This window comes from Bacillus sp. FAU18, assembly GCF_056033885.1.
This window is the reverse complement of the sequence record NZ_JBVYHZ010000004.1, coordinates 838,779-1,067,171: the sequence shown is the minus strand read 5'-3', so window position 1 is coordinate 1,067,171 and position 228,393 is coordinate 838,779. Positions and strand designations below refer to the sequence as shown.

At 44.1% G+C, this 228,393-nt stretch carries 234 protein-coding genes, 22 tRNA genes, 3 rRNA genes, 3 pseudogenes, 3 riboswitches and 2 other annotated features (2 of these 267 running past the window's edge); of the genes and pseudogenes, 206 read left to right on the top strand and 56 right to left on the bottom strand.

Annotated elements, in window-relative coordinates:
* From mcpB to rhaA, 9 genes are all read left to right on the top strand, one after another.
* Positions 1-1,588, top strand: partial view of a methyl-accepting chemotaxis protein McpB gene (gene mcpB, locus AC0OMU_RS16680; RefSeq protein ID WP_047183094.1) — the 3' portion only. Its footprint begins 401 nt before the window's first position; 1,588 of the gene's 1,989 nt are visible here — the last part of the coding sequence; its start codon lies beyond the left edge, outside the window; the stop codon is at positions 1,586-1,588.
* Positions 1,589-1,764: 176 nt separating this feature from the next.
* Complete coding sequence (gene tlpA / locus AC0OMU_RS16675; protein ID WP_181220080.1) at positions 1,765-3,753, top strand: methyl-accepting chemotaxis protein TlpA; 1,989 nt, start codon at positions 1,765-1,767, stop codon at positions 3,751-3,753.
* A 122-nt stretch (positions 3,754-3,875) separates the two neighbouring features.
* The gene (mcpA, locus tag AC0OMU_RS16670) at positions 3,876-5,864 is read left to right on the top strand and encodes a methyl-accepting chemotaxis protein (RefSeq protein ID WP_474241347.1); all 1,989 of its coding nucleotides are present in this window, start codon (positions 3,876-3,878) and stop codon (positions 5,862-5,864) included.
* A gap of 113 nt (positions 5,865-5,977) precedes the next feature.
* Complete coding sequence (gene tlpB, locus AC0OMU_RS16665) at positions 5,978-7,966, top strand: methyl-accepting chemotaxis protein TlpB (RefSeq protein ID WP_003243983.1); 1,989 nt, start codon at positions 5,978-5,980, stop codon at positions 7,964-7,966.
* A gap of 135 nt (positions 7,967-8,101) precedes the next feature.
* Positions 8,102-10,171 carry a bifunctional aldolase/short-chain dehydrogenase gene (locus tag AC0OMU_RS16660; RefSeq protein ID WP_181220078.1) on the top strand — a complete coding sequence of 690 codons (2,070 nt, stop codon included), beginning with the start codon at positions 8,102-8,104 and terminating at the stop codon, positions 10,169-10,171.
* Between the two features lie 57 nt (positions 10,172-10,228).
* The gene (gene rhaR / locus AC0OMU_RS16655; protein WP_181220077.1) at positions 10,229-11,005 is read left to right on the top strand and encodes a rhamnose catabolism operon transcriptional regulator RhaR; all 777 of its coding nucleotides are present in this window, start codon (positions 10,229-10,231) and stop codon (positions 11,003-11,005) included.
* 4 nt (positions 11,006-11,009) lie between these two features.
* Positions 11,010-12,467 carry a rhamnulokinase gene (gene rhaB / locus AC0OMU_RS16650; protein ID WP_181220076.1) on the top strand — a complete coding sequence of 486 codons (1,458 nt, stop codon included), beginning with the start codon at positions 11,010-11,012 and terminating at the stop codon, positions 12,465-12,467.
* Between the two features lie 17 nt (positions 12,468-12,484).
* Positions 12,485-12,799 carry an L-rhamnose mutarotase gene (gene rhaM / locus AC0OMU_RS16645; RefSeq protein WP_015384478.1) on the top strand — a complete coding sequence of 105 codons (315 nt, stop codon included), beginning with the start codon at positions 12,485-12,487 and terminating at the stop codon, positions 12,797-12,799.
* Positions 12,800-12,824: 25 nt separating this feature from the next.
* Entirely contained in the window at positions 12,825-14,099 is a 1,275-nt protein-coding gene (gene rhaA / locus AC0OMU_RS16640; RefSeq protein WP_015384477.1) for an L-rhamnose isomerase, read from the top strand.
* A 40-nt stretch (positions 14,100-14,139) separates the two neighbouring features.
* On the opposite strand, the gene iolU is transcribed toward rhaA, so the two are convergent.
* On the bottom strand, positions 14,140-15,126 hold the full coding sequence (gene iolU / locus AC0OMU_RS16635) for a scyllo-inositol 2-dehydrogenase (RefSeq protein WP_015384476.1): 987 nt from the start codon (positions 15,124-15,126) through the stop codon (positions 14,140-14,142).
* A gap of 181 nt (positions 15,127-15,307) precedes the next feature.
* On the opposite strand from iolU, the gene AC0OMU_RS16630 reads away from it, so the two are divergent.
* The 3 genes from AC0OMU_RS16630 (at position 15,308) to AC0OMU_RS16620 (ending at position 17,576) form a co-directional block, all read left to right on the top strand.
* Positions 15,308-16,474, top strand: coding sequence for an AI-2E family transporter (locus AC0OMU_RS16630; RefSeq protein WP_015483614.1), 1,167 nt, complete (start codon positions 15,308-15,310; stop codon positions 16,472-16,474).
* 91 nt (positions 16,475-16,565) lie between these two features.
* Positions 16,566-17,396 carry an undecaprenyl-diphosphate phosphatase gene (locus tag AC0OMU_RS16625; protein ID WP_014477785.1) on the top strand — a complete coding sequence of 277 codons (831 nt, stop codon included), beginning with the start codon at positions 16,566-16,568 and terminating at the stop codon, positions 17,394-17,396.
* A gap of 107 nt (positions 17,397-17,503) precedes the next feature.
* Positions 17,504-17,576, top strand: a tRNA-Ala gene (locus AC0OMU_RS16620).
* Between the two features lie 112 nt (positions 17,577-17,688).
* Here AC0OMU_RS16620 and AC0OMU_RS16615 read toward each other — a convergent pair.
* From AC0OMU_RS16615 to AC0OMU_RS16600, 4 genes are all read right to left on the bottom strand, one after another.
* On the bottom strand, positions 17,689-18,915 hold the full coding sequence (locus tag AC0OMU_RS16615; protein WP_437368139.1) for a tyrosine-type recombinase/integrase: 1,227 nt from the start codon (positions 18,913-18,915) through the stop codon (positions 17,689-17,691).
* A 20-nt stretch (positions 18,916-18,935) separates the two neighbouring features.
* The gene (locus AC0OMU_RS16610) at positions 18,936-19,439 is read right to left on the bottom strand and encodes an ImmA/IrrE family metallo-endopeptidase (protein ID WP_131228006.1); all 504 of its coding nucleotides are present in this window, start codon (positions 19,437-19,439) and stop codon (positions 18,936-18,938) included.
* 71 nt (positions 19,440-19,510) lie between these two features.
* Complete coding sequence (locus AC0OMU_RS16605; protein WP_474241346.1) at positions 19,511-20,431, bottom strand: SHOCT domain-containing protein; 921 nt, start codon at positions 20,429-20,431, stop codon at positions 19,511-19,513.
* Positions 20,432-20,782: 351 nt separating this feature from the next.
* The gene (locus AC0OMU_RS16600) at positions 20,783-21,163 is read right to left on the bottom strand and encodes a helix-turn-helix domain-containing protein (protein WP_333518570.1); all 381 of its coding nucleotides are present in this window, start codon (positions 21,161-21,163) and stop codon (positions 20,783-20,785) included.
* A gap of 153 nt (positions 21,164-21,316) precedes the next feature.
* On the opposite strand from AC0OMU_RS16600, the gene AC0OMU_RS16595 reads away from it, so the two are divergent.
* A complete protein-coding gene (locus AC0OMU_RS16595; RefSeq protein WP_024713922.1) occupies positions 21,317-21,535 on the top strand; it encodes a helix-turn-helix transcriptional regulator in 219 nt (72 codons plus the stop codon).
* A gap of 195 nt (positions 21,536-21,730) precedes the next feature.
* Here AC0OMU_RS16595 and AC0OMU_RS16590 read toward each other — a convergent pair whose 3' ends face one another.
* A complete protein-coding gene (locus AC0OMU_RS16590) occupies positions 21,731-22,114 on the bottom strand; it encodes a hypothetical protein (protein WP_333518571.1) in 384 nt (127 codons plus the stop codon).
* Between the two features lie 78 nt (positions 22,115-22,192).
* Between AC0OMU_RS16590 and AC0OMU_RS16585 the strand changes: the two genes are divergently transcribed.
* From AC0OMU_RS16585 to AC0OMU_RS16310, 56 genes and pseudogenes are all read left to right on the top strand, one after another.
* Positions 22,193-22,384, top strand: a complete 192-nt coding sequence (locus AC0OMU_RS16585; protein ID WP_333518572.1) for a helix-turn-helix domain-containing protein — start codon at positions 22,193-22,195, stop codon at positions 22,382-22,384.
* Positions 22,385-22,449: 65 nt separating this feature from the next.
* Positions 22,450-23,223 carry a phage antirepressor gene (locus AC0OMU_RS16580; RefSeq protein ID WP_474241345.1) on the top strand — a complete coding sequence of 258 codons (774 nt, stop codon included), beginning with the start codon at positions 22,450-22,452 and terminating at the stop codon, positions 23,221-23,223.
* Between the two features lie 110 nt (positions 23,224-23,333).
* Positions 23,334-23,903: a helix-turn-helix domain-containing protein gene (locus tag AC0OMU_RS16575; protein WP_474241344.1), complete on the top strand. Its 570-nt coding sequence runs from the start codon at positions 23,334-23,336 to the stop codon at positions 23,901-23,903.
* Entirely contained in the window at positions 23,900-24,157 is a 258-nt protein-coding gene (locus AC0OMU_RS16570; protein ID WP_032722314.1) for a YqaH family protein, read from the top strand. Before AC0OMU_RS16575 ends, AC0OMU_RS16570 begins: the two co-directional genes overlap by 4 nt.
* A gap of 174 nt (positions 24,158-24,331) precedes the next feature.
* Positions 24,332-24,535, top strand: coding sequence for a YqaI family protein (locus AC0OMU_RS16565; protein WP_041351361.1), 204 nt, complete (start codon positions 24,332-24,334; stop codon positions 24,533-24,535).
* A gap of 102 nt (positions 24,536-24,637) precedes the next feature.
* Entirely contained in the window at positions 24,638-24,826 is a 189-nt protein-coding gene (locus tag AC0OMU_RS16560) for a hypothetical protein (protein WP_474241343.1), read from the top strand.
* Positions 24,826-25,776, top strand: coding sequence for a YqaJ viral recombinase family nuclease (locus AC0OMU_RS16555; RefSeq protein WP_474241342.1), 951 nt, complete (start codon positions 24,826-24,828; stop codon positions 25,774-25,776). The genes AC0OMU_RS16560 and AC0OMU_RS16555 overlap by 1 nt, the downstream gene beginning before the upstream one ends.
* 2 nt (positions 25,777-25,778) lie before the next feature.
* Positions 25,779-26,621 carry a recombinase RecT gene (locus AC0OMU_RS16550; RefSeq protein WP_474241341.1) on the top strand — a complete coding sequence of 281 codons (843 nt, stop codon included), beginning with the start codon at positions 25,779-25,781 and terminating at the stop codon, positions 26,619-26,621.
* A 166-nt stretch (positions 26,622-26,787) separates the two neighbouring features.
* On the top strand, positions 26,788-27,492 hold the full coding sequence (locus tag AC0OMU_RS16545; RefSeq protein ID WP_474241340.1) for a DnaD domain protein: 705 nt from the start codon (positions 26,788-26,790) through the stop codon (positions 27,490-27,492).
* Positions 27,377-28,228: an ATP-binding protein gene (locus AC0OMU_RS16540; protein ID WP_474241339.1), complete on the top strand. Its 852-nt coding sequence runs from the start codon at positions 27,377-27,379 to the stop codon at positions 28,226-28,228. The genes AC0OMU_RS16545 and AC0OMU_RS16540 overlap by 116 nt, the downstream gene beginning before the upstream one ends.
* Positions 28,221-28,358, top strand: a complete 138-nt coding sequence (locus tag AC0OMU_RS16535) for a hypothetical protein (RefSeq protein WP_474241338.1) — start codon at positions 28,221-28,223, stop codon at positions 28,356-28,358. The genes AC0OMU_RS16540 and AC0OMU_RS16535 overlap by 8 nt, the downstream gene beginning before the upstream one ends.
* Positions 28,359-28,451: 93 nt before the next feature.
* A complete protein-coding gene (locus AC0OMU_RS16530; RefSeq protein WP_474241337.1) occupies positions 28,452-28,838 on the top strand; it encodes a YopX family protein in 387 nt (128 codons plus the stop codon).
* A 135-nt stretch (positions 28,839-28,973) separates the two neighbouring features.
* The gene (locus AC0OMU_RS16525) at positions 28,974-29,432 is read left to right on the top strand and encodes a DUF1064 domain-containing protein (protein WP_474241336.1); all 459 of its coding nucleotides are present in this window, start codon (positions 28,974-28,976) and stop codon (positions 29,430-29,432) included.
* A gap of 119 nt (positions 29,433-29,551) precedes the next feature.
* A complete protein-coding gene (locus tag AC0OMU_RS16520) occupies positions 29,552-29,719 on the top strand; it encodes a hypothetical protein (RefSeq protein WP_367386965.1) in 168 nt (55 codons plus the stop codon).
* 81 nt (positions 29,720-29,800) lie between these two features.
* Positions 29,801-30,007, top strand: coding sequence for an XtrA/YqaO family protein (locus AC0OMU_RS16515; RefSeq protein ID WP_474241335.1), 207 nt, complete (start codon positions 29,801-29,803; stop codon positions 30,005-30,007).
* 32 nt (positions 30,008-30,039) lie between these two features.
* The gene (locus tag AC0OMU_RS16510) at positions 30,040-30,324 is read left to right on the top strand and encodes a hypothetical protein (RefSeq protein ID WP_474241334.1); all 285 of its coding nucleotides are present in this window, start codon (positions 30,040-30,042) and stop codon (positions 30,322-30,324) included.
* Positions 30,321-30,572, top strand: coding sequence for a hypothetical protein (locus tag AC0OMU_RS16505; protein ID WP_474241333.1), 252 nt, complete (start codon positions 30,321-30,323; stop codon positions 30,570-30,572). The genes AC0OMU_RS16510 and AC0OMU_RS16505 overlap by 4 nt, the downstream gene beginning before the upstream one ends.
* On the top strand, positions 30,569-30,973 hold the full coding sequence (locus AC0OMU_RS16500; RefSeq protein WP_474241332.1) for a hypothetical protein: 405 nt from the start codon (positions 30,569-30,571) through the stop codon (positions 30,971-30,973). The genes AC0OMU_RS16505 and AC0OMU_RS16500 overlap by 4 nt, the downstream gene beginning before the upstream one ends.
* On the top strand, positions 30,973-31,230 hold the full coding sequence (locus tag AC0OMU_RS16495) for a hypothetical protein (protein WP_041850212.1): 258 nt from the start codon (positions 30,973-30,975) through the stop codon (positions 31,228-31,230). The genes AC0OMU_RS16500 and AC0OMU_RS16495 overlap by 1 nt, the downstream gene beginning before the upstream one ends.
* Positions 31,231-31,233: 3 nt before the next feature.
* Positions 31,234-31,647, top strand: coding sequence for a hypothetical protein (locus AC0OMU_RS16490; protein ID WP_474241331.1), 414 nt, complete (start codon positions 31,234-31,236; stop codon positions 31,645-31,647).
* A gap of 109 nt (positions 31,648-31,756) precedes the next feature.
* A complete protein-coding gene (locus AC0OMU_RS16485) occupies positions 31,757-32,095 on the top strand; it encodes a BC1872 family protein (RefSeq protein ID WP_474241330.1) in 339 nt (112 codons plus the stop codon).
* Positions 32,092-32,229, top strand: a complete 138-nt coding sequence (locus AC0OMU_RS16480) for a hypothetical protein (RefSeq protein ID WP_474241329.1) — start codon at positions 32,092-32,094, stop codon at positions 32,227-32,229. Before AC0OMU_RS16485 ends, AC0OMU_RS16480 begins: the two co-directional genes overlap by 4 nt.
* 13 nt (positions 32,230-32,242) lie before the next feature.
* On the top strand, positions 32,243-32,722 hold the full coding sequence (locus AC0OMU_RS16475; protein ID WP_474241328.1) for a hypothetical protein: 480 nt from the start codon (positions 32,243-32,245) through the stop codon (positions 32,720-32,722).
* Complete coding sequence (locus AC0OMU_RS16470; RefSeq protein WP_474241327.1) at positions 32,661-33,206, top strand: hypothetical protein; 546 nt, start codon at positions 32,661-32,663, stop codon at positions 33,204-33,206. The genes AC0OMU_RS16475 and AC0OMU_RS16470 overlap by 62 nt, the downstream gene beginning before the upstream one ends.
* Complete coding sequence (locus AC0OMU_RS16465) at positions 33,203-33,385, top strand: hypothetical protein (RefSeq protein ID WP_474241326.1); 183 nt, start codon at positions 33,203-33,205, stop codon at positions 33,383-33,385. The genes AC0OMU_RS16470 and AC0OMU_RS16465 overlap by 4 nt, the downstream gene beginning before the upstream one ends.
* Complete coding sequence (locus tag AC0OMU_RS16460; protein WP_474241325.1) at positions 33,382-33,582, top strand: hypothetical protein; 201 nt, start codon at positions 33,382-33,384, stop codon at positions 33,580-33,582. The genes AC0OMU_RS16465 and AC0OMU_RS16460 overlap by 4 nt, the downstream gene beginning before the upstream one ends.
* The gene (locus AC0OMU_RS16455; protein ID WP_404506079.1) at positions 33,579-33,788 is read left to right on the top strand and encodes an acetyltransferase; all 210 of its coding nucleotides are present in this window, start codon (positions 33,579-33,581) and stop codon (positions 33,786-33,788) included. Before AC0OMU_RS16460 ends, AC0OMU_RS16455 begins: the two co-directional genes overlap by 4 nt.
* 29 nt (positions 33,789-33,817) lie before the next feature.
* Positions 33,818-33,994, top strand: coding sequence for a hypothetical protein (locus AC0OMU_RS16450; RefSeq protein WP_474241324.1), 177 nt, complete (start codon positions 33,818-33,820; stop codon positions 33,992-33,994).
* 287 nt (positions 33,995-34,281) lie between these two features.
* Complete coding sequence (locus tag AC0OMU_RS16445; RefSeq protein ID WP_033884289.1) at positions 34,282-34,413, top strand: hypothetical protein; 132 nt, start codon at positions 34,282-34,284, stop codon at positions 34,411-34,413.
* Between the two features lie 16 nt (positions 34,414-34,429).
* Positions 34,430-34,599, top strand: a pseudogene (locus tag AC0OMU_RS16440) (hypothetical protein).
* Between the two features lie 36 nt (positions 34,600-34,635).
* Positions 34,636-35,097 (top strand): hypothetical protein, encoded by a 462-nt coding sequence (locus tag AC0OMU_RS16435; RefSeq protein WP_474241323.1) that lies wholly within the window; start codon positions 34,636-34,638, stop codon positions 35,095-35,097.
* A gap of 175 nt (positions 35,098-35,272) precedes the next feature.
* Complete coding sequence (locus AC0OMU_RS16430) at positions 35,273-35,626, top strand: hypothetical protein (protein ID WP_339176243.1); 354 nt, start codon at positions 35,273-35,275, stop codon at positions 35,624-35,626.
* Positions 35,627-35,791: 165 nt separating this feature from the next.
* Complete coding sequence (gene terS, locus AC0OMU_RS16425) at positions 35,792-36,547, top strand: phage terminase small subunit (protein WP_474241322.1); 756 nt, start codon at positions 35,792-35,794, stop codon at positions 36,545-36,547.
* Positions 36,537-37,748, top strand: a complete 1,212-nt coding sequence (locus AC0OMU_RS16420; RefSeq protein WP_162105665.1) for a PBSX family phage terminase large subunit — start codon at positions 36,537-36,539, stop codon at positions 37,746-37,748. Before terS ends, AC0OMU_RS16420 begins: the two co-directional genes overlap by 11 nt.
* A 14-nt stretch (positions 37,749-37,762) precedes the next feature.
* A complete protein-coding gene (locus tag AC0OMU_RS16415; protein WP_474241321.1) occupies positions 37,763-39,214 on the top strand; it encodes a phage portal protein in 1,452 nt (483 codons plus the stop codon).
* Positions 39,201-40,124, top strand: a complete 924-nt coding sequence (locus AC0OMU_RS16410; protein ID WP_474241320.1) for a phage minor head protein — start codon at positions 39,201-39,203, stop codon at positions 40,122-40,124. Before AC0OMU_RS16415 ends, AC0OMU_RS16410 begins: the two co-directional genes overlap by 14 nt.
* 127 nt (positions 40,125-40,251) lie before the next feature.
* The gene (locus AC0OMU_RS16405; RefSeq protein ID WP_474241319.1) at positions 40,252-40,917 is read left to right on the top strand and encodes a phage scaffolding protein; all 666 of its coding nucleotides are present in this window, start codon (positions 40,252-40,254) and stop codon (positions 40,915-40,917) included.
* A 13-nt stretch (positions 40,918-40,930) separates the two neighbouring features.
* Positions 40,931-41,911, top strand: a complete 981-nt coding sequence (locus AC0OMU_RS16400) for a coat protein (RefSeq protein ID WP_474241318.1) — start codon at positions 40,931-40,933, stop codon at positions 41,909-41,911.
* Positions 41,907-42,158: pseudogene (locus tag AC0OMU_RS16395) on the top strand (fibronectin type III domain-containing protein); the annotation flags it as partial. The gene AC0OMU_RS16400 and the pseudogene AC0OMU_RS16395, both read left to right, overlap by 5 nt.
* Positions 42,159-42,171: 13 nt before the next feature.
* Positions 42,172-42,387, top strand: a complete 216-nt coding sequence (locus AC0OMU_RS16390; protein ID WP_033884273.1) for a hypothetical protein — start codon at positions 42,172-42,174, stop codon at positions 42,385-42,387.
* 4 nt (positions 42,388-42,391) lie between these two features.
* The gene (locus tag AC0OMU_RS16385; protein WP_474241317.1) at positions 42,392-42,688 is read left to right on the top strand and encodes a phage head-tail connector protein; all 297 of its coding nucleotides are present in this window, start codon (positions 42,392-42,394) and stop codon (positions 42,686-42,688) included.
* Positions 42,685-43,029, top strand: a complete 345-nt coding sequence (locus AC0OMU_RS16380) for a phage head closure protein (protein ID WP_474241316.1) — start codon at positions 42,685-42,687, stop codon at positions 43,027-43,029. Before AC0OMU_RS16385 ends, AC0OMU_RS16380 begins: the two co-directional genes overlap by 4 nt.
* Positions 43,016-43,432 (top strand): HK97 gp10 family phage protein, encoded by a 417-nt coding sequence (locus AC0OMU_RS16375; protein WP_474241315.1) that lies wholly within the window; start codon positions 43,016-43,018, stop codon positions 43,430-43,432. The genes AC0OMU_RS16380 and AC0OMU_RS16375 overlap by 14 nt, the downstream gene beginning before the upstream one ends.
* 18 nt (positions 43,433-43,450) lie before the next feature.
* On the top strand, positions 43,451-43,849 hold the full coding sequence (locus AC0OMU_RS16370; RefSeq protein ID WP_063336245.1) for a DUF3168 domain-containing protein: 399 nt from the start codon (positions 43,451-43,453) through the stop codon (positions 43,847-43,849).
* A 13-nt stretch (positions 43,850-43,862) separates the two neighbouring features.
* Positions 43,863-44,387, top strand: a complete 525-nt coding sequence (locus AC0OMU_RS16365) for a phage major tail protein, TP901-1 family (RefSeq protein ID WP_063336246.1) — start codon at positions 43,863-43,865, stop codon at positions 44,385-44,387.
* A complete protein-coding gene (locus AC0OMU_RS16360; RefSeq protein ID WP_474241314.1) occupies positions 44,362-44,643 on the top strand; it encodes a fibronectin type III domain-containing protein in 282 nt (93 codons plus the stop codon). The genes AC0OMU_RS16365 and AC0OMU_RS16360 overlap by 26 nt, the downstream gene beginning before the upstream one ends.
* A complete protein-coding gene (locus tag AC0OMU_RS16355) occupies positions 44,633-44,902 on the top strand; it encodes a fibronectin type III domain-containing protein (protein WP_207194296.1) in 270 nt (89 codons plus the stop codon). Before AC0OMU_RS16360 ends, AC0OMU_RS16355 begins: the two co-directional genes overlap by 11 nt.
* A gap of 54 nt (positions 44,903-44,956) precedes the next feature.
* Positions 44,957-45,469, top strand: a complete 513-nt coding sequence (locus AC0OMU_RS16350; RefSeq protein ID WP_202328371.1) for a tail assembly chaperone — start codon at positions 44,957-44,959, stop codon at positions 45,467-45,469.
* Positions 45,470-45,829: 360 nt separating this feature from the next.
* Positions 45,830-50,545: a phage tail protein gene (locus tag AC0OMU_RS16345; protein WP_474241313.1), complete on the top strand. Its 4,716-nt coding sequence runs from the start codon at positions 45,830-45,832 to the stop codon at positions 50,543-50,545.
* The gene (locus AC0OMU_RS16340) at positions 50,542-51,306 is read left to right on the top strand and encodes a distal tail protein Dit (RefSeq protein WP_474241312.1); all 765 of its coding nucleotides are present in this window, start codon (positions 50,542-50,544) and stop codon (positions 51,304-51,306) included. The genes AC0OMU_RS16345 and AC0OMU_RS16340 overlap by 4 nt, the downstream gene beginning before the upstream one ends.
* A gap of 12 nt (positions 51,307-51,318) precedes the next feature.
* A complete protein-coding gene (locus AC0OMU_RS16335; protein WP_474241311.1) occupies positions 51,319-54,576 on the top strand; it encodes a phage tail spike protein in 3,258 nt (1,085 codons plus the stop codon).
* 17 nt (positions 54,577-54,593) lie between these two features.
* The gene (locus AC0OMU_RS16330) at positions 54,594-54,899 is read left to right on the top strand and encodes a hypothetical protein (RefSeq protein ID WP_474241310.1); all 306 of its coding nucleotides are present in this window, start codon (positions 54,594-54,596) and stop codon (positions 54,897-54,899) included.
* Between the two features lie 14 nt (positions 54,900-54,913).
* The gene (locus AC0OMU_RS16325) at positions 54,914-55,084 is read left to right on the top strand and encodes an XkdX family protein (protein WP_095045973.1); all 171 of its coding nucleotides are present in this window, start codon (positions 54,914-54,916) and stop codon (positions 55,082-55,084) included.
* 12 nt (positions 55,085-55,096) lie between these two features.
* Complete coding sequence (locus AC0OMU_RS16320) at positions 55,097-55,354, top strand: hypothetical protein (protein WP_474241309.1); 258 nt, start codon at positions 55,097-55,099, stop codon at positions 55,352-55,354.
* 52 nt (positions 55,355-55,406) lie between these two features.
* On the top strand, positions 55,407-55,829 hold the full coding sequence (locus AC0OMU_RS16315) for a phage holin family protein (RefSeq protein WP_103803604.1): 423 nt from the start codon (positions 55,407-55,409) through the stop codon (positions 55,827-55,829).
* Between the two features lie 45 nt (positions 55,830-55,874).
* Positions 55,875-56,696, top strand: a complete 822-nt coding sequence (locus AC0OMU_RS16310; protein ID WP_474241308.1) for a peptidoglycan recognition protein family protein — start codon at positions 55,875-55,877, stop codon at positions 56,694-56,696.
* Positions 56,697-56,947: 251 nt separating this feature from the next.
* Here the strand turns inward: AC0OMU_RS16310 and AC0OMU_RS16305 are convergent, their stop codons facing one another.
* Positions 56,948-57,460, bottom strand: a complete 513-nt coding sequence (locus tag AC0OMU_RS16305) for a hypothetical protein (RefSeq protein WP_308154023.1) — start codon at positions 57,458-57,460, stop codon at positions 56,948-56,950.
* Between the two features lie 332 nt (positions 57,461-57,792).
* Here AC0OMU_RS16305 and AC0OMU_RS16300 point away from each other — a divergent pair, with 332 nt between their 5' ends.
* The 4 genes from AC0OMU_RS16300 to AC0OMU_RS16285 all read left to right on the top strand — a co-directional run bounded on the left by AC0OMU_RS16300 (position 57,793) and on the right by AC0OMU_RS16285 (position 60,107).
* The gene (locus tag AC0OMU_RS16300) at positions 57,793-57,936 is read left to right on the top strand and encodes a hypothetical protein (protein WP_015715414.1); all 144 of its coding nucleotides are present in this window, start codon (positions 57,793-57,795) and stop codon (positions 57,934-57,936) included.
* A gap of 247 nt (positions 57,937-58,183) precedes the next feature.
* Positions 58,184-58,414: a helix-turn-helix domain-containing protein gene (locus tag AC0OMU_RS16295; RefSeq protein ID WP_474241307.1), complete on the top strand. Its 231-nt coding sequence runs from the start codon at positions 58,184-58,186 to the stop codon at positions 58,412-58,414.
* 230 nt (positions 58,415-58,644) lie between these two features.
* On the top strand, positions 58,645-59,544 hold the full coding sequence (locus AC0OMU_RS16290) for a DUF6731 family protein (protein WP_474241306.1): 900 nt from the start codon (positions 58,645-58,647) through the stop codon (positions 59,542-59,544).
* 5 nt (positions 59,545-59,549) lie between these two features.
* Complete coding sequence (locus AC0OMU_RS16285; RefSeq protein ID WP_474241305.1) at positions 59,550-60,107, top strand: hypothetical protein; 558 nt, start codon at positions 59,550-59,552, stop codon at positions 60,105-60,107.
* Positions 60,108-60,133: 26 nt separating this feature from the next.
* Here AC0OMU_RS16285 and AC0OMU_RS16280 read toward each other — a convergent pair whose 3' ends face one another.
* Together AC0OMU_RS16280 and cdoA are read right to left on the bottom strand one after the other, a co-directional pair.
* A complete protein-coding gene (locus AC0OMU_RS16280) occupies positions 60,134-60,463 on the bottom strand; it encodes a YolD-like family protein (protein ID WP_474241304.1) in 330 nt (109 codons plus the stop codon).
* Between the two features lie 417 nt (positions 60,464-60,880).
* The gene (gene cdoA / locus AC0OMU_RS16275) at positions 60,881-61,366 is read right to left on the bottom strand and encodes a cysteine dioxygenase (protein WP_015384474.1); all 486 of its coding nucleotides are present in this window, start codon (positions 61,364-61,366) and stop codon (positions 60,881-60,883) included.
* A 494-nt stretch (positions 61,367-61,860) separates the two neighbouring features.
* On the opposite strand from cdoA, the gene AC0OMU_RS16270 reads away from it, so the two are divergent.
* The 3 genes from AC0OMU_RS16270 to AC0OMU_RS16260 all read left to right on the top strand — a co-directional run bounded on the left by AC0OMU_RS16270 (position 61,861) and on the right by AC0OMU_RS16260 (position 64,777).
* Complete coding sequence (locus AC0OMU_RS16270) at positions 61,861-63,396, top strand: MFS transporter (protein WP_047183088.1); 1,536 nt, start codon at positions 61,861-61,863, stop codon at positions 63,394-63,396.
* A gap of 160 nt (positions 63,397-63,556) precedes the next feature.
* Complete coding sequence (gene lytG / locus AC0OMU_RS16265; protein WP_003228938.1) at positions 63,557-64,405, top strand: exo-glucosaminidase LytG; 849 nt, start codon at positions 63,557-63,559, stop codon at positions 64,403-64,405.
* Between the two features lie 108 nt (positions 64,406-64,513).
* The gene (locus tag AC0OMU_RS16260; protein WP_047183087.1) at positions 64,514-64,777 is read left to right on the top strand and encodes a YiaA/YiaB family inner membrane protein; all 264 of its coding nucleotides are present in this window, start codon (positions 64,514-64,516) and stop codon (positions 64,775-64,777) included.
* Positions 64,778-64,812: 35 nt separating this feature from the next.
* On the opposite strand, the gene ktrB is transcribed toward AC0OMU_RS16260, so the two are convergent.
* From ktrB to gbsR, 4 genes are all read right to left on the bottom strand, one after another.
* Positions 64,813-66,150: a Ktr system potassium transporter KtrB gene (ktrB, locus tag AC0OMU_RS16255; RefSeq protein WP_046340262.1), complete on the bottom strand. Its 1,338-nt coding sequence runs from the start codon at positions 66,148-66,150 to the stop codon at positions 64,813-64,815.
* A gap of 6 nt (positions 66,151-66,156) precedes the next feature.
* Positions 66,157-66,825 (bottom strand): potassium uptake protein KtrA, encoded by a 669-nt coding sequence (ktrA, locus tag AC0OMU_RS16250; protein WP_003228942.1) that lies wholly within the window; start codon positions 66,823-66,825, stop codon positions 66,157-66,159.
* Positions 66,826-66,897: 72 nt separating this feature from the next.
* A riboswitch (cyclic di-AMP (ydaO/yuaA leader) is annotated at positions 66,898-67,046 on the bottom strand.
* Positions 67,047-67,190: 144 nt separating this feature from the next.
* A complete protein-coding gene (gene bslA / locus AC0OMU_RS16245; RefSeq protein ID WP_474241303.1) occupies positions 67,191-67,736 on the bottom strand; it encodes a biofilm surface layer hydrophobin BslA in 546 nt (181 codons plus the stop codon).
* A 197-nt stretch (positions 67,737-67,933) separates the two neighbouring features.
* On the bottom strand, positions 67,934-68,476 hold the full coding sequence (gene gbsR, locus AC0OMU_RS16240) for a transcriptional regulator GbsR (protein ID WP_014477778.1): 543 nt from the start codon (positions 68,474-68,476) through the stop codon (positions 67,934-67,936).
* A gap of 198 nt (positions 68,477-68,674) precedes the next feature.
* Here gbsR and betB point away from each other — a divergent pair, with 198 nt between their 5' ends.
* From betB to AC0OMU_RS16225, 3 genes are all read left to right on the top strand, one after another.
* Positions 68,675-70,147, top strand: a complete 1,473-nt coding sequence (betB, locus tag AC0OMU_RS16235; protein WP_100505745.1) for a betaine-aldehyde dehydrogenase — start codon at positions 68,675-68,677, stop codon at positions 70,145-70,147.
* 16 nt (positions 70,148-70,163) lie between these two features.
* Positions 70,164-71,372, top strand: coding sequence for a choline dehydrogenase (gene gbsB, locus AC0OMU_RS16230; RefSeq protein ID WP_047183576.1), 1,209 nt, complete (start codon positions 70,164-70,166; stop codon positions 71,370-71,372).
* 87 nt (positions 71,373-71,459) lie between these two features.
* Positions 71,460-72,038: an MOSC domain-containing protein gene (locus tag AC0OMU_RS16225; RefSeq protein ID WP_014477775.1), complete on the top strand. Its 579-nt coding sequence runs from the start codon at positions 71,460-71,462 to the stop codon at positions 72,036-72,038.
* 5 nt (positions 72,039-72,043) lie between these two features.
* On the opposite strand, the gene AC0OMU_RS16220 is transcribed toward AC0OMU_RS16225, so the two are convergent.
* The gene (locus tag AC0OMU_RS16220; RefSeq protein ID WP_474241584.1) at positions 72,044-72,532 is read right to left on the bottom strand and encodes a DinB family protein; all 489 of its coding nucleotides are present in this window, start codon (positions 72,530-72,532) and stop codon (positions 72,044-72,046) included.
* A gap of 167 nt (positions 72,533-72,699) precedes the next feature.
* On the opposite strand from AC0OMU_RS16220, the gene AC0OMU_RS16215 reads away from it, so the two are divergent.
* Genes AC0OMU_RS16215 through AC0OMU_RS16205 form a run of 3 tightly spaced genes read left to right on the top strand, consistent with a single transcriptional unit; the run spans position 72,700 to position 75,313 of the window.
* The gene (locus tag AC0OMU_RS16215) at positions 72,700-73,224 is read left to right on the top strand and encodes an NfeD family membrane protein (RefSeq protein ID WP_015251368.1); all 525 of its coding nucleotides are present in this window, start codon (positions 72,700-72,702) and stop codon (positions 73,222-73,224) included.
* A 20-nt stretch (positions 73,225-73,244) separates the two neighbouring features.
* Positions 73,245-74,774, top strand: a complete 1,530-nt coding sequence (gene floT, locus AC0OMU_RS16210; RefSeq protein WP_015384468.1) for a flotillin lipid rafts scaffold protein FloT — start codon at positions 73,245-73,247, stop codon at positions 74,772-74,774.
* A 17-nt stretch (positions 74,775-74,791) separates the two neighbouring features.
* Complete coding sequence (locus tag AC0OMU_RS16205) at positions 74,792-75,313, top strand: N-acetyltransferase family protein (RefSeq protein WP_474222243.1); 522 nt, start codon at positions 74,792-74,794, stop codon at positions 75,311-75,313.
* A gap of 41 nt (positions 75,314-75,354) precedes the next feature.
* Here the strand turns inward: AC0OMU_RS16205 and thiT are convergent, their stop codons facing one another.
* Positions 75,355-75,933 carry an energy-coupled thiamine transporter ThiT gene (gene thiT / locus AC0OMU_RS16200; RefSeq protein WP_003228966.1) on the bottom strand — a complete coding sequence of 193 codons (579 nt, stop codon included), beginning with the start codon at positions 75,931-75,933 and terminating at the stop codon, positions 75,355-75,357.
* A 99-nt stretch (positions 75,934-76,032) separates the two neighbouring features.
* Positions 76,033-76,134, bottom strand: a riboswitch (TPP riboswitch).
* 464 nt (positions 76,135-76,598) lie between these two features.
* On the opposite strand from thiT, the gene AC0OMU_RS16195 reads away from it, so the two are divergent.
* The 29 genes from AC0OMU_RS16195 to glgP all read left to right on the top strand — a co-directional run bounded on the left by AC0OMU_RS16195 (position 76,599) and on the right by glgP (position 91,504).
* A 16S ribosomal RNA gene (locus AC0OMU_RS16195) occupies positions 76,599-78,148 on the top strand.
* Between the two features lie 170 nt (positions 78,149-78,318).
* Positions 78,319-81,246 (top strand): 23S ribosomal RNA (locus AC0OMU_RS16190).
* Positions 81,247-81,301: 55 nt separating this feature from the next.
* Positions 81,302-81,417 (top strand): 5S ribosomal RNA (gene rrf, locus AC0OMU_RS16185).
* The 16S, 23S and 5S rRNA genes sit together here with 21 tRNA genes alongside, the layout of an rRNA operon.
* Positions 81,418-81,439: 22 nt before the next feature.
* Positions 81,440-81,515: transfer RNA gene (locus AC0OMU_RS16180), tRNA-Val, on the top strand.
* Positions 81,516-81,547: 32 nt separating this feature from the next.
* Positions 81,548-81,623 (top strand) — tRNA-Thr (locus AC0OMU_RS16175).
* 37 nt (positions 81,624-81,660) lie between these two features.
* A tRNA-Lys gene (locus AC0OMU_RS16170) sits at positions 81,661-81,736 on the top strand.
* 10 nt (positions 81,737-81,746) lie between these two features.
* A tRNA-Leu gene (locus AC0OMU_RS16165) sits at positions 81,747-81,833 on the top strand.
* 5 nt (positions 81,834-81,838) lie between these two features.
* Positions 81,839-81,913, top strand: a tRNA-Gly gene (locus tag AC0OMU_RS16160).
* 14 nt (positions 81,914-81,927) lie between these two features.
* Positions 81,928-82,013, top strand: a tRNA-Leu gene (locus tag AC0OMU_RS16155).
* A gap of 9 nt (positions 82,014-82,022) precedes the next feature.
* A tRNA-Arg gene (locus AC0OMU_RS16150) sits at positions 82,023-82,099 on the top strand.
* Positions 82,100-82,114: 15 nt separating this feature from the next.
* A tRNA-Pro gene (locus AC0OMU_RS16145) sits at positions 82,115-82,191 on the top strand.
* 5 nt (positions 82,192-82,196) lie between these two features.
* Positions 82,197-82,269, top strand: a tRNA-Ala gene (locus AC0OMU_RS16140).
* A gap of 20 nt (positions 82,270-82,289) precedes the next feature.
* Positions 82,290-82,366, top strand: a tRNA-Met gene (locus tag AC0OMU_RS16135).
* A gap of 2 nt (positions 82,367-82,368) precedes the next feature.
* Positions 82,369-82,445: transfer RNA gene (locus tag AC0OMU_RS16130), tRNA-Ile, on the top strand.
* Positions 82,446-82,451: 6 nt separating this feature from the next.
* Positions 82,452-82,544: transfer RNA gene (locus AC0OMU_RS16125), tRNA-Ser, on the top strand.
* A gap of 17 nt (positions 82,545-82,561) precedes the next feature.
* Positions 82,562-82,638, top strand: a tRNA-Met gene (locus AC0OMU_RS16120).
* Positions 82,639-82,649: 11 nt separating this feature from the next.
* Positions 82,650-82,726: transfer RNA gene (locus AC0OMU_RS16115), tRNA-Asp, on the top strand.
* 12 nt (positions 82,727-82,738) lie between these two features.
* A tRNA-Phe gene (locus tag AC0OMU_RS16110) sits at positions 82,739-82,814 on the top strand.
* Positions 82,815-82,831: 17 nt separating this feature from the next.
* Positions 82,832-82,907, top strand: a tRNA-His gene (locus tag AC0OMU_RS16105).
* 10 nt (positions 82,908-82,917) lie between these two features.
* Positions 82,918-82,991: transfer RNA gene (locus AC0OMU_RS16100), tRNA-Gly, on the top strand.
* Positions 82,992-83,006: 15 nt separating this feature from the next.
* Positions 83,007-83,083 (top strand) — tRNA-Ile (locus tag AC0OMU_RS16095).
* 12 nt (positions 83,084-83,095) lie between these two features.
* Positions 83,096-83,170 (top strand) — tRNA-Asn (locus tag AC0OMU_RS16090).
* A 3-nt stretch (positions 83,171-83,173) separates the two neighbouring features.
* Positions 83,174-83,264 (top strand) — tRNA-Ser (locus tag AC0OMU_RS16085).
* A gap of 25 nt (positions 83,265-83,289) precedes the next feature.
* Positions 83,290-83,361 (top strand) — tRNA-Glu (locus AC0OMU_RS16080).
* A gap of 231 nt (positions 83,362-83,592) precedes the next feature.
* The gene (gene glgB / locus AC0OMU_RS16075) at positions 83,593-85,476 is read left to right on the top strand and encodes a 1,4-alpha-glucan branching enzyme (RefSeq protein ID WP_047183080.1); all 1,884 of its coding nucleotides are present in this window, start codon (positions 83,593-83,595) and stop codon (positions 85,474-85,476) included.
* Positions 85,473-86,615 carry a glucose-1-phosphate adenylyltransferase gene (locus tag AC0OMU_RS16070; RefSeq protein ID WP_003229018.1) on the top strand — a complete coding sequence of 381 codons (1,143 nt, stop codon included), beginning with the start codon at positions 85,473-85,475 and terminating at the stop codon, positions 86,613-86,615. Before glgB ends, AC0OMU_RS16070 begins: the two co-directional genes overlap by 4 nt.
* Before the next feature lie 23 nt (positions 86,616-86,638).
* Complete coding sequence (gene glgD / locus AC0OMU_RS16065; protein WP_004398841.1) at positions 86,639-87,670, top strand: glucose-1-phosphate adenylyltransferase subunit GlgD; 1,032 nt, start codon at positions 86,639-86,641, stop codon at positions 87,668-87,670.
* Positions 87,667-89,121, top strand: coding sequence for a glycogen synthase GlgA (gene glgA, locus AC0OMU_RS16060; protein ID WP_047183079.1), 1,455 nt, complete (start codon positions 87,667-87,669; stop codon positions 89,119-89,121). Before glgD ends, glgA begins: the two co-directional genes overlap by 4 nt.
* Entirely contained in the window at positions 89,108-91,504 is a 2,397-nt protein-coding gene (gene glgP / locus AC0OMU_RS16055; protein WP_100506408.1) for a glycogen phosphorylase GlgP, read from the top strand. The genes glgA and glgP overlap by 14 nt, the downstream gene beginning before the upstream one ends.
* 31 nt (positions 91,505-91,535) lie before the next feature.
* Here glgP and AC0OMU_RS16050 read toward each other — a convergent pair whose 3' ends face one another.
* Positions 91,536-92,003 (bottom strand): TspO/MBR family protein, encoded by a 468-nt coding sequence (locus tag AC0OMU_RS16050; protein WP_474222240.1) that lies wholly within the window; start codon positions 92,001-92,003, stop codon positions 91,536-91,538.
* 79 nt (positions 92,004-92,082) lie between these two features.
* A complete protein-coding gene (gene cotI, locus AC0OMU_RS16045) occupies positions 92,083-93,156 on the bottom strand; it encodes a spore coat kinase CotI (RefSeq protein ID WP_080030688.1) in 1,074 nt (357 codons plus the stop codon).
* 189 nt (positions 93,157-93,345) lie between these two features.
* Between cotI and cotSA the strand changes: the two genes are divergently transcribed.
* The 3 genes from cotSA to AC0OMU_RS16030 are packed head-to-tail and all read left to right on the top strand — an operon-like array spanning position 93,346 to position 95,988.
* Positions 93,346-94,479, top strand: coding sequence for a spore coat protein CotSA (gene cotSA, locus AC0OMU_RS16040; RefSeq protein WP_181217370.1), 1,134 nt, complete (start codon positions 93,346-93,348; stop codon positions 94,477-94,479).
* A 14-nt stretch (positions 94,480-94,493) separates the two neighbouring features.
* Positions 94,494-95,549 carry a spore coat putative kinase CotS gene (gene cotS, locus AC0OMU_RS16035; RefSeq protein WP_309530141.1) on the top strand — a complete coding sequence of 352 codons (1,056 nt, stop codon included), beginning with the start codon at positions 94,494-94,496 and terminating at the stop codon, positions 95,547-95,549.
* Position 95,550: 1 nt separating this feature from the next.
* On the top strand, positions 95,551-95,988 hold the full coding sequence (locus tag AC0OMU_RS16030; protein ID WP_474241302.1) for a hypothetical protein: 438 nt from the start codon (positions 95,551-95,553) through the stop codon (positions 95,986-95,988).
* Between the two features lie 73 nt (positions 95,989-96,061).
* Here AC0OMU_RS16030 and AC0OMU_RS16025 read toward each other — a convergent pair whose 3' ends face one another.
* Genes AC0OMU_RS16025 through AC0OMU_RS16015 form a run of 3 tightly spaced genes read right to left on the bottom strand, consistent with a single transcriptional unit; the run spans position 96,062 to position 99,521 of the window.
* On the bottom strand, positions 96,062-97,285 hold the full coding sequence (locus tag AC0OMU_RS16025) for a glycosyltransferase family 4 protein (RefSeq protein ID WP_047183077.1): 1,224 nt from the start codon (positions 97,283-97,285) through the stop codon (positions 96,062-96,064).
* Between the two features lie 2 nt (positions 97,286-97,287).
* Positions 97,288-98,238 (bottom strand): NAD-dependent epimerase/dehydratase family protein, encoded by a 951-nt coding sequence (locus AC0OMU_RS16020; protein WP_047183076.1) that lies wholly within the window; start codon positions 98,236-98,238, stop codon positions 97,288-97,290.
* On the bottom strand, positions 98,235-99,521 hold the full coding sequence (locus AC0OMU_RS16015; protein WP_474241301.1) for a UDP-glucose dehydrogenase family protein: 1,287 nt from the start codon (positions 99,519-99,521) through the stop codon (positions 98,235-98,237). Before AC0OMU_RS16015 ends, AC0OMU_RS16020 begins: the two co-directional genes overlap by 4 nt.
* Before the next feature lie 171 nt (positions 99,522-99,692).
* On the opposite strand from AC0OMU_RS16015, the gene AC0OMU_RS16010 reads away from it, so the two are divergent.
* Positions 99,693-100,511, top strand: coding sequence for a UTP--glucose-1-phosphate uridylyltransferase (locus AC0OMU_RS16010; protein ID WP_063335744.1), 819 nt, complete (start codon positions 99,693-99,695; stop codon positions 100,509-100,511).
* A gap of 8 nt (positions 100,512-100,519) precedes the next feature.
* On the opposite strand, the gene AC0OMU_RS16005 is transcribed toward AC0OMU_RS16010, so the two are convergent.
* On the bottom strand, positions 100,520-101,239 hold the full coding sequence (locus tag AC0OMU_RS16005) for a yteA family sporulation protein (RefSeq protein ID WP_003229046.1): 720 nt from the start codon (positions 101,237-101,239) through the stop codon (positions 100,520-100,522).
* Positions 101,240-101,528: 289 nt separating this feature from the next.
* Between AC0OMU_RS16005 and AC0OMU_RS16000 the strand changes: the two genes are divergently transcribed.
* From AC0OMU_RS16000 to mntD, 10 genes are all read left to right on the top strand, one after another.
* The gene (locus tag AC0OMU_RS16000) at positions 101,529-102,944 is read left to right on the top strand and encodes an isochorismate synthase (protein ID WP_100506412.1); all 1,416 of its coding nucleotides are present in this window, start codon (positions 101,529-101,531) and stop codon (positions 102,942-102,944) included.
* Complete coding sequence (gene menD, locus AC0OMU_RS15995) at positions 102,941-104,683, top strand: 2-succinyl-5-enolpyruvyl-6-hydroxy-3-cyclohexene-1-carboxylic-acid synthase (protein WP_217000029.1); 1,743 nt, start codon at positions 102,941-102,943, stop codon at positions 104,681-104,683. Before AC0OMU_RS16000 ends, menD begins: the two co-directional genes overlap by 4 nt.
* Positions 104,671-105,495 carry a 2-succinyl-6-hydroxy-2,4-cyclohexadiene-1-carboxylate synthase gene (gene menH, locus AC0OMU_RS15990; protein ID WP_015714575.1) on the top strand — a complete coding sequence of 275 codons (825 nt, stop codon included), beginning with the start codon at positions 104,671-104,673 and terminating at the stop codon, positions 105,493-105,495. The genes menD and menH overlap by 13 nt, the downstream gene beginning before the upstream one ends.
* 34 nt (positions 105,496-105,529) lie before the next feature.
* Positions 105,530-106,345 (top strand): 1,4-dihydroxy-2-naphthoyl-CoA synthase, encoded by an 816-nt coding sequence (menB, locus tag AC0OMU_RS15985; RefSeq protein ID WP_003229054.1) that lies wholly within the window; start codon positions 105,530-105,532, stop codon positions 106,343-106,345.
* 90 nt (positions 106,346-106,435) lie between these two features.
* A complete protein-coding gene (locus tag AC0OMU_RS15980; RefSeq protein ID WP_474241300.1) occupies positions 106,436-107,896 on the top strand; it encodes an o-succinylbenzoate--CoA ligase in 1,461 nt (486 codons plus the stop codon).
* The gene (gene menC / locus AC0OMU_RS15975; protein WP_474241299.1) at positions 107,893-109,008 is read left to right on the top strand and encodes an o-succinylbenzoate synthase; all 1,116 of its coding nucleotides are present in this window, start codon (positions 107,893-107,895) and stop codon (positions 109,006-109,008) included. The genes AC0OMU_RS15980 and menC overlap by 4 nt, the downstream gene beginning before the upstream one ends.
* Before the next feature lie 280 nt (positions 109,009-109,288).
* The gene (gene mntA, locus AC0OMU_RS15970) at positions 109,289-110,209 is read left to right on the top strand and encodes a manganese ABC transporter substrate-binding protein/adhesin MntA (protein WP_029318300.1); all 921 of its coding nucleotides are present in this window, start codon (positions 109,289-109,291) and stop codon (positions 110,207-110,209) included.
* Between the two features lie 18 nt (positions 110,210-110,227).
* Positions 110,228-110,980 (top strand): manganese ABC transporter ATP-binding protein MntB, encoded by a 753-nt coding sequence (gene mntB / locus AC0OMU_RS15965; protein ID WP_014480635.1) that lies wholly within the window; start codon positions 110,228-110,230, stop codon positions 110,978-110,980.
* A gap of 5 nt (positions 110,981-110,985) precedes the next feature.
* Positions 110,986-112,293, top strand: coding sequence for a manganese ABC transporter permease MntC (gene mntC / locus AC0OMU_RS15960; protein WP_327845013.1), 1,308 nt, complete (start codon positions 110,986-110,988; stop codon positions 112,291-112,293).
* Complete coding sequence (mntD, locus tag AC0OMU_RS15955) at positions 112,283-113,170, top strand: manganese ABC transporter permease MntD (RefSeq protein ID WP_474241298.1); 888 nt, start codon at positions 112,283-112,285, stop codon at positions 113,168-113,170. Before mntC ends, mntD begins: the two co-directional genes overlap by 11 nt.
* 18 nt (positions 113,171-113,188) lie before the next feature.
* Here the strand turns inward: mntD and AC0OMU_RS15950 are convergent, their stop codons facing one another.
* From AC0OMU_RS15950 to AC0OMU_RS15940, 3 genes are read right to left on the bottom strand one after another with little or no spacing between them, the layout of a single operon-like run.
* A complete protein-coding gene (locus AC0OMU_RS15950; protein WP_003229069.1) occupies positions 113,189-113,347 on the bottom strand; it encodes a DUF1540 domain-containing protein in 159 nt (52 codons plus the stop codon).
* A 53-nt stretch (positions 113,348-113,400) separates the two neighbouring features.
* Positions 113,401-114,441: a cytochrome d ubiquinol oxidase subunit II gene (locus AC0OMU_RS15945; RefSeq protein WP_014477746.1), complete on the bottom strand. Its 1,041-nt coding sequence runs from the start codon at positions 114,439-114,441 to the stop codon at positions 113,401-113,403.
* Positions 114,442-114,484: 43 nt separating this feature from the next.
* Positions 114,485-115,816, bottom strand: coding sequence for a cytochrome ubiquinol oxidase subunit I (locus AC0OMU_RS15940; RefSeq protein ID WP_003229073.1), 1,332 nt, complete (start codon positions 115,814-115,816; stop codon positions 114,485-114,487).
* 205 nt (positions 115,817-116,021) lie between these two features.
* On the opposite strand from AC0OMU_RS15940, the gene AC0OMU_RS15935 reads away from it, so the two are divergent.
* Both AC0OMU_RS15935 and AC0OMU_RS15930 read left to right on the top strand, forming a co-directional pair.
* Entirely contained in the window at positions 116,022-116,270 is a 249-nt protein-coding gene (locus AC0OMU_RS15935) for a type B 50S ribosomal protein L31 (RefSeq protein ID WP_003219346.1), read from the top strand.
* Positions 116,271-116,363: 93 nt separating this feature from the next.
* Positions 116,364-116,927 carry a beta-class carbonic anhydrase gene (locus tag AC0OMU_RS15930; protein ID WP_014477744.1) on the top strand — a complete coding sequence of 188 codons (564 nt, stop codon included), beginning with the start codon at positions 116,364-116,366 and terminating at the stop codon, positions 116,925-116,927.
* On the opposite strand, the gene yidD is transcribed toward AC0OMU_RS15930, so the two are convergent.
* On the bottom strand, positions 116,924-117,151 hold the full coding sequence (yidD, locus tag AC0OMU_RS15925) for a membrane protein insertion efficiency factor YidD (protein WP_003229076.1): 228 nt from the start codon (positions 117,149-117,151) through the stop codon (positions 116,924-116,926). The two genes, AC0OMU_RS15930 and yidD, sit on opposite strands and share 4 nt — an antisense overlap.
* 128 nt (positions 117,152-117,279) lie before the next feature.
* Here yidD and AC0OMU_RS15920 point away from each other — a divergent pair, with 128 nt between their 5' ends.
* Entirely contained in the window at positions 117,280-117,753 is a 474-nt protein-coding gene (locus tag AC0OMU_RS15920; protein WP_003219361.1) for an S-ribosylhomocysteine lyase, read from the top strand.
* 119 nt (positions 117,754-117,872) lie between these two features.
* A complete protein-coding gene (locus AC0OMU_RS15915) occupies positions 117,873-118,310 on the top strand; it encodes a FixH family protein (protein WP_014480629.1) in 438 nt (145 codons plus the stop codon).
* Here the strand turns inward: AC0OMU_RS15915 and ytzI are convergent.
* Entirely contained in the window at positions 118,304-118,444 is a 141-nt protein-coding gene (gene ytzI, locus AC0OMU_RS15910; RefSeq protein WP_003229081.1) for a YtzI protein, read from the bottom strand. The two genes, AC0OMU_RS15915 and ytzI, sit on opposite strands and share 7 nt — an antisense overlap.
* Positions 118,445-118,572: 128 nt before the next feature.
* On the opposite strand from ytzI, the gene AC0OMU_RS15905 reads away from it, so the two are divergent.
* From AC0OMU_RS15905 to ytkD, 3 genes are all read left to right on the top strand, one after another.
* The gene (locus AC0OMU_RS15905; protein ID WP_474241297.1) at positions 118,573-119,010 is read left to right on the top strand and encodes a Dps family protein; all 438 of its coding nucleotides are present in this window, start codon (positions 118,573-118,575) and stop codon (positions 119,008-119,010) included.
* 165 nt (positions 119,011-119,175) lie between these two features.
* Positions 119,176-119,580, top strand: coding sequence for a phage holin family protein (locus AC0OMU_RS15900; protein WP_014477741.1), 405 nt, complete (start codon positions 119,176-119,178; stop codon positions 119,578-119,580).
* A 212-nt stretch (positions 119,581-119,792) separates the two neighbouring features.
* Positions 119,793-120,269 carry an RNA deprotection pyrophosphohydrolase gene (gene ytkD / locus AC0OMU_RS15895; protein ID WP_003229087.1) on the top strand — a complete coding sequence of 159 codons (477 nt, stop codon included), beginning with the start codon at positions 119,793-119,795 and terminating at the stop codon, positions 120,267-120,269.
* A 26-nt stretch (positions 120,270-120,295) separates the two neighbouring features.
* Here the strand turns inward: ytkD and AC0OMU_RS15890 are convergent, their stop codons facing one another.
* From AC0OMU_RS15890 to AC0OMU_RS15880, 3 genes are read right to left on the bottom strand one after another with little or no spacing between them, the layout of a single operon-like run.
* Entirely contained in the window at positions 120,296-121,108 is an 813-nt protein-coding gene (locus AC0OMU_RS15890) for an ABC transporter permease (RefSeq protein WP_015384439.1), read from the bottom strand.
* Positions 121,083-121,865 (bottom strand): ABC transporter ATP-binding protein, encoded by a 783-nt coding sequence (locus AC0OMU_RS15885; RefSeq protein ID WP_003229092.1) that lies wholly within the window; start codon positions 121,863-121,865, stop codon positions 121,083-121,085. The genes AC0OMU_RS15890 and AC0OMU_RS15885 overlap by 26 nt, the downstream gene beginning before the upstream one ends.
* 12 nt (positions 121,866-121,877) lie before the next feature.
* Entirely contained in the window at positions 121,878-122,882 is a 1,005-nt protein-coding gene (locus AC0OMU_RS15880; RefSeq protein ID WP_047183069.1) for an ABC transporter substrate-binding protein, read from the bottom strand.
* Between the two features lie 151 nt (positions 122,883-123,033).
* On the opposite strand from AC0OMU_RS15880, the gene AC0OMU_RS15875 reads away from it, so the two are divergent.
* On the top strand, positions 123,034-123,807 hold the full coding sequence (locus AC0OMU_RS15875; RefSeq protein ID WP_003246204.1) for an alpha/beta hydrolase family protein: 774 nt from the start codon (positions 123,034-123,036) through the stop codon (positions 123,805-123,807).
* Positions 123,808-123,858: 51 nt separating this feature from the next.
* Positions 123,859-124,101 carry a DUF2584 domain-containing protein gene (locus AC0OMU_RS15870; RefSeq protein WP_181220059.1) on the top strand — a complete coding sequence of 81 codons (243 nt, stop codon included), beginning with the start codon at positions 123,859-123,861 and terminating at the stop codon, positions 124,099-124,101.
* A 38-nt stretch (positions 124,102-124,139) separates the two neighbouring features.
* Here AC0OMU_RS15870 and pckA read toward each other — a convergent pair whose 3' ends face one another.
* The gene (gene pckA, locus AC0OMU_RS15865) at positions 124,140-125,723 is read right to left on the bottom strand and encodes a phosphoenolpyruvate carboxykinase (ATP) (RefSeq protein WP_014480627.1); all 1,584 of its coding nucleotides are present in this window, start codon (positions 125,721-125,723) and stop codon (positions 124,140-124,142) included.
* A gap of 196 nt (positions 125,724-125,919) precedes the next feature.
* A riboswitch (SAM riboswitch) is annotated at positions 125,920-126,058 on the top strand.
* 167 nt (positions 126,059-126,225) lie between these two features.
* Between pckA and metK the strand changes: the two genes are divergently transcribed.
* The 3 genes from metK to alaP all read left to right on the top strand — a co-directional run bounded on the left by metK (position 126,226) and on the right by alaP (position 131,004).
* Positions 126,226-127,428: a methionine adenosyltransferase gene (metK, locus tag AC0OMU_RS15860; protein ID WP_003229102.1), complete on the top strand. Its 1,203-nt coding sequence runs from the start codon at positions 126,226-126,228 to the stop codon at positions 127,426-127,428.
* 149 nt (positions 127,429-127,577) lie between these two features.
* Positions 127,578-129,476 (top strand): asparagine synthase (glutamine-hydrolyzing), encoded by a 1,899-nt coding sequence (asnB, locus tag AC0OMU_RS15855; protein ID WP_063335755.1) that lies wholly within the window; start codon positions 127,578-127,580, stop codon positions 129,474-129,476.
* 136 nt (positions 129,477-129,612) lie between these two features.
* Positions 129,613-131,004 carry an alanine permease AlaP gene (alaP, locus tag AC0OMU_RS15850; RefSeq protein WP_047183068.1) on the top strand — a complete coding sequence of 464 codons (1,392 nt, stop codon included), beginning with the start codon at positions 129,613-129,615 and terminating at the stop codon, positions 131,002-131,004.
* A gap of 245 nt (positions 131,005-131,249) precedes the next feature.
* Here alaP and AC0OMU_RS15845 read toward each other — a convergent pair whose 3' ends face one another.
* Entirely contained in the window at positions 131,250-131,765 is a 516-nt protein-coding gene (locus tag AC0OMU_RS15845) for a gamma carbonic anhydrase (protein ID WP_032726461.1), read from the bottom strand.
* Between the two features lie 48 nt (positions 131,766-131,813).
* On the opposite strand from AC0OMU_RS15845, the gene ytpA reads away from it, so the two are divergent.
* Complete coding sequence (ytpA, locus tag AC0OMU_RS15840; RefSeq protein WP_004398545.1) at positions 131,814-132,593, top strand: phospholipase YtpA; 780 nt, start codon at positions 131,814-131,816, stop codon at positions 132,591-132,593.
* Between the two features lie 20 nt (positions 132,594-132,613).
* Complete coding sequence (gene tbcS, locus AC0OMU_RS15835; protein ID WP_033882168.1) at positions 132,614-133,717, top strand: tetraprenyl-beta-curcumene synthase; 1,104 nt, start codon at positions 132,614-132,616, stop codon at positions 133,715-133,717.
* Here the strand turns inward: tbcS and mnmM are convergent.
* Positions 133,707-134,291 (bottom strand): tRNA 5-(aminomethyl)-2-thiouridylate-methyltransferase MnmM, encoded by a 585-nt coding sequence (mnmM, locus tag AC0OMU_RS15830; RefSeq protein WP_004398483.1) that lies wholly within the window; start codon positions 134,289-134,291, stop codon positions 133,707-133,709. The genes tbcS and mnmM overlap by 11 nt on opposite strands.
* Positions 134,288-135,256, bottom strand: coding sequence for a tRNA modification radical SAM protein MnmL/YtqA (mnmL, locus tag AC0OMU_RS15825; protein WP_015483590.1), 969 nt, complete (start codon positions 135,254-135,256; stop codon positions 134,288-134,290). Before mnmL ends, mnmM begins: the two co-directional genes overlap by 4 nt.
* 161 nt (positions 135,257-135,417) lie before the next feature.
* Between mnmL and AC0OMU_RS15820 the strand changes: the two genes are divergently transcribed.
* From AC0OMU_RS15820 to bceB, 12 genes are all read left to right on the top strand, one after another.
* The gene (locus AC0OMU_RS15820) at positions 135,418-135,690 is read left to right on the top strand and encodes a YtzC family protein (protein ID WP_003229117.1); all 273 of its coding nucleotides are present in this window, start codon (positions 135,418-135,420) and stop codon (positions 135,688-135,690) included.
* 154 nt (positions 135,691-135,844) lie between these two features.
* Positions 135,845-135,982 (top strand): hypothetical protein, encoded by a 138-nt coding sequence (locus AC0OMU_RS15815; RefSeq protein WP_047183067.1) that lies wholly within the window; start codon positions 135,845-135,847, stop codon positions 135,980-135,982.
* Between the two features lie 33 nt (positions 135,983-136,015).
* Complete coding sequence (gene ytrA / locus AC0OMU_RS15810; RefSeq protein WP_003229121.1) at positions 136,016-136,408, top strand: GntR family transcriptional regulator YtrA; 393 nt, start codon at positions 136,016-136,018, stop codon at positions 136,406-136,408.
* On the top strand, positions 136,401-137,279 hold the full coding sequence (ytrB, locus tag AC0OMU_RS15805; protein WP_047183066.1) for an ABC transporter ATP-binding protein YtrB: 879 nt from the start codon (positions 136,401-136,403) through the stop codon (positions 137,277-137,279). Before ytrA ends, ytrB begins: the two co-directional genes overlap by 8 nt.
* A complete protein-coding gene (ytrC, locus tag AC0OMU_RS15800) occupies positions 137,273-138,259 on the top strand; it encodes an ABC transporter permease YtrC (protein ID WP_047183065.1) in 987 nt (328 codons plus the stop codon). The genes ytrB and ytrC overlap by 7 nt, the downstream gene beginning before the upstream one ends.
* A gap of 29 nt (positions 138,260-138,288) precedes the next feature.
* Positions 138,289-139,266, top strand: coding sequence for an ABC transporter permease YtrD (ytrD, locus tag AC0OMU_RS15795; protein WP_181220055.1), 978 nt, complete (start codon positions 138,289-138,291; stop codon positions 139,264-139,266).
* A 14-nt stretch (positions 139,267-139,280) separates the two neighbouring features.
* Entirely contained in the window at positions 139,281-139,976 is a 696-nt protein-coding gene (gene ytrE, locus AC0OMU_RS15790; protein WP_047183063.1) for an ABC transporter ATP-binding protein YtrE, read from the top strand.
* Positions 139,966-141,276, top strand: coding sequence for an ABC transporter permease YtrF (ytrF, locus tag AC0OMU_RS15785; RefSeq protein ID WP_047183062.1), 1,311 nt, complete (start codon positions 139,966-139,968; stop codon positions 141,274-141,276). Before ytrE ends, ytrF begins: the two co-directional genes overlap by 11 nt.
* Positions 141,277-141,372: 96 nt before the next feature.
* On the top strand, positions 141,373-142,068 hold the full coding sequence (gene bceR / locus AC0OMU_RS15780) for a two-component response regulator BceR (protein ID WP_015483587.1): 696 nt from the start codon (positions 141,373-141,375) through the stop codon (positions 142,066-142,068).
* Complete coding sequence (gene bceS, locus AC0OMU_RS15775) at positions 142,061-143,065, top strand: two-component sensor histidine kinase BceS (protein ID WP_015384427.1); 1,005 nt, start codon at positions 142,061-142,063, stop codon at positions 143,063-143,065. The genes bceR and bceS overlap by 8 nt, the downstream gene beginning before the upstream one ends.
* A gap of 101 nt (positions 143,066-143,166) precedes the next feature.
* Positions 143,167-143,928: a bacitracin ABC transporter ATP-binding protein BceA gene (bceA, locus tag AC0OMU_RS15770; protein WP_003229137.1), complete on the top strand. Its 762-nt coding sequence runs from the start codon at positions 143,167-143,169 to the stop codon at positions 143,926-143,928.
* Entirely contained in the window at positions 143,918-145,858 is a 1,941-nt protein-coding gene (bceB, locus tag AC0OMU_RS15765) for a bacitracin ABC transporter permease BceB (protein WP_047183061.1), read from the top strand. The genes bceA and bceB overlap by 11 nt, the downstream gene beginning before the upstream one ends.
* Positions 145,859-145,894: 36 nt before the next feature.
* On the opposite strand, the pseudogene AC0OMU_RS15760 reads toward bceB, so the two are convergent.
* Positions 145,895-146,640: pseudogene (locus AC0OMU_RS15760) on the bottom strand (LMBR1 domain-containing protein).
* Positions 146,641-146,828: 188 nt separating this feature from the next.
* On the opposite strand from AC0OMU_RS15760, the gene AC0OMU_RS15755 reads away from it, so the two are divergent.
* A complete protein-coding gene (locus AC0OMU_RS15755) occupies positions 146,829-148,022 on the top strand; it encodes an MDR family MFS transporter (protein ID WP_042977570.1) in 1,194 nt (397 codons plus the stop codon).
* 236 nt (positions 148,023-148,258) lie between these two features.
* On the opposite strand, the gene ytvA is transcribed toward AC0OMU_RS15755, so the two are convergent.
* Entirely contained in the window at positions 148,259-149,044 is a 786-nt protein-coding gene (ytvA, locus tag AC0OMU_RS15750; RefSeq protein ID WP_047183059.1) for a YtvA family blue-light photoreceptor, read from the bottom strand.
* A 404-nt stretch (positions 149,045-149,448) separates the two neighbouring features.
* Between ytvA and AC0OMU_RS15745 the strand changes: the two genes are divergently transcribed.
* From AC0OMU_RS15745 to AC0OMU_RS15735, 3 genes are all read left to right on the top strand, one after another.
* Positions 149,449-149,784: a DUF4257 domain-containing protein gene (locus AC0OMU_RS15745; protein ID WP_003246114.1), complete on the top strand. Its 336-nt coding sequence runs from the start codon at positions 149,449-149,451 to the stop codon at positions 149,782-149,784.
* 102 nt (positions 149,785-149,886) lie between these two features.
* Positions 149,887-150,101, top strand: a binding site (T-box leader).
* Positions 150,102-150,208: 107 nt separating this feature from the next.
* On the top strand, positions 150,209-152,623 hold the full coding sequence (leuS, locus tag AC0OMU_RS15740; protein WP_322839772.1) for a leucine--tRNA ligase: 2,415 nt from the start codon (positions 150,209-150,211) through the stop codon (positions 152,621-152,623).
* A gap of 115 nt (positions 152,624-152,738) precedes the next feature.
* A complete protein-coding gene (locus tag AC0OMU_RS15735) occupies positions 152,739-153,050 on the top strand; it encodes a rhodanese-like domain-containing protein (protein WP_004398993.1) in 312 nt (103 codons plus the stop codon).
* 21 nt (positions 153,051-153,071) lie between these two features.
* On the opposite strand, the gene melA is transcribed toward AC0OMU_RS15735, so the two are convergent.
* Genes melA through AC0OMU_RS15710 form a run of 5 tightly spaced genes read right to left on the bottom strand, consistent with a single transcriptional unit; the run spans position 153,072 to position 158,469 of the window.
* Entirely contained in the window at positions 153,072-154,370 is a 1,299-nt protein-coding gene (gene melA / locus AC0OMU_RS15730) for an alpha-galactosidase MelA (protein ID WP_015384421.1), read from the bottom strand.
* A gap of 19 nt (positions 154,371-154,389) precedes the next feature.
* Complete coding sequence (locus AC0OMU_RS15725) at positions 154,390-155,220, bottom strand: carbohydrate ABC transporter permease (protein WP_474241296.1); 831 nt, start codon at positions 155,218-155,220, stop codon at positions 154,390-154,392.
* Complete coding sequence (locus AC0OMU_RS15720; RefSeq protein WP_015251409.1) at positions 155,217-156,128, bottom strand: carbohydrate ABC transporter permease; 912 nt, start codon at positions 156,126-156,128, stop codon at positions 155,217-155,219. Before AC0OMU_RS15720 ends, AC0OMU_RS15725 begins: the two co-directional genes overlap by 4 nt.
* Positions 156,121-157,401, bottom strand: coding sequence for an ABC transporter substrate-binding protein (locus AC0OMU_RS15715; protein WP_474241295.1), 1,281 nt, complete (start codon positions 157,399-157,401; stop codon positions 156,121-156,123). Before AC0OMU_RS15715 ends, AC0OMU_RS15720 begins: the two co-directional genes overlap by 8 nt.
* Before the next feature lie 33 nt (positions 157,402-157,434).
* Positions 157,435-158,469 carry a LacI family DNA-binding transcriptional regulator gene (locus AC0OMU_RS15710; RefSeq protein WP_474222228.1) on the bottom strand — a complete coding sequence of 345 codons (1,035 nt, stop codon included), beginning with the start codon at positions 158,467-158,469 and terminating at the stop codon, positions 157,435-157,437.
* Positions 158,470-158,688: 219 nt separating this feature from the next.
* On the opposite strand from AC0OMU_RS15710, the gene AC0OMU_RS15705 reads away from it, so the two are divergent.
* The 10 genes from AC0OMU_RS15705 (at position 158,689) to AC0OMU_RS15660 (ending at position 169,451) form a co-directional block, all read left to right on the top strand.
* A complete protein-coding gene (locus AC0OMU_RS15705) occupies positions 158,689-159,588 on the top strand; it encodes a dienelactone hydrolase family protein (RefSeq protein ID WP_474241294.1) in 900 nt (299 codons plus the stop codon).
* A 207-nt stretch (positions 159,589-159,795) separates the two neighbouring features.
* Positions 159,796-160,572, top strand: coding sequence for a 6-carboxyhexanoate--CoA ligase (gene bioW, locus AC0OMU_RS15700; protein WP_047183054.1), 777 nt, complete (start codon positions 159,796-159,798; stop codon positions 160,570-160,572).
* Positions 160,562-161,908 carry an adenosylmethionine--8-amino-7-oxononanoate transaminase gene (gene bioA / locus AC0OMU_RS15695; protein WP_047183053.1) on the top strand — a complete coding sequence of 449 codons (1,347 nt, stop codon included), beginning with the start codon at positions 160,562-160,564 and terminating at the stop codon, positions 161,906-161,908. Before bioW ends, bioA begins: the two co-directional genes overlap by 11 nt.
* Complete coding sequence (gene bioF / locus AC0OMU_RS15690; protein WP_474241293.1) at positions 161,898-163,067, top strand: 8-amino-7-oxononanoate synthase; 1,170 nt, start codon at positions 161,898-161,900, stop codon at positions 163,065-163,067. The genes bioA and bioF overlap by 11 nt, the downstream gene beginning before the upstream one ends.
* On the top strand, positions 163,064-163,759 hold the full coding sequence (bioD, locus tag AC0OMU_RS15685; protein WP_063335769.1) for a dethiobiotin synthase: 696 nt from the start codon (positions 163,064-163,066) through the stop codon (positions 163,757-163,759). The genes bioF and bioD overlap by 4 nt, the downstream gene beginning before the upstream one ends.
* Before the next feature lie 2 nt (positions 163,760-163,761).
* Positions 163,762-164,769, top strand: a complete 1,008-nt coding sequence (bioB, locus tag AC0OMU_RS15680) for a biotin synthase BioB (protein WP_474241292.1) — start codon at positions 163,762-163,764, stop codon at positions 164,767-164,769.
* Positions 164,770-164,837: 68 nt separating this feature from the next.
* The gene (gene bioI, locus AC0OMU_RS15675) at positions 164,838-166,025 is read left to right on the top strand and encodes a biotin biosynthesis cytochrome P450 (RefSeq protein ID WP_474241291.1); all 1,188 of its coding nucleotides are present in this window, start codon (positions 164,838-164,840) and stop codon (positions 166,023-166,025) included.
* 76 nt (positions 166,026-166,101) lie between these two features.
* The gene (locus AC0OMU_RS15670; RefSeq protein ID WP_474241290.1) at positions 166,102-166,863 is read left to right on the top strand and encodes an NAD-dependent epimerase/dehydratase family protein; all 762 of its coding nucleotides are present in this window, start codon (positions 166,102-166,104) and stop codon (positions 166,861-166,863) included.
* Positions 166,864-167,069: 206 nt separating this feature from the next.
* Positions 167,070-167,930, top strand: coding sequence for a carbohydrate ABC transporter permease (locus tag AC0OMU_RS15665; protein WP_015251420.1), 861 nt, complete (start codon positions 167,070-167,072; stop codon positions 167,928-167,930).
* A 24-nt stretch (positions 167,931-167,954) separates the two neighbouring features.
* Entirely contained in the window at positions 167,955-169,451 is a 1,497-nt protein-coding gene (locus AC0OMU_RS15660) for an extracellular solute-binding protein (protein ID WP_474241289.1), read from the top strand.
* Between the two features lie 40 nt (positions 169,452-169,491).
* Here AC0OMU_RS15660 and AC0OMU_RS15655 read toward each other — a convergent pair whose 3' ends face one another.
* The gene (locus tag AC0OMU_RS15655; protein ID WP_181220047.1) at positions 169,492-171,810 is read right to left on the bottom strand and encodes a helix-turn-helix domain-containing protein; all 2,319 of its coding nucleotides are present in this window, start codon (positions 171,808-171,810) and stop codon (positions 169,492-169,494) included.
* Positions 171,811-172,025: 215 nt separating this feature from the next.
* On the opposite strand from AC0OMU_RS15655, the gene rmgP reads away from it, so the two are divergent.
* The 6 genes from rmgP (at position 172,026) to AC0OMU_RS15625 (ending at position 176,858) form a co-directional block, all read left to right on the top strand.
* On the top strand, positions 172,026-172,991 hold the full coding sequence (gene rmgP / locus AC0OMU_RS15650; RefSeq protein ID WP_474241288.1) for a polygalacturonan/rhamnogalacturonan ABC transporter permease: 966 nt from the start codon (positions 172,026-172,028) through the stop codon (positions 172,989-172,991).
* Positions 172,992-172,998: 7 nt separating this feature from the next.
* On the top strand, positions 172,999-174,120 hold the full coding sequence (gene rmgQ, locus AC0OMU_RS15645; RefSeq protein WP_322839782.1) for an unsaturated rhamnogalacturonyl hydrolase: 1,122 nt from the start codon (positions 172,999-173,001) through the stop codon (positions 174,118-174,120).
* Positions 174,117-174,620, top strand: a complete 504-nt coding sequence (gene rmgS / locus AC0OMU_RS15640; RefSeq protein WP_474241287.1) for a rhamnogalaturonan transport/degradation protein RmgS — start codon at positions 174,117-174,119, stop codon at positions 174,618-174,620. The genes rmgQ and rmgS overlap by 4 nt, the downstream gene beginning before the upstream one ends.
* Before the next feature lie 11 nt (positions 174,621-174,631).
* Complete coding sequence (locus tag AC0OMU_RS15635) at positions 174,632-175,918, top strand: Gfo/Idh/MocA family protein (protein ID WP_021480330.1); 1,287 nt, start codon at positions 174,632-174,634, stop codon at positions 175,916-175,918.
* A 21-nt stretch (positions 175,919-175,939) separates the two neighbouring features.
* Entirely contained in the window at positions 175,940-176,608 is a 669-nt protein-coding gene (locus AC0OMU_RS15630; RefSeq protein WP_063335778.1) for a YesL family protein, read from the top strand.
* Between the two features lie 67 nt (positions 176,609-176,675).
* Positions 176,676-176,858, top strand: coding sequence for a sporulation protein Cse60 (locus AC0OMU_RS15625; protein ID WP_003223398.1), 183 nt, complete (start codon positions 176,676-176,678; stop codon positions 176,856-176,858).
* 36 nt (positions 176,859-176,894) lie between these two features.
* On the opposite strand, the gene opuD is transcribed toward AC0OMU_RS15625, so the two are convergent.
* Together opuD and AC0OMU_RS15615 are read right to left on the bottom strand one after the other, a co-directional pair.
* The gene (gene opuD / locus AC0OMU_RS15620) at positions 176,895-178,433 is read right to left on the bottom strand and encodes a glycine betaine transporter OpuD (protein WP_015384403.1); all 1,539 of its coding nucleotides are present in this window, start codon (positions 178,431-178,433) and stop codon (positions 176,895-176,897) included.
* A 188-nt stretch (positions 178,434-178,621) separates the two neighbouring features.
* A complete protein-coding gene (locus AC0OMU_RS15615) occupies positions 178,622-179,884 on the bottom strand; it encodes a BaiN/RdsA family NAD(P)/FAD-dependent oxidoreductase (protein WP_015483573.1) in 1,263 nt (420 codons plus the stop codon).
* A gap of 202 nt (positions 179,885-180,086) precedes the next feature.
* Here AC0OMU_RS15615 and murJ point away from each other — a divergent pair, with 202 nt between their 5' ends.
* Positions 180,087-181,721 (top strand): lipid II flippase MurJ, encoded by a 1,635-nt coding sequence (murJ, locus tag AC0OMU_RS15610; RefSeq protein ID WP_014480588.1) that lies wholly within the window; start codon positions 180,087-180,089, stop codon positions 181,719-181,721.
* Between the two features lie 68 nt (positions 181,722-181,789).
* Positions 181,790-182,509, top strand: a complete 720-nt coding sequence (locus AC0OMU_RS15605) for a pseudouridine synthase (RefSeq protein WP_474241286.1) — start codon at positions 181,790-181,792, stop codon at positions 182,507-182,509.
* A 121-nt stretch (positions 182,510-182,630) separates the two neighbouring features.
* Here AC0OMU_RS15605 and AC0OMU_RS15600 read toward each other — a convergent pair whose 3' ends face one another.
* Positions 182,631-182,852 carry a DeoR family transcriptional regulator gene (locus tag AC0OMU_RS15600; RefSeq protein WP_003152337.1) on the bottom strand — a complete coding sequence of 74 codons (222 nt, stop codon included), beginning with the start codon at positions 182,850-182,852 and terminating at the stop codon, positions 182,631-182,633.
* Between the two features lie 289 nt (positions 182,853-183,141).
* Here AC0OMU_RS15600 and AC0OMU_RS15595 point away from each other — a divergent pair, with 289 nt between their 5' ends.
* Entirely contained in the window at positions 183,142-183,852 is a 711-nt protein-coding gene (locus tag AC0OMU_RS15595; RefSeq protein WP_015714539.1) for an ABC transporter ATP-binding protein, read from the top strand.
* Entirely contained in the window at positions 183,849-185,006 is a 1,158-nt protein-coding gene (locus AC0OMU_RS15590; RefSeq protein ID WP_474241285.1) for an ABC transporter permease, read from the top strand. The genes AC0OMU_RS15595 and AC0OMU_RS15590 overlap by 4 nt, the downstream gene beginning before the upstream one ends.
* 38 nt (positions 185,007-185,044) lie before the next feature.
* On the opposite strand, the gene pbuO is transcribed toward AC0OMU_RS15590, so the two are convergent.
* Positions 185,045-186,343, bottom strand: a complete 1,299-nt coding sequence (gene pbuO, locus AC0OMU_RS15585; RefSeq protein WP_474241284.1) for a hypoxanthine/guanine permease PbuO — start codon at positions 186,341-186,343, stop codon at positions 185,045-185,047.
* A 96-nt stretch (positions 186,344-186,439) separates the two neighbouring features.
* Between pbuO and pepV the strand changes: the two genes are divergently transcribed.
* Positions 186,440-187,831 (top strand): dipeptidase PepV, encoded by a 1,392-nt coding sequence (pepV, locus tag AC0OMU_RS15580; RefSeq protein WP_181220044.1) that lies wholly within the window; start codon positions 186,440-186,442, stop codon positions 187,829-187,831.
* Positions 187,832-187,864: 33 nt separating this feature from the next.
* Here pepV and cysK read toward each other — a convergent pair whose 3' ends face one another.
* Positions 187,865-188,800 (bottom strand): cysteine synthase A, encoded by a 936-nt coding sequence (gene cysK / locus AC0OMU_RS15575; protein WP_003229237.1) that lies wholly within the window; start codon positions 188,798-188,800, stop codon positions 187,865-187,867.
* A gap of 148 nt (positions 188,801-188,948) precedes the next feature.
* Between cysK and thpR the strand changes: the two genes are divergently transcribed.
* The 5 genes from thpR (at position 188,949) to AC0OMU_RS15550 (ending at position 194,577) form a co-directional block, all read left to right on the top strand.
* Positions 188,949-189,500: an RNA 2',3'-cyclic phosphodiesterase gene (thpR, locus tag AC0OMU_RS15570; protein ID WP_063335785.1), complete on the top strand. Its 552-nt coding sequence runs from the start codon at positions 188,949-188,951 to the stop codon at positions 189,498-189,500.
* Between the two features lie 25 nt (positions 189,501-189,525).
* Positions 189,526-190,440: a hypothetical protein gene (locus AC0OMU_RS15565; RefSeq protein ID WP_015384395.1), complete on the top strand. Its 915-nt coding sequence runs from the start codon at positions 189,526-189,528 to the stop codon at positions 190,438-190,440.
* Positions 190,441-190,488: 48 nt separating this feature from the next.
* A complete protein-coding gene (locus AC0OMU_RS15560; protein WP_003229243.1) occupies positions 190,489-191,418 on the top strand; it encodes a diacylglycerol kinase family lipid kinase in 930 nt (309 codons plus the stop codon).
* Positions 191,419-191,443: 25 nt separating this feature from the next.
* Complete coding sequence (pulA, locus tag AC0OMU_RS15555) at positions 191,444-193,600, top strand: type I pullulanase (RefSeq protein ID WP_474241283.1); 2,157 nt, start codon at positions 191,444-191,446, stop codon at positions 193,598-193,600.
* A gap of 179 nt (positions 193,601-193,779) precedes the next feature.
* Positions 193,780-194,577, top strand: a complete 798-nt coding sequence (locus AC0OMU_RS15550; protein WP_009967993.1) for a phosphotransferase family protein — start codon at positions 193,780-193,782, stop codon at positions 194,575-194,577.
* Here AC0OMU_RS15550 and AC0OMU_RS15545 read toward each other — a convergent pair whose 3' ends face one another.
* Entirely contained in the window at positions 194,578-194,856 is a 279-nt protein-coding gene (locus tag AC0OMU_RS15545; RefSeq protein WP_003237926.1) for a YtzH-like family protein, read from the bottom strand.
* A 206-nt stretch (positions 194,857-195,062) separates the two neighbouring features.
* Between AC0OMU_RS15545 and trmB the strand changes: the two genes are divergently transcribed.
* The 3 genes from trmB (at position 195,063) to AC0OMU_RS15530 (ending at position 198,402) form a co-directional block, all read left to right on the top strand.
* Positions 195,063-195,704 carry a tRNA (guanosine(46)-N7)-methyltransferase TrmB gene (gene trmB / locus AC0OMU_RS15540; protein WP_047183040.1) on the top strand — a complete coding sequence of 214 codons (642 nt, stop codon included), beginning with the start codon at positions 195,063-195,065 and terminating at the stop codon, positions 195,702-195,704.
* 69 nt (positions 195,705-195,773) lie between these two features.
* Entirely contained in the window at positions 195,774-196,619 is an 846-nt protein-coding gene (locus tag AC0OMU_RS15535; RefSeq protein WP_014477683.1) for a YtnP family quorum-quenching lactonase, read from the top strand.
* An 82-nt stretch (positions 196,620-196,701) separates the two neighbouring features.
* Entirely contained in the window at positions 196,702-198,402 is a 1,701-nt protein-coding gene (locus AC0OMU_RS15530; RefSeq protein WP_474241282.1) for an NAD-dependent malic enzyme, read from the top strand.
* Between the two features lie 52 nt (positions 198,403-198,454).
* Here the strand turns inward: AC0OMU_RS15530 and AC0OMU_RS15525 are convergent, their stop codons facing one another.
* The gene (locus AC0OMU_RS15525) at positions 198,455-198,772 is read right to left on the bottom strand and encodes a PepSY domain-containing protein (RefSeq protein ID WP_014477682.1); all 318 of its coding nucleotides are present in this window, start codon (positions 198,770-198,772) and stop codon (positions 198,455-198,457) included.
* Between the two features lie 158 nt (positions 198,773-198,930).
* On the opposite strand from AC0OMU_RS15525, the gene AC0OMU_RS15520 reads away from it, so the two are divergent.
* Complete coding sequence (locus AC0OMU_RS15520; RefSeq protein WP_014480574.1) at positions 198,931-200,004, top strand: M42 family metallopeptidase; 1,074 nt, start codon at positions 198,931-198,933, stop codon at positions 200,002-200,004.
* A gap of 54 nt (positions 200,005-200,058) precedes the next feature.
* Here the strand turns inward: AC0OMU_RS15520 and AC0OMU_RS15515 are convergent, their stop codons facing one another.
* Complete coding sequence (locus AC0OMU_RS15515; protein ID WP_003229263.1) at positions 200,059-200,505, bottom strand: YtoQ family protein; 447 nt, start codon at positions 200,503-200,505, stop codon at positions 200,059-200,061.
* 78 nt (positions 200,506-200,583) lie between these two features.
* Between AC0OMU_RS15515 and AC0OMU_RS15510 the strand changes: the two genes are divergently transcribed.
* The 13 genes from AC0OMU_RS15510 to motS all read left to right on the top strand — a co-directional run bounded on the left by AC0OMU_RS15510 (position 200,584) and on the right by motS (position 212,684).
* On the top strand, positions 200,584-200,700 hold the full coding sequence (locus tag AC0OMU_RS15510; RefSeq protein WP_004399150.1) for a hypothetical protein: 117 nt from the start codon (positions 200,584-200,586) through the stop codon (positions 200,698-200,700).
* Between the two features lie 38 nt (positions 200,701-200,738).
* The gene (locus tag AC0OMU_RS15505) at positions 200,739-201,062 is read left to right on the top strand and encodes a thioredoxin family protein (protein WP_003229265.1); all 324 of its coding nucleotides are present in this window, start codon (positions 200,739-200,741) and stop codon (positions 201,060-201,062) included.
* A 14-nt stretch (positions 201,063-201,076) separates the two neighbouring features.
* Positions 201,077-201,886, top strand: coding sequence for a DUF1444 domain-containing protein (locus AC0OMU_RS15500; RefSeq protein WP_009967991.1), 810 nt, complete (start codon positions 201,077-201,079; stop codon positions 201,884-201,886).
* Positions 201,887-201,901: 15 nt separating this feature from the next.
* Positions 201,902-202,507 (top strand): YtpR family tRNA-binding protein, encoded by a 606-nt coding sequence (gene ytpR / locus AC0OMU_RS15495; RefSeq protein WP_198878563.1) that lies wholly within the window; start codon positions 201,902-201,904, stop codon positions 202,505-202,507.
* A gap of 159 nt (positions 202,508-202,666) precedes the next feature.
* Positions 202,667-205,525 carry a DNA translocase SftA gene (gene sftA / locus AC0OMU_RS15490; protein ID WP_474241281.1) on the top strand — a complete coding sequence of 953 codons (2,859 nt, stop codon included), beginning with the start codon at positions 202,667-202,669 and terminating at the stop codon, positions 205,523-205,525.
* 249 nt (positions 205,526-205,774) lie between these two features.
* Complete coding sequence (gene murC / locus AC0OMU_RS15485) at positions 205,775-207,073, top strand: UDP-N-acetylmuramate--L-alanine ligase (protein ID WP_474241280.1); 1,299 nt, start codon at positions 205,775-205,777, stop codon at positions 207,071-207,073.
* Between the two features lie 161 nt (positions 207,074-207,234).
* The gene (locus AC0OMU_RS15480; RefSeq protein ID WP_003229276.1) at positions 207,235-207,657 is read left to right on the top strand and encodes a DUF948 domain-containing protein; all 423 of its coding nucleotides are present in this window, start codon (positions 207,235-207,237) and stop codon (positions 207,655-207,657) included.
* A 29-nt stretch (positions 207,658-207,686) separates the two neighbouring features.
* The gene (locus AC0OMU_RS15475; RefSeq protein ID WP_004398549.1) at positions 207,687-208,142 is read left to right on the top strand and encodes a YtxH domain-containing protein; all 456 of its coding nucleotides are present in this window, start codon (positions 207,687-207,689) and stop codon (positions 208,140-208,142) included.
* Between the two features lie 23 nt (positions 208,143-208,165).
* Positions 208,166-208,492, top strand: a complete 327-nt coding sequence (gene ytxJ / locus AC0OMU_RS15470) for a bacillithiol system redox-active protein YtxJ (RefSeq protein WP_015251445.1) — start codon at positions 208,166-208,168, stop codon at positions 208,490-208,492.
* A gap of 236 nt (positions 208,493-208,728) precedes the next feature.
* Positions 208,729-209,805, top strand: a complete 1,077-nt coding sequence (locus AC0OMU_RS15465) for a bifunctional 3-deoxy-7-phosphoheptulonate synthase/chorismate mutase (protein ID WP_003223454.1) — start codon at positions 208,729-208,731, stop codon at positions 209,803-209,805.
* Between the two features lie 275 nt (positions 209,806-210,080).
* Positions 210,081-211,085 carry a catabolite control protein A gene (gene ccpA / locus AC0OMU_RS15460; RefSeq protein ID WP_003229285.1) on the top strand — a complete coding sequence of 335 codons (1,005 nt, stop codon included), beginning with the start codon at positions 210,081-210,083 and terminating at the stop codon, positions 211,083-211,085.
* A gap of 62 nt (positions 211,086-211,147) precedes the next feature.
* Positions 211,148-211,966: a flagellar motor protein MotP gene (gene motP, locus AC0OMU_RS15455; protein ID WP_014477672.1), complete on the top strand. Its 819-nt coding sequence runs from the start codon at positions 211,148-211,150 to the stop codon at positions 211,964-211,966.
* On the top strand, positions 211,956-212,684 hold the full coding sequence (gene motS / locus AC0OMU_RS15450) for a flagellar motor protein MotS (protein ID WP_003229290.1): 729 nt from the start codon (positions 211,956-211,958) through the stop codon (positions 212,682-212,684). The genes motP and motS overlap by 11 nt, the downstream gene beginning before the upstream one ends.
* 10 nt (positions 212,685-212,694) lie before the next feature.
* Here motS and AC0OMU_RS15445 read toward each other — a convergent pair whose 3' ends face one another.
* The 3 genes from AC0OMU_RS15445 to acuA are packed head-to-tail and all read right to left on the bottom strand — an operon-like array spanning position 212,695 to position 215,158.
* Positions 212,695-213,858, bottom strand: coding sequence for an acetoin utilization protein AcuC (locus AC0OMU_RS15445; protein WP_015483569.1), 1,164 nt, complete (start codon positions 213,856-213,858; stop codon positions 212,695-212,697).
* Positions 213,855-214,499, bottom strand: coding sequence for an acetoin utilization AcuB family protein (locus AC0OMU_RS15440; RefSeq protein ID WP_003229294.1), 645 nt, complete (start codon positions 214,497-214,499; stop codon positions 213,855-213,857). Before AC0OMU_RS15440 ends, AC0OMU_RS15445 begins: the two co-directional genes overlap by 4 nt.
* A 26-nt stretch (positions 214,500-214,525) precedes the next feature.
* Entirely contained in the window at positions 214,526-215,158 is a 633-nt protein-coding gene (gene acuA, locus AC0OMU_RS15435; protein ID WP_003229296.1) for an acetoin utilization protein acetyltransferase AcuA, read from the bottom strand.
* Positions 215,159-215,317: 159 nt separating this feature from the next.
* Between acuA and acsA the strand changes: the two genes are divergently transcribed.
* From acsA to sr7p, 3 genes are all read left to right on the top strand, one after another.
* Positions 215,318-217,036, top strand: a complete 1,719-nt coding sequence (gene acsA / locus AC0OMU_RS15430; RefSeq protein ID WP_474241279.1) for an acetate--CoA ligase — start codon at positions 215,318-215,320, stop codon at positions 217,034-217,036.
* A 54-nt stretch (positions 217,037-217,090) separates the two neighbouring features.
* Positions 217,091-217,327: a binding site (T-box leader), on the top strand.
* 50 nt (positions 217,328-217,377) lie between these two features.
* A complete protein-coding gene (gene tyrS / locus AC0OMU_RS15425; RefSeq protein WP_474241278.1) occupies positions 217,378-218,646 on the top strand; it encodes a tyrosine--tRNA ligase in 1,269 nt (422 codons plus the stop codon).
* Between the two features lie 129 nt (positions 218,647-218,775).
* A complete protein-coding gene (gene sr7p / locus AC0OMU_RS15420; protein ID WP_015483566.1) occupies positions 218,776-218,904 on the top strand; it encodes a small protein SR7P in 129 nt (42 codons plus the stop codon).
* A 21-nt stretch (positions 218,905-218,925) separates the two neighbouring features.
* Here sr7p and rpsD read toward each other — a convergent pair whose 3' ends face one another.
* Entirely contained in the window at positions 218,926-219,528 is a 603-nt protein-coding gene (rpsD, locus tag AC0OMU_RS15415; RefSeq protein WP_003229304.1) for a 30S ribosomal protein S4, read from the bottom strand.
* Positions 219,529-219,822: 294 nt separating this feature from the next.
* Here rpsD and AC0OMU_RS15410 point away from each other — a divergent pair, with 294 nt between their 5' ends.
* Positions 219,823-221,562, top strand: coding sequence for a diguanylate cyclase domain-containing protein (locus tag AC0OMU_RS15410; RefSeq protein WP_015384382.1), 1,740 nt, complete (start codon positions 219,823-219,825; stop codon positions 221,560-221,562).
* Between the two features lie 37 nt (positions 221,563-221,599).
* On the opposite strand, the gene AC0OMU_RS15405 is transcribed toward AC0OMU_RS15410, so the two are convergent.
* Entirely contained in the window at positions 221,600-222,091 is a 492-nt protein-coding gene (locus tag AC0OMU_RS15405; RefSeq protein ID WP_014477664.1) for a GAF domain-containing protein, read from the bottom strand.
* A gap of 126 nt (positions 222,092-222,217) precedes the next feature.
* Here AC0OMU_RS15405 and refZ point away from each other — a divergent pair, with 126 nt between their 5' ends.
* Positions 222,218-222,841: a transcriptional regulator RefZ gene (gene refZ, locus AC0OMU_RS15400; protein WP_015384381.1), complete on the top strand. Its 624-nt coding sequence runs from the start codon at positions 222,218-222,220 to the stop codon at positions 222,839-222,841.
* Here the strand turns inward: refZ and hisJ are convergent.
* Positions 222,838-223,644 (bottom strand): histidinol-phosphatase HisJ, encoded by an 807-nt coding sequence (gene hisJ, locus AC0OMU_RS15395; RefSeq protein WP_015384380.1) that lies wholly within the window; start codon positions 223,642-223,644, stop codon positions 222,838-222,840. The genes refZ and hisJ overlap by 4 nt on opposite strands.
* A gap of 196 nt (positions 223,645-223,840) precedes the next feature.
* Between hisJ and ezrA the strand changes: the two genes are divergently transcribed.
* A complete protein-coding gene (ezrA, locus tag AC0OMU_RS15390; RefSeq protein ID WP_015384379.1) occupies positions 223,841-225,529 on the top strand; it encodes a septation ring formation regulator EzrA in 1,689 nt (562 codons plus the stop codon).
* Between the two features lie 96 nt (positions 225,530-225,625).
* Here ezrA and brnQ read toward each other — a convergent pair whose 3' ends face one another.
* Positions 225,626-226,963: a branched-chain amino acid transport system II carrier protein gene (brnQ, locus tag AC0OMU_RS15385; protein WP_003229322.1), complete on the bottom strand. Its 1,338-nt coding sequence runs from the start codon at positions 226,961-226,963 to the stop codon at positions 225,626-225,628.
* A gap of 194 nt (positions 226,964-227,157) precedes the next feature.
* Between brnQ and AC0OMU_RS15380 the strand changes: the two genes are divergently transcribed.
* The gene (locus AC0OMU_RS15380; RefSeq protein WP_015483565.1) at positions 227,158-228,303 is read left to right on the top strand and encodes a cysteine desulfurase family protein; all 1,146 of its coding nucleotides are present in this window, start codon (positions 227,158-227,160) and stop codon (positions 228,301-228,303) included.
* 4 nt (positions 228,304-228,307) lie between these two features.
* On the top strand, positions 228,308-228,393 hold the 5' end (the start) of the coding sequence (gene thiI, locus AC0OMU_RS15375; RefSeq protein WP_015384377.1) for a tRNA uracil 4-sulfurtransferase ThiI. The gene runs 1,120 nt beyond the window's last position; the window shows 86 of its 1,206 coding nt (coding positions 1-86); it begins with the start codon at positions 228,308-228,310; its stop codon lies off the right edge, out of view.

The window sequence follows — 228,393 nt, the reverse complement described above, 5'->3', positions numbered from 1 at the left end:
CCCGAGACAACGTCCTTGGTACCAGGATGCGATGAAGGCCGGCGGTGAAATTGTCGTGACAGATCCTTACGTGGCTGCGAGTGACGGAAGCATGGTCATTACCATTGCACAGGAGCTGAAGGACGGATCTGGCGTTGTCGCCATGGATATTACCATTGATAAATTGTTAGAACAAATGAAACAAATCAAGGTCGGAAAAGAAGGTTATGCTTTCATTGCAACAAAAAACAAAACATATGTCGCCCACAAGAACCATAAGGCTGGAGAAAAGCTTTCAGGCGACTGGGTAGCCAAAATGTATGCGAATGACAGCGGTGAACTCCAGTATACTCTTAATAACGAAGATAAAAAGATGACCTATACTACAAACGAACTGACTGGTTGGAAAATAGCCGGCACAATGTATATGGATGAAATTAAGGATGCCTCAAAGTCTGTGCTGACAACAGGAATGATCGTGCTGATTGCTTCGATTGTGGCAGGCGGAATTTTAATTCTGTTTATCGTTCGTTCGATTACAAAACCGTTAAAACGTCTTGTCCAATCATCGAAAACGATCAGCAGGGGGGATCTGACCGAAACGATCGAAATCCATTCAAAGGATGAGCTTGGGGAGCTTGGGGAAAGCTTCAATGAAATGGGACAATCTCTTCGCTCTCTGATCAGCGCTATTCAGGACTCGGTGAACAATGTGGCCGCATCTTCCGAACAGCTTACCGCATCTGCCGGGCAGACGAGTAAAGCCACCGAGCATATTACGATGGCGATTGAGCAGTTCTCAAACGGAAACGAGGAGCAAAGCGAAAAGGTTGAATCCAGCTCTCATCAGCTGAACTTAATGAATGAAGGACTCCAGCAAGTCTCACAAACATCGTCAGATATTACAAAGGCATCTATCCAATCAACGGAAATTGCCGGAACGGGTGAGAAGTTTGTGCAGCAGACAGTCGGACAAATGAACTCGATTAATCAATCTGTTCAGCAGGCTGAAGCTGTTGTCAAAGGCTTAGAAGGAAAATCAAAAGACATCACAAGCATTTTGAGAGTCATCAACGGAATCGCTGACCAAACAAATCTGCTTGCACTAAACGCAGCCATTGAAGCGGCGCGTGCCGGAGAGTCAGGACGCGGCTTCTCTGTTGTAGCGGAGGAAGTGCGCAAGCTGGCTGTCCAATCAGCCGATTCAGCAAAAGAAATCGAAAAGCTGATCCAAGAAATCGTCGCAGAAATCGAAACCTCTCTTCACATGTTTAAAGAGGTCAATCAGGAAGTACAGTCCGGACTTGTTGTCACAGACAATACAAAAGAAAGCTTCCAGAGCATTTTCAGCATGACAAACGAAATCGCGGGCAAGCTGCAGACGATGAATTCCACCGTCGAGCAGCTGTCAGACCGTTCACAGCATGTTTCAGCAGCAGTCAGCGGCATTGCAGACGTGTCGAAAGAAAGCTCGGCAAGCATCCAGGACATTGCCGCATCAGCTGAAGAACAGCTTGCTTCCATGGAAGAAATCAGTTCCTCAGCGACCACTCTTGCGCAGATGGCAGAAGAGCTTCGTGATCTGACGAAACAATTTAAAATCGAGTAAAAGCCGAAAAACAGCGCATCAAAGCGCTGTTTTTTTTATATGGTAAACGATAATAAAGTCCTAGTTAATCCGGTGAATTTAGAACTATTTTTCATTTTTTCCTCCATTTTCAATGTAATTTAAAGGAAGATCCGCCGATATAATTTGTAAATTATTGAAAGAAGGTTCAAAAGGAAATGAAAAAAACACTCACCACTATTCGCAGATCATCAATTGCAAGGAGACTTATTATTTCTTTCCTGCTGATCTTAATTGTTCCGATAACCGCCCTTTCGGTTAGCGCTTATCAATCAGCAGTTGCCTCACTTGATGTACAGATGACGCAAAGCGCAAAGGAAAATGTTCAGATATTAGATCACATCATTGATGATAAAATCAGCACGACTGAAAAAAGCCTCGCGTATTTCAGCGATTGGGCTACAGCAGAAAAATTTCAGGATAAAAAGAAAACAGAGCTGAAACAGGAATTTAAACAATTTATCCAAATGAATGATAATGTCGCTGCGGTATTTTCCAGCAGCAAAGACGGGGAATTCACCCGTTATCCGTACGCTGACATGCCAAGTGACTTTAATGCTTTGGATCGAGATTGGTACAAAGAAGCAATGGCCAATAAAGGCAAAACAATTGTCACTGAGCCTTATGAATCGATTTCATCAGGAAAAATGGTCGTCACCATCGCCCGTCAAACGGTGGATGGATCAGGCGTTGTCGCCATTGATATGAAAATTGATGACTTAGTCACTACCGCGAAAGGAATCCATATCGGAAAAGAAGGCTATGCTTTTATCTTGAACCAAAACAAGAAAGTCATCGCCTACTCCGGAGAAAAAGCGGGAACAGAGCTAAAAGGGGACTGGGTTGATAAGCTCTACAAGGATAAGAGCGGGGACTTTGAATATACGTACAAAGGCAAAAAGAAAAAAATGGCATTTGCAACAAGCGAAACAACAGGCTGGAAAATCAGCGGCACGATGTATGCAAACGAGATTCACGATGCTGCAAGCAAGGTTCTGATCATGGCTTCAATCGTTCTGGCGATTGCCATCGCAGCTGGAATGACGGCGATTTATTTTGTGATTCGATCCATCACAAAGCCATTGAGACGCATTGTCGCATCCGCTGAAAAAATTAGTGAAGGCGATCTAACCGAAACGATTGAAATCAATTCAAAAGATGAACTCGGTGTTCTGAGCGAGAGCTTCAATCATATGGCACACTCGCTTCGCACGCTCATTCACGGGATCAAAGACTCAGTAGAACACGTTGCCTCATCGTCTGAAGAGCTGACTGCATCGGCAGACCAGACAAGCCGAGCCACTGAGCACATTACGATGGCTATTGAGCAATTTTCAAACGGCAGTGAAAGCCAAAGCGAGAAAATAGAAACGACAACCGAACAAATTAATGAAATGAATGACGGATTGGCAGAGCTGGCGCGGGCTGCAGCAGTGATTACAGAAACATCCGCAGATTCAACAGAAGTGTCAAGTAAAGGGGAGACACTCGTCCAGAAAACAGCAGGCCAAATGAACACAATTGACCATTCCGTTAAAGCAGCGGAACATGTGGTGAAAGGGCTGGAGATCAAATCAAAGGATATCACAAATATTTTGCGTGTCATCAACGGCATTGCGGATCAAACCAATCTATTGGCTTTAAATGCCGCCATTGAAGCGGCCCGAGCGGGTGAATACGGACGGGGCTTCTCAGTCGTCGCTGAGGAAGTGAGAAAGCTCGCGGTACAGTCGGCTGACTCGGCAAAAGAAATTGAATCGCTGATCAGTGAAATAGTAAAAGAAATTCACACATCACTGAACGTGCTTCAGTCCGTAAACAAAGAAGTTGAAACAGGGCTTGTCATGACGGATGAAACTAAACAGAGCTTCAAACATATATCGCAAATGACCAATCAAATTGCTTCCGAGCTGCAAAACATGAATGCGACGGTTGAGGAGCTGTCAGCGGGAGCTCAAGAAATTTCCGCAGCTTCAAATGATATCACAGCCATTTCTAAGGAAAGCTCGGATGGCATCCAAGATATCGCCGCTTCAGCTGAGGAACAGCTGGCATCCATGGAGGAGATTAGTTCATCTGCACTGACGCTTGAAAGAATGTCTGAAGAACTCCGTGATCTGACAAAACAATTTAAAGTAGATAAATAATAGGTCTAAAATACTATTTATTTATGGGAAATTAGTTACTTTTGTTAAATTTCTTCTTTTTTGCTGTATATATTTACCCATTTCCAGCCGATATGAAGGGTAGCATAAAAAAGGAGAAATGAATGATGAAAAAAATACTCCAACTCATAAAACAAAGATCAATTACACGGAAGCTTCTCGTTTCCTTTCTGTCGATCCTTATCATACCGGTTGTCATATTGGCGATCTTTGCGTATCAATCGGCTAGCAGCTCACTCGACAGACAGATGATGGGGAGCGCATTGGAAAATGTACAGCAATTAAACGAAATCATTAACACCAGCATCAGCGAAAAAGAAAACAGTGCTGATTATTTCAGCGAATGGCTGACAAAAGAGAAATACAATGCAAAAAACAATGCAAGCATTGCAGAGAAATTCTCACAATATATCAGCCTTAACAAGGATGTAGAATCCATTTATACAAGCGACACAAAAGGACACTTTACCCGCTATCCGGATCTTCCGATGCCAAGCGGCTATAATCCGGTTGAACGCGACTGGTACAAAAAAGCGGTTGCAAATAAAGGGAAAGTTGTGATCACAGACCCTTATAAAACCGCGTCGACAAATACGATGGTTGTGACAATCGCCCAGCAGACAAAAGATGGTTCAGGCGTTATCGCAATCAACATGACGATTGAAAATCTGCTGAAAACAACCAAAAAAGTCAACATCGGCACACAAGGCTACGCATTTATCATGACGAAGGACAAAAAAGTTGTCGCTCACCCGAATGAAAAATCAGGAACAGAATTAAAAGGCGACTGGCTAGATAAGATGCTGAGTGCTGATAAAGGCGATTTTCAATACACCATGGATGGCGATAAGAAAAAAATGGCCTTTGACACAAACAAGTTGACGGGATGGAAGATCGGCGGCACCATGTATTTGGATGAAATCCATGAAGCAGCCCAGCCTGTCCTTCACCTTGCTTTAATTGTCTTGGCCGCAGCTATTATCATAGGGATTATCGTCATGACTTTGATCATTCGGTCGATTACAACACCGCTGAAACAGCTTGTCGGTTCCTCTAAGCGGATCAGCGAGGGAGATTTGACGGAAACCATTGATATCCGTTCAAAAGATGAATTGGGCGAGCTCGGCAAAAGCTTTAACAATATGGCGTCGTCACTTCGTTCTCTCATACACGCCATCCAGGATTCGGTAGATAATGTTGCCGCTTCCTCTGAGGAGCTCACTGCATCAGCTGCGCAAACGAGCAAGGCAACAGAGCACATTACATTGGCGATTGAACAATTTTCTAACGGCAATGAAAAACAAAACGAAAACATTGAAACGGCAGCAGAGCACATTTATCAAATGAATGACGGATTGACGAATATGGCTCAAGCTTCTGAAGTGATCACTGATTCATCTGTTCAATCGACAGAAATTGCAAGTGAAGGCGGTAAGCTTGTTCATCAAACCGTCGGCCAAATGAATGTCATTGACAAGTCCGTTAAAGAAGCGGAGCAAGTCGTACGCGGATTGGAAACGAAATCGAAAGATATTACAAACATTTTGCGTGTGATCAACGGCATCGCAGACCAGACGAACCTGCTTGCCTTAAACGCAGCAATTGAGGCAGCGCGCGCAGGCGAGTACGGCCGCGGCTTCTCGGTTGTAGCGGAAGAAGTAAGAAAACTGGCAGTACAGTCAGCAGATTCAGCAAAAGAGATTGAAGGATTAATCATCGAAATTGTGAAGGAAATTAATACATCTCTCGGCATGTTCCAATCTGTCAATCAAGAGGTGCAGACAGGTCTTGACATCACAGATAAAACAGAAATGAGCTTCAAACGCATTTCTGAAATGACGAACCAAATCGCCGGCGAACTGCAAAATATGAGTGCGACGGTTCAGCAGCTTTCTGCGAGCTCTGAGGAAGTTTCGGGAGCATCCGAGCACATTGCATCGATTTCAAAAGAAAGCTCAGCGCATATACAAGATATCGCGGCGTCAGCCGAAGAGCAGCTTGCTTCCATGGAAGAAATCAGCTCGTCAGCAGAAACCCTTTCCTCTATGGCGGAAGAGCTTCGCGATATGACCAAACGATTCAAAATCGAATAATAAGCCTTAACACCCAAGCTTGTTGCGCTTGGGTGTTTTTTTTAGTTTTTTTATTAAACCTTTTATCCTAGTTTGACGATATTAGATTTATCTTAAAGGAGGAGTCAACGAGAATGGGAAAATTCATACAATGGATCAAACAGCCATCGATCAGCAAACCGCTAATCGCTGCGTTTCTGGCAGTGCTTATTTTGCCGGTTGGGGTTTTAGCATATTTCAGTTATCAATCAGCTTGGAATGCGTTAGACAGAGAGCTCATAAGCAGTGCGAAGGGAAATGTTGAAGAACTAAACAGTACGCTGCAAAATAAATTAGAAGATAAAGTAAAAGCAATAGATTATTATAGTGAGACTGTCGATAAAGACATATTGCTAGGCAAAAACAAAACATTACTGAAAGAGAAATTTAAGCAGTACACGACACTTAACGACGATGTAGGCGCAATCTATGCTGCTTCAGAAGATAAGAAGCTTTATAAATATCCGGATAGCGGTGTTCCGAAAGGTTTCGATCCGACAGGACGTGACTGGTACAAACAGGCGGTTGCGGAAAAAGGACAAGCTGTTTTCTCAGAACCGTATACCGATGAAGCGACAGGAGATATCGTTGTCACAATTTCAAAACAATTAAAAGACGGTTCAGGGGTTATAGCGCTGGATTTAAACCTGGATGAAGTGCTTACTGCATCAAAAAGAATCAAAATCGGTAAAGAAGGCTTTGCATTTATTACGACAGGCAACAAAAAATATATCGCCCATCCGACCATTAAGCCGGGGACAACCGGTTCCGGCGATTGGACAAACCAAGTATATTCCAAAAAAGAAGGCTCATTTGAATATACATTCGAAGGCAAAGAAAAGAAAATGGCCTTTACGACAAATAAACTGACTGGCTGGAAAATCGCGGGCACATATTTTGTCAGTGAATTGCAAGATGCTTCAAGCCCGGTGCTGAACACTGCGGTTATCATTCTATGCGTGTCAATTGTAATCGGCGGCATACTCATACTCTATATTATCCGTGCCATCACCAAGCCGTTAAGAAAACTTGTCTCAACGTCTGCAAAAATCAGCAGCGGAGATCTCACAGAAGTCATTGACATTCACTCGAAAAACGAGTTTGGCCAGCTTGGTGAAAGCTTTAATGAAATGTCTGCATCATTGCGTTCTGTAATCGGCGTTATTCAAACGTCTGTCGAAAACGTTGCTTCATCTTCTGAGGAGCTGACGGCAAGCGCAGCCCAAACAAGCAAGGCAACTGAACATATTACACTTGCCATCGAACAGTTCTCAGATGGAAACGAGGCACAAAGCGAGAAACTGGAAACAAGCTCAAATCATCTTTCTCAAATGAACGAGGGGATTTCAAAAGTGGCTCAGGCCTCTTCAACCATTACGAAATCATCGATTCAGTCCTCTGAGGCAGCGGGCAGCGGAGAAAAGCTGGTGGAGCATACAGTCGGCCAGATGAAAACAATTGACCAATCCGTTCAAAAAGCGGAAGCGGTTGTAAAGGGCCTTGAAACAAAATCACAAGACATCACAAGCATCTTGAATGTGATTAATGGCATTGCTGATCAAACCAACCTGCTTGCATTAAATGCTGCGATTGAGGCGGCAAGAGCGGGAGAATACGGAAGAGGTTTCTCAGTAGTTGCGGAAGAGGTTAGAAAACTTGCTGTACAATCAGCAGACTCCGCCAAGGAAATTGAAGGATTAATTCAAGAGATTGTCAGGGAAATCAGCACCTCACTTTCAATGTTCCAATCCGTGAATCATGAAGTGAAAGAAGGCTTGCAGATTACGGATCAAACAGCGGAAAGCTTTAAACAAATCTATGAGATGACAACTCAAATTTCCGGCGAATTGCAAAACTTGAACGCGACGGTTGAACAACTGTCAGCCGGATCGCAGGAAGTGTCAAGTGCCGTTGAAGATATTTCTGCAGTGGCGAAAGAAAGCTCAGCAGGCATTCAGGATATCGCAGCTTCGGCTGAAGAACAGCTTGCGTCTATGGAAGAAATCAGCTCTTCAGCGGAAACGTTGGCAAACATGGCGGAAGAACTTCAGGACATTACGAAGAAATTTAAAATTGAATCTTAATGAAAAAAGAAAGCGGCATATCTGCTGCTTTCTTTTTTGTTAAAAACAAAAATAAACAAAAACAATTCAAAAACAAACGGAAATCATATATAATGAAAACGGATACAAATAAAAGGGGATGGAGGAATATCAAATATGGTGAAACATATATGGGATTCAGAGCGAGCTGCACAGCTGCCTAAAGGTGTAGAGGAATTGGTGTACAGGTCCAATCTGATCGGGTCAGACCGCACTGTCTGCAACTGGGGCGGGGGGAATACATCTATGAAAACAACGGGAAAGGATTTTAGAGGCCGTGAAATAGAAGTCATGTGGGTAAAAGGAAGCGGTTCGGATTTGGCAACAATGAAAGCGCATAACTTTACCGGTTTGAAATTAGATGATATCCGCCCGCTGATTAAAAGGGACCAAATGCCAGATGAAGAAATGGTAGATTACCTGTCTCATTGTATGATAGACAGCAAACATCCCCGCCCTTCAATTGAAACGCTATTACACGCTTTTCTGCCATACAAACATGTTGATCATACCCATCCAGATGCGATTATCAGCATATGCTGTGCAGATAATGGAAAACAAATCGCTGAAGACATTTATGGAAACCGGTTTGTATGGGTGCCATACGTCCGTCCTGGATTTACTTTGTCTAAAATGATCGCTGAAGGCGTAGCAAACAATCCCCACGCCGAGCTTGTATTAATGGAGAAACACGGCTTAGTCACTTGGGGAGAGACGTCTGAAACATGTTATCAAAAAACGATATCCATCATTCAAGAAGCCGAGCAGTATATTAACGATCGTATCAATCAGCATGAGGTATTCGGAGGCAAAAGGTATCAGCCGCTGCCGGAGGATAAAAGAAAACAAATCTTGGCAGGCATCATGCCTGTGATCAGAGGAGCAGTAAGTGAAGAAAAGAAAATGATCCTTTCCTATGATGATCATGACGACGTCTTGGAATTTGTAAACAGTGTCCAAGCGCCAGCACTTTCGCAAATCGGTGCGGCATGCCCGGATCACCTTGTTCACACAAAACGGGTTCCGCTGTACATTGATTGGAATCCGGAAACTCAAGATGTGCACAAGCTTGCGGATCTGATCAAGTCAGGAGTCGAGACCTTTACATCAGAGTATCAGGCTTACTTTACACGCAATCAGCAGGATGGGGATCAAATCTTTGAATCCGCCCCGCGGGTGATATTGATTCCTGGAATTGGAATGGTGAATACAGGAAAAAGTTATGCCATGTCTAAAGTAAGCGGGGCTTTATATCGGAGGGCCATCGCCGTGATGAAAGGAGCAACCGCTCTGGGGCAATTTGTTTCTTTACATGAAAATGAATCCTACCATGTCGAATATTGGCCGCTCGAACTATATAAACTCACGCTGGCCCCGCCGGAAGCAGAATTTTCCCGAAAAGTCGCGTTGATAACTGGAGGAGCCGGCGGAATCGGCAGTGCAGCATGCCGCCGATTTGCAGCTGAGGGAGGGCACGTGATCGTAGCTGATCTGAATATAGAAGGTGCACAGAAAATTGCCGGGGAAATAAACGATGCATACGGAGAAGGACGGGCAATGGTTGTCAAAATGGATGTGACAAAGGAGGAAGACGTACAGTCAGCTTTTGAACGAGCGGCGCTTGCTTACGGCGGCATTGATATCGTCGTCAATAATGCCGGGCTGGCCACATCAAGCCCATTTGACGAAACAAGTCTAAAAGAATGGAATCTTAATATGAATGTTTTAGGAACAGGCTATTTCCTTGTAGCCCGTGAAGCGTTTAAACAGATGAAACAGCAAAATAGAGGCGGAAGCATGGTATTTGTCGGATCGAAAAATTCGGTTTATGCGGGCAAAAACGCCTCTGCCTACAGCTCTGTTAAGGCGCTTGAAACCCATTTAGCAAGATGCATCGCAGCAGAAGGTGGAGAATTCGGCATTAGGGTCAACTCCGTTTTGCCTGATGCAGTTCTTCAAGGATCGGCAATCTGGGGTTCAAGCTGGCGGGAGGAACGAGCCGCGGCGTACGGGATTGAACCAGATCAGCTGGAGGAACATTACCGGAAACGTACAGCATTGCTCGTCAATATTTACCCGGAGGATATTGCCGAAGCCATTGCATTCTTCGCTTCTTCCAAAGCCGAAAAAACAACGGGCTGCATGATTACGGTAGACGGCGGCGTCCCTGCTGCTTTTACGCGTTAGAAATATGCTAAGATAAAAAATATAAGATGGACTACGATATGAGGAAGGGCGTTACTGATGCTAGTAGCAGAACGGCAGCAAAAAATAGTGGAAATAGTGAATACGCGTTCAAGCATCCGCGTTTCCGAATTAAGTGACATATTTTCAGTCACAGAGGAAACCATTCGGCGTGATCTTGAAAAGCTTGAAAAAGAACATAAACTGAGCCGGAGCCACGGAGGAGCGGTCAGTATTCAGCAGAAGGAATCAGAAATTCATTTTTCTGAACGGGAAATCACGAATGTCATCGAAAAAAAAGCTATCGCTCACGAAGCGGCCAAATATGTAAAAAGCGGAGACCGAATCATTCTCGATGCAAGCACAACCGCCTGGTACATGGCGAAAATACTCCCTGACATTGAGCTCACCGTGATTACAAACTCAATGAAAGCAGCTATTGAACTCAGCAATAAAGAAAACATATCAGTCATTTCAACAGGCGGCATTTTGCTGGAAAAATCATTATCGTTTGCCGGCCCGTTAGCAGAGCGTTCACTTGAGACCTATCATGTCAATAAAACCTTTCTGTCATGTAAGGGATTTGACGTACACAACGGGATGAGTGATTCAAATGAGTGGCAGGCGCTGCTCAAAAAACGGATGATCGAAAGGTCGGACCAGACCATTTTGATGGCCGATTCAAGCAAATGGGGGAACCGCGAGTTTTCACATATAGCCTCGCTGCAAGATGTCAGCCGCCTAATTACGGATTCTGGACTTGATCCGGCATCGGTAAAAGCTCTTGAGGACAAAAAGGTGAAGGTGACAGCTGTTCCTCTTTCGAAGAGAGGGTGAAAGAATGATTTATACTGCCATTGATATAGGCGCATCAAGCGGGAGAATCATGGTAGGTGAACTGAATGAAGGGAAGCTTGACATACAAGAGATTCACAGGTTCGCTAACGGTTTCAGTCAAAGAGACGGGCATTGCTTTTGGGATATTGATCATTTGCTAAAACAAATCCTGCAAGGACTGCAAAAAGTAAAGACGCTTGGGTATGAACACTGCACCGTAGGCATTGATACATGGGCAGTCGATTATGTCTTACTGGACGAAAAAGGCGATCGGTTGCGGGAAGCAATCTCCTACCGTGATAGAAGAACAGATCACACAATAGACAAACTGGAACATACCCTCTCAAAAGCCGCAATTTATCAAAAAACAGGAATACAATTTCAGCCTTTCAACACGATCTATCAATTGTATGAAGAAGACCGTGAGCTGCTGAAAAAGACAGACAAAATTATGATGGTTCCTGATTATTTAGGCTATTGTTTAACCGGAAAAGCTGTAACGGAAATCACAAACGCGTCCACAACACAGCTTTTAAACGCCTCAACGGGAAATCTTGATCCTGAATTGCTTGAAGCCGTGTCCGTTCAGGAACAGCAATTTGCGCCGCTGACTGAACCGGGGTGTGAGCTCGGGAAGCTAAGAAATGAGTGGTTCCCGGATTATGATCTCCCGGCGTGCAAGGTGATGACAGTCGCAACACATGATACGGCCTCGGCCGTCATTGCGGCGCCAGGCGTACATGATGGCTGGGCGTATATCAGCAGCGGAACATGGTCGTTAATCGGGATTGAAAACAAAACACCGATAATAACTGATCTTGCTTTAGAAAACAACTATACAAATGAACGCGGCGCAAACAACACCATTCGCTTTCTCAAAAACATTATCGGCATGTGGGTGATACAAGAAGTCAGACAGCAGTTACAAGCAGATTATTCTTTTCAGCAGCTTGCAGAAGAAGCCGAAAAAACAGAACCATTCCAGCAATTTATAAACTTAAATGATAAACGATTCCTGAATCCAGAAAACATGATAAAGGAAATACAACATTATTGCAGACAAACCCGCCAAAAGACTCCTCGCACTGCAGGCGAACTTGCCTGCTGCATCTACAGCAATTTAGCCATCATCTATGCGATTGCCATCAAAGAGCTGGAAACGATCACAGAAAAACAGATTCAGCAGCTTCATATCATCGGCGGCGGAGCCCGAAATGACTTCTTAAATCAATTAACGGCAGACATGAGTGGAAAAGCGGTATATGCAGGGCCGATAGAGGCAACTGCCACCGGAAATCTTTTGATGCAAATGATTGCTGCCAAAGAAGTCAAAGGCATAAAAGAAGCCCGGCAAGTCGTCAGAAATTCCTTTCCGATCAAAGTGTTTACACCTAAAGACATTGACAGAAGCACGATCATTCAGTCCTTTCAGCAAACTGTTTTGAAAGCGCTATCTCAATGATGAAGAGGTGAAAAGGTTTGAAAAGAAAAGCCAGTATCATGTTTGTCCATCAAGACAAGTACGAAGAATACAAACAGCGGCATGATGACATTTGGCCTGAGATGGCCGAAGCACTCAAAGCTCATGGAGCACACCATTATTCCATTTTTCTAGACGAGGAAACAGGCAGGCTTTTTGCATATTTAGAAATAGAGGATGAAGAGAAATGGAGAAAGATGGCGGACACAGAAGTTTGCCAAAGATGGTGGAAATCGATGTCGCCATTAATGAAAACAAATTCGGATTTCAGTCCTGTTTCGGTAGATCTAAAGGAAGTTTTTTATTTGGATTAAAAAACTGATAAAGGGAGAGAGCCGTATGACCATAAAAACCAATTATGACAGTGCAAAACAGGCATATGAAAAATGGGGAATTGATGTTGAAGAGGCGCTTCGGCAATTAGAGCAAGTGCCCATTTCGATCCACTGCTGGCAGGGTGACGATATTGAAGGCTTTGAAGTAAATAAGGGCGAGCTTTCAGGCGGAATTGACGTGACCGGCAATTATCCCGGAAAAGCGCAAACTCCTGAAGAATTAAGAAGAGATTTGGAGAAGGCTCTTTCTCTCATTCCTGGAAAGCACCGCGTAAACCTGCATGCGATATACGCAGAAACAAACAGGGAAGCGGTAGAACGTGACGAATTGAAGCCGCAGCATTTTGAAAACTGGGTGAAATGGGCAAAAAAACTTGGTCTCGGTTTAGATTTTAATCCAACCTTGTTTTCGCATGAGAAAGCGGCTGACGGACTCACCCTTTCACACCCTGATCCGGATATCAGAGAATTTTGGATCAGGCATTGCATCGCGTGCCGCCGTATCGGGGAATACTTCGGGAAAGAATTAGGAACACCTTGCTTGACGAATATTTGGATTCCCGACGGCTATAAGGATATCCCGAGTGATAGGCTGACACCGCGTAAAAGACTAAAAGAATCACTGGATCGGATCTTCGCAGAGGAGATCAGTGAACAACACAATCTTGATTCAATCGAGAGCAAGCTGTTCGGGCTTGGCTCCGAATCATATGTTGTCGGATCTCATGAATTTTATTTAGCTTATGCTTTGACGAATCATAAGCTTTGTTTACTTGATACAGGCCATTTCCATCCGACTGAGACGGTATCAAACAAGATTTCGTCCATGCTGCTTTACACAGACAAGCTTGCCTTGCACGTATCTCGGCCTGTTCGTTGGGATAGCGACCATGTAGTGGTTTTGGATGATGAATTGAGAGAAATCGCTCTTGAAATTGTACGAAATCAGGCTCTTGAGAAGGTCGCCATCGGTCTGGATTTTTTCGATGCCAGCATTAACCGTGTAGCCGCCTGGACCATCGGAACGAGAAATATGATCAAAGCTTTATTGTATGCCTTGCTTCTCCCGAACGGCTATTTAAAACAATTGCAGGAAGAGGGCCGCTATACAGAAAGGCTGGCCCTGATGGAGGAATTCAAAACATATCCTTTCGGAGCCATCTGGGATTCCTACTGTGAGCAAATGGGCGTTCCGGTAAAAGAGGCATGGCTTCATGACATCAAAGAATATGAGCAACAGGTGCTTTTAAAAAGGAAGGCATCTTCTCCGATTGTCTAATAAAAAATCCGCCGCGGCATTTGCGCGCGTGCGGATTTTTTTAAGCTTGATCAGCAGGGTATATAATCCCCATTTGCTTTCTTGCTTCTTCCATAATTTTTGCGGTGGTCAAAGACCGTTCAAATGTATTCTCTTCAGATTCTTGCTTATTCTCTTTTATGAGCGTGACAAATTCTTCTGCTTCATAGAACATCGCCGGTTTAGGATCAGGAATCGAGATGTTTTCTAGGCGGCCGTCCCGGTAGCGGATTTCAACACGTTCAGGCCGGTGAATTGTATCGATTACAATCGTCCCGTCTTCACCCTGGATTTCCGCTGGGGCATAGGAAGTAGAGATTTTGGAATGCATCAGAACGGCTTCGAACCCGTCGTAAGACAGAATGACAGTTCCTTCTCCATCCACTCCGGAAGATAAAGCATATCCGTTTGCTTTTACATCCTTTGGCTCGCCAAACAACACAACAGCCGGATAAATACAATAGACGCCAATATCCATTAATGACCCATTGGAAAGCTCAGGCTGAAACGCATTCAAAACAGTTCCGCTTCTGAACGCGTCATACCGTGAGGAATACTGGCAGTAGCTTGCGGTAAATCTGCGGACAGTACCGATTTTATGCAGGTGTTTTTTCAGCTCTTTGAAATTCGGCAGGAAAGTGGTCTTCATTGCTTCCATGAGAACAACGCCGTTTGCCTTAGCCGCTGAGATCATCTCTTCTGTTTCTTTTGTATTCGAAGCAAACGGCTTCTCACAAAGCACATGCTTGCCATGGTTCATAAAGAGAACGGCTTGTTCCTTATGAAGAGCGTTCGGGCTCGCTATGTATACGGCATCAAAGCAATCGCTCGCCGCCATTTCCTGAAGGTCTGAGAAGGCATGCGCAGCGTTGTGTTTAGCAGCAAACTCGGCAGCGCGTTCAGCCGATCTTGAATAAACAGCAGTCAGCTGAAAATCTTCGATATCCGCTGCTGACTCAAGAAAGCGGTCTGTAATCCAGTTGGTTCCTATTATTGCAAAACGTATCACTCGTATCGCTCCTTTTGTATGATATAGCTAAATTATAGCTTAAAAAGAACAAAATCACATGATAGATATAAATAGAATGTTAAAACCGTGAAAGCTTTTCCAGCAATTAACGGTTTTTATTTTTCATTATAGGGACGATAGTGTACAATTTAATTAAACTATGTATGACGGAGGAACGATAGTGGAGACGTTGCAAACATGGAGCGGCAGATTCAAGCGATTCTTCTTGGACAATAAGTTTGTTTTATTTTTGCTTGTGCTGCTGCTGATTGGTTTAAATATTCTAGTATTTACAAAAACATCATTTATTTTCACCCCGATTATTGTTTTGCTCAAAACGATATCACTTCCGATTATTTTGACAGGCATTGTTTTTTATCTGTTAAACCCGGTCGTCGATTTCCTTGAGAGAAGAAGAATAAGAAGAATCTATTCTATTTTACTGTTGTATCTATTGATTATCGGGCTGATCACGATCACAATCGTGTCCATCATTCCCTTTTTAAAAGAACAAATTATGAGTTTAATCGACAACATCCCAAGATATGTGGATATCGTTGAAAATCAGACGAAACAGCTGATCGGCAGCAACTTCGTCAATCAGGCCCAGCAAACGACGAACATCAATATATCTGATCTCGCAACAAAGGTTTCAGATCAGGCAGCGACAATTGTGAACAGTACCTTTACCGGCGTTGGGAATTTTATCGGCGCCCTGACTGAGATTATCATTTCAATCGTTACGGTTCCGTTTATCCTTTTCTATTTGTTAAAGGACGGAAAAAAATTGCCGGTCTACATACTGAAGTTTGTTCCGACGCAATTGAAAGAACAGACATACACAGTCTTAAGCGAAATGAATCATCGGTTAAGCTCTTATATCAGAGGCCAGATCATTGTCAGCTTCTGTATCGGGTTTTTGCTGTTTATCGGTTATTTGATTATCGGGCTGGATTATGCTTCATTGCTAGCCGTCATTGCGGCTTGTACTAGCATCGTTCCATATTTAGGGCCAACGATTGCCATTACGCCTGCGATTATCATTGCCATAGTGACATCGCCGCTCATGCTGCTTAAATTGGTGATCGTTTGGACCATTGTTCAGCTGATTGAAGGGAAGCTGATCTCTCCGCAAATTATGGGAAAAAACCTTCACATCCACCCTATCACAATTATTTTTCTGCTGTTAACAGCTGGCAAACTGTTTGGCGTTGTTGGAATCATTCTTGCCATTCCGGGCTATGCAGTTGCTAAAGTCATTACGACACATTTATTTGACTGGTTTAAAATGCGGTCACATTTATACGACGAAGAAAAAAATGAAAATGCGCCGGGTCATAAAGTGTGATTTTCGTTTATAGTTATATAAGACGGGCTTTCCATTTATGGAAAGCTCCCGTTATGTAAAAAATAAATGTCTAATGGGGAGAATCAAAATCATGACTCTATGGGAATTGTTTGTAGCCGCCATTTTAGGAATCGTAGAAGGATTAACAGAGTACGCGCCGGTTTCTTCGACAGGACATATGATTATAGTAGACGACATCTGGCTTAAATCAAGTAATCTGATGTCAGAAGAAGCTGCTAACTCATTCAAGGTGGTTATTCAGCTAGGTTCCATTTTAGCAGTAGCTATCGTGTTTAAAGACCGAATTTTAAACTTACTCGGCTTGAAAAAAAATATCACAAGCGACCAGGAGCAGGGACATAAATTAAGCATTGCCCAAATTGCCGTCGGACTCGTGCCTGCAGCTGTTCTCGGCTTTTTGTTTGAAGATTACATTGATGAATATTTATTTTCCGTTAAAACTGTGGCCATCGGTTTAATTGCCGGGGCAATCCTGATGCTTTTTGCTGACTGGGTCAATAAGCGGAAAACAGCGACAGACACTCTCGACCGCATTTCCTATAAACAGGCGATAGCAGTCGGCTTATTCCAATGTCTTGCCCTTTGGCCGGGTTTCTCGCGTTCGGGTTCAACCATTTCCGGCGGTGTTATTCTCGGATTAAACCACCGAGCGGCAGCCGACTTTACGTTTATTATGGCGATGCCGATCATGATGGGAGCCAGCTTTCTAAGCCTCGTGAAGCATTGGGACAGCTTAAGCTCGGATCTGATGCCATTTTTCATCGTCGGCTTTATCTGTGCCTTTGTGGTCGCACTGTTTGTCGTCCGTTTCTTCTTAAGGCTGATTAACAAAATCAAACTTGTCCCATTTGCAATCTATCGAATTATTCTCGGTGTGATTTTACTTTTGATCATGATGTAAGTCGAAAAATAAGGCTCTTTTCCGAGCCTTATTTTTTCTGTCAATTCGAGAGGAAACAGCTTGTTTTTCAAAAAAAAATCATCTATAATAAACATGACGTTACATACGGGGCCATAGCTCAGCTGGGAGAGCGCTACGCTGGCAGCGTAGAGGTCAGGGGTTCGAGCCCCCTTGGCTCCATACCTGTAAACCCTTATTCTATAAGGGTTTTTTTGTTTGTCAGGAACAGAGCCAAATACCCAAAAAAGCAATTGGGGACAAATTGGGGACCAAAATTTTATTTTGGGGTCATTTAGTTGCTTTTCACCTTCAAATTAGGGTTAAATTGATCAAAATATTGAGCTGTCTCATTTTCAAGTTTCTCGGTAACGTGACCGTAAATATCAGATGTAATTCGTCTGCTTGCGTGACCGGCACGTTTTTGAATTGCACTCATATTTTCGCCGGCTTCTATTAGGAGAGCCACCATCGTATGCCGCAGATCATGGAGCCTAATATTTTTAAGCCCATACTTCTTTTTGATTTTAGCCCACTTTGCAGTAGGGGTAGTGTAGTAATATGGCTTTCCTGTTCCACTATGAAAGATGTATTGATTGTCCTCGCCTTCCCAGGCATCACCGAGCATAAGTTTTTCTTTCTTCCACATGCGATAATACTTTGCTAAATCCTCCATATAGAAATCTGGCATTTTAACAAAACGTTTGGAACTGCGAGATTTAGGTGCCTTTACAAGCGGCTGCCCGTTGACTGTTTTAGATATTGAGCGATTTACATAGAATCCTCCTCTGTCCCAATCCACATCCAAGTGCCATTGAAAGGCAAGTCCTTCACCACGCCGCAAACCGCCAATCATTGCACCCAAAAAGTACAAACGCCATTTAATATCAATCTCATATAAAACTCGAATACATTCTTCAGCTTCATCAGTCTGAAAATACTGCATTTCTTTTGGTTCCACATGTGGCTGACTCAACCCCTCCATAGGGTTGTCTTTAATGAGTTTCCATTCTTCTGTAGCTGTCTTGAACATTGCCTGTAGCGTTTGAAATACATCAAGAATTGTTCTATCACCGAGCCCACCAGGTTTCCCATCTTTTCGAGCCCCATCTTTAGATAAATCATCTATAAAATCAACAACGTGCAGTGTTTTTATTTTGTCTATTTGTTTATGCCCAAATGCAGGGAGGATGTGGTTGTGTAAGTGACCTGAGTGTTTCTCGGATGCTTTATAAGAGTAAGGTTTTCCACTTTTATTAAAGAGTTTCTTTTCAACCCATTTCTCCGCAAATGATTCGAAAGTTGCTTTTTCAGGAGCAATATACTCGCCGGCCTCTACTTCAATTCTGAAACGGTGCAGCTGATCTTCGAGATACTCCTGTAGTTTCCGTTTAGACTTTAATATTTTGGGATCTTCGATACGAATCGATTTCTTTTTTCTATCTCTTTTACCGTTTGCGTCATAACCATTTTCGACTATTAATCTAAAAGATTTTTCACTGCGTCTTTCAATACTAGCCATGTGACTACCTCCTTGTTCTATTAATTTAGTTGATAGAGCTTTTGATGCCAGAGAATAGAAAACTGTTTTCTTTTGTACATTTCAAGCCGTTTAGCTGCGAAAGGGTATGTGACGTTAAATGTATCCCCAATTAACTTTATAGCCTCTGATTGCATGCGCGGCAACGAAATCTTTTCGAGCATGAATGTTGGTACACAAAAGTGATACATGAAACTATTGGCTTGATATTCTTGAAGCTCTCTAAACATTCTATTCATATTAAATTGGTTTCCGGCATGCTTCAGCACGTGGGCGAGTTCGTGAACGAAGTCTTGCCATTGCTCTTGTGGTGAAGCCCGAATATCCAAAACCATGCTGTAAAGACCATTGATACAAAACATGCTGCTATTAGCTTTCTCATAATGAATCCATATCTTAAAAGCAGCGGCAATGCGTTCAAGATCTATATTTTCAGGGGTAAGCATATTTAATTTTGTATAAATCTTTTTTACTTCTTCTTCAAGATGCGATAACTGGATTGTCATAATAAACACCACCATATGAGAATATATGTTCTGTTTTTGGTGTGAAAGAAAAGCCCAAGGAAAAAGGGCAATTATAAATTAAGTAATTGTTTCTTTTTGATTTCATATTCTTCTTGAGTGATAGCATCCATGTCCAATAATTCTTTATATTTTTTCAACTCATCGGCTGCTGAAATACTTGGCGCTGGTGCAGATGCCGCAGTTGCTGCCGATTGTGCTGGCGCAGACTGATGTTCCTCGATATACTTTTGAATTTCTAAAACCATTGGTAATTCATCTTTTATAAATACAAAAGAATTATCATCCTGAATAGCATCCCATAATCCACTTGTTTCATTTGCAGCTGGGGTCAAAAATTGAAAATAACCAGATGTGACTAAACCAGGTTTTTTAATTTGAACACCCGTTAATTCACTAATTCTGTATGATTTCTCACCACTGTAACCACGTGTAATGGTGTTGACTGCACCTTTTCTGGCAACTCTTATAAAGTTGCCATCCAAAGTAACTGTTGTTTTGGCAGATTTAAAGTAGTATTCCTTAATGTTCTTCTTGAGTTCTTCTTGTTGCTGTTGGTGTTTCTCTTCGTTGCCAGCTATTTTTGTTTCCACAAACTTATGAAGCCCTTCGATGTCGCCTTCTGATATTGAATTGATGTTTAGACTGCCATCAACTGTTTGCAAATCGATTTTATATCCAATCATAGGTTTTCGGTTGATTGAAATCTTTATAATCTCTTCATATGACCATTGCGTTACAACAGGTTGCTTTTTCTTCAAAACAATGAAATATACGACATTTTCAGTTGCGATAAAAAGCCCCCAAGATGAGTCACCTTTCATGCACCCGCAAACGAGTTCATGAATTGTCTCGCTCTTTTCATCAAGTATAGTTTTTGCTGCTTCATATGTTTTCACAAAGTTTTTAGAGGCTTTCATCGTTTTTTTAAATTGACAATTATAAACCTCACCATTTTCAAATAAAAATGCCAACTGTAATTTCCCCTTTTTATAAAAAAATGTCATCAGAAAATTAAAAGAAGATACCCGTTTTTTTGGTACACCAATGGGATACGGTTAGGAAACCAGTGGTACACCATTGGGAGACGAGCATTTCTTCAACCCCTTGATACATAAGGGGTTAACCACTTGTAATTTTTAACATTGGTACACGGATGGAATTACATTAGTTACCATTAGACTTTTTTGGGAAACTTCTATTAATAACTAAATAACTAAAGAATAACTAAATCATAAAGATAATTATTGCAAAAGTGTCGTTATATCATTATTTGTATCATTTATTGGTAATAAAAAAATGCAATACTTTTGCTTTAGGGAATTTCAATCGTTCTCCGTATTCGGAGATTTACGACCTTTCGCTTTTTCTTTCTCCTTCAGATAGTTGATAAAATCAATTGCTTGTCTGCGAGCTTCTTCAGAAAAATCAGCAGCATCTCTAAAGGCAATTTGTAAATCTGGATCATTTAAAGCAGTATAAGGAGTTTTCTCCTCGCGTATAATCGGTTCAGATTCTTGATCTAACAAATAGTCAATTGTTACTTCAAAGAAATCGGCAATTTTTTTTAAGGTGTCATAATCGGGTTGCCGGTGTCCTCTTTCATAATTTGCATATGTACCTCTATGTACTCCGATTTTATTAGCCATTTCTTCTTGTGTTAGTTTTTTTGATTTTCTAAGGGTTATCAGTTTTTTATTAAACATGTGGACACACCTCTTCAAAAGCAATTATAACGTGTCAAAATGAAACATAGAAGTAATGTGTCAAAACGACGAAAAAAGTGTTGACAATGCGTCTTATCGACGATATTATAATAAACAAGTGATTCGATATGACACACCAAGGAGTTGATAATATTGAGAAAATGGTTAATTAACCGACGGGGTAAGCAAAGCCAAGAATCTGTTGCTGACAAAGTACAGCTTTCCCGTGGGGCATATGCCAATATCGAATTAGGAAAGAGAAATCCTTCGGTGCAAGTTGCTAAAAGGATTGCAAATGAGTTGGGTTTCGAATGGACGCTTTTTTTTGAAGAAGAAGTCGTCGATACGAAACAAAAATCATATACAGCATAGGAGTGAGAAAATGAAACAAATTAACGAAAAAGCCACCGCAGTAACGGCGGCTAGTGATTCGGATAATGCATGTACTAATTGTGGTAGAGCATGGAGTGGGAAATTAAACTTTTGTGGAGTGTGCGGGAATCGACTAATTCCTTACTCACAGTTAAAACAATTTTTCCCTAACAGACGTTTTGTGAGAGTAAATTATTAAGATAATTCATCCAATTTTCGTCGGTTTCTCCAATCATCTTTTCGGGATATATCAAGTTCGGCAAAAAAAGAAGTAATATCTTGAAAAGTATTTTCAATTGTACCGCCTTTAGTGTCTAACTGAATTTGTTTAAGAGCGGTACTAAACAAATGTATTTTAGTTTGTCCATCCTCATCTTGAAATGAAAGATCGCCGGCAAGATGATAAACATTATTCTCATCAGGAATATAAATTCCAATCATTTGGGATGAAACATGAATGCTAAGAATTATTTTGTTTGGAAAATCAATTAACATGGTACCTGATTTTCCATTAGCGAATCTAAACCATTTACCTGAGATTGTCTCTACCAATGTACTTCCATCTTGAAAATCTGACATAGTCAACACCACCTTTCTATCAAGATTTTACCACATAAGAGATTGGAAGATTATTTAGACAGAATAGGAGGTTACGAAATGACACGCAACACAATGACTGTCCAAGAAGCAGCTGAATACCTTGGTGTTCACCACGACACGATTTACGCAATGGTTCGAGAAAAGCAAATTCCTCACTTCAGAGTGCGCACACGCATTTTCTTCACTAAACACAACATAGATGCGTGGATCGAAGCACAAGAACAAGCAAATATGAAACAAGCGCAATAGCAAGGGACCTACTGAACGAAAATTTCCGTTTAGTGAATGACAACTCTTTCTAAGGAGGTTCATGAATGAACGAATTACAAAAAGTATTCAATTATCAAGATCAGCAGGTTCGGACAGTTGTAAAGGATGGACAACCTTGGTTTGTCGCAAAGGACGTCTGCAATGTACTAAATCATTCAAATCACAAAGTAGCGGCGTCCCGGCTCGACGAAGACGAGGTAAGTAAAGTTTACCTCACCGATTCATTAGGCCGTAATCAAAAAACAACCGTTGTCAATGAAGCTGGTTTGTATTCACTTATTTTAACTAGTAACAAACCAGAGGCAAAACAATTCAAAAGATGGATCACTCATGAAGTCATCCCGACAATCAGAAAAACGGGCGGCTACGTTGCAAATGACGAGTTATTCATCCAAACATATTTGCCACAGGCAGATGAAAATACAAAGCTGCTTTTCAAAACTACTCTCCACACTATGAAAGAGCAAAGCAAGCAAATTGAAACCATGAAACCGAAAGTGATTTTCGCTGAGGCGGTTGAATCATCTGAGTCCTCTGTGCTTGTTGGTGAGTTAGCGAAAATCATCCAGCAAAACGGTGTAGATATTGGGCCAAACAAATTATTTCAATGGCTGCGCGACAATGGATATCTGATTCGAAAAAAGGGTGAATCATTTAATCTCCCAACCCAACGCAGTATGGATATGGGGCTGTTCGAAATTAAGAAAAGAACTGTAAGCAATCTTGACGGCTCTATCAGGACCACACGCACACCAAAGGTAACCGGTAAAGGTCAGATTTATTTTGTGAATAAATTTATGTCATCTCAGTCTGCTTAAATTAACTCACTCCACAACTTTGAGGAGTGAGGTGTAGATCTCCACAATTTTGGGGAGATTCATTAATTAAATTTTACCAATTAAAACTAAATATATCAGGGGGCAAACATATGTCGAACAATCCATACAATATGGACAATTTACCAAGCATTCTCAGGCGGGAACGCAAAAGGGCAGGATTATCACAGTATCAAATTGGCAAGGTGATTGGGAATAGAGATCAATCGTATGTCTCCAATGTCGAAAACGGTATTTTTCCTTTAACGCCTGAATTGTGTATCAAGTGGTTTGAAGCTTGTGGGGCTTATGAACATATCGACCTCGTACATTTCTTGTTTAAGCTTCATCCAACAGCAGCGGCGCCTATTGATCCAGCATTAAATGAGAGCGCAAGTAGTGCAGTTATCAATATGATTCATCAGCTCGAAGAAGCATTACAAGCTACAAAGCATTTGGCGCGTTGGCTGGCAAATGATCGGCCCGGAAGGTCAGATGATATACCGATGGGGGACATCAAACAAATATTTGATCTGATCCCAGCAAATAAAACGCTGATTTATTCATTAGTGCGGAGTCATGGTTTAAGCATGCAAGAGCTGGCCGATAGGTGGACGCGCAAAGCATTAATGGATCGGGTTGCAATGGCAAAACAAGAAGAAAGAAAGGCGGTTTTAGTATGAAAACTAATCAATTTTTGAAGTCAGATGTAAATGCTGCAAAAAGAAAAATTGAATCAGCGGAAGAGCTTTCTATTATGCTTTCAGAGGCATTACGTGATGGTGATTATGAAGAGGCAATCAGTCTCGCCGGGAGTATCAAAGTTCTTACTGAGGATATCAGCCGACTGGCTAATAAAGGGCGGTTGTATGAAACAGCTATGAAAATGCAACAGCGGGGCATCAATTTGGCAGTGATAAGTAGGTGTTTGGGATGAATCTCAGAAAATTTGAGCTCGCGGCAAGCTTCTTGCGACATGCCCAAAAGGCGGCATATTCAGAGGAAGATATCAAAGGTGCCGTGAGTATTCTTCATAAGGAATTTTACTCATTAGAGAATGCAATCGAAAGTCTTGCAAAACTTGCTAAAGCAAACGAAGGAGCTGAGGAAAATGGAAGTCGAGAACCCGATGATTCTGAACAACTGGCATGACGGGCTGACTGAGCCAGAAACGCAAAAAGATTTTTTCGGGGATGAAGTAACACCTTTCGATGATTACGTGATAGATAGCGCTGAGGGTGAAGTCATCTTGAGGGAAAACCTTGAGCGGTACCTAAAGGAGCATCTTGGTTTTGAATTTAAAAATGAGCAATAAAAAAGCCCACTCTGGCAAGTGGACTTAATTAAAGGCTATCTGAAAACTCATATAACAATATTCTACCAGATAGCCTCAAGAAAATCAATGGAGGTTTTATACATGGCTAAAGCAGTAAAAGTGGCATTCAGCGAGCGTGCGGAGGATCAGCAACGTTTAAGACAGGTCGGCGGTTCAATTGTATACGCCAAAAACGGTAAAGCGCAGTTTAGTTTCCCTTCCATGGATCACTATCGGGAATGGCAGCGGCTTGGTGCGGAAGAGTACAAAAGAAAGGTGGGGCTGATCTGATGCAAGCAGAGGTTTTCGCTTCGACAGCGGACATGAGTCGGGACGAATGGCTTCTTGAGCGACGGAAGGGCATAGGTGGTTCAGATGCTTCCGTAATTTTAGGCATAAACAAATGGCAAACACCGTTTGAATTATGGCTAGACAAAACAGGCCAAGTGCCTGTGAGCGAATCTGGCAGTGAGGCTGCTTACTTCGGCTCACTTCTTGAAGATATTGTTGCAAAAGAGTTTGAGATACGCAGCGGTAAAAAAGTAAGGCGGAGAAAAGCAATGCTCAGGCATCCTAAGCACGATTTTATATTGGCGAATGTTGACCGAATGATTGTTGGTGAAAAAGCCATATTGGAGTGCAAAACGACATCGGCATACAACCTTAAAGAGTGGGAAGATGACGAGATTCCTGACAGCTATATTGTTCAGGTCCAACACTATCTAGGAGTGCTGGGGCCTGAATATAAAAAAGCATATTTTGCTGTACTGATCGGCGGCAATAAATTCGTTTGGAAAGAGATTGAGCGCGATGACGAGCTCATTGCGATGATCTTTCAGGCTGAAATTGAATTTTGGAATGAAAAGGTCTTGGGCGGAAAGGCTCCGGTTCTTGACGGTTCGAGTGCTGCAGAAGAATATCTCAAGCAACGTTATGCCGAAGCAGAAGGCGGTAAAGTCGTTGATCTCACATCTGATAATAAAACACGTATTCAGCAGTATTTACAGCTGAAAGAGCAGATCAACCAGCTGTCATTGCAGGCAAAGGAATTAGAAAACCAGATCAAACATGAAATGAAGGAAGCAGAATATGGATTCATCGGAAACTATCAAACTAGCTGGAAGTCAGTTTCAACTAATCGGATCGATAGCAAGAAATTGAAAGAGCAGTTTCCAGATGTATACGAGAAAGTCACAAAAGAAGTGCAATTCAGGCGCTTTGGAATTAAGGAGGTTAGCTGAATATGGCTACAATTCAAACGCTTAAAGACAACATTCAGAAGAAACAAAACAGTGCCCCAGGACAACAGCAAGGAACAACGATGAAGGGCCTGCTTTCTTCTCCGGCAGTCATGAAACGATTCGAAGAAGTTTTGGGGAAAAGGGCGTCTCAATTCACAGCGTCAATCTTAAGCCTATACAGCAGTGAAAATACTCTTCAAAAGGCAGACCCTATGAGTGTAATTTCATCAGCTATGGTGGCGGCAACGCTTGATTTGCCAGTGGATAAGAACTTGGGTTATGCCTGGATCGTTCCGTATAAAGGCCGCGCGCAATTTCAGCTTGGTTACAAAGGATACATTCAGCTTGCTTTGCGGACGGGCCAATATAAATCTATCAATTGCATACCGGTTCATGAAGGAGAATTGCAAAAGTGGAATCCGTTGACCGAGGAAATTGATATTGATTTTGAAAAGCGGGAATCAGATTCGGTTATTGGTTATGCTGCTTATTTTGAGCTTTTAAATGGATTCCGAAAAACTGTCTATTGGACAAAGGCTCAAGTTGAGAAACACAAAAAGAAATTTAGTAAGTCGGACTTCGGCTGGGGCAAGGACTGGGATGCGATGGCACTCAAAACCGTTCTAAAATCCATGCTCAGCAAGTGGGGGATTCTCTCAGTTGAAATGCAAAAGGCAGTCATTGAGGATAACGAGGAACGCGAGCGAATTGACATTACTGACGAAATGACTGAGCCAGAAATTATTGATGCGGAACCATCCGAGGAAAAACCAAGTGCGCAGGATGCTGATCCTTTTGACGGCAAGCCTGTAGACATCAGTGACAATGACCTCCCATTTGATTAAGGTCAGCATCCCCTTCTGTTACAAGTGGCTGACGGAAGGGGCGCCCAATCGCCCGCAGCTGTTCCGTGCTTATGTCGAAGGCTATCTAAAGACAAATGAACCTGGTTTACGTTTAGTCCGCATCAGCGGAATGACAGCACTGTGTGAAAGGAAGTAGGTGAGCGGCATGGATATGGAAGGTTGGGGTTATGTTATTGTCCCTTCTCGCCAATTTACAAACAGGCGCGAAAAGATGATTTATATGTGCTTACTCGAAGAGGCTGCTTTCGCACCATTTGGATCTCTAAAGATTGGAGAAGCGATGATCAACGTTGCTGAATTGGCGAGAGAAGCTTCCATTGACGTAAAGAAGGTGCGTTATTCGCTCAGTAAGTTAGAAGAATCAGGCTTTATTAAAACGAGGCGCTTGAAGCAGAACAAAGGGATTATTGTCACCATTGTTGATTATGTAAAGCTTCAAAACACCAAGAATTACGGGAAGAAATCGGAGCCGGCACAGGACGAAACGTCAGCACAAGAAAAGCAGCAGGAGGATGAGAAGAAAATGAAGAGTAACGCATTTGCATTTTTCGAAGACGAGGGGTTCGGCCTTCTATCATCGTTCATGGCTGAGAAGCTTAATAGCTTGATAGACGATTATGGCGAAGATAAGGTGCTGGAGGCAATGAAAGAGGCAGTAACGCGGAACGCTCGCAATCTGGCCTATGTACAGCGCATTCTCCAGTCAAACAAGAACAAAAGTAAGGAGTGGCAACATGGAAACACACAAAACGCAAAGTACGGACGCGGCAATGGCAGCAATACTGAAAAAGCTTCAGGAAAGGTCAGCCCAATTTTCGGCGGGGTCGGCCGGGTCAGAAGAAAAGGCTGATTATGAATGCCCTAAATGCAAAGATCAGCTCGGATACATCGAGAACAGAGACGGCTATGAAGTTTGGGTCCGGTGCAACTGCATAGAACGCCGGCGCACCCGGAAACTGATGAACTCTAGTGACATAACTGCTGAATTTGAGAAGTTGAAGTTCAAGAATTTTATAACCGAAGGAAAGCCAGCTGTCGTGAAAGACACTTACGATACTGCGGTGGAATACTACAAAGACTTTGACAGCATTCGCGGCACCCGAAGCAACAGCATTGCTTTACTGGGACAGCCAGGCTCAGGGAAAACGCACCTGTTAACAGCTATTTCAAACAAGCTGATCAAATCAAAGAACATCGCAGTTCAGTATTTTCCTTACGTGGAAGGCTTCAACGATCTGAAAGATGACTTTGACAAGCTTGAAGAAAAACTTAATCGCATGAAAGAGGTTGAAGTGCTATTCATAGATGATCTGTTCAAGCCTGTGTACACAAACACCAAAGAGGGACGGATTAAGAAACCACGGGCAACCGATTGGCAGGTGGAGCAGACATACTCAGTCATCAATTATCGGTATCTGAATCATAAACCGGTTCTTATCTCAAGTGAATTGGACATCGAAGAGCTGGTGGATATTGACGAGGCACTTGGCACCCGGATTTATGAAATGTGCGCTGACTATTGCGTGATCATCAAGGGCGACAGAATGCAATTAAATCATAGATTGGCAGGGTTGAGAAATGGATGAAAAAACGAATGGGATCGGCGGCATTTACATGTTCGGGCCTACTGAACAAAAGGGCGGCAAGGACCTCACACCGGCTATTCGGGTGCTTGAGGAAAAGATCAGACAAATGGAGCTGATGCGCAGTGCTTAAAGCGGTGATCCTGCTGCCGGCCATCATACTGACGGCGCCAGCAAAAGAAAAGCAGATTCAGCAATGGGAAGAGAATGACGGGAGGTAAGGAGAATGAGGGAAATTAAGTTTCGTGCTTGGATAAACGAAGAAAGCAGTTGGCATCGTGATAGCGGAGTGGATACGCCTTGTATGGAGTATGATTTTGCCTTCGAAGAATACATGACGGTTAATCAGGAGCTTTATAAAATGCAGGCAGATAATCATATTTTGATGCAATACACCGGATTGAAGGACAAATACGGCCGAGAGATTTATGAGGGGGATGTAAGAGAAGACAGACGAGGCGACATATTCACAGTTGTTTATGAAAATGACTTTGCTTCGTTCGTTGCTAAATATAACAACAGGGGAAGGGTTCCTCTTGATATATGGGGTGTAGATTCTGAATTTCTCGGAACAGTCTACGAAAACCCTGAGCTATTGGAGGCGGCAGAATGATGCCAAGATTCTTCTGGGGATTGGCACTGCTAAATTGGAATATCGGCTTTGAAATCCTTTCAGTTGGCGGGATGCGGTTTATAAAATGCTCATTCCTTCCTCTTACACTATTAATCAGAATAGGGGAGGCATCACATGCCAGTAAATAAATACGGCGCCAGAAAAACACAGGTGGACGGAATCACTTTCGATAGCCGGGCCGAAGCCAAATACTATGAGCAGCTTAAATGGCTCAAGGTGAGCAAGCAGATCAAAGATTTTAAGCTGCAGCCACGGTTCCTGCTGCAAGAAGCATTCAAAAAGAACGGCAAAACTTTTCGGAAGATTGAATATATTGCAGATTTTGAGGTTCATAACTTGGACGGCAGCATCGAGATCATTGACATCAAGGGCGTGGAAACAAAGGAATTTGCCATCAAACGCAAGTTGTATGAGCGGCTTTACGATACGCCACTCAAGGTGCTGGCTCTGGATAAGTCACTCGGCTTCATCGAGCTGGACGAGCTGAAAAAACTCAAAAGAAAGGCGGGAAAGTCCACTGTTAAACGTGGTAATCGCAGACGATCGGCCGTTGTGGGTGCAGGAAGAAGATAAGCTCATGGCCTGTATGACACGTTGCTCTCAGTTTAAGGCATGCGCCAGCCGAATGGGTTCTGATTGCAAGAAGCTCGGCGGCACGGAAATACCCAAAATCAATTCAGGAGGTAGATACCATGGAACAACAAAACATCAATCCTTACCTGCCAGGACCGGTTGAAGAGTGGAAGATGACGCCGGAACAGCTGGCCGAATACGTGAAAAAGCATCCGATCGTTTACCGGGAGGATCTGAAGCCATCGCCAACATTCACAATGGCTGGATGGAAACCGGACCACTATTAAACACAAAAAAAGCACCGAAGCGTTAGCCCCGGAGCTTTGATATGAACTGGTACTTCTATCATAGCACAGGGGGCGCTAAGAATGTACAACCCAAGAGAAATTAATTTAAGCAAAGATACAACAATTGAACAGGCAATTGAGCCGGGCAAAATACAGATCATCGTTTTAGACGGGAGCCAGGGAACCGCACATGTCTTGGAAGCCCCGGAACACGGCAAAACAATCATTCAAACGGCTAAGGGCAGCTTTGCTCGAGTCGATCACGAAATAGGTTACAAAATCAAATAGCAGGGGCTTTCCCCTGCGGGGGAGGAACGGACATGAAAGAGAGAATTGAACGTCTGAAAAAACTGACATACATTCCACAGAAGGAAATTGCTTGGCTTATTGAGCAAGCTGAACTGGCTGCTAAGCAGCAGGAAATCATCGAGGAAAACAAGCGCCAGCAGGAAGTAACGGTTCATCAATTCCGGCAGGCTCAAAAGGATATTCAGCAACTAAGCGGCGATAGGAAACGATACAAACAGGCACTAGAGAAGATCATTACCAATCTCAATTTCGCGATAACAGTTGCCCAAAATGAATTGGAGGGTGATGCGAAATGAGCGGATTATCACAGGACCAAATAAACGTCGATTTATTCAATGAAGTGCAACGTCTGAAAAAGGAAAAGCAGCACGATCAGGAAGAGAATCAGCGGCTTAAAAAGGAGAATGACAGTTTTAGAAAAGCCTTTCATCTGTTCGCAAATATGAAAACAGTGAGAACGGCGCCTGAATTAGTAATTCAAAGCTATTCCCGATATGCGAAGGAGCTTCTTGAAGGCAGAGGAATGGAGGGTGATGCGGAATGAAAATTACAGTAGACAAAAAAGTGAAGAAGTTCTATCTAGCCCTTAGTAATACACATAAGCCAGAGGATGGCAAATGGAAGCCGGCGGTTGGTCATGAAATTCAAGTTGGAAAATATCGTTTCTGTGCCATTCCATCGTTTGATCATATTAACGTATCAGAGGTAACAACCGGACTACAAGTTCTTAAAATTCCGATGACCTCTAAAATCTATCAGATGACACTCAACAAAGAAGACACGTTGAAATTTTTCGAGAGCGTTGGTAAGGATTTAATCAAAATCATCAATAAGCACAGTACGGCTGTTTTTGATAAATGTCTCATGGAGCAAAGAAAGCACACGTTCAGCAGGCTTGGCGAAATGCCACCGGTTGAGGTTTATGACATGGAGGAGGATGCATAATGATCCCTTTACAAGTTGAGCTTCAGCGGGCAGTCAAAGCCACGAAAGATGAAGCGATGACAGTTGAGCAGGCGGCGGAACTTCTAAAAGTACATCCAGATTACATACCAGTGCTTGTGGCAAAGTCAGACGATCTGAAAATGATCGGTGATGAAACAATCATTGCAAAGCGTGATAAGACGAATGGCTGGCTCATCGGGGCGATGGTTTTGGTTTTATTCTTTGCAATCGCAGTTCTGCCGGGGATAGGGGGTTAAGATATGGCGACAACTGAGCAAATAAAACGCATGAACGATATTAATGATCTGATAAAGCTTATCGCAAGCACAGACAGACGTACTTTCTACTGTAAGTCAAAGAACCGGATAGCGTATTTCAGATTTAAGAAAAAATTGTTCTTTGTTGATGATTACACGGGAGATGATGTTTACCCGTATGAATTGGGATACGGAAGTTCAAACGGCTTTTCGCATGGAGGCAACATGTGGCAACTGGTCAACAGCTTTCGAAAGTTCATAATGACAGGGAAATACGGCGAGCTGAGGGATTATAAAGAAATATGGGCATACAGCTATGAAGGATGTATGAAGATTCGTCAGAAGGCGAAGGAGATCGGTTTCATTGAAAGCGTTGATTACGCCTACAGTTTTGATGAATGGGCTGATAGTAAATGATCGAGTACAGCTGCCCTGAATGCGGTCACAACGAATTAGATATAAAAATCCGCCCAGATGCACGCTGCCCGAAATGCGGCTGCAGTATGGGCGTTGAGGAGGAAATAGCGTGAAAGATACAAGAGAAATTGACCGATTGATTGCTGAAAAGGTAATGGGTTGGCAAACTCAAACGTTTCCTAACATCGGTGTTACATCTGCCTACACAGAGGATGGAGAATTGACCATTCCGGAGCAATTTTCTCCGACCGAAAACCTTGACCAAGCTTGGTCCGTAGTGGAGAAATTCAAACTTGTGAAAATAGATAGAGATTCAAACAGAAGGTATGCGCCCTACCTTGCAGTAATACCGACAGAGGAACGCGTTTTCACAGCTATTGCTGAAACGCCTCAAATGGCAATTTGCATAGTGGCTTTGAATGCCTGCGGTACCGAGGTAAAACAATGAAACAAGATTACAGGCAGGCTTTCGAACAAGCATTGGCTGTCTTCCGTGAAAAGTACGGACCGGAAAAAGGCGGCATGCTGCTGATGTGTCATGTGCATGAATTTCTACAAAATACCGTCGGCGGGCGGAAATAAGGGAGAGATATAAATGGGATTAGATATTACGGCGTATAAAAATTTGAAGGTTGTTGAAAATCCTGAGTTGGACGAATACGGCGACATTAAAAATTGGAGAACAGAGTGGACACCGGGTGAAAGTATGAAATGGTCGGAAGAGCACTTTCCCGGTCGTGGCGAAGGTGTTGATCCAGACAAATTTTATACATCGGAAGAGAGCTTTAGCTTCCGCGCAGGGAGTTACAGCGGGTATGGTTGGTGGCGTCGCAAATTAGAAGAATTCAAGGGAGACACCACATTTCAGGAGTTAATCAATTTTGCAGATAATGAGGGCACTATAGGACCTGTCGTTTCTAAAAAGCTGGCAAAAGACTTCAACGAACACGCCGATGCGGCTCGTGAATACGCCAGAACATTAGGTGATGCAGGGGAAGTGTGGCTCTACTTGTATGATGATTGGAAAAAAGCTTTTGAAATGGCATCTGAAAACGGAGCAGTTAATTTTCATTAAAAAACGCCGTCAATCATCAGCGGCAGCAGGAGGGGTATTGATGAACCACACCGACAACCCGATCATTTCAGCCGTCATCAGCAAACTAAACGCACAACAGGAAAAGGGGCTTGCCAAGTACGGCCAGCCCGTCCACGTTAATGCCTATGACCTCCACGGCTGGTTGCAACATGCACTTGAAGAAACTCTTGATCATGCAGTCTATCTGGAAGCAGCTATTCAAACACTGGTCCACACAAGCGAAAAGGTTGAAATCTCGGAGGCACAGGAACGGGCGATATGTGAAGGAATAAAGTGTTATGAGGCACAGGGATTAAAACGTGGGGAACGATTATATAATCTATTCGTTTTTGAACATTGTCGTGTGAAACGCGGCGACACCGAACCATGGGAGGGGATATTTCAATCCCTGAACGATATGAGTTCTATAGACTTTAGAAATGCTATTTTTGATGGATATGTCGTGAAGGAGGGCGCGGAGTGAAACAGATCAATAGAATGATCATTATTTTTCTGACGCCGATGATATTCACTATGGCGGGCGCTTTGCTAAGTCATCATTACGGAAATGGATATATCAAAACAGGGTTCGTAACGTCGGGTGGTTTCATTAGCGGCTACCTCGTTAATAAATGGATAGTTAAGAAGGAGGGCGCGGAGTGAAAAAGTGGATGGCGAAAGACGGAAATTACACGTACACCATAAAAGAAAGTGTGTTCGGTGGTGTTGATTTAAACATAGATCATCTTGGCGACGAAATGCGTTTATGGTTCCAAACTTATAAAAGCGCACGCAACTATTTACGGCGTGAGGAACATTTCACAGGCAGAATGAAATTGGTTGAGGAGGGTGCGGAGTGATTAAAATTACAGTAATCAGTAAAAAGACTGGAAAAGTTAAAAGGGGAACCTACAGCGCACGGGAGTTACTGCAAAGGGATGAAGAGGACATTGTCGACCAACTCACGAAATGCGATTGCCAGCCAGTGGGGGAAACAAACGTAGTGGAATGCAATTGCTGTGAAGAGTGGGAAGAATACGACTTGTATTTCAGTGATGGATATTAAGGAGGGTTCGGAGTGATGGAGAGCAACCTATGATTCTCAGAATATTTTTTCTGCTGACGGGATGCGGATTCTGGACATATTTCCAACACGATTACAGGCCGGACATGAAAGCGAACCTTGCTTTGATCGGGGCAATCATTTCATTCACGGCTGCGGCTTACTTTAAAGATATTGATAAGTATATAGAGAAGAGGGAAGACAAATGATAATAGCTTTAAAAATAGTTCTCTTGCTGGTTATGGTTATCTCTCTTATGGGAGCTATAGGCGAGGATAAGGATTCGCAGTTGCGGAATCACTTAACCGCAATATGTATCACATCTATTATTGGCACCATTGCTACATACGTGCTGCTTTAACTGAATAAGTCCAAGACGGAAAGCCTGCGGACACTGAACTTACAGCATTATCGCTGTTTGTTTGGTGTCCGTTTTTTATTTTGCAACTATCTGGATATCTATTGCGATTACTAACGGTGAAAGGAGTGATGAGACATGAAACAGTCCAAAAAGAAACCATCACAGAAGCAACAGGAGCGCTCAGATCGTTTCTGGCAATCAATGATGAACACTAACATGCAAACACTCAGACGCGGCAAAGGCGGCGCTTATAAACGCAGAAAGTAAAAGGGGAGTTTCAGGGATGAAGTACGGATTCGCGTATAAAAACGGAAAGCTTGTAAATATCTTTTGCGGCAAAGAAGAGCTCTATAACGAGTTGAAAGCTTTCTTGGTCAAAACCTTCAGTATCAACGTGAAAGAGGTATCAAGGCCACAATATATTGCAGAGCAAAAAGCAAACAACTGGAATGACACTTACTCTATTTAACTATCAGGAGGGAAAGCACTATGACAGATCAAATGATTGCATGGGAGATTGAGGAATGGATTCGCGATTATAAATTCATGCTGCGGGAGATCAAAAGGCTCAACCGTGTGTTGAACAAAGTAGACTTTATTAGCGCGAAGCTCACTGCAACATACGGGGATGAAGCGGGCATGCCAAGGGGATCAGCAGGAGTCAGTCAGGCAGAACTACGGCAGATGGACCGAAGAGAAAGACGGCTCCATAAATATGAATCTATTGTGCATTACCTGGACAACGCCATGGAACACATCGAAGAAGAAAAGCACCGTATCGTTTATGATTGCATGATGGAAGGCATGAGCTACACTGCTATTGCAAACCACCTTGATTGCTCCCGGGATACCATCAGAAAGATCAAAACAGCCATAATCGGCAACATCGTCAATAAAGTCAAAGAAGCCAACTTTCTGCAATATTTGAGATCGTTTAAATCGGCGGTGTAAAATGGAAGGCAGGATCGGCGCGGCGGATTATTCCTGCGTCACCACTAATTTCATATAGTGATCTAAGAGCTCTATGCCCTTATTGGGTGTAGGGCTTTCGTTCGACAAATTTCGTAAATTGTTCCTTTGTTCCCCTGTTTTCGCCTATAATTTGGTAGGCGAGGGGGTGATAAAAGTGAGTTCAAATATAAAATGCCAACTGCTTACTCCAGTGGATCCACATGTTCGAGCTATTTTTATAGTTGATGAACATATAAAATTTGAGTTGAGACTTGCATTCAAAGCAATTTTAGACGTTGGTTGTGGCTTAGGCGGCATAGATTCATTTAATCAATTGTTTGATGCAGAGCAGAAAGAAAAAACAGTTGTCTATCAGTGGATATCTAAAACTGGTGAACAACTATTAGAGAAAGTAAAAGAGCCTGAAATAGTTATTATTAATGAAACAAATGTGTCTAATGGAGATCTAACTACTCCTTTGGAAGGACTTCTAAGAGAACCCTTGGATATAAACAATATACCTAGGTAAAACAAACGCTTTCCTTTTGGAAGGCGTTTTTATATTCTCTGTAAACTGCTTCCGGTAAGACTCAGGATAGACAATTGGCGGTTAACGGCTTGAGCACGGTGGTGGTTTAGAGGGAATATCTTTTCCAAAACAACACGAATCAGAAGGGGGCGGCGGTGAATGTAGATGGCCGAAAAGCACATTCAGGCGTATAAGGATTACGTCAAAGGCATGAAATACAAGGACCTTGCCGAGAAATACGGGGTGTCAGTGAACACCATTAAATCGTGGAAGCAGCGGCATGGTTGGGAAAGGAAAAAGGGTGCACCCTCTGAAAAAAGTGTGCACACAAAAAAAGGCGGTCAACCTGGCAACAAAAATGCAGTCGGGAACAACGGCGGCGCACCACAGAGGAATCAAAATGCTGTTACTCACGGCTTTTTCTCTAAATTCTTGCCAGAAGAAACGCTTGAAATCATGGAAGAGATTCAGGAGCGTTCGCCTGCTGATATGATATGGGATCAAATACAGATTCAATATGCAGCCATTATCCGGGCGCAGCGCATCATGTTCGTGCAGGATAAGGATGATCTTGCAAAAGAACTGAAAAAGGCGAAATACGTTTATCGACCTGAAGAGGATGAAGACGGAAACGAGTATTTTGAAAAGTCCATTGCTGAAGAAGAGCTTGAAATACAATTTGCTTGGGATCGTCATGCTACATTCCTGAATGCCCAATCTCGGGCAATGGGAGAGCTCAGGAGCTTGATAAAGCAATTTGATCAGCTGGCCCATGAACAAGATGAACGGCGCCTTAAATTGGAGCAAATGCGCTTGAATATCGAGAAGGCCAAGAAAGATATTAACGGCGATAACGGAAACTCTAAAGAAAATGAAGTTGCTGCCATGCTGCGGAAGATGGTGAAACCTCATGGAACTTAACTCAAAGCAGCAAGAAGTGTGGAATAGCTTTATTGAAGAACAGCCGAAAATCTTAATATGCAGCGGGGCGAAAAGGGCAGGGAAAACATTCGTGCTCCTTTTGACGTTCCTTGGGCACATCAGCAAATATCAAAACATGGGGCTTTCTTTTATCATTGGCGGGGCAACTCAGGCTTCTATAAAGCGGAATATCCTAAATGATTTAGAGCTGATCCTGGGCAAAGAATTACGGCTTGATAAAGCGAATGCCGTTGAGATATTCGGTAACCGTGTATATTGTTTCGATGGTGCAAACGCAGACTCATGGAAAAAGGCGCGGGGCTTCACATCAGCTGGTGCATTCTTAAACGAAGCGACGGCCCTGCATGATTCATTCGTGAAGGAAGTCATTTCACGTTGCTCCTATAAAGGCGCAATGGTCATGATGGATACAAACCCAGAAAACCCGATGCACACTGTCAAAACGGACTATATTGACAAAGACGGGCAGCGGCTGAAAAATGGCCGACTGAATATCCGGTCTTTTCACTTCTCATTGTTTGATAACAACTTTCTTGATCCTGAGTATGTGGAAAGTATTGTTGCCTCAACACCGAGCGGCATGTTTACAGACCGGGACATTTACGGCTACTGGGTTGCGCCAGAGGGTGTAATATACAAGGATTTCAACAAAGACAAACATTATATCAGTTCAGACCAGTTAAAAGAGAAACAGGGCAGGTTTACAAAATACTTCGCTGGTGTTGACTGGGGATATGAGCACCCGGGTTCTATTGTCGTAATCGGACAAGATGACCAAGGGTGTTTTTATTTGCTCGAAGAACATTCTAAGCAACACGAAGAGATTGACTACTGGGTGAAGGTAGCGAAGGACATCAAAGAGCGATATGGCAACATTAATTTCTATTGTGATACGGCTCGGCCTGAACACGTTCAGCGGTTCCGAAGAGAAAAACTCCGGGCTCAAAATGCTGATAAAGCTGTTGTATCCGGTATAGAGAAAGTGGCGCAGCTATTCAAGAAAGATCAGCTTTACGTTGTTGAGGATAAAGTTGATCGGTTCAAAAAAGAGATTTTTATGTATGTCTGGAATCAGAAGACAGGCGAGCCGGTTAAGGAATGGGATGATGTTCTGGACTCTGTCCGTTATGCGATATATACGAATAGCAAACCATCTGGAGTAAGAGTAATGACGAGATAAAGGAGGTTTAAGCGATGTATCCAATAACACCAACACACACAGAAGAACTGCTGAAAATCATCGAAGACAGCGCAGAGACTTCAGACACTTTGCCTGATACCTCTGCAATATTACGGATGATTGATAAACATGAGTATGAGCGGGATAAGATGCTTGAAGGCGTAGCTTATTACATGAATCAGGCTGATATTAAAAAGAAGCTGCGGTACTACTATGAGGGCGGTATTCGCAAGGTAGATACTGACAAGCCAAATAACCGCATATCTCACAATTGGCACAAACTCCTCGTTCAGCAGAAAACACAGTATTTAGTCGGGAAGCCGATCACTTTTAATGCTGAGGATGAAAACTTTTTGAAGCTGGTAAATGACTTCGTAAACGAAGAGTTTGATGATGTGTTGAATCAACTGCTAAAGAACGCCAGCAACAAAGGACGAGAGTGGCTACATCCATTCGTAGATGAAGAGGGGAAATTCGATTTTATTCGTATTCCGGCTGAGGAAGTATGCCCGGTATACGACACGACTAAAAAAAGGAACCTTCTTTATGCTATCCGTTATTACGACATAAAGACAATTGACGATGAATTTATCAGGAAAGTTGAGCTTTATACTGATCAGCAAATTTTTTATTACATTATGCATGACGGAGAACTTGTTCTTGATTTTGAGTACAAACGAAATCCGGAGAGTCATTTTTATTTAGGGGAAACAGGATACGGCTGGGGAAGGGTCCCTTTGATCGAGTTTAAAAACAACGACGAGGGAGTCAGCGACCTTGTCTTTTATAAAGACTTGATAGATCAGTACAACAACACTATTTCAAACAACGCAAACACCTTTGATGAAATGCAGGATGTTATTTACGAATTGAAAAACTTCGGTGGTCAGGACTTAGGAGAGTTTATGACCAACTTGAAACACTATAAAGCAGTTGAAGTCGGAGAAGAAGGCGGCCTTGAACTTAAGACTGTCGATGTGCCGATTGATAGTGCGAACACCCACCTTGATCGATTGGAAGAAAACATTTACCGATTCGGTCAGGGTGTAAATAACAATCCGGATAAAGTTGGGAATTCTCCTACAAACGTCGCGATTAAAAATCTATATTCATTACTTGATCTAAAGGCGAATGAAGCTGAACGGAAATTCCGGCCAGCACTGCACGCCTTTTTTTGGTTTTTCACAGAATACCTAAAAATGACTGGTCAAGGTGAATACGATCCCACTCTTTTGCAAATGACATTCAATCGCTCACGTATGACAAACGAGCTTGAAGAGGTGCAAATGGGTAGTCAGAGCACTGATATAAGCAAAGAAACACGATTGGCGCACCATCCTTGGGTTGATGATGTAGAAGCTGAGCTGAAGAGGATAAAAGATGAGGAAGAGGAGTACCGGAACAACATGCCGCCGTTGACAGATATCCCAACGGATACGGACGGTGACGAAGATGAACCAGAATGATATTGATAAGTACCTGGATGACATGATCACCGAGGACGCGAAAAAGATTGATGTCGTTTTTGCTCAACGACTGAAAGAGATCAATCAACAAATCGCGGCTCTTTATGCGAAATACAGCAGAGACGGTCAGTTATCCATGGCTGATATGAATAAATATAACCGGTTTAAAAAAGAAATGGAGCGCATGACTGAGGAATCCAGTAAGGCATTCAAAACCATCCTCACAATCGTTGAGGCTTTGGCTGCTAAACAATTCCTTGAAAATTACATGCGTTCTGCCTATTTGTACGAGATGGAAGCTGCGGTTGATTTAGGGTTCAGCATCCCTACAGTCGAAGTAATCAAACAGGCCATATTAAATCCTATAGCTGAATTGACTCTCGCAGCCTTGTATAAGCGCCACAGGGATGACTATGTTCGGCAAATACAGATTTCAATTTCTCAAGGCATTCAAGCTGGAGAAGATTACTCCAAGATTGCCCGGCGTATTGAAAGAACCACCGAATTTGCTCGCAGAAAGGCTCGTGACGTGGCGAGAACAGAGACTCATAGGGTACAAGTCTCGGCGAGGATGAAAAGCGCTGAGCAGGCTTCTAAAAAGAGCAAACTCGAAAAGATGTGGAATGCAACACTTGATCTGAAGACTCGTTCCGGCCACAGAAAGCTCGACGGTAAGACAGTTGAACGGAATGGCCTATTCAAATCAATATACGGCGGTATCGGACTGGCTCCGGGACACATGAATAATGCCAAGGATGATATTAACTGCCGTTGTACTATTGCTTTCAAAGTAAACGGTATTCTGCCGGATACAAGAAGGGCCCGTAAACGCGGCAATGGGGCTGGCGAAACTATCCCATACCAGACGTATGAAGAGTGGTACAAATCCATTGAGGAAAAGCGTAAATAAATTACTACCGTCCTGAGCATGACGTCATAAAAGGCTCATTTGCTCATTCTAAAGGCTTGGAGCCAAACTAAGCGCAAATCCTGTGCGTGAGGTGGACACGCAAAAAAACATTAAAGGAGAGATTATAGTGAGTTTAAAAGAATTGCTTGGTGATGATCTGTATGCTCAGGTCATGGATAAAGTCGGAGATCAAAAGATTGATATTGTTAGTAACGGACAATGGTTTCCGAAAGAACGTTTTGACGCTGTAAACAGCGAAAAGAAGGATTTGAAAGCGCAGCTGGATGAGCGCGATCAACAATTATCTACTTTGCAGAAGCAGGCAAAAGGCAATGAAGAGCTTCAGGCAGCGATTGAACAATTGCAAGAAGACAACAAAAAAACTGCTGAGGAGTATCAGCAAAAATTAGATCAGCAGGCTTTTGATTTTGCTGTTGAATCAGCATTGCGTGATGCGAAGTCAAAAAACATCAAGGCTGTTAAAGCCAATTTAAGCCTCGACAGTTTGAAGTTAGCTGACGGTAAGGTCATTGGTCTGGAAGAGCAGTTGAACGCTCTCAAAGAAAGCGACAGTTACCTTTTTGAGGAGAGTGAGGAACAACCGCCAAAGCTTGCAGGAAGACAACCTCATAGTTCTCAAGGAGCAGGGGCTGTGTCTCCGGCTGGGAATAACCCTTTCAGTAAAGAACATATGAACTTGACTGAACAAGGCCAAATTCTAAGAAGTAACCCAGAACAAGCAAAACAATTAATTATCCAAGCAGGCGGAAATCCTGCAAACTACGGATTATAAAGGAGAATGTTAAATGACAGTAACTAGAGTTCAGGATGTTATCATCCCGGAAATTTTTAACCAATACACAATGAACAATACTGTTGAACAAACAGCGGTATATCGAAGTGGAATTATTCAGTCTGTACCGGGCTTAATTGTTCCAAGTGGTGGTGATACAGTCAATATGCCTTTTTGGAACGATCTTGAAGGAGATCCAGAGGCGATTCAATCAAACTTTGCATTGACTCCAGAAAAAATCACATCAGGGAAAGACGTTGCTCGGGTATTCGAATATGGTAAGGCTTGGAGCGCAGAAGATTTAGCGGGAGAGCTTGCAGGATCAGATCCAATGAGAGCAATTGGGGATCGCGTCAATTACTATTGGGAAAGACAGTTTCAAAAAATGATCTTCCTTATGTTGGATGGTGTCTTTGGTAGCAACATCACTAATAATGATGGCGATCTTGTATTAGATATTTCGAGCGGTGACGGGAAAAAGTACACAACTTACCTATTTGCTGGAGGTGCCGTTGGTTATGCCCCAGGTATGCCGAAAACACCAACCGAAACAGATCGAAACTCACTAAAAGGTGAGGACATTTTGATCAATCGTAAGAAGTTCATTATGCATCCTCGTGGTTTCAAATGGACCGAAGCTGATGTTGCTGCCGAAATGCCTACATTCAAAGAATTGGCAAGCGCAAAGAACTATGAACGTGTTTATGACAAAAAGAAAGTCCGAATTGTGAAGATCATTTCCAATGAAGGACCAGAAGCAGCAGCTAATTCAAAATTAAGCGGTGAAGTGATTCTTGATGCAGCTCAATTACTCGGGGATGCTAAAGGGAAATTCACTTCAATTGCAATGCATTCAGTAACGCATACAAATTTACAGAAACAAAACTTGATTGAGTTCATTCCTAACAACAGGGCTGATGTAGGTTTTGGAACATACCTTCAAAAGTCCATTATTGTTGATGATTCACTTCCTGTTGTAACACCAGCGCCCTAATGCGCCCCAAAACCTACGGTACACAAGTACAACTGATTCTATAACGGTTGAATGGAATCCCGTAGCTGGGGCTACTTCATACAACATCTATAGAGGGTCAAATAAAACGTTCGATAAGAGCGTAACCCAACCGATTTACACAACAACCGGAATGAGTCCTGATACTCAACTTACAATCAATGTGACGGCTGTCAATAATAGCGGGGAATCTGCAATGTCTGAGATTGTTACCCGTACACAGGCGTAAAGGAGAGTTTCTAATGGGAGCGACTACATTTTGGCTTCTTGAACAGGAGTTGAAAGCTAGAAAAGCAGTTCAACAAACTGCCGAATCAACTGACAAACAAGAAGGCCAAGAAAGTATTGATTTTGAAACACTATCTGATGATCAATTGAAAGAGATTGCAAAAGATCGGGGCATACCCGGCTATTTCAACATGAAGCGCGATACACTGCTAACCAAACTGAAAGGGTGATCCGATGGACATCCAACAAGTAAAACGAATGATAGGGATAACCACTGATAAGCATGACGCATATTTATCAGAGATTGTTCCTATTTTAATTGAGGTTGCCGCAGACAAATGTAAAAGTACCTTTGATCCAAAAGCGCTGCCCGCCGGCGTGAAAATATTTGTTGCAAAAGCGACTGAATACAATATGACGCCGTCTGGTCTGTCTGGGAGAAGTATGGGGGATGTGTCATATTCGTATAATACGGAATTCCCGCAACACATCATGAAGAATCTGTATTCATACAGAAAGGCATACCGATGATCTATGAAGAATTCCCCCACGAAATCACGTTTCAGCGGATGGGTAAGGTGCCGGACGGCGGCGGTGGTTATAAAGAAGGTTACATCGATTACATCACAACAGAAGCTTTAGTCAGTGGCGTCAGTTCTCGGGAATATTATCAGGCTCAGCAGTTGCAAAACCCGGTTGAATGCAACGTGTATTTCCCTTATCGGACTGATATCGAGAAGACAAAGAGGATCATTTATGAAAACAAAATCCTCATTCTCAAATCAGAGCCAATTGATCAAGGTGGCATGCATGAAGTCTTGAATCTGAAATGCCAGGTATCGGGGGTGCTAGAGTCTGATGGCGAGAGTTAGCGGCAGATGGGTCAGGCAAATGCGTCGAGCTACTGAAGAGTTCAGGAATAATGTGATTGAAGAAGCCAAACGGATTATAACTGACACGGCTGAGCTGATTTATAGCAACGCCGTTTTAAATGCTCCAACAGCCATGATCGACGGCGGGAACTTGAAAAATTCAATAGAAATCGATTATCGTGACGGCGGCTTAACAGCCGTTATTTCTGTTGGTGCTGATTATGCAATATATGTCGAATACGGTACCGGAATTTATGCGGAGGACGGGGGCGGCCGGCAGACTCCTTGGGTCTATTATGACACCAAGCTTAACCAATGGGTTATGACGCGGGGGATGCGGGCCCAGCCGTTCTGGAATCCGTCTATTGAGGAAGGTATGCGGTACTTCGCCAGTCAAATGTGATAGAAAGGGGCTGTCATTATGCGGTCAGCCATGTGGCCGTTGCAGACGGCTATATTTCAAAGGCTATCAACTGATGAAGACTTGAATGCACGCGTCACTGGTGTGCTTGATGCAGTCTCAAAAGATCAGCAAAAGCCATATGTAACAACGGGCGATGATGACGTTTCGCCATTTGAAACAAAAACGTCTAAAGGTGAGACCATCAATGTTGTTCTCCATTGCTGGAGCGACTACAACGGCAAAAAAGAAGCGATGCAGATCCTTGATTTGATGCTGCAAGCAATAACGAGAGAGCCCCTAGAAATAGAGGGCTTTTCTTTATGCCGTTCTGAGATGCGTGGCATGCAGGTGATCACTGACATTGACGGATACACCAGACACGGCATTCTCAGGATGCGATACACAATAAACAATTGAGAGGATGAACAAAATGTCAGATTTATTGAATGGTATTGATGAGGTTTACTTTGTTCAACCGATGAATGCTACTTCAAATGAAGGCCTGTTTATTGCTTTCCAAACAGAAGGCAGTCATACAAAAGAGCAAGATACAAAAGATGAATCAACAAAGTCTGGTCGAATTGTTGGTTACGGTCCTAAATCAGAGAATTTTGAACTGACTTATTATGCTGCTACCAATGATCCTGGGCAATCTGCAATCGAAGATGCCTATGATAATGAAGAGACACTCCAGGTGTGGAAAGTAAACCTGAATAAGAACGCAAACCAAAAGCATGATTCTGAATATGGCCATGCAATCATTGAAAGCTTAGAGAAAAGTGCACCACAAGATGGATTTATTGAGGTATCAACAACTATGCCTGTTCTCGGTAAGACTCGTAAAGGAGAACTTGACCCACTGCCTCAAGAATTAATTGATTTGATCAGATCATCTGCGGGTGCTAAAAAGTTCATGCAGTTTGGCGAGAATGCCAAAACAACGACTACACCCTAATGCGCCCCAAAATCTAACGTTCACGGCTACTACTGACAGCGTGACCGTGAAGTGGGATGCGGTAGATGGGGCAACGTCATATAAAGTGTACCGAGGAGCCAACAAGCAGCTTGATGTTACTGTCACAGGCACATCCCACACACTGACAGGCATTGCGGCAGATACCCAGCTGACGGTCAACGTCTCAGCAGTTAATGACGCTGGGGAATCACCGATGACCGAGATCATCACGAGAACTCAAGCGACTGCGCCCTGATATACCCCGTAATATAACCACAACAAGTGTCACTTCTAATCAAGTGGGATTCAAGTGGGACGCGGTGAAAGGGGCGACCTCGTACAACATTTACAGATACTATGCAAAGATAGCAACTGTCACGACAAACTCATATCTCTCCAATCCGATTCTAAAACCTGACAGTTCATACATTTTCAATGTATCCGCGGTAAATGCCGCCGGGGAATCGGCTTGGTCAGAGAAATTCACGATTCGCACAAATAAAGAAGAAGCATAGGAGCCCGGCTGTTGCCAGGGCTCTTTTTAATACAAAATTTTGGAGGTTTTATATATGGCTCACTTAACAATTGACGGAAAAGATTATGCTGCACGCTGTGATTTCGCATTCGATAGAACAGCAAACGAGAAATATGCGAAAGAAGATAAAAACGGTGACAAATCAGGCGGTACATTAACGATTTACAACAGCTTACTGAACGATGATGCTGTTTACCTTTCTGCATTTTGGGATTGCGCACTTGCTCACTTGAAAAAAGGCAAGCCGTCTGTTGAGCAGATTGAGGATGCAATCGCCAAGATCATCGAAGAAGATGAAACTGGAAACGCCGTTGATGAGATGGTGAAAGAAGCTTTTAACACACTGGATTCTGCGGGTTTTTTCAAAGGAAAGATCCGTCAGCAATGGAAGATGATGAGCAAGCTGGCGAAACCGAAGAAGGCCAGCCCGAACGAGACTCCGGAAATGGAAGCGAAGCGTCTGGAGGAAGACGAAATGAACAAGGACATGCTGGAGACAATGGAGGAAGCGTACAAAGAGAAGACGGGATCGACTATCTCCAAGTAATTGAAAATGCGGCACGTTGGATGGGTGTCTATGACAACGATGTCATTATGTCATGGACTCCAAACGAGTATAAACGAAAGCTAAAAGCAGCCAAGCTGCGTGAAATTGACGAGATAGAGTTGTTGGCAAGGAATGCAATGTTTCATCGTTATGCATTAAACGAAAAGAGACCAAAAGAGTCAAAGATGTTTGACGCTAGAAAAGCGCGCAGAGAGCTTGAGCGCTCTCTGACAAGCGAGGAAAACAAATGGCGTGAATCAGACATAAACAAGCTCGGTCCAAGAGCCAAAGGCGTGCAGATGTTAAATGACGCTGTGCGGTCTTATTTCGGAAAACAATCCAAAGAAAAGGGGTGAGGGCATGATCGAGAGGCTTACTGCTGTTGTAGAAGCTCAGACGCAGAGATTCAACAGAAGCATGGATCGGGTCAACGACATGATGCGGCGTATGGCTGATACCCATACTGTTGAAGTGGAAGCTGAGATTGCAAGTTTCCAAGCACGAGTCAGACAAGCAGAGCAGCAGATCGACAACTTTATTCATCGGCATCAGAGAACCCGAGTCGATTTAGACGCAGACTCTGACGACGTACAACGGGCAGTATCGGCGGCGCGAACAGAACTTGCATCATTACCCAACCGGGTTACAACCAACATTAACGGGAATACTTCGGATTTAACTCGCGCGGTCGCTACTGCACAAACTGAGACGAGATCCTTACCTAACAGAGTGTGGATCTTTATTGAGGCCCGTACTGATCGATTCGAAAACTCTATGAATCGTCTGGCTAAAATCACTAACTCCGTTTCTACTGTAATAGGCCATTCACTTGCAGGGGCATTTACATCTGCATTGCCTGCGATTTCTCCGGTTCTTGCCAGCATTACTGGCGCTATAGGCTCACTGGGCCCGATGCTTGGTGTGGCAGCTGGTGGCGTTATGGGACTCGGAAGTGCTTTTGCAGTAGCAGGAACAGGGGCGGCTTCATTCGGGGCGCTGGCGGTTTCTTCATTAAGCGGTGTATTTAAAGCATCTGAGGACTTGAAAAAGCTTCAAGAAAAATTGGATGAAACCACTGACGCCAAGGAACGCGCAAAAATCATGGAGAAGATCAAGGTCATCCAGCAGTCTCTTGGAAAAGAAGAGAAGAAGGCCCTTGATACGTTAGAAGATTTTAAAGCGAATTGGCAGAGCATCGCTCAATCTATGCAGAAACCAATTTTAAAAACGTTCACGAGCTCGCTGACGACGTTTAAGGGCGTACTGAATAGTTTAAGACCTATGTTCAAAAGCGTGGCAAATGGCGGCGTTACATTAGCAAAAAGCATGAATGCGGCGTTTAAAGACACCGACATGCGGCGCTTTATAGATTACATGAATAAAAATGCAGGCCAAGCTTTCGTTACGTTTGGGAAAATAGCCGGCAACGTCCTCAGAACAGTTATGAATCTGATTGTTGCTTTTGGACCTCTTGGAAACGACATGTCGGCCAGTTTGGAAAAAGCCACAGCTTCATGGGTGAAATGGTCAGCGAATTTAGGTTCATCTGAGAAGTTCCAAACGTTTATTGAATATGTCAAAACGAACGGTCCTAAATTGCTGCAGATCATCGGAAACTTATCAGGCGGCCTAACTAAGTTGTTTACCGGTTTTGCCCCGATGTCTCAGGACATGATGACATCCCTTGTCAACATGACTCAGAGGTTTAATGAATGGGCCGGCAGCGTCACGAAAACGAAGGAATTTCAGTCGTTTATTGACTACATCAAAACGAACGGTCCGACTGTTTGGAGTACGATTGGTGAAATCGCCAAAACAATCATCAATTTGCTTGTTGGTATGGCGCCATTAGGGCAATCCATCTTACAAACGGTAAATGGCTTTTTAAAATTCACAAATGCAGCAATGCAAGCTAACCCTGCTATCGGACAATTCATTGCCGTGGGCATTTCATTGCTGGGTGCATTAAGAGCGATAGTTCCTGCGATTGCTGCAGTTAGTGCAGTCACAAACGGGTTAAAAGACTTTGTTACCGCAGCTAAGTGGGTAAGAACGTTTGTCACTGGTACCGAAGGATTTACACTTGCTCGAATGGTATCACAGCTAAAAACCGGAATAATTTGGGTCGGTAAATTTATTGCGAAATATACGGTCATGGCTGCTCAAGCCACAGCAAATGCAGTTAAAATGGCAGCGTCATGGACTGCTATGCAAATAGGCACGTTGGTTTCTCTTCTGAAATCAGGTTTAGTTCAAATGGGTCTGTGGATCAAGAATATGACTGTTATGGCGGCACAGTCAATTGCGCAAGCAACACGAACGGCAACTGCATGGACAATCATGAAAATAAGCTCTTTTGTAACTTCCCTTAGAGCTGGGATAGTGCAGATGGGACTTTGGATCAAACAGATGGTTGTCATGGCTGCTCAGTCTGTGGCACAAGCGGCACGTATGGCGGCGGCGTGGACGGCAGCGCAAATCAGTTCATTTGCATCTATGTTGGCAGCTGGAATCAAACAGATGATTGCTTTCGGAGCGCGTTTGGTTGTTTTAGCGGCTCAGGCGGCTGCAAACGCGGCGAGAATGGCGGCATCTTGGGTCATTGCTATGGGTCCTATTGGATGGATCACCGCGGCTGTAGTGGGTCTGGTTGTCCTCATCATTGCGAACTGGGATAAGATCAAAGCTTATACAATCAAAGTCTGGGGCGTTGTTTCTAAGTGGCTTTCATCTGCTTGGACAGGGATTAAGAATGCGGCTTCGAAAGTATGGTCGGCTCTTGTCACGCTAATAAAGGCAAATTTCGAGTTGCAAAAAAAGATTATCATGACGGTTTGGAATGCCGTTAAATCATTCGCCTCAAAAGTCTGGAACGCGATTAAAAACGCAGTTACTAAAGTCTGGAACGGTTTGAAAAGCGCAGCATCTGCAGCGTTTCTCTATATGAAAAACCAGATTGCAAACAGAATTCTGGCTACTAGAGAAAAGATACTCAGTGTATGGAATGCCATAAAGAGCAAAGTGTCTTCGATATGGAATGCGTTGAAGTCTGCAGCGTCCGCTGCCTTTTTGTACATGAAGAACCAAATAGCAAACCGGATTTTGGCGACACGTGAAAAAATCCTTAGCATTTGGAATGCAATCAAAAGTAAAGTTCAATCCATCTGGAACGGGATAAAATCAGCGGCGTCAAATGCGTTCCTTTACATGAAAAATCAGATCGCAAATCGCATAATTGCCACCCGAGAAAAGATAGTGAGTATCTGGAATAGCGTGATGAAGTTTTTCAAAGGAATCAATCTGAAAACCATTGGCCGTAACATTATCCAAGGTCTGATAAATGGTATCAGTGGTATGGCGGGGGCATTAGCCAGCAAAATTAAATCAATGGCAAATGCGATCCCTAACGGCATGAAAAAACTTCTAGGAATTCACTCGCCATCAAGGGTTATGCGCGATCAAGTTGGTTATCACGTCGGCACCGGTATGGCAGCCGGTATTGATAAGTCACAGGCCAAAGTAAAAGCGGCTGCGGCGAGAGCGGCTAAAGCGGCTCAAAAAGCTGCTGAAGTGAAAGTGACCAACAAAATTAAAAACGCTGAAGTAAAATATGACACCAAAAAAATGGGCGCTGACACTTATATCAAGACGTTGCAGAAAATCCAGAAGCAAAACAAGCTGACAAGCGAACAAAGCCGGAAAATCCAGCGTGAAATCTATCAAGCTGCTAAAAATGCTTCTGACAAACAGAAAAAGCTTTTGAAAGAGCAGCAACGCAAGCAAGCTAAGGCAAAGCTTGCATACACCAAAAAGGTGTCTGATCAGATTAAACGAGCTGAGGCCAAGTACGATACAGGGAAAATCAGCGGCAACACATACGTAAAGACTCTCCAAAAGATCAGCAAGAAGAACAAACTGACTTCTGATCAGCAAATCAAGGTACAGCGTGAGATTTATCAAACTCAAAAAGCAATGGCTGATAAGGTCAGGAAGCAAAAAGAGAATGAGAGAAAAGCGGCAGATAAAATCAACAAAGGTATTCTCTCAGCCAATAACACATATCTGTCCAAATTCAAAAGCATTAACGACAAACTAACCTCAGACATAAAAGCGGCAAACGACGCCTATAAGAAGGAGCTTCAAGACCGAACAAATGCGATTTACAACGCAATCGGTCTATTTGACGATGTTTCAAGTGAGAAGGTTAACGGTTCAAAGCTGACATCAAACCTTAAAAATCAGCTGGCAAAATTAAAGCAATTTGACAGCGATATCGCAAGCATCGCAGGCAGGGCACCAAAAGCATTCGCTGATGAACTGAAAGAAATGGGAGTCGGTTCAGCAGATCAGATCAATGCAATTGCCCGCATGACTTCGTCTGAATTAGATGAGTACGTCAGTCTTTGGACAGAGAAGCATAAACTGGCAAGCACGCAGGCGGCTCAGGAATTGACTGGCCTGAAGAATGAGACTGCCAAGAAAATTAATGAGCTTCGATCAGCTGCCAATAAAGAACTGAGCCTCCTGAAGAGCGACTACATGAGAAAAATTGGCGAGCTTACTGTCAATGTGAAGCAGCTAGGCTCACTGAAAAACAGCGGGAAAGCAATCGGTTATAACACGATGGCCGGCATTATTTCCGGAATGAGAAATATGAAGGGTGAGCTTGCGAAGGAAGCCAACACTATTGCCTCTACAATCGAGAAGACAATCAAGAAAAAGCTGAAGATCCATTCACCTTCCCGATTAATGAGAGACCAAGTTGGCGTAATGGTGCCAGCGGGAATCGCAGTTGGTATCCAGAACGGCATCGGAACGGTTCAGCGGGCGATGACTGCTGTCAGCGATGCCATGTATATCGAGCAGAAAGATATGAATCTTGCTTACGATACATCCATATCTAGAAGCGACCTGGGCACTGTCAGAAAAGAACTGAGTGCAGATGTCAAAAACCTTGAGTTACCTGAAAGAACTATCATTGTTGAAATGGACAGCAAGAAAGTCGGACAGGGCGTTGAGAAGCCTGTGACAGACGCACAAAGAAGATCAAATGCAAGGAGGGTGAGGTTTAATTGATCAACTATCAGGAGATTTTGCCCAATCAGTGGAAAATCACATTCAATGGGATTGATATTTCACCCTTCTTTTATGTTAAATCAACCACTGGGCGGGGAATAATGAGCCGAGAGGTAAACACGTCCTCAAAAGGAAACCGTCCAGGTGGTTTCCTTCGTGGCACTAGAATACCGATTAGAACAATAACGATAGATGTTCTTTTTGCTTTCAGCAGTGAAGAGGAATTAAAGAAAAAACAAGAAGAACTGAATTATATTCTGCATGAAAAGGAGCCGAAGCCACTTATCTTCCATGATGAGCCTGACAGAACCTATTACGCAATTTTTGAGAGTGTATCAGAAGGCGAAGAGCAGGACGGCTTTCAACAGGCTACATTGACATTCATGTGCCTTGATCCTAAAAAATATGGAGCGTCTGCGGAATCAGAACTGAATGCTGGGGTGCAGATCTTCACGAACCCAGGATATGCGGAAATTGAACCAAAAATCGAATGTGTTTTTAAAGAGGCGGCCACTTCATATGAGGTGGCTCTTTTAAATGGTGATGGATCTGTCTCTAAGACAATAAAAGTCGTGTACAACTTCATCGCTGGCGACACCCTCATTATTGATTCAGCAAAGAGAAAAGTGACATGTAGCGGCAAATTAATCATGACTGCTCTACAAATACAATCCGAGTGGTTCACACTGCCACCAAAAGTACCAACTCAATTGAAGTTAAGCCACGCAAGCCGCATCAAATTCGATGAGACTTATTTGTAAGGAGGTCCGTTAATGGCTGACATGTATATTCTTTCACCAGATGATCAAGTCCTGACAGTGCTGTCCAGCGACGGACAAGAAGCGTGCAGATTTTGGGATGCCAAATACAAAGAAGAGCTGAATAAAGGCTCTTCTTTTTCTTTTGTAGCAGATGCTTCCCATCCTGATGCGCGCTATTTGTTTGAAGAGAATCAGGTTGTTTTTAGAGATAAAGACGGCATTCTCCGATTGTTTGTGATCAAGGAGCTTGACGATACAGACGAAAACTCAGAGGTTAATACACTCGTGACATGTGAAGCTGCCATGATGGAGCTGGCAGAAACCTTTGTGAAAGACTTCCGGCCAACTGACAAAACAGCACAATTTGTTTTAGACAACGTGCTTGCGCGTTCTCGGTGGGTGGCAGAGGTAAGCGCTGAACTCGGTACAAACTCCACTACGTTTTATAAGAAAACAGCTCTAGAATGTATTGCTGAAGTGATAAACATCTGGGGCGGCGAGCTTCAAGATTCTATCGAGTTTGACGGAAACAAGATCACAAAGAGATTTATCAAGATATTGCCACGACGAGGAAAAGACAGCGGGAAACGCTTCGAGATAGATAAAGATACAGAGAATATCAAAAGGACAGTCATCAGCTACCCATTGACAGCTCTTTGGGGATATGGAGCCTCTATTGCCTCAACAGATGAGGACGGGGAAGAGACGGGCGGTTATTCGAGGTTTATTGACTTCTCGGAAGTAGAGTGGAAGAAATCAAAAGGTGATCCTGTTGATAAACCACTGGGTCAGGAATGGGTTGGCGATCCGGATCTATTAAAAAGGCTGGGACGCCTTAAAAACGGTGAATTGATCCACAGAGAAGGACAATACAACAATGAAGATATCACTGATCCAGCGGAGCTTTTAAAAGCCACATACAACCACCTCATTACGACAGCATCAAAAACCGAGGTGAATTATGAGCTTTCAGTTCAGTTGCTTCATAATGTACCTGGTTATGAGCATGAGCATGTTGAGCTGGGCGATACGACAATTGCCATAGACCGAAACTTTGCTATTCCAATAGAAACGTCGCAGCGCATCATTTCCATGGAATATGACATCACAGACCCGGACAATACCTGTGTAGTGGAAATAGGGCAGTTTTTATCAGTGCTCCAAGGTGATGATCGGATTAATCAGATAGAGAATATACTAGATAAAAATCGAGGTACTTGGGAGAGGAAGCCAGACGTTGGTGAAGTCACTGATGGCAGTTTCCCAGATAAAAAGCCACCAGTACCTAAATCTGTTGAAGTAAAGTCGATGTTTCAAAATATCACCTTAACGTGGGACTATGATCCATCTAGTTATATTGCTGCCTATGAAATTTATGCTTCTCAGATTAAAGGGTTTACACCTCTGACAGAAAACAGGATTTTTCGAGGGAAAACAAGCGGATATGAGCATTTTACAGGTGTGAATGAAGTTTGGTATTACCGTCTTCGAGCAATCAATACAAGAGGCACAGCAAGCGATTTTACAGCCGAATTCTCGGCCACTACTAAGCGAATACTGACCAATGATATTGTTTTCGGTGCAGTTACAGCCGAAAAGCTGGCTAACTTGGCAGTTACAGCTGATAAGATAGCCAGGGATTTTGACGAAGGTAATATATTCCCAGGGTCTTTGTTGAAAGCGAACCAATTCTACGCCTATAGTGATTCTGCTCTCAGGGTTGAAGAAAAAACATTCAATGAAATGACCGTTTCACAAGTAATAAACGGCGATAATACGGTTTTCGGAGTAGCCGGTTACAGAGGTTCACCGAATAATATACAACGGATGTCTTTAGTTGAGGGACAAGTATATACGCTATCTTTCGAAATTAAACGTAATAACACGACTAATATAAACTTTATACATTTGAAAAAGTACACCGAATTCACCTTAATAAGTGGCAGTGATTTGAATGATATTTCAAGTTTTCCACCTGATGAATTCGTGAGGGTAAATATCAAATTCACAGCACCAGCAACCGGATCTGATTACACTATCGGGATCGGCGGACGAAATACAAACGGAAATACAGAACCATGCAGCTTTGTTTTCCGTAAGATTCAAGTAAGAAAGGGCGAAGAAATCAAGGAATACGGTTACAGCCCTTATGACGTCATGCTCACTGATGGCGCTATATATGGGGAATATATTCAATCGGCAGCTATTGGCACAACACACATACAAAAAGCGGCCATAACGAGCGCACAAATCGCAGAAGCGGCGATTGGCTCCGTAGCAATTCAAAATGGAGCCATTAAAAACGCCCATTTAGGCACAGCAATTATTGACACGACAAACATCAAAGATGCCGCAATCACAAATGCCAAAATAAAAGACCTGTCAGCGGATAAGATCAATGTCGGAACGCTCAAAGGTATTACGATTGAAGGGGTTGTGATCCGTGGTTCTCGTTTTGAAACAACGGGTTCTTCTTCTCTGAAATCGTACATTGAGGCCAATGTTATCAGCCAATATAGAAAATTCAACTACAATGATTACGAAGAATTGACTATTACATCTGGAAGTATAGTTCAAGAATACGGATCGTTAGATAACAGCGACAATAAAGAAATGGAGAAAAAAGCCGAAATTTCGAGGGGGGCTGTTAAACTTTCTAACGGCCCTGACGGTGCGAGTGTAAGAATGGAAATATCCGCCAAAGAAAACAGGGAATCTACTAGCGGGTATGATGGGGCATACATTGAAATTTATCGAGATGATGTTAAAAGGTTATCTATATTGTACGATACCCTCACGGTATCAGACCCTTACGAAACATTTAGAATTTTAGGTGAAGAGGTCGATTGGAGATGGTCGGCCAGAAGCTTGTATATGAGCGGTGAGCAAAACATTGAATTCTACGCTAACGGAAAAGCGAGCATTTATTCGAAAAATAAAGGGTGGAACAGGATATCTTTAACGCCTTTTTTCACACATACTGGTGGCCAGTGGGGGTATGCAGATTGGAGATATAATGAGTATGGGTTTGTTGAACTTCGAGGAGAAGTAAAAGGAACTACCTACACAGGTGATCTTGAAATCGGGAAAATCCCTACACCAGACAAAAACGGCGCATGGATTTGCTCTAATGGCCGAAGTGGTTTGCGTGTGCAAGTGACTGGGGCAGATAAAATGGCCTATGATTCAGGCGGCTCATTAGCTGTCCGGGGTTTTCAGGCGGGCGCGATAAACCTAAACGGAATCATGTATATGCCTAAACCTAAATAACGAGGGGAAAATGAAAAATGGAAGAATCAAGATTAATAAAATATGAGGTTGATGAGAACGGTTATATAATCAAAGGATACGAACCAGACGCAAAAGATATTCCTGATGGCGTTGTAGATGCATGGGAAGGATCAGGCTTTTTTAAACCAAGGTACGATAGAGAACAAGGGCAATGGGTTGAAGGTGCTACCCAGGAGGAAATTGACGAGATTTTAAAAGGAACAAACCCGATTAATGAACCTGTTTCAGAAGTCGAGCAGATGAAAGAGCAAATTTTAAATTTGCAAAGAGTGTGTAATGTTTTGATGGCTAATCAGCCTTAATAGGAGGGTATTCAATGGAAAACCGGAGCGCATTTTACAACTTTTTTGAGGATTGTTGGAAAAATGGAACTGTACTAACCATTGAGCTAAAAACACACGTTCAAAAAGAACGCATTACACAAGCTGAATTTGACGAAATAACGGCCCTTGAGCGCGGAAACGCTTATCCTGATAAAACAGAATAGGAGAACGCTAATATGGAGGAAAAACAATCAAATAATATGGAGTTACAAGAAAAAGTTGAGTTATTTGAATTGAAAGCAGCAACTTATCAGCAAAAATGGCTTAAAGCTGAAGATACATTAATGACATATAGTTACATGGCCAGTAAGGACAAAGAGCTTTTAAAGAAACAAGAAGATGAAATCCAGCAACTAAAGGAACATATTGAGAAGTTAGAAAAGAACCTGAACAACTTGAAAGGTCCAGTAAAACTAAATCATCAGAAAAATTAAGCGGCGGAGAAGCGGCTTTTTTATTTTGCCTCTAAGGAGGTGATCAAACGAAATGGAGGAAACGACTGTGTTTATCAATTTTGAAACGTTGGATTTAGCAAGGATCTATCTGTTTGGAGGTGTGAAATATCTCGATTTGTTACTGGTTCTCAGCATTATTGACGTCATAACAGGCGTAATCAAGGCATGGAAATTTAAGAAGCTGCGGAGCCGGAGCGCTTGGTTCGGTTATGTCCGGAAGATGCTCAGCTTTTTGGTGGTTATTGTGGCAAACATTATTGATACAATTCTCAATCTGAACGGCGTCCTGACATTTGGAACCGTTCTTTTTTATATCGCCAATGAGGGGCTTTCCATTACGGAGAACCTGGCGCAAATCGGCGTTAAGATTCCGGCTGCGATTACGGACCGACTTCATGTAATTGAAGAAGAAAACGAACAAACAACAAAAAAAGATGAACAAGCTGCTGGGTAATCCAGCGGCTCTTTTTATTTCAAAAACAGAATAGGAGCGATTTTTATGACAATTGCAGTGAAAAAGAACCTTGTATCAGAAGCAAAATACGCTTTAAAATGCCCGAATTACTTGGACGCTGAATACATTACCATCCACAATACAGCGAATGATGCATCAGCTGCTAACGAGGTCAGCTACATGACCGGAAACACCAGTTCAACGAGTTTCCACTTTGCAGTTGATGACAAAGAGGTTATTCAAGGACTGCCTTTAAATCGCAATGCATGGCATACAGGAGACGGCACAAACGGCCCCGGTAACCGTAAGTCTATCGGCGTTGAAATCTGCTACAGCAAGTCAGGAGGCGCCAATTACTACGCTGCTGAAAAGTTGGCTATCAAGTTTGTGGCGCAGCTGCTTAAAGAACGTGGCTGGGGTATTGATCGTGTGCGAAAGCATCAAGATTGGAGTGGAAAGTATTGCCCGCATCGTATCTTGTCAGAAGGGCGCTGGGATGAAGTCAAAGCGGCGATTGATGCTGAATTAAAAGCGCTTGGCGGCAAAACATCAAGTAAGAAAACAACTTCGTCCAAGGCAGTGAAAAAACCAAGCTCAAGTAAAAAGAAATCATCTTTCTATCTGCCTTCAGGCATATTTAAAGTGAAAAGCCCATTGATGCACAGCGATGCCGTTAAGCAGATCCAAACAGCCCTGTCTGCATTGCATTTCTATCCGGATAAGAAAGCCAAAAACTTTGGTATCGATAGCTATTATGGACCGAAAACAGCGGATGCCGTCAGACGGTTCCAGCTAATGAATGGATTAAAAGCTGATGGCATTTATGGACCAAAAACGAAGGCGAAACTGGAAGCGTTATTGAAGTAAAAAAGAAAATCCCTTCCTTCTAGGAGGGGATTTTTTAACTATTGCTTTTCGAGCGTAAGAGGAATCTTCCTGCCAACTCAACCAGAATATAAACGACAAAGAAAATGATAATCCAACTGATAAAATCAGCCCAGATGTTGTTCAAGTTTAACATACCAGCCTTATCTAACCCTGATTGAATTAGCATTGACACCAATGTCGCAATGAAGACATATACAAACCATGCTTTCAATATTGATCACTCCTAGATGTTATCCGATAAATTTACATACATACTTTGTAACGTCGTTATAATCCTTATATCTTTTACAGAACTCATATCCACCCATATCTAATAGTTTTTTACCTAACCAAGCTAAGCCAGCACCAGCAAGAACTTTCACAGCCCACCAAATAATAGGAGCAATTGTAGGGCTATTTTTCATTTCTTTTATTGCGCTTACTTGTTGATCATATGTTTCTTTAGCTTGATCAGGTGACAACGATTCTAAATAATTTTTCATTTGGACAGCATCAGCCAATTTGATTCCGGATGCAATAGCTTTTTCAACATCGAAACTGTACTTACTTGTCTCTTTGTCAAATGTAGACGCTTCATAAAAAGCTAATGCCAACTGTTCAGCTGCTTTTTTATCTTGATAGTCATTATTTGCCTGTGCAGCTTGAGCTTGTGGAGTGCCAAAGATAGATGCAAAACCCAAAGCTAAAACCAACCCCAAAACAATCGCAAACTTAGTCTTAAAACTTCCGATTACACTATTCATTTTTGGTTCTCCTTCCCTTTAAATTTGAAGCAATTAGAGTCTAACATTTCATAACATAATTTTCCATAGTTATAATAAAGTTGGTAGTAAGGTATCATGAACATAAAGTGAAAGGACTTCTAAAGTTGTGTTCTTATGAACTCAAAATTGACATATTGACTATTGGGAAATTGCTGGGGTCTATAAAAAGCCCTATTACCTGAGTAGGGCTTTAATTAACCCTTATTTCCATTTCTTATCCTCAAAAAACAAAGAAAGGAAATTTTTTGTCATATCTATTGACTATCGTAAACAGGTATTGTATAATTAAAGTATAGAAAGGAGGTGCTGAAGTGGACGAGGTAAGAAACTGGATTCTTGCTATCGCTGGCATCGTGACCATCATAAAACACATCTACGACATATGGCAGAAGGAAAGCGAAAAGCATAGCAAGAAAAAGAAAAAGCGCTCCCGCCGGACAAGCAAGAAGCGCTGATACTAGTGAGACAAGGGGAGAAATCCCCTTGCTCATACATTATATCACGTCCACGATATTATGAAAAAATATTTTAAGCAGTACAGCACAGCAGATTTTGCCGTTTTGCTCATTTTGGTTGCTGGGATCGTCGCAATTGATCTGACCGATGAGGGTATGTCTGGAAAGATTGCGCATACTGTATTGATGGTAGCCGTTGTTATTACCTTGCTAAAAGGATTCATTATGATGTGGAGAGAAAGCCGACATGAAAGAAAGCGAAAAAATTAAGTTCATTCAGGAAGAAGTTTTGACAGCAGCGGAAGCGGGGGAGCTGCTTGGAGTCACCCGGCAGCGTTTAAGCACCCTTGTGACTTCCGGAAAGCTCAAGCCAGTTAAAAAGGTTGGGACAGTCGCATTGTTTTTGCACGGACATGTACAAGCCCTTAAAAAAGAATTAGAAGCCGGCCGGAAGAAGTACCGGCCGTATGATGAATGAAGCCCTTCTCGAGATGAGGAGGGTTTTTGTTTGTCATACGTTTTCCACCTATTAGTAAAAAAACCTATGATTATCAATAAAGTTCCCCTATAATTGTAAGAAAAAAAGACATGCCGGAATCCCAAACATGTCATTAAGTAAATTATTTGTTTATTATAAGTTAGTTTACTACATAAGGCAGTTATAAACAATGTTATATGTTTGGGCCCGGAATTTTTGGGGGGCTTATAATGCAAAATAAATATGTGAATTTTGATTATTTTTACGTAACATGCACACCTAAAGGTCCAGAAGTAGCGCGTGATACACCGTTTGATTTAAGAGCTATTTTTTCAATTCTTGATAAGAAAACTCTTCCTGAAAGAACTGTTAAGTATAAGCAAGAGCAAGCTCGCATGGAGGAATTCTCATTTATGTCGCATACCCAAAATCTTTGGGATATGTATTTTGCAAGATTAAGAGACTTTAATCTTCCATCTAAAGCTAAAAAAAATGCGCCAACTACTCCAGTTGATTTAGATGATGATGAATTCATCGGTGAAAAAGTATCCGCTATTTATGATCAGTCATGTAACATAATAATGATTCAAAGAAATAGATATAGTTTAGGTCCGAGTGCAATTGAGGAATATTTTAATCATTTTTGTGATCCTAATGAAATAATTAGTTTACGTCCTATTTATGTTACCGATATGCGGAGGAAAGTTAAAACTGCCCAAATAGTAAGAAAACTTCGAATTAAATTTGCCGACGTGAAAAAAGCTAGTGAAAATGTAACGGGAAACAGCTTGAAAAAATGGCTAACAACTTTTGATGATTATGAAACTATTTCGGGGGAAATAGTATTAACAGTAGGTCGGAAAAGAAAAGCCTCTTTAGGCGGTAGAATTGATAGCCTAGTTGATGAAATATACGAAAACCAAGATTTAATATCTACAGCAGAAGCTAGTATTAAAAAAACTGATTTAGCAGATAATGAAGTTGTTGATTTATTTAATAATAATGCTCACGACATTGCTACCTTTCAAGTGCCTCCAAGAGCAGTTTTAAATCACGATGCGGTTATTTTAGAAATGGAGCGTCTATATATGGCGAGAAGGGCACAGTTATTAAGCTTAATTGGGAGATGATTTAAATGGGGAGAATTCGAGATAGGATATATCCTTACATTTGTGGATTGTTATCAATAGGGTTGGCGTATTTTTTAAAGCTGAATCCAACAATTAAAGGATTTGACAATGTATTAGATGGTCTTATATCGTTTTCTTCAATAGTTCTAGGGTTTATAGCAGCTTTACTGGCCATAATATTAAGTATTTCAAGATCACCTGTTATGACCCACCTTTATAACTATACAGCTTCAGGGAGTAATGATGATGGAAAAACATTGCTTTTCGGATATTTCCGTTCCTCATTATTTAGTGGATTTGCAACAGTTATAATTTCAATTTATATGTTTATTGTGAGCAATAAACAAGAGATTGATTACTTCGACAAAATGACTACATATTTATGGATAGGAATAACTGTATTCTTTGTTTGCACTTCCTACAGAATTGTATCTATACTAATGTTCACTTTATTCAAGCATGAATCACAACAAGCTAATACATATGAACAGACGACACAGCCCACAAGTGACTACGAAGAGCTTCGACAAAGGAATACAAGAAATATTAATAACACTGAATAAATAACCCTTTTTTCTAAAAGGGTTATTTAATTATCGACAGACACAAGTGAATCAAATGCAATAAGCCGTGTATCTCCTTTTAAATCCTTCACGTGCAGCCTCTGTTTAACTTCATCTATGTAATGAACATGTCCTGTAACTTCCTCGATAAAGCCGTCTCTGTATACTCTGATGACCAGAGCGGAATTAAACTCCATGGCTTCGCAAATAGTGCGTGCCATTTCCTCCAGCTGGTATTCATCGAGAATGGGTTTTTCGATTTTTTGCACTTCTCTCTTCCTATTTAACAGTGCAGCCCTTTGCTCGGGCAAAATGAATTTTTGTTCCCATCTCTTGTCGTAAATTCCTTCATTCATTCCGATCATCTCCTTGAACAAATTATATGCGAACAAATGTTCTTTTATCAACGGAGAAAATAATGGAATATCAGGTCCTTTATTTGAAGTCTGATTTAGTTAAAGAAGAATGTTATAATGCCTTTTGGGGACAGATGGGGACGAATTGGGGACCAACTCCTTCATTTTTAATCAAAAAGGAATATTTTTAATCAGAAACTTATGTAAGAAAACCCTATAAAATAGGGTTTGGAAATAAAACGTCTGTTCGTATCAGAAACATATCTCCACACTGGCAGCGTAGAGGTCAGGGGTTCGAGCCCCCTTGGCTCCATACCTTTAAACCCTTATTCTATAAGGGTTTTTTGTTTTGAGGAAAAGGTTCATTCTCTGAATCCTACAGTTGAGCGAAGTCAAAGTGAGCAGTTTATCTGTCAATCATGAATTTTTCAATACCTCCTTTTGTTCCTCAAAGACCGTCATGTCTTCCAAAGGGGGGGAGTAGACATGAAGAGACACCATTCGTTCGGATGTCGGATTGGACATTTTGTGAATTAAACCTTTGGTTGAAATAAGGCATTCTCCTTCGTGGACAAAGTATGAATTGGAGAGTTCTGCGTGTTCGCCGGCTGAGCGATAAATAGAATTAAGAAGCTTTCCTTCTAGCACCATTGCACAACCAATGGATTGACCATGATCGTGTACTGTCGTCTCCTTGTTTGGCGGAATGTTAATCACGATAATTTCCAATTCATTATTTCGATAGATGGCATTTCGGCCGTAAGCGTACTGGTCTGGTTCCTTAATATACGGTTGACTCAATTTTGCTGCGTTTGGAATTTGTTTTAAAGATGTTGCTAAATCTTTAACCGATGGATTTTTTAAGCCGCTAAAAATGTCTTGGATACACTCATACAGTTCCATTCGTTTTTGCCTCCCAGAATATTTAAAATTTCCTTACATTGGTATTTCATAGGTTAATTCATGGTATTTACCCATATACAATTTAGAGGCGGCAAACGCCCAGTGAACACAAAAAAATGTGCGGCCAAAATGTTGTCTTATCACCAACTTATTCGAGTTTATTAGTTGGAATAGTGGATTGAAAGGATTAAAACGGCCTGATTTAATTCGCTTGAGGGAACGAGCAGGGATTCATAAGTGCAGTTCTAGACACAATATCGGGGAAAAGCTTTCTATGTTGTGCTTGAAATTTACTCCATTGACAAAACACAATCGATTTGAAATAATATTTGATTATATGCTCATTCATTCACATAATTATAATAAAATAATATCATTTCCCCTGAAAGGGATAATATTAGAATGAAAGCTAATGGTATGCAAAATCTATTAGCTTCTTTTGTTTTCAAAAAATGATGTGTTTCGCATGTATTCATATAGGAAGGAATGACAACATGAAGACAAAACACTATTGGGTGATTTCTTTGCTCGCCGTCTTAGCGGTCGGGCCGGGATTGATGTCTAACACGGCATTGTCGTCAGTTCAAGGCCTTGTTCAGAAAGCGGTTGGAACAAGTGTCTTCACATCAGTAAATCCGATATTGATCGGCAATATGGCCTTTACCTTGTTAGTTCCGGCAGGACCGCTGCTGAGGAAAAAATTCGGTGCTCGTCCCGTCTATCTGGCTTCATTACCTGTCTTTATACTAGGCTCACTGCTCATCGCATGTTCAGGCGATATTGCATGGATGGCGGCAGGGCGCTTTTTACAGGGGGCGGCAACAGGCGTCATGCTGATGATTATGATTCCAATGCTTGTACTGTCATTCCCGATTGAACGCAGGAACTATGCACTGCTTGTGCTGATCGGGGGATTCTATGGTTCTGTTATCATCGGCACAATCCTGGGAACCATTGCAACAAGCTGCGGGCATTGGAGATGGCTGTTTTTCATCTTTGGCACCTTGTCCCTGATCGGTGTCGCGGTGAGCTATTTCTTTCTCCATGACGAGCATCACGGAGCGGCGGATCAAGAACAGCCGCTTGATCGTGCGGGAATTCTTTTATCTGTTTTCCTTGCCGCAGCCTCAGCGGTTTCATTCATTTTTCTGCAAAAATGGGGGCTGTCATCGGGTTATGTAAGGATTGGTTTCGGGGTGACGTTATGTTTGCTCATTGGTCTATTGATTGTGGAATATAAAGTGAAAAACCCCTTCATATCTATTAAACTGATGCTGCTGCCAAAACCGGTGCTTGGCTTATTGATCATAGCTGCAGGGACGATAACGGTAGCTGTCAGCCTGTCTGCTTTTCAAGGCTTGCTCCGTCATATGTATGATATTTCTCAGGAGCATCTCATTTTTTTAAACTTGACTCTTTTAATCGGAGTGGCGATCGCGGCCATTTTGAGCGCTCTGTTATATGATAAAGTCGGACCAGGGATGCTCGGTATTATTGGCGGACTTATTCTCGTCTTTGTGAATTTTCAATGGCTGCATATACAGGATCGATCATCTCTTTATATGTTCGCAGCACTGTTTATCATGCTTGCAGCGGGAACAGGCCTGACAGTCGCCGCAGGGCTGATGGGAGCTGCCATGGGAGGCCCGCTGCCTGATTTGGTCAAGAGAATGACAGCTGTTCAGTTTTTAAGATTGTTTGTCTATATGGGAGTTCCCATTCTCATCGGCTTTTTCACGAAAAAAGATGCTGCCAGACAAAGCGGTTCGGTACAGGATTCTATGATGACTGCTTATCATGATCTCTTCTTCATTTCTTTTATCCTTAGCGTGCTGCTCGTCTGCTTGTCATTTTGTATGAATGCCACTGGAATGGGGCACAAGCTGGCACATAAACCACATGATAAAGCGAAAACAGCTCCGGAAAAACAGGCCGTCTCAGCACAAGGTTTGTCGAAGGCAACCGTCAATTCATATAAAGTAATAAATGATACGGAATATCGGAATGCACTCAGAAATTTACAAAAATAGATACATGGTAAAAACCTTTTCATTGAGCGAAAAGGTTTTTATTTTGCAATCTTTTCCCAACTTTATCCCTAAAGAATTGAAAAATATTAGAAGTGCAAGTAAAATTCTAAAAGGTAGATTCTTTTACATTCGTAATCTTTTAATTCGAAGGAAGGTTTTCATGGCCCGTAAAAAACTTAAAAAACGTAAACTCTTGATTTCACTATTTTTCCTTGTATCGATTCCGCTAGCTCTGTTTGTTTTAGCGACAACTTTATCAAAACCGATTGAAATATCCAAAGAAACTGAAGAAATCGATGAACAGCAAGTGTTTATAGACAGTCTGTCCGGACATGCCCAAATTTTGTATGAAAAATACCATGTTCTCCCCAGCATCACAATTGCTCAGGCCATTCTCGAATCGGACTGGGGGAACAGTGAACTGGCTGCTAAGGCCAACAACCTTTTTGGCGTAAAAGGGAATTATAAAGGCCATCATGTCACGATGGAAACGGACGAAGTTGAAAAAGGGAAAAGAAAAACCATTCGCGCGAAGTTTCGAAAATACAGCACGTTTTTTGAATCTATGGATGATCACGCCCAATTGTTCGTCCGTGGCACATCGTGGAATAAAAAGAAGTATAAACCGGTGCTTGAGGCAGGGAATTATAAGGAAGCGGCAACCGCCCTGCAAACATCAGGATATGCTACAGATCCTGACTACGCTGACAAAATCAGCGCTATTGTGGAAAAATACGATTTAGATGAGTACGATGAGGTAAATCCATCCCTCAAATCTGTGGATTTAAACGCCTCTATTAAAGACAGTGCCGTTCAAGATGTATGGTCCAAGCCTTCTACTGATGATCGGTCCATAAGGCTTACCTCTGCCCAATCTTACGTCGGCAAAGACATAAAGGTTGTGTCTAAAAAACAGAAAGGCCAGTCTGTATGGTACCAATTCCAAATCAATGATAAACTTATTGGCTGGATTGATGATTCAGCTGTTGAAATAAAGGAGGCAACCTAAGCCCTTTTTACTGGTATTTTTAATTCTTTGTTCCATTCTGGGGAATTTGAGGTATAATATTCCACGGAAGTTATCACTTTTTAACTATGCTTTCGGGAGGGAACAAAGGTGCAGAAATATAGACGCAGAAACACGGTTGCCTTTACAGTATTAGCTTATTTTACTTTTTTTGCGGGAGTATTTTTGTTTAGTATCGGACTCTATAATGCTGATAATCTGGAACTCAATGAAAAAGGTTATTACATCGCTGTTATGATACTTGTAGCAGTTGGTGCGATTCTTACACAAAAAGTAACCCGTGATAACGCGGAGGATAATGAAATCATCGCGGAACAGGAAAAAAGACAAAAACAATCTCATATCGAATCATAAAAAAATCCGGCGACTGCACGCCGGATTTTTTGATATCACCCTGTAAACACTTCGCCGTCAGGATAACGGATATTTGATTGCTCTGTTTTTGCGAATGAAAACACGAACGTTAAAGGACCAATTCTTCCGATAAACATGATGACAATAATGATACACTTGCCAGCTGTTGTCAGTTCAGGAGTAAGCCCCATCGTAAGGCCGACAGTTCCGAATGCGGAAAAGGTTTCAAACACAATTTGAAGAAATGGCGCTTGTTCTGTGATCGTCAGGGCGAAAATCCCTAAAAACACGATGAACAAACTGGTGACGCTCACAGCTAAAGCTTTAATGATAATCGGATATTTGATGGAACGGCGGAAAATAACCGTTTCTTTTTTACCTCTCAAGTAAGCAATAACAGATGTTAAAATCACGATGAACGTAGTCAGCTTAATGCCGCTCGCCGTTGATGCGCTTCCTGCTCCGATAAACATCAATAATAAAGTAAATACAATTGTTCCTTCTCTCATACTTCCAAAATCTAGAGAATTGAAGCCTGCGGTTCTCGGCGTCACCGCTTGAAAATAGGACGCCCACAGTTTATCCACTATATGCAGGTGGCCGAGCGTCCCAGGGTTGCTGTATTCTAAAATAAAGATCGCAAGCATAGCAATCGCATTCAACATCAGCGTTCCTGTAAGCATGAGCTTTGTATGTAAAGAAAAAGCTTTAAAACGCCGATTTTTCATCACATCAAACAGAACCGTAAATCCGATCCCTCCTGTAATAAATAGGAAAGTAATCACGAGGTTTACTGTAGGATCGCCAACGTAGCTCATCAAATTATCAGGCCACAACGAAAACCCGGCATTGTTAAAAGCAGATATTGCGTGAAACAAACTGGCAAACAAGCCGGATGACCAGCCGTACTGAGGTACAAGCCTGATGGATAAAATGAGTGCTGCTATCAATTCAATACTGATCGAAAACAGAAACAGGACTTTGACAAGGCCAATGACACCGCCGATTGTCGGCTGGTTTAAGGCTTCCTGGACGAGCATTCGTTCTTTTAAGCCAATTTTTTTTCCTAATATCATGACGATCAAGACCGCAAATGTCATAAATCCAAGCCCGCCAATCTGAATCAGCCCCATAATTACTGTTTGCCCGAATACCGTAAATTGAGTACCGGTATCGACAACAGCAAGCCCTGTAACAGTTGTAGCGGAAGCCGCAGTAAAAAGGGCATCTATCCATGACAATGGCTTCGTAGTGGAAATCGGAAGCATTAATAGGACAGCCCCGATGATAATGGTAAGGAAAAAACCAATGGCAAGCACTTGAGGCGGTGTAAACCGAACCCATTTGATCACTTTATCCTTTTGAAGTGTCACCTTTGTCTACATCCCTTCGTTTTCAAAACGTTTAATATCCTTTTTGTGGCCCATGATCACCAGGCAATCTTGCTCGTGAATGATGTCTTCAGGCGCGGGGGAAAGACAGATATCTCCATGGTGTTTAATGGCCAGGATCGTGCAGCCGTACTTTGCTCTTACATTCAGGTCAATAATCGATTTTGAATCAAGCTTGCGCGTAGCCAGCAGCTCGACAATACTGTATTCATCAGATAGATCAATGTAATTCAAAACATTTTCGTCTGAAAGGCTTTGTGCGATTTTAACCCCCATATCTTTTTCAGGATGAATAATGCGGTCAGCGCCGATTTTTTCAAGCACCTTGTGATGATAATAGTTTTGAGCCTTTACCCAAATATTTGGAATATCAAGCTCCTTTAATAATAGGGTGGTCAGCGTACTCGCTTGAATATTTGCTCCGATGGCAACAATCACATATTCAAAATTGCGTATTCCTAATGAAAGCAATTCGTTTTCTTCGGTGGCGTTGGCAATTACCGCATGAGTGGCGTAAGAAGCATATGCATTGACCTTTTCTTCGTTGATATCAACCGCAAGAACCTCATGCCCCATTCTATGAAGTTCTTTACAAATGCTGCCGCCAAACCGGCCCAGCCCGATCACTGCAAATTGCTTATTTTTAATTCTTCCCAATGTTCATATCTCCCTTAGTGAATTAACGTTTTTGAAGCAAAAAAGACCATTGCAAAGAATGGCCGATAATAGACCTCCTCTCTGTATACGCCTACGAGGTTAGCTGTCGGATTAGGGATTCAGAGTACCCCCTCTTACTTAGTAAGATTCACCCCAAGGCTGTTAATAAAACAGCCAATCGTTGGTTCCCCCGTTCGTGTTTGATTAAGCGGTAAAAGAGACTGTATGAAATTGAACACTCAAGAATTTACTCCTGTTTCTAGTGTTTGTCAATTTAAATTTTAAACCAGAAAAAAGATAACGGGGATTAGAGAAAAAGGGGAGGGTAAAACGCAAAAAAGACCGGCGTTAACCGGTCTTTTACATTAGTTGCAACCGCAAGGCTGAGTCGGAGGAGTGCTGCGCTTAGCCACGTCAATGCTGGCTTCTGCGTAAAATTTATTTCCGATGCTTAATGATTTATTCTCCGCACGGAAAGTATATGTACCAGCGGCAGGAAGTGTTTTGTTATTCAGTTTTAATTTGAATTCGCCAGCTCCTAACAAATCAAGTGCCAAAGGAACTCTTACTGTTTTCCCGTTATTGAGGATCTGTGTTGTACGCAAGGCATTTCCGTTCAATGTGTCTTTCGTGTTTGCAGTAAATCCGCTTGGCAATGTAAACTCCATAACGCCAAGGCTGAGAAGCGTGTTTGGACGGTAAGTCAATTCGATATCTGAGAAAGACCATTCCGTTTTGCTGGCGCCAGTGATTGTTGCGAACAATGAAGCTGTAGACTGTGTTCTCATAGTAGATTCAGTATGAGCTTTAGTTGATGTAGATTCAGCCGCGAAAGAAGCTGTAGGTGCAGAAACGAGTAACCCGAGACTTAATGCACTAATTGCCAAAGAAGATAATAAATTGCGTTTCATAACAAAATTCCCCCTAAAAAAATTATCAATTAAACAGGCCTGCCCGCTTTTCACCTCCTCTGAAGGCCAAATACAAATTTTACCTACATAAAATTACCATCAAATATTTTGGAAGTAAATGGGGTGTTTTTCCCGTATTTTTCAAATTTGTAGTAGTTACATCAAAAAAACGCCTGGTTTCCCAGGCGTTTTCTGCTTTACTTTGTTTCGATCGGTATAAATTTAAAAATTTCTCCGGTCTGCACCGATTCAGCAAGCCGTTTCAGCCAGTCATAGTAAGCTTTAGAGCTTTCCAGCTGATCGTATAACTGCAGTGCCTCATTTTTGATATCCTCATCGAGATCTTCCTTGCTTAAAACCTTTTGTAAATCAGCTTGAGCTTCCTCGATCGCTGCTACATTCACTTGAACCTCCCGCTCCCATTTAGGTGGAAAGAAATTTGTGAAAAATTTAAAGAAATCCTTTTCAGCCACAAATGTATGCTTGCGGATTCCCCGGTGAAATGTTTTTTTCACTACATTTAAGTCTTGAAGCTTTTTGACGCCTGTGCTCATGCTTGGTTTGCTCATTTGCAACTCCTCACGCATTTCGTCAAGCGTCATCTCATCCCTCATATACATCGTCCCATATAAAATCCCGACACTGCGGGTAATTCCGTAAAGATCCATCGTTTCAGCAATGGAGTCAATAACAAGATCCCGAGCCTGTTCTATAGCTGCAAATTCTGGATTTTCATCCATACTGACCCTCTTTTCCTTTAGAAAATTAAATTCGTTAAGTTATTTCTTTATGTTCTTTATCTTAACGAAACATGAGGAAAAGTCAAAAAGAAAAATCGAAATGGGACTTTGACAGTTTAAAAACCATATGTTAGATTAAGGTTGTTAAAAACATTAAATTTTTATTTAACAAACTTTATTTACGTCAAGGAGGCTTATATGAGTCAAACATTATTCATTGACGGAGAATGGATCAGTGCCGAAAAAGAACAGATCCGCAGTATTATCAACCCATTTAATCAAGAAGAAATTGCAACTGTAAGCGAGGGAGGGCGAGAGGACGCCATCAAAGCAATCGCAGCCGCACGCAGAGCATTTGACAAAGGAGAATGGTCATCGCTATCCGGGCTTGAACGCGGGAAAATTGTTCTGAAAATTGCGGAATTAATCAGACGCGATCTTGAGGAGCTGGCTGAGCTTGAATCTCTTGATACAGGAAAAACACTCGAAGAAAGTAAGGCCGATATGGACGATATCGCCAATGTTTTTCAATATTACGCCGGCTTGGCAGACAAAGATGGCGGAGAGATCATTTCATCTCCGATTCCTGATTCAGAAAGCAAAATTATTAGGGAGCCAATCGGGGTTTGCGGCCAGATCACTCCATGGAATTATCCGCTCCTTCAAGCAAGCTGGAAAATCGCCCCTGCACTGGCTGCAGGAAACACAATCGTCATGAAGCCGAGTGAGATTACGCCGCTGACGACAATCAAAGTCTTTAAGCTGATGGAAGAAGCCTGTGTTCCAAAAGGTGTCGCAAATCTTGTTCTTGGACCGGGAGCCACAGTGGGCGACGAGCTTGCCGTAAACAAAGACGTCGATTTGATTTCGTTTACGGGCGGAATTGAAACAGGCAAAAAAATCATGCGGGCGGCAAGCGGAAACGTCAAAAAAATCGCCCTTGAACTTGGCGGGAAAAACCCAAATATTGTTTTCAAGGACGCGGATTTAGAAGTTGCGGTTGATCAAGCTTTAAACGCTGTATTTTTCCACGCCGGCCAAGTATGCTCTGCAGGTTCCCGCTTGCTTGTTGAGGACGCCATTCATGATCAATTTTTGGCGGAGCTGGTCAAACGAGCAAAACGCATAAAACTCGGAAACGGTTTTCATGCTGAGACAGAAAGCGGTCCGCTTATTTCGGCGGAGCACAGGGCAAAGGTAGAAAAATATGTAGAGATCGGAATAGAGGAAGGCGCGAAGCTGGAGACAGGAGGCAAACGCCCGGAAGATCCTGCGCTTCAAAACGGCTTTTTCTATGAACCTACTATTTTCTCAAACTGTAATTCTGACATGAGAATCGTTCAGGAAGAGGTTTTCGGTCCTGTATTGACAGTCGAAACCTTCAGCTCTGAAGAAGAGGTAATCGAGCTTGCGAATGATACCATCTATGGCTTGGCTGGAGCGGTATGGTCAAAAGATATTGAAAAGTGCGAACGGGTAGCAGCCCGCTTGAGAATGGGAACCGTTTGGATCAACGATTTTCATCCGTACTTTGCACAAGCGCCATGGGGCGGATATAAGCAATCCGGGTTCGGACGCGAGCTTGGAAAAATAGGCCTTGAAGAATACACAGAAGTCAAACATGTATACCGCAATACAAAACCGGCAGCGGTTAACTGGTTCAATTCATAAGAGGGGGAGATTGATGATGACATTAAATATGAAGGTAGAAAGCATGCAGAAATTCCACACATTTGAAATTCCGACTGTGATTAAGCATGGAATCGGAGCCATCAAGCATACGGGTGAGGAAGTAGCTGTACTGGGCGTTTCAAAAGCGCTCCTTGTCACAGACCCAGGGATTTATAAAGCCGGTGTTGCTGATCCTGTAATCGAATCACTTAAAGAAGCAGGCATTGAAGTGGTGCTCTTTAATAAAGTTGAGCCAAACCCGCCTGTCCGTCTGGTGAATGAAGGATCTGAGCTTTACAAAAAAGAGAACTGTAATGGTTTGGTGGCAGTCGGAGGCGGAAGCTCCATGGATACAGCAAAAGCAATCGGAGTAGAAGCGACTCACGAAGGAAGCGTGCTTGATTATGAAGCGGCAGATGGGAAAAAACCGCTGGAAAACCGCATTCCTCCGCTGACGACAATTCCCACTACAGCTGGAACAGGATCAGAAGTAACCCAATGGGCGGTTATCACAGATGAAGAAAGAGAATTCAAATTCAACACGGGCGGTCCGCTGATTGCAGCGCACTTGACCATCATTGATCCTGAGCTTCATGTTTCAATGCCTCCGCATGTAACAGCTATGACGGGAATTGATGCGCTCGCCCATGCCATTGAGTGCTATACAATGAAATTTGCACAGCCAATCACGGATGCGGTTGCCTTAATGGCGATTGAGTATGCTGCTCATTACATTAAGAGGGCATTTGCTGACGGAGAGGATCTGGAAGCAAGGTACGGAATGGCGCAGGCTGCGATGCTTGCTGGTCTTTCTTATGGAAGTGAATCAGCGGGCGCGGCTCATGCGATGAGCCAAACGCTTGGCGGTATTATCCCAGTCGCTCACGGCCAATGTGTAGCGGCGATGATGGGCCCTGTCATGGAATACAACTGGAAGGGCTATCCTGAGAAGTTTGCGCGTATTGCGAAAGCGTTCGGTATTGATACAAGCAAGATGACAACAGAAGAAGCTGCGAAAGCATCTGTCAATTGGATGTATGATCTGGTCGAAGATTTAGAAGTGCCGACTTTAGAAGAGCAGGGAGTATCACCTAATATGATCGAACGCTTGTCTAAAGAAGCAATGAAAGATCCGCAAACCTTCGGAAACCCTAGAGATTTAAATGAAAAAGCATACAACTGGATCTACAAGCGCTGCTTTAACCTTACGCCTAAAACGGTATAATCAAAATCCCGCTCCTTTACAGAGCGGGATTTTTTGGGATAATGAAGCATAGGTGGAAATTTTAGATAAGAAGGAAGGTGCCAGCTGATGTGGAAGCGTATGACTGCAAAAGCGGAAGGCTTATATATCGCAGATACAGAAAGCTTCGTAACAAAGCAAATGGACAAGCTTGATTTTGATTATGGCGGCATCCCCGGCGACTTGCATTTTGGCCTGACCAAAAAAGCGGGAGCCAGAGAACCAATGTTTTCAAGAGGGACTGAAATTTTCAACCGCAGACAAATTTCAATTGTTTCAATAGAGGAATGCAACGAAATCGCTTTAAAAATGGGAGTGCCGAGGATTTTGCCGGAATGGCTCGGGGCGAATGTGGCAGTCAGCGGTATGCCAGATCTTACTTCATTAAAAGAAGGAAGCCGGATTATTTTTCCGAGTGGAGCGGCTCTGCTGTGTGAGGGCGAAAATGATCCGTGTATCCAGCCGGGAGAAGTGATTCAGTCTTATTATCCGGACCAACCGAAGCTGGCGCCGGCTTTCGTCCGCCACGCACTGGGCATTAGAGGGATTGTCTGTATTGTGGAGAGACCTGGTGCTGTTTACACAGGCGATGAAATAGAAGTTCATTCCTATCAGCGAAAAGTCAAACGAAAAGCAGAAAGGGTCTGATGAAATCAGGCCCTTTCTATCTTTTCTTTAATTTCTTTTATTTGGCTGAGATGCCGTTTTTCATGATGGCCGATAAAATCGATCCACTGTCTGACAGTCAGCTCTTGAAACACAGGATGCGGAAGCACTCTTTCAAAATCTTCTTCTGTCAGAGAGGCAATCGCAGCAGTCAGCTGCTCTCTTACCACATCAAGCTCACGTTTCATTTGGTTGCCTGAAATAAAATCATGCGCAGGCTCAAGATGACTCGGGGCTTTCCGTTTATTATTTCTGTCCTGTGCTACCTCAAGCGGTTTTTCTTCAATTTCTTTAATCGGAGCGTCCTTTACACGTTCCTTCAACATTTTTTGTGCGGTCATATCGATTTTTTTCAAATGGTCAAGAACTTCCCGTATGCTCCATTCTTCAGCAGAAGGCTTTTGGTTCAGCTTTTCGTCAGAAAGTCCTTTCAATTCGTTCCACGTTTCTAATCTGGCTTCATTAAAGATACTCATCATATCTCCTCCTAAAATGACATTACCATATATATAAGCAATTATCATTTATAAAGCACTTCAAATGGGTTATTTGTCTTAAAATTTTGAAACTTTTCCCGTGGTGTCTCGTATAAATGGTAACGGCAGCCGTTCATCAATGCATTGATGAAGAAAGGATGAGGAAATTGGAGTTATTTGGAGTACCTATACAAACAATTTATCTTTATACGCTTATTATTGCGGGCAGCCTTACGCTGTTATTTCTGTTTTTCGGAGATGTATTTGCAGGGCTGCCGGAAGGCATTCCGTTTCTTAATCCGACATTAGTGCTCTCATTTTTCACATGTTTTTCAGCGGGCGGATATATAGGTGAACTCGTATTGCCTCTGTCAAGCTTGCTGATTGCGCTTTTATCTTGCATCCTTTCAATCATGCTGGTGGTATTGCTTCACATCTTTGTACTGGTACCATTATCATCTGCAGAAGAATCATTGGCATATAGAGAAGATGATCTCAGAGGAAGACTCGGTAAAGTGATTACAGCTGTTCCGGTTGACGGGTTTGGTGAAGTGGTCATAGAAGGGATAGGAGGCACCATTTCAAAGTCAGCGGTCAGTTTTGATAATCAGCAGATCAGTTACGGGACAACGGTGTTAGTCGTAGATATTAACAACGGAGTTCTTTCGGTTACTCCGCATGAACCCATTTAACATAAAAGGAGGAATTTGATATGACAATGCCGATTATAATGATCATCGGAGTTGTATTCTTTTTATTAATTGCACTAATAGCTGTGTTTATTACGAAGTATCGTACAGCAGGGCCTGATGAAGCGTTAATTGTAACAGGGAGCTATCTGGGGAATAAAAATGTTCATGTCGATGAAGGCGGCAACCGTATTAAAATCGTCCGCGGCGGAGGAACCTTTGTCCTTCCCGTCTTCCAGCAGGCAGAGCCGCTAAGCTTATTATCAAGCAAACTCGATGTTTCGACACCTGAAGTCTATACAGAACAAGGAGTGCCAGTAATGGCCGATGGAACTGCGATTATTAAAATCGGCGGTTCTATAGGAGAAATCGCTACAGCGGCCGAACAATTTTTAGGGAAATCAAAAGACGACCGTGAGCAGGAAGCGCGGGAGGTTTTAGAAGGCCACCTTCGTTCCATTCTCGGCTCAATGACAGTAGAAGAAATCTATAAAAACAGAGAAAAATTCTCTCAAGAGGTGCAGCGTGTCGCTTCACAGGATCTCGCGAAAATGGGGCTTGTAATCGTCTCGTTTACCATTAAAGATGTTCGTGATAAAAACGGTTATCTTGAATCATTAGGGAAACCGAGAATTGCCCAAGTAAAACGCGATGCTGATATCGCAACAGCAGAGGCTGATAAAGAAACACGAATTAAGCGGGCAGAAGCCGATAAAGACGCAAAAAAATCAGAACTTGAACGGGCGACGGAAATCGCTGAAGCTGAAAAACTCAATCAGCTCAAAATGGCTGAATTCCGCAGAGAACAAGATACGGCAAAAGCGAATGCCGACCAAGCATATGATTTAGAGACTGCCAGAGCACGCCAGCAAGTCACAGAGCAGGAAATGCAGGTTAAAATTATCGAACGCCAAAAACAAATAGAACTAGAAGAAAAAGAAATTCTTCGCCGTGAACGTCAATACGACTCAGAGGTAAAGAAAAAAGCCGATGCAGACCGTTATTCTGTTGAGCAGTCCGCAGCAGCAGAGAAAGCCAAACAGCTCGCGGAAGCCGATGCCAAGAAGTACAGTATTGAAGCAATGGCAAAGGCTGAGGCGGAAAAAGTAAGAATTGACGGGCTAGCAAAAGCAGAAGCGGAAAAAGCGAAAGGAGAGACAGAGGCAGAGGTTATCCGCCTGAAAGGTCTTGCAGAAGCGGAAGCAAAAGAGAAAATTGCGGCTGCCTTTGAACAGTACGGGCAGGCGGCGATTTTCGATATGATTGTCAAAATGCTTCCGGAATACGCGAAACAAGCAGCGGCACCTCTTTCAAATATTGATAAAATCACCGTTGTCGATACAGGAGGAAGCGGTGAATCAAGCGGAGCAAACAAAGTAACCAGCTATGCGACGAACTTAATGTCAAGTCTGCAAGAAAGTTTAAAAGCATCCTCAGGAATTGATGTAAAAGAAATGCTTGAGAACTTTTCAGGAAAAGGAAACGTAAAACAAAGCATTAATGAATTAACAAATGAAATCAAAGAAGCCAAAACGATCCAAAAATCAGAGTAAGGAAAGGGCAGAACCGTATGGTAACTGTACGTGAAGCGAAGTTAGAGGATATAAAGGACATTGCAAAAGTGCATGTAGACAGCTGGAGGACAACATACCACGAAATTATCCCGATTGATTATTTAAACAGCCTGAACTATAAGGAATTTGAAGACAAATGGAAAAGTCGCTCGTTAAAGGGAGTATTTGTTGCTCAGGACGAAATGGGTTCAGTATTCGGCTTTGCTTCATTTGGACCTATTCGATCTGAACAAGAAGGCTATGACGGCGAGTTATACGCTATTTATCTTGTGGAAGAGCGCCAGCGGCAAGGTGCAGGCAGGGCGCTCTTAGCAAAAGGAGCGGAGTTTTTGCTTCAACATGGTTTTTCAAGTATGTTTGTTTGGGTTATTGAGCAGAATCCCTCGATTATATTTTATCAGGCCTATTCACCTGAAAGAGTAGCGGAGGACAACTTTGAAATTGACGGAGTAAGACTGAAAGAAGTAGGTCTTGGCTGGCCGGATCTTTCAGCTTTAAAAACACTTCTTAACAGATAACGAACAATCCCCCAGCGGAATTCGCTGGGGGATTGTCACTTTTACGCTTTGTCACTTTTAAGCAAACGGGGTGCTGTCATAAATAATAAACATAGGACAATTGCACAAATAATGAATGAAGGAACCATGTAAGTCGCATTATAAGTTAAAGAATAAATCCATACCGGCGTTCCTTTTGGAGCAAAGCTGCCGAAAAACACAGCTCCTGAAATGACATGCGCGGCATAGCGCAGCAAACTGCCGATGAAAACTGCGCTGACCACTGAAACAATCAATTTCCCTTTTGTTTTTGATACAGCGGCTTTACGGACAGAAGAAGCGAAACAGCCGCTTATGCCGATTGCTGCGAAAGCGACAATGTAATCTAACAATAGCTGTACAGGATGTTGAGCAAACAAGTTTCCGATTGCTATTTGTACTAGACCTGTCAACAAACCTGTAGTAAGACCTGCTTTGACACCCCAGCGAAACGAAATTAAAAAGATCGGAATCATCATGATGGAGACCGAGCCTCCTTGAGGCATGCTAAGAAACATTCCTGAGACAATGTCTAAAATAACGGCTGCTGCTGTCATAATGGCAATTTCAATAAGGCGAACCAGTTGCTTAGATTGATTCATATCTATCTCCTTCCATTGACAGACAACCAAAAGGACAACAAAAAAGCAGCACGCGGAAGGATGAGAAAAGTTCCACGCACTGCTTTACGATCTGCAATTCATTTGACTTTGCCACATCCCTACGCCAGCGTTAACTAACAGGTTCAAAGGGTCAGAACGAAACCGCTCACTCTCAGCTTTAATGCTCCCCTTGTGGTCATCAGTATTTAGTTCGTTTCTACTATACAAGAAAACAAAAAAAACAACAAGATCACATGACTGATGTATATGTTCTTTTAAGAAAGTTATATGATACACACGCTTTAGAAATCATGGCGAGGATTATAGTTTATTTGTTTTATAGATTTTTTAAAAAAACTATTGCAATAAATAAATACAGGTGTTATATTATTAAACGTCGCTGATGCACAGCGGACACAAACTAGATGCTTCAAAACAACTTGAAAAAAGTTGTTGACAAAAAAGAAGCTGAATGTTATATTAGTAAAGCTGCTTCATTGAGAAGTAACGAAATGATCTTTGAAAACTAAACAAGATAAAACGTACCTGTTAATTCATTTTTATAAATCGCACAGCGATGTGCGTAGTCAGTCAAACTAGGACCTGCACGACGCAGGTCACACAGGTGTCGCCGCAGGATGCGGTGAACTTAACCTGTGATCCATTTATCGGAGAGTTTGATCCTGGCTCAGGACGAACGCTGGCGGCGTGCCTAATACATGCAAGTCGAGCGGACAGATGGGAGCTTGCTCCCTGATGTTAGCGGCGGACGGGTGAGTAACACGTGGGTAACCTGCCTGTAAGACTGGGATAACTCCGGGAAACCGGGGCTAATACCGGATGCTTGTTTGAACCGCATGGTTCAAACATAAAAGGTGGCTTCGGCTACCACTTACAGATGGACCCGCGGCGCATTAGCTAGTTGGTGAGGTAACGGCTCACCAAGGCGACGATGCGTAGCCGACCTGAGAGGGTGATCGGCCACACTGGGACTGAGACACGGCCCAGACTCCTACGGGAGGCAGCAGTAGGGAATCTTCCGCAATGGACGAAAGTCTGACGGAGCAACGCCGCGTGAGTGATGAAGGTTTTCGGATCGTAAAGCTCTGTTGTTAGGGAAGAACAAGTACCGTTCAAATAGGGCGGTACCTTGACGGTACCTAACCAGAAAGCCACGGCTAACTACGTGCCAGCAGCCGCGGTAATACGTAGGTGGCAAGCGTTGTCCGGAATTATTGGGCGTAAAGGGCTCGCAGGCGGTTTCTTAAGTCTGATGTGAAAGCCCCCGGCTCAACCGGGGAGGGTCATTGGAAACTGGGGAACTTGAGTGCAGAAGAGGAGAGTGGAATTCCACGTGTAGCGGTGAAATGCGTAGAGATGTGGAGGAACACCAGTGGCGAAGGCGACTCTCTGGTCTGTAACTGACGCTGAGGAGCGAAAGCGTGGGGAGCGAACAGGATTAGATACCCTGGTAGTCCACGCCGTAAACGATGAGTGCTAAGTGTTAGGGGGTTTCCGCCCCTTAGTGCTGCAGCTAACGCATTAAGCACTCCGCCTGGGGAGTACGGTCGCAAGACTGAAACTCAAAGGAATTGACGGGGGCCCGCACAAGCGGTGGAGCATGTGGTTTAATTCGAAGCAACGCGAAGAACCTTACCAGGTCTTGACATCCTCTGGCAATCCTAGAGATAGGACGTCCCCTTCGGGGGCAGAGTGACAGGTGGTGCATGGTTGTCGTCAGCTCGTGTCGTGAGATGTTGGGTTAAGTCCCGCAACGAGCGCAACCCTTGATCTTAGTTGCCAGCATTCAGTTGGGCACTCTAAGGTGACTGCCGGTGACAAACCGGAGGAAGGTGGGGATGACGTCAAATCATCATGCCCCTTATGACCTGGGCTACACACGTGCTACAATGGACAGAACAAAGGGCAGCGAAACCGCGAGGTTAAGCCAATCCCACAAATCTGTTCTCAGTTCGGATCGCAGTCTGCAACTCGACTGCGTGAAGCTGGAATCGCTAGTAATCGCGGATCAGCATGCCGCGGTGAATACGTTCCCGGGCCTTGTACACACCGCCCGTCACACCACGAGAGTTTGTAACACCCGAAGTCGGTGAGGTAACCTTTTAGGAGCCAGCCGCCGAAGGTGGGACAGATGATTGGGGTGAAGTCGTAACAAGGTAGCCGTATCGGAAGGTGCGGCTGGATCACCTCCTTTCTAAGGATATTATACGGAATATAAGACCTTGGGTCTTATAAACAGAACGTTCCCTGTCTTGTTTAGTTTTGAAGGATCATTCCTTCGAAACGTGTTCTTTGAAAACTAGATAACAGTAGACATCACATTCAATTAGTAACACAAGATATCACATAGTGATTCTTTTTAACGGTTAAGTTAGAAAGGGCGCACGGTGGATGCCTTGGCACTAGGAGCCGATGAAGGACGGGACGAACACCGATATGCTTCGGGGAGCTGTAAGCAAGCTTTGATCCGGAGATTTCCGAATGGGGAAACCCACCACTCGTAATGGAGTGGTATCCATATCTGAATTCATAGGATATGAGAAGGCAGACCCGGGGAACTGAAACATCTAAGTACCCGGAGGAAGAGAAAGCAAATGCGATTCCCTGAGTAGCGGCGAGCGAAACGGGATCAGCCCAAACCAAGAGGCTTGCCTCTTGGGGTTGTAGGACACTCTGTACGGAGTTACAAAAGAACGAGGTAGATGAAGAGGTCTGGAAAGGCCCGCCATAGGAGGTAACAGCCCTGTAGTCAAAACTTCGTTCTCTCCTGAGTGGATCCTGAGTACGGCGGAACACGTGAAATTCCGTCGGAATCCGGGAGGACCATCTCCCAAGGCTAAATACTCCCTAGTGACCGATAGTGAACCAGTACCGTGAGGGAAAGGTGAAAAGCACCCCGGAAGGGGAGTGAAAGAGATCCTGAAACCGTGTGCCTACAAGTAGTCAGAGCCCGTTAACGGGTGATGGCGTGCCTTTTGTAGAATGAACCGGCGAGTTACGATCCCGTGCAAGGTTAAGCAGAAGATGCGGAGCCGCAGCGAAAGCGAGTCTGAATAGGGCGCATGAGTACGTGGTCGTAGACCCGAAACCAGGTGATCTACCCATGTCCAGGGTGAAGTTCAGGTAACACTGAATGGAGGCCCGAACCCACGCACGTTGAAAAGTGCGGGGATGAGGTGTGGGTAGGGGTGAAATGCCAATCGAACCTGGAGATAGCTGGTTCTCTCCGAAATAGCTTTAGGGCTAGCCTCAAGGTAAGAGTCTTGGAGGTAGAGCACTGATTGGACTAGGGGCCCCTACCGGGTTACCGAATTCAGTCAAACTCCGAATGCCAATGACTTATCCTTGGGAGTCAGACTGCGAGTGATAAGATCCGTAGTCGAAAGGGAAACAGCCCAGACCGCCAGCTAAGGTCCCAAAGTATACGTTAAGTGGAAAAGGATGTGGAGTTGCTTAGACAACCAGGATGTTGGCTTAGAAGCAGCCACCATTTAAAGAGTGCGTAATAGCTCACTGGTCGAGTGACTCTGCGCCGAAAATGTACCGGGGCTAAACGTATCACCGAAGCTGCGGACTGTTCTTCGAACAGTGGTAGGAGAGCGTTCTAAGGGCTGTGAAGCCAGACCGGAAGGACTGGTGGAGCGCTTAGAAGTGAGAATGCCGGTATGAGTAGCGAAAGAGGGGTGAGAATCCCCTCCACCGAATGCCTAAGGTTTCCTGAGGAAGGCTCGTCCGCTCAGGGTTAGTCGGGACCTAAGCCGAGGCCGAAAGGCGTAGGCGATGGACAACAGGTTGATATTCCTGTACCACCTCCTCACCATTTGAGCAATGGGGGGACGCAGGAGGATAGGGTAAGCGCGGTATTGGATATCCGCGTCCAAGCAGTTAGGCTGGGAAATAGGCAAATCCGTTTCCCATAAGGCTGAGCTGTGATGGCGAGCGAAATATAGTAGCGAAGTTCCTGATTCCACACTGCCAAGAAAAGCCTCTAGCGAGGTGAGAGGTGCCCGTACCGCAAACCGACACAGGTAGGCGAGGAGAGAATCCTAAGGTGATCGAGAGAACTCTCGTTAAGGAACTCGGCAAAATGACCCCGTAACTTCGGGAGAAGGGGTGCTCTGTTAGGGTGCAAGCCCGAGAGAGCCGCAGTGAATAGGCCCAGGCGACTGTTTAGCAAAAACACAGGTCTCTGCGAAGCCGTAAGGCGAAGTATAGGGGCTGACGCCTGCCCGGTGCTGGAAGGTTAAGAGGAGCGCTTAGCGTAAGCGAAGGTGCGAATTGAAGCCCCAGTAAACGGCGGCCGTAACTATAACGGTCCTAAGGTAGCGAAATTCCTTGTCGGGTAAGTTCCGACCCGCACGAAAGGCGCAACGATCTGGGCACTGTCTCAACGAGAGACTCGGTGAAATTATAGTACCTGTGAAGATGCAGGTTACCCGCGACAGGACGGAAAGACCCCGTGGAGCTTTACTGCAGCCTGATATTGAATGTTGGTACAGCTTGTACAGGATAGGTAGGAGCCTTGGAAACCGGAGCGCCAGCTTCGGTGGAGGCATCGGTGGGATACTACCCTGGCTGTATTGACCTTCTAACCCGCCGCCCTTATCGGGCGGGGAGACAGTGTCAGGTGGGCAGTTTGACTGGGGCGGTCGCCTCCTAAAAGGTAACGGAGGCGCCCAAAGGTTCCCTCAGAATGGTTGGAAATCATTCGCAGAGTGTAAAGGCACAAGGGAGCTTGACTGCGAGACCTACAAGTCGAGCAGGGACGAAAGTCGGGCTTAGTGATCCGGTGGTTCCGCATGGAAGGGCCATCGCTCAACGGATAAAAGCTACCCCGGGGATAACAGGCTTATCTCCCCCAAGAGTCCACATCGACGGGGAGGTTTGGCACCTCGATGTCGGCTCATCGCATCCTGGGGCTGTAGTCGGTCCCAAGGGTTGGGCTGTTCGCCCATTAAAGCGGTACGCGAGCTGGGTTCAGAACGTCGTGAGACAGTTCGGTCCCTATCCGTCGCGGGCGCAGGAAATTTGAGAGGAGCTGTCCTTAGTACGAGAGGACCGGGATGGACGCACCGCTGGTGTACCAGTTGTTCTGCCAAGGGCATCGCTGGGTAGCTATGTGCGGACGGGATAAGTGCTGAAAGCATCTAAGCATGAAGCCCCCCTCAAGATGAGATTTCCCATTCCGCAAGGAAGTAAGATCCCTGAAAGATGATCAGGTTGATAGGTCTGAGGTGGAAGTGTGGCGACACATGGAGCTGACAGATACTAATCGATCGAGGACTTAACCATACTTTTGAATGATGTCACATCTGTTATCTAGTTTTGAGAGAACACTCTCAATTTGTTTGGTGGCGATAGCGAAGAGGTCACACCCGTTCCCATACCGAACACGGAAGTTAAGCTCTTCAGCGCCGATGGTAGTCGGGGGTTTCCCCCTGTGAGAGTAGGACGCCGCCAAGCAATTGCACGTTAGTGCAATTATGGAGGATTAGCTCAGCTGGGAGAGCATCTGCCTTACAAGCAGAGGGTCGGCGGTTCGAGCCCGTCATCCTCCACCATTTTTCATTATACATATCGGTTTTACATATATGCCGGTGTAGCTCAATTGGTAGAGCAACTGACTTGTAATCAGTAGGTTGGGGGTTCAAGTCCTCTTGCCGGCACCACTTTTATATGATATAATATTCAAGTCTCTTGTAAGAAGAGCCATTAGCTCAGTTGGTAGAGCATCTGACTTTTAATCAGAGGGTCGAAGGTTCGAGTCCTTCATGGCTCACCATTTACATGTTGCGGATGTGGCGGAATTGGCAGACGCGCTAGAATCAGGCTCTAGTGTCTTTACAGACGTGGGGGTTCAAGTCCCTTCATCCGCACCATTTCTGCGGAAGTAGTTCAGTGGTAGAACACCACCTTGCCAAGGTGGGGGTCGCGGGTTCGAATCCCGTCTTCCGCTCCAACTATACCATCCACGCCGGGGTGGTGGAATTGGCAGACACACAGGACTTAAAATCCTGCGGTAGGTGACTACCGTGCCGGTTCAAGTCCGGCCCTCGGCATTAAGTTTTGCGCCCGTAGCTCAATTGGATAGAGCGTTTGACTACGGATCAAAAGGTTAGGGGTTCGACTCCTCTCGGGCGCGCCATGATCTATATGAAATCGGGAAGTAGCTCAGCTTGGTAGAGCACATGGTTTGGGACCATGGGGTCGCAGGTTCGAATCCTGTCTTCCCGACCATTCTTGGGGCCTTAGCTCAGCTGGGAGAGCGCCTGCTTTGCACGCAGGAGGTCAGCGGTTCGATCCCGCTAGGCTCCACTTGGTTTCAAAAAATATTTGGCGGTGTAGCTCAGCTGGCTAGAGCGTACGGTTCATACCCGTGAGGTCGGGGGTTCGATCCCCTCCGCCGCTACCAATGGACCTTTAGCTCAGTTGGTTAGAGCAGACGGCTCATAACCGTCCGGTCGTAGGTTCGAGTCCTACAAGGTCCACCACTATACGGAGGAATACCCAAGTCTGGCTGAAGGGATCGGTCTTGAAAACCGACAGGGGTGTCAAAGCCCGCGGGGGTTCGAATCCCTCTTCCTCCGCCATACATATTCCTAATCATCGCGGGGTGGAGCAGTTCGGTAGCTCGTCGGGCTCATAACCCGAAGGTCGCAGGTTCAAATCCTGCCCCCGCAACCAAATTTTAAAATGGTCCGGTAGTTCAGTTGGTTAGAATGCCTGCCTGTCACGCAGGAGGTCGCGGGTTCGAGTCCCGTCCGGACCGCCATTTAAATACTTAGGCTCGGTAGCTCAGTTGGTAGAGCAACGGACTGAAAATCCGTGTGTCGGCGGTTCGATTCCGTCCCGAGCCACCATTTATCATTATATTTTGGCGGTTGTGGCGAAGTGGTTAACGCACCAGATTGTGGCTCTGGCATTCGTGGGTTCGATTCCCATCAATCGCCCCAAATAAAAATTGCGGGTGTAGTTTAGTGGTAAAACCTCAGCCTTCCAAGCTGATGTCGTGGGTTCGATTCCCATCACCCGCTCCATTTCTATATCGTCATGGGCCTGTAGCTCAGCTGGTTAGAGCGCACGCCTGATAAGCGTGAGGTCGATGGTTCGAGTCCATTCAGGCCCACCATGACTTTTGTATTCCACAGTAGCTCAGTGGTAGAGCTATCGGCTGTTAACCGATCGGTCGCAGGTTCGAATCCTGCCTGTGGAGCCAAATGGAGAAGTACTCAAGTGGCTGAAGAGGCGCCCCTGCTAAGGGTGTAGGTCGTGTAAGCGGCGCGAGGGTTCAAATCCCTCCTTCTCCGCCATATGATTACAGATATAATAATTATCGGCCCGTTGGTCAAGCGGTTAAGACACCGCCCTTTCACGGCGGTAACACGGGTTCGAATCCCGTACGGGTCATCCAGAAGCCTTGCATATCCTGCAAGGTTTTTTTGTTTTCTAAATCATGATATGTCTTAGATTTTGTTCTTTATTTTAAAAACAGACTACAAAAATCTCCATATATTTCGTTTTTCTTCAGAAAATGAAGTTAATTGTCTATAAGTATAAGCGCTTTCAGGAAAGGGCTTTTTTTTATTTCTTCGAATAAATACTATAAATGAAAACTATGATGTCAGAAAGGATGATTACATGGCCGCTGCCAGCCCGACAGCACATGATGTTTATCTTTTTCACGAAGGCAGTCTGTTTAAAAGCTATCAGCTGTTTGGCTCGCATTACCGTGAGCTGAATGGCAAAAGCGGATATGAATTCTGTGTGTGGGCGCCTCATGCGTCGGAAGTACGAGTGGCTGGAGATTTTAACAGCTGGTCTGGAGAAGAGCATGTGATGCACAGAGTGAATGATAATGGCATTTGGACGTTATTTATTCCAGGTATAGGAGAAAAGGAACGATATAAATATGAAATCGTGACGAATAACGGTGAGATCAGGCTGAAGGCAGATCCATACGCTATTTATTCAGAAGTCAGACCAAACACAGCGTCACTTACTTACAATTTGGAAGGGTATAGCTGGCAAGATCAAAAATGGCAAAAAAAACAGAAGGCTAAGATGCTGTATGAAAAACCTGTTTTCATTTATGAACTGCATCTTGGGTCTTGGAAGAAGCATTCTGATGGCAGGCATTATTCCTATAAAGAATTAAGTCAGACGCTTATCCCTTATATCAAGGAGCATGGGTTTACCCATATTGAACTGCTTCCGGTGTATGAGCATCCATATGATCGTTCATGGGGGTACCAAGGAACGGGGTATTACAGCCCGACAAGCAGGTTTGGCACACCGCATGATCTGATGAAGTTTGTTGATGAATGTCATCAACAAAATATCGGAGTCATTTTGGATTGGGTCCCCGGACATTTTTGTAAAGATGCACATGGACTCTATATGTTTGATGGAGAACCGCTTTATGAATACAAAGAAGAACGTGATCGGGAGAACTGGTTATGGGGCACGGCAAACTTTGACCTGGGAAAACCGGAAGTTCATAGTTTTTTAATTTCGAATGCGTTGTACTGGGCGGAATTCTATCATATAGATGGATTTAGGGTTGATGCAGTGGCTAATATCTTGTATTGGCCAAATCAGGATGAACGCCACACGAATCCATATGCTGTTGATTTTTTAAAAAAACTCAATCAAACCATGAGAGAGGCATATCCCCATGTGATGATGATTGCGGAAGATTCTACAGAATGGCCTCAAGTGACAGGTGCCGTTGAGGAAGGGGGGCTTGGTTTTCATTATAAATGGAATATGGGATGGATGAATGACGTACTGAAATACATGGAGACGCCGCCCGAAGAAAGGCGGCATTGTCATCAGCTTATCTCTTTTTCATTACTATATGCGTTTAGTGAGCATTTTGTATTGCCGTTTTCTCATGATGAAGTCGTATACGGAAAAAAATCACTTCTTAATAAAATGCCTGGCGACTACTGGCAGAAATTTGCCCAGTATCGGCTTTTGCTGGGCTATATGACAGTGCATCCCGGAAAGAAATTGATCTTTATGGGATCAGAGTTTGCCCAATTTGATGAATGGAAAGATACAGAACAGCTTGATTGGTTTTTGGACTCCTTCCCCATGCATCAGAAAGCCAGCGTTTTTACGCAAGATCTTCTCCGCTTTTACCAAAAAAGCAAAATCCTTTATGAGCATGACCATCGTGCACAATCGTTTGAATGGATTGATGTCCATAATGACGAACAATCAATCTTTTCTTTTATTCGTTATGGCAAAAAGCACGGTGAGGCGCTTGTCATCATTTGTAATTTTACACCCGTGGTCTATCATCAATATGATGTTGGAGTTCCTTTTTTTACTCAATACATTGAAGTGCTTAACAGTGACAGTGAAACATATGGAGGCTCAGGGCAAATCAACAAAAAGCCGTTATCGGCTAAAAAGGGAGCACTTCATCATAAACCGTGTTATATCACGATGACCATCCCCCCTTACGGCATCTCGATTTTACGGGCGGTTAAAAAAAGAGGAGAGATAAAAAGATGAAAAAACAATGTGTAGCCATGCTCCTTGCCGGCGGGAAGGGCAGCCGTCTCAGCGGATTAACAAAAAATATGGCCAAACCGGCTGTATCTTTCGGGGGAAAATACAGGATTATTGATTTTACCCTAAGCAACTGTTCTAATTCAGGCATAGACACAGTCGGGATTTTAACGCAATATCAGCCGCTTGAGCTGAATTCCTATATTGGGATCGGCAGTGCATGGGACCTGGATAGATATAATGGCGGCGTGACGGTTTTACCCCCTTATGCCGAGTCATCAGAAGTCAAATGGTATAAAGGGACGGCAAGCGCCATTTATGAAAATCTCAATTATTTGAATCAGTATGATCCTGAGTATGTACTGATTTTATCAGGAGATCACATATACAAAATGGACTACGGCAAAATGCTTGATTATCACATTGAAAAGAAAGCAGATGTGACCATCTCTGTCATCGAAGTGGGCTGGGAGGAAGCAAGCCGGTTCGGCATCATGAAGGCCAATCCAGATGGGACGATCACACATTTTGATGAAAAGCCCAAATTCCCTAAGAGCAATCTTGCCTCAATGGGAATTTATATATTCAATTGGCCGCTTTTGAAACAGTATCTTGAGATGGACGATCAAAACCCTTATTCTAGCCACGACTTCGGCAAAGACATTATTCCTCTGCTTTTGGAGGAGAAAAAGAAGCTTTCTGCTTATCCGTTCAAGGGATATTGGAAGGATGTCGGAACGGTGCAGAGCTTGTGGGAAGCCAATATGGATTTGTTAAAAGAGGACTCGGAGCTGAAGCTGTTTGAACGCAAATGGAAAATTTACTCCGTCAATCCAAATCAGCCTCCGCAATTTATTTCATCTGATGCGCAGGTTCAAGACTCGCTTGTGAACGAAGGTTGTGTTGTATATGGAAATGTGTCTCACTCCGTTCTTTTTCAAGGTGTGACTGTCGGTAAGCATACGACTGTTACATCATCCGTCATAATGCCGGATGTGACGATTGGGGAGCATGTAGTCATTGAAAATGCCATCGTTCCTAATGGGATGGTGCTGCCGGATGGCGCAGTGATTCGCTCCGAAAAAGACATTGAAGAGGTGCTGCTCGTTTCAGAGGAATTTGTAGAAAAAGAATTGATTTAATTACTGAAGAGGGGGCAGAGTCAGTGTTCAATAATCAAATGTTAGGTGTTATAGATGAAACCACATATAAGCATTCTCTTCAGGATTTAACAGCACAGCGGTCGCTCGGGGCGATCCCTTTTGCCGGCAGGTACCGTCTGATTGATTTTATGCTTTCCAACATGGTGAATGCGGATATTAGGAGTGTTGCAATTTTTCCGAAGTATCGTTACCGTTCGCTCATGGATCACCTTGGAGCGGGTAAGGAATGGGATTTGCACCGGAAAAAGGACGGCCTCTTTTTTTTCCCGTCTCCCCATCTTCATCACGAATACGATGAATTCGGGTCCTTTCGCCAGTTTTCGGACCATCTAGATTACTTCCACAGAAGCACGCAGCAATATGCTGTTATCTCCAACAGCCATACCGTATGCAACATTCAATTTCAATATGTGCTGAAACGCCATCAGGAGGTTGGCTGCGACGTCACCGAGGTATTTCAGGACGGCCAGTCGCTGCAAATCTATATCATGTCAACAACGCTTTTAAAGGATCTGATCTACGGACATAGCGAAAAAGGCTATAAAACCATTCAGGAGGCTGTTGAAAAGGAATCTTCCGCCCTGACCATTTGCCCATATGAATATTCAGGTTATGCCGCTGTCATTGATTCGGTGGAAAAATATTATACCCACAGTATGGAGCTCATTCAGCCTCGTTTTTGGCAGCAGGTGTTTTTGCCGCAGCAGCCGATCTATACAAAAGTGAAGGATGAGCCGCCTACGAAATACGGAAAGCACAGCACTGTCAAAAACTCTTTGGTGGCAAACGGCTGTGTGCTTGAAGGAGAGGTTGAAAACTGCATTTTGTTCAGGGCGGTCCATGTCGGAAAGGGTACGAAGCTGAAAAACTGTATTATTATGCAAAAAACGCAGATTGGCGAGGATTGTCTTCTTGAGCAGGTCATTTCGGATAAGGACGTTAAAATCGGCAAGGCGACGGAAGCTGCAGGAACAGCTGAGCAGCCGCTTGTATTAAGAAAAGGTTTGGTGCAAGGAGAGCTGATGAATTCTTGAAGATATTATTTGCTGTGTCAGAATGCACCCCATTTGTTAAATCAGGAGGTCTTGCCGATGTAGCAGGTGCTCTGCCAAAGGCACTTGCACGATTAGGCAATGAAGTAGCTGTGATGCTGCCGAAGTACAGCCAAATACCTGAACCGTGGAAAAAGCGTATGAAAAAAAAGGCTGAGTGTACGGTAGCTGTCGGCTGGCGTCAGCAATATTGCGGAATTGAACATATGGCCAAAGATGATGTGAATTATTACTTCATCGACAATGAGTACTATTTCAACAGGGATTCGTTGTACGGGCATTATGATGACGGTGAGCGGTTTGCCTTTTTTTCAAGAGCTGTGCTGGAGGCTGCCAAAGTTGTGAATGTTCCAGCCGATATTGTTCATACTCACGATTGGCATACAGCGATGGTCAATTATTTGCTGAAAGAGGAGTACAGAAAACATCCTTTTTATGAACGGATGAAAAGCGTGCTTACGATCCACAACCTGCAGTTTCAAGGCATATTCCCTCCTGATGTCACACATGACTTGCTGGGTCTTGAGATGGATCATTTTCATTATGAAAGGTTAGAATGCAACGGATTTGTTAATTTTATGAAGGCGGGCATCATTGCGGCTGATCATGTGACAACTGTGAGCCCCACTTACAGAAATGAAATATTGACTCCGTATTATGGTGAGCAGTTGGAACAGGTTTTGCAATATAGGGAAAATGATGTAACCGGCATATTAAATGGCATTGATGATACGTTCTATCAGCCGAAAAGCGATCCTTATATAGAGGCGCAATACGATTCAGGGGATCTTGCATGCAAGTTGGAAAACAAAACGAAGCTTCAGCGGCGGATGGGGCTTCCAGAGAAAAACGATATTCCGCTGATCAGTATGGTGACAAGGCTCACTAAACAAAAGGGGCTTGATCTTGTCCGCAGAATTATGCACGAACTTCTTGAGGAGCAAGACATACAGCTGGTTGTGCTGGGCACAGGAGAACGTGAATTTGAAGATTATTTCCGGTATGCAGAATTTGCTTTTCATGAGAAGTGCCGGGCTTATATCGGGTTTGATGAGCCGCTAGCTCATCAAATTTATGCGGGCTCTGATATGTTTTTGATGCCGTCGAAATTTGAGCCGTGCGGTTTGGGGCAGCTCATTGCTCTTCAATATGGCGCCATTCCGATTGTCAGGGAAACGGGCGGTCTTTACGACACTGTTCGTGCCTATCAGGAGGAAGAGGGAACGGGCAATGGCTTTACGTTTTCCGCCTTTAATGCGCATGATCTGAAATTTACGATTGAACGAGCGCTGTCGTTTTATCGCCAACAGGATGTATGGAAGAGCATCGTGAAGACCGCAATGAATGCAGATTACAGCTGGAGGAAGTCGGCTAAAGAGTATCAGCGTATTTTCGAGCAGGTGACAAGGAGTGGACGGGATGTTCTCGAGTAAAGAACGCTTTGCAGACTTATTTTTAAAGCGTCTGGAAATGACGTGCGGAAAAAGCTTTAAAGATTCTGCCAAGCTGGATCAATATAAAACGTTGGGCAATATGGTCAGAGAGTATATCAGCGCTGATTGGATCGAAACGAATGAAAAAAGCAGATCAAATTCCGGGAAGCAGACATATTATTTATCAATCGAATTTCTGCTCGGTCAGCTCCTTGAGCAAAACTTAATGAATCTTGGTGTTCGTGATGTTGTAGAAGCTGGTTTAAAGGAAATCGGCATCAATTTAGAGGAAATCCTTCAGATAGAGAACGATGCAGGTCTCGGCAACGGCGGGCTTGGCCGCTTGGCCGCTTGCTTTTTAGATTCTCTTGCTTCGTTGAACCTGCCTGGGCATGGGATGGGCATACGCTATAAGCATGGTTTGTTTGAGCAAAAAATTGTAGACGGGCATCAGGTGGAGCTGCCTGAGCAATGGCTGAAAAACGGGAACGTATGGGAAGTAAGGAATGCGGATCAAGCAGTAGACGTGCCGTTTTGGGGCGAAGTCCATATGACAGAAAAAAGCGGGCGCCTGCATTTTCGCCACGAACAAGCCACAATCGTTACCGCTGTTCCTTATGATATCCCGATCATCGGCTATGAAACGGGCACTGTCAATACGTTAAGGCTTTGGAACGCCGAGCCCTATGCGCATTATCACGGCGGTAATATTTTGTCTTATAAGCGGGAAACAGAAGCGGTTTCTGAATTCTTATATCCCGACGACACCCATGATGAGGGGAAAATTTTACGGTTGAAGCAGCAGTATTTTTTAGTATGCGCAAGCTTAAAAAGCATTGTGAACAATTACCGTAAAACACATAAATCCTTATCCGGCCTGCATAAAAAAGTGAGCATTCATATTAATGACACTCACCCTGCGCTTGCGGTGCCCGAGCTGATGCGGATTTTGCTCGATGAAGAGAACATGAGCTGGGAAGAAGCTTGGCATATCACTGTACATACGATTTCTTATACAAATCATACAACATTGTCAGAAGCGCTCGAGAAATGGCCGATTCATTTGTTTAAGCCGCTGCTCCCGCGAATGTACATGATTATTGAAGAGATCAATGAGAGGTTTTGCCGTGCAGTTTGGGAAAAGTATCCGGGAGACTGGAAAAGGATAGAGGACATGGCGATTACAGCGCATGGTGTTGTCAAAATGGCTCATCTGGCCATAGTAGGCAGCTACAGTGTAAATGGCGTTGCAAAAATTCATTCCGATATATTAAAGGAAAGGGAGATGCGCGACTTTCACTTGCTGTTCCCGAATCGTTTTAACAATAAGACGAATGGAATTGCCCACAGGCGCTGGCTGTTAAAAGCGAATCCAGGCTTGTCTGCCATCATTACAGAGGCGATCGGCGATGAATGGGTCAAACAGCCGGAATCACTGATCCGTTTAGAACCGTACGCCTCTGATCCTGCATTTATTGAACAGTTTCAAAACAACAAAAGCAAGAAAAAACAAGAGCTTGCCGATTTGATTTTTTGCACGGCCGGGGTGGTTGTGAACCCTGACAGCATATTTGATGTACAGGTGAAACGGCTCCATGCATATAAACGGCAGCTGCTGAATGTTCTTCACATTATGTATTTGTATAACCGCCTCAAGGAGGACGCTGGGTTTTCAATCTACCCGCAAACCTTTATTTTCGGGGCAAAGGCTTCACCAAGCTATTATTATGCCAAGAAAATCATTAAGCTGATCCATTCTGTCGCAGAAAAAGTCAATTATGATCCGGCGGTCAAACAGCTGATCAAAGTTGTTTTTTTAGAAAATTATAGAGTTTCTATGGCTGAGCGAATTTTTCCGGCATCAGACGTAAGTGAGCAAATTTCAACCGCAAGCAAGGAAGCGTCTGGTACAGGGAATATGAAGTTTATGATGAACGGGGCTTTGACGATCGGCACGCATGACGGCGCAAATATCGAGATCCTTGAGCGGGTGGGCCCTGACTGTATTTACACGTTCGGCTTAAAGGCGGATGAGGTTCTATCGTATCAGGAAAACGGCGGCTATAGATCGAGGGAATATTATCAGCATGACAGGAGAATCAGGCAGGTAGCGGATCAGCTGATCAATGGTTTTTTTGAAGGAGAAGCAGATGAATTTGAATCGATCTTTGACTCGCTGCTTCCGCATAATGATGAGTATTTTGTGCTGAAGGATTTCAGCTCATATGCAGATGCGCAGGAGCGAATTCAAGCTGATTATCAAGAGCGAAGGAAATGGTCTGAGCGTTCGATTGTAAACATTGCTCATTCTGGATATTTCTCCAGCGACCGCACGATCCGGGAATATGCGAAGGACATTTGGGGCATCAAGCCGATGATGTGAAAAAAGCCGCTGTATAAGCGGCTTTTTTTGTTCACAGATTCATTGAATTGATTGTAAAGGATAAGAACGTCGCAAATGCACTCCATAAAAAATAAGGCAAAAGAAGATAGCTTGCGGCTCTGCTGTATTTTTTGGCAATGATCAGTAATACGATTGCTGTGATGGCGACAAGCAGGCAGTCAAGCGATGCAGCCAGCAGATTTTTTTGCGTAAACTGGAAATAGCTGAATGCTTGATTGAGCACGTAATTTATCAAAAGTGTAAACCAAAAGCTTTTCGCACCTTTAAATGAAAACGCAACATATACAATGGCTGCTGAAAGGGAGATCAGGGCAAACAGGATGGCCCAAATGATGCCGATCGCAGTTCCGCTTGGTGTCCAGTCCGGTTTTTTCAATGAATTGTACCATTCTTGGTCCACAGGAAACAGGTAGCCTGCGGCTGAAAACAGCGCATATGTAATCACAAAAACGGCTAAAGCGCCGACAATCTTTTTCATATTTGCAACCTCCGCATGTATTTATTTACCCTTTATCTTATAAAGATCAAACCCCCGATATGCGGGGGAAATGATGGTCTTAAATAAGCTGCTGCAATGCGTTTGCTTTAATGCGTTCATATTCAAAAGCTGATTCTAATTCTTCCTTCGGTAAAGCAGACTTGCGGACGTATTTTTCGCGAATGACATCGTAAAGCTCGTAAGGAAAAAGCATATCAATAAACATGACTTGTTTTTGTTCTTCAGTTAATGGGGCTCTGGATTCGTATGCGTTCAGCATGACATGAAATGTTTCTTCATCCCATACGCCCGTCGTATCCAAAAGCGGAATAATCATTTTGCGCAAATCGCGAATAGGCAGATCAAATGAAACGGTATCTAAGTCAATGACCCAAATCTGTTCATTTTCCCCTAAGAGTGTATTTCCGGTTCCGTAATCCTGGTGGCAAAGGTTAGGGCTTTTTTTCAGCTGTTCAGTCCATGGAACATAGGTCGACTGCAAAAGCCGGTCTTTGATGCGCAGCCCGTCTTCAATAAAGCCATCTATCTCCTGAAGATAAAGCTGTGAGAAAGGATCTTCTTTTTCCGCCTCCGCCATCAGCTTCCACGTTTCCATCTGTTTGCACCGTTTCGTATAGTGATTCGGCCAGCGACCTAATTTGGTAAATACGGGAACGCCATTTGGCGGCTGATATCCGACGGACGCTGTATGAAAATCAGCAAGGCCTTTCATGATAAACTCCAAGTCCTGCTTTACAGTCAGCTCAAACGGTCTTCCTTCGATCCAGTCATATACGACAAATAGAAATGAGCCGTGCTTGGAATATAGGCTGCCTTTTTTGTTTGGGAGTATGCCAGGAACATTCATGCCTTTTTTCGCCAAATAGTCCTGCGCGAAAATGGAAAACAACGCTTTCTTTTCTGGCCTGTGTATTCGTTTTAGACAAACTGCGCCGGAGTCTGTGTGGACCTTCCAGACAAGCGCCATCTGGTTTCCCTGAATGACGTCTATTTTTTCAGTCTGCACATCCCATCCTTGAAGCACATTTTCAGCCAGCTCCGTTAATTTTTTTGCATCTTCTGCTGATAAAGGAAGCTCTGATGAATTCCCCTCCTCAATGACTTCATGGTTTTCTGCCATTAAAGGACACATCCTTACCTGTTTTACTCCTACCTTATGAATCAAAAGGAAAAAATGATTGAGTTATTTGACTATATTTAATAGATGAATCTGGTTGTTTACCCGTTTTGTTTTTAGGGCAGTCCCATTCCGCACAAGTTGGTTGTTCAGCCGTATCATGATTCTAACTAGTTAAAAATCATGCAGGAATGGAGGCTATGTATGAAAATAGCACTGATCGCCACAGAGAAGCTTCCTGTCCCATCGGTTCGAGGAGGCGCCATTCAAATCTACCTCGAAGCGGTTGCCCCTTTAATTGCCAAAAAACATGAGGTGACTGTGTTTTCTATTAAAGATCCGAATCTCGCTGATAGAGAGAAGGTAGACGGTGTCCATTATGTGCATTTGGATGAAGACCGTTATGAAGAAGCCGTTGGAGCAGAGCTGAAAAAGAGCCGTTTTGATCTTGTGCATGTTTGTAATCGCCCAAGCTGGGTTCCGAAATTGAAGAAACAGGCGCCGGATGCTGTTTTTATTTTAAGCGTTCACAATGAAATGTTCGCTTACGATAAAATCAGCCAGGCGGAAGGCGAGATTTGCATCGACTCCGTAGCGCAGATTGTTACGGTCAGCGATTATATCGGACAGACGATCACAAGCCGTTTTCCGTCAGCACGATCAAAAACAAAAACGGTGTATTCCGGTGTGGATTTAAAAGCGTACCACCCCCGCTGGACGAATGAAGGGCAGCGGGCTCGCGAAGAGATGCGAAGCGAGCTGGGGCTTCACGGCAAAAAAATCGTCTTGTTTGTTGGCCGGCTTAGCAAAGTCAAAGGCCCGCACATATTATTGCAGGCTTTGCCGGACATCATTGAGGAGCACCCCGATGTCATGATGGTGTTTATCGGGTCAAAATGGTTCGGAGATAATGAATTAAATAACTATGTCAAACATCTTCATACCCTTGGTGCGATGCAAAAGGATCATGTCACATTTATTCAATTTGTGAAGCCAAAGGACATTCCGCGCCTTTATACCATGTCAGATGTATTTGTATGCTCTTCGCAATGGCAGGAGCCTTTAGCAAGGGTGCATTATGAAGCGATGGCTGCGGGACTTCCTATTATTACAAGCAATCGGGGAGGCAATCCAGAGGTCATAGAGGAAGGGAAAAACGGCTACATCATTCATGACTTTGAAAATCCTAAACAATATGCCGAACATATCAATGATTTGCTGAGCAGCTCGGAAAAGCGGGAACGGCTTGGGAAATACAGCCGCCGTGAGGCAGAAAGCAATTTTGGCTGGCAGAGGGTGGCTGAAAATCTGCTCAGCGTCTATGAAAAGAACAGATAGAAGGGGTGAACAGAGTGTACCAAAAAGAGCATGAAGAACAGATTGTGTCCGAAATTCTCAGCTATTATCCTTTTCATATTGACAATGTGGCGCTGAAATCGAACAAAAGCGGGCGCAAAATCTGGGAAATACAAACTGATCATGGCCCAAAGCTGCTAAAAGAAGCGCAAATGAAACCGGAGCGGATGCTTTTTATCACTCAGGCACACGCCCATTTACAAGAGAAAGGGCTGCCGATAGCGCCGATTCATCAAACAAAAAATGGCGGTAGCTGCTTGGGCACGGATCAGGTTTCTTACAGCTTATATGACAAAGTGACAGGAAAAGAAATGATTTACTATGATGCAGAGCAAATGAAAAAAGTCATGTCATTTGCCGGCCATTTTCATCATGCCTCAAAAGGATATGTTTGCACAGATGAAAGCAAGAAGAGAAGCCGGTTGGGAAAATGGCATAAATTGTACCGTTGGAAGCTGCAGGAACTGGAGGGGAATATGCAGATCGCAGCATCCTATCCTGATGACGTATTTTCGCAAACTTTCTTAAAACATGCTGATAAAATGCTGGCAAGAGGAAAAGAAGCTCTCAGAGCGCTTGATGACTCAGAATACGAAACCTGGACAAAAGAAACGCTCGAGCATGGCGGATTCTGTTTTCAGGATTTTACATTGGCACGTTTGACAGAGATCGAAGGGGAGCCTTTTTTAAAGGAGCTTCACTCGATTACCTACGATTTGCCGTCAAGAGACCTTCGTATTCTGCTGAATAAAGTGATGGTTAAGCTTTCTGTATGGGATACTGATTTCATGGTTGCACTGCTCGCGTCCTACGACGCAGTGTATCCGCTCACAGAAAAACAGTACGAGGTACTTTGGATTGATCTCGCGTTTCCGCATTTGTTTTGTGCAATCGGGCACAAATATTATTTGAAGCAAAAGAAAACGTGGTCAGATGAGAAGTATAACTGGGCGCTGCAAAACATGATTTCTGTTGAAGAATCTAAAGATTCGTTTTTGGATAAACTGCCGGAACTGTATAAAAAGATAAAAGCGTATCGGGAGGCGAATTGACATGAGGTCATCGAGACAAAAAGCCTCTATTTCTAAACTGGATCTCGACCAATTCGTATTTACACCGCCTGGACCAATGGGATGGCAGGCTCATGACTCAATCTCAGCTGAGAAGGAAGAAGAGGAGAAGCATTTAGATGTGGGCAGCATTCGAGAGCTCCCTCACATCAATGCACCGAAAGAATATCAAGAAGAAACGAAGGAAAAGGAAACAGATCACAAAATCGTCTATGATGAAGAAGAAACAAAATTCGAAACCACTCTAGAGCCTGAGGAGGAGCATGATTCGAAACGCTCAGTGCCCCCATTTGAAGAAGAGGATGAAGATGAAGATGAAGAACCAGACTTAGCGGAAGAAGCTAAAGTGGAAATCATCATTCTTCCAAGTGAATCTAAACCAGCTCCATGGTTTTCTCAAACCGTAAAGCGCAAGGCATAAAGTCACATTTATGCCTTTTTTTATGTTTTCTGCAGCAAAAAAACAGCCCGTTTTGCAACACGAGCTGTAGGTTTTATGTTTTTGCTTTCACAAAAAGCTGATTGATAGATGATAAATCAAAATTTTGCGTCAGAAAAGGCGGCGGAAATTGTTTGTTTTTCGGGGTCAGAACGGATTGGTAAACAGTATTGAGCCTTTTGGCCGCATGGGTAAAGGTAAATAAAGCTTCTACATGCTTTCGGGCGTTTTTTGTCATTTTGTTCATTAATTCTTGATCTGTAAAGGCTCTGTCAATTGCTTTTGCAAATGAAGAAGGTTTGTTGTATCTGTCGATGACAAGACCGGTGACTTCGTCTTTTACGACTTCTCCGTTTCCGCCCCGGTTTGTGGTAATTAAGGGCGTGCCGGCCGCCATTGCTTCATAATTCACACGGGCGAGGGGTTCGTTCCACTGAGAGCTGCACACAAATACATCTGCCATCAGAAATAGGTTTGGGATGTCGTCTGCGGGAATGAATTTTGTAAAGATTATGTGGTCTCTGTATGGCAGGGCCAGCGTGCGCAGATAGGTTACATAATGGTTTTCGCTGTCATCGCTGAACCACTTCCCGCCTGCTATGACCAGTACAGCATCAGGGTGCTGCTGCAAAATCCTTCTCATGCTGTGAATGAGAAGGTGAGGTCCTTTTGTCGGGCTTAAGCGGCCGGCGAATAAAATAACTTTTTTATCTTCAATACCGTATTTTTTCCGGTATGTTTTTCTGACAGCCGAGCCTTTCATCGTCCAGACGGGCGGATAAGAGTTTAAATCAACGCCGGAATACACAACTTTTGTGATGTCCTCGGCTTCAGGGAAACGTTCAATGACGGTTTGTTTAATAAATTCGCTCACAGTTGTGATCATGGAGACATTGTCGAGTACTTCTTTTCCTTGCGCGAAGGTCATCTTTTTTTCAGAAAACATTTCGTTATGCAGGCTCAGAACGATCTTGCTGTTTGGTGAGGCTTTTTTATATAAAGAGACATTTAAAGGCCTGTTGAACACATGAATGAGGTCAAAGGAAGAGGCTCGCAGCTCTTCGGCTACCGCCTCGCGGTAATGTTCTTTTGGCAGATGGATATAATGTACGCCGTCTTTTGTTTCTCTTTTTGGAAGCGCTGGATCTTCTATTGAAAAAATAGTCAGGTCGTACCTGCTGCTGAAATAGGGCGTGACACCGTCAATCATCATTTGAATAGCGCCGCCGCGTACTGCGGGCGCCGGCAGCTTTTCTGTACAGATAAAGGCAAGCTTCATTTTTATTCCCCCTGATACAGCGACGATAAATAGGCGATTTCGTTGGTCAAGCCATCCTTTAAGGATGTGGCGGGATCATAATGCAAGAGCTGCTTTGCTTTTGAAATATCCGCCCACGTGTTGCTCGGTTCCCCTGCTATTTTGTCCGAAAAGTGCAGTGTTGCTTTTCTACCGGAAATATCCTCAATGAGGGAGACAACCTTTAAGACTGAGGCACGCTCAGCACCGCCGATATTTACTGTTTCACCAATAAGGTGGGGTTTCCCAAGAACAGCGGTGATGCCTTTGACACAGTCGCTGATATAAGTGAAATCTCTTGACTGCTGCCCATCACCGAAGATGGTAAGCGGCTTTTGCTGAAGGTGCTGCTTAATGAGCCGGTGAAAAGCCATATCCGGCCGCTGTCTTGGCCCGTATACGGTAAAAAAACGGAGAATCACAATTGGAATGCCAAAGCTTTGTTGATACACATGGCAAAGCTTTTCTCCCGTAAGCTTTGTTACCCCGTACGGAGATAAAGGAGAAAGCGACGTGTTTTCGCTGACTTTTCCTTGTTTTTCGCCATAGACGGAAGAGGTGGATGCAAAGACGAACGTTTGAATAGAATGTTTCCGGCACTCCTCGAGGAGCCTTTGGAGCGCTTGGATATTATGTGCGGCATATGGGTGAAAATGACTGCCCCAGCTTGAGCGGACACCCGGTATGGCCGCCAAATGAAAGATGACGTCCACTCCTTCTAGTAAGGGAGCAAGATCCGCTGTCAGCAGATTTTCCTTTATGAACGTAAATCGCTTTTCCGGCAGCAGGTTTTTAAGGTTTTTTAGTTTCAAGGAAAATGGAGTAGGACCGATAAAGTCATCGATTCCGATAATGTTATGTTTCTTATCTTTTAGTAATTCTTCGCAGAGGTGGGAGCCGATAAAGCCCGCTGCTCCTGTGACGAGTATTTTCATGGACGGCCAACTCCCGTACAGATCAGGCCGCAAGCCTCGATCAGTTCTTTTTTCAGTACGTTGCGCCCGTCAATCACAAGACGCCCTTTCATGATAACTGCAGCCTTTTTCCAATCAAACGCTAAAAACTCAGGCCATTCTGTCGCCAAAAATAAAAAGTCACTCTCTTCGATCGCATCAAAAGCTTGAGAATGCTGAGTTACATGTTGCCGCAAATGTTCTGGAAGTACAGCTTCAGGATCATATGCATGAACATCACATCCCAGCTCCGCCAGCCTTTCCATCAGTCTGACAGCCTGAGAATTCCTGATGTCATCGGTATTCGGTTTGAAGGAAATGCCGAGTACAGCCGCTTTCTTGCCTTGAAGTGTTTCGAAGAATGACTGTATTTTTTTGATATACAGGCCGAGCTGGGTGTCATTAATGTGCTGCACGGCCCGGAGCAGGAAGGTCTCCGTGTTTTTTTCCTGGGCAGCAAATTGCAGCGCCTGCAGATCCTTTGGAAAACAAGAGCCTCCGTATCCGATGCCTGCCTGCAAAAAGTGCTCCCCGATCCTTGGGTCTAGACCGATAGCGCGGGAAATATCTGAGATATCTGATTGATAGGCTTCACATATGCGGGCCATTTCGTTAATGAACGAAATTTTGGCCGCTAAAAAGAAATTGTTGGCATATTTGATCAGCTCTGCTCCCGCTAAGCTTGTAACGATAAAAGGGGTATCAATGTGTTTGTAAATGGATTTGACGATGGCTGCCGATACGTGATCTTCTTCCTGAACACCGATGACTGTTTTGTCAGGATGCAGCATGTCATATAAGGCATTGCCTTCCCGCAGAAACTCCGGATTGGATACGATATTAAAAAGGTTTTTAGACACTCCGGAGGCAATCAGCTGTTTTGCTATGTTTTCATTAGTCCCGGGCGGAACAGTGCTTTTCGTAATAATGGTTTTATACGATCGGATCGCCTCGCTTAAATCACCGATGACGGACTGCAGGGCTTTCGTATCAGCTGATCCGTCCGAACGCGGCGGAGTTCCGACTGCGATAAAAATAACGGGACATTCCTCCATGCTCGATTTCACTTCAGAAGAAAACGAGAGATTGCCGCAACGAAGTATTGCATCTGAAAGCCCAGGCTCGTAAAAGGGAATGTCTCCTTTTTTCAGCTGCCCGATTTTTTTGACGTCTTTGTCTGTGCATATCATGTCATGTCCGATGGATGCCAGTGCCGCTGATAGGGTTAAACCGACATACCCGGCGCCAACCACACAAATTTTCATCACCTGAGCTCCTTTACAAGATTACTGGTCATATATCAATATCCTATTAAAAAAGGGCTGGTTCGTGATTCCGCTTTCTGCCCAGTTGCTCCCGCCTAATTTCAGATGTACAAACATCGGGATGCGCTCTTGGAATATCATGTAATAAACATGAGCTGAGGGGAAAATAACATGATAAAAAAAGCGATCATTCCTGCAGGCGGATTCGGCACGAGAAATCTGCCGGTGACGAAGGTGATTCCGAAAGAAATGTTTCCAGTAGGATCTAAGCCTGTGATTCATTATCTTGTTGAAGAATTAAAGGAGTCAGGCATTGAGGACATTTTGATGGTTGTATCGAGCCATAAAAATCTGATTGTCGACTATTTTGATTCCTCTTTGGCACTTGAGGCTTTTTTGGCCTCTAAGAATAAACAGCATTTGCTTAGTGAGCATCCCATTCCGGATATACGGATTCACTATGTGCGCCAGCCTTATGCAAAGGGTCTTGGCGACGCCATTTCTTTCGGAAAGCAATTTGCAGGCAAAGAGCCTTTTGCCGTCGTTTTGCCAGATGATCTGATTTTTTCCGCCAATCAGCCGGCTTTAGGACAGCTGATTGAAGCGTATACGAAATATCAGTCCAGTGTAATCGGCTTAAAAGAAACAAAAACGGAGGATTTACATCATTACGGCGTGATAAAAGGGGAGCCAGTTGAAAAAGGGCTTTATCGCATACAGGATATTGTGGAAAAGCCTAAACAAAACCCTCCGTCTCATTTTGCCGCAGCAGGGCGTTATATTTTCACACCTGATATTTTTAATGAGCTGGAGGCATTAGAAGCTGATAGCGGAGGAGAAGTGCAGGTAACGGATGCGATAAAAGCTTCGCTCGGGGCATGTACTGTATACGGGAAATTGCTAGAGGGCGAGCGGTATGACATCGGCCTGCAAAAGGATTATCTGAAGCTGATTTACGATATGCTGAAAACGGAAAAGAACCCCCAATAATCGGGGGTTCAATCAGCGTGGAGATCGCCGAATGTGGTCATGATTCCCTCTTCGTCAAGTTCTTCTTCATAGCGCTCATGGGCTCTGCTTTGATAAACGGTAATTTCTTTTCCAGTGATATCTGTAGCGATGAAATTTTCGTAAGACTCCGTATTGCCGATATTCTCTTCGGCATTCATCGTCATATCATCATAGCTGAGCGGAGGGTTTTCCATATCCTGCGGCGTTTGTGAGTTACCATATTTTTCGACATCCTGATAGGAATCCTCACTGTCATATGGCGCTCTGATTTCTTCATCATCATCAAATTCAAATTGCCCGAACGGTGTTTCTTCTTCAATCGGACGGTCTTTGGAAACCACGTCCTGTGACGAATACTCCGCGAGGGTTGTGGCAGTCGGAAGCGCTTCAAGTCGTTCGAAAGGGATTTCCTTTCCGCTGACTTCACAAATGCCATACGTACCGTTTTCTATCGCCTTCAATGAATGCTCAATGTCCCGAAGGTGCTCTCGCTCATGTAAATCGAGAGCGATGTCTTTCTCACGCTCGTAAAGTTCTGTCGCCTGATCGCCGGGATGGTTGTCGTATGCCGAAAGCTCACCCCACGAATCATAAGGAAAGGCTGAGTTAAGCTGAAAATGGTCATTGTCTTTGAAACGGTTTAAGATATCTTTTTTCGTTTGTTCCAGTTCATTTTTTAAATGCTGAAGCTGTTCTTTCGTAAGCAATGTGATCGCCTCGTTTCTCTGTGATGCATACCTTTAGTATGAACAGATCGCCTGAGAACTTTCATAAATGCCGGGTGGAGGAATATAGGAGGTTTTCCTTTTATGGTAAGCGGATACAACCTTTGCTATCAGTGGAGAAAGAAATTTAAGCTTTGTTTCTTTTTCATTTCTGAAATTAGGTTTATAATAGGTAAGGCAGGCCATTTGGACTGCATGATCTGTGTTTGACACAAAGGAGACACAGGTGTATGGTATTAAAAGCATTTTAAGGATTATGGAGGAATGTCTCATGGTGACAACGGTGCAGCGTACGTTCCGAAAGGAAGTTCTACATGCATTACATAAAGCCAAAGAAGTCAACCATGCTGTCTTAATAAGCTATTCGAGACAAATCGAGTCTCTTGACCCTCTATCATTTTTCAATTACGGAGCAAAAAAATATACAGGCAATCGATTTTTTTGGTCAGATCCTGAAAGTGAATTGACAATAGTCGGTCTTGGCAAAGAAGCGGTTTTCCAGACAAATCAAAAAAACAGCGAGCGGTATCGTGAGGTTTTTGAACAATGGGAGCGCTTTAAAAAGACGGCTTTTCATATTTATGAAGAAGAAAAGCTGCAGCATTCTGCAGTGGGACCTGTGTTATTCGGAGGATTTTCTTTTGACCCTTGCGAAGAAAGAGGTTCACAATGGGACCATTTCTCGGAAGGGGATTTCTTTGTGCCTGCGCTTATGCTGACGATGACTGCTGAAGGCCCGTTCTTAACAGTTAACAGATGGGTAAGCGGAGGAGAAGACGCAGAAGCTGTTTTAGAAGGCTTAAAAGCTTTTGCAACGGAATTTATGGTTCCCGATTTCAAGCAAGAAGATCAGGCTGTGATTGCAGCAGCCGAAGAGCTGGATAAGGATGATTGGCTGAAAGCAATCGAAACGGCCACAAGCCAAATTAAAGAGAAACAATATGATAAGGTTGTTCTTGCCCGAGAGCTGCTGCTCACGTTTGACGGTCCAATCCAAATTGAACCGGTGCTTAAAACGCTTCTGGACGATCAGCAGACAAGCTATGTTTTTGCAATTGAACAAGATGGCAAAACCTTTGTCGGCGCGTCTCCGGAAAGACTGATTAAAAGAGACGGCGGCACTGTCATGTCTTCCTGTCTGGCAGGCTCCATTAAACGAGGCGTGAATGAAGAAGACGACCGCCGGATAGGCCTTGAATTATTAAACGATGAGAAAAACCTGCTTGAGCATGATATTGTGGTAGGTATGATTCATAATGCTTTTGTATCAAGCTGTTCAGAGGTTGAAAAGCCTGATGGACCTGTTTTGTACAAAACAAAAAGCGTGCAGCACCTGTTTACGCCGATTGTCGGACAGCTGCGCGAGTCTGCTTCAATTTTTGACTTAATTGAGAAGCTGCATCCCACTCCGGCGCTTGGGGGAGCACCTCAGGAAAAAGCTGTTGACGTGATCAGGGAGATTGAACCGATGTCTCGCGGCTGGTATGCGGCCCCTATCGGCTGGATTGACAGCCAGGATAACGGGGAATTCGCGGTAGCCATTCGTTCAGGGCTGATCGAAGGAAGCACAGCAAGGCTGTTTGCCGGGTGCGGTATTGTGGAAGACTCGGAACCAATCTCGGAATATGAAGAAACACAGATTAAATTGAAGCCGATGATCTCTGCATTAGGAGGTGAGAGGCGTTGACAGTCAACCCGATTACTCATTACATCGGAAGTTTTATTGATGAATTCGCCCTTTCCGGAATTACGGACGCTGTCGTTTGTCCGGGCTCAAGATCCACACCGCTGGCTGTTCTTTGTGCTGCGCATCCTGATATCAGCGTCCATGTCCAAATTGATGAAAGATCTGCCGGATTTTTTGCCTTAGGTTTGGCAAAAGCGAAGCAGCGTCCCGTACTATTGATCTGTACATCTGGAACAGCCGCGGCCAACTTTTATCCGGCTGTGGTTGAAGCCCATTATTCAAGGGTGCCTATTATTGTGTTAACTGCTGATCGGCCTCATGAGCTGCGCGAAGTAGGCGCACCGCAGGCTATTAATCAGCACTTCTTATTCGGTAACTTTGTTAAGTTTTTCACAGACTCTGCTCTTCCTGAAGAGTCTCCGCAAATGCTGAGATACATCCGAACGCTGGCAAGCCGCGCTGCCGGAGAAGCACAAAAGCGCCCAATGGGGCCTGTCCATGTGAATGTGCCGCTGCGCGAACCGCTGATGCCGGATCTTTCAGATGAGCCGTTTGGAAGAATGAGAACAGGCCGTCATGTGTCTGTGAAAACAGGTACGCAGTCTGTTGACCGCGAGTCCCTGTCTGATGTGGCTGAGATGCTCGCGGAGGCTGAAAAAGGAATGATTGTCTGCGGAGAGCTCCATAGTGATGCGGATAAGGAAAACATTATTGCGCTGTCAAAAGCGCTTCAGTATCCAATTTTAGCGGATCCGCTGTCTAATCTGCGGAATGGTGTTCATGATAAAAGCACTGTTATTGATGCGTATGATTCGTTTTTAAAAGATGATGAGCTGAAGCGGAAACTTCGTCCTGATGTTGTCATTCGGTTTGGACCGATGCCTGTTTCAAAACCGGTTTTCTTATGGCTTAAAGATGATCCGGCGATTCAGCAAATCGTGGTTGACGAGGATGGAGGCTGGAGAGACCCGACACAGGCAAGCGCGCATATGATTCATTGTAATGCGTCTGTTTTTGCTGAGGAGATCATGGCAGGCCTTACTGCTGCCACCAGATCCTCAGAGTGGCTGGAAAAGTGGCAGTTTGTCAATGGGCGGTTCCGCGAGCACCTGCAAACAATCAGCAGTGAAGATGTTTCGTTTGAAGGCAATCTCTATCGAATCCTTCAGCATCTTGTGCCTGAAAACAGCTCGCTGTTTGTAGGCAACAGCATGCCGATCAGGGATGTTGATACGTTTTTTGAAAAGCAGGACCGCCCTTTTCGGATTTATTCAAACCGGGGAGCAAACGGGATAGACGGTGTCGTCTCCTCTGCCATGGGGGTATGTGAAGGAACAAAAGCGCCTGTTACCCTTGTGATTGGAGATTTATCTTTTTATCACGATTTAAACGGCTTGCTGGCGGCCAAAAAGCTGGGTATTCCTCTTACTGTGATTCTTGTCAATAATGACGGAGGAGGGATTTTCTCCTTTTTGCCGCAGGCTTCTGAGAAGACACACTTTGAAGATTTGTTCGGCACACCGACAGGGCTCGATTTCAAGCATGCGGCTGCACTTTACGGCGGAACGTATTCATGCCCGGCTTCTTGGGATGAATTCAAAACAGCTTACGCGCCGCAGGCAGACAAGCCCGGACTCCATTTGATTGAAATCAAAACGGATCGCCAATCAAGAGTCCAGCTTCATCGCGATATGCTGAATGAGGCTGTGCGGGAAGTGAAAAAACAATGGGAACTGTAAACATAACGGTATCAGATGGTGTCCGATATGCAGTGGCAGACGAGGGACCGAATGCTTCCGAAGCCGTCGTCTGCCTGCATGGGTTTACCGGCAGCAAACAATCATGGACTTTTCTTGATGAGATGCTGCCTGATTCCCGCTTGATCAAAATTGATTGTTTAGGGCATGGGGAAACCGATGCCCCGCTGAATGGGAAAAGATATAGCACAAGCCGGCAAGTTTCTGACCTTGCCGAGATTTTTGATCAATTAAAACTTCACAAAGTGAAATTGATTGGGTATTCTATGGGAGGAAGGCTTGCTTACTCTTTTGCGATGACATATCCCGAGCGGGTATCGGCACTTGTGCTTGAAAGCACGACGCCGGGGCTCAAAACACTTGGGGAACGGCGGGAACGAATTATGCGGGACCGGAAGCTTGCTGATTTTATTTTACGAGACGGGCTCAAAGCATTTGTTGCGTATTGGGAGAATATCCCTTTGTTTTCATCTCAGCAGAGGCTGGCTGAAGATATTCGGCACAGGATACGATCGGGCCGTCTGCGGAACAATAAGATTGGGCTTGCGAACAGTTTAACCGGCATGGGCACCGGTTCACAGCCTTCCTTGTGGAGCCGTGTAGAGGAAATAGATGTTCCTGTGCTTCTTATCTGCGGGGAGTGGGACGAAAAATTTTGCGCCATCAATCAAGAGGTGCATAAGATGCTTCCTTCTAGTAGAATAGAGATTGTTCCAAAAGCAGGACATACGGTCCATGTGGAACAGCCGCGATTGTTTGGTAAAATAGTGAGTGAGTTTTTGACGAGCATCTGACTCATTCACATAGAGAATAAAAGGAGGTCATCATATGGCTGAATGGAAAACAAAACGGACATACGATGAGATATTGTATGAAACGTATAATGGCATTGCAAAAATAACAATCAACCGACCTGAGGTACATAATGCGTTTACCCCTAAAACGGTTGCTGAAATGATTGATGCGTTTGCTGACGCAAGAGACGACCAAAACGTTGGGGTTATCGTGCTTGCCGGTGCAGGGGACAAAGCATTTTGTTCTGGCGGAGACCAAAAAGTGCGCGGCCACGGTGGATATGTAGGAGACGATCAGATCCCGCGTCTTAACGTATTGGATCTTCAGCGTTTAATCCGCGTCATCCCGAAACCGGTTGTCGCGATGGTGTCCGGATATGCGATCGGCGGAGGCCATGTGCTTCACATCGTATGTGACTTGACAATTGCTGCGGACAACGCAATTTTCGGACAAACAGGCCCTAAAGTGGGAAGCTTCGATGCAGGTTACGGTTCTGGCTACCTGGCTCGAATTGTAGGACATAAAAAAGCACGTGAAATCTGGTACCTATGCCGACAGTACAACGCACAGGAAGCACTGGACATGGGTCTTGTCAACACAGTCGTTCCTTTGGAACAGCTTGAAGAAGAAACGATTAAATGGTGTGAAGAAATGCTTGAAAAAAGCCCGACCGCACTGCGCTTTCTTAAAGCTGCGTTTAACGCGGACACAGACGGACTTGCTGGAATTCAGCAGTTTGCAGGGGATGCTACCCTTCTTTACTACACAACAGATGAAGCAAAAGAAGGCCGTGATTCCTTTAAGGAAAAACGCAAACCTGATTTCGGACAGTTCCCTCGTTTCCCGTGATCAGCAATACTTAGTAAACCAACAGCTTGAGACTTTGCGGTCCAAGCTGTTTTCTTTTCAATACAGACATTTTACCTCGGAGATGATGACATGCTGACAGAACAGCCCAACTGGCTCATGCAGCGGGCACAGCTGACACCTGAGAGAATCGCTCTCATCTATAGAGACCAAACCGTGACATTTGCAGAATTATTTGCCGCGTCTAAGCGAATGGCGGCACAGCTTGCCGCTCATTCGGTTCGGAAAGGGGATACTGCGGCTATTTTGCTCCAAAATCGTGCAGAAATGGTATACGCCGTTCACGCTTGTTTTTTGCTTGGTGTTAAGGCGGTGCTTTTGAATACGAAGCTGTCAACACATGAAAGGCTGTTTCAGCTGGAGGATTCCGGATCCGGCTTTTTACTGACAGATTCAAGCTTTGACAAGAAAGAGTATGAACACATCGTTCAAACGATTGATGTGGATGAATTGATGAAAGAAGCAGCAGAGGAAATTGCGATCCAAGCTTATATGCAAATGGATGCAACGGCAACGCTGATGTATACGTCGGGTACGACAGGAAAGCCCAAGGGAGTTCAGCAAACGTTCGGAAACCACTATTTCAGTGCGGTGTCGTCCGCGCTTAATTTGGGTATAACAGAACAAGACCGCTGGCTTATCGCATTGCCGCTCTTTCATATCAGCGGCTTGTCCGCATTATTCAAATCTGTGATCTATGGAATGACTGTCGTGCTTCACCAGCGTTTTTCCGTAAGTGATGTGCTGGATTCTATCAACAGGCATGAAGTGACAATGATCTCTGCGGTGCAGACAATGCTAGCCAGTCTTTTGGAAGAAACAAGCCGCTGCCCTGAATCCATCAGATGCATTCTTCTCGGCGGCGGCCCTGCACCGCTGCCATTGCTTGAGGAATGCCGTGAGAAAGGATTCCCTGTCTTTCAGTCATATGGAATGACAGAAACATGCTCACAAATTGTTACCCTTTCGCCGGAATTCAGTATGGAAAAGCTCGGATCTGCGGGGAAACCGCTGTTTTCATGTGAAATCAAAATAGAGCGGGACGGACAGGTATGTGAACCGTTTGTACACGGTGAAATCATGGTCAAAGGCCCGAATGTCATGAAAAGCTATTTTAACCGGGAAAGCGCAAACGAAGCCTCCTTTCAAAATGGCTGGCTGAAAACAGGTGATCTTGGTTATTTGGACAGCGAAGGCTTTTTATATGTATTAGACAGACGTTCAGATCTGATCATATCCGGCGGAGAAAACATTTATCCGGCCGAAGTGGAGTCAGTGCTGCTTTCACACCCCGCTGTGGCCGAAGCCGGGGTTTCAGGGGCTGAGGACAAAAAATGGGGGAAAGTGCCTCATGCCTATCTTGTCCTTCACAAGCCTGTGAGCGCAGAAGAATTGACTGCCTACTGCAAAGAACGCTTGGCGAAGTATAAAATTCCGGCAAAATTCTTTGTGCTTGACCGCCTGCCGCGCAATGCGTCTAATAAGCTCTTGCGAAATCAGCTGAAGGATGCGCGTAAAGGAGAACTGCTATGATCGAAATAGAAAAAATCACGCTTTACCATTTGAGCATGAACTTAAAGAAACCGTTTAAAAACAGTATCGAAACGCTTCAAGAGCGTAAATTTCTGATCGTGGAAGCCATTGATACAACAGGTGTCACAGGCTGGGGAGAAGTTTCCGCTTTCTCTTCGCCTTGGTACACCGAGGAAACCATTGGAACATGTTTGCATATGCTAAAAGATTTTTTTATCCCAAATGTCGTCGGCCGTGAATTCAATCACCCTTCAGAAGTGCCGGACAGCCTGGCGCGGTATAAAGGAAACCGGATGGCAAAAGCGGGACTTGAATCGGCTGTATGGGATATCTATGCCAAAAAGAAGGGCGTATCCCTTGCTGAGGCATTGGGCGGAACAAGAGATAAAATCCCTGCCGGGGTGGTAGTCGGCCTGGCGCCTCTTGACGATATGCTGAAGGAAATTGAGAGCTATCAAAAAGAAGGTTATCAAAGAATAAAAATTAAAATTCAGCCTGGGCAGGATGTGGAATTGGTCAAGGCCATCCGCAGCCGATTCCCAAATATTCCGCTTATGGCCGATGCCAATTCCTCCTACGAATTGAAGGATATCAGCCGTTTAAAGGAGCTTGATGACTACCATTTAATGATGATTGAGCAGCCCCTTCAATCCGACGATATCGTTGACCACCGCCACCTGCAGAAACATTTGAAAACGGCTATTTGCCTTGATGAGAGCATTTGTTCAGTTGATGATGCGAGACGGGCGATTGAGCTAGGAAGCTGCAAAATTATTAATATAAAACCTTCTCGTGTCGGCGGCTTAACAGAAGCCTTAAAAATTCATGATTTATGCAAAGAGCATCATATGCAGGTTTGGTGCGGCGGAATGCTGGAAACAGGTATATCAAGAGCGCAGAACGTGGCGCTTGCTTCACTGCCTCAATTCACAATACCTGGCGATATATCTTCATCCTCACGCTATTGGGATGAAGATATTGTAACTCCTGATATTCGTATTGATAATGGATTTATTTCTGTGTCAAAACAGCCTGGTTTAGGGGTTGAGGTAAACCAAGACATTATGCGAAAATATGTGACCAAAATGGATGTTTTCACACAGCATGGTTAAGAAAAAAGCATTTTGCTATTTTGAATAAATGACACTGTGCTGTTACAGTAAAAGTGTTCGTTGAATACATCCCTTCTCGTTTGGACCGGCTGCTGACCCAGCCGGTTTTTTTAATGTAAATTAGCTTGACAAAAATGGCCAAACGCGATAATTTTGCACAAAGGAAACTTTTTGTCCTGTGTAAATAAAACATGCTTTTGGCTAATTTAATGTCACATGTCTAAGAACTGACAACATAAGATAAAACAATCGGACATTTATGGCAAAGAGGAGGAGAAATATGAGACGAGGGCTGATGGCAGCAGTACTTTTTGCGACCTTTGCTTTAACGGGATGCGGAACGGATTCAGCCGGAAAAAGCGCTGATCAGCAATTACAAGTGACAGCGACAACATCTCAAATTGCCGATGCAGCAGAAAACATCGGAGGTAAGCATGTAAAAGTCACCTCTTTAATGGGACCGGGGGTTGATCCGCACCTTTACAAAGCTTCCCAAGGTGACACGAAAAAATTAATGTCTGCCGATGTTGTTCTGTACAGCGGGTTGCATTTGGAAGGGAAAATGGAGGATGTCCTCCAAAAAATCGGCGAACAAAAACAATCGGCGGCAGTAGCTGAGGCCATTCCGAAAAATAAGCTTATTCCCGCGGGGGAAGGCAAGACGTTTGATCCCCACGTCTGGTTCAGCATTCCGTTATGGATCTATGCGGTGGATGAAATTGAAGCGCAATTCAGCAAAGCAATGCCTCAGCACGCAGATGCCTTTCGGAAAAATGCCAAAGAGTACAAAGAAGATTTGCAATATTTAGATAAGTGGTCGCGTAAAGAGATCGCACATATTCCGGAGAAAAGCCGTGTGCTTGTGACTGCTCATGATGCGTTTGCGTACTTTGGGAATGAGTATGGATTTAAGGTAAAAGGCCTGCAGGGACTCAGCACAGATTCGGACTATGGATTAAGGGATGTTCAGGAGCTGGTTGATCTTCTGACAGAAAAACAAATAAAAGCTGTGTTCGTAGAAAGCAGTGTATCTGAAAAATCAATCAATGCAGTGGTGGAAGGCGCTAAAGAAAAAGGCCATACAGTCACAATCGGCGGTCAGCTTTATTCGGATGCCATGGGTGAAAAGGGCACAAAAGAAGGCACATACGAAGGAATGTTCCGCCACAATATCAACACGATTACTAAAGCGCTTAAATAAAGAAAAGAGGTGGAGGATATGTTCCCTGTTGAGCTTGATAATGTGACGGTTGCTTATCATAAAAAGCCTGTACTGCAGGACATTTCGCTGCAGGTACCGGAAGGAAAACTTATTGGCATTATCGGCCCAAACGGCGCGGGAAAATCAACCTTGATCAAAACGATTCTCGGTCTTGTGCCCCGGGCTTCCGGAGACATCTCTATTTACGGCAAAGACTATAAGGATCAGCGGACCAGAATCGGATATGTTCCGCAGCGCGGCTCGGTTGACTGGGATTTCCCCACAAGCGCGCTCGATGTCGTCCTAATGGGAAGATACGGGAGAATCGGTTTATTAAAGAGGCCAAAGAAAGCGGATGTGGAGATGGCGAAGGCCGCATTAGCAAAAGTCGGGATGCTTGATTATGCGAAGAGGCAGATCAGCCAGCTGTCAGGCGGCCAGCAGCAGCGGGTGTTTCTTGCCCGGGCACTCTGCCAGAACGCTGACATTTATTTTATGGATGAACCGTTTGCAGGTGTCGATGCAGCGACGGAGCGGGCGATTATGACACTGTTGGCAGAACTCAAAGAAAAAGGAAAAACCGTGCTTGTCGTCCATCATGACCTGCAGACCGCCGAGGATTATTTCGATTGGATTTTACTTCTTCATTTAAGAAAAATCGCTTTCGGACCGGCGGAAAACGTTTTTACGATCGAAAACCTGCAAAAAACATATGGAGGAAGGCTTACGTTTTTAAAAGATAAAGTGCTGGCAGAAGGACATAAGGAGTGAGCGCGATGTTTGAAAGTTTGTGGCTGCAGCTCCAGCATCCGAATACACAGTGGGTGCTGGCCGGTACGCTTTTGCTCGGGATGGCAAGCGGTGTTTTGGGCAGCTTTGTGCTGCTGAGAAAGCAAAGTTTAATCGGCGATGCGATGGCCCATTCAGCTCTGCCGGGAGTGTGTCTCGCTTTTCTGTTCACCGGGCAAAAATCACTGCCTTTCTTTTTGCTGGGTGCGGCGCTCGCCGGGCTGCTCGGAACGTTTTGTATTCAGCTGATTCCGCGGCTTTCAAAAACAAAGGAGGACTCGGCGATCGGGATTGTTCTTTCTGTGTTTTTTGGCGTCGGGATCATTCTGCTGACATATATTCAGCAACAGGGGGCGGGAAGCCAAAGCGGGCTTGATTCTTTTTTATTCGGCCAGGCTGCTTCATTGGTCAGGCAGGATATCATCCTTATAGCAGGAATATCCGCTGTTCTACTGCTTCTTTGTATTGTTTTCTTTAAGGAATTTACATTGATTACTTTTGATCTCGCGTTTGCAAAGGGATTAGGAATCCCGGTGCGTTTTTTAAACGGGCTTTTGGCTTGTCTGATTGTCTGTTGTGTCGTCATTGGGCTTCAGACTGTTGGTGTGATATTAATGGCGGCTATGCTGATTACACCTGCCATAGCTGCGAGATATTGGACCGAACGATTAACCGGGATGATCGTCATTGCCGGGATTACAGGCGGGGTCAGCGGCGCGGCCGGAACCCTGCTTAGCACCACGATGAAGGGAATGGCGACAGGGCCATTAATGATCTTATCTGCAACGCTGCTCTTTCTTTTTTCAATGATTTGCGCGCCTAAGCGGGGATTGGCAGCTAAAGCCATAAGGCTGATGAGGCTGCGTCGCAGAACAAGCAGGGAGCAAGTGCTTTTGGCAATTTATGAACAGTATGAAAAGAATAATCTTTGTGTAAATGTTGAAAGTGTAAGAAAGAAAAGACGCCTATCCCCTTCATTATGCCTTAAGGCATTAAATGACTTGGAACAAGAGAGGTGCATTGAGCATATCGAAAATGGGATTTGGCAAATCACAAGCAAAGGGGTAGAAAAAGGCTATCACACAGCTTTGAAGCAGCGGATGTATGAAGTGTATCTCATGCATGAAATGGAACTTGCCAATATAGAATCCGATCAGGACTACTTTGACCCGGACCGTTTACCGAGAGAAACGAGAGAGCGGCTTTATTCACTCTTAAAGCTGTATGGACGGATGCCTGAGCGTCGAAAAGCGTCTCATGATGCCGAGAAGGGACAGATCGCAAATGAGTTTTGAAGCATGGATTATAGCTACCGGTGTATTAGTCGGTGTAAGCTGCGGATTGATCGGCACATTTCTTGTGCTGAGAAGCATGGCTATGCTGGCCGACGCAATCAGTCATACAGTGTTGCTTGGCATTGTCGGCGCTTTTCTAGTGACGGGAAGTCTCGACGGGATTTCTATGTTTATCGGCGCAGCCGCAACCGGTCTATTAACGGCTTTCTTGGTTCAGCTTCTTCATAGCAAGGGGGTTCAATCAGATGCTGCCATAGGCGTTGTGTTTACATCTTTATTTGCAATCGGGGTTATTTTGCTTTCTGTGTATGGAGCGAATGTCCATCTCGATATTGAGCACTCGCTAATGGGAGAAATCGCTTTTGTGCCGTGGAATACGGTGACGGTATTGGGGGTTGATATTGGGCCGAAAGCGTTTTGGATGCTGACATCTGTTCTGGTTTTAAACGTAGTGTTGATCAGTGTGTGCTATAAGGAGTTTAAAATCGCTTCGTTTGATCCTCAAATGGCTTTAGCCTTGGGAATACCGGTTTTGCTCATTCATTACGTGCAAATGGGCATGCTGTCCCTGACGACTGTTGCTTCCTTTGATTCGGTGGGGGCCGTATTGGTTGTGGCCATGCTGATTGTTCCGCCGGCTGCGGCACATTTGCTGACAGACCGGCTTCTTTATATGCTGATTCTCAGCGCGTTGATTGGCGGGCTATCGGCGGTCATGGGCTATTTCTTCGCAACATGGCTTAATGTTTCGATTTCAGGAGCGATGGCGGCCATGACAGGTGTATGTTATGCAAGCGCCTTTTTGTTTTCACCTGCAAACGGGGTCATAACTAAAAAGCTGAGAACACTCAACATGCAAAAAGAAAGAGCTGGCTGACGCAGCTCTTTCTTTTAATTACAAATCATGCGGCTTAAACGTTTTGCAGTCTGTTTCCCGGCTGTTTTCAGCCGTTTCACCAGTATGGCTGACAACATAAATGGCATCAGCGGTGCATTTGTTACCTTTGCCCCAATAAGAACAGTTGTTGACCTCACATAGAATTTTCTGCTCCATGCCATCCCCTCCTTATAAAGGTTCTGGATTAGTATAGCCGGCTGGCTTGCCCTCTATTCCTCCTGGCGGATATAGCGTTTATCTCGCATAAACATTTTCCAGAAGAAATAAAAGCCCGGAAATAGAATGATAAATGCAACGATATAAGTCGCAAACAGCGCCCTGAACGTTGCTGGCTCTGTGAAGCCTGACATGACTGTCACATCAGGATAAATCATATACGGAAGATGCGCCCGCCCGTACGCGTAGCTTGCGAGAAAATACTGTATCCCAATCGCGACAAGTGCAAGCCGCGGTTTTCCAATGTTTTGCCCAAAGCTCTTATTAGGCAGAAAAAGGGCGATTCCAGCAATGACAAATGTAATAAACGATGCAATAATCCAAGTAAAATCATTCAGCATTCCGCTGTACAGCCAGTTAGCTTCATTCCGCATTGTCACCATGATGCATACAGCAAACAACAGTGAAATCGGGCCGGTAATCAGGGCGCTTTTTCTGTAGGCTCGGTACGCATCCTGTTCCTCTGCCACATTTGAAACATCTGCAAGCAGCAGCGAGGACAAAAATAAGGTGCTTAAAATCGCAAACCCGATAAATGAATAGGCGTTGGGGCTTGAAAAGATTTTAGACATATTTAAGTTATAGATTCCATCCGTTTTTTCTATAAACCCTCCGTGTGTCACAGGAAGCACCAAAATTAAAATAGCAGGAATGATAAAGCCGGAGATGCCGGAAATATATCTTAGCGTTTTCCGCTCCTTTGCTGTATTTGAAAAAACGAGAAATCCGCTTCGAATCGCTAAAAGCAGCAAAATCATGCTTCCGGGAATTAATAAAACGGTTCCGAGCACAAATGTCGCGCCGGGGAAAAAACTGAAAAGCGCCACGACGATGGCTACTATAAAGACGTTTGTGACCTCCCAAGTCGGGGACAAAAAGCGATTCGCAATATCGGTGGCCTTCATATGCTCCTTATTTAAATAGATCATAGACCAAAATCCCGCTCCAAAATCCATTGTCGCCATGACGGCGTAAATAAACACAAAGCCCCAGATAATTGAGATGGCGATCAGAGCGTCAGTTGAAATCTCCATTTGTACGATCTTCCTTCCATTTGGTTTCCTGTTTGCGGAGCCATTACGACTCCGCTGTATTTAAATCTTCGTCAACCGGGTGCTTGCGGAAATAATACAGCAGCACGTAGACAACAGCTGCGCCTAACACGGCATAAACAAATGTGAAAAATAAGAACAGCACCCCGATCGAGCCAGTCGTTGTTACGACATCTGACGTTTTCAGCAGATGATAGATGACCCAAGGCTGCCTCCCCGTACATGCGAAAATCCAGCCGAATTCAATGCCGATGAGACTAAAAGGGCCTGCTGTCATGAAAATGACCAAAAGCCACGTTGGGAAACGGTCTTTCTTGAGCACCTTTCTCCAGACCACTCCGATAATGGAATAAAGAATAAGCAGCATGCCTACACCGACCATCGCATTAAACAGCGTGTGAATGAAAAGCGGCGGCCATTCATCTCTCGGAAATGCATTTAATCCCTTTACAACAGTGTCAAAACGGTTCGCTGCCAAAAAGCTTAAAGCCCATGGAATCTCGATTGCCCATTTTACTTTTTCTTCATTCGGGTCGGTAAAACCGCCGATAGCGAGCGGGGCGTGGGATCTTGTTTCAAACAGGCCTTCCGCACCGGCTAATTTTTCGGGCTGGTATTCGTACAGCATTTGTGCAGATTCGTGTCCGTTCAAAGCGGTCAGCAACGAAAAAATACCGCCGATCGTCAGTGCGAGCAAAAGGGCTTTCCGGTGAAAGCGATAGACCTTTTCCTTTTTCCTCGTCCGGATCATTTTATACGCCGCAACAGAAGCCACGATAAACGCACCGGTCATAAACGCGGACAGCACGACATGGCCGGCAGTGATAAAAAAGCTAGGATTAAAAAACGCAGCCCACGGGTCAACATCTGTAATTTTTCCGTTTAAAATTTTAAAACCGGCGGGCGTACCTTCAAAAGCGTGAACATTCGTAATCAGAACAGCTGATGCTGCTGCCCCGACTAACACAAAGAAAACAGCAACAATCCTCATTGCAGGTGACAAACGGTCTGCAGCGTATACATAAATCGACATGAATAGGGCTTCAACAAAAAAAGCATAGATTTCAATTTGAAATGGCAGGGACATCACCCGGCCGATGACTTCCATAAATCCCGGCCATAAAAGCGCGAGCTGAGTGCCCGCGATCGTTCCGGTCGGTATGGCGACCCCCAGCAAAACGGCTTGTGCTTTCGTCCATCTTTTCGCCATGATCGCATAATGGTCATCTTTCGTTTTTTGATAGATCAATTCCGCCACTAAAATCATGAGCGGGAGACCGACTCCAAGTGTTGCGAAAATGATATGAAAGCCCATAGTCGTGCCAAAGAGGCTTCTTGCCAAAACTAAATCATCCACAATCGTAAACCACCTTTCTAAAAAGACGTTCTGTATGTATTTTGGGTTTATTATTTGCTTCCTCGGTTAGATTATTCTTCCTATTCTTAAATGCCATGAGGTTTACGATGCGAAAACAGAGGGAAGGATATAAGAAGATTGACAAAACGTTTGTAAGGTTATAAAATAAAACGTAATTATTACGATTTATTGAAAGGAGATTCACATGAAAGAAGGAATTCATCCGAAGAACCACAAAGTGATATTTCAGGATGTCAACAGCGGCTACCGTTTTCTCAGCACCTCTACTAAAACATCTAATGAAACAGCAGAGTGGGAAGACGGCAACACATATCCTGTCATTAAAGTAGAGGTAAGTTCTGACACGCATCCGTTTTATACAGGCCGCCAGAAATTCAATGAAAAAGGCGGACGAGTTGAGCAGTTCAAAAAACGCTATAACATGGGGAAATAAGGCAGACCAGAGGGTTTGTCTTTTTTTATTATGACGAATAAACAAGGGTTGTGATATATTGAAGAGTAAAAAGAATAGAAAGGGACAACGAACATGAGTCTTCTAAATGATATTCTTGAATTTAACAAGACATTTACTGAACAAAGAGAGTATGAAAAGTATCAAACATCAAAATTTCCAGATAAAAAAATGGCGATTCTTTCTTGCATGGACACTCGTCTGGTTGAACTGCTGCCGCATGCGATGAATTTGCGAAACGGTGATGTGAAAATCATTAAAAGTGCCGGTGCGCTTGTGACACACCCATTCGGAAGCATCATGAGAAGTTTACTCGTCGCAGTGTACGAGCTGAATGCAGATGAGGTGTGTGTGATCGGGCATCACGATTGCGGCATGAGCAAAATCAGCAGCAAAAGCATGCTTGAAAAAATCAAAGCAAGAGGGATTCCGGAAGAACGCATCGAAACAATAAAGTACTCCGGTGTAGACTTTGATCAATGGTTTAAAAGTTTTGATTCAGTGGAAGCGAGTGTGAAAGACAGCGTAGACGTTATTAAACATCACCCGCTGTTCCCTGAAAACGTTCCGGTCCATGGCTTAGTCATTGATCCTAAAACCGGAAAACTGGATCTAATCGTAAACGGCTATAACAATTAATGTTTTTGTTTCTTTTCAGGAACGGGATCGACTCCTCCCGGATGGAACGGGTGGCATTTCAAAATCCGTTTGATTGTCAGCCATCCGCCTTTTAAAGCGCCATGCGTTTTAATCGCTTCGATTCCATATTGGGAACAGGTCGGATAAAAGCGGCATGTTGGCGGTGTCAGGGGCGAGATGAATTTTTGATATCCTCTGATCAGAGCGATGAATAGGGTTTTCATGTTTCTTCAGCAACCTTTCTGATGCAAGTATAAGAAAAAAAACACAGATTGAAAAGTTAATCAATAATTCTTATCGGAAAAGTATGTTATAATGAAATTACATTTTAAAAAAAGGGGAGAGTGCCATTATGCCTTCAGTAGAAAGTTTTGAGCTTGATCATAATGCGGTTGTTGCTCCATATGTAAGACATTGCGGTGTGCATAAAGTAGGAACAGACGGCGTTGTAAATAAATTTGACATTCGTTTTTGCCAGCCAAATAAACAGGCGATGAAGCCTGACACCATTCACACACTCGAGCATTTGCTCGCGTTTACGATTCGTTCTCACGCTGAGAAATACGATCATTTTGATATCATTGATATTTCTCCAATGGGCTGCCAGACAGGCTATTATCTAGTTGTGAGCGGAGAGCCGACATCAGCGGAAATCGTTGATCTGCTTGAAGACACAATGAAAGAAGCGGTAGAGATTACAGAAATACCAGCTGCGAATGAAAAGCAGTGCGGCCAAGCGAAGCTTCATGATTTGGAAGGCGCTAAACGTTTAATGCGTTTCTGGCTTTCACAGGATAAAGAAGAATTGCTAAAAGTATTTGGCTAAAATAGAAAGGACCTTTTTGCGCATAAGCAAAAAGGTCTTTTTTGTGACGTCTCATATTTTGTGTACCATTTGCTGTAAGCGTTTGCTACTATTTAGGTAAACGATGAAAGGGTGATGGCATGAAAAAGATGTTGGTTGTTCTGCTTTTTTCTGCTTTTTTGCTTAACGGATGCGGATCTGGTGAAAGTAAAGCAAATACAGCTGAGACGCCCGAGGTTTTGGATGTCAAGCTGACCGGGCCTGAAAAAGTAAATCCCGGAGAAAGCGCTGCTTATGAAGCAGCCGTATCATATGGTGATGAAGCTGTGACGGATGCCGATGAAGTAGAGTTTGAAGTATGGAAAGAAGGGGAAAAAGACGCAAGCCAAATGTTTAAGGCGAAACAAGAAAAAGGCGTATACCGATTGGAAACGACGTTTAAGGAAGATGGTGTATACACTGTCCAATCCCATGTCACAGCAAAAAAACAGCATAGCATGCCGACCTTAAAAGTCCAAGTCGGAGACGCCGATGCTGCCAGCAATCAGTCAGAAGAGGAGCATTCACATCATCATTGATTGTGTGAATCAGAGTGATTTTCTTGTGGCGGATCAATGGTATGCTTTACATTATAGGCTTTTACAGTCGTCCAAATGGTTACAAGCAAAACAGCCAGCACAATCAAAATACTTATCGTAATGAGAAGCGTCATGACATTCCACCTCCCGTTTTTTAACAATTGTAGCATAATAGTAGAAATCGTGACAGATAAGGGTAAAAAAGAGGTTTTAGCGTACGATATTAAGGGTATACATAGTCATATAACAAGGAGGAGATACCATGTCAGAACAATTGATTCAATCAGTGAACAAACAAGTAGCCAACTGGACGGTCATGTATGTGAAACTACATAATTATCACTGGTATGTGAAAGGAAAAGATTTCTTCACGCTTCATGAAAAGTTTGAGGAGCTGTACAACGAAACGGCAACTTATATTGATGACTTAGCAGAACGTCTTTTGGCGCTGAACGGAAAACCGATTGCAACAATGAAGGAATCCTTAGAAACGGCTTCTATCAAAGAAGCGGCTGGAAATGAAACAGCTGAACAAATGGTTCAAAGCGTATATGATGATTTCACAGTCATCGCGGAAGAGCTGAAAAACGGCATGGATTTAGCTGATAAAGTCGGTGACGAAACAACAGGGGACATGCTTCTTGCGATCCATCAAAATATTGAAAAACATAACTGGATGCTAAAAGCTTACCTAGGTTAAGTCCAAAAATAGAACGGCCGGATGTCTTAAAAAAGACGTCCGGCTTTTCTTTTTGTATCTGAAAAATAGGCGACAACCAGTCCATTTTTCTGAAAAATCCAATCCGTTCGGTTTGTTTTCCATAGAATATCGTAAGGCCGTTTCTGTGAAAGGATGTTGGGATAAATGGATAGAGACTTTGGCATCTTTTCGTTTTTAGCAGTCAGCGTTTCAGCAGCGGGTTTTTTCTTTGGAGGTTTTCAGTATTCATTTCTGATTTTGCTCTCTCTTATGGCAATTGAATTTATCAGTACGACTTTGAAGGAAACCATTATTCATAAACTGTCATTTATAAAGGTATTTGCCCGGCTTGTCAAAAAATTAGTCACGCTGGCTCTGATCTCTGTATGCCACTTTTTTGATCAGCTGCTGAATACAGAGGGATCAATTCGTGACTTGGCTATTATGTTTTATATTCTTTATGAATCTGTGCAAATTGTTGTGACAGCCAGTTCTCTTGGCATACCGGTTCCTCAGATGCTTGTCGATCTTTTAGAAACGTTAAAAAATAAATTTAAGCGCAAACCGTAACTTTTCCCTGTTCGAGGGTCATAATAAAGCCCAGAGCGTCGGTCGCACTTTTCGGCAAAAGCTAGCTATCGCAAAAAACTGTACGAGCTAGTCTGCATGCAGAACCTGACGGCGTGCTGGGTTTCCCTTATTTTTTGATAAAAGGCTTCCGAAGAAACGTAACTGTGGTATGATGTATGGAAGATAGCTAGGAACGGATTTGAGGGATAAACATGTACGAGTTTAAAGATTATTATCAGAATACTGTTCAGCTTTCCTTTGACGATCAGCCTTTCTCGGACAGCCCGAAGCATGTCTGGGTGATTTGCCGTTTTGGCGGCAAATGGCTTTTAACAGAACATGAGGACAGAGGCTATGAGTTTCCAGGCGGGAAAGTAGAGCCGATGGAGTGCGCAGAAGAGGCTGCGCTCCGGGAAGTAAAGGAAGAGACGGGCGCGAGAGTCAAAAGCCTCAAGTATCTCGGACAGTATAAAGTTCTCGGAAAAGAAAAAGTGATTGTAAAAAATATATATTTTGCAGATATAGAAAAGCTTGAAAAGCAAGCTGATTACTTTGAAACGAAAGGCCCGGTTTTGTTTCACGAGCTTCCGGAGAACCTTTCCCGCAATAAAAAATTCAGCTTTATTATGAAGGATTCCGTACTTCCGATCAGTTTGAAAAAACTGAAAGAATCTGGATGGATTGAATAAAAAACCCGGCATATATGCCGGGTTTTTTATGTCCTCCCCTTCGTCCATTTCTTTTCCAGCAGCTCGACGCCCTGATACATCAGAGTGGCGAAGATGGCGATGATCAGCAGGCTTAAGAAGACGAGTGTAAAATTGAAGACTTGGAATCCGTAAATAATCATATATCCTAATCCGACCTTCGAAACGAGGAATTCCCCTACAATGACGCCAACCCATGATAAGCCGACGTTCACTTTTAGTGTTGAAATAATCGCGGGGGAGGATGCAGGCAGTATGACTTCTTTAAAAATAACCCACTTTTTTGCGCCGAATGTTTGCATGACTTTCGTATAGTTTTCGTCGACCTCCTGGAAGGCGGTGTAGACAACGATGGTTGTGATAATGACGCTGATGATGGCTCCCATCGCAATGATGCTGATAAAACTGGGGCCGAGCGCGACAATCAGGATTGGGCCCAGGGCCACTTTCGGCATTGCATTCAAAATCACAAGATACGGATCTAAAATTCTGGCAAGTCGGTTAGACCACCATAACAAAGCGGCGAGGCACGTGCCCATAAACGTCCCAAGCAAAAAGCCAAGCACCGTTTCAAATAAAGTGACGCCGATGTGTGACAGTAAAGAACCGTCACCAAGTTTCTCTAGCAATAATCGCCACACAGCTGATGGAGAGCTGAAGATCAGCGGATCGATCCAGCCCTGCCTGCTGGAGATTTCCCAGCCCGAGAAAAAGAGAATAAATATGGCAAGCTGAAAGGAATGGACCTTCCACTTTTCCTTTTTCTGTTTGAATTGATACTGCTCGTGAAGCAGATCAATGGTTTCTTTGCTGTTTCTCAAGAGAATTCAGCTCCTTCCATATTGTTTGAAACAGTGTCTGGAAGGAAGGTTCCTGACGGGCGTCAAAAGGCAACATCGCGGCCAATTCCTTAGGAATGGTAAAAATCTGATGGATGGTGCCCGGCTGATTTGAAAATAAAAAGATCGTATCGCTCATCGCTATCGCTTCCCCTATATCATGAGTGACAAGCACTGCTGTTTTTTGATATTCCTTTAATGTGCGGAATACCAGGTTTTCCAAAGACAGCTTTGTCTGAAAATCAAGCGCGGAAAATGGCTCATCCAGCAAAAGCAGACTAGGGTTAGGCGCAAGTGTTCTTGCAAGCGCAGCCCGCTGGCGCATCCCGCCTGACAGCTCTTTCGGATATTTTTTCTCCACATCTATGAGGCCGAACTCCGGCAATAGACCGAGTGCAGCGGCTTTGCTTTCTTCTGTCAGCGTGTCGGCGATTTTTAAACCGAGAAGCACATTTTCCTCGATAGATTTCCAGGGAAATAAGTAATCCTGCTGAAGCATATAGCCAATATTATGTTCTTTTTGATTCGGCTCACGGCCTTCAATCAGAACTCTGCCTTCCGATGGCTCAATCAAACCGGCAATAATGGAAAGCAGTGTTGTTTTTCCGCAGCCGCTTGGGCCGAGAAATGAGATGAAATCGCCTTTTTCGGCATCGAAATGAATATCCCGCACAGCCGTTGTTTTTTCTTTAATAGAAAAATAAGTATGGGTTACATGGTCGACATGTAAGAAAGACATAGATGGCGCCTCCTATTTCTCCGAGGTGACTTTTTCAGCAATTTCTTTATTTACAAGCTGATTGTATGGAATGTGCTTCGGCAGTTCTCCCGATTGATCCATAATGGTTTGGAGAAGCTCCCATTCTTTTTCGTTAAGCAGAGGGTCTGGCGAATATGAATGCTGTTTTTTATAGCGTTCAATGGAGGTTTCGATGACGTCTGGGTCGGTATCATCAAATTCATCTTTAATGGCATCTGTGATGTCCTTCGCAGAATGATTTTCAACCCACTGCTGCGCCTTATAAATGGCTTTTGTAAACTTGACGGCTGTGTCTTCATTTTTCTTCAAATAGCTTTGTTTCGCCATAAAAGTCGTATAAGGAACCTCTCCTGATTCTTCTCCGAATGAAGCCACGATATGGCCGATGCCTTTTTTCTCAAAGAGAGAAGCCTGCGGTTCAAAGAGTTGTACATACTCACCGGTTCCAGAAGCAAACGCATTGGCAATATTGGCGAAGTCTATGTTCTGGATGAGGTCTATATCCTTATGCGGGTCAATCTTATGTTTGTTCAGCACATACTCGCCGACCATTTGCGGCATGCCGCCTTTTCGCTGGCCGAGAAACGTTTTTCCTTTCAGCTGATCCCAGTCGAAGTGTTCAACATCTTCTCTCGCGACAAGAAACGTTCCGTCTGTCTGAGTCAGCTGGGCGAAATTAATGACGGGATCTTTAGCCCCTTGCGCTTCGACATAAATAGATGTTTCTGACCCGACAAGCGCGATGTCGGAGCCGTTGGAAAGAAGCGATGTCATCGTTTTGTCTCCGCCCCAGGTCGTATTCACATCGACATCAAGCCCTTCTTCCTTAAAAAAACCTTTAGACTCAGCAACATATAAAGGTGCGTAAAAAATTGAATGGGTCACTTCAGCTACTTTGACTTTGGTGAGCGTTTCTTCCTGCTTGCAAGCCGCCAGGGCGAACATCAGAAAGATACTGCCGACACAGGCGAAGCCCAGCCTTAACCATCTGTTCACATAGACAACCTCCTTATTTCGCATCAAGTTAATATCCTTTTTTGCTTTACATATCGTATGATGGGTATAAAAATGTGTGAATGCCTAATCAGGTTCTCCGGATGTAATTTTGGAGTAAGGAAAGCATATAGAAAAAAAGGAGGCGGCTGTTTTGATTGTAGAGAAAAGAAGATTTCCGTCGCCAAGCCAGCATGTGCGTTTGTATACGATCTGCTATCTGTCAAATGGATTACGGGTTAAGGGGCTTCTGGCTGAGCCGGCGGAACCGGGACAATATGACGGATTTTTATATTTGCGCGGCGGGATTAAAAGCGTGGGCATGGTTCGGCCGGGCCGGATTATCCAGTTTGCATCCCAAGGGTTTGTGGTGTTTGCTCCTTTTTACAGAGGAAATCAAGGAGGAGAAGGCAATGAGGATTTTGCAGGAGAAGACAGGGAGGATGCATTTTCTGCTTTTCGCCTGCTTCAGCAGCACCCAAATGTCAAGAAGGACAGAATTCATATCTTCGGTTTTTCCCGCGGCGGAATTATGGGAATGCTCACTGCGATCGAAATGGGCGGGCAGGCAGCTTCATTTGTTTCCTGGGGAGGCGTCAGTGATATGATTCTTACATACGAGGAGCGGCAGGATTTGCGGCGGATGATGAAAAGAGTCATCGGCGGAACACCGAAAAAGGTGCCTGAGGAATATCAATGGAGGACACCGTTTGACCAAGTAAACAAAATTCAGGCTCCCGTGCTGTTAATCCATGGAGAAAAAGACCAAAATGTTTCGATTCAGCATTCCTATTTATTAGAAGAGAAGCTAAAACAACTGCATAAGCCGGTGGAGACGTGGTACTACAGTACATTCACACATTATTTCCCGCCAAAAGAAAACCGGCGTATCGTGCGGCAGCTCACACAATGGATGAAAAACCGCTGACAGTGAAATATGTTATGATAAAGAAAAAAGAGAACGAAAGGGGATTTCACTTTGGGAATGCCTGTTGAATTTAATACACTGATTGTGACAAAAGGAAAAGAAGTTCGGATAGATGAAAATATATTCACGTTAGAGAAGGACGGATACCGGGTATATCCGATGGAGATTCCAATGGATGTACGCAAAACAAAGTTTGGCGAAAAGTCAGGCACAGCTGAAGTGCAGAAGCTTCAATGGGAAGAAGACCGTACCATCATTACATACAAGCTGACTTCTTTGCATTCCGTCAATTAAAATAAGCCAAGAGCATAATTGCTCTTGGCTTTTGTTTTTTATACGAGAGGGCCGCCTGCCTGGGCGATGGCATCGGTATGTGCGAACTTTTTAAAGTTCTCTTTGAATTCATTTGCAAGGTAGACTGCTTTTTCTTTGTATTCTTCCTTGTTGGTCCACGTGTTTTCAGGCTGAAGGATATGATCAGGAACGCCAGGAACATGTGCCGGAATGTGCAGGCCGAAAATATCGTCAGTTATCATTTCAGCATCCTCTAATTTACCTTCAATCGCTGCTTTGACCATTGCTCTAGTGTAAGAAAGCTTCATTCGTTCGCCTGTGCCGTAGCCGCCCCCGGTCCAGCCGGTATTGACTAAGAAAACGTCAGCGCCGTGTTCATCGATCTTTTTGCCGAGCATTTCAGCATAGACGTGAGCAGGAAGCGGCAGGAACGGTGAGCCGAAGCATGTAGAAAACGTCGTTTCAGGAGACGTTACACCACGTTCGGTTCCGGCAAGCTTACTCGTGTAACCGCTCAAGAAATGGTACATCGCCTGCTCCTTCGTCAGTTTGCTGATCGGCGGCAGGACTCCGAAGGCATCAGCCGTCAAAAATACAATTGCTGACGGATGGCCGGCCATGCTTGGAGTGACGATGTTGTCAATCATATGAATCGGGTAAGCTGCCCGCGTGTTTTCAGTATAGAAGGAATCATCATAATTGGCTTCGCGTGTATCTTCATCAACAACGACATTTTCGAGAACAGACCCGAAGCGGATCGCGTTAAAGATTTGCGGCTCCTTTTCCTCGCTTAAATGAATGCACTTAGCGTAGCACCCGCCTTCAATATTAAAGACGCCTGTATCAGACCAGCCATGTTCATCGTCACCGATCAGCTTGCGGTCAGCATCTGCCGACAGGGTGGTCTTGCCTGTTCCTGACAGTCCGAAGAAAAGGGCGACATCGCCTTTTTCACCGACATTGGCGGAGCAGTGCATAGATAAAATATCTCTTTCAGGCAGCAGGAAATTCATAATGGAGAAAATGGACTTCTTCATTTCACCGGCATACTCAGTTCCGCCGATTAAGATCGTCCGCTTTTCAAAAGAGACAATAATAAACGTTTCGGAATGAGTGCCGTCTGTTTTTGGATCCGCTTTGAAATGCGGAGCAGAAAGAATGGTGAACGGCTGCTCAACTGTTTTCTTATCATTTCCTTCCGGACGGATAAACAGCTGCCGCGCAAATAAATTGTGCCATGCGAACTCATTTACGACAGTGATCGGCAGCCTGTATTTCTCGTCTGCTCCGGCAAATCCTTCGAAAACAAACAGTTCATCTCGCTCCTTTAAATAGCTGACAACTTTCGTATACAGCCGCTCAAACGCTTCTTCTGAAATCGGCTGATTCACCGGGCCCCAATCGATCTTATTTTTCGTGCTTTCTTCCTCCACGATGAATTTATCTTTAGGTGAGCGTCCTGTGTAAGCGCCTGTTGTCGCGCGAACAGCACCTGTGGATGTTAAAATGCCTTCGTTTCGGGAGAGGACTTTTTCTGTTAGCTGTGCTGCTGATAAATTATGACGCACATTTGGACATGTTAATAAGGCTTGTAAATCAGCGGTCAAATCAACTGAGTTCATATGAAACCTTCCTTTATCGTTTTTTGTGTTTTGCTAATTGTGAATTAGTATAACATATATTTTCAAATAGTCTATACTATTTATTATTTTTTGTGTGTGCATTTCCATTGTTTTCCCTCAATATAGGTGCCTATTTCTTCTGAATCATATTGACATTGCAAACCCTTTTACGATAAGATATTTCATTGAGCGGATACTCTTATCCCGAGCTGGCGGAGGGACAGGCCCTATGAAGCCCAGCAACCGGTTTCTCTGTTATTTATTATGTTCAACTGAGTGAGACAACCAAGGTGCTAACCTGTTGCAAGGTTGTATGATTCCTTGAGCGATAAGAGTGAAAGGCACAAAGACCAAACCCTTTCCTCGATGGAAAAGGTTTTTTTATTTCATAAATATGCCAATTAACATTCTCTAATATAACTGTACATTGTATAAGAGGGAGCGAGTTCCGTATCATATATACAAGGTCTTTCGGGAGGCCTTGTGCAGGAGGAAGCAAATCATGAGTAAAAATCGTCGTTTATTTACATCAGAATCTGTTACGGAGGGGCATCCGGATAAAATCTGTGACCAGATTTCTGACAGCATTTTAGATGAAATTTTAAAGAAAGACCCTAACGCGCGTGTTGCTTGTGAAACATCTGTGACAACAGGTTTGGTTCTTGTAAGCGGAGAGATCACAACTTCTACGTATGTTGACATTCCGAAAACGGTTCGCCAAACCATTAAAGAAATCGGATACACACGTGCAAAATACGGATTTGATGCGGAAACTTGTGCGGTTTTAACATCAATTGATGAGCAGTCTGCTGATATCGCGATGGGCGTAGACCAAGCGCTTGAAGCCCGTGAAGGCACAATGAGCGACGAAGAAATTGAAGCGATTGGTGCGGGTGACCAAGGATTAATGTTCGGTTATGCGTGCAACGAAACGAAAGAGCTTATGCCTCTTCCAATTTCACTTGCCCATAAATTAGCCCGCCGCCTAAGTGAAGTCCGTAAAGAAGATATTCTTCCGTACCTTCGCCCTGACGGCAAAACACAGGTAACGGTTGAGTACGATGAAAATAACAAACCAGTCCGCATTGACGCGATTGTGATTTCCACTCAGCATCACCCTGAAATTACACTTGAGCAAATTCAGCGCAACATTAAAGAACATGTAATCAATCCGGTTGTTCCTGAAGAGCTGATTGATGAAGAAACAAAATATTTCATCAACCCTACAGGACGTTTCGTAATCGGAGGGCCTCAAGGGGATGCGGGACTTACAGGACGCAAAATCATCGTTGATACGTACGGCGGCTATGCACGCCACGGCGGAGGCGCGTTCTCAGGTAAGGACGCGACGAAGGTAGACCGTTCTGCAGCTTATGCGGCAAGATACGTTGCGAAAAACATCGTTGCGGCTGAGCTTGCTGATTCTTGCGAAGTACAGCTTGCTTACGCGATCGGTGTTGCACAGCCTGTGTCAATCTCAATCAACACATTCGGTTCAGGAAAAGCTTCTGAGGAAAAACTGATTGAAGTTGTTCGCAATAACTTTGATTTACGACCTGCCGGCATTATCAAAATGCTTGATTTGCGCCGTCCGATCTACAAACAAACTGCTGCGTACGGCCACTTTGGACGTCACGATGTTGACCTTCCATGGGAGCGCACAGACAAAGCGGAGCAGCTGCGTAAAGAAGCGTTAGGAGAATAATTTTATAGCCGCTTACTGGTTAAGCGGCTTTCCCTTTTTTATCGTTGTATTCATGTTTATTTTTTTACATAACTGTGAAACCAAATACTATTCACAGCGTCTATAAATAGGGGTTCAATGATGACAATTTTAATTATGGAGGCAATACTATGTGTGGATTTGTCGGGGTTTTTAACAAGCATCCGTTAGCTCAAACCGCTGATCAAGAAGAACTAATCAAACAAATGAACCAAATGATCGTTCACCGCGGTCCTGACAGTGATGGATATTTCCATGATGAGCACGTCGGCTTCGGATTCAGACGGCTCAGCATTATTGATGTAGAAAATGGCGGACAGCCTTTATCATATGAAGATGAAACATATTGGATTATCTTTAACGGAGAAATCTATAACTATATTGAACTGAGAGAAGAGCTTGAAGCAAAGGGGTACACATTCAACACGGATTCGGATACAGAGGTTCTTCTTGCGACTTACCGTCACTATAAAGAAGAAGCGGCGTCCAAACTGCGCGGTATGTTTGCCTTTCTGATTTGGAATAAAAACGATCATGTGCTTTATGGGGCAAGAGATCCATTCGGCATTAAACCGTTGTACTACACAACGATCAATGATCAGGTTTATTTTGCCTCAGAGAGAAAAAGTTTAATGGTTGCTCAGAATGATATTGAAATAGATAAAGAGGCATTGCAGCAGTACATGTCTTTCCAATTTGTTCCTGAACCAAGCACGCTTGATGCCCATGTGAAAAAAGTAGAGCCGGGTTCACAATTCACAATCCGCCCGGACGGCGATATCACATTCAAAACGTATTTCAAAGCGAACTTCAAGCCGGTTCAGACTGAAGAAGACAAGCTTGTGAAAGAAGTCCGAGACGCGATCTATGACTCTGTAAACGTTCATATGAGAAGTGACGTTCCTGTCGGTTCGTTTCTGTCTGGCGGGATTGATTCTTCCTTTATTGTGTCTGTTGCGAAGGAATTTCATCCAAGCTTAAAAACATTCTCTGTCGGCTTTGAACAGCAGGGCTTCAGTGAGGTTGATGTAGCGAAAGAAACGGCAGCGGCGCTGGGCATTGAAAATATCAGCAAAGTCATTTCGCCTGAGGAATATATGAATGAGCTTCCGAAGATCGTATGGCATTTTGATGACCCGCTTGCTGATCCGGCAGCGATTCCGTTGTACTTTGTTGCAAAAGAAGCGAAAAAACATGTTACGGTTGCTTTATCAGGTGAAGGAGCGGATGAGCTCTTCGGCGGATATAACATTTACCGTGAGCCGCTTTCGCTTAAACCGTTTGAACGGATTCCGTCCGGCCTGAAAAAGATGCTTCTGCACGTTGCTGCCGTTATGCCTGAAGGTATGAGAGGAAAGAGCCTGCTTGAGCGCGGTTGCACTCCGCTTCAAGATCGTTATATCGGTAACGCGAAAATCTTTGAAGAGTCTGTCAAAAAGCAGCTGTTGAAGCATTATAATCCGAACCTTTCATATCGCGATGTGACGAAGACTTACTTTACAGAAAGCAGCTCGTACAGCGATATCAACAAAATGCAGTATGTCGATATCCACACTTGGATGCGCGGCGACATTTTGTTAAAGGCGGATAAAATGACGATGGCGAATTCTTTGGAACTGCGTGTGCCGTTCTTGGATAAAGTCGTATTCGACGTCGCTTCAAAAATTCCTGATGAGCTGAAAACGAAGAACGGCACGACGAAGTATCTTCTTCGCAAAGCCGCTGAAGGAATTGTGCCTGAGCACGTATTAAACCGCAAAAAGCTTGGTTTCCCTGTACCGATCCGTCATTGGCTGAAAAACGAAATGAACGAATGGGTGCGGAATATTATTCATGAAAGCCAAACGGATGCTTATATCCATAAGGATTATGTCCTTCAGCTTCTTGAAGACCATTGTGCGGACAAGGCTGATAACAGCCGTAAAATCTGGACTGTACTGATCTTTATGATCTGGCACAGCATCAATATTGAAAAACGGTATATGCCTGAAGAGCTGAGCCATCAGCCTAAAGAAGTCATCTTTGTGTAACAGACAACAAGGCTTTCGAGTAGTCGAAAGCCTTGTTGTTATCCTTTTATTTCTCCATCATCATTGGTTTACCCAATTCGTACGGAATATTCAGAAAAATGATTTAATGATATTTTTTTCTAGGGGAGAAGAAAGCATGCAAAAACAAAAACAAGAGCTGCACCGCGGACTCGAAGAAAGGCATATTTCTTTAATGTCTTTAGGAGCTGCTATAGGAGTAGGGTTGTTCCTCGGCTCCGCATCAGCTATTCAATTAGCAGGGCCTGGTATTTTGGTAGCGTATGCCGCAAGCGGCCTGGTCATGTTTTTTATTATGAGAGCGCTTGGGGAAATGGCCATTCAAAAACCGGTCGCAGGCTCCTTCAGCAGGTATGCGCGTGATTATTTGGGACCGCTTGCAGGCTATTTAACAGGGTGGAACTACTGGTTTTTATGGGTTGTCACCTGTATGGCTGAAATTACTGCTGTCGGCATCTATATGGGGTTCTGGTTTCCGGACGTACCAAACTGGATTTGGGCATTATCGGCGCTGGTCATTATGACGGGTGTTAATTTCCTGGCTGTCAAAGCTTACGGCGAGCTGGAATTTTGGTTCGCATTGATTAAAATTGTTGCGATCTTATCCATGATTGTTGTCGGTTTATTGATGATTATTGCAGGAGTCGGCAATGGAGGCATTGCAACCGGAATCAGCAATTTGTGGAACAACGGAGGATTTTTCCCTCATGGATTAAAAGGGGTTCTATTGTCTCTTCAAATGGTCATGTTCGCCTATTTAGGGATTGAAATGATCGGGGTGACGGCTGGCGAAGTGAAAAACCCGCAAAAATCGTTAGCCAAAGCAATCGATACAGTATTTTGGCGGATTTTGATTTTTTATGTAGGCGCTTTATTTGTCATTATGTCTATTTACCCGTGGCAGGAAATTGGCTCTCAAGGAAGTCCATTTGTTCTCACATTTCAAAAAGTGGGCATTCCATCGGCAGCAGGTATCATTAACTTTGTCGTGTTGACTGCCGCGCTGTCTTCATGCAACAGCGGTATTTTCAGCACAGGACGGATGCTGTTTAACTTGGCGGAACAGAAAGAGGCGCCACAAGCATATGGTCAGCTGACGAAAGGCGGCATCCCGGGTAAAGCTGTTCTGGCTTCAGCGGGGGCTTTATTAGTCGGAGTGCTGTTAAACTATGTTGTCCCTGCGAAGGTATTTACTTGGGTTACAAGTATTGCGACGTTCGGAGCGATTTGGACGTGGGCAATCATTTTGCTTTCTCAAATAAAATACAGGAAAAGTTTGAAGCCGGAAGAAAAGAAACAATTAAAGTACAAAATGCCTTTATTTCCGTTTACGTCTTATGTGTCATTGGCATTTCTAGCATTCGTCGTCATTCTTATGGCTTACAGCCCTGATACAAGAGTAGCCGTGATTATCGGGCCGATATGGTTTCTCATCTTGCTGGCTGTGTACTATGGAAAAGGGTTTCACAAAAAAAATGCAGCTTCTGCCAGCGAACGAAATATCAGCTGACAAAAAGAGCTCCCAGTGGGCTCTTTTTTTGTGTGCTCATAGAAAATAGAGAACAGGAAAGAATAGGTATGTGTTTTTGCAGAGGCTGTTTACAGTTTTGTGATAAGATAAAAGTCATACGTTTCATGCTATATGTGAACGTTTTATGGAAAAATTGAAACCCGAACTGTGATGACGTCCGGGTTAACGATGGTTATTGCTTTCAAATATAATTTGAAAAATGGTAAAGTAAGACGAAGCAGGTCTTATGTTTGTTGAAGAAATTTATAATATTGGCCCTTTTCTACATATTCTGACCGTATTCTTTGCATATCTTTTCGGTCTTCTTCCGTCAAAGGGCGGATGACTTTTGCAGGGCGGCCAAAGGCGAGATGGCCAGGCGGAATGGTTTTTCCAGGCGGGACAAGACTGCCGGCACCAATAAAAGCGCCTTCGCCAATTTCGGCTCCGTCTAAAATGATTGAGCCCATGCCGATTAAGGCGTTCTTGCGGATAACAGCGCTATGAAGTGTAACCTGATGGCCTATCGTGGCGTCATCTTCAATGAGCAGCGTCTGGTTCGGGCTTTGATGGAGGCAGCTTAAATCTTGGATATTGACTCTGTTTCCGATTCTGGTCGGCGCAACATCTCCCCTTATGACAACAGAAAACCAAATGCTGGACTGTTCTCCGATCACGACATCACCGGTAATTGTTGCATTATCAGCTATAAAGGCTGTTGGGTGGATATCTGGCTTGTGTTCCTTATAAGGGTAGATCATAAGATTCATCCTTCTTTCTCTATTTAAATTTCGTATGAGGTGAAGAGCATGTGGACCTGGAAAGCAGACAGACCTGTTGCCGTGATTGTAATTATTCACGGGGCAAGTGAATATCACGGACGATATAAATGGCTGATTGAAATGTGGCGGTCTTCGGGTTATCACGTAGTCATGGGCGATTTGCCTGGACAGGGAACAACGACAAGAGCGAGAGGGCATATTCGCTCGTTTCAAGAATACATTGATGAAGTAGATGCTTGGATAGATAAAGCGCGAACCTTTGATCTGCCGGTTTTTCTTCTAGGTCACAGCATGGGCGGTCTGGTCGCGATTGAATGGGTTAAACAGCAAAGAAATCCCCGGATTACGGGAATTATTTTATCATCACCGTGTCTCGGACTGCAAATTAAAGTCAATAAAGCGCTTGATCTTGCATCAAAAGGCCTGAATGTCATCGCTCCGTCACTTAAGGTTGATTCGGGATTATCAATTGATATGGCGACGCGCAATGAGGACGTCATCGAGGCTGACCAAAATGATTCGTTATACGTCAGGAAAGTTTCTGTCAGATGGTACAGAGAGCTTTTAAAGACAATTGAATCGGCAATGGTGCCGACAGAGGCATTTTTGAAAGTTCCGCTTCTTGTGATGCAAGCCGGTGATGACAAGCTTGTTGACAAAACGATGGTCATCAAGTGGTTTAATGGTGTTGCTTCTCATAATAAAGCATACAGAGAGTGGGAAGGGCTTTACCATGAGATCTTCAATGAACCCGAGAGAGAAGATGTCTTTAAAGCAGCAAGAGCGTTTACTGATCAATATATTTGAACTAGTAGGGGGTGCATGTGTTGACAGTACCGGAACATCCTTTTGGATTGATGGCAAAGGTATATCGAGATATTTTTCCGCTCGTTCATCAAGAGCTGGACATATGGAAACAAAAATCAGAATCGATTCATAACAGTGAATTGAAAGCACAGGCAACCGCAAGTATTCGGGACAAAACGTTTCACTGTGAAGGCGGCGGCATACTGGCCTTATTGTCAGGCAGCCAAAAGCAGAAATGTGTCGAGTTTATCATCGCGTATCAAACGATTAGTGATTATTTGGACAATCTGTGTGACCGCAGCACCTCGCTGGACCCGCAGGATTTTCGGATGCTCCATGCCTCAATGCAGGACGCACTGACAGTGGGGGCGGAACTGCAAAATTATTATCAATTCAGGGAAGAACAGGATGACAGCGGATATCTGCACGAACTGGTCAAAACGTGCCAGCGTGTCCTTGGTTCCATTGAGCACTATGACATGATTAAACCTTATCTGCTTGAACTGTGCGGCTATTATTGCGATTTGCAGGTGCATAAGCACGTTATTGAGCATGAGCGTGTTCCGCGGCTTGAAAAGTGGTTTACTCAATATGAATCAGAGCTGCCTGAGATGGAATGGTATGAATTTTCAGCCTGTGCAGGCTCAACGTTAGGCATTTTCTGTCTGGTTGCGTATTCGTTCCAGCCTGATTTCACAGAAAGCACCGCTAAAAAAATCCGCGACAGTTATTTTCCTTACATACAGGGTCTTCATATTCTTCTTGATTATTTGATTGATCAAGAGGAGGACTTGCTGGAAGGAGACTTGAATTTCTGCTCGTATTATCAGTCTCATGAAGAGATGATGAATCGGCTTGAACACTTTATCCATAAAGCCGACGAGCATTTACAAGGCATTCCGCATGAAAACTTCCATCGTTTAATCAATCGCGGCTTGCTTGGTGTTTATTTGTCAGATGATAAAGTGGCAGGCCAAAAGGAAATGGGCCGGCTCGCAAAGAAGCTGATCAAAGCCAGCGGAAAAACCTCCCTTTTCTTTTATATCAACGGCAGAGCCTACCGGAAATTTCAAAAAATGTCCTGGATGAAAAACTCAAAGAAAAAAGCTCAAATCATTTGCTGATCTGAGCTTTTTTTTCGATGGCGACAATAAATGGCGGGTCATTTTGCTGATTGATAAATCCGTATGTTAATACACGGGCTGTTTGCTGGTCCAAGTCCCGGCAAAACTCGAGCACGTCGTTTTTTTCAGCTTTGCCTTCCGGGTGGCCATGATAGACGACGAGAACAATCAGACCTTCATCTTTCATGATGCTGAGAAGCTGTTCAATTGCTTTGATCGTGGAACTTCCGTTTGTCGTAATTGATTTGTCCCCGCCCGGCAAATAGCCGAGGTTAAATACCGCGGCCGCCACTTTGCCATGTGTTTCAGGCGGGAGGGATTCAGCGATTTTATCATGGCTTTTGTGAAATAACGTTGTTCGCGCTTGATACATGTCACCGAGCCGTTCCTTTGTATTGGCCACGGCTGATTCTTGGATGTCGAATGCGTACACATGACCGTTTTCACCAACAAGCTCCGCTAAAAACTGTGTATCATGTCCGTTGCCCATTGTCGCGTCTACGACAATATCTCCTTCTCCCGCGGCCATTTTCAGCAGTTCTTTGCTGTAAGGAAGAATTTTCTTCAAAATCATAGCGCTGATTCCTCCTCAAGCTGCTGAAAGAACTTTCCTTGATAGCTGCCTCGATTTTCTAGCTCTTTATTAATGGCGCCAAGCACTTCCCATTTGTTGACGCTCCACATTGGCCCGATCATCAACTCAATCGGTCCGTCGCCTGTAATGCGGTGGACGATCATTTCAGGCGGAATGATCTCAAGCTGATCGCAGACGAGCTGCACATAATCATCTTGAGAAAGAAATTCCAGCTTTCCCTTTTCATATTGCTTGACCATCGGCGTGCCTTTCAGTAGGTGAAGCAGATGGATTTTAATGCCCTGGACGTCCAAATCTGCGACGGCCTTTGCCGTTTCCATCATCATGTCCCGGTCTTCCAAAGGCAGCCCGTTGATAATATGCGAGCAGACACGTATGCCGTGTTTTCTTAATTTATTAACGCCTTCCACATAGCAGTTAAAATCATGTGCGCGGTTGATCAGAAGTGCAGTCCGTTCATGAACTGTTTGAAGCCCAAGCTCCACCCACAAATACGTACGTTCATTCAGCTCTGCCAAGTAATCAACGACATCATCAGGCAGACAGTCCGGGCGTGTGGCGATCGAAATGCCGACCACATCATCTAAGGCGAGGACGGATTCGAATTTCTCACGAAGCACCTCAACCGGGGCATGAGTGTTTGTGAAAGCCTGAAAATAAGCGATGTACTTGCCGTCCTTCCATTTTTCGTGCATGCGGTTTTTGATGTCATGGAATTGCGTAATTAAATCATCGGCCCGGTTCCCGGCAAAATCGCCGGAGCCTGCTGCGCTGCAAAACGTACAGCCTCCGTGGGCTACGGTGCCGTCCCGATTCGGACAGTCAAAACCGCCGTCAAGCGCTACTTTAAACACCTTATGGCCGAAATGTTCTCTGAGATGATAATTCAATGTATGATAGCGTTTTTCCGTATTTGAATAAGGAAAAGGATTGTTCTGCATCACAATTCATGTGCCTCCTTGCGTACGATTGCATCCTAAAATTGTAGCACGCATTTCACAAGAGAACAAATGAATATCGACCATAAATTACTTTATTGAATAAAGTCAGATGAGGCTACAATATGAATGATGGATGATTTCCATTACCAAGAGGAGGGGTTACTGTGGCAACAAGACAATCAGTAGATGAACATCTCCAGCAATGTATGCAGGCCTATGATTATGCTGAAGAACAGCTGAAAATCGCTTCTAAACAAGAGCATTATAACGATCAAGAATATAGTGATGCACAAATGCAGCTAGAAGATGCGGTAAATGCCTTGAATAAACTATGGCTGTCGTCAAATGATCAGCAGAGAGAACAGCTGTACAGAATGAGACTTCAGCTTCAATCTTTGCAAAATAATATGATCCTGCAGCACCCTCTTGATGTGTAGGAAAACGGACCCTTTTAAAAGGGTCCGTTTTTTTGTAAAAAAAGGATTGACTTTGTGAGTCAAAGTATTTATTGTATTAAGTGTACTAATTGAAGTAATACACTATAGACACTAATATAAAATCATTTATATATTGACATTAAGGGAGGCAGTTATGAAACATAAAAAACGAAACAAACGTAACGTGCCAATGCTGATTGCGGCATCTGTGATCGCTTGTTCTTTTTTTCTTGTTCTTGTGATGATCGGTTTTGAATGGCAAAAAAGTCTAATTGATCATTTTTATCTATAAAAGGTTCAGATCGTATAGAAAGTAGGGAAGTAAATGATTCAAATCGATCCAAGAAGCTCAACACCCATTTACGAACAAATTATTCAGCAAATGAAAGAGCTTTGTTTGAAAGGGATCATGAAGCCTGGTGATAAGCTTCCTTCTGTCAGAGAATTGGCAACGATCATTATTGCGAATCCGAACACTGTCAGCAAAGCGTATAAAGAGCTTGAGCGAGAAGGGATTATTGAGACGCTGCGGGGCAGAGGGACCTATATATCGGAGAATGCAAAAACGACACTGGTTGAAGGGAAGATGACGATGATTAAAGAGCAACTCAAACAGCTCATCATCGATGCACACTATGCAGGGGTTGAGCTGGAAAAACTGCACGAATGGATAAAGGAAATCAGCGCTGATGTGAAGGGAGGCAAAAAAAATGATTGAACTACGGCAGCTGTCAAAAGCGATTGACGGCAATCAAGTATTAAAAGATGTTTCATTAACAATCGAAAAAGGAGAAATCTTTGGATTGCTTGGACGCAATGGATCAGGGAAAACAACGATGCTTCGCTTAATCCAGCAAATCATTTTCGCTGACAGCGGAACGATTTTATTTGACGGCGTAGAAATCAAAAAGCACCCGAAGGTCAAACAAAATATCATCTACATGCCTGTTCAAAATCCTTTTTACGACAAGTATACATACAAGCAGCTTGTCGATATCTTGAGAAGAATATATCCGAAATTTGATGTCACGTACGCGAATGAACTGATGAACAGATACGAAATTCCAGAAACGAAAAAATACCGTGAGCTGTCGACAGGCTTGAAAAAACAGCTGTCGCTCGTTCTGTCGTTTGCGGCGAGACCGGCGCTGATCCTCCTGGATGAACCGACGGACGGTATTGATGCGGTAACTAGACATGATGTGCTGCAGCTGATGGTCGATGAAGTGGCAGAGCGTGATACGAGCATCCTGATTACGTCCCACCGGCTTGAAGACATAGAGCGGATGTGCAACCGAATTGGTTTTCTTGAAGATAACAGCCTGACCAACGTCATGGATCTTGATGAGTTAAAAGAAGAATACATTAAAATTCAAATGGCTTTCGATACAGATGTCAATTTGGCCATCAGAGAGCAAAACATTCCGATGCTCGATCAGGCCGGTGTGTTTTACACGGTGCTAATTCCGAAAAGCGAAGAGGAGAAAAAGAGCTTTTTGAGAGAGCTGAAGCCAAAAGTATGGAATGAGCTTCCTGTCAACTTGGAAGAAGTGTTCATTGCGAAGTTTGGAGGGAAGCGGAGATGGTAGACCGAGGTCTCCTCTATCGAGAGTGGAAGCAGAATCAAGTGGTGATTTTGCTGAGTATTGTGTTTTTAGTATTGGCAAATCCGCTTTCTATCGTTAATACGTATTTGTCTTATCAAGGGTGTCTTGATCGCCAAGACCCGCAATATTGTGATTTTATTGTGAATTATTCCATAAGCAATCTGATAGATATCAACTGGGTGCCGGGTGTCATTTTGGCGGTCTGCTTCCTCGGAATGGAGCGTTCGAAAGGCACGATGGATTTTATATTAAGCCTTCCATATAACAGAAGCCAAATTTTTCAGACAAAATTTTGGTTAGGCGGTTTTGTGATTGTGCTGTCACAATTGATTGGCTTTTTACTTGCATGGCTGCTAATTCTTGTCTATAACCCTGAACACGTCTACTTTTTTGAGCACAGCAGCATTGGAGTAATCGTGATAAGTTTTATGGCTTTTTCACTGGTGATGGCCGCCGGAGCGTTAACTGGAAATGCTTTTGCCCAACTGTTAACCGCGTTTTCTGCAGCTATATTGCCGTATTTAATTATTGCATTGCCGGTTGGAAACCTAGAAGTTGTTTTTGGTGTGAATATATGGGAAATATTCCCTTCCCCTGAGAGTTATTTCTCTCTGGCAAGCAATTTATCGAACCTAGTACCGATTAGTTACGTTGTAAATGAATGGCTGATTAACAGTAAATATCTTTTATTGATTCCAGCCGTAATGAGCATGCTATTTTACTTGATTGGCTTTATAAGCTTCAAAAAGCTTCCAAGTGAACGGAACGGACACTTTTTCTTATGGAACAAATTAGATCGTCCGGTGCAAATTCTGGTTATGGCTTTCGGCATCCTTGGATTTGGTTTATTTGGATACTATACCGGACATTCCATTATTGGTTATATTTTGGGTATGATCATTGGGGCAGTGGCTGGATTCTTTGTGAGCTACTTCTCTATTTATAAGAAAACAAAAGTGTAAGAAATGCCTTAGGTTTGGAGGGAAGTGAGTTGCCGGATTCCGGACTGCTTTACAAAGAGTGGCGGCAGAATAAAGTCGCCTTAGTTATCACTATTTTGGTTTTTATATTGGGTAATCCATTATCAATTTTAAATATGTATCTCATCTATCAAGGCTGTGTCACTGGAAAAGAAAATTGGGTCGGCCCCTGCGTATTCAGCGTTGATTATATAAACAGCTCATTTATCTCGGTATTTTGGGTTTTGGGAGTCGTTTTGGCGGTCAGCCTGCTAGGGATTGAACGAAGCAAGGGCTTTTTTGATTTTACATTAAGCCTTCCGTATACAAGAGGGCAGATATTTCATGCGAAGTTTCTTACTGGCGGAATGGTGATTGTGATACCGCAACTTATAGGTTATGTTTTATCTGTTTTGCTGATCATACTTTTGAAGCCTGATCAGGCCGTTTATTTTCACAATTACAGCTTGGGAATGATTATTGTTAGCATGCTGGCTTATTCTTTGGTTATGGCCGGAGGAGCTTTGACAGGCAATAGTTTCGCACAGCTTTTGGTCTCATTTACCGTAGCCATTTCGCCATTTTTGCTCATCAGCCTGCCTGCGATCAACCTTGAGATCCTTTTTGGCGGATCAATAGATTTTATCCATGGTCCAGTACCCAAATGGGTGCAGTATTTCATTCCGATAATTTATGTAGACTCGAAATGGGCTGAGAATTCACCATATTATTTAGTGATTCCGGCTATCATGACTATCATCTTCTACATCATCGGCTATATTAGTTTTGTCAAACTATCTAATGAAAGAAACGGGTACTTCTTCTTATGGAAGCCGCTTGACCGTCCGGTGCAGATTATCGTTATTATCATAGGAATCATGGGTTTTGGGTACTTTGGATTTTCCGCCAGCGAAAGCTTTGCAGGCTATCTCATTGGCATGGCTGCCGGCGCGGTAATCGGTTTCTTGATTAGTTATTTTGCGATTTATAAAAAAACGAAACTTTTGTAAGGGAGAGAGAACTTATGATAGATGTTCAGCATATCGACCATTCTTTCAAGATCGGAAAAAAGGGCCGTGAGAATGAAGTTCCAGTATTGAAGGATGTTTCATTACGTGTGGCGAAAGGGGAAATCGCCTGCATTGTCGGGCGAAGCGGATCAGGTAAATCAACGCTTTTGAATTTAATTTCCGGCTACATATCGCCGACAAAAGGGCGGATTGTCATTAATGGCACTGATGTTACGGGGTTTAATGAAAAGGAATGGGCGCAATTTCGGCTTGACCATTTCGGGTTTATTTTCCAAAGCTTTCAGCTCATCCCGGGTTTAACGACGTATGAGAATGTGGAAATGCCGTTGGCGTTAAAAGGAATCAAGCCTTCTGAGCGGAAGCAAAAGGTGCAGGACATGCTGAAACGTGTCGGTCTGGAAAATCACGCCGCTCATTATCCGAATGAACTGTCAGGCGGCCAGCAGCAGCGTGTCAGTATTGCTCGAGCGTTGATTTTAAATCCTTCGATTATCTTAGCGGATGAGCCGACGGGAAGCCTTGATTCAGAAACGGAACATGAAGTGCTGGAATTGATCCAGCAGCTGAATCGTGAGCGTGGCATTACATTTGTGATCATTACTCACGATGATGAAGTCGCTTCTATCGGACATTCAAAATTTCAGCTTCATGATGGTGTGCTAAAAGGAGGAATTACCGTTGAGGTTTAAGGATCAGGTTCATTTTATCAGAAGAAATATGAAGAAAAACAGACTTCGCGTCTTTATGACGATTCTTGCAACAACGATGGCGTGTGCGTTTTTGGTTGTGCTGTCGTCCGTTGGATTTGGGATTCAAAAGACAATTACAGATATGACAATGAGCCAGCAGGTTGTAACGAAAGTCAGTGTAATGGGCAAGGAAGGAGACAAGCCTATTAAAAAAGCTGATTTAGAGAAGTATGATCACGTAAGGTCAGTTGTAGAAAGAACGCAAGTGTATGAACCAAACAAAGCTACTTTAGGCAATCGTACAAATGAAAGCTCAAATCTCATTTTTACTAATATGAATGATGAATTAAAGGCCAATATGGAATTGGAAAAGGGAAGAGTCGCAAAGTCGGAAAATGAAATCGTAGTAGGATACGACTTTGCAAAGAGATTATTAACGAAAAAAGAATCGGAAGAATATAACAAAAAAATCGAGGAAGCAAAAGGAAATCCAGAAGATATAAAAGAACCAAAGGGCTATACGAAAGATATTCTGAACAAAACAATTGAACTAAGTGTATCGAAGACAGATCCTAAAACAGGGGATGTTACAAAAACAAAAACATATGACTTTAAAATTGTCGGTATTACAAAAAAACCATCTCAAGACTGGATGGAGGACTCAAACATTTTTATCAGTGATCAATTCAAAAAAGATTTTTCGGAATTCTTAGATTTCAAAGGCGGAAATGTTGAAACGAACATTGGCGTTTTTGCTGATAAGTTTGAGAATGTGGAACAGCTGACAAATGATCTAACCGATGACGGGTACTATGTCACATCAGTGACTACCGAACTTGAGGGAGCCAATACCTTCTTCATGGTCTTCAAAATCGGACTGATCTTTGTCGGATGTATCGCAGTTATCATTTCAGCGATCGGCATTTTTAACACGATGACGATGGCGGTGACAGAGAGAACGCAAGAGATCGGCATTATGAAAGCGATTGGGGCGAGCCCGTCAATCATTCGCCGAATGTTCTTGATGGAAAGCGCGTATATCGGAATTTTAGGCTGTGTGATTGGGATTATCATTTCTTACGGCGTGAGCTACCTTGTCAACCTGGCCGTTCCGATGATTCTTGCGGCCACAAGCGGAAGCGATGCGGGCGACTTGAATTACACATTCTCCTACATCCCGGCGAGTCTTGTGATCATTGCCGTTGTGATTTGCGGAGGGGTCGCAGTCATTTCCGGAATGAACCCGGCGAGAAAAGCAACAAAAACCAACGTGCTGACAGCGTTGAGAAGAGAACTATAATGCGAACGAGCCGGCTGAGACAGCCGGCTTTTTCTATAGCACATGCTGGCGTTTTGCTATACACTTGATAAAAAAGGAAAAAGTGCGGTGAGTTGATTGTTTAAACTTTTGCTGATTGAAGATGATGAATCGCTGTTTCATGAAATCAAGGATCGTTTAACGGGATGGTCCTATGATGTATACGGCATTCAGGATTTCAGTCAGGTGCTGCAGGAATTTGCGGCGGTTAATCCTGATTGTGTCATTATTGATGTACAGCTGCCTAAATTTGACGGCTTTCATTGGTGCCGGCTGATCCGCTCCCGGTCAAATGTTCCGATTCTCTTTTTATCCTCCCGGGATCATCCTGCTGATATGGTGATGTCCATGCAGCTCGGGGCAGATGACTTTATTCAAAAGCCATTTCATTTTGATGTGCTGATCGCGAAAATCCAAGCGATGTTCCGGCGTGTGCACCATTATAATACGGAGCCGAATACGATTAAAACGTGGTGCGGCGCTGCTGTAGACGCGGAGCAGAATCTCGTCAGCAATGACAAAGGATCTGTTGAACTGACCAAAAATGAAATGTTCATTCTAAAACAATTAATAGAGCAAAAAAACAAGATCGTCAGCCGGGAAGAGCTGATCAGAAGCTTGTGGAACGATGAGCGTTTTGTTAGTGATAATACGCTGACCGTCAATGTCAATCGCCTGCGAAAAAAACTGGACGTCCTGCAGCTTGGTGCATATATCGAGACAAAGGTGGGCCAGGGCTACATCGCGAAGGAAGAGGACAAGTTCTATGATTAAAGCATTCCTTATCGAAAGGCGGAGCTGGATTGCCGCGTTTTTGTTTCAGCAGGCTTTGATGCTGTTCATTGCTTTTGTCGATCCTTCCATATCATTCGGGAATGTACTTTATATGGTGTATTTGTGCATCTTGTTTTTTATCATATTCCTTTGGTTCCGCTATCGGAAAGAAACAGCGTTTTATAAAAGCTTGAAAACATGGGAGAACAATCTCGATGTGACAGCCATAAATGAACCGGAAACGCCGTTTGAAGCAATGGTTGAAAGAAGCATTGCCGGGCAAACAGAACACTTGAAGCAGACCGCAGCACGGCATCGCTTAGCATTGGAAAATGAAAAAGATGAGCTGATGGCATGGATCCATGAGGTCAAAACCCCATTAACAGCGATGCATTTAATCATTGATAGAATGGAAGAAAAAGCACTGAAATCCCAGCTGTCATATGAATGGCTGCGTATTCACCTGCTTCTTGATCAGCAGCTTCATCAGAAACGCATTTCATTTATTGAAAACGATCTGTCAGTAGAATTCATTCAGCTTCAGCCTTTGATCTTTAAAGAAATCAAAGATTTACAATCGTGGTGTATCCAAAAAGGGATCGGTTTTGACATACAGCTCGATGCCAAAGAAGTGCTAAGCGATGCAAAATGGCTGGCGTTTATCATCAGGCAGCTGCTGACAAACGCGGTGAAATACAGCGAAGCCTCTGAAATCGAGATTAAAAGCTTTCAAAAAGGGGAACAGACGCAGCTCCAAGTGAAAGATTGTGGCAGGGGCATTGATCCAAAAGATGTACCGCGTATTTTTGATAAAGGGTTTACATCCACAACGGATCACCATGATCAAGCGTCAACTGGCATGGGGCTGTACTTGGCAAAAAAAGCAGCGGCGCCGTTATTGATCCTTATTGATGTTGAGTCGGAGTTTGGTGCGGGGACAGTTTTTACATTAACCTTTCCAATACGGAATCAATTTGAACATGTCATAAGCGTGTGACGAAAATGTCACATGCTTTTCTTTTTTGTTCGCCGTATCGAAGGAAAAGCCCGGCATTCCTTTTTATAATGAGATTATCCAATATAAAGGAGACTGCATAAATGGTGATTTTAGAAGCGAATAAAATTCGAAAAAGTTATGGAAACAAGCTGAATAAACAGGAAGTGCTGAAGGGCATCGATATTCACATTGAAAAGGGCGAATTCGTCAGTATTATGGGTGCTTCCGGGTCGGGAAAAACCACTTTGCTCAACGTTCTTTCCTCAATCGATCAGGTCAGTCACGGAACCATTCATATTAATGGAAATGACATGACGGCTATGAAGGAAAAGCAGCTGGCTGAATTTAGAAAACAGCATTTAGGCTTTATCTTTCAGGATTACAATTTGTTAGACACATTGACAGTGAAAGAGAATATCCTTCTGCCTTTATCGATCACGAAACTATCAAAAAAGGAAGCCAATCGCAAGTTTGAGGAAGTTGCAAAGGAACTGGGAATATATGAATTGCGGGATAAGTACCCGAATGAAATTTCCGGCGGCCAGAAGCAGAGAACATCCGCCGGAAGAGCGTTTATTCATGACCCGAGCATTATTTTCGCTGATGAACCGACCGGCGCGCTTGATTCGAAATCGGCCTCTGATCTATTAAATAAGCTGAGCCAGCTCAATCAAAAACGAAACGCCACGATTATTATGGTTACCCATGATCCCGTCGCTGCCAGCTACTGCGGCAGAGTCATTTTTATTAAGGACGGGCAAATGTATACACAGCTGAATAAAGGGGGCCAGGACAGGCAGACGTTTTTCCAGGATATTATGAAAACGCAAGGCGTGTTAGGCGGGGTGCAGCATGAACATTAATCAGCTCATCCTGCGAAATTTGAAAAAGAATCTTCGTAATTACTATCTGTATGTGTTTGCGCTCATCTTTAGCGTGGCGCTTTATTTCGCCTTTGTCACGCTGCAGTATGACCCAGCAATTAACGAAGTGAAGGCTTCGATCAAGGGAGCTGCGGCTATTAAAACCGCTTCGATTTTGCTTGTGGCTGTTGTGGCGATCTTCATTTTATATGCCAATACGATTTTTATTAAGAGACGGAGTAAAGAAATCGGGTTGTTTCAATTAATTGGAATGACGAAGCATAAAATTTTTCGCATCTTAAGTGCAGAAAATGTCATGCTGTATTTCGGTTCATTAGCGATCGGGGTAGCGGCCGGGTTTTCGATATCGAAGCTGGTCTTGATGATTCTGTTCAAAATTGTCGATGTCAAAGCGGATGCGAAACTGCATTTTTCTGAGCAGGCCTTGGTCCAAACGGTCATTGTGTTCTGCGGCATTTACCTTTTGATCATGATCATGAATTATACGTTTATCAAAAAACAGAGTATTTTATCTTTGTTTAAAGTAACGTCCTCCACTGAAGACAAAGTGAAGAAAATATCATTTTTCCAAATGCTGATCGGCGCTTTAGGCATCGTGTTGATTTTGACAGGATACTATGTGTCTTCTGAGCTGTTTGGCGGAAAATTTAAGACCATTAATGAACTGTTTGTTGCGATGAGCTTCATTCTGGGGAGCGTCATTATCGGGACGTTTTTGTTTTATAAAGGATCAGTTACGTTTATCTCGAATATCATTCGAAAAAGCAAGGGCGGCTACTTAAATATTTCTGAGGTCCTGTCACTGTCATCGATCATGTTCAGAATGAAATCGAATGCGCTGCTGCTGACGATTATTACAACCGTTTCAGCGCTCGCCATCGGGCTGTTATCTCTTGCTTACATCTCGTATTACTCATCGGAAAAGACCGCTGAACAAAATGTAGCGGCTGATTTTTCATTCATGAATGAGAAAGATGCCAAGTTATTTGAAAACAGATTGAGGGAAAGCAACATCTCGTTTGTAAAAAAGGCAACACCTGTCCTGCAAGCAAATGTTGACATTGCAAATATTATGGATGGAACTCCGAAAGAGATGCAGGGCGACCCCAGCAATATGCAGCTTGCTGTTGTTAGCGACAAAGATGTAAAAGGAGTCGATGTGGCGGCTGGAGAAGCCGTTTTCTCAGGATACACCGACTTGCTGCAAAAAATAATGGTTTTCAAGGACTCTGGTGTTATTAAAGTAAAAAGCAAACATGAGACGCAGCCATTAAAATATAAAGGATTAAGAGAAGAGTTTCTTGTATCCTACACGTTTACAAGCGGGGGCATGCCCGCTGTCATTGTGGATGACAGCCTGTTTAAACAGCTGAACAAGGATAAGGACCCCCGCATTCAGCTGGCGCAATCTACATTTATCGGCGTCAATGTGAAACATGACGATCAAATGGAAAAAGCAAATGAGCTTTTTCAACAGGTGAACAAGAAAAACGAGCATTTATCAAGACTGGATACAAGCGCTGCGCAAAAATCACTGTTTGGTATTGTGATGTTCATCGTCGGCTTCTTAGGGTTAACGTTCCTGATTACATCAGGTTGTATCCTTTATTTTAAACAAATGGGTGAAAGTGAAGATGAAAAACCGAGCTATACGATTTTAAGAAAACTCGGTTTTACGCAGGGCGACCTGATAAAGGGGATACGCATCAAACAAATGTACAACTTCGGCATTCCGCTTGTTGTCGGCCTCTTCCACAGTTACTTTGCCGTCCAATCCGGCTGGTTCTTATTCGGATCAGAGGTATGGGCGCCTATGATTATGGTGATGGTGTTATATACTGCGCTCTACTCCATTTTTGGTTTTCTGTCAGTTCTTTATTATAAGAAGGTCATTAAATCGTCGTTGTGAAACAGAAAAAGCTCCAGACATTCTGGAGCTTTTTGTTTATCGTTTAGGCGCCCGATAACCGGCGGCTTCAGCTTCTTCAACTGAGCAAAACATTTCAGCCGGATCGGTTGTCCTGTCATAGTATGTACTGCCTGGCGTGTGGTAGATGCCGTTTTTGCTTCCTTTGATATTACAGCCTTCTGCTTTGTCAGCTGTTTTGGTTTCATCACTTTTACTCGTATTGTTTGAAGAACTTCCAGTGTCTTCATGAGAACTGGCGGTTTGGCTTTCCGTCTCTTTTAATTGATTTTCAAGTTTTGTTTTATCTTGTCGGAGTGTTTCGTTTTCAGCCTTTGCCGTTTTTGCATCTTCTTTGAGCTGCTTTTGATTTTCTTGAAGCTCTTTAATTTCAGCTTTTAATGATTTCTGAGTCTTTTTTAGATCGCTATTTTCGTTTTTAAGCTTCTCAAGCTTGTCGTGATCTTCTTTGTTGTCTTTTAATTTCTTTGCTTCAGAGCTGACAGATTTATATTCTTTCTCAAGTTCTTCGTGCTCTTTTGTGAGGTTTTATATTCGGCGTTTAGCGCTGAATATTTTTTCTCGGCATTTGCTGCGGCAGTGTCAGGTTCTGCCAATGCTGCCCCGGTAAAGAGCAGCACAAGGCCTCCAATGAAAAGCGGCCAAAAAAGTCTCTTGGAGAAACGTTTTTCCTTTTTCAGTACATATCTGACAAGGTGATATAATCCATAGCCCAGTGAAATGAGACATGCCAGAAAACCTAAGAATGCTAATACCATTTCCATAATATGACCCCTTTTTCTATTTATTTTACATTTTTCAAACAATATTTGTTAGATTTTTTCACGCTCATCAGTTGAAAAATGTGAGAGAGACAGATAGAATGAATGTGCTATGATAACTGGATTCGTACGGAGCCGTTTTAGGTTTCGTTTTTTTCATGAGCTTTTTTAGGTAAGAAAGGGGGATGAGTATGCCGCGTGCTCTTAAAATTTTAGTCATTGGAATGTTTATCAATGTGACGGGTGCTTCTTTTTTATGGCCGCTGAATACGATTTATATCCATAATCATTTAGGAAAGTCGTTAACAGTAGCCGGACTTGTCCTGATGCTGAATTCCGGCGCAAGTGTGGCTGGTAATTTATGCGGAGGTTTTTTGTTTGATAAAATCGGTGGTTTTAAATCGATTATGCTTGGGATAGCCATTACGTTAGCAAGCCTGATGGGTCTTGTCTTTTTTCATGATTGGCCAGCCTATATTGTGCTGCTGACGATTGTGGGCTTTGGCTCCGGTGTTGTTTTTCCGGCCAGCTACGCAATGGCGGGATCGGTATGGCCTGAAGGGGGAAGGAAGGCATTTAATGCGATATATGTCGCGCAAAACGCGGGTGTGGCCGTCGGTTCAGCACTTGGCGGTGTCGTGGCGTCTTTCTCGTTTTCATATGTATTTTTGGCGAATGCCGCGCTGTATCTGGTCTTTTTCTTTATTGTATATTTCGGATTTCGAAATATTCAGACGGGAGATGCGTCCCAAACGTCTGTGCTTGATTACGATGCTGTGAACAGCAAAGCAAAATTTGCCGCACTGATCATTTTAAGCGGAGGCTATGTACTCGGATGGCTGGCTTATTCTCAATGGTCAACCACAATTGCTTCGTACACACAAAGCATTGGAATATCTCTTTCCTTATACAGCGTGCTATGGACAGTTAACGGAATTCTCATTGTGCTCGGCCAGCCGCTCGTCAGTTTTGTGGTGAAAAAATGGGCCGAGTCGCTAAAAGCGCAAATGGTCATCGGCTTTATCATTTTTATTGTGTCTTTCAGCATGCTGCTGACTGCAAAGCAATTTCCGATGTTTCTCGCTGCGATGGTGATCCTGACGATCGGAGAAATGCTTGTTTGGCCTGCTGTGCCGACAATTGCCAATCAGCTTGCCCCTAAAGGGAAAGAAGGCTTTTATCAAGGCTTTGTCAACAGTGCGGCGACAGGCGGCAGAATGATTGGTCCCCTGTTCGGAGGAGTGCTTGTCGATCATTACGGCATTAAGGCCCTTGTTTTATCTCTGTTGGTATTGCTGCTGATCAGTATTGCCACAACGCTTCTATATGACAAACGGCTAAAATCAGCTAAAGAAACAAATAAGCAGGCATCAATTTCTTCATAATAAAAGATCCCGCCGAATGAGCGGGATCTTTCAGCGTGTCGACAAACCCTCGCATTCGTTGTCAGGCCTGCGCTTCGGTGCTCACGAATTAGAACATTCGCTCCGCTCCTATGCTCGTCCTTCCTAGACTTCAAGGGTTTTCAATCACGCTGAAAAGATGACAAAATCCTAAAATGAAAACCATTTTAGGATTTTGTCAACAATCTGAAAGATCCCGCCGGATGAGCGGGATCTTTTTACATAATCGGAAGCACTTTAACGGCATCCTTTACATTTGAATATGTTTTCAGCGACGAAAAATTGGCATCCAGTTTATTCATTTTCATGGCCAATTCAGGCTTAATGCCAGTAATGATTAATTCGGTTCCGGTCAATTTCAGCAAATGGCTCAGCTTGAAAATTTGGTCGGCCGTTTGTTCGTTCACTTGGGCCAATCCGGATAAATCAATGATCAAATAATCATCTTTGGATGTTGATAAGATATTCGTCAATGTGCAAACAATGGAATTAAATCGCTCCTCTGTCAGGTTTCCGACTAGCGGAAGAGCTGAAATGCCATTGCGAATCGGGACAATAGGAGTTGAAAGTGCAGTAATTTCCGTGAGGGAATCCTCGAGAAGCTTTTCATACTCTTTTTGCTTGGTGATGTCTTTCTGAATTCCGACAAAATACGTTTTATCCTCTATAACCATTGGATCAATATTTAATTCATTCCAGAACATCGTTCCGTCTTTTTTGTAGTTTTGAATCTGAACGGTGACCGGTTCTTTATTTTGTAAAGCGGTTCTGATGTTCTCCACTTCTGCAGGATCTGTGTGTTTCCCCTGTAAGAAGCGGCAGTTCTTTCCTAAAATTTCCTCGGTCTCGTAGCCGGTCATTTGAACAAAGCCTTGATTTACGTAGACAATAGGATTATCTTCAAGTGCGGGATCTGTAATTACCACACCGACTCGCACGTGATCAAGCGCTTTTTTGATGACTTCCAGCTGTCCTGGTATCCCAAATGATTGAAAACTAGCCATATAAATCCCCCTTAGGCCGTCAGCTTGCTATGCGAAAGCCTGATATTCCCCTTTTTAAAAATGAATTCTACAGTAACCGTAGCACAACACATGTTCTGATTCAAGCAAGTGCAGTTTGTTGTTTGTCATTAGGGCTTGTCCTCGTATACACTAAAAATAAGAACAGAATTTGAACATATGAACGGAAAGGTTTTCTACATGCTAAATAGGTGACTAGGTAAATGTCACTGGGTGAAAAATGAATCCAATGCATCAAGCTTACCGATCATGTGTTCACATATAATGGAAGAAACAAGCTTTTTACAGATTTGCCGGTATGTAGATATCGAAAATCATCGGAATCGTTTAAGGGGGCTGGATGGCCTGAAGTCGCTTTACGAAATAAGGGCTTTAGGAAGGTGATGATGAAGATGCTGCATCAGGTACTTATTGCTTGTGTAATTGGAGGAATCATGGGGATTCTCGGTCATGTGAAAAAGAGAGGCAGACTGGAGAAGCCCAGAATGACGAAGCGGTTTATCTACCTTGGATTTTTGGAAGATTGGTTTATCGGAATGACAGCTTCCATTTTACTTGTATTATCCGCTGACCCCGATTCAGGAATTCAACTTGTCATCTTATCCATTATCTCAGGCTACGGCGGTGAAGCTGTTCTCAGAAGTTTTGACTTTGTGAGAGAACTGAACAGCGGCGGCGAGCCGGCCGAGTCCAAACGTCAAACTAAAACTCCACCCGAATAATTGTCCTCAATCTTCGCCCGTTCAGGGTACATTCCCATTGTATACAAACCTGCTTGCACTTATGAACAGAATTCTATAAAATACAGTTAGATTACGGTTGCGATAAGAACAATGAAGAGGAGCAGTAAGAAACAGATATTGTTGCAGAGAGTTGACGGCTGGTGAAAGTCAATCAAGTTTGTTTCCGAACTCACCTCAGAGTTGCAGCGGTGAAAAGCCGCTGACGCATAACTGCGTTAAAAGTATCAAGTGAGTGCGGCGTATGCCGCGCTAACGAGGGTGGTACCGCGGGAAAACGAAAGTCTCTCGTCCCTTTTAGGGATGAGGGAGTTTTTTTTAGTTTGGGAATATTCTGAATAATCCTCTCCTTCCCGTCAATACTTGAACCATACACGCCGTATTCAATCAGAAGGAGGTTTTTACTTTGAGTTTTCAGCACAAAGAGATAGAAAAGAAATGGCAAACATATTGGCTTGAAAACAAGACATTTGCCACTCTTGATAATAATGAAAAACAAAAATTTTACGCGCTGGACATGTTTCCTTATCCGTCTGGAGCTGGGTTGCACGTCGGCCATCCTGAAGGATACACAGCTACGGATATTCTGTCCCGCATGAAGCGCATGCAGGGCTATGATGTCCTTCATCCAATGGGCTGGGACGCATTCGGCCTGCCAGCTGAACAATACGCGCTTGACACAGGGAACGACCCCGCTGTGTTTACGAAGCAGAATATTGATAACTTCCGCCGCCAAATTCAAGCGCTTGGCTTCTCATATGACTGGGATCGCGAAATCAATACGACTGACCCTGAATACTATAAATGGACGCAATGGATTTTCTTAAAGCTATACGAAAAAGGCCTTGCTTACGTTGACGAAGTGCCTGTAAACTGGTGCCCTGCGCTCGGTACGGTTCTTGCCAACGAAGAAGTCATTGACGGCAAGAGCGAACGCGGCGGCCATCCGGTAGAGAGACGCCCAATGAAGCAGTGGATGCTGAAAATCACCGCTTATGCGGACAGGCTCCTTGAGGACTTGGAAGAGCTTGATTGGCCGGAAAGCATTAAAGATATGCAGCGCAACTGGATCGGCCGTTCGGAAGGCGCTCACGTTCATTTTGCTATAGATGGACATGATGATTCCTTTACGGTGTTTACAACAAGACCAGATACGCTGTTTGGCGCTACATATACTGTCCTTGCCCCGGAACACGCATTGGTGGAAAACATCACAACGGCAGAGCAAAAAGAAGCTGTTGAAGCTTATATCAAAGAAATTCAATCAAAGAGTGACCTAGAACGCACAGATCTTGCGAAAACAAAGACAGGCGTATTCACAGGAGCGTATGCGATCAATCCTGTAAACGGAGAAAAACTGCCGATTTGGATTGCGGATTATGTTCTTGCATCATACGGAACAGGTGCTGTCATGGCAGTTCCTGGCCACGATGAGCGTGATTTTGAATTCGCCAAAACATTCGGCCTTCCGGTGAAGGAAGTCGTAAAAGGCGGGAATGTTGAGGAAGCAGCTTATATTGGCGACGGCGAGCACGTGAACTCTGATTTCCTGAACGGCCTTCACAAACAGGAAGCGATTGAGAAAGTGATCGCTTGGCTGGAAGAAACGAAAAACGGTGAGAAGAAAGTGACGTACCGTCTTCGTGACTGGCTCTTCAGCCGCCAGCGTTATTGGGGCGAGCCGATTCCGGTCATTCATTGGGAAGACGGAACGTCAACAGCTGTCCCTGAAGAGGAGCTGCCGCTGATTTTGCCGAAAACGGATGAAATCAAACCGAGCGGAACGGGCGAATCACCGCTTGCGAACATTAAAGAGTGGGTGGAAGTCACAGACCCTGAGACAGGGAAAAAAGGAAGAAGAGAAACGAATACAATGCCGCAATGGGCGGGAAGCTGCTGGTATTTCTTGCGCTATATTGATCCGCACAATCCGGAGCAGCTGGCATCACCAGAAAAATTGGAAAAATGGCTTCCGGTCGATATGTATATCGGCGGTGCAGAGCATGCCGTGCTTCACCTTCTGTATGCCCGCTTCTGGCATAAGTTCCTTTATGATATCGGCGTAGTGCCGACGAAAGAACCGTTCCAAAAGCTGTACAACCAAGGAATGATTCTCGGCGAAAATAACGAAAAAATGAGTAAATCTAAAGGGAACGTTGTCAACCCTGACGAAATCGTGTCCTCTCACGGTGCTGATACGCTGAGATTGTACGAAATGTTCATGGGACCTCTTGATGCTTCAATCGCCTGGTCTGAATCAGGATTAGACGGTGCGCGCCGTTTCCTTGACCGTGTATGGCGCCTATTTATTGAAGACAGCGGTGAGCTTAATGGCAAAATCGTTGAAGGCGCGGGTGAAACATTGGAGCGCGTCTATCATGAAACGGTTATGAAAGTCACAGACCATTATGAAGGCCTTCGTTTCAACACGGGTATTTCCCAGCTGATGGTCTTTATTAATGAAGCTTATAAAGCATCAGAACTGCCGAAAGAATATATGGAAGGCTTCGTGAAGCTTCTTTCTCCTATCGCGCCACACTTAGCGGAAGAGCTTTGGGAGAAGCTTGGCCATTCCGGCACAATTGCCTACGAAGCTTGGCCTGTATATGATGAAACAAAACTTGTGGATGATGAAGTTGAAATCGTTGTTCAGCTGAACGGAAAAGTAAAAGCGAAATTACAGGTTCCTGCCGATGCAACGAAAGAACAGCTGGAACAGCTTGCTCAAGCAGATGAAAAGGTCAAAGAGCAGCTTGAAGGCAAAACGATTCGGAAAATCATCGCGGTGCCTGGGAAGCTTGTCAATATTGTGGCAAACTAAGCCTAGAAAAAATCCCCTTTGCCAAAAGGGGATTTTTTTCATCAGTCTCAGAATAGCAATCGTTCAGCTGACTTTGATATACTGAACATGATCACTGTGAATAGGAGTGTTTTCTTTGGAAATAAAAGAAATCAGCACAGCCGCTTTGAAAGAAAAAATTGAGGCGGACGAAGAATTATATTTAATTGATGTCAGAGAAGATGAAGAGGTAGCGGAAGGCATGATCCCGCAAGCCGTTCATATTCGCATGGGGGATATTCCTGAAAAAATGGAAACCCTTGATAAAGACAAAGAGTACGTATTTATCTGCCGCTCAGGAATGCGCAGCATGAACGTCTGCAAGTACCTGGATGAGCAAGGCTTTAAAACAGTCAATGTTGAAGGCGGCATGATGGCCTGGGAAGGCGAAACAAAACCAAAAAACTAGGGGAGAGCAGTCCCCTAGTTTTTATTTGTATTCCGGAAGCCAATCGCCGTGTGCTGCAAATAAATCGTCACACATGGAGATGATGTCTTTCATGGAAAGCTCCGCGCTTGTATGCGGATCAAGCATTGCAGCTTGGTAAACCGCTTCTTTTTTTTGTGTGACAGCCGCTTCGATTGTCATCAGCTGTGTATTAATATTCGTCCGGTTTAAGGCTGCAAGCTGCTCAGGCAGTTCTCCGGCGAAGCACGGTGTAATTTTTTTTCTGTCGGCGACGCATGTCACTTCCACAACCGCTTTTGAAGGAAGGTTGGTGATCAGCCCTGTATTCAAGACGTTTCCTCCGAAGGTGAATGGTTCGTTTGTTTCCATTGCCTCTATAATTCTTGAACCATATTCCTTTGAGCGTTCGTGCGTAAGGTTTTTATTATTGACGATATCATCCCGCATTTTCTCCCAATTTTCAATTTGCTTGACGCACCTTCTCGGATATTCGTCGAGCGGGATTTGCAGCTCGCTGATCAGTTCAGGGTAATTCCGTTTAATAAAGTATGGGTGATACTCTGCGTTATGTTCGGACGATTCCGTGACATAATAGCCGAACTTATCCATTAATTCAAACCGCACCATATCATGATGCTTTGTTTTTTGTTTTTCTTTCGCTCTCCTTTTGATTTCTGGATATAAATCTGTGCCGTCTTTTTTGACTTCCAAAAGCCAAGCCATATGATTGATGCCTGCGATGCGTTCCTCAATTCCGTCATGCTCCATTCCGAGAGCTTTAAATAAATCCTTCGTGCACACTTGAACACTGTGGCAGAGCCCGATTGTTTTGATATTGGTATAGCGGAGCATGGCGCCTGTAAGAGTGGCCATTGGATTTGTATAGTTTAAGAACCATGCGTCAGGGCACATTTCCTCCATATCTTTTGCGATATCAAATAAGACCGGGATTGTTCTGAGAGATCTGAATATCCCGCCAATGCCGACTGTATCGGCGATCGTCTGGCGCAGCCCATACCGTTTAGGAATCTCGAAATCGATGACTGTGCTCGGTTTGTATCCTCCAACCTGAATCGCATTGATGACATAGCCTGCGTTTTGCAAGGCGAGTTTTCTGTCATCATAGCTATTGATGGCCACACTTGGGTTATAACGGTCTCTTAGATTTTCGAGCATGAGCTGGGATTCTTGCAGGCGTTTGGGATCAATGTCGTAAAGAGCGAACTCAAATCCATTCAGTGCCTCTGTTAACAGGCAGTCTCCCAAAACATTTTTGGCGAAAATCGTGCTCCCTGCACCGATAAATGTAATCTTCTTCATATTGCTTCCCCCTTTAAAGTTAACCCTTTACCGCTCCGGAAGACAGGCCGGCAATAAAGTATTTTTGCAGCGCCAAAAACAGAACAACCATCGGCAGCATTGCCATCAGTGCCGCTGCGGCAACTAAATGAAGGTTGTTTGCGTTTTCTCCGAAAAAACCTGCCATGGCTACTGTTAATGTCTGAACCTTTTGATCTTGTAAAAAGAAAATGGCAAATTGATAGTCGTTCCAAATAAAGACACAAGAAATAATACAGATGGTCGCAGTGATCGGCTTCAGCAGAGGAAACACAATCATAAAAAAGATTTTCAGCATGCCTGCGCCGTCAATTCTTGCGGCTTCTTCAAGCTCTTTTGGAATGGTCGATCGGATAAAGCCTGAATACAAGAATACGGTTAACGGCATGTAAGCCGCTGTATTAATGAAAATGGCGATTGCGTGTGTATTGACCATTCCGGCGTCCACAACCATTCGATACAAAGGAACCATGGACGTTAACGGAGGGATGATCATAATGGAAATCAGCAAGGCAAAAACGGCTTTATTCAGTTTCGTTTCCCGCCGGGCAAGCGGGTAGGCGGCAAGTGAGCCGAATATAATTAATAACAAGGCAGAAAAACCTGTGATGATCATGGTGTTTATAAAAGAGTTTCCTAGCGAAGCGCGCTCCCACGCCTCTGAAAAATTATGAAAGGAGATGTCGGCTGGAAATATCCATTTCGAACTGTAGTCTCCTTTTGCTTTCAATGAAGTGGTCAGCAGGATATAAAAAGGAATAAAATGCGCACAGGCCACAATGGCTGCAAGAAGCGTAATGATCCGCATGCTTTTTGTACGGGCGGCTCTCATGACATTTCCGTCTCCTTTCTTTTAAAGTACGCAAGCGCGCAAAAGCTGATGATCAAAATGACAAATGCCATAAATATGCCTTGCGTTGCGGCATAGCCGGCATCCTGCCGTTTGAAATACAAATCATACATAAATGTGGACATGGATTGTGACGCATTTCCGGGGCCGCCAGCGGTGAGTGCAATGATGACGTCAAACAGCTTTAAGCCTCCGATAATGTTGATGACCATATTAATGGTAATGGAGGGCATTAACAGCGGCAGCGTGATGGTAAAAAACTGCTGGCCTTGTTTCGCGCCATCCATTTGCGCCGCTTCATAGTAGTCTTTCGGAATGCTTTGCAGACCGGCTAAGTAGACAACCATAGCGATCCCGACATATTGATAGGTGTTAATCATGACAATGATCCATGGATTGAGCGAGGGACTGGCGAGCGCATTAATAGGGCTGATGCCGAAGACCCCGAGCAAATCGTTGAGCGCGCCTCCGTCATAGGAGAAGAAAAAGTACCAAATGTAGCCCATAATGAGCGGGCTGATCATCACCGGCAAATACACAATTGTTCTTGTTACCGCTTTCGTTTTAATGCTTTGATTTAAGAGCAGAGCGTACAGAAGCCCGACCACATTTTGAAAAAAGGTGCTGCCAAGCCCGTAAAGCAGAGTGTTTTTTAAGATATGCCAAGTATCAGGATCAGAAAACAGCCTTTCATATTGCGCGAATCCAACCCATTGGTAAACTTGTGAAAAGCCGTTCCAGTTTGTAAAGGTAATCAATGTGCCTTTCACAAACGGATAAATCATAAAGACCAGAACGGAGAGCAAAGCAGGAATGTACATCCACCAAAGTGAGGACTGTTTTTTTGGCTTAACCTGTTTCACATGAACGTCCCTTGCGATCTCACTCATTGTTTTCAGCTCCCTGTGTTTCCGATTGCTCCCTGAGTCGTTTATATTCTCTTCCCAGCTTCTGCGAAATGTCTTGAGGCGCCAAAATGTCAGCCGCCAGCTCCTGTCCGACCGTGCCCAGGACATCCCACATTCCGTTTGGCAAGTATAAACGGTCGAAGTAAGGCTCGACTTTGACATCTTGATAATGCTCATAATCGTTTGCGTAGAAAATATCAGCTTTCACATTGGTCAGCCCTGAAGGAAGCGATGTGGCTTCAGCCATTTGTTTGGCATTGGCCGGGCGGGCCATAAATGCGATAAATTCTTTTGCCTCTTTTAATTGAGGCGAATCTTTCCATGCTGCAAGGGTGTAGCGTTCACCGCCGATCCATATCGGGTCATCACCGGGATGTATGGCAGGTGTCGGGATAATGCCGACCTCGACGTTAGAGTTGATCTGGGCAACGTCTTGGCCGAGTGTGCCGCCTTGCATTGTAAAGGCGATTTTGTTTTGGGCCATTAATTCAATGAGCTGTGATTTTTTTGCCGTTACGGCGTCGATATTGATCAATTTTTCTTGCTGCATTTGTTTGAGGATTTTTGATAAATAAGTGAATTTACTCCATTGAAAAGTGCCGTTGATAAGCTGTTTTTTTTCATTATGGGCAGGGTCTGTGATGAGAAGAGGTGTAGCGAATTGGTCGTAATATTGAGCGAATGAGCTTTTGTCATAGCCGGCAAACCAGAAGGGAACAATGCTTCCCTTGCTCTTTTCTTTAATCGTTCTCAGTGCTTTGATAAAGTCATCCATGGTTTCCGGCGGAGCAATGCCGTAACGGTCTAAAATATTGCGGTTATACGCCAGACCGTCTTTTGCCTGATTGATCGGATAGGCATACACCTTTCCGCTTTTATTTTTGAGGATGCTGTTTAAATTGGGATCAAGATCTTGAGTCCATTCCATATCCCGGAGATCCGCTGTATATTCACCGTACCTGATTTTCCCCCAGCCATGTGTATCGAATAGATCTGGCAAATCATTGGCCGCCATTCTGACACGCATCATATTTTCATAGTCATTGCCTGGGAAATGAAGGCTGACATGAATGTCACTGTGTTCCTTTTCGAATGCTGCCGCTAGTTTTCTGAACGTATCTCTTTCACTGTCGGTTGACATTGTAGAATAAATGGTTAACGTCTTTTTTGCGGTATCTGCTGAGCTTTTCTCTGCTGAACACCCGGGCAGAACAAGCAGAATAAGAGAGAGAAATAAAACAAAAGTGTGTTTCATCTTTTCCTCCTTATCATCGTGATGAATCTTTGCTTATGTCACCTCCTTTGCTGTACATCCGCAGCTTTGTCTTACGATTAATGTTGTAGGCAGGGTGACATGTTGGGGAAGCGTTCGGCCATTGAGACGGTCAAGCAGCAGTTTTACGCCTGTCCGGCCCATTTCCTCTGTGTATACCTTCACCGTCGTTAAAGGCGTGCTGGCAAATTCAGCTTCCTCAATGCCGTTAAAGCTGACGATTGCGGTATCCCGCGGCACTTGCAGTCCGGCTTCCTGCAGCGCTTTTAATGCGCCGATCGCCATAGAATCGCTGGCAATAAAGAATGCTTCCGGCAGATGGCCTTGATCGATTGCTTTCTTCATCAGGCGATAGCCCTCACGCATGCTGTATTCTCCGATCAGCACATGCTCAGGCTGGGGGGCGGCTGACTCCAAAAAAGCGGTCAGGCGTTTGTCTTCAATCGTTCTGCGAATGCTTTGGCCGTCCTTCAGCGTATGCTCTTTTTCTTGTCCGCCAATGTAGCCTAACCGTTTGTAGCCTAAGTCGAAAAGGTGATCAATCGCCTGGCGTGAAGCCGATTCAAAATCGATTCCAATCGAATCGTATGCTTGCGGATCTGGTGAATGATTGATAAATACGGCATGCTCCAGCCTTCCGCTGATATGCTTAACCGCTTCATCATGAACACGGCCGATGACAATGACACCATCCAATTCCCGAAGAATATGTTCCTGAAAGGAGCCGAGATGAATCGAATTTGTAATAAAAATTTCCTGTTCAAAGCATTCCTTTTCAATGCCTTTCCGAATGGAAGAAAAATAAGGGTCCTGCCTTTCCTGATCAGGGGACAGACAGCTCAGCACACCGATCAGCGGCTGGGCCAGCTGTTTTTGCCCGCGGGATTTTCGGCGTTTGGCAACGGTTTGATAACCAAGCTCTTCAGCGATGTTGACGACTCTTTGTCTCGTTTCGCCCGCAACAGAAAGCGACTCATCTTCATTTAAAATTCTGGACACAGTTGCGCTGGAAACATTAGCTTTCAATGCGATATCTTTAATACGAACCATGGGTATCCCTCTCATCTATATTTAGTAAAATATTAACTCATCTGTTTTTGATAAATTGATACTATCATATAAAAGTAAGCGGTTACAACAATTGTTTTCGGAATATTTCGTTATATTTACTAAAAATTTAGTAAATGATGTGATTTATGTTGGAAAAATAAAGGGGAACCCAGATCTGTCTCGTAAATGTGAAGTAAGCGAATAAGGAAGGGTGATGGGATGAGAGCCGAAAGAAGAAAGCAACTGTTTCGATTGCTTGGTGATTTGCCTGATCGGAGGCCAATCAGTGTTGAGACATTACGTATTGAAGAAAGAGAAGAAAATATTGTTGAAACGCTCCTGCTCGATTTAAATGGACATGAAAAGGTGCCCGCTTATTTTGTGAAGCCGAAGAAAACAGAAGGACCGTGCCCAGCCGTATTGTTTCAGCATTCGCATGGGGGCCAGTATGATAGGGGGAAAAGTGAGCTGATTGAGGGAGCGGATTATTTGAAAATGCCTTCTTTTTCTGATGAGCTTACTTCACTCGGATACGGCGTTCTTGCGATTGATCATTGGGGATTTGGAGATCGGCGGGGAAAAGCGGAAAGCGAGATATTTAAAGAAATGCTTCTCACCGGAAAAGTGATGTGGGGGATGATGATTTATGACAGTTTAAGTGCGTTAGACTATATGCAGTCACGCTCTGATGTTCAGCCTGACAGGATCGGAACCATCGGCATGTCTATGGGAGGTTTGCTGGCGTGGTGGACAGCGGCGCTCGATGACCGGATTAAGGTGTGTGTGGATTTGTGCAGCCAGGTGGATCATCACGTGCTGATCAAAACACAGAATCTTGACAGGCACGGCTTTTATTATTACGTCCCATCGCTTGCAAAGCATTTTTCCGCATCGGAGATACAAGGCCTGATAGCGCCGCGCCCGCACCTTAGTCTTGTTGGTGTACACGATCGGTTAACGCCGGCCGAGGGCGTGGACAAAATCGAAAAAGAATTGACAGCTGTCTATGCTGGACAGGGAGCTTCTGATTGCTACCGAGTGGTCCGTTCTGCTTCGGGACATTTCGAAACAGCAGTTATGAGGCATGAAGCTGTCCAGTTTTTGCAAAAGTGGCTGTGATTGTTATAAGAAATCGAAAAAGACCGTTTTCACACAAACGGTCTTTTTGTTTCCTTTTAACCAACTGCATAAATCGATGCTTTCTTCTATTGACAGAAACAGGAGAGAATAATATATTCTAATTGTTAACCTTTAAATATAATTGGTTAACAATTAAAATGAGAAGCACTGCACGTTCTTCAGTTATCAGTGAAAGGGCGAGAAATGATGCAAGAAGAAACTTTTTATAGTGTCAGAATGAGGGCTTCTATGAATGGATCTCATGAAGACGGCGGAAAGCATATATCCGGCGGAGAACGGCTTATTCCTTTCCATGAGATGAAGCATACAGTCAATGCTTTATTAGAAAAAGGGTTATCCCATTCAAGAGGAAAACCTGATTTTATGCAAATTCAATTTGAAGAGGTATATGAATCGATAAAAACCATTCAGCCATTGCCTGTGCATACGAATGAAGTGAGCTGCCCGGAAGAAGGACAAAAGCTGGCCCGATTGTTATTGGAAAAAGAAGGCGTTTCACGAGACGTGATTGAAAAAGCATATGAACAAATCCCTGAATGGTCAGATGTCAGGGGTGCGGTGTTGTTTGATATTCATACAGGAAAGCGAATGGATCAAACAAAAGAAAAAGGGGTGCGGGTCTCCAGAATGGATTGGCCGGACGCTAATTTTGAAAAATGGGCGCTTCACAGTCACGTGCCAGCTCATTCAAGAATAAAAGAGGCCCTTGCGCTCGCTTCAAAGGTAAGCCGGCACCCGGCAGCCATTGCAGAATTATGCTGGTCGGACGATCCGGATTACATAACAGGCTATGTTGCGGGTAAGAAAATGGGCTATCAGCGTATTACAGCAATGAAAGAATACGGGTCTGAAGAGGGCTGCCGAGTTTTTTTTATTGATGGATCCAATGATGTAAACACGTACATACATGATCTGGAGAAGCAGCCTATTTTAATAGAGTGGGAGGAAGATCATGACTCATGATTTGATAGAAAAAAGTAAAAAGCACCTTTGGCTGCCATTTACCCAAATGAAAGATTATGATGAAAACCCCTTAATCATCGAAAGCGGGACTGGAATCAAAGTCAAAGACATAAATGGCAAGGAATACTATGACGGTTTTTCATCAGTTTGGCTTAATGTCCACGGACACCGCAAAAAAGAACTAGATAACGCCATAAAAAAACAGCTCGGAAAAATTGCGCACTCCACGTTATTGGGCATGACCAATGTTCCAGCAACCCAGCTTGCCGAAACATTAATAGATATCAGCCCAAAAAAGCTCACGCGGGTCTTTTATTCAGACAGCGGTGCAGAAGCGATGGAAATAGCCCTAAAAATGGCGTTTCAGTATTGGAAGAACATCGGGAAGCCCGAGAAACAAAAATTTATCGCAATGAAAAACGGGTATCACGGTGATACGATTGGCGCCGTCAGTGTCGGTTCAATTGAACTTTTTCACCACGTATACGGCCCGTTGATGTTCGAGAGTTACAAGGCTCCGATTCCTTATGTGTATCGCTCTGAAAGCGGTGATCCTGATGAGTGCCGTGATGAGTGCCTGCGAGAGCTTGAACAGCTGCTTAAGGAACATCACGAGGAAATTGCCGCGCTTTCCATTGAATCAATGGTACAAGGGGCTTCCGGTATGATCGTGATGCCGGAAGGATATTTGGCAGGGGTGCGCGAGCTATGTACAACATACGATGTCTTAATGATCGTTGATGAAGTCGCTACAGGCTTTGGCCGTACAGGAAAAATGTTTGCGTGCGAGCACGAGAATGTCCAGCCTGATCTGATGGCTGCCGGTAAAGGCATTACAGGAGGTTATTTGCCAATTGCCGTTACGTTTGCCACTGAAGACATCTATAAGGCATTCTATGATGATTATGAAAACCTAAAAACCTTTTTCCATGGCCATTCCTATACAGGCAATCAGCTTGGCTGTGCGGTTGCGCTTGAAAATCTGGCATTATTTGAATCTGAAAACATTGTGGAACAAGTAGCGGAAAAAAGTAAAAAGCTCCATTTTCTTCTTCAAGATCTGCACGCTCTTCCTCATGTTGGGGATATTCGGCAGCTTGGCTTTATGTGCGGTGCAGAGCTTGTCCGGTCAAAGGAAACCAAAGAACCTTACCCGGCTGATCGGCGGATCGGATACAAAGTTTCCTTAAAAATGAGAGAGTTAGGAATGCTGACAAGACCGCTTGGGGACGTGGTTGCATTTCTTCCTCCTCTTGCCAGCACAGCTGAGGAGCTCGGGGAAATGGTTGCCATTATGAAACAAGCGATCCATGAGGTTACGAGCCTTGAAGATTGATTCCTGGTTGAACAAGCGGTTAGACAGAATGAAAGAAGCCGGCGTACATCGTAACCTGCGGTCAATGAATGGAGCGCCGGTTCCAGAGAGGAACATTGATGGCGAAAATCAAACGGTCTGGTCCTCAAACAATTATTTAGGGCTCGCAAGCGATAGACGTTTGATCGATGCAGCCCAAACAGCATTGCAGCAATTTGGGACAGGAAGCAGCGGTTCACGTTTAACGACAGGCAATTCGGTCTGGCATGAGAAGCTAGAAAAGAAGATTGCCAGCTTTAAACGGTCAGAAGCGGCCCTGCTGTTTTCGAGCGGTTACTTGGCCAATGTCGGTGTCCTTTCATCCTTGCCAGAAAAGGAAGATGTCATTTTAAGTGACGAGCTCAATCATGCAAGTATTATCGACGGCTGCCGACTTTCTAAGGCTGATACAGTTGTTTATCGGCATATTGATATGAATGATCTTGAAAACAAGCTGAATGAAACACAGCGTTATCAGCGCCGTTTTATCGTAACAGACGGGGTATTCAGCATGGATGGCACAATCGCCCCTCTTGATCAGATCATCTCACTTGCGAAACGCTATCATGCCTTCGTGGTCGTTGATGATGCCCACGCAACAGGAGTTTTGGGCGATTCGGGACGAGGAACGAGTGAATACTTTGGTGTTTGTCCCGACATTGTGATCGGCACCTTAAGCAAAGCTGTTGGCGCGGAAGGAGGTTTTGCGGCAGGATCAGCGGTCTTCATCGACTTTTTGCTGAACCATGCCAGAACATTTATCTTTCAAACCGCTATTCCGCCAGCTAGCTGTGCGGCTGCTCATGAGGCTTTCAACATTATTGAAGCCAGCAGGGAAAAACGACAGCTTTTATTTTCTTATATCAGCATGATTAGAACCAGTCTGAAGAATATGGGTTATGTGGTAAAAGGAGATCACACACCGATTATTCCTGTAGTCATTGGCGATGCCCATAAAACGGTCCTATTTGCTGAAAAACTGCAGGGCAAGGGAATTTATGCTCCTGCCATTCGGCCGCCGACCGTTGCGCCGGGTGAAAGCCGTATTCGAATTACAATCACGTCTGACCACAGTATGGGTGATATTGATGATTTGCTGAAAACATTTCATTCAATCGGAAAGGAGCTGTATATCATTTGAGGGGTTTTTTTGTGACGGGAACTGATACAGAAGTGGGGAAAACGGTTATATCCAGCGGTCTTGCTGCCTTATTGAAAGAACATAATAGAGATGTCGGGGTGTATAAACCATTTTTAAGCGGGATATCGCGTCATCATCCAGATAGTGATACTAGTCTGCTGAAAGACATGTCGCAGACCGGTCTTTCTCATGAAGACATTACGCCTTTTGCCTTCAAAGCGCCGCTTGCACCATACGTTGCAGGGAAACTTGAGGGAAAGACTGTCACCATGGAAGAGGTTTTAAGCCATTGGGGGCGGATTAGAGAAAAACATGAATGCTTCATCGTAGAAGGTGCGGGCGGTATTTCTGTGCCATTGGGAGAGGACTATTTGGTCAGTCATGTCATAAAAGCGTTGCAGCTTCCCATGATTATTGTGGCACGTCCTCACCTTGGAACCATTAATCATACCTTTTTAACTGTCAAATATGCAGAAAGCATGGGGCTTCCAATCGCCGGAATTATCATCAATGGAATCAGTGACTCTCCTGATGAAGATGAAAAAACCAATCCTGAGATGATTGAACGCTTATGCGGTGTGCCGGTTTTAGGGATTACGCCAAAGCTTGCCAACGTGACGAAAGAAACGGTTCTACATATGGTAAAAGACCATATCAATCTATCATTACTGATGAATCAAGTGGGGGTATGAGAATGAATCAATGGATGGAACTTGCAGACCGGGTGCTGTCTGGAGCAGAAGTGACTGACGAAGAAGCGCTTTTAATATTACATTGTCCTGACGAAGATATTTTGCTATTAATGCATGGAGCTTTTCATATCAGAAAACACTTTTATGGAAAAAAAGTAAAGCTCAATATGATTATGAATGCAAAATCCGGGCTCTGCCCGGAAAACTGCGGCTATTGTTCACAGTCTGCGATTTCGAAAGCGCCGATTGAGTCTTACCGGATGGTGAATAAGGAAACGCTGCTTGAAGGCGCGAAGCGGGCGCACGATCTGAATATCGGCACATATTGTATCGTGGCAAGCGGCAGAGGGCCGTCTAACAGAGAAGTGGATCAGGTCGTAGATGCGGTTCAGGAAATTAAAGAGACGTATGGACTGAAGATTTGTGCGTGTCTCGGACTGTTGAAGCCAGAGCAGGCGAAGCGGCTCAAAGATGCCGGAGTAGACCGCTATAATCATAATTTGAATACGTCACAGAGAAACCATTCAAACATCACGACCTCACATACATACGATGACAGAGTCAATACGGTTGAAATCGCAAAAGAATCGGGGCTGTCTCCGTGTTCAGGCGCCATTATCGGGATGAAGGAGACGAAACAAGATGTCATTGACATCGCCAAAAGCTTGAAGGTTCTTGACGCGGATTCCATTCCTGTGAATTTTTTGCATGCAATTGATGGCACGCCGTTAGAAGGCGTCAACGAATTAAACCCGCTGTATTGTTTAAAAGTGCTGGCGCTGTTCCGTTTTATCAATCCATCAAAAGAAATTCGCATATCCGGAGGAAGAGAGGTCAATCTCCGCTCATTGCAGCCATTAGGGCTTTACGCCGCAAACTCCATTTTTGTCGGAGACTACTTAACAACTGCCGGGCAAGAGGAGACGGAGGATCATAAAATGCTGAGTGATTTAGGCTTTGAAGTTGAATCAGTCGAAGAAATGAAGGCCAGTTTAAGTGCGAAAAGCTGAAAGCATCAATAAAAGCAATCGGTATGATGTCGATTGCTTTTATTTTTGAACAGAAAGGAGAAAATCACGTGACAATTGCATCGTCAACTGCATCTTCGGAGTTTTTGAAAAACCCATATTCTTTTTACGACACATTGCGAGCTGTTCATCCTATCTATAAAGGGAGTTTCTTAAAATACCCGGGCTGGTATGTCACAGGATATGAAGAAACGGCTGCTATTTTGAAAGATGCGAGATTCAAAGTCCGCACCCCGCTGCCTGAGAGCTCAACCAAATATCAGGACCTTTCACATGTGCAAAATCAAATGATGCTGTTTCAGAACCAGCCTGATCATAGACGATTGCGGACGCTTGCCAGCGGAGCGTTTACGCCGAGAGCGACAGAGAGTTATCAGCCGTATATCATTGAAACTGTCCATCATTTGCTTGATCAAGTGCAAGGTAAAAAAAAGATGGAGGTCATTTCGGACTTTGCTTTTCCTTTAGCAAGCTTTGTCATAGCTAACATTATAGGTGTACCGGAGGAAGATAGGGAGCAATTAAAGGAGTGGGCTGCGAGTCTCATTCAAACGATTGATTTTACCCGGTCAAGAAAGGCATTAACAGAGGGCAATCATATGGCTGTGCAGGCTATGGCATATTTCAAAGAGCTGATTCAAAAGCGAAAACGCCACCCTCAACAGGATATGATCAGCATGCTCTTGAAGGGGAAAGAAAAGGATAAGCTGACGGAAGAGGAGGCGGCATCTACGTGCATATTGCTGGCGATCGCCGGACATGAGACAACGGTCAATCTCATCAGCAATTCAGTCCTTTGTCTGCTGCAGCATCCAGAACAGATTTTGAAACTGAGAGAAAATCCAGATCTTATTGGTACCGCAGTCGAGGAATGTTTACGCTATGAAAGCCCCACGCAAATGACAGCCAGAGTTGCGTCAGAGGATATTGACATCAGCGGGGTGACGATCCGTCAAGGAGAGCAAGTCTATCTTTTGTTAGGGGCGGCTAATCGAGACCCAAGCATTTTCACGAACCCCGATGTCTTCGATATTACGAGAAGTCCTAATCCGCACCTTTCATTTGGTCATGGCCATCATGTTTGTTTAGGGTCCTCGCTGGCACGATTAGAAGCGCAAATTGCGATTAACACACTTCTGCAGCGGATGCCCAGCCTTACGCTCGCGGATTTTGAATGGCGGTATCGGCCGCTTTTTGGATTTCGGGCGCTTGAGGAGCTGTCGGTGACTTTTGAATAAGCCTAAGAATGTGAGTGCCAAAAAAGTGTCAGCCCCGCCGAAAATGGGCAATCTATAAAAAAGGGGAGTGAACATCGTGAAAAAAGTGCTGATCGCCGGCGGAAATGGTGTGATTGGGAGACTGCTTGCTGAAGGGCTTACTTCAGATTATGAAGTGACAGTGCTTGATAAAGATCATTTCGATGGCAAAGCCTCTTCCATTCAGGCTGACGCGGCAAATTATGAGGAGCTGTTGAAGAAGATTCCAAAAGATACCGATGCCATCTTGAATTTACTCGCTGTTAAAATCAAATACGATATTATGGACATCGCTGAGTTTGAAAAGATGACGGATGTTTTCTATAGGGCAAGCTATTATCTGTGCCGTGCGGCAGCGGAGCTCGGCATTCAAAAGCTCGTGTTCGCCAGCAGCAATCATGTCACAGATGTATACGAAAAAGACGGGCGCTCGCTCTTAGGACGGGAAATCACAACAAGCGATTATCCGCTGTCAAAAAACTTGTACGGTGTATTAAAGCTGACCTCTGAACAGATCGGCCATTTGTTTTATTTGGAAAATAAGCTATCAGTAATCAACCTTCGAATCGGAACAGTCGTCACAGATGAAATGGATACGCTGCATGAAAAAGAACGGACGAAAAAGACACTGCTTTCTCACCCCGATCTGCTGTCGATTTTCAAAGCCGCCATTGAGACCAATATCCGGTACGGCACTTATTACGCCGTCTCTGATAATCCGAGCCGGCCATGGTCCATTGAATCTGCCGTGAATGAACTTGGGTTTTCGCCACAAATCAATACGGCCGAACTTCTGAACGAGGAGGAGAACGGAGCATAATCATTTTCTAAGATTATGCTCTTTTTCTTTTGTTATCGGTCTCAATTCGCGGCAGCCCCCGCCCGGCCGGGGACTCTGTTCAAATGATTATAGACATGGCAATCACAGATTTGCTACATTTTAGACACGATATCGTCACATGCTGAGCTCGGTTTTCAAAAATATGATAACGCTTACAAAGAGAGGTGGGAGCTATCGCACATTCACTGAAAAACCGTCTGTTTGATATGTTGATTTATGGTTTCTTGCTGATGTTCGCTTTAATATGCGTACTTCCGTTCATTCATGTCATCGCAGCATCTTTCGCCACAGTAGAAGAAGTCGTGTCGAAAACATTTATTTTAATACCGACCACTTTTTCGCTAGATGCTTATCGCTACATTTTTTCAACAGATATTATTTATAAGAGTTTGCTTGTTTCTGTGTTTGTGACAGTGATAGGCACTGCGGTCAGCATGTTTCTTTCTTCACTGATGGCTTACGGGTTATCCCGCCGTGATTTAATCGGCCGGCAGCCGCTCATGTTTCTCGTCGTATTTACGATGCTGTTTAGCGGCGGCATGATTCCGACTTTCCTTGTGGTCAAATCGCTTGGATTGCTCGATTCTTACTGGGCGCTTATTTTGCCGACAGCCATTAATGCCTTTAACCTGATCATTTTGAAAAACTTTTTTCAAAATATCCCGTCAAGCCTGGAAGAGTCCGCGAAAATTGACGGGTGCAATGATCTGGGCATATTCTTTAAAATTGTGCTGCCGCTGTCTCTTCCTGCGATCGCAACGATTTCACTATTTTATGCGGTCACGTATTGGAACACGTATATGACAGCGATCTTGTACTTAAATGATTCAGCAAAATGGCCGATTCAGGTGCTTCTGCGCCAAATCGTCATTGTATCAAGCGGTATGCAGGGGGATATGTCTGAAATGGGGTCGGGCAGCCCGCCGCCTGAGCAAACCATTAAAATGGCGGTCATAGTGGTGGCGACCATCCCGGTTCTGCTTGTCTATCCGTTTATACAAAAGCATTTCGCAAAAGGAGCTTTGCTGGGATCTGTCAAAGGATAAAGACATATGAAACGGAGGGGTACGATGGGAAACAAATGGAGGGTGCTTTTGATTGTGCTTGTACTGGCACTCGGCGGAGTGCTGGCGGGCTGTAAAGGGGCTGATCAGTCTTCGGCTGAAGGCAAAGCTGGCCCGGATTCAAAGGTAAACCTGTCTTGGATGGCGATTTTGTATCACCAGCAGCCGCCGAAAGACAGGGCGATTAAAGAAATCGAAAAGCTGACAAATACAGAACTCGACATCACCTGGGTTCCAGACGCGGTGAAAGAAGACAGGCTGAATGCAGCGCTTGCAGCCGGCAATCTTCCGCAAATCGTGACCATCCAGGATATTAAAAATTCGTCAGTCATGAATGCCTTCCGGTCAGGAATGTTTTGGGAAATCGGCGATTATATCAAGGATTATCCCAACTTAAACAAAATGAACAAACTCATTAATAAAAATGTGACAATTGACGGCAAGCTCTACGGGATATACAGAGAGCGCCCGCTTTCCAGACAGGGGATCGTCATTCGGAAGGACTGGCTGGACAATTTAAATTTGAAAACCCCGAAAACGTTGGATGAGCTTTATGAAGTGGCCAAAGCATTTACGGAGGACGACCCGGACAAGGATGGGAAAGATGATACGATCGGGCTGACAGACCGTAATGACTTGATTTACGGCGCGTTTAAAACGATTGGCTCGTATGAAGGCATGGCGACAGATTGGAAGGAATCGGGCGGCAAATTCACGCCTGATTTCATGACACAGGAATACAAAGACACGATGAACTATATGAAAAAGCTGCGTGATAACGGGTATATGAATAAGGATTTTCCCGTCACAAGCAAAACCCAGCAGCAGGAGCTGTTTTCTCAAGGAAAAGCCGGAATTTATATTGGCAATATGGTAGATGCGGTTAATCTGCGCGACCATGCCTCTGATAAATCGATGAAGCTCGAGATCATCAACCGCATAAAAGGCCCGGATGGGGAAGAGCGGGTATGGGCATCAGGAGGCCATAACGGCGTGTTTGCTTTCCCGAAAACGAGTGTGAAAACGGAAGCAGAGCTTAAACGGATCTTAGCGTTTTTTGACCGAATGGCCGAAGAAGATGTCTATAGCCTGATGACTTATGGCATTGACGGCGTTCATTACAAAAAAGGAGAGGGCAAAACGTTCACACGCGAAGAAAGCCAAGTGAAAGACTGGCAGACTGATATTCAGCCGCTATCCGCTTTAATCGCCATTGATAAAGCTTACTTAAAAAACACTGGAGATCCGCTTCGGACGGCGTACGAGGAGCTGACCGAGGACAATGAAAAGATTATCGTCTCAAACCCGGCTGAAAGCCTGTATTCCGCATCGGAGTCGGAACGGGGTGATGAACTGAAGAAAATCATTGATGACGCGACTTACAAATATATGATTGGAGACATTACAGAAAGCCAGTTCGATAAAGAAGTGGAAAAATGGGAGTCAAGCGGAGGAAAACAAATTATTCAGGAATACGAAGAAGCGTTTAAACAAGCAAAATAACATTGGAAAAACCCAAAACGCGCAAGCGGTTTTGGGTTTTTTACATGCTTCTTTTCTGCTGGCGGTAGTTTCCCGGTGTAATCCCTTCCAGCTTCTTAAATGATCTGATGAAATTTTGCGAGTTTTTATATTTCAGCTTTTCGGCAATGTCCTTGACCGCCATGTCTGTTTCGGCAAGCCAGCTTTTTGCCATATGGTGTCGGTAGCTTGAGACATACTCGCTGAATGAAATACCCATTTCTTTTTTGAAAATGCTGCTTAAATAATTTGGGTTGTAATGGAGCCTGCGTGCGATTTCGTCCAGTGTCAATTCGGATTCAAACTCATGATGGATGATATGAATGATGTTGTCGGAAATATTTTTGTACTGGGCATCCGCGCGGGCGTTCACTTTGTCTGTCATCGGATCAATAAACTCATTCTTTAGCCAGTTTTCGGTATCCTCGAACGTTTTCAGCTCAAAAATTTGGTCATACAGCATTTTGTTTTCTTCAAGCTCAAACAATTCGATCCCGAGCACATGCATCAGCTCAATCACATGGTTCAAAAAACGGGCGATGGCGATTTGAAATTGATACGGGTTGGTGTTCTGGGTGAAAATGGCTTGCAAAATCGCGTGCAGGCATTTATCCGCTTTCTCCTTGTCTCCTGCTTTAACGGCATCGAACAGCTCATGCTGAAGCTGCTTTGGAAAATGGGTTTTGAACGTTTTTTTCTGGTCAAGGTCTTCGTAAAAGATAATCGATTTGTTTTCCGCTTTGAGCCGGTATTTCAACGCTTCTGAGCCTTCCGCATAGGCTGTTTTCGCTTTTGTCAGCACATCAAACGGCTGGCTGATGCCGATGCTGACAGACAGCTGCAGCTCAGCTTCCGCTTTTTCCTGAATCATCCTTGCAGTCTTATTCAGCTCAGCCATGAATTCTTCCTTTGTTCCGCTTTGATTGATCAAAATCGTCGCCTGCTGTTTGTCAACTACGGCGGGGGCAAGATGTTTGTCCGTCGGGATGTTGCGCTCAATCAGGCTGTTGACGGCAAACAAAAGCAGATCCATATCTTTTTTCTCATAAGGCGTATGATTCAGTGTGTCAATTTGGAGCACAAGCAGGGCAAGGTGCCGCCAATTTTGTTTTAAACCGAGGCTTTTAAAGCGGTTATCAACCTCCTCATCCGTCAGTTTTCCGAGCATAAGCCTGACCATAAAATATTGCTGCAGATGAGTGGCCTGCTGCTTCATCGTTTCCTCAAGGTCGTCATTTCTGTCCTTCAGCTGCTTAAAGCTCTGTTCAATTAACTCAAATTCATTTTGAGGAGGCTGTTGTTTCTCTTGTATGGCTCCATGTCTTGCGAATGATTCGTAAAGCACCCTGATCGGCTTGTAAAAATGGCGGGAGCCCAGCCAAGAGAACAATAATGAAAGCGTTAACAAAATAAGGCATACTGTAAAAGTGATCCAGCCGATTGATTTGGCTTCTTTTTTTAACTCAGGCAGGGAAACGAGAGAAAAATAAGTCCATGTATTATAGTCAGATTTTTGATAGGTGACTTTATAATGAATCCGGTCAATCACTGTTTCAAACTGTCCGCTATTGGCGGTTTGCGCCAGCACTTTTTGGACAAAGCCATCGTTATGAAGAGATTCACCGACGTCAGACATGTTGTTATGAAGGATGATGCGGCCTTTTTCATCGATGATAAACAGGTTGTTGGCGTTTGAATAGTCAGGCATATTTTTGACAAGCGAACAGCTCGGGATGCTTGCGGCGGCCAATCCCTTTGTATTTGTGCTGTTCAAAGGAAGCTGCTTAATTAAATTGATATTGTAGCGGCAGTTTTCTGCTGTGCCTTCTTTGGTTGAAATCAAATGATTGTTTTCCTCAAGCGTCCAATATGAGCGGCTCGCTTTGTGTTTCGTGTACGCTGAAGCTGCTTCATGAAGAGTGTCTGTATTCAAACGGTACAAACCGGAATTGTTCATGTACCATTTTTTCGTATAACTGACTAATGTCATGTTGGACAGGTCGGTATCAAAGCTTTGCAGATAATTGAGCTCTTGGTTCACTTGGTTATAGATTTGAAATTGGTCTGAGTGCAAAGGCTCGGACAATGTGCGAAGGAGAGGCGGCGAACTCACATAGTGGGTTAAAGAGTGATCGACGGTTTTCAATATATGTTCGATGCTTTGCTGGGTCTGCTGGAGTGTGTCGAATTTTTCCTCCGAAACGTTGGAAATAGCCGTTTTCTGGGAGTGCTCGTACGAAAACAATCCGACCAAAATAACCGGAATGGTGCTGAGCAGGCAGAAAAACGTGATCAGTTTGTAGTAAAACTTGTATTGGCTTCTTTTCATAAAACCCCCCATTTCATAACATCCACTTCACCTTAATACAATTAATCCAAAGATTGATAGATATTGTCAATAATCATTTTCTAATATCGGTGTCTTTTTTTCAGGTGGACCGTCTGAACCCTTGATTATAAAGGGATAAAACAGGATGTGATCATATGATTGTAGACGGACTTTTGCCTGCTGGGCTACAGTGAATGCAAGAACCCGTGAAAGGAGGCTAGGAAAAAATGAAAACAGCAGAAGCGCAAGCGCCGGCTGTTAATACAGCCATTTTTAAAAAAGAAAAAAGAAAGCGCTTACTAAGTAAGCTGATTCAGCAAAAATATTTGTACTTGATGATTTTGCCGGGGTGTATTTATTTTTTGCTTTTTAAGTATATCCCGATGTGGGGAATTGTGATTGCGTTTCAGGATTATCAGCCGTTCCTCGGCATTTTGGGCAGTGAGTGGGTGGGGCTGAAGCATTTTATCAGGCTGTTTACTGAGCCTACATTTTTTCTCTTGTTAAAAAACACGCTCGTGTTATTTGCGTTGAACCTGGCCATATTTTTCCCGGTGCCGATACTGCTGGCGCTTCTATTGAACGAAGTGCGGATTGCTCTCTTTAAAAAATTTGTTCAGACGCTGATTTATATCCCGCATTTTATGTCTTGGGTCATTGTTGTATCGCTTTCGTTTGTGCTTTTAACGGTAGACGGAGGCTTGATTAATGAACTGATTGTGTTTTTTGGCGGTGAAAAAATCAATTTTCTGCTGAACGAAGAATGGTTCCGGCCCCTGTATATTCTGCAGGTTATCTGGAGGGAAGCGGGATGGTCGACGATCATTTATCTGGCGGCCATTACAGCGGTTGACCCCCAGTTGTATGAAGCGGCGAAAATGGACGGAGCGGGACGGCTGCGGCAAATGTGGCATATTACGCTGCCCGCCATTAAAAGCGTTATCGTCGTTTTGCTGATTTTGAAAATCGGAGACACGCTGGAGCTTGGCTTCGAGCATGTGTATTTGCTGTTAAATGCGACTAACAGGGAAGTGGCGGAAATTTTTGATACGTATGTTTATACTGCAGGGCTGAAACAGGGCCAATTCAGCTACAGTACAGCAGTCGGCGTATTTAAAGCGGCGGTCGGGCTGATTTTGGTCATGCTTGCGAATCGTTTGGCGAAGAAATTTGGCGAGGAAGGAATTTATTAAGAAAGGGATGGGATCAATGGATCAATCAATCGCTGTAAAATCGCCTCTTACGTACGCGGAGGCATTGGCAAAAACCATTATGAACACGTACACAGTCGAGGAGCTGCCTCCTGCAAACCGCTGGCACTACCATCAAGGTGTTTTCTTATGCGGTGTATTGCGGCTGTGGGAAGTAACCGGGGAAAAGCGGTATTTTGAGTATGCGAAGGCTTATGCAGATCTCTTAATCGATGATTATGGCAATCTATTATTTAGAAGAGATGAACTGGACGCCATTCAAGCGGGTCTCATTCTTTTTCCATTATACGAGCAGACGAAGGATGAGCGGTATGTCAAAGCGGCAAAAAGGCTGCGCGGCTTATATGGAACACTGAACCGGACGTCTGAGGGCGGTTTTTGGCACAAAGACGGTTATCCTTACCAAATGTGGCTCGACGGCTTATACATGGGGGGGCCGTTCGCACTGAAATATGCCAATCTGAAGCAGGAGCCGGAGCTGTTTGATCAGGTTGTGCTGCAGGAGTCATTAATGAGAAAGCATACGAAGGATGCAAAAACCGGACTTTTTTATCACGCCTGGGATGAAGCGAAAAAAATGCCTTGGGCCAATGAAGAGACAGGCTGTTCACCGGAATTTTGGGCACGTTCCATCGGCTGGTACGTCATGTCTCTTGCTGACATGATTGAAGAGCTGCCGAAGAAGCATCCAAACCGTCACGTGTGGAAAAACACGCTGCAGGACATGATTAAAAGCATCTGCCGCTATCAAGACAAGGAGACGGGGTTATGGTATCAGATCGTTGATAAGGGAGACAGGTCTGATAACTGGCTGGAAAGCTCAGGATCCTGTCTGTACATGTACGCAATCGCAAAAGGAATCAATACAGGCTATCTAGACAGAGCTTACGAAACAACACTACTAAAAGCGTATCAAGGCTTGATTCAGCATAAAACCGAAACATCAGAAGACGGCGCGTTTCTCGTCAATGACATATGTGTCGGAACGTCAGCCGGTTTCTATGACTATTATGTCAGCCGCGAAAGAAGCACAAACGATCTGCACGGAGCCGGCGCGTTTATTTTGGCTATGACAGAGCTGGAGCCTCTTTTTAGGTCAGCGGGGAAATGACAAAAAGGATACGGACGGCTTTGTGTGTGATCGTCTCAGTGCTCTTTTTGGCATCATGCTCAAGCAGGCCGGACGGAATGCATGTCATTCTCTTTTCTGATATGCAGGCTGGCGTACAGGAAAAAATAAAAAAGGCCGCCGAGCAGAATGCCGGGAAGGTCGATATCTTTCCAGCTTTTCAGGAAAAACTGCTGACTGAAATTACCGCCCATGAAGGAGATGTTTTCATCGTGCCTGAAGACATGTTTCAAGCTTACGATGATCCGGAAAATTTTCAGCCGTTAAACGGATTGCCTCCTGAAAAAACATCTCCTTATACAACTGTTAATAAAAAATCAGGAGAAAAAACGATCTATGCCATTCAGATCGAAAAAGGGAAAAAGCAGCTGAACGGCTATTCTTTTCGATTGAATCGCGATATGGCGGCGTTTATCCCCGTGTATGCTGAAAAAACAGAGGAAGCGCTGCAGCTGATTTCTCAACTAACTGAAGCCCGATAGAGGTGAGGATATTGAAGAACATCGTCTTTTGCGGATTGAGCAGCAGAGCATTCAGTATGTTTATCAAACCGCTGTTGGAGCGGTTTTCAACTCATTATGAGATTACGGGATTGCTGGATGCCGATCCGAAACGTTTTGCCGTTTGCAAGAAGAAATTTCCCGAGCTGGCCCACGTGCCCGAGTTTAGCGAAGATGCTTTTGACGAGATGATGCGCGTGTCAAAGCCTGATATCGTCATTGTGGCAGGCAGGGACGATACGCATGTCACATATATTGTAAAAAGCCTTCAGTGGGATACAGATGTAATTACTGAAAAACCAATGGTGACAACAGTGCAGGATGCGAATCGGGTGCTTGAAGCGGAGGCCAAAAGCGAAGGAAAAGTCACCGTCGCGTTTAACTATCGCTACAGCCCGTTTCATCGGAAAATAAAAGAAATGATTCTGGACGGAAAAATAGGCAGGGTCACCTCCGTTGATTTAAATTGGTATATTGATACGTATCATGGCGCCAGCTATTTTAAACGCTGGAACAGGTCTAGACAGTTTTCCGGGGGCCTTTCTGTCCATAAATCAACACATCACTTTGATCTCGTCAATTGGTGGCTCGGGCAAAATCCGGAAGAGGTATTTGCTTATGGCGCCTTGAATTACTATGGGCCGGACAGTGAGTGGAACCCCTTGCCGGAAGAAGACGGGCGTTTTTGCGGGACGTGCCGTGTTAAAGAAAAATGCCACTACTATTCAAGGTGGCATCCCCGTTCCTCTAAAGCTTCTATAAAAGATGATCATCTCGAAGCAGGAGACCAGTCCAGCTTATATACTGCATACAGACCTGACGCGTGTATTTTTGACGAGGAAATTGACATCGAGGATACGTACGTGGCGGCAGTCAAATATGATGGCGGCGCACTGTTAAGCTACTCGATTGTTTTTTCGGCCCCGTATGAAGGCTACCGGCTGACGATCAACGGCACAAAAGGGCGTATTGAATCAAATGAATTTCACGAACCTTCCAGAATTCCGTTTGCTTTTCCTGAGCAGACAATCGAATACTATCCGCTTTTTGAATCAAAGCAGACGATACAAGTAGTCAAAAATGAAGGGGGGCATGGCGGAGGTGATCCGCTTTTGCTTGAGGATCTTTTTTTAGGAAAAGACCCGCTGCGCCGCTATGATATTTTAGCCGGGGCTGAAGCTGGAGCCTACTCCATCGCGGTTGGTGAGGGAATGTGGCGCTCGGTTGCCGAAAAGAAGCCGATCGGCATGAAAGAGCTTTTTCAGATGCAGAATGTATAATGCAAAAAAGGAGGGGGCGCCATGGAACATGATGGTTCACTGGGGCGGATGCTGCGCTTTTGCGAATGGATCATGAGATTTGCGTATACAAACTTGCTGTGGCTGTTTTTTACGTTGCTCGGTCTCGGTGTGTTTGGCATCATGCCCGCGACCGCGGCTTTATTCGCTGTCATGCGGAAGTGGATCCAGGGGCAGGACAACGTTCCGGTGCTCAAAACGTTTTGGCAGGAATACAAGGGTGAATTTTTTCGTTCAAATCTGCTCGGCGCTGTACTGGCGCTCATCGGAGTGATCATTTATATTGATTTGGCCTTCATTTATCCAAGTCATTTCCTTCTGCACATCCTGCGCTTCGCCATTATGATATTTGGCTTTTTGTTCGTATCCATGCTTTTTTATGTGTTTCCGCTGCTTGTCCATTTTGACTGGAAAAAACGTCTGTATGTGAAATTTTCGCTCTTGCTCAGTGTGGCGTATTTGCAATATACGCTTACTATGCTTGCACTGACTGTTGCTCTCTTTTTCTTGCTTGCGTACCTGCCCGGCATTGTCCCTTTTTTCAGCGTCAGCCTGATCAGCTACTGTCATATGCGAATTGTTTATGCCGTGCTGCTGAAAGTGGAGCAGCACGGCGGCGAGCCACAGAGGGAATCCCATATACGGAAAGCTTTTTATCCGGAAACGAGATAATCATCATTTCTCTATCATAACGCTGTTCCAAACGGAATAGATTGATAGAGAAAGGAGAGCGGATAAAATGCTGAAGGTAGCGGTATTTGATGAAGAGCATGAAAAAGACTTACAGACGGAAATCAATTCATTTTTAAAAGGGATATCGGAGGAGCAGCTGATTGATATCAAATATACGGTTTCGGCAGCGTGCGACCCAGACGGCGAGCAGCTTTACTGTTTTTCCGCCCTTATTTTATATCGCAAATAAAAAGATCTTTCCGCAGACGCGGAAAGATCTTTTTTGTTAATATGCTTTTTTCACTCTTGGACTTCTCGGTTTATCGAGTTTCTCCGCTTTTTTGATCTCTCTTCTTTCTTTTGAGAGCGATTGATAGAGAGAGGCAATCATCAGCAGGATAACGATAGAAAACGGCAGCGCTGCCAGAATCGCTGTGTTCTGCAAAGCGGCAAGCCCTCCGGAATATAGGAGCACAGCCGCCATGGCGGACTGAATGATACCCCAGCTGAGTTTCACAGAATTCGCCGGATTTAAAGAACCGTACGACGTCTGCATGCCCAGCACGAATGTAGCTGAATCTGCAGACGTGATAAAGAATACTGCGATCAGAATCAATGCAAGGATCGATGTTACCATTGTCAGCGGATAGTGATCAAGTGTTCCGAACAGCATCGTTTCAGTGGACAGCTTGGCTACATTGAACGTGCCTTTTTGCTGGAGATCCATGGCTGATACGCCGAAAATGGAGAACCATAGAAATGTCAAAATACAAGGTGTCACCAAGACACCGATTAAAAATTCGCGGATCGTCCGGCCTCTGGATACACGGGCGATGAAAATGCCGACAAATGGAGACCAGGAAATCCACCATGCCCAATAGAAAATCGTCCAGCTGTTAATCCATTCGCGTTTTTCAGGATCGTTCGGTGTCAGTCTGAAGCTCATTTGAACGATATTTTGAATGTATTGTCCGATAGAGTCTGTAAATGAGTTCATGATCAGCACTGTAGGCCCGACAACGAGCATAAACAACATTAACAATCCGGCCAATACCATGTTTGTGTTGCTTAAATACTTAATTCCTTTTCCGAGTCCGCTCCACGCAGAAAGTAAAAAGAGCACTGTCACAATAATGATTAAAACCAATTGGACGATAAACGCATTCGGAATGCCGAACAGGTAATTCAAACCGCCGTTAATTTGGGTTGCACCAAGACCAAGACTTGTTGACACCCCGACAACAGTGGCGAAAACTGCAATACAGTCAATGGCCTTTCCGATCGGTCCGTTTACTTTATCCCCGAGAATCGGTGACAGTGTGCTGCTGATTAACCCGGGCGCGCCTTTGCGGAATTGGAAATAGGCAATGCATAATGCCACAATGGCATAAATGGCCCAAGCGTGCAAACCCCAGTGGAAAAACGTATAGCGGAGTGCATCTCTGAAGGCTTGGGGGGTTTCTGTTTCACCTGATGGAGAGCTAATTGCGTAATGGCTGATCGGTTCAGCCGCACCGTAGAATACTAAGCCGATTCCCATGCCTGCGCTGAACAGCATGGCAAACCATGATAGTAACCCGAATTCCGGTTTTTCATCAGGCTTTCCGAGTTTGATTTTTCCGATCGGGCTGAAAATCAAAAAGAGACAAAACCCGACAAACAAAGAGACAACTAAAAGATAATACCAACCAAATGAATCGGTAATAAATGCTTGTGCCGATTGAGACACATTTTGCAGGCTGTCAGGAGAAATAACACCCCATAATACAGCTGCAGCTGTGATTGCAATCACAATCCAAAATACACTAGATATATGTTTCAACATTTCTCACCCTCTAATTTTTTGTGTACGCCTATATCTTGCTCGCAGGCTTAGTATGGTCGTACGATGGCAGCTCATTCCTCTCTTAAAATTACCCCGCAATCAGGTGAAACAAAACAAGTCTCACCCTAACATGAATGCGGGGAATGTTCAAATGTGAGTTTGGCGGCAAGAGATTTAAAGAGTAATGATTAAGAACGGGCGTATTGCCCGGCATTTAGCCCTGCAAGCCTGCCTGTGACAAGGGCGGAGGTAATATTGTATCCGCCTGTGTAGCCGTGGATATCCAGAATTTCACCGCAAAAATAAAGCCCCTCCATTTTTTTAGAAGCCATCTTTTTCGGGTCAATTTCTTTTACAGATACCCCGCCTCCCGTGACAAATGCCTTATCAAGCGACAGTGTGCCATTTGCGAGGACAGTAAACTGCTTGCAGTCCCTTACAAATTGTCTGAAAGGATCCTTCGGCAGCTCAGAAAACGATACGTTCGGAGAGATGCCGTTTTTTTCGAGCAGGAATAGGAGATAGCGCTCCTGCATCCAAGGCTTCAGCACGTTTTTAATGGTTTTTTTCGGTGCTTCCTTCAGTTCTTTATACATCTTTTGGAAAAGCGTTTCTTCATTGATATCCGGATACAAGTCGATCCTGATCGGCACTTGAGGCTGTTTTTTCAGCTCTTTTACGACAAATTGGCTGCATCTGAGAATGGCAGGTCCTGAGAGGCCGAAATGGGTAAACAGCATGTCCATTTTATGTGTGATAATCGGTTTGCCTTTTTTATTTAACACACTGACGGCTACATCTCTTAGTGATAAGCCCTGAAGTGTTTTTTGCTTAATGAACGGTTCGGCAGAAGTGACGGGAACCTCTGTCGGAAACAGCTCTGTTATGGTATGGCCCGCGGCTTCAGCCCATTCATAGCCGTCTCCCGTGCTTCCGGTATGAGGCACGCTTTTACCGCCTACAGCGATAATGACTGCCTGGCTATGGATCATTTCGCCATTATTCGTCACAATCCCTGCTGCCTGTCCATCTTCATATAAAACAGATTTAATTTTCTCGTTCGTTCTGATTGTTACGCGGAGCTGCTTCAGCCTGTTTAACAGCGCGTCAACGACACTTTGGGCTTTGTCGGTAACAGGAAACATCCGGCCGTGATCCTCTTCCTTCAATTGAATGCCGAGGTTTTCAAAAAACTTGATAATGTCTTCATTATTAAATTCAGAAAACGCGCTGTATAAAAAACGCCCGTTGCCGGGGATGTGCTTGATAATTTCTTCCACAGGAAGGCGGTTCGTCACATTACAGCGGCCGCCCCCGGAAATCGCGAGTTTCCGTCCTAATTTATTTCCTTTATCTATCAGCAACACGCCAGCGCCCTGTTCTCCTGCTGCAATCGCAGCCATCAAGCCTGAAGGGCCTCCGCCGATTACGATTACGTCATATTGTTTCATCTTTATCATCAACTTTCTTTTCATTTCGTGTGTGGACACCCCGTCCGCAGTACTATTATAGCGAAAGAAAGCCGCTCCTTAAACGTCTTTTGCCGCGGACATGAATGTTCACAGGATTGCTTTTGTATTTATTACCGTCTAAATGCCCAGTTGTGGTAAAATAGAAAAGTTGAATCTTCGTAGAAAATGGTGATGAAGAAACATGTCAAGCAAACTGTTAAGAGGCACGTTTGTATTAACGCTCGGTACATATATATCGCGGATTCTGGGGATGGTCTATTTAATTCCCTTCAGCATTATGGTCGGGGCGACAGGCGGTGCATTATTTCAATACGGATACAACCAATACACTTTATTTTTGAATATTGCTACGATGGGCTTTCCGGCCGCTGTTTCTAAATTTGTTTCCAAATATAATTCAAAAGGGGATTATGAGACAAGCAGGAAAATGCTCAAGGCGGGCATGTCGGTTATGCTCGTCACAGGAATGATAGCCTTTTTCATTCTGTATCTATCGGCTCCGATGTTTGCGGAAATATCGCTGGGAGGCAAGGATAATAACGGCCTGACAATTGATCATGTCGTTTATGTCATCCGCATGGTCAGCTTAGCGCTTTTGGTCGTACCGATTATGAGCCTTGTCCGCGGATTCTTTCAAGGGCACCAAATGATGGGTCCGACAGCTGTTTCCCAAGTCGTTGAACAGATTGTCCGCATCATCTTTCTATTGAGTGCGACATTCTTGATTTTGAAGGTTTTCAACGGCGGCCTTGTCATCGCTGTGGGCTATGCAACCTTCGCAGCGCTGATCGGTGCCTTCGGAGGGCTGGTCGTGCTTTATATTTATTGGAACAAACGGAAGGGCAGCCTGCTGGCGATGATGCCGAATACGGGTCCGACAGCAAACCTAAGCTACAAGAAAATGTTTTTCGAGCTGTTCAGCTATGCTGCTCCGTACGTTTTTGTCGGACTAGCCATCCCTTTGTATAACTATATTGATACAAATACGTTTAACAAAGCGATGATTGAAGCCGGTCATCAAGCCATCAGCCAGGACATGCTTGCGATTCTAACCCTGTATGTTCAGAAGCTCGTGATGATCCCGGTTTCCCTAGCAACTGCTTTCGGACTGACATTAATTCCAACGATTACTGAATCGTTTACAAGCGGAAACTATAAGCTATTAAATCAGCAGATTAATCAAACGATGCAGACGATCCTGTTTTTAATTATTCCGGCTGTTGTCGGGATCTCTCTATTGTCAGGACCGACGTATACGTTCTTTTACGGGTCAGAGAGCCTTCACCCTGAACTGGGGGCAAACATTTTGCTATGGTATTCGCCAGTCGCAATTCTGTTCTCTTTGTTTACAGTCAACGCAGCCATTTTGCAGGGCATCAATAAGCAAAAATTTGCGGTTGTCAGCCTTGTGATTGGCGTCGTGATCAAGCTTGTGCTGAATGTTCCGCTGATCAAGCTGATGCAGGCTGACGGAGCGATTTTAGCGACGGCGCTTGGATATATCGCTTCCCTTTTATATGGGTTTATCATGATTAAGCGCCATGCAGGCTATTCGTATAAGATACTAGTTAAACGAACTGTTTTGATGCTGGTCTTATCAGCCATTATGGGTATTGCCGTGAAAATCGTGCAGTGGGTATTAGGCTTCTTTATTTCCTATCAGGATGGCCAGCTGCAAGCTGCGATTGTTGTGGTGATCGCGGCCGCTGTTGGCGGAGCTGTCTACCTGTATTGCGGCTACCGATTAGGATTTTTGCAGAAAATTTTAGGCCGCCGTTTGCCAGGTTTCTTAAGGAAAGGCAGACATGCAGGCTGATGAACTAGATATGATGAAACTGAGGGCTCGCATGCTGCGGGCTTTCTTTTATAAAGGAGAGATTGGGAATGAGACTTGATAAGCTGCTTGCCAACAGCGGGTATGGTTCGAGAAAAGAAGTCAAAGCCGTTGTGAAGGCTGGAGCCGTGATGATCGACGGCAAACCTGCCAAAGATGTAAAGGCGCACGTTGATCCTGATACGCAGGAGGTGACCGTATACGGGGAACCGGTTGATTATCGAGAGTTCATTTATCTTATGATGAATAAACCGCAGGGTGTGCTGTCGGCGACTGAGGACAGCCGGCAGCAAACAGTGGTCGATCTGCTGACGCCGGAGGAGATGAGATTTGAGCCATTTCCAGCCGGCAGGCTTGATAAAGATACAGAGGGCTTTTTGCTGCTCACAAATGACGGGCAGCTCGCACATCGGCTCCTTTCTCCTAAAAAGCATGTTCCAAAAACGTATGAAGTCCATTTAAAATCACAGATTTCTCGGGAAGACATCTCCGATTTGGAAACGGGTGTCTACATAGAGGGCGGCTATAAAACAAAGCCGGCGAAAGCGGAAATTAAAACAAACGACAGTGGCAATACCGTGATATACCTGACAATAACAGAAGGAAAATATCATCAGGTCAAGCAAATGGCAAAGGCTGTCGGCAATGAAGTGATTTATCTGAAGCGGCTTTCGATGGGACGCGTTTCCCTAGATCCCGCTCTGGAACCCGGAGAATACCGTGAGCTGACAGAGGAAGAGCTTCATTTGCTCAATGAGCCGCAAGCATGACAAAAACCCCGCATACCGAATGCGGGGTTTTATTTATAAGCACACAAAAACAAGGCTCAGTAGTTTCTTCGCCCTGTTATCTATCGGGCCGCTCTCAGGCGGCCCTATGTAATTTTTCAATTTATGAGGTAATCTTTACTTTCTTTCTCGTTGTCTCCCACTTGCCACGGCTTGGACTATGAACAAGATCATTATATGCCAACACATTTAAGTCTCTTTGAATCGTTCTAGGTGTAATGCCGAATTCGTCAACCAGTTCCTGTGTTGTCACAAGACCTTTTTCTTGGATAAACATGTAAACTGATTTGATTCGAGTTAGCATACGGTTTGTTGAAGGTTTCAAAAAACCACTCCCTATCATAAGATCGGATGGACTTGACTAACCACAACTCACGACTATCAACTGCGTACGAAATAGCAACAAAGGCAGACATCTGTAATTGTTATAATAATTCGCCCTCATTATACACGATATTGCAGTGATGAATCTAGGGATAACTCCTATTAATTTTTTCCAATTCGCGTTGGGCAGCCATCCTTGTTGGATTACTATGTATTTCGGCTCAATATTATTATGGTTAAAGAAACTTTTTTTATTCTGTTTCGTAGTAAATTTTGGAGGTGGGTGAGTTTTGACAAATTTGCTTGAAGCTTCAATAGAACAGGCCGGGTATACAAGCCGAAAAAAAGTGCTCACCGATGTTTTTTTGGAAGTCAGAAAAGGGGAACTAGTTGGACTGATCGGAGCTAACGGCGCCGGAAAAAGCACCGCAATCAAGGCGATACTCGGCCTTTCAGAAGATTTTAAAGGGCATATTGCCTGGAACGACTGTTCATTTGCATATATTCCGGAGCATCCGTCCTTCTACGAAGAACTGACGCTGTGGGAGCATTTGGATCTGATCAGCACACTCCACGGCATCGAAGAGAGGGAATTTGCGCATCGGGCCCAAAGCCTGCTGCAGACGTTTTCGCTTGATCATGTCAAACATGAGCTGCCTGTCACCTTTTCGAAGGGCATGCAGCAAAAACTAATGCTTATCCAGGCCTTTCTCTCTAAGCCGGATATGTATGTGATTGATGAACCGTTTATCGGCCTTGATCCGATATCGACGAAACGCTTTGTGGACATGCTTAAGGCTGAAAAAGAACGTGGAGCCGGAATTCTTATGTGCACGCATGTACTCGATACCGCGGAAAAAATCTGTGACCGGTTTTATATGATTGAGAAAGGTTCATTATTTCTCCAAGGCACGTTAAAAGATATTCAGGACAAGACCGGATTAGAGGGGCAGTCATTGCTTGACTGTTTTTATAAGGCAGTTCAAGGTGATCGGCCATGAACGGGCGTACGCTCTTTTTTCAAAGGCTGTTTGACTATTACAAGTATCAGTTTAAAGTGTTGCATGCGGTCATTGACTGGACAGTCGCTCTCTATATCGTTTTGCCGGCGATTGCTTTTGTCATCTATCAGTATATTGATTTGATGAATGGAAGAGGCCTTCTTTATGAGTGGTCTGAAGTGGCGGAGTGGAGATGGCTGTACGCTGTGTGTGGGCTGATCATGTTTACAGGATCGATTCGTACATTTTTAATGGAAGCGGACAAAGTGTTTTTGCTGCAAAAGAAAGAAATCATCTATCAGCTCAAACGGTACGCGCTTTTGTATTCTTTTCTGGTCACGATGGCTAAATGGCTGCTTCTCTTTTTTATTGTCCTTCCCCTTATCAGTCATTTTGTTCACATCACATTCGCAGAAAGCGCTGCTCTATTGTGTTATTTGTTTGGCCTTCATATAGTCTTTTTATCCTTAAAGCAAGACAGGATCAGAAAGCCGCGCTCTATTTCGAGATGGATTGGCGATATCCTTGTCAGAGCTATTCTTTTTGCTGGTTCTGCGATCCTGATTGTTTTTACTGAGCGGCACTTGCTTGCGCTTTTTGGCATTTTATTTTTGCTTTTCTCAGTTATCCGCAGTTTGAAAAAGACAGCTTCGTTCACGGCTTTTGAAGCTGAGGTGACTGAAGAGAAAAAAAGCAGGCTTGCCCTTGCAGGACTTGTGATGATGATGAGTCAGGAGGCAGAAATGCCAAAAGTAAAAGACAGGATGAGAAGAAAACCGTTATTATACCGTAATTCAAAAAGGATATTTAAAAGACGAACGATCTGCACAGGCTATAAGGAATTGTTTTTTAAAGTCATGCTGAGGAATGGCGAGTATGCGAGGCAGATGTACATGCTATTGTCAGCTTTCACCGTTCTCATATTTGTTTCCCCAATTTGGCTGAAGGTGATTGCGCTGCTGGTATATACAGGGGTTTGCCGTTATATCCTGACGCTTATTTTTGACAAGGTCATGGATGCCCCTTTTTTAATTGGCACCGATAAGGAAAGTGATGATTATTATCGGGCCAGAAAAAGCTGTATCAACATCCTGCACTATGCGTTTGCCGCCTGTTGTTTTTTAGCGGCCGCTGTCTCTTTATTGTTTACATAAAAAACCCAAACGGCGACGTTTGGGTTTTTCTGTATGCATTATAAAATAAACAGCTGGATGAAAAACAGAATGGCGAAAACGATGACGAGCGGATGAATCTCTCTCCATTTTCCCCGCGCCGCTTTTACTATTGGGTACGAAATAAAGCCAAGCGCAATTCCTGTAGAAATGCTGGATGTCAAAGGCATGGCTAGAATGACGAGAAACGCAGGAAATGCCTCGTCCATCTCTTTCCAGTTCATATTGGAAACTGAGCCCATCATCAGGCTGCCGACGATAATCAAAGCAGGCGAGGTGATGGCGGCTATACCTGACAAGGCGCTGACAAGCGGACTGAAAAACATAGAAGCCGCAAACATCACCGCGACAGTCAAAGCTGTAAGCCCCGTTCTTCCCCCGGCTGCGACACCGGCCGAAGATTCGATAAATGCAGTCGTCGGACTTGTGCCGAAAACAGCTCCTACTGTCGTCGCGGTTGAATCAGCAAGCAGCGCTTTTCGCACGTTTGGCAGCTTGTTGTTCTTCATCAGCCCGGCTTGCTCGGCAACTCCGATCATCGTGCCTGTCGTATCAAAAATTGTGACTAATAGAAAAGAAAAGACGACAGCGTACAGGCCGTGATGAATGACATCGCCAAAAGCGGTAAATGGATTTGAGATCATCAATCCTTCCGGCAAATGAGGAAGCGACATAAATCCATTTGAAAAATGGAGCTGACCGGTGAAAAAGGCGATCAAAGCGGTAGCTGCCATTCCGATAAATAAAGCGCCGCTTACATTCAGCACCATCAGGACCACGCTGATCAAAAGGCCAACCAGCGTTAAGATAACACCAGGTGAATGCAGATTGCCGAGAGTGACCAGGTTTGACTCATCAGCTGCCACAATGCCCGCTTGACGCAAACCGATAAAAGCAATAAACAGCCCGATCCCTGTTGTGATCCCGTATTTTAAATTGTTTGGAATCGCTTCTATAAGTTGTTTTCTTAAAGGCGTTAACGATAGAATAATGAAGAGAACCCCTGCTGTAAATACTGCGCTGAAAGCTGTTGCGTACGTGATGCCGCCATCGCTTGCGCTTACGACATGAAAGGCTAAATAAGCGTTCAAGCCCATGCCGGGCGCAATAGCAATCGGATAATTTGCTGCCAGGGCCATCCACAGCGTTCCGACAATGGAGGCAATAATCGTTGCGGTGAACACCTGGTCGAAAGGAACCCCGGCGTTAGCCAGAATGACCGGATTGACCACGACGATATAGACCATTGTGAAAAAGGTCGTCAGCCCTGCTATGATTTCTTGCTTTATGGATGTTTGCTGCTCTTTTAGATGAAACATAGTATCCTCCAATTACGAACGTTTTAACAAAACACCATTAATATTATTCGTTTTATTTGGTTTTTGCAAGTCATTTCTTGCGGAAAGGGGATCATTATGAACTGGGAAGTTGAAGTGATCAGAAAAAAAGAGGATTTAATTCGTGATACGCAGGAATTTTTGAGAATCAACAGTGTCATGGACGAAACAACCGCCGGACCCGGTAAACCGTTTGGAGAAGGGGTAAATGCCAGCCTGACTTCATTGCTGGAGCTTGGAGAAAAAGAAGGCTTTACAACAAAAAATCTTGACGGCTTCGCAGGTCATATTGAATGGGGGGAGGGCGATGACATTATCGGCGTACTTTGCCATGTTGACGTCGTGCCGCCGGGAGATGGGTGGACGAGTGATCCATTTTCAGCTGAAATCCGCAACGGACGGATTTATGCAAGGGGCGCCATTGATGACAAAGGCCCGACAATGGCGGCATTCTACGCGCTGAAAATCGTGAAAGACATGAATTTGCCCCTGTCCAAGCGAGTCAGAATGATTATCGGAACAGATGAAGAAAGTGATTGGAGATGCGTAGAGCATTATTTCAAGCATGAAGAAATGCCAACAATGGGCTTTGCGCCTGACGCCGATTTTCCGATCATTAATGCGGAAAAAGGTATCATCGATGCTTCTTTACTTATTCCGCACCGCCCATATCAAGCAGAACCAAAGGCAGTGCTTGTCTCGTTTCAATCAGGCCTTCGTTTAAACATGGTGCCTGACGCTGCGGAAGCTGTCATTGAAGGGCCGAAAAAAGAAGAGATTCTGTCTTCATTTAAAGACATGCTCCGCACGACGGACCAAAAAGGGGAAGCTGCAATAGAGAACGGACAGCTCATTTTGCGTATGTACGGTCTTTCCTGCCATGCGATGGAACCGAACAATGGGATCAATGCCGGCATTTTATTGTGCGAATTTCTCCAGCAGACTGAGCTTGACGATGCAGGAAAGCGGTTTGTGCAAGTTGTGACAGATAAGTTCTCAGGTGATACAAGAGGAAAAAAACTGGACATCGACTGTGAGGATGAAATCAGCGGTGAGCTGACATTAAATGTCGGAACACTGCGCTATAAAGAAGGGCAAGGAGGCGAGCTCGGGATCAATATCCGCTATCCTGTGACAGCGGAAAGCAAAGCGATCCGCGATGCATTCGAAAGCGCATCTGAATTTGAGCTGGGAGAATTCAAAGACAGCAAGCCGCATCACGTGTCCGCAGATCATCCGTTAGTCAAAACCCTGCAAAAGGTTTATGAAGGCCAGCTGGGTAAAAAAGCTGACTTAATCTCAATCGGCGGGGGGACATATGCGAGGTCCTTAAAAGCCGGTGTCGCGTTCGGCCCGCTGTTCCCCGGACGCCCTGACAGCGCACACCAAAAGGATGAATATATCGAAATTGATGACCTGCTGAGATCGACAGCGTTATATGCTCAGGCAATTTACGAGCTTGCAAAATAAAAGGACCGGCTTCTGCTGAAGCCAGTCCTTTTTTTAAATAAATGACCATAAATCAGTTGATAAGTACCGTTCTCCTGTATCAGCTGTCATGCAGACCACAACTTTGTCAGGAGAGAGGCGTTTCGCTGTTTCGATTGCCGCGAAGCAGGCAGCGCCTGATGAAGGACCGACAAGAATTCCTTCTTCAGCAGCAAGCCGTCTTGTCGTCGTATACGCGTCTTCATCAGAGATTTTGATAATTTCATCATAAACGTCTTCATTTAAAATCGGCGGTATAAAGCCTGGGCTCGTTCCTACAAGTTTATGCGCGCCAGGTTTTCCGCCGGATAATACAGGCGAACCCGCTGGCTCAACAACATGAACCGTGATATCCGGAAAAAGCTCTTTGAGCGCCTCACCTGTTCCGGTAATGGTTCCGCCCGTTCCAGAGGAGGCGACAAAAGCGCCGAGCGGTTTTCCGATTTCCTCTATTGCCCGGGCGATTTCAGGCGCTGTTGTTTTCCGGTGCGCATCAGGATTGGCAGTGTTATCGAACTGCATTGGAATATAGCTGTTCGGAATTTGTTCGGCAAGCTCCTTCGCTTTTTTGATGCTGCCCGGCATTCTTTCCTCTCCGGGAGTTAATACAACCTCTGCACCGTAAGCTTTAAGTAGGTTGATCCGTTCCTTCGTCATCGTATCAGGCATAACTAAGATTGCTTTATATCCGCGTGCTGCCGCATTCATGGCGAGCCCGATTCCGGTATTTCCGCTTGTCGGCTCTATAATAACTGATCCCGGCTTGAGTAAACCGTTTTGTTCAGCTTCTATGATCATTTGATAAGCGGCTCTGTCTTTCACACTGCCGCTCGGATTGAAAAATTCAAGCTTTAAATAGACTTGTGCCGCATTTTCCGGCTGAAGCCGATTCAATCTCACTAGCGGTGTATCTCCTATCAGATCAGCTGTGTTTGCAACGATTTTCAACATTGTCATTCCTTTCTGAATAAAACAAGTGTCATATAATATCCTAACATAATAAACGTTTGTGCGAGAGTGTTTTCATACACTGTTCCTCTATCCGCACAGCCTCTTTATTGATAAAATAATAGCTGTCAAAGAAGGGAGTGTCAGACGGATGCCAGATATACGGCCTCATTATTTCATCGGCGTTCCCATACCTGAGGGAATTGCAAATCCGATCTACCAGGCTGCGAAAAACGAACCGATATTGACGTTTCAAAAATGGGTGCACCCGCTTGACTATCATATCACGTTAATTTTTCTCGGAGCGGCGGATGAGACTCAAATAAAGAAGCTAGAAGGTTCGCTAACAGAGATTGCTTCAGAAATTGACCCATTTTCAATTGAGTTTGGCAAGATAGATGTATTTGGCGACCGCAGAAGGCCGCGCGTTTTACATCTGGAGCCAAAGAAAAACAAAACGCTTGATAGACTGCGGGAACATACGAAGCAGGCTGTACTTCAGGCCGGCTTTCAAGTGGAAAAAAGACCGTATCATCCTCATATGACGCTGGCAAGAAAATGGACAGGCGAAGATGGATTTCCAGCTCATGTTCCGTTTGAAAGCGGCGAGGTTTCGATGGTGGCTGAACGATTTTCGCTCTTTCAAATACACTTGAACCAATCACCAAAATACGAGGAAATATTCAAATTTCAATTATCTTAATTCATTGCGGAGTGGAGAAACAAACATGGCACAAATCATCAAAATTCATGATTATATATCGAGATATGAGCTTGATCCGTACCATTATATCAACCAGTTTGTACGTCTGAAAAAAGAGCGCTGGCTTTCACTAGTAGAAGCAGCGGAGCGCCAGCATGAAGAAAGGCAAGCCAGTGCTGAAGAACCGGAACCGGTGCAGAAACGAAAAAAATTTTCATTGAAAAGAAGAAAAGAAGAGATAAAAGCCGATATACAAGAAGAGAGACACCAATGGTTTGAGGACGAAGAAGATATTCATGTAAGGCTCCCGAAGAGCAGGGTGGCGCTTGCTTCTTTTTATAAAAGACATTTATATGATTTTCAGCTCAAATGGGCCAGCTCTACTCTTTCAGAAATATCTCAACTCTCAAACCAGGTGAAGCAGGACCGCATTTTGCGTTATCTGACCCAGCAGCTGCCTGATTCTTATTTTATTATGTATAAGCCTGTGCTGAAAATTCAGCAGGCGGCGGTTGAATTAAGCATTGTGATTATTTCTCCTCTGGAAATTTATTGCGTTTCTTTTTTAGAGGCTGAGGAAGACAGTGTCTACATAGGGTCTAAAAATCGTTTTTGGGACAAGAAAACAGCCTCTCAGACTGCATCAGTGTTAAATCCAGGGCTTAGCCTGTTTCGTACGGACTCGGTTGTGTCAAAGATCGTAAAGGAAAAACAGGCTGAGATTCCAGTTCGAAAATTGCTTCTGAGCAGAACATCGTACATCGATTACCCGGAGCCGCCATACGGCTTAGAAATAGCGGATAAGCGGAGCGCGGAAGAATGGATTGAACGGCAGAAGAAAAACACTGCGCCGATCAAACATCATCAGTTAAAGGCTGCAAAGGCTCTATTGTCTTACTGCATGTCTGACTCCTATCGCAGACAGGAGTGGCTGGAGTAAAAGAGAACGATTTGAGCGGTTTTCTCATAACATAAGCAGGTGAGAAAGATGAGCCATTGGTTTTTTATTATTAATCCGACAGCAGGACATCGAAACGGCCTGCGTGTTTGGAAGTCCATTCAAAAAGAATTGATCAAACGAAAGGTTGAGCACCGTTCATTTTTAACTGAACATCCGGGACACGCCGAGGTGCTCGCCAGACAGATTTCAACGATACAAGAATATAAGCTGAAGCGCCTGATCGTCATTGGCGGAGACGGAACCATGCATGAAGTTGTCAACGGGCTGAAAGATGTTGACGATATTGAGCTGAGCTTTGTGCCGGCGGGCGCGTATAATGATTTTTCGCGAGGATTCTCTATTAAAAAAATCGATCTGATTCAGGAAATCAAGAAGGTAAAGCGCCCGTTAACAAGAACCTTTCATTTAGGAAGCGTCAATTTCCTTCAGGATAAATCACAGATTCTTTATTTTATGAATCATATCGGGATCGGGTTTGACGCATATGTCAATAAAAAGGCGATGGAATTTCCGTTGAGACGGGTTTTTCTTTTTCTCCGCCTTCGATTTCTTGTGTATCCGCTTTCTCATTTGCACGCTTCGGCAACCTTTAAGCCGTTTACGTTAGCTTGTACGACGGAAGACGAGACGCGCGAATTTCATGATGTCTGGTTTGCCGTTGTATCCAACCATCCGTTTTACGGGGGAGGCATGAAGGCGGCGCCCCTAGCAAATCCGCGCGAGAAGACATTTGATATCGTAATCGTTGAAAACCAGCCGTTTTTGAAAAAATATTGGCTTTTATGTCTCATGGCATTTGGAAAACATACAAAGATGGATGGCGTTACGATGTTTAAAGCGAAGGACATTACATTTTACACGAAGGACAAAATCCCGTTCCATGCTGACGGAGAAATCATGGGCACTACCCCGTTTCGTCTGGCATCTAGTCCTTCACCCCTAAGGATCAAAACATAAACGTGTTTGAAGGAGAGAGCTTCCGATGGTCAGCATCCGCCGCAGCTTCGAAGCGTATGTCGATGACATGAATATCATTACTGTTCTGATTCCTGCTGAACAAAAGGAAATCATGACACCGCCGTTTCGGCTTGAGACAGAAACAACAGTTTTTCCTCTGACTGTCAGGGAGGAATACTCCCTTGAAGCAAAATACAAGTACATCTGCGTATCCGACCATCCTGTGACATTTGGAAAAATCCATTGCGTCAGAGCATCCAGCGGCCACAAAACGGATCTCCAAATTGGCGCGGTCATCCGGACGGCTGCGTTTGATGACGAATTTTATTATGACGGAGAGCTGGGCGCCGTTTATACCGCGGATCATACCTTATTTAAAGTATGGGCGCCTGCTGCAACCTCAGCTGCTGTCAAGCTTTCACACCCCAATAAAAGCGGGCGCACATTCCAAATGACTCGGTTGGAAAAAGGCGTCTATGCCGTTACGGTCACAGGTGACCTTCACGGATATGAGTATTTGTTTTCCATCTGCAACAATTCAGAATGGATGGAAACCGTTGACCCGTATGCAAAGGCTGTGACAGTAAATGGAGAGAAGGGCGTCGTCTTGCGCCAGGATCAAATGAAATGGACTGCTCCGCTTAAACCATTCTCACACCCTGTGGATGCCGTCATCTATGAGACGCATCTTCGCGACTTCTCCATCCATGAAAACAGCGGCATGATAAACAAGGGAAAATATTTAGCGCTGACGGAAACTGAAACACAAACCGCAAATGGCAGTTCTTCGGGACTGGCATATGTAAAAGAGCTTGGTGTTACACATGTGGAGCTTCTGCCGGTGAATGATTTTGCCGGAGTTGATGAAGAGAAGCCGCTTGATGCATACAATTGGGGATATAACCCGCTTCATTTCTTTGCCCCGGAGGGAAGCTATGCCTCAAACCCTCATGATCCTCAAACGAGAAAAACAGAGCTGAAACACATGATCAATACCCTGCATCAGCACGGTCTGCGAGTCATTCTGGATGTTGTTTTTAACCATGTGTATAATCGCGAGAATTCACCCTTTGAAAAGACAGTGCCCGGTTACTTTTTCCGGCACGACGAATGTGGGATGCCGTCAAACGGCACCGGCGTTGGCAATGATATTGCATCAGAAAGAAGGATGGCGAGAAAGTTTATTGCAGATTGCGTGGTCTATTGGCTTGAAGAATACAATGTCGACGGCTTCCGATTTGATCTCCTCGGCATTTTAGATATTGACACCGTGCTTTATATGAAAGAGAAAGCAACTAAGGCAAAGCCCGGAATCCTGCTTTTTGGAGAAGGGTGGGATCTGGCTACACCGCTGCCGCATGAACAGAAAGCTGCTTTGGCGAACGCGCCAAGAATGCCGGGCATCGGTTTTTTTAATGATATGTTTCGTGACGCTGTAAAAGGGAACACCTTTCACCTTATGGCAGCAGGGTTTGCGCTCGGCAGCGGTGAATCAGCACAAGCTGTGATGCATGGAATTGCCGGGTCTTCCGGATGGAAGGCATTAGCACCGATTGTTCCGGAACCAAGCCAGTCCATCAATTATATCGAATCACACGACAATCACACCTTTTGGGATAAAATGAGCTTCGCGCTTCCTCAAGAAAATGACAGCCGAAAGCGAAGCAGGCAAAGGCTTGCAGCCGCGATTATTTTGCTTGCCCAAGGGGTGCCGTTTATTCACAGCGGCCAGGAATTTTTCCGGACGAAGCAGGGAGTGGAAAACAGCTATCAATCCAGTGACAGCATCAACCAGCTCGACTGGGATCGCCGTGAAACGTTCAAAGAAGATGTTCACTATATCCGCAGGCTGATCACGCTGAGAAAAGCGCATCCTGCATTCCGTCTTAGGTCCGCTGCAGACATCCGGCGCCATCTTGAATGCTTGACGCTAAAAGAACACCTTATCGCATACAGGCTTTATGATCTTGACGAGGTTGACGAATGGAAAGATATCATTGTTATCCATCACGCGAGTCCAGCCTCCGTCGAGTGGAGGCTGCCAAACGACATACCTTATCGGCTTTTATGTGATCCATCAGGATTTCAGGAAGACCCGGCAGAAATCAAGAAAACGGTTGCAGTAAACGGCATCGGAACGGTTATCTTATATTTAGCATCAGATCTTAAGAGTTTTGCTTGACGAAGTTTGTGCTATAGCGCTAAAATTTAAAGGACGGCTATTGATTAGCATATGAGACTCTCAATAGCTGTCTTTTTTATTTTTATACGATTCGTACGAAAAAGGCATTCGCTGGATAGACTAGAAACGATTAGCCTTAATTCTAAAATATTTTAAGAAATGATGGGTTGAACATTGATATGAACTGGTTGGGACAATTACTAGGTAGCGATTGGGAGATCTTCCCCGCCGGAGGAGCTACAGGAGATGCATATTATGCGAAACATAACGGGCAGCAGCTTTTTTTAAAACGTAATAGCTCACCTTTTTTAGCTGTTTTATCCGCCGAAGGCATTGTTCCGAAGCTGGTTTGGACAAAACGGATGGAAAATGGGGACGTCATTACGGCCCAGCACTGGATGACCGGCAGAGAGCTGAAGCCTAAAGACATGAGCGGACGGCCCGTTGCTGAATTGCTTCGTAAAATACACACATCAAAAGCCTTGCTGGACATGCTGAAGAGACTTGGAAAAGAACCGCTGAACCCGGGGGCTCTTTTGTCTCAGCTGAAGCAGGCTGTATTTGCTGTGCAGCAATCTTCGCCGCTGATTCAAGAAGGGATCAAGTATTTGGAAGAACACCTGCATGAAGTGCATTTCGGTGAGAAAGTCGTTTGCCATTGTGATGTCAATCATAATAACTGGCTATTGTCTGAAGACAACCAGCTGTATTTAATTGACTGGGACGGCGCCATGATCGCTGATCCGGCGATGGACCTCGGGCCTTTGCTGTACCACTACGTCGAAAAGCCAGCTTGGGAGAGCTGGCTGAGCATGTACGGCATAGAGCTGACAGAAAGCCTTCGGTTGCGAATGGCTTGGTATGTGTTATCTGAAACAATTACTTTCATTGCCTGGCATAAAGCAAAAGGAAATGATAAGGAATTTCATGATGCAATGGAAGAGCTGCATATCCTCATGAAACGAATTGTTGATTAATCAGGAATACGAATCCATTTGCTCTACCCATTGAGACAGGCTGTTCTGATGCTCTTGTATGTGTGAGTCGATGGATTTGGACGATATTCCTGATTGGCTGTAGCGGTAAACATCTTCAAGCACGTTTTTGAAATTTGAATCAAGCTCGGTGTTTGCCATCAGTGATTTAATCACACGCTCAAGCTGCTCGTACTCTGCGACTGTTCCGCAGCAGTCCAATTGATGGTCAGTCAATATATCCTTCAATAAATGAACTTGATGCTCATAATGTAAACCCATAACGGTACACTTCCCTTCAGTATCATACGGGTTAAATTGTTCAAAACAGAGCGTTTTTATACATGTGAAAGGAGTGTTCCAGCAGACGGGACCCTCTTTTTTTATGCGCTCGGCCTTAAGAGAGATACACTGGAAAAACGAGCTTGCGGGTCTTTTTAATTCATGGTATGTTGTTAGTCGAAATAATAGATAGAGGTGTCAATCATATGAGAATGCGCCACAAGCCTTGGGCTGATGACTTTTTGGCTGAAAACGCAGATATTGCCATCAGCAATCCTGCTGATTATAAAGGGAAATGGAACACAGTGTTTGGCAACGACAATCCGATCCATATCGAGGTCGGTACAGGAAAAGGCCAATTTATTTCTGGTATGGCCAAACAAAATTCCGACATCAATTATATTGGTATTGAGTTATTTAAAAGCGTCATCGTGACAGCCGTCCAAAAAGTAAAAGACAGCGAAGCGCAGAATGTAAAGCTTCTGAATATAGATGCGGACACGCTGACGGATGTGTTTGAGCCGGGGGAAGTGAAACGGGTCTACTTGAACTTTTCTGATCCTTGGCCGAAGAAACGGCATGAAAAACGCCGCCTGACATATTCCCACTTCCTCAAAAAATATGAAGAAGTAATGGGCAAAGGCGGATCGATTCATTTTAAAACGGACAACCGAGGTTTGTTTGAGTACTCTTTGAAGAGCTTCTCTGAGTACGGCCTGCTGCTGACATACGTCAGTCTCGATTTGCATAACAGCAATCTGGAAGGCAATATTATGACAGAATATGAAGAAAAATTCTCTGCACTCGGCCAGCCGATCTATCGGGCTGAGGTTGAATGGAGAACGTAAAGACAGACTCTGACAGGAGTCTGTTTTTTTTATGGACCGTTTGCTACCATGATGACAGGGGGGATGAAAATGGAAACAATGAAAATTGGTAATATCACGTTGACCTGGCTTGACGGGGGCGTGACGCATATGGACGGAGGTGCCATGTTCGGCGTCGTTCCAAAGCCGCTTTGGTCTAAAAAATATCCAGTCAATGAAAAAAACCAGATTGAACTAAGGACAGACCCTATTTTGATTCAAAAGGATGGGCTCAATATCATCGTTGACGCCGGAATTGGGTCCGGCAAGCTGACTGATAAACAAAAACGAAACTATGGCGTGACACAAGAGTCGAATGTGAAACCCTCATTAGCTGCACTCGGATTAACGGTTGCCGATATAGATGTGATCGCAATGACACACCTTCATTTTGATCATGCATGCGGTTTAACGGAATATGAAGGTGAACGGCTCGTCTCTGTCTTTCCGAATGCAGTGATTTATACATCAGCTGTTGAATGGGACGAAATGCGCCATCCGAATATCAGGTCGAAAAATACGTATTGGAAAGAAAATTGGGAGGCTGTAGCTGGCCAAGTCAAAACCTTTGAAGACACCTTAACGATCACAGAGGGTATTACAATGCATCACACCGGAGGCCATAGCGACGGACACAGTGTCCTGATATGCGAGGATGCGGGTGAAACTGCCGTACATATGGCAGATCTGATGCCGACACATGCCCACCGCAATCCGCTATGGGTGCTGGCTTACGATGATTATCCGATGACCTCTATCCCGCAAAAGCAGAAATGGCAGGCGTTCGCAGCAGAAAAAGACGCTTGGTTTATTTTTTATCATGATGCCGAGTATCGCGCCCTTCAATGGGAGGAGGACGGAAGCATCAAAAAGTCAGTTAAGCGAATGAAGCAATAGCATATTTTTATGTTTACCCTGCATGTTTTCCGGCTAATAATGCAAACCTAGTACTAATTATGCTCAGAAAGGAAGAGGCAGGGTGAAACAATTCAGAGTAACAAACGAAGGAGACATTCAAACAACATTAAGAGGCCTTGAAGTGCTCTCTGTTCCTTTTTTGAACAAAGGTGTTGCTTTTACTGAGGAAGAAAGAAAAGAACTTGGTTTAAAAGGCTTTCTGCCGCCCAAGGTATTAACAATTGATGATCAGGCGAAAAGAGCGTATGAACAATATTCCGCACAGCCTGACGATTTGAGTAAAAATGTCTATTTAACGGCGCTGCACGATCGGAATGAAACGTTGTTTTACCGCCTTTTAAATGACCATTTAGGAGAAATGCTCCCGATTGTCTACACACCGACAGTCGGAACGGCAATTCAGAGATACAGCCATGAATACAGAAAACCACGAGGGCTCTATCTGTCAATCGATGACCCGGACGGTATGAAAGAAGCATTTAAACAGTATAAAGATCAAAGCGATACGATCGATTTAATTGTTGCAACTGATGCAGAAGGAATTTTAGGAATCGGTGACTGGGGCGTCGGAGGAATCGCGATTTCTATTGGCAAGCTGGCGGTTTATACAGCGGCTGCGGGCATTGATCCGAGCAGAGTGCTGGCTGTTGTTTTAGATGCGGGGACAAATCAGGAGAGCCTCTTGAACGATCCGCTTTATGTCGGCAACCAGCATTCCAGAGTGCGCGGGGAACGCTATGACCAATTTATTGACGACTACGTTGCGCTGGCGAGAGAAACATTTCCGAATGCATTGCTGCATTGGGAGGATTTCGGGGCGAAAAACGCGCGAAGCATTTTGAAACGCTATAAAGATAAAGTGTGTACCTTCAATGATGATATCCAAGGAACTGGCGCTGTTTCTTTGGCCGCAGTCTTATCCTGTGCAAAAGCGTCTAAAGTTCCGCTGAGAGATCACAGAGTTGTTATATTCGGAGCGGGAACGGCAGGAATCGGAATAGCCGAACAGCTGCGGGAAGCATTGGTGCGCGAGGGACTGAGTGAAGAAGAATCATACAAGCGCTTCTGGTGCATAGACAGAAACGGGCTGTTAACAGATGATATGGATCAGCTTCTTGATTTCCAAAAGCCGTATGCTCGTTCGGCTGATGAAGTGAAGGATTATCAGCGGAACGGAGACGGCGGAGGCATTGATCTTCTTGAAGTGGTCCGGCAGTCGAAACCGACGATCCTGATCGGCACATCTACGGTTTCCGGCGCTTTCACTGAAGAAATTGTAAAAGAAATGGCGTCACATGTGAAACGGCCGGCGATTTTGCCAATGTCAAATCCGACAACTCTTTCTGAAGCAAAGCCGGAGGATTTAATTGAATGGACAGAAGGCCGTGCGCTGATTACGACAGGAAGCCCGTTCCCGCCAGTTGAATATAACGGAGTTACGTATCATATCGGGCAGGCAAACAACGCGCTTGTCTTCCCTGGTCTCGGTCTTGGAACGATTGTTACCAAATCAAAATTAATTACCGACGGCATGTTTGAAGCATGTGCCCGGGCAATCGCAGGTATGGTCAATGTCGGGGTGCCTGGCGAGCCGATGCTTCCAAAAGTTGAAGATTTGCGCACTGTTTCGGCAACCGTTGCTGTTGAAGTTGCAAAAACCGCAATGAAGGAAGGCGTCGCTGCGGAAGAGCCTGAAGACATTATACAGGCAGTGCAGGATGCGATGTGGTATCCGGTATACAAACCGATTCGCGCGATATAATAAAAAAGAGCCGCTGCGTAGGCAGCGGCGTCTATTTTTTGCTTGTCCGGTGTTAAGAGGCGATTGTATCAATGACATCAACAATTTCTCCCGTTTTCGCATCCACCATGACTTCATACTGTTCTAATTCTCCGAAAGCTGATCGTGTAATGCCGGTTTTGTATACCTGTACCGTTTCTCCGTTAATATTGTAAGGCTCCGGCTGGGTGTAAATCCATGATCCGTCTATCGGGCCCCGCTGCTTAAAAGCAGACTTTACAATGCGAAGCGCTTTTTCTGAAGAAATATAAGGCTTCATCACATATTGTTTCACAACGACAGCCGTACAAATTCCAAGTCCTGCTCCTAAAAGAAGATGACGCAATTTCAAAATAAAGCACCTCCTGGTTGATCGTACTTTTCATTATACAGAAACAGCCAAATCCTGTTAAGCAATACGCGGCTGATCGAGCAGATTGGGTCAGGGTGCTTGGAAAACTTCATTGTTTCTAATAAAATAAAAGGACTACATAGAAATGAGGGGAAAACATGAATCAAGAAACGAAAGCGCTTTTCCAAACACTGACGCAGCTTCCCGGCGCGCCGGGCAATGAGCATCAGGTTCGTGCTTTTATGAAGCAGGAGCTAGCCAAATATGCCGATGACATCGTTCAGGACAGACTGGGAAGTGTTTTCGGAGTCAGACGAGGCGCAGAGGACGCACCGAGAATTATGGTAGCCGGGCACATGGACGAAGTCGGCTTCATGGTGACATCCATTACAGACAATGGGCTGCTCAGATTCCAGACGCTCGGAGGCTGGTGGAGCCAAGTTTTGCTTGCGCAGCGGGTTGAAATTCAAACAGATAACGGGCCGGTTCCGGGTGTGATTTCAAGCATACCGCCGCATTTATTGACAGATGCACAGCGAAACCGTCCGATGGATATCAAAAACATGATGATCGATATTGGAGCGGATGATAAGGAAGACGCCATCAAAATCGGCATTAAACCGGGACAGCAGATCGTGCCTGTTTGTCCGTTTACGACGATGGCTAATGAAAAGAAAATTTTATCAAAAGCATGGGATAACAGATATGGATGCGGCTTAAGCATTGAACTTCTGAAGGAATTACACGGTAAAGAGCTTCCGAATACACTCTATGCGGGTGCAACGGTTCAGGAAGAAGTAGGGCTAAGGGGCGCGCAGACAGCTTCTCATATGATTAAACCGGACTTGTTTTTCGCCCTTGACGCCAGCCCGGCAAACGATATGAGCGGAGACAAAAATGAATTCGGCCAGCTTGGAAAAGGCTTTTTGCTTCGCATTCTTGACAGAACGACAGTCATGCATCGCGGAATGAGGGAATTCGTTCTTGATATGGCTGAAACGCATGATATTCCATATCAATATTTTGTATCTGGCGGGGGAACAGACGCAGGCAAGGTTCATATTTCGAACAGCGGTGTGCCGTCAGCGGTTATCGGAATATGTTCCCGCTATATTCATACAAACGCTTCTATCATTCATATTGATGATTATGCTGCTGCTAAAGAAATGCTCATCAAACTTGTAACAGCCTGCGATAAGCAGACGGTTGATGCGATTAAAGAAAATATGTAGGTTTCATAAAAGCTTGTTGAACGAGCAGTAGGCCCGGATCGACAAGCTTTTTTCTTATTCTGTTTCAAATAGATAGGAAAGAGCCTTAATGGCTTGGTTAACGGTTTCAACCGTAATATTCGCTTTATTGGAAAGCTCTTTTAAAGGATGGTGGAGCGATTCTGGCCGGATGATAATCAGGGGTTTTCCTTTTGCGATCGCATATGATGCATCCATTGCCGTGTTCCACTGTTTGTACTTTTCGCCAAACAGGGCGATCACAAAGTCTGCTTTATTCATCAGGACGGCGGTTCTGAAGTTGTTGATGTCAGAGGCTTTGTCATCTTTTAAAACGGCATTTGGCTGTACGCCCATAATTTCTTCACCAATATTGTCTGAGCGGTCATGATTCTCCATCGGGCCAACAAACGTAATCGGGAGCTTCAGTGATTTTGTTTTCTCTTTAATTTCCTCGCGCCAATTGCTGTGGATTTCTCCTGCTAAATAGACGATAAACTCCATATAAAAATCCCTCCTTATGTATGTCCATCTGTAATTTTTACCCTCATGTACACGATGTTAAACGAAACGAGCTTGATAATGCAAATAAAATATGATAATGATAATGGGAAAGCCAATCTTACATATTCATTCGTTGCATATAAGTGGTTTTGCCTCAAGCAGTTTGGTATGATCCAAATGGACGAGTATCGATAAAAAACATGTAAGAACATAAACAACTGGAGGGATATGAAATGAAAAAAATTGAATCAACTCAAGAGCTGGAAAAAGCGGTAAAGGATGATTGGTCTGTATTTATGTTTTCAGCCGATTGGTGCCCGGATTGCCGTTTTGTAGAGCCTTTCCTGCCTGAACTGGAAGCGAATTTCCCTGAATTCACCTACTACTACGTTGACCGTGACAAATTCATTGATACATGTGCAGAGTGGGAAATTTACGGAATCCCAAGCTTTGTGGTGTTTAATGAAGGAAAAGAAGTAAATCGTTTTGTGAGCAAAGATCGCAAAACAAAAGAAGAAATTGAACAGTTTTTAACAGACTCTCTCGCTAAAGCGTAAAGGAGGACGTCGGTTTGAAAATGACCTCAAGGAAGCTGTCAGATATACTGAAACAGCGCCTTCAGCACGAGAATCGCTCCTTTCTGTTTGACAGAGAAAAAGACACCCTCCGTGTTGAGGATCAAACGACTAAAAAAGGGATTACGCTCGATTTGCCGCCGATTATTGCAAAATGGGAACTGAAAAAAGACGAAGCCATTGATGAGATCGTGTACTATGTCTCCGAAGCGATGACGGCAATGGAAGGGAAGGCTCAGGAAATGACCGGGAAAGAAACTCGCATTTATCCGGTCATCCGCTCGACTTCCTTCCCGGACAAGTCCAGCGAAGATATTCCGCTCATTTATGACGATCATACCGCAGAGACAAGAATTTATTACGCGCTAGATCTCGGGAAAACCTACCGTTTAATTGACCAGCGCATGCTTGAGAAAGAAAACTGGACAAAAGAGCGGATCAGAGAGACGGCCGCATTTAATCTCCGTTCCCTGCCGACGGTTGTCAAAGAGGATACGGTTGCCGGCAATTACTTTTATTTCTTCAGGGCAAACGACGGATACGACGCAAGCCGGATTTTGAACGAAGCGATCTTAAATGAGTATAAGCAGCATGCAGAAGGTGAGCTGGCGATCTCTGTTCCTCATCAGGACGTTTTGATTCTTGCTGACATCCGGAATGAATCGGGGTATGATATTCTAGGACAAATGTCGATGAGCTTCTTTGCAGGCGGCACCGTCCCGATTACCGCCCTTTCATTTTTGTACAATGAAGGAAAGCTGGAACCGGTGTTTATCCTGGCGAAAAGCCGTCCGAAAAAGGATTAGAAAGGATTTTTACTTATGAACGCTTTTTATAATAAAGAAGGTGTGGGAGACACGCTCCTGATCTCTCTTCAAGATGTGACACGCGAACAATTAGGCTATGAAAAACACGGCAACGTCGTCAAAATTTTCAATAACGAAACAAAAGAAACAACGGGCTTCAACATTTTCAATGCGTCTTCTTACTTGACCATTGATGAAAACGGCCCTGTTGCGCTCTCAGAAACATTCGTGCAAGACGTGAATGAGATTTTAAACAGAAACGGCGTTGAAGAAACATTAGTCGTTGATTTATCTCCGAAGTTTGTTGTGGGGTATGTAGAATCAAAAGAAAAACATCCGAATGCGGATAAATTAAGCGTATGTAAAGTCAACGTAGGAGAAGAAACGCTTCAGATCGTCTGCGGCGCGCCTAACGTTGACCAAGGCCAAAAAGTTGTCGTTGCCAAAGTCGGTGCTGTGATGCCTAGCGGACTTGTCATTAAGGATGCAGAGCTTCGCGGCGTTCCGTCAAGCGGAATGATCTGCTCAGCGAAAGAGCTTGATTTGCCGGATGCCCCTGCTGAAAAAGGCATCCTTGTGTTAGAAGGAGACTATGAGGCGGGAGACGCATTTCAGTTTTAGACTCCCATAAATCCGCCAAAAAAAACGAATCATGTGAAAAGCCGCTAAGCCCTTGTTTAGCGGCTTTGTTTCTGCTGATAGCTTAATCTTTTCTGGGCCGACCAGCAGTGGTATACTAAAAACCGTCCCAGAAAACTATAAGGGAGTTAGAGATAAATTATGAGTTGGCTTCATAAATTTTTTGATTTGTTTTTAGGCGAAAGCGAAGAGGATGCTGAACGGGAGACAAAACCCGCTCAAATTCCGCAGCAACAAGAAGTACATCATCCTGAAGGACAATTAAAAAGATTGGAAGATCCTAAAATATATTATGAATATCCAAAAGGCAAATTCCGTTTTCCAGTCGTGCCTGACGGATACAAAAATCATGACCTGAGAAGGCGCCGCACACCATCGGACGAACCGAAATCCGCGCCTCGTCCAAGTGCTGCACCTTACAGAGAGCGTCCCAGAAATGAAGAAGAGCAGCATACATATCAAGCATCAGAGCCGGCGAAGAAACCGTTTAAACCGACAAATATCCCTTCGCCTGTCTATGGATTCAATCAAAAACCATCTGTTAAAAAGGATGTGCCGAAAAAGCCTTCTGAAACATTGAACGAACCGGATAAATCGGTAAAAGAGAAGGTAACACTGCTGTCAGAAGAGATCGAACGTGAACGCGGCTATCCTGCTTCAGACACACAGGCGCATTCCAAAAAAGAAAGTCCTTTCTTCCCGGATACCCAATTTGAAAAACAGCCTTCTGGCATTTTAAACAGAAAGGATACGGAGCATGATGAGGCGCTGGCGAAACGGCCAGCCGAGCCGTCAGGTAACAAAGTGTCATTTGAGTCAGGCGTTCAACAGCCGGAAAAAGAGGAGCCTTCCTTCCCAGCTGAACATCCCGAAGAGCAAACACCGCCTGAGATGCTCACAGATACGGCGGCTGAAGGGCTTTCAGACAGTGAAGTAGGTCGCGAAGAGCCTGCAACGGCTGAGGAAGAACAAAGGGAGCAGCAGTCAGAGAAATTTGAAGAGCCTGTTTTCTCCGCTGAACTTGATGAAGAGCAAACAGCTCCTGAATCTCAGACAGAGGCAGTATCTGAGGATGAAAAAGCAAAAGAGCCGTCAGACAGCCCAGTATACAATCATCATGAAAACGCGGCAGAAGGTGCTGAGTCCCCGTTCGTTCAAGAAGAACAAATGGACATTCGTCAGGAAGAGCCTTTATTTACTGATCATGGGTATTCATCAGAGGCTCTGGCTCAAGCAGAAACTGTGGCAAAAGAATCAGAAGAGCCATCAGACAGCATAATAAATAATCATTATGACATCCTGGGAGAGGCTCAGGAAACGAAGATAGATGTTCAGCCAGACAGCCATACAGAGCTTGAGAAAACTGAACGCTTGGAGCAGGGTTCCAAATCGTTTTCTGCAACTCTTGAAAACCGGCAGGAAATTCGCGCAGACAAACCTCGCGAAGCTTCAGAAGAGCCGAAAAAAAGGCCTGGTGTACAGGAGAAAAGGACCGAACAAAGCGCATCTTCTCAAAAAGGGCCATCCGTTCCTTTTAATGTGATGATGCTGAAAAGAGATACGCATAAACAGCAAAAAGCAGAGGAGCGCCGCGGCAGCTATGTATTTCCGAATGTTGCACTGCTTGATGTCCCGCCAGCGCAGGTTCAAGATGATACTGCGTGGATCGAAGAACAGCGTCAGCTTCTTGATTTGACCTTGAAAAATTTCAATGTCCGCGCCAATGTGGTCCATGTAACCCAGGGTCCGTCTGTCACGAGATTTGAAGTGCATCCTGAACCAGGTGTAAAGGTGAATAAAATCACCAACTTGTCCGATGATATTAAACTCAGTCTCTCAGCGAGAGATATTCGGATTGAAGCGCCGATTCCGGGGAAAAACACGATCGGAATAGAAGTGCCGAACCGCACGAGCAAGGTGGTTGATTTGCGCCAGATGATTCGCAGCTCAGCTTTCAGGACAAGCAAGTCACCGCTCACAGCTGCGCTGGGATTAGATATTTCAGGAAATCCTGTCGTTATCGACTTGAAGAAAATGCCGCATGGCTTGATTGCCGGCGCTACAGGCTCCGGAAAAAGCGTATGCATCAATACAATATTAGTCAGCCTGCTTTATAAAGCTGACCCGAGTGAGGTAAAGGTGCTGCTGATTGATCCGAAAATGGTAGAGCTGGCCCCTTACAATAAAATTCCTCACCTCGTCAGCCCGGTCATTACTGACGCCAAAGCGGCTACCGCTGCTTTAAAATGGGTCGTTGAGGAAATGGAGCGGCGTTATGAGCTGTTTGCCCATTCCGGTGTACGCGACATTGACCGCTTTAATCAATTAACCGCTGAACACCAAATGGGTGAAAAGCTGCCATATTTAGTTGTCATTATTGATGAGCTTGCAGATTTGATGATGGTGGCTCCAAACGATGTGGAAGAAAGCATTGCGCGGATCGCCCAAAAAGCCAGAGCGTGCGGTATCCATCTTCTCGTCGCAACTCAGCGTCCGTCAGTTGATGTCATAACAGGACTGATTAAGGCGAATATCCCAACGAGAATCGCCTTTTCTGTCTCAAGCCAGGTTGATTCCCGAACAATTATTGACATAGCCGGTGCAGAAAAGCTTCTCGGAAAAGGAGATATGCTCTTTTTGGAAAACGGATCGGGAAAACCGGTCCGTCTGCAAGGTAACTTTGTGTCAGACCGGGAAATCGACCGCGTCGTTTCCCACGTCAGAAGCCAAATGCCGCCGACCTATTTATTTGAACAAGAAGAGCTCGTAAGACAAGGATCAGCCCTGAAAGAAGAGGACGAACTGTTTTACGAAGCGTGTGAGTTTGTTGTAGAGCAAAACAGTGCGAGCACTTCAAGCCTGCAAAGAAGATTCAGAATCGGTTACAATCGTGCGGCAAGGCTGATCGACATGATGGAAGCGGAAGGCATGATCTCTGAGGCAAAAGGAAGCAAGCCTCGAGAGGTGCTGATCACAGCAAGTGATTTAATAAACGAATAATATGGGTTCATTTTCACACCAAACATGGTATGATAGTGGTTAGAGCATTTAACAGCTATGCCGCTTTACAGCAGCTGTGCATAGACAAATCTTGATATCTGGGTTTAATCGGAAAGAAATAACCTGATACTAAACATAACAAAACATATAAAATACGCCGCTAAGGGAGGCTTTTCAGCCGCCGCGGTCGCAAATTGAAATGAGCGTCATATACTGGGGAACAGATAGACGTTTGTTGGAGGTACAATTATGACTGTTTATCATTTTGTTGGAATAAAAGGGACCGGTATGAGTCCGCTTGCCCAAATACTTCATGATAATGGATATACTGTCCAAGGATCGGATATCGAAAAATTTATTTTTACGCAAACAGCGCTTGAAAAAAGAAATATTACGGTTCTTCCTTTTAGCGCGGAGAATATTAAACCCGGCATGACAGTCATCGCCGGAAACGCATTCCCAGACACGCATCCTGAAATAGAAAAAGCGATGTCTGAGGGAATTCCGGTGATACGTTATCATAAGTTTTTAGGCGACTACATGAAAAAATTCACGAGTGTTGCCGTTACGGGCGCACACGGCAAAACGTCGACTACGGGTCTGCTGGCTCACGTGATCCAAAACGCAAAACCGACGTCTTTCTTAATCGGAGACGGAACAGGCCAGGGAAATGAAAACAGCGAATACTTTGTGTTTGAAGCGTGCGAATACCGCCGCCATTTCTTAAGCTATCAGCCGGATTACGCGATTATGACGAATATTGATTTTGATCACCCTGATTACTTCTCAAGCATTGACGATGTATTTAACGCTTTCCAAGAGATGGCTCTTCAAGTCAACAAAGGCATTATTGCCTGCGGAGACGATGAGCATCTGCCGAAAATCCATGCGAACGTCCCGGTTGTGTATTACGGCACGGGGGAAGAAAATGATTTTCAAGCCAGAAACATCGTAAAAAGCACGGAAGGGACAACTTTTGATGTCTTTGTCCGCAATACGTTCTATGATACGTTTTATATTCCTGCATACGGCCACCACAATGTATTAAACTCATTGGCGGTCATTGCGTTATGCCATTATGAAGAAATTGATTCCAGCATCATTAAGCATGCTCTCAAATCCTTTGGGGGCGTCAAACGCAGATTCAATGAGAAGCAGCTTGGGGATCAAGTGCTGATCGATGACTATGCTCATCATCCGACAGAAATAAAAGTGACAATTGAGGCGGCAAGACAGAAATATCCTGATCGGGAAATTGTCGCGGTATTTCAGCCTCATACATTTACACGGACGCAGCAGTTTCTTGACGAATTTGCAGAAAGCCTGAGCGGCGCTGACTGTGTGTATTTATGCGATATTTTCGGCTCAGCCCGTGAGAATGCCGGAAAGCTGACGATCGGTGATCTCCAGGGAAAAATTCATAATGCCAAGCTGATTGAAGAAGATGACACATCTGTTTTAAAAGCTCATGATAAAGCCGTTCTCATCTTTATGGGAGCAGGAGATATCCAAAAATATATGAGAGCCTACGAAAACGTCATGGCATAATAAAAAGCAGTGATCTCACTGCTTTTTATTTATCTGATGGGAAAGCTTATTAAAGGATTTTCTTACATAACGGAGAATAGTATGTATACAGCCCAGTACACATGTTTATGATTGAAGAAAACGGGTAAACAGCAGTATATCCTGCAGCAAGGAGGTTTGAGATGATTATTATTCTTTATTTGAGCGTTGCACTCATCGCAGTTGCATTTCTCGTATTAGTGATCTACTTGTCTAAAACATTGAAGTCACTGCAGCTGACACTAAAAAACGTCGCATCCACTCTTGAAGGGCTGGAGGGACAAATGAAGGGCATCACAACTGAAACAGCCGAGCTTTTACATAAGACCAACCGCCTGGCTGAAGATATTCAGGAAAAATCAGAAAAGCTGAATACGGTCGTTCATGCTGTTCAAGGAGTGGGAGCTTCTGTACAGCAGTTCAATACATCCATGAAACAAGCGGCAGGGTCTGTATCGGCATCAGTTAGAGAAAATCAAGATAAGATCAATCAAGTTGTTACATGGAGTCAAGCAGCAATGGAAATTTGGGAGAAATGGAAGCAAAAGAAAAAATCAGCCCTGTAAAGAAAAAAATACTAAGAGGAGGAATAATGATGAGCAAAGATGGAATTAATAGTAAAGATTTTTTAATCGGAACTTTAATCGGGGGAATCATCGGTGCCACTACAGCTCTTTTTCTAGCGCCTAAATCAGGCAAAGAACTTCGCGACGATCTCGGCAGCCAAGCTGTTGCTTTACGGGACAAAACTGATAAAATGACGGCAGATGCGAAGGAAAAAGGCACGCAATATGTCAGCATCGCAAAAGACAAAACTTCCAACATCACACAGCTTGTAGCGGATCAGTCTGGGCAGATCATGAACAAGGTAAAGGATTTAAGAGACCGTTCCAAATCTGACAAAACGGATTCATCGACTGCAATGCAAGATATGAGGGAAGAAGCGATGCAGGCGGCTGATGAAACAAAAGATCAAGTCCTCCAGACGAAAGAAGATGTAAAAGACGAACTGAAAGATGCACAAAAACAGGCTGAGCAGTTGAATCGCTGAGCAGGGAAGGAAGAGCTTGAGTCATGGCTAAACAGCTTATTCAATCTGAGGAAGAATTTAAACGGATTGCAGAACAGGAAGGCGTTTTCGTCTTCTTTAAACACAGCACCACATGCCCGATCAGCCAGGCAGCATTTCATGAGTTTGATGCCTTTGCAAATCAGCATGAGGATGTGCCGGCTTACTATCTTCAAGTACAAGAAGCCCGGCCGCTGTCCAATTTCATTGCAGAAACATATGGGGTCAAGCATGAAAGCCCTCAGATATTCATCATCCAGAACGGTGAAGTGAAATGGCATACCTCACATTCACAAATTACAGAAGCCGCTATTGAGCAGCATTTGTCATAGAAAAAAGCGTCCAGATATCATCTGGCGCTTTTTTTTTGTAAAAAACCCTTGAACATTGCCCTCACATCATGTAGGATAGCTTCATAGATTACTTTATCACTTAAAAGCGTTTGGGTAATAAAGTAGAGTTTTTATAAAATTTTTTGTATTTCAGTATTTCCATTTGGAATTACTTATAGTAAGATGCATGATAACTACAAAATAAAAAATGAATGTGCAGGGAAAGGATGAAAAAAATGAGCAACACAGAGTTAGAGCTTTTAAGGCAGAAAGCAGACGAATTAAACCTACAAATTTTAAAACTAATCAACGAACGCGGAAATGTTGTAAAAGAGATCGGTAAAGCGAAGGAAGCACAGGGTGTCAACCGATTTGACCCTGTCAGAGAACGCACAATGTTGAACAATATCATTGAAAACAATGACGGGCCGTTCGAAAATTCAACCATCCAGCACATTTTTAAAGAGATATTCAAAGCCGGTTTAGAGCTTCAGGAAGAAGATCACAGCAAAGCGCTGCTTGTCTCCCGCAAGAAAAAACCTGAAGATACAATTGTTGATATCAAAGGCGAAAAAATCGGAGACGGCCAGCAAAGATTCATTGTCGGCCCATGTGCGGTAGAGAGCTATGAGCAGGTAGCTGAAGTCGCTGCAGCTGCGAAAAAACAAGGGATTAAAATTTTGCGCGGTGGAGCCTTTAAGCCTCGTACGAGCCCATACGATTTCCAAGGGCTTGGTGTTGAAGGCCTTCAAATTTTAAAACGTGTAGCGGATGAATTTGATCTGGCGGTTATCAGTGAAATCGTAACTCCGGCTCATATCGAAGAAGCGCTGGACTACATTGATGTCATTCAAATCGGAGCGCGCAACATGCAAAACTTCGAATTGCTGAAGGCGGCCGGCGCAGTGAAAAAGCCAGTGCTTCTGAAACGTGGTCTTGCTGCAACGATCTCTGAATTCATCAATGCTGCTGAATACATCATGTCACAAGGAAATGACCAAATTATCCTTTGTGAGCGCGGAATCAGAACATATGAAACAGCAACGAGAAACACGCTGGATATTTCAGCTGTGCCGATTTTGAAACAAGAAACGCATTTGCCAGTCTTTGTTGATGTTACGCATTCAACAGGCCGCCGTGACCTCTTGCTTCCGACAGCTAAAGCCGCTTTAGCAATCGGTGCAGATGGCGTAATGGCTGAGGTTCACCCTGATCCGTCAGTCGCACTTTCTGACTCTGCTCAGCAAATGGCGATTCCTGAATTCGAAAAATGGCTGAATGAACTGAAGCCAATGGTGAAAGTCAACGCTTAATTGAACAATCCAAAAGGCCGCGCCTGCGGCCTTTTTTTATGCTTTCTCGTTTATTTAGTTATAAAAACCAAGTATACGTTTTCATCATCTATAAAAACGTGTATAATTTCATGAGAAGTAATTAAATTTGATGAATAATGAAAAATAATGTACACTACTGACTTACGCTTACAAATCATAAACGACATAAATTCGGACATTATGACATTTCTCTACATAAAGTGTTTATGCTATAGATAAGGATAAGTGTATCCAGTAAAAGGAGTGGTTTTAGGATGAGCAATATTACGATCTACGATGTAGCGAGAGAAGCTAATGTAAGCATGGCAACCGTTTCCCGTGTCGTGAACGGCAACCCGAATGTAAAACCGACAACGCGGAAAAAAGTCTTGGAAGCCATTGAACGTCTCGGTTACCGTCCAAACGCGGTGGCAAGAGGGCTGGCAAGTAAAAAAACAACAACTGTAGGTGTCATCATTCCCGATATCTCAAGCATTTTCTATTCAGAGCTTGCACGCGGAATTGAAGATATCGCGACAATGTATAAATACAATATTATTTTGAGCAACTCTGACCAAAACATGGAGAAAGAGCTGCACTTGTTAAACACAATGCTCGGCAAACAAGTGGACGGCATCGTGTTTATGGGCGGAAACATTACGGACGAGCATGTGGCGGAATTTAAGCGTTCCCCAGTGCCGATCGTACTTGCTGCTTCTGTAGAAGAGCAGGAGGAAACACCGTCAGTCGCTATCGATTACGAACAGGCGATTTATGATGCCGTGAAGCTTTTGGTTGATAAAGGACATACAGACATCGCGTTCGTTTCCGGACCAATGGCAGAACCGATCAACCGTTCGAAAAAACTCCAAGGCTACAAACGTGCGCTTGAAGAAGCGAACCTTCCGTTTAATGAACAATTTGTAGCTGAAGGGGATTACACATATGATTCCGGACTCGAAGCACTGCAGCATCTGATGAGCCTGGATAAAAAACCGACAGCCATTCTTTCTGCAACTGATGAAATGGCACTGGGCATTATCCATGCTGCTCAGGATCAGGGCTTATCCATTCCGGAGGATCTCGACATTATCGGTTTTGATAATACAAGATTAAGCCTTATGGTTCGCCCGCAGCTTTCAACAGTTGTTCAGCCGACATATGATATTGGCGCCGTTGCGATGAGACTGCTGACGAAGCTCATGAATAAAGAGCCGGTTGAAGAGCATATCGTCGAACTGCCGCACCGTATAGAGCTAAGAAAGTCAACCAAGTCATAAGAAAAACAAAGAGCAAGCTTCACCTTTATGGTGAATTCTTGCTTTTTTCATGGGGAGAAATGATGAAACGTTTTGATTATCTTACACCTGTTGGATTTGTGTTAGGAACGATTATTATTGTTATTGGGATTATTTCGGGATCGGGAGTAAGCGGTTTCCGCTCTTTTCTTGATCTGACCTCTTTCTTCATCGTAACAGGGGGACTTTGCGCCGCTGTTTTTATCAGTTTTCCGCCAAGAGAGCTGAAAAAAGCGCCCTCTGTGTTAAAGCAGGCATTCATCCGCCAGGAAGACAATGTGAAAGATCTTGTGAAAACCTTTGTCTCCCTTTCCGATCACGCGCGAAAACACGGGCTTTTATCATTGGATGATCAGGCTCGGGAAATCAAAGATCCATTCTTGAAAAAAGGGCTGCTTTTAGCGATTGACGGCTGGGATGAAGAAACGATTCGGCTCGTCATGGATTCAGAAATCGCAGCAATGGAGGAACGGCACCGAAAAGGGCGGCGAGTTTTTGAAAAAGCGGGAGAATTCGCTCCGGCGTGGGGAATGATCGGAACACTCGTCGGGCTTGTGCTGATGCTCAAAAACTTAAACGACCCGCATATGCTCGGACCAAACATGGCCATTGCGCTTCTGACGACTTTATATGGTTCATTACTGGCAAATATGGTCTTCAACCCGATCGCGGCTAAGCTTGAAGAGAAAACAGAAAGTGAAATTTTCATCAAGCAGGTAATGGTGGAAGGGATTATCGGTGTTCAATCCGGAAAAAACCCGCGCAACCTTGAAAGCCAGCTGGTCGTTTTCAGCTCACGGGAAGAATGGCAGAAGCAGCCAAAACAAGTAAAAACAAAAAAGGGATCTGTACATGAAGCTTAGAAGAGAACGTTTTGAAAGAAGGAATGGAAGCGGAAAAAACAGTCAATCTTCGTCCAGCTGGATGGTAACCTTTACAGATCTGATCACTTTGATCCTTGTGTTCTTTATTTTACTCTTTTCGATGTCCCAAATTGATCTGCAGAAATTCAAAGCGGCAGTGGACTCGATCCAGAAGGAAGGCAACGGGCTTCAGCCGGACCAAACATCCATAGAAAAAAAGAATACATCCCCATCTGATACGAAGAAGCAAGAGGATCAGCAGGATCAGCTTCTCAAGAAAGTAAATACATATATAAAAGACAATCATTTGAAGGCCCAAATGACAGCCAAACGGGATGAACGCGGTGTCGTGCTCGTTCTTCAGGAGGCTGTGCTGTTTGATACAGGTGAGGCAAAGGTGCTGAAAAATGCCGAAACACTTCTTCACCAAATCGCCGTTCTTCTTCAAACAATTCCAAATGACATTCAGGTGGAGGGGCATACAGACAGCCGAAACATTTCGACATACCGATACCCGTCGAACTGGGAGCTATCAGCAGCACGGGCAAGTGGAGTGATTCAATACTTCACGTCTAAAGAGAAGCTTCCCTCCAAGCGCTTTATTGCTGTCGGTTATGCGGATACAAAGCCGGTGAAGGATAACAAGACAAATGAACACATGAAGGAAAATCGGCGTGTGGAAATAGTGATCAAAAAATCAAAAACGACCTCTTCGTAAAGGTCGTTTTTTACTTTGTTCTTTGCTGTTCAGAACGTATCGCATATAATGCTTTGCTGACAGTTTGGGCATTTTTTTCTGTAATTTCAGGCTTGCGGGGAATCGGAGGATATAAATCAGCCGGATCGCTCCAGCTCGACGGAAGGGCCACGGGGCATTGTTTTTGCCATTTAGCAATCCATTCCGGCGGGATCTCGTGTCCCGGGTCAATTCCCTTCATTTCAAGCCATATTCTGGCCCAGGCGCGGGGCACGACACGCCAAATATCATATCCGCCGCCTCCGACTGCAATCCATTTCCCTCCACAATATTGATGAGCCAAAGTGTGTGCAAGACGGGGGATTTCTTCGTATATATTGATTGTTGCTGATAAATGCGTCAGCGGGTCGTAGTAATGGGCATCGGCGCCGTTTTGGCTGATAATGACATCAGGCTCGAAATACGCGGCGACTTCTGAAGCTGCTGTCCGGTAAGCCTCAAGAAAAGAATCATCCTCTGTAAAAGCGTCAAGCGGGATATTAAAGGAATAGCCATATCCTTTTCCGCTGCCTTTTTCTTGGATCTGGCCGGTTCCAGGGAATAAATACCTTCCTGTTTCATGAATGGACAGCGTGCATACGTCAGGATTATCGTAAAATGTAAATTGCACACCGTCCCCGTGGTGGGCGTCCGTATCAATATAAAGCACTCTGGCGCTATATTTTTTCTGGATATATTGAATCGCCACAGCGCTGTCGTTGTATATGCAGAATCCTGATGCTCTCCCGCGAAAGCCATGATGAAGCCCTCCACCAAGGTTTGCCGCATGCAGGGCTTGTCCTGACATGACCCAGTCTGCGGCCGTTAAAGTGCCGCCGACCAAGAGGGATGCCGCTTCGTGCATGCCGGCAAAGACGGGTGTGTCTTCAGTGCCGAGCCCGTAGCTTTCTCCTTCTTCAGCGGGAAGCTTTCCGGCGCCCGCAAGCTTTACGGCCTGAATGTAATCGTCCGTGTGGACAAGGGAAAGCTCCTCTTCTGAAGCGAGTCTGGGGGTGACAATGTCTCCATCATCAAAGGCATTGATCATCTTAAGCAAATCATATGTTAACAGAACCCGCTGCTGATTAAAGGGATGCTCCTGATGAAACATATAGGTTTGGTAGGATGGAGAATAGATAAATACACTGTCTCTCATAGCAGATCCCTTTGCTCTGACGGCCATACGACGTGGTGTCCATTTCTTTGTAATGCCTGCAAAAACGGCAGCGGATTCATCGTTTTTACACGGAAGACAAGCACTTTTACACCGGGATCGTCATGCGGATAAACAAGCACGCTTAATATTTTCACTTGAAGGTCTTGGCAAAGACTGCTGATCTCAGCGAGGCTTTTGGTGATGTCGTTTACTTTTATCTCAATTTGCGATCCCGGCTGGTCAGCGCCTGTCAATTTGACAAACGTCCGCAGCAAATCGGTTTTTGTTAAAATGCCTATTAATTTTTGATGGTGTACCACTGGAAGGCAGCCGATGCCATGCTCGTAGAACACGGCTGATATTTCTTCGACAAAATCTAACGGATGGGCGCAGACAACATCTTTTTTCATAATTGAATCTACGCTTCGTGTGAGAAATAGGCTTCGTTTGTTTTCTTCAAAAATACTCGGGCTGGCCTGTTTCATGTCTCTGTCTGTAATCATGCCGATCACGTGTCGTTCTTCATCTACAACAGGCAGATGCCTGATATGGAATTCCTTCAATTTGCATATTGCTGTTTCAAGCGTATCCGTCTTCGTTAATGTAATGACATCTCTTTTCATGATTTGCTCAACAATCATTATTTTTTCCCCTTTGTCAGTGTCAGTTAATACATATAACGATGATAAAAACGGAGCCTGTCAAATTGCTCAATTGATTCTTGGCTGACGTTTTTTCCAATGCGGGCCATCAGACAGTTTGCAGGGTGGGAGCTGATCTCCGGCTCATCCGTTGCAAACCAGACCAATCCGCCTGCATTCATCATCTTTTCCATGATCTTTCTGTATTCCCACACATCTTTTTTCATCCCTTTTAAATCCCAATGCCAGTAATATTCTGTCGTCATCACAATGTAGTTTTCCATTTGTTCATCCATCATGCTGACGGTCAGGAGCGTCTTTCCGACAGCGCATCCCCGATAGTCCGGCGCTACTTCGATGGCTCCGAGCTCAATCAAGTCCTCCATATTTCCTTCAGACCATCTTTCGAGCGGGTCAGGATATAAATACGTGACATAGCCGACAATGGTTCGGCCGTCTCTGGCAATAATAATGCGCCCTTCGGGAAGGCCTGCAATGTCGACTAGCGCTTCATGCTGCTCGCGAGGCGGACGAAATGCGGTTAAATCTTTATGAAACTCATAACCTGCCAAATCCTCTGGAGAGACAGGCCCTTCTATCAGTAAAGAGCCGGTTGCTGTTTTGATGTTTGCTGAATGGTATGTTTTATGATGTTCCACTAATTCACCGTCCCATCAATTCTTATAAAAATACATGCCTTCTTTAAGAATACCAAATTATAAAGCGTTTTCAACATGGTTTATATTTTAAAAATTGAGAAGAATATGAATATATACTATAATAATTGTGACAACTTCAGCAAAGGGGGATGTTTGGGCATGAATTTGAAAGCGTTACCAGCAATAGAGGGGGATCATAACTTAAAAAACTATGAAGAAACGTACCGGCATTTTGATTGGGCCGAGGCAGAGAAACATTTCTCTTGGCATGAGACAGGGAAACTGAATGCGGCGTATGAAGCGATTGACCGCCATGCCGAATCGTTTCGAAAAAACAAAGTAGCGCTTTATTATAAAGACGCAAAAAGGGATGAAAAATACACATTTAAAGAAATGAAGGAAGAATCAAACAGAGCCGGGAATGTGCTGAGACGGTATGGAAATGTGGAAAAAGGGGACCGCGTTTTTATTTTTATGCCGAGATCACCCGAGCTTTATTTTATTATGCTAGGCGCAATCAAAATTGGCGCCATCGCCGGGCCGCTGTTCGAAGCATTTATGGAGGGAGCGGTGAAAGACCGGCTTGAAAACAGTGAGGCAAAGGTTGTTGTCACAACGCCTGAGCTGCTGGAGAGAATACCGGTAGACAAACTGCCTCACTTGCAGCATGTCTTCGTAGTCGGGGGAGAGGCTGAGAGCGGCACGAATATCATCAATTATGATGAAGCAGTGAAACAGGAAAGCACAAGACTGGATATCGAATGGATGGATAAAAAAGACGGCTTTCTGCTTCACTATACATCAGGTTCCACTGGTACGCCAAAGGGCGTGCTGCATGTCCATGAAGCGATGATTCAGCAATATCAAACAGGAAAGTGGGTCCTTGATTTAAAGGAAGAAGACATTTATTGGTGCACGGCTGATCCAGGCTGGGTGACAGGTACGGTATATGGCATTTTTGCACCGTGGCTGAACGGAGCGACAAATGTCATCGTCGGCGGACGTTTCAGCCCGGAAAGCTGGTATGGAACGATTGAACAGCTTGGCGTCAATGTCTGGTACAGCGCGCCGACCGCTTTTCGGATGCTGATGGGAGCGGGAGATGAAATGGCTGCGAAATATGATCTAACTTCACTACGGCATGTGCTCAGTGTCGGTGAGCCGCTAAATCCGGAAGTCATCAGATGGGGACATAAAGTTTTTAACAAACGAATTCATGATACATGGTGGATGACCGAAACGGGCAGTCAGCTCATCTGCAACTATCCTTGCATGGATATTAAACCGGGTTCAATGGGTAAGCCGATTCCAGGAGTGGAGGCAGCGATCGTTGACAATCAAGGCAACGAGCTACCGCCATACCGAATGGGCAATCTCGCCATCAAAAAGGGCTGGCCTTCCATGATGCATACCATTTGGAATAACGCTGAAAAGTATGAATCGTATTTCATGCCGGGCGGCTGGTATGTGTCTGGGGATTCTGCTTACATGGATGAAGAGGGATACTTTTGGTTCCAAGGCAGAGTTGATGACGTCATCATGACCTCCGGTGAGCGCGTCGGCCCATTTGAAGTGGAAAGCAAGCTTGTCGAACATCCGGCTATTGCAGAAGCAGGCGTAATCGGAAAGCCTGACCCGGTGCGTGGAGAAATCATTAAAGCCTTTATTGCACTCAGGGAAGGATTTGAGCCGTCTGATAAACTGAAAGAAGAGATCCGCCTATTTGTAAAGCAGGGTCTTGCAGCCCATGCGGCTCCGCGTGAGATCGAATTTAAAGATAAGCTTCCGAAAACCCGAAGCGGAAAGATCATGAGGCGCGTGCTGAAGGCATGGGAGCTTAATCTGCCGGCTGGAGATCTGTCAACAATGGAGGATTAAAAGGCGGCGTTGACACAGGATTTTATTTATGTTAAAAATGATATAGCTTCATATGAAAAGGTAAAGATTGAGACAAGTAGAATATCCTTACGTTCCAGAGAGCTGATGGCCGGTGAAAATCAGCACAGACGGATATATCGAATACACTCATGAACCGCTTTTGCAAACAAAGCCGGCCAGGCTTTCAGTAGTGAAAGAACGGACCTGATCCGTTATCAGGCAAAGTGATAAGACGAATGTTTGCATTCTCTTATTAGTAGGGTGGTACCGCGATAATCAATCGTCCCTTCGTGTAAACGAAGGGGCGTTTTTTATTTTAATCAAAAAAGGAGCTTTATCTTATGACTAACTTACTTGAAGACTTATCCTTCCGCGGATTGATTCAGCAAATGACAGATGAAGAAGGGTTAAATAAACAGCTGAATGAAGAAAAAATTCGCTTGTACTCAGGCTTTGACCCGACAGCAGACAGCTTGCATATCGGACACCTGCTGCCTATTTTAACACTTCGCCGTTTTCAGCTTGCAGGGCATCATCCGATTGCGCTTGTGGGCGGCGCGACGGGCCTCATCGGTGATCCAAGCGGAAAAAAAGCAGAGCGTACATTAAACACTGCTGACATCGTATCCGAATGGTCCCAAAAAATCAAAAACCAGCTGTCCAGATTTCTAGATTTTGAAGCAGCAGAAAACCCAGCTGTCATCGCGAACAACTTTGACTGGATCGGCAAAATGAATGTGATCGATTTCCTTCGAGACGTTGGTAAAAATTTCGGCATCAATTACATGCTGGCAAAAGATACGGTCAGCTCAAGAATTGAATCCGGCATCTCGTACACAGAATTCAGCTACATGATTCTTCAATCTTATGATTTCTTAAATCTTTACAGAGACAAAAACTGTAAACTGCAAATCGGCGGAAGCGATCAGTGGGGCAATATCACAGCGGGTCTTGAACTGATCAGAAAATCAGAAGAAGAAGGAGCAAAAGCGTTCGGCCTAACGATTCCGCTTGTCACAAAAGCAGACGGCACGAAGTTCGGGAAAACGGAAGGCGGCGCGATCTGGCTTGATAAAGAAAAAACATCGCCATATGAATTCTATCAATTCTGGATCAACACAGACGACCGTGACGTTGTCAAATACTTGAAATACTTTACGTTCCTTTCAAAAGAGGAAATTGAAGCATACGCTGAAAAAACAGAAACGGCGCCAGAAAAACGTGAAGCACAAAAACGCCTGGCAGAAGAAGTGACATCACTTGTTCACGGACGCGAGGCGCTGGAGCAAGCCATCAACATCTCCCAAGCGCTGTTCAGCGGCAATATTAAAGAGCTTTCTGCTCAAGACGTAAAGGTAGGCTTTAAAGATGTTCCTTCTATGGAAGTTGACAGCACCCAAGAGTTTTCACTTGTAGATGTGTTGGTGCAATCTAAATTATCTCCTTCTAAACGCCAAGCGCGTGAAGACATTCAAAACGGAGCTGTTTACATTAACGGTGAACGCCAGACGGAAATAAATTATACCCTATCAGCTGAAGACCGTATCGAAAATCAATTTACTGTTCTGCGCCGCGGGAAGAAAAAATACTTCCTTGTGACGTATAAATAAGAAAAAGATCCTTTGCCACTGAAGGCAAAGGATCTTTTTGTTTACCGCATAGGAATGAAAGGAAAAGAGTATATTAGATAGGGCAAACACGACCAATCACCACCTTTTAAATGAAAGGAGCGCTAAAGCGTGAATCTCATGTGTACGATTGCAAAAGAACGGCTGCAGCGGGATTATTGGGAGCAGCAGGCGCAGGATAGTGTTGGCCAGCAAGAGGCAAAAGACAAAATAGACGATAAAAAAACCCCGACCGCATAGCGGCAGGGGTTTTTAAAACGATTAACGAGAGTAGAACTCAACGATAAGCGCTTCGTTAATTTCCGGAGCAAGTTCAGAACGCTCAGGAAGACGAGTGAAAGTACCTTCAAGCTTTTCAGCGTCGAAAGTAAGGTATTCAGGAACAAAGTTGTTCACTTCAACAGATTCTTTGATGATAGAAAGGTTTCTTGATTTTTCGCGAACACCGATTGTTTGACCAGGTTTCACTAGGTAAGACGGGATATCAACGCGGCTTCCGTCTACAAGAATGTGACCGTGGTTAACCAATTGGCGAGCTTGACGGCGAGTACGTGCTAAACCTAGCTTGTACACAACGTTATCAAGACGAGAATCTAAAAGAATCATGAAGTTTTCACCGTGTTTACCAGCTAGTTTGCCAGCTTTGTCAAACAAAGTGCGGAATTGACGTTCGTTTACACCGTACATGTGACGAAGCTTTTGCTTTTCTTGCAATTGCAAACCGTATTCTGATAATTTTTTACGTTGTCCTGGGCCGTGTGGACCTGGAGCGTAAGGGCGTTTTTCTAATTCTTTTCCTGTACCGCTAAGAGAGATTCCTAGACGGCGAGACAGTTTCCAAGATGGACCTGTATAGCGAGCCATAATGTGACTCCTCCTTTGGTTTTATTTTTGTGGAAAATAAAAACCGTCTGCTCTATTCGACCATGCACATTTTGTTTTCATGTATCCTCGCTCCAGCAGCAGAGAGTTACACGATACACCTTATTGATAAGGAACAAAATGAAAACATAGAAGCTGAACAAAAAGGCTGCAATATTTCACACAAAGGTCATTATATAATTTATTTGTTTTGAAGTCAACCATTCCTCCATTATTGCTTCACCGTTTATGATATAATAAACAAAAATTAGTGGTAAACTTTTAGGTGATAAAAACATGGTAGAACAAACTAAAGATCAATTATCCGCCTTTCATTATCATATGCTCGATTTTTTATTAACCAAATCTGAAAAAGTCACATTCACCGACTCTTTAATATGGCTGACTTCGGCTATTCAAACCTATTTTTCAACCCTTTGTGTTTCGCTTACACCGTCATCATCAGACTTTGTGACAAAACTGGCAGATGGTGAAGCGCGTTTTTCCGCTTCAAAAATAAACGCTTCATGTTATCTGATTGAGGACGGCTCCGGCAGGCGTTTCCATCTTGCGTGCAGGCAGGATGAAGAGATTCCTGAAGGGCTTCCGGACGTGGTTGCTTCATTTTTAAACCAGTCGATGAAACAGGAAAGACTCTATAACAAAACGATCTACCAAAAAAAGATATACAAAATGACGGAGCTGTTCCATTCACTGCTTGATCAGACAGATGTGCTGAAGCAGCTTTTAGAAAGCTTGACCAGCACATTTTCTCTTTTTGAGTTTTCTTTATTTATATCGCACGATCAAGACCAATGTTTAGGGATTCCTGCAAAAGAGCTGTATATGGAAGGGGAAAAATCCGATTCCTTTGCGCTCAAAGTGTATTTGTCCGGGGACATTTTGCGGAAAAATGAATCTGCCGCCTATATTCCGATCAAAGGACAGCAGGGCACATACGGGGTGTTGAAGGCTGAGGGAACGGGTGACAGCTTTCTTACTGATGCCTGCCTTGATGAAATGTCGCTGTTAGCAAACGCCGCGGGAAAAGCGTTTGAAAATGCCCAGCTCTACGAACAATCCAAAGCAAGCATCGCAAATTTGGAATTGATTAATGAAACATCACGCCGCCTGAATCAGCGGCTGACACTGACTGATACAATGAATGATCTGGCTGTGAGAATGGCAGAATCGTTTCAGGCAGAAGAAGTGGGATTTTTTCATATAGACCATTTTGAAAACCTAACATTGCTCCCAGGCAGCACAGCATTTTTTAAAGAAGCGAAGCCGTCAGATTTTTATAATGAGCTGAAAGAAAAGCTGTATGAAGGTGAAAAAGGGGTTTTCATCGGGAATGGCCAGTCTGTTTTTGGGAAGGCGGGGTACGGCTCGCTGATGGCTGCTCCGATGATTCAAAACGACCGGCTTCTAGGTTTTGCGGTTTTATTGAAACAGGAGCTGTACGCTTTTACATTTGAAATGTACAAGCTGTTTCAGGCGCTGATTCATCACGCGACACTGGCTGTAACCAATTCAATGCTCCGCGACCGCCTTGAGCATCTCGTGAAAACAGATCAGCTGACTGAACTGTATTCACGAGCGTATTTAGATGAAAAAATTCAATACAGCATGAAAATCCACCAAAAGGGTGTTTTTATTCTTGTTGATATTGATAATTTTAAGAATGTAAATGATACGTACGGCCATCAGACTGGGGACGAGATTTTAATTCAAGTCGCTTCAGTGATTAAAAGCAACATCCGAAAGCATGATGTCGGTGCCCGCTGGGGAGGCGAGGAGCTGGCGATTTATTTGCCAAATGTGCCGGTTGCAGTGGGGAAACGGATTACCGAGCGACTGGTTTATGCGGTCAGAAAAAATACGAAACCCGAGGTAACCATTTCCTGCGGTATATCCTGCTGGACGACAGAAACAAAAAAGTCGCTGAAAGAGCTTGTGCATGAGGCAGATGAAGCGCTCTACAGCGCGAAACGGAGCGGGAAAAACCGTTTGATGATTCATGACTCAATAAAATAAAAAAAGCCCAAAACGATATCAGTTTTGGGCTTTTATATTACTGAGCTAACGCTTTTTCTAGCGTTTCGGCAAATTGAGTTAAGTATTTTTCATCAATTTCGTCGAAACGGTTTTTCACTGGGCTGTCGATGTCCAAGACGCCGACAATTTTTCCGTCTACACGAATCGGAAGCACAATTTCTGATTGAGACGCTGCATCGCAGGCGATATGTCCAGGAAACGCGTTTACATCCTCAACACGTTCCACTTTTCCGTTTGCGTACGCTGTGCCGCAAACCCCTCTGCCGAAAGGAATCCGAACACATGCCGGCAGGCCTTGGAACGGACCTAACACAAGCTGTCCATCCTCTTCTTTGGCAAAATAGAAACCCGCCCAGTTGACTTCAGGCAGCGAATGATACAGCAGCGCTGAGGCATTTGCATAGTTAGCTATTTGGTCTGTTTCGTCTTCGGTCATGGCTTCGAGCTGTTTTAGCAGAAGCTGATAGTCTTTTTCTTTATCTCCAGATTGTTTTTCGACATGGAACATGGAAAACCCTCACTTTTTCTATAATATAAAACAAAGTTCCGGCTTTTCTGCCGGCATTTGTCGATAAGTTCTTACAGGAACAGCGGCTTTCTGCTTGAATAGTATCAAGAGGAAGGAGTGAGCCGTATGAAAGTAAGCACCAAAGACAAAATTATTGAATCTGCTGTCATGCTTTTTAACCAAAAAGGATTTTCTGGCACGTCTGTCCGTGAAATCGCAAAGTCAGCTGATGTAAATGTTGCGCACATCTCCTACTATTTTAAAGGCAAAGGAGGCTTGATGGAACACTTAGTTTCAGAGTTTTACGAAGGCTACAGCAAAACGCTTGAAACAGCGGCAAGCAATATCTCTTCTCAAAGCACGCAGGAACATCTTCTTCAATTGGTTTTCGATATTTTATCCTATCAGCATAATCATCGTCAATTAACTCGTTTTGTCTACCGGGAAGTTACAATTGACTCCACATTAATCAGGGAAATTATGTCGACATATCTAATGAAGGAAAAGTATATCTTTCAGCTGATCATTGAGGAAGGAGAAAAACAGCGTGAATATTTAACGCTGCCGCTGCCTCATTTTATTCTCCAATTAAAATCTCTCTTGATGATGCCCTATCTCCAGCCTCAATATATTTCAGAAGTACTCTACATGCAGCCGCACGAGCCGTATTTTTATAAAATGTATTTTGAAGAAATCAAGATTTGGATCAGAAGCGTCTTCCGGACAGGAGACGTGGCGCTCACCAATTAGCACCGTTCCAAAAACGCCTCATACGCATATCCGACATCTCCCGCTTGATGGGCATCTGACCCAAACACAAGCGGGATCTTCTTTTGCTTCGCTTTATTCAGCATCCAATCCTCGATATAAATACCGCCAGCGTAAGTTTTTCTTAAGCCGGAAGTATTGAAGTCGAGCTCCATTCCGTTTTCTTCAATGGCATTCAGGCACAGGGAAACGAGGCCGCGAATATGCTCGGACATGCTGTATGGAAACAGCTTGATGAATTTTTGGACGAGTGTGATGTGACCGACTCTTTTTGGCTTATAAACGCCGAGAGATGCTACAATGGAAGAATAGATACTCCGGTAATATTGTTCGTATACAGCTTCAATGCTTCCGCAGGCTGAAATTAGCTCTTTGAAGGTATGCTCGTCATAATCAAGGCATAGATAGGAAGAGTCTGTGCGCAAAAAATGAACGGATAAGATGCTGTCATCTAAATATGGCCCGTATGTGTCCAGGAATAATGTAATTTCGTCTTCAAATTCAGCGATATAATCGACTTCAAGCCCTGTCCGTATGCTAAGCTGTCCGCGATATTCTTTTTTTAATCCGGAAATTTCATTGATATAGCGTTCCAAAGAAGCTTGCGCCATCGCGCTGTCTTTCAGCGGCGTGGGATCGGTAAAAGAGGGCGGCAATGGGGCGTGTTCGGTAAAAGTAATCGATTCAAACCCTTTTTTTAAGGCTTCTTCTGCATATTGTCTGAGTGTGTCATTGGAGCCGTGAGGGCAAAATGGTGTGTGAATATGTCCGTCTCGCTTTTGCATTGATGTCACCCCATGAAAAAATAGTCAAATCCTGCCGATTTTGCACAAAAAGTTTTTGATTTCTGGTCAAAAAATGTTTGTTACATGGTATCATAATAACAATGAAAACGACAGTTTTTCTCAATACATATCCTGAAATCTTTCTGAATAAATAAAACACCCTGACAGATTAAGGTAAACAGCAAGGGGGCTCATTATGGAGTTTGTCATTGGATTATTAATTGTACTGCTTGCGCTGTTTGCGGCAGGCTACTTTTTCAGGAAAAAAATCTACGCCGAAATCGACCGGCTGGAATCGTGGAAGATTGAAATTCTGAATCGGTCGATCGTGGAAGAAATGTCTAAAATAAAACATTTAAAAATGACGGGTCAGACAGAAGAGTTCTTTGAGAAGTGGCGTGAAGAATGGGATGAGATTGTCACAGCCCACATGCCGAAAGTTGAAGAGCTCCTTTATGATGCCGAGGAAAATGCAGACAAATACCGGTTTAAAAAGGCCAATCAAGTGCTCGTTCATATCGACGACCTGCTGACAGCGGCTGAATCAAGCATTGAAAAGATTCTTCGGGAAATCAGCGATCTTGTCACAAGTGAGGAAAAGAGCCGTGAAGAGATTGAACAGGTGAGGGAGCGCTATTCGAAATCTCGAAAAAACCTGCTGGCTTACAGCCACCTTTACGGGGAGCTTTATGACAGCCTTGAAAAGGATCTGGACGAAATTTGGAGCGGCATCAAACAATTTGAAGAAGAAACAGAAGGCGGAAACTATATTACTGCAAGAAAAGTACTGCTTGAGCAGGACCGCAATCTTGAGCGGCTTCAGTCATACATCGATGACGTGCCGAAGCTGTTAGCTGATTGTAAGCAAACGGTGCCTGGCCAGATTGCTAAGCTCAAGGACGGCTATGCCGAGATGAAAGAAAAAGGGTACAAGCTTGAGCATATCCAGCTTGATAAGGAATTAGAAAATCTGTCAAACCAGCTGAAACGAGCGGAACATGTCCTGATGACTGAGCTGGATATTGATGAAGCGTCCGCAATCCTGCAGCTCATTGACGAAAATATTCAATCTGTTTATCAGCAGCTGGAGGGCGAAGTTGAAGCTGGTCAATCCGTACTAAGCAAAATGCCTGAATTGATTATTGCTTACGACAAGCTTAAAGAAGAGAAAGAGCATACGAAGGCGGAAACTGAGCTGGTGAAGGAAAGCTACAGGCTGACAGCCGGTGAGCTCGGCAAACAGCAGGCTTTTGAAAAGCGCCTTGATGAAATTGGGAAGTTGCTATCATCCGTTAAAGATAAGCTTGATGCAGAGCATGTCGCCTACTCACTTTTAGTAGAAGAAGTTGCTTCAATAGAGAAGCAAATTGAAGAAGTGAAAAAAGAGCATGACGAGTATCGTGAAAATCTGCAAGCGCTGAGAAAAGAAGAGCTTCAGGCGAGGGAGACGCTCAGCAATTTGAAAAAAACAATTTCTGAGACAGCAAGACTGCTGAAGAATAGCAACATTCCAGGCATTCCGAGCCATATTCAAGAGATGCTGGAGAACGCGCATCATCATATTCAAGAAACGGTCAATCAACTAAACGAACTTCCATTAAATATGGAAGAAGCCGGAGCCCATTTGAAGCAAGCAGAAGATATCGTCAACAGGGCAAGCCGGGAATCAGAGGAACTTGTCGAGCAGGTCATCCTCATTGAAAAAATCATTCAGTTCGGAAACCGGTTCAGAAGCCAGAATCATATTTTATCTGAACAGCTGAAAGAAGCGGAAAGACGTTTTTATGCTTTTGATTATGACGACTCTTATGAAATTGCAGCTGCCGCTGTAGAAAAGGCTGCGCCAGGTGCAGTAGAAAAAATCAAAGCTGATATATCCGCTTAGATAATCACGACCATGAAAAAGAGCCCGCAGTGTAATGAGCAGGCTCTTTTTTTTCATTACAAAACGCCTGCGCAATAACGCAGGCGTTCTGTGACATTAACTTATTTCATTAAGCTGTTTGGATGGTCCGATGAATAAGGTCAGCACATAGCCGATAACCGCTCCGACGATTCCTGGAAGCACCCAGCCGATGCCGAGGCTGTAAAGAGGAAGATTCGCATTTAGAAACACATCTAAAGATCCAAGTGAAAAACCGGCTGCTTTGATACCGTCTAAAATACTGAAAAGTCCTGTACCGATCAAGCATGCGATGTACACTTCGCGTCTTTCTTTAAAGATCTTATCGATGAAGGAAAGAACGATAATGACAATGGCAAGCGGATAGATAGCTGATAAAATAGGAACAGAAAACGCGATAATTTGCGCGAGTCCGAAATTCGCAATGATCAAGCTGAATAACGTGACAATCGTAACGACAATTTTATATGATAATGCCGGAATAAGTTTTGAAAAATATTGGCCGCAAGATGTGACAAGGCCGATGCTTGTTGTTAAACATGCGACTGTAATCGCTGCTCCGAGTACGATGTTGCCTAATGAACCGAATAAATAATGGGAAGACGCAGATAAAATTTTAGCTCCTTCACCAACAGGACCAATGGCATTTGTGCTTGTTGCACCTAAATAAGCAAGGGATACATAAATGAAAGTCAGGCCTAAAGCGGCAATCACACCTGCTTTAATGCAGGCTGCAGCAAGAGCTTTAGACTGTGTAACGCCTTTGCTTTTTACAGCATTTACAACGACAACGCCAAATACAATTGAAGCAAGTGCGTCCATTGTTTTATAGCCTTCTAAAAATCCTTTAAAAACCGGTGTTCCTTTATATGCTTCTGTCACGGCGCCCAATCCGCCCATCGGCGTGAAGATGGCTTTGAGAACAATGATTAAAATAATTGTGAATTTGATGGGAGTCAGAATTTTTCCGACTCGATCCACAACCTTAGATGGGTTTAACGCTAAATAGTACGTAACGCCGAAAAAGATAAGTGTAAATATTAATAAAGAAAGTCTTTCTGGTACGCCAGTCAAAAACGGAACAGCGCCAATTTCATATGAAACAGTTCCTGTTCTCGGGATGGCGAATAATGGTCCGATTGATAAATAAAGCACGACAGTAAAGATTGTGCCGAAAACAGGGTGCGCTTTGTCAGCAAGGCCTTTAGCGTCCTTACCGGTTAATGCGATGGCGATAATGCCAAGAAGCGGCAGGCCTACCCCTGTCAGTAAAAATCCGCCGATGGCCTTCCAGACGTTGTGTCCGGCTGCTTGTCCAAGTTCCGGCGGATAAATCATATTTCCTGCTCCAAAGAATAACGCAAATAGCATGAAACCAATAATAATGGTATCTTTGACAGGCAGTGAGTGTTTCATGAAAAAAATCCTCCTAATAATTATGTTAAAATATTCTGTCAATTAATTGTCAGATAATATGACGAAACGAACAAATCTTATTATATGGTAAAAAAATTAGAAGTCAATACTAGTTTTTCGTAATTTTCTATTAAATTTTGTTATGGTAACATAAATATCATACCTTGTACCGCTTTCATAAAGGAGTAAAAAAGATGATATATTTAGATAATAGTTCAACGACGAAGCCTTACGATGAAGTCTTGAACGTATATGAACAGACAAGCAGCCGATACTTTGGCAATCCTTCATCTTTGCACCGATATGGAGCCGAAACGGAACAGCTGCTTCAAGCAGCCAAAAATCAAATCAAAAGGTCCTTAGGCCTAAAAAAATATGATATTGTATTTACGTCAGGCGCCACAGAAGCCAATAATGCGGCTTTAAAAGGAGCGGCTTTGTCAAAGATAAAAACAGGCAAACATATCATTGCCACTTCTATTGAACATCCATCTGTTACGGAATCGTTAGAACAGCTGAAAGAGTTGTTCGGGTTTGATATCACTTATCTTTCTGTGAATGAAGACGGATTTGTTTCTATTGAAGAACTAAAAGCAGCCATCCGTCCCGATACCGTGCTTGTCAGCATGATGCATGTGAACAATGAAGTCGGTTCCGTCCAGCCGATTGAAGCGGCAGGAGAAGTGCTGAAAGAGCACTCGAACATTTTGTTTCACGTCGATTATGTGCAGGGCATCTATAAAGTGCCCTTGGCAATTGAAAAGGCCGGCATTGATCTATGTTCAATTTCGGGGCATAAATTTCACGGCCTAAAGGGGACAGGCGCACTTATTGTAAAAGAAGGAACACGCCTTATTCCGCTCATAACGGGAGGCTCTCAGCAAAAAGGCATACGGGCCGGAACAGAACATACTGCTGGTGCGGTTTCGCTTGCCAAGGCCATTAATCTTGCCTCTGCTGATTTTGACACACGGCTTGACACGATGACTGCCACAAAGGAATTGTTTATGAAAAGGCTGAGTGAAATTGAGGGCGTCGTTATCAACACGCCTCAAATGAATAGCGCGCCGCACATTATTAATTTCTCTGTACCGGGGATTAAAGCGGAAGTGCTTTTACACATGCTTGAGGAACAGGATATATTCGTCTCCACAACATCGGCTTGCTCGGCAAAAGAACATAAGCCCAGTAAAGTTCTCTTAGAGATGGGCAAAGGAGAGCAGATTGCCGGAAGCAGCATCAGAATCAGTTTAAATTACAGCCAGACAAGCGATGTGGCAGATCCGTTTATGAACGCGCTTCGACCTGGCATCAAAAAATTAAGGAAAATGATGAGGTAGAAACATGAATTACGATCATATATTAATTCGTTTTGGGGAAATTTCGACCAAAGGCAAAAACAGAAAAAGCTTTATTGAGCGCTTAAAACA

Coding starts and splice junctions, on each gene's coding strand:
- AC0OMU_RS15605 (WP_474241286.1), top strand. CDS start 181,790: ATGAGACTTGATAAGCTGCTTGCCAACAGCGGGTATGGTTCGAGAAAA.
- AC0OMU_RS16385 (WP_474241317.1), top strand. CDS start 42,392: ATGGACATCCAACAAGTAAAACGAATGATAGGGATAACCACTGATAAG.
- AC0OMU_RS16400 (WP_474241318.1), top strand. CDS start 40,931: ATGACAGTAACTAGAGTTCAGGATGTTATCATCCCGGAAATTTTTAAC.
- lytG (WP_003228938.1), top strand. CDS start 63,557: ATGGCCCGTAAAAAACTTAAAAAACGTAAACTCTTGATTTCACTATTT.
- AC0OMU_RS15535 (WP_014477683.1), top strand. CDS start 195,774: ATGGAAACAATGAAAATTGGTAATATCACGTTGACCTGGCTTGACGGG.
- AC0OMU_RS15515 (WP_003229263.1), bottom strand. CDS start 200,505: ATGGAGTTTATCGTCTATTTAGCAGGAGAAATCCACAGCAATTGGCGC.
- ytkD (WP_003229087.1), top strand. CDS start 119,793: ATGTACGAGTTTAAAGATTATTATCAGAATACTGTTCAGCTTTCCTTT.
- AC0OMU_RS16350 (WP_202328371.1), top strand. CDS start 44,957: ATGGCTCACTTAACAATTGACGGAAAAGATTATGCTGCACGCTGTGAT.
- AC0OMU_RS15935 (WP_003219346.1), top strand. CDS start 116,022: ATGAAAGAAGGAATTCATCCGAAGAACCACAAAGTGATATTTCAGGAT.
- AC0OMU_RS16370 (WP_063336245.1), top strand. CDS start 43,451: ATGCGGTCAGCCATGTGGCCGTTGCAGACGGCTATATTTCAAAGGCTA.
- AC0OMU_RS15745 (WP_003246114.1), top strand. CDS start 149,449: ATGAAGATGCTGCATCAGGTACTTATTGCTTGTGTAATTGGAGGAATC.
- pulA (WP_474241283.1), top strand. CDS start 191,444: ATGGTCAGCATCCGCCGCAGCTTCGAAGCGTATGTCGATGACATGAAT.
- tlpB (WP_003243983.1), top strand. CDS start 5,978: ATGGGAAAATTCATACAATGGATCAAACAGCCATCGATCAGCAAACCG.
- asnB (WP_063335755.1), top strand. CDS start 127,578: ATGTGTGGATTTGTCGGGGTTTTTAACAAGCATCCGTTAGCTCAAACC.
- mntC (WP_327845013.1), top strand. CDS start 110,986: ATGTTTGAAAGTTTGTGGCTGCAGCTCCAGCATCCGAATACACAGTGG.
- AC0OMU_RS15725 (WP_474241296.1), bottom strand. CDS start 155,220: ATGAGAGCCGCCCGTACAAAAAGCATGCGGATCATTACGCTTCTTGCA.
- pbuO (WP_474241284.1), bottom strand. CDS start 186,343: ATGTTTCATCTAAAAGAGCAGCAAACATCCATAAAGCAAGAAATCATA.
- murC (WP_474241280.1), top strand. CDS start 205,775: ATGACTGTTTATCATTTTGTTGGAATAAAAGGGACCGGTATGAGTCCG.
- AC0OMU_RS16415 (WP_474241321.1), top strand. CDS start 37,763: ATGTATCCAATAACACCAACACACACAGAAGAACTGCTGAAAATCATC.
- brnQ (WP_003229322.1), bottom strand. CDS start 226,963: ATGAAACACTCACTGCCTGTCAAAGATACCATTATTATTGGTTTCATG.
- ytpA (WP_004398545.1), top strand. CDS start 131,814: ATGTGGACCTGGAAAGCAGACAGACCTGTTGCCGTGATTGTAATTATT.
- AC0OMU_RS15705 (WP_474241294.1), top strand. CDS start 158,689: ATGAGAGCCGAAAGAAGAAAGCAACTGTTTCGATTGCTTGGTGATTTG.
- cysK (WP_003229237.1), bottom strand. CDS start 188,800: ATGTTGAAAATCGTTGCAAACACAGCTGATCTGATAGGAGATACACCG.
- ytvA (WP_047183059.1), bottom strand. CDS start 149,044: ATGGCTAGTTTTCAATCATTTGGGATACCAGGACAGCTGGAAGTCATC.
- trmB (WP_047183040.1), top strand. CDS start 195,063: ATGAGAATGCGCCACAAGCCTTGGGCTGATGACTTTTTGGCTGAAAAC.
- bioB (WP_474241292.1), top strand. CDS start 163,762: ATGAATCAATGGATGGAACTTGCAGACCGGGTGCTGTCTGGAGCAGAA.
- AC0OMU_RS16490 (WP_474241331.1), top strand. CDS start 31,234: ATGGCGACAACTGAGCAAATAAAACGCATGAACGATATTAATGATCTG.
- AC0OMU_RS15930 (WP_014477744.1), top strand. CDS start 116,364: ATGAGTCTTCTAAATGATATTCTTGAATTTAACAAGACATTTACTGAA.
- AC0OMU_RS16410 (WP_474241320.1), top strand. CDS start 39,201: ATGAACCAGAATGATATTGATAAGTACCTGGATGACATGATCACCGAG.
- rmgP (WP_474241288.1), top strand. CDS start 172,026: ATGAAAACAGCAGAAGCGCAAGCGCCGGCTGTTAATACAGCCATTTTT.
- ytrB (WP_047183066.1), top strand. CDS start 136,401: ATGATTGAACTACGGCAGCTGTCAAAAGCGATTGACGGCAATCAAGTA.
- AC0OMU_RS16445 (WP_033884289.1), top strand. CDS start 34,282: ATGAAACAGTCCAAAAAGAAACCATCACAGAAGCAACAGGAGCGCTCA.
- AC0OMU_RS15980 (WP_474241300.1), top strand. CDS start 106,436: ATGCTGACAGAACAGCCCAACTGGCTCATGCAGCGGGCACAGCTGACA.
- metK (WP_003229102.1), top strand. CDS start 126,226: ATGAGTAAAAATCGTCGTTTATTTACATCAGAATCTGTTACGGAGGGG.
- bceS (WP_015384427.1), top strand. CDS start 142,061: ATGATTAAAGCATTCCTTATCGAAAGGCGGAGCTGGATTGCCGCGTTT.
- AC0OMU_RS16020 (WP_047183076.1), bottom strand. CDS start 98,238: ATGAAAATACTCGTCACAGGAGCAGCGGGCTTTATCGGCTCCCACCTC.
- AC0OMU_RS16515 (WP_474241335.1), top strand. CDS start 29,801: ATGTACAACCCAAGAGAAATTAATTTAAGCAAAGATACAACAATTGAA.
- mntB (WP_014480635.1), top strand. CDS start 110,228: ATGTTCCCTGTTGAGCTTGATAATGTGACGGTTGCTTATCATAAAAAG.
- AC0OMU_RS16295 (WP_474241307.1), top strand. CDS start 58,184: ATGAAAGAAAGCGAAAAAATTAAGTTCATTCAGGAAGAAGTTTTGACA.
- cotI (WP_080030688.1), bottom strand. CDS start 93,156: ATGTGTCCTTTAATGGCAGAAAACCATGAAGTCATTGAGGAGGGGAAT.
- AC0OMU_RS15660 (WP_474241289.1), top strand. CDS start 167,955: ATGGGAAACAAATGGAGGGTGCTTTTGATTGTGCTTGTACTGGCACTC.
- AC0OMU_RS16585 (WP_333518572.1), top strand. CDS start 22,193: ATGACACGCAACACAATGACTGTCCAAGAAGCAGCTGAATACCTTGGT.
- AC0OMU_RS15755 (WP_042977570.1), top strand. CDS start 146,829: ATGCCGCGTGCTCTTAAAATTTTAGTCATTGGAATGTTTATCAATGTG.
- sftA (WP_474241281.1), top strand. CDS start 202,667: ATGAGTTGGCTTCATAAATTTTTTGATTTGTTTTTAGGCGAAAGCGAA.
- AC0OMU_RS16205 (WP_474222243.1), top strand. CDS start 74,792: ATGGTAACTGTACGTGAAGCGAAGTTAGAGGATATAAAGGACATTGCA.
- AC0OMU_RS16310 (WP_474241308.1), top strand. CDS start 55,875: ATGACAATTGCAGTGAAAAAGAACCTTGTATCAGAAGCAAAATACGCT.
- AC0OMU_RS16520 (WP_367386965.1), top strand. CDS start 29,552: ATGGAACAACAAAACATCAATCCTTACCTGCCAGGACCGGTTGAAGAG.
- rhaB (WP_181220076.1), top strand. CDS start 11,010: ATGATTTATACTGCCATTGATATAGGCGCATCAAGCGGGAGAATCATG.
- AC0OMU_RS15475 (WP_004398549.1), top strand. CDS start 207,687: ATGAGCAAAGATGGAATTAATAGTAAAGATTTTTTAATCGGAACTTTA.
- motP (WP_014477672.1), top strand. CDS start 211,148: ATGAAACGTTTTGATTATCTTACACCTGTTGGATTTGTGTTAGGAACG.
- AC0OMU_RS16000 (WP_100506412.1), top strand. CDS start 101,529: ATGGTGACAACGGTGCAGCGTACGTTCCGAAAGGAAGTTCTACATGCA.
- AC0OMU_RS16365 (WP_063336246.1), top strand. CDS start 43,863: ATGTCAGATTTATTGAATGGTATTGATGAGGTTTACTTTGTTCAACCG.
- AC0OMU_RS15590 (WP_474241285.1), top strand. CDS start 183,849: ATGAACGGGCGTACGCTCTTTTTTCAAAGGCTGTTTGACTATTACAAG.
- AC0OMU_RS16545 (WP_474241340.1), top strand. CDS start 26,788: ATGGATATGGAAGGTTGGGGTTATGTTATTGTCCCTTCTCGCCAATTT.
- AC0OMU_RS16285 (WP_474241305.1), top strand. CDS start 59,550: ATGGGGAGAATTCGAGATAGGATATATCCTTACATTTGTGGATTGTTA.
- mnmM (WP_004398483.1), bottom strand. CDS start 134,291: ATGATTTTGAAGAAAATTCTTCCTTACAGCAAAGAACTGCTGAAAATG.
- thiT (WP_003228966.1), bottom strand. CDS start 75,933: ATGAATCAATCTAAGCAACTGGTTCGCCTTATTGAAATTGCCATTATG.
- AC0OMU_RS15710 (WP_474222228.1), bottom strand. CDS start 158,469: ATGGTTCGTATTAAAGATATCGCATTGAAAGCTAATGTTTCCAGCGCA.
- AC0OMU_RS15405 (WP_014477664.1), bottom strand. CDS start 222,091: ATGTTCCATGTCGAAAAACAATCTGGAGATAAAGAAAAAGACTATCAG.
- rpsD (WP_003229304.1), bottom strand. CDS start 219,528: ATGGCTCGCTATACAGGTCCATCTTGGAAACTGTCTCGCCGTCTAGGA.
- AC0OMU_RS16535 (WP_474241338.1), top strand. CDS start 28,221: ATGGATGAAAAAACGAATGGGATCGGCGGCATTTACATGTTCGGGCCT.
- AC0OMU_RS16555 (WP_474241342.1), top strand. CDS start 24,826: ATGCAAGCAGAGGTTTTCGCTTCGACAGCGGACATGAGTCGGGACGAA.
- AC0OMU_RS15885 (WP_003229092.1), bottom strand. CDS start 121,865: ATGTCTTTCTTACATGTCGACCATGTAACCCATACTTATTTTTCTATT.
- AC0OMU_RS16550 (WP_474241341.1), top strand. CDS start 25,779: ATGGCTACAATTCAAACGCTTAAAGACAACATTCAGAAGAAACAAAAC.
- rhaA (WP_015384477.1), top strand. CDS start 12,825: ATGACCATAAAAACCAATTATGACAGTGCAAAACAGGCATATGAAAAA.
- AC0OMU_RS16420 (WP_162105665.1), top strand. CDS start 36,537: ATGGAACTTAACTCAAAGCAGCAAGAAGTGTGGAATAGCTTTATTGAA.
- gbsB (WP_047183576.1), top strand. CDS start 70,164: ATGACATTAAATATGAAGGTAGAAAGCATGCAGAAATTCCACACATTT.
- AC0OMU_RS16015 (WP_474241301.1), bottom strand. CDS start 99,521: ATGAAAATTTGTGTGGTTGGCGCCGGGTATGTCGGTTTAACCCTATCA.
- AC0OMU_RS16050 (WP_474222240.1), bottom strand. CDS start 92,003: ATGAAAAAGATTGTCGGCGCTTTAGCCGTTTTTGTGATTACATATGCG.
- AC0OMU_RS15945 (WP_014477746.1), bottom strand. CDS start 114,441: ATGGAGATTTCAACTGACGCTCTGATCGCCATCTCAATTATCTGGGGC.
- AC0OMU_RS16010 (WP_063335744.1), top strand. CDS start 99,693: ATGATAAAAAAAGCGATCATTCCTGCAGGCGGATTCGGCACGAGAAAT.
- mntD (WP_474241298.1), top strand. CDS start 112,283: ATGAGTTTTGAAGCATGGATTATAGCTACCGGTGTATTAGTCGGTGTA.
- AC0OMU_RS16625 (WP_014477785.1), top strand. CDS start 16,566: ATGACTCTATGGGAATTGTTTGTAGCCGCCATTTTAGGAATCGTAGAA.
- mcpA (WP_474241347.1), top strand. CDS start 3,876: ATGATGAAAAAAATACTCCAACTCATAAAACAAAGATCAATTACACGG.
- motS (WP_003229290.1), top strand. CDS start 211,956: ATGAAGCTTAGAAGAGAACGTTTTGAAAGAAGGAATGGAAGCGGAAAA.
- tyrS (WP_474241278.1), top strand. CDS start 217,378: ATGACTAACTTACTTGAAGACTTATCCTTCCGCGGATTGATTCAGCAA.
- betB (WP_100505745.1), top strand. CDS start 68,675: ATGAGTCAAACATTATTCATTGACGGAGAATGGATCAGTGCCGAAAAA.
- AC0OMU_RS16030 (WP_474241302.1), top strand. CDS start 95,551: ATGAGGTCATCGAGACAAAAAGCCTCTATTTCTAAACTGGATCTCGAC.
- AC0OMU_RS16590 (WP_333518571.1), bottom strand. CDS start 22,114: ATGTCAGATTTTCAAGATGGAAGTACATTGGTAGAGACAATCTCAGGT.
- AC0OMU_RS16320 (WP_474241309.1), top strand. CDS start 55,097: ATGGAGGAAAAACAATCAAATAATATGGAGTTACAAGAAAAAGTTGAG.
- AC0OMU_RS16470 (WP_474241327.1), top strand. CDS start 32,661: ATGATGATTGGAAAAAAGCTTTTGAAATGGCATCTGAAAACGGAGCAG.
- ytrE (WP_047183063.1), top strand. CDS start 139,281: ATGATAGATGTTCAGCATATCGACCATTCTTTCAAGATCGGAAAAAAG.
- menH (WP_015714575.1), top strand. CDS start 104,671: ATGGGAACTGTAAACATAACGGTATCAGATGGTGTCCGATATGCAGTG.
- ytpR (WP_198878563.1), top strand. CDS start 201,902: ATGAACGCTTTTTATAATAAAGAAGGTGTGGGAGACACGCTCCTGATC.
- AC0OMU_RS16660 (WP_181220078.1), top strand. CDS start 8,102: ATGGTGAAACATATATGGGATTCAGAGCGAGCTGCACAGCTGCCTAAA.
- bioW (WP_047183054.1), top strand. CDS start 159,796: ATGCAAGAAGAAACTTTTTATAGTGTCAGAATGAGGGCTTCTATGAAT.
- AC0OMU_RS15950 (WP_003229069.1), bottom strand. CDS start 113,347: ATGGAGCAGAAAATTCTATGTGAGGTCAACAACTGTTCTTATTGGGGC.
- AC0OMU_RS16325 (WP_095045973.1), top strand. CDS start 54,914: ATGGAAAACCGGAGCGCATTTTACAACTTTTTTGAGGATTGTTGGAAA.
- thpR (WP_063335785.1), top strand. CDS start 188,949: ATGCCAGATATACGGCCTCATTATTTCATCGGCGTTCCCATACCTGAG.
- melA (WP_015384421.1), bottom strand. CDS start 154,370: ATGAAGAAGATTACATTTATCGGTGCAGGGAGCACGATTTTCGCCAAA.
- AC0OMU_RS15915 (WP_014480629.1), top strand. CDS start 117,873: ATGAAAAAGATGTTGGTTGTTCTGCTTTTTTCTGCTTTTTTGCTTAAC.
- ytrC (WP_047183065.1), top strand. CDS start 137,273: ATGGTAGACCGAGGTCTCCTCTATCGAGAGTGGAAGCAGAATCAAGTG.
- AC0OMU_RS15550 (WP_009967993.1), top strand. CDS start 193,780: ATGAACTGGTTGGGACAATTACTAGGTAGCGATTGGGAGATCTTCCCC.
- tlpA (WP_181220080.1), top strand. CDS start 1,765: ATGAAAAAAACACTCACCACTATTCGCAGATCATCAATTGCAAGGAGA.
- AC0OMU_RS15410 (WP_015384382.1), top strand. CDS start 219,823: ATGGTAGAACAAACTAAAGATCAATTATCCGCCTTTCATTATCATATG.
- AC0OMU_RS16530 (WP_474241337.1), top strand. CDS start 28,452: ATGAGGGAAATTAAGTTTCGTGCTTGGATAAACGAAGAAAGCAGTTGG.
- AC0OMU_RS15900 (WP_014477741.1), top strand. CDS start 119,176: ATGGATAGAGACTTTGGCATCTTTTCGTTTTTAGCAGTCAGCGTTTCA.
- AC0OMU_RS16290 (WP_474241306.1), top strand. CDS start 58,645: ATGCAAAATAAATATGTGAATTTTGATTATTTTTACGTAACATGCACA.
- opuD (WP_015384403.1), bottom strand. CDS start 178,433: ATGTTGAAACATATATCTAGTGTATTTTGGATTGTGATTGCAATCACA.
- AC0OMU_RS16580 (WP_474241345.1), top strand. CDS start 22,450: ATGAACGAATTACAAAAAGTATTCAATTATCAAGATCAGCAGGTTCGG.
- AC0OMU_RS16315 (WP_103803604.1), top strand. CDS start 55,407: ATGGAGGAAACGACTGTGTTTATCAATTTTGAAACGTTGGATTTAGCA.
- rmgS (WP_474241287.1), top strand. CDS start 174,117: ATGACAAAAAGGATACGGACGGCTTTGTGTGTGATCGTCTCAGTGCTC.
- AC0OMU_RS16480 (WP_474241329.1), top strand. CDS start 32,092: ATGAAACAAGATTACAGGCAGGCTTTCGAACAAGCATTGGCTGTCTTC.
- AC0OMU_RS15845 (WP_032726461.1), bottom strand. CDS start 131,765: ATGATCTACCCTTATAAGGAACACAAGCCAGATATCCACCCAACAGCC.
- menC (WP_474241299.1), top strand. CDS start 107,893: ATGATCGAAATAGAAAAAATCACGCTTTACCATTTGAGCATGAACTTA.
- AC0OMU_RS16610 (WP_131228006.1), bottom strand. CDS start 19,439: ATGACAATCCAGTTATCGCATCTTGAAGAAGAAGTAAAAAAGATTTAT.
- ytzI (WP_003229081.1), bottom strand. CDS start 118,444: ATGACGCTTCTCATTACGATAAGTATTTTGATTGTGCTGGCTGTTTTG.
- gbsR (WP_014477778.1), bottom strand. CDS start 68,476: ATGGATGAAAATCCAGAATTTGCAGCTATAGAACAGGCTCGGGATCTT.
- bceB (WP_047183061.1), top strand. CDS start 143,918: ATGAACATTAATCAGCTCATCCTGCGAAATTTGAAAAAGAATCTTCGT.
- AC0OMU_RS16280 (WP_474241304.1), bottom strand. CDS start 60,463: ATGAATGAAGGAATTTACGACAAGAGATGGGAACAAAAATTCATTTTG.
- glgB (WP_047183080.1), top strand. CDS start 83,593: ATGGCCGCTGCCAGCCCGACAGCACATGATGTTTATCTTTTTCACGAA.
- acsA (WP_474241279.1), top strand. CDS start 215,318: ATGAATTTGAAAGCGTTACCAGCAATAGAGGGGGATCATAACTTAAAA.
- AC0OMU_RS16500 (WP_474241332.1), top strand. CDS start 30,569: ATGAAAATTACAGTAGACAAAAAAGTGAAGAAGTTCTATCTAGCCCTT.
- AC0OMU_RS16560 (WP_474241343.1), top strand. CDS start 24,638: ATGGCTAAAGCAGTAAAAGTGGCATTCAGCGAGCGTGCGGAGGATCAG.
- AC0OMU_RS15920 (WP_003219361.1), top strand. CDS start 117,280: ATGCCTTCAGTAGAAAGTTTTGAGCTTGATCATAATGCGGTTGTTGCT.
- AC0OMU_RS16565 (WP_041351361.1), top strand. CDS start 24,332: ATGGAAGTCGAGAACCCGATGATTCTGAACAACTGGCATGACGGGCTG.
- ezrA (WP_015384379.1), top strand. CDS start 223,841: ATGGAGTTTGTCATTGGATTATTAATTGTACTGCTTGCGCTGTTTGCG.
- bslA (WP_474241303.1), bottom strand. CDS start 67,736: ATGAAACGCAATTTATTATCTTCTTTGGCAATTAGTGCATTAAGTCTC.
- AC0OMU_RS16510 (WP_474241334.1), top strand. CDS start 30,040: ATGAAAGAGAGAATTGAACGTCTGAAAAAACTGACATACATTCCACAG.
- AC0OMU_RS15505 (WP_003229265.1), top strand. CDS start 200,739: ATGAAAAAAATTGAATCAACTCAAGAGCTGGAAAAAGCGGTAAAGGAT.
- AC0OMU_RS15815 (WP_047183067.1), top strand. CDS start 135,845: ATGAAACATAAAAAACGAAACAAACGTAACGTGCCAATGCTGATTGCG.
- pepV (WP_181220044.1), top strand. CDS start 186,440: ATGAACTGGGAAGTTGAAGTGATCAGAAAAAAAGAGGATTTAATTCGT.
- AC0OMU_RS16375 (WP_474241315.1), top strand. CDS start 43,016: ATGGCGAGAGTTAGCGGCAGATGGGTCAGGCAAATGCGTCGAGCTACT.
- AC0OMU_RS15715 (WP_474241295.1), bottom strand. CDS start 157,401: ATGAAACACACTTTTGTTTTATTTCTCTCTCTTATTCTGCTTGTTCTG.
- glgP (WP_100506408.1), top strand. CDS start 89,108: ATGTTCTCGAGTAAAGAACGCTTTGCAGACTTATTTTTAAAGCGTCTG.
- ytrA (WP_003229121.1), top strand. CDS start 136,016: ATGATTCAAATCGATCCAAGAAGCTCAACACCCATTTACGAACAAATT.
- terS (WP_474241322.1), top strand. CDS start 35,792: ATGGCCGAAAAGCACATTCAGGCGTATAAGGATTACGTCAAAGGCATG.
- AC0OMU_RS15720 (WP_015251409.1), bottom strand. CDS start 156,128: ATGAGTGAGATCGCAAGGGACGTTCATGTGAAACAGGTTAAGCCAAAA.
- AC0OMU_RS16495 (WP_041850212.1), top strand. CDS start 30,973: ATGATCCCTTTACAAGTTGAGCTTCAGCGGGCAGTCAAAGCCACGAAA.
- AC0OMU_RS15520 (WP_014480574.1), top strand. CDS start 198,931: ATGAATCAAGAAACGAAAGCGCTTTTCCAAACACTGACGCAGCTTCCC.
- AC0OMU_RS15905 (WP_474241297.1), top strand. CDS start 118,573: ATGTCAGAACAATTGATTCAATCAGTGAACAAACAAGTAGCCAACTGG.
- AC0OMU_RS15440 (WP_003229294.1), bottom strand. CDS start 214,499: ATGATTGTTGAGCAAATCATGAAAAGAGATGTCATTACATTAACGAAG.
- AC0OMU_RS15625 (WP_003223398.1), top strand. CDS start 176,676: ATGCTGAAGGTAGCGGTATTTGATGAAGAGCATGAAAAAGACTTACAG.
- AC0OMU_RS15655 (WP_181220047.1), bottom strand. CDS start 171,810: ATGGGGGGTTTTATGAAAAGAAGCCAATACAAGTTTTACTACAAACTG.
- murJ (WP_014480588.1), top strand. CDS start 180,087: ATGTCAAGCAAACTGTTAAGAGGCACGTTTGTATTAACGCTCGGTACA.
- AC0OMU_RS16360 (WP_474241314.1), top strand. CDS start 44,362: ATGCCAAAACAACGACTACACCCTAATGCGCCCCAAAATCTAACGTTC.
- yidD (WP_003229076.1), bottom strand. CDS start 117,151: ATGAAAACCCTATTCATCGCTCTGATCAGAGGATATCAAAAATTCATC.
- AC0OMU_RS15445 (WP_015483569.1), bottom strand. CDS start 213,858: ATGAGAGACAGTGTATTTATCTATTCTCCATCCTACCAAACCTATATG.
- AC0OMU_RS16600 (WP_333518570.1), bottom strand. CDS start 21,163: ATGTTTAATAAAAAACTGATAACCCTTAGAAAATCAAAAAAACTAACA.
- AC0OMU_RS16225 (WP_014477775.1), top strand. CDS start 71,460: ATGTGGAAGCGTATGACTGCAAAAGCGGAAGGCTTATATATCGCAGAT.
- AC0OMU_RS16525 (WP_474241336.1), top strand. CDS start 28,974: ATGCCAGTAAATAAATACGGCGCCAGAAAAACACAGGTGGACGGAATC.
- refZ (WP_015384381.1), top strand. CDS start 222,218: ATGAAAGTAAGCACCAAAGACAAAATTATTGAATCTGCTGTCATGCTT.
- ccpA (WP_003229285.1), top strand. CDS start 210,081: ATGAGCAATATTACGATCTACGATGTAGCGAGAGAAGCTAATGTAAGC.
- rmgQ (WP_322839782.1), top strand. CDS start 172,999: ATGGGATCAATGGATCAATCAATCGCTGTAAAATCGCCTCTTACGTAC.
- pckA (WP_014480627.1), bottom strand. CDS start 125,723: ATGAACTCAGTTGATTTGACCGCTGATTTACAAGCCTTATTAACATGT.
- AC0OMU_RS16570 (WP_032722314.1), top strand. CDS start 23,900: ATGAAAACTAATCAATTTTTGAAGTCAGATGTAAATGCTGCAAAAAGA.
- AC0OMU_RS16450 (WP_474241324.1), top strand. CDS start 33,818: ATGATTCTCAGAATATTTTTTCTGCTGACGGGATGCGGATTCTGGACA.
- AC0OMU_RS15465 (WP_003223454.1), top strand. CDS start 208,729: ATGAGCAACACAGAGTTAGAGCTTTTAAGGCAGAAAGCAGACGAATTA.
- AC0OMU_RS16475 (WP_474241328.1), top strand. CDS start 32,243: ATGGGATTAGATATTACGGCGTATAAAAATTTGAAGGTTGTTGAAAAT.
- AC0OMU_RS16615 (WP_437368139.1), bottom strand. CDS start 18,915: ATGGCTAGTATTGAAAGACGCAGTGAAAAATCTTTTAGATTAATAGTC.
- AC0OMU_RS16390 (WP_033884273.1), top strand. CDS start 42,172: ATGGGAGCGACTACATTTTGGCTTCTTGAACAGGAGTTGAAAGCTAGA.
- mntA (WP_029318300.1), top strand. CDS start 109,289: ATGAGACGAGGGCTGATGGCAGCAGTACTTTTTGCGACCTTTGCTTTA.
- AC0OMU_RS15380 (WP_015483565.1), top strand. CDS start 227,158: ATGATATATTTAGATAATAGTTCAACGACGAAGCCTTACGATGAAGTC.
- AC0OMU_RS16540 (WP_474241339.1), top strand. CDS start 27,377: ATGGAAACACACAAAACGCAAAGTACGGACGCGGCAATGGCAGCAATA.
- AC0OMU_RS16070 (WP_003229018.1), top strand. CDS start 85,473: ATGAAAAAACAATGTGTAGCCATGCTCCTTGCCGGCGGGAAGGGCAGC.
- AC0OMU_RS16220 (WP_474241584.1), bottom strand. CDS start 72,532: ATGAGTATCTTTAATGAAGCCAGATTAGAAACGTGGAACGAATTGAAA.
- AC0OMU_RS15510 (WP_004399150.1), top strand. CDS start 200,584: ATGCAAATAAAATATGATAATGATAATGGGAAAGCCAATCTTACATAT.
- AC0OMU_RS16345 (WP_474241313.1), top strand. CDS start 45,830: ATGATCGAGAGGCTTACTGCTGTTGTAGAAGCTCAGACGCAGAGATTC.
- AC0OMU_RS16330 (WP_474241310.1), top strand. CDS start 54,594: ATGGAAGAATCAAGATTAATAAAATATGAGGTTGATGAGAACGGTTAT.
- AC0OMU_RS15565 (WP_015384395.1), top strand. CDS start 189,526: ATGGCACAAATCATCAAAATTCATGATTATATATCGAGATATGAGCTT.
- AC0OMU_RS16335 (WP_474241311.1), top strand. CDS start 51,319: ATGGCTGACATGTATATTCTTTCACCAGATGATCAAGTCCTGACAGTG.
- AC0OMU_RS16575 (WP_474241344.1), top strand. CDS start 23,334: ATGTCGAACAATCCATACAATATGGACAATTTACCAAGCATTCTCAGG.
- rhaR (WP_181220077.1), top strand. CDS start 10,229: ATGCTAGTAGCAGAACGGCAGCAAAAAATAGTGGAAATAGTGAATACG.
- AC0OMU_RS16435 (WP_474241323.1), top strand. CDS start 34,636: ATGACAGATCAAATGATTGCATGGGAGATTGAGGAATGGATTCGCGAT.
- AC0OMU_RS15630 (WP_063335778.1), top strand. CDS start 175,940: ATGGAACATGATGGTTCACTGGGGCGGATGCTGCGCTTTTGCGAATGG.
- bioA (WP_047183053.1), top strand. CDS start 160,562: ATGACTCATGATTTGATAGAAAAAAGTAAAAAGCACCTTTGGCTGCCA.
- bceA (WP_003229137.1), top strand. CDS start 143,167: ATGGTGATTTTAGAAGCGAATAAAATTCGAAAAAGTTATGGAAACAAG.
- alaP (WP_047183068.1), top strand. CDS start 129,613: ATGCAAAAACAAAAACAAGAGCTGCACCGCGGACTCGAAGAAAGGCAT.
- AC0OMU_RS15615 (WP_015483573.1), bottom strand. CDS start 179,884: ATGAAACAATATGACGTAATCGTAATCGGCGGAGGCCCTTCAGGCTTG.
- floT (WP_015384468.1), top strand. CDS start 73,245: ATGACAATGCCGATTATAATGATCATCGGAGTTGTATTCTTTTTATTA.
- AC0OMU_RS15545 (WP_003237926.1), bottom strand. CDS start 194,856: ATGGGTTTACATTATGAGCATCAAGTTCATTTATTGAAGGATATATTG.
- AC0OMU_RS16305 (WP_308154023.1), bottom strand. CDS start 57,460: ATGAATAGTGTAATCGGAAGTTTTAAGACTAAGTTTGCGATTGTTTTG.
- menB (WP_003229054.1), top strand. CDS start 105,530: ATGGCTGAATGGAAAACAAAACGGACATACGATGAGATATTGTATGAA.
- AC0OMU_RS16025 (WP_047183077.1), bottom strand. CDS start 97,285: ATGAAGCTTGCCTTTATCTGTACAGAAAAGCTGCCGGCGCCCGCAGTA.
- AC0OMU_RS16270 (WP_047183088.1), top strand. CDS start 61,861: ATGAAGACAAAACACTATTGGGTGATTTCTTTGCTCGCCGTCTTAGCG.
- AC0OMU_RS16505 (WP_474241333.1), top strand. CDS start 30,321: ATGAGCGGATTATCACAGGACCAAATAAACGTCGATTTATTCAATGAA.
- AC0OMU_RS15480 (WP_003229276.1), top strand. CDS start 207,235: ATGATTATTATTCTTTATTTGAGCGTTGCACTCATCGCAGTTGCATTT.
- cdoA (WP_015384474.1), bottom strand. CDS start 61,366: ATGGAACTGTATGAGTGTATCCAAGACATTTTTAGCGGCTTAAAAAAT.
- AC0OMU_RS16380 (WP_474241316.1), top strand. CDS start 42,685: ATGATCTATGAAGAATTCCCCCACGAAATCACGTTTCAGCGGATGGGT.
- ytxJ (WP_015251445.1), top strand. CDS start 208,166: ATGGCTAAACAGCTTATTCAATCTGAGGAAGAATTTAAACGGATTGCA.
- AC0OMU_RS15560 (WP_003229243.1), top strand. CDS start 190,489: ATGAGCCATTGGTTTTTTATTATTAATCCGACAGCAGGACATCGAAAC.
- hisJ (WP_015384380.1), bottom strand. CDS start 223,644: ATGCAAAAGCGAGACGGACATATTCACACACCATTTTGCCCTCACGGC.
- cotSA (WP_181217370.1), top strand. CDS start 93,346: ATGAAAATAGCACTGATCGCCACAGAGAAGCTTCCTGTCCCATCGGTT.